Origin of the sequence: Plantactinospora solaniradicis (genome assembly GCF_042658085.1) — a bacterium.
GTDB classification, from domain to species: Bacteria; Actinomycetota; Actinomycetes; order Mycobacteriales; family Micromonosporaceae; genus Plantactinospora; species Plantactinospora solaniradicis.
Genome location: NZ_JBHSPR010000010.1, coordinates 789,665 through 1,012,643, shown reverse-complemented (window position 1 = coordinate 1,012,643; position 222,979 = coordinate 789,665). Strand labels below are relative to the sequence as shown.

General features: G+C 70.8%; 223 protein-coding genes and 3 tRNA genes (1 of these 226 only partly in view). 93 read left to right on the top strand and 133 right to left on the bottom strand.

Annotated features, from left to right (window positions below; genetic code table 11):
* A protein-coding gene (locus ACFP2T_RS17195) for a PQQ-dependent sugar dehydrogenase (RefSeq protein ID WP_377422605.1) crosses the window boundary here: on the top strand, positions 1-1,561 show its 3' portion. It extends 14 nt beyond the left edge of the window; the window shows 1,561 of its 1,575 coding nt (coding positions 15-1,575); its start codon lies off the left edge, out of view; its stop codon occupies positions 1,559-1,561.
* A gap of 65 nt (positions 1,562-1,626) precedes the next feature.
* Here the strand turns inward: ACFP2T_RS17195 and ACFP2T_RS17190 are convergent, their stop codons facing one another.
* The gene (locus ACFP2T_RS17190; RefSeq protein ID WP_377422882.1) at positions 1,627-2,616 is read right to left on the bottom strand and encodes a GlxA family transcriptional regulator; all 990 of its coding nucleotides are present in this window, start codon (positions 2,614-2,616) and stop codon (positions 1,627-1,629) included.
* 101 nt (positions 2,617-2,717) lie between these two features.
* Between ACFP2T_RS17190 and ACFP2T_RS17185 the strand changes: the two genes are divergently transcribed.
* On the top strand, positions 2,718-4,076 hold the full coding sequence (locus tag ACFP2T_RS17185) for an MFS transporter (protein WP_377422603.1): 1,359 nt from the start codon (positions 2,718-2,720) through the stop codon (positions 4,074-4,076).
* Here ACFP2T_RS17185 and ACFP2T_RS17180 read toward each other — a convergent pair.
* A complete protein-coding gene (locus ACFP2T_RS17180) occupies positions 4,024-4,785 on the bottom strand; it encodes an RICIN domain-containing protein (RefSeq protein WP_377422601.1) in 762 nt (253 codons plus the stop codon). The genes ACFP2T_RS17185 and ACFP2T_RS17180 overlap by 53 nt on opposite strands.
* A 147-nt stretch (positions 4,786-4,932) precedes the next feature.
* Between ACFP2T_RS17180 and ACFP2T_RS17175 the strand changes: the two genes are divergently transcribed.
* The gene (locus tag ACFP2T_RS17175) at positions 4,933-5,571 is read left to right on the top strand and encodes a hypothetical protein (RefSeq protein ID WP_377422599.1); all 639 of its coding nucleotides are present in this window, start codon (positions 4,933-4,935) and stop codon (positions 5,569-5,571) included.
* Positions 5,561-7,921 (top strand): chaperonin GroEL, encoded by a 2,361-nt coding sequence (groEL, locus tag ACFP2T_RS17170; RefSeq protein ID WP_377422597.1) that lies wholly within the window; start codon positions 5,561-5,563, stop codon positions 7,919-7,921. The genes ACFP2T_RS17175 and groEL overlap by 11 nt, the downstream gene beginning before the upstream one ends.
* Positions 7,922-8,004: 83 nt before the next feature.
* Here groEL and ACFP2T_RS17165 read toward each other — a convergent pair whose 3' ends face one another.
* Both ACFP2T_RS17165 and ACFP2T_RS17160 read right to left on the bottom strand, forming a co-directional pair.
* Positions 8,005-8,556, bottom strand: coding sequence for a roadblock/LC7 domain-containing protein (locus ACFP2T_RS17165; protein ID WP_377422595.1), 552 nt, complete (start codon positions 8,554-8,556; stop codon positions 8,005-8,007).
* A 1,645-nt stretch (positions 8,557-10,201) separates the two neighbouring features.
* Complete coding sequence (locus tag ACFP2T_RS17160; RefSeq protein ID WP_377422593.1) at positions 10,202-10,519, bottom strand: hypothetical protein; 318 nt, start codon at positions 10,517-10,519, stop codon at positions 10,202-10,204.
* Between the two features lie 272 nt (positions 10,520-10,791).
* Between ACFP2T_RS17160 and ACFP2T_RS17155 the strand changes: the two genes are divergently transcribed.
* Positions 10,792-12,006 (top strand): hypothetical protein, encoded by a 1,215-nt coding sequence (locus ACFP2T_RS17155; protein WP_377422591.1) that lies wholly within the window; start codon positions 10,792-10,794, stop codon positions 12,004-12,006.
* 110 nt (positions 12,007-12,116) lie between these two features.
* Here the strand turns inward: ACFP2T_RS17155 and ACFP2T_RS17150 are convergent, their stop codons facing one another.
* The 5 genes from ACFP2T_RS17150 to ACFP2T_RS17130 form a co-directional block, all read right to left on the bottom strand.
* Positions 12,117-12,749: a hypothetical protein gene (locus tag ACFP2T_RS17150; RefSeq protein WP_225945536.1), complete on the bottom strand. Its 633-nt coding sequence runs from the start codon at positions 12,747-12,749 to the stop codon at positions 12,117-12,119.
* Between the two features lie 117 nt (positions 12,750-12,866).
* Positions 12,867-14,099, bottom strand: a complete 1,233-nt coding sequence (locus ACFP2T_RS17145) for a serine hydrolase domain-containing protein (RefSeq protein WP_377422588.1) — start codon at positions 14,097-14,099, stop codon at positions 12,867-12,869.
* Positions 14,100-14,165: 66 nt separating this feature from the next.
* The gene (locus ACFP2T_RS17140; protein WP_377422587.1) at positions 14,166-14,981 is read right to left on the bottom strand and encodes a YqeB family protein; all 816 of its coding nucleotides are present in this window, start codon (positions 14,979-14,981) and stop codon (positions 14,166-14,168) included.
* Position 14,982: 1 nt separating this feature from the next.
* Entirely contained in the window at positions 14,983-15,855 is an 873-nt protein-coding gene (locus ACFP2T_RS17135) for an ABC transporter permease (protein ID WP_377422585.1), read from the bottom strand.
* Positions 15,852-16,751, bottom strand: coding sequence for an ABC transporter ATP-binding protein (locus ACFP2T_RS17130; protein WP_377422583.1), 900 nt, complete (start codon positions 16,749-16,751; stop codon positions 15,852-15,854). Before ACFP2T_RS17130 ends, ACFP2T_RS17135 begins: the two co-directional genes overlap by 4 nt.
* A 130-nt stretch (positions 16,752-16,881) precedes the next feature.
* Between ACFP2T_RS17130 and ACFP2T_RS17125 the strand changes: the two genes are divergently transcribed.
* The 4 genes from ACFP2T_RS17125 (at position 16,882) to ACFP2T_RS17110 (ending at position 20,960) form a co-directional block, all read left to right on the top strand.
* The gene (locus tag ACFP2T_RS17125) at positions 16,882-18,282 is read left to right on the top strand and encodes a sensor histidine kinase (RefSeq protein ID WP_377422581.1); all 1,401 of its coding nucleotides are present in this window, start codon (positions 16,882-16,884) and stop codon (positions 18,280-18,282) included.
* 56 nt (positions 18,283-18,338) lie between these two features.
* On the top strand, positions 18,339-19,049 hold the full coding sequence (locus ACFP2T_RS17120) for a response regulator transcription factor (protein WP_377422880.1): 711 nt from the start codon (positions 18,339-18,341) through the stop codon (positions 19,047-19,049).
* Positions 19,050-19,243: 194 nt separating this feature from the next.
* The gene (locus ACFP2T_RS17115; protein ID WP_377422579.1) at positions 19,244-19,786 is read left to right on the top strand and encodes a SigE family RNA polymerase sigma factor; all 543 of its coding nucleotides are present in this window, start codon (positions 19,244-19,246) and stop codon (positions 19,784-19,786) included.
* Positions 19,767-20,960: a hypothetical protein gene (locus ACFP2T_RS17110; protein WP_377422577.1), complete on the top strand. Its 1,194-nt coding sequence runs from the start codon at positions 19,767-19,769 to the stop codon at positions 20,958-20,960. Before ACFP2T_RS17115 ends, ACFP2T_RS17110 begins: the two co-directional genes overlap by 20 nt.
* Positions 20,961-21,128: 168 nt before the next feature.
* On the opposite strand, the gene ACFP2T_RS17105 is transcribed toward ACFP2T_RS17110, so the two are convergent.
* Entirely contained in the window at positions 21,129-21,509 is a 381-nt protein-coding gene (locus ACFP2T_RS17105) for a hypothetical protein (protein ID WP_377422575.1), read from the bottom strand.
* Positions 21,510-22,094: 585 nt separating this feature from the next.
* Here ACFP2T_RS17105 and ACFP2T_RS17100 point away from each other — a divergent pair.
* Entirely contained in the window at positions 22,095-24,425 is a 2,331-nt protein-coding gene (locus ACFP2T_RS17100; RefSeq protein WP_377422573.1) for a beta-L-arabinofuranosidase domain-containing protein, read from the top strand.
* A 21-nt stretch (positions 24,426-24,446) separates the two neighbouring features.
* Here the strand turns inward: ACFP2T_RS17100 and ACFP2T_RS17095 are convergent, their stop codons facing one another.
* Entirely contained in the window at positions 24,447-25,235 is a 789-nt protein-coding gene (locus ACFP2T_RS17095) for a class I SAM-dependent methyltransferase (RefSeq protein WP_377422571.1), read from the bottom strand.
* A 59-nt stretch (positions 25,236-25,294) separates the two neighbouring features.
* Positions 25,295-28,201 (bottom strand): tetratricopeptide repeat protein, encoded by a 2,907-nt coding sequence (locus tag ACFP2T_RS17090; protein WP_377422569.1) that lies wholly within the window; start codon positions 28,199-28,201, stop codon positions 25,295-25,297.
* Between the two features lie 240 nt (positions 28,202-28,441).
* Here ACFP2T_RS17090 and ACFP2T_RS17085 point away from each other — a divergent pair, with 240 nt between their 5' ends.
* The 3 genes from ACFP2T_RS17085 to ACFP2T_RS17075 all read left to right on the top strand — a co-directional run bounded on the left by ACFP2T_RS17085 (position 28,442) and on the right by ACFP2T_RS17075 (position 31,025).
* A complete protein-coding gene (locus tag ACFP2T_RS17085; protein ID WP_377422567.1) occupies positions 28,442-29,563 on the top strand; it encodes a hypothetical protein in 1,122 nt (373 codons plus the stop codon).
* Positions 29,564-29,615: 52 nt separating this feature from the next.
* Positions 29,616-30,584, top strand: coding sequence for a hypothetical protein (locus tag ACFP2T_RS17080; protein WP_377422565.1), 969 nt, complete (start codon positions 29,616-29,618; stop codon positions 30,582-30,584).
* A gap of 108 nt (positions 30,585-30,692) precedes the next feature.
* Complete coding sequence (locus ACFP2T_RS17075) at positions 30,693-31,025, top strand: nuclear transport factor 2 family protein (protein WP_377422564.1); 333 nt, start codon at positions 30,693-30,695, stop codon at positions 31,023-31,025.
* Positions 31,026-31,087: 62 nt separating this feature from the next.
* On the opposite strand, the gene ACFP2T_RS17070 is transcribed toward ACFP2T_RS17075, so the two are convergent.
* Complete coding sequence (locus ACFP2T_RS17070; RefSeq protein ID WP_377422562.1) at positions 31,088-33,499, bottom strand: hypothetical protein; 2,412 nt, start codon at positions 33,497-33,499, stop codon at positions 31,088-31,090.
* A 363-nt stretch (positions 33,500-33,862) separates the two neighbouring features.
* Here ACFP2T_RS17070 and ACFP2T_RS17065 point away from each other — a divergent pair, with 363 nt between their 5' ends.
* Together ACFP2T_RS17065 and ACFP2T_RS17060 are read left to right on the top strand one after the other, a co-directional pair.
* Positions 33,863-35,371: an Nramp family divalent metal transporter gene (locus tag ACFP2T_RS17065; RefSeq protein WP_377422560.1), complete on the top strand. Its 1,509-nt coding sequence runs from the start codon at positions 33,863-33,865 to the stop codon at positions 35,369-35,371.
* Positions 35,372-35,535: 164 nt separating this feature from the next.
* Positions 35,536-36,171 (top strand): pyridoxamine 5'-phosphate oxidase family protein, encoded by a 636-nt coding sequence (locus ACFP2T_RS17060; RefSeq protein WP_377422558.1) that lies wholly within the window; start codon positions 35,536-35,538, stop codon positions 36,169-36,171.
* 14 nt (positions 36,172-36,185) lie between these two features.
* Here ACFP2T_RS17060 and ACFP2T_RS17055 read toward each other — a convergent pair whose 3' ends face one another.
* The 5 genes from ACFP2T_RS17055 to ACFP2T_RS17035 all read right to left on the bottom strand — a co-directional run bounded on the left by ACFP2T_RS17055 (position 36,186) and on the right by ACFP2T_RS17035 (position 43,615).
* The gene (locus ACFP2T_RS17055) at positions 36,186-37,613 is read right to left on the bottom strand and encodes a (Fe-S)-binding protein (protein WP_377422556.1); all 1,428 of its coding nucleotides are present in this window, start codon (positions 37,611-37,613) and stop codon (positions 36,186-36,188) included.
* Positions 37,614-37,723: 110 nt separating this feature from the next.
* Entirely contained in the window at positions 37,724-39,058 is a 1,335-nt protein-coding gene (locus ACFP2T_RS17050) for an FAD-binding oxidoreductase (RefSeq protein ID WP_377422554.1), read from the bottom strand.
* Positions 39,059-39,061: 3 nt separating this feature from the next.
* On the bottom strand, positions 39,062-40,528 hold the full coding sequence (locus tag ACFP2T_RS17045) for an FAD-linked oxidase C-terminal domain-containing protein (protein ID WP_377422552.1): 1,467 nt from the start codon (positions 40,526-40,528) through the stop codon (positions 39,062-39,064).
* A gap of 87 nt (positions 40,529-40,615) precedes the next feature.
* Positions 40,616-42,196 carry a malate synthase A gene (gene aceB, locus ACFP2T_RS17040; protein WP_377422550.1) on the bottom strand — a complete coding sequence of 527 codons (1,581 nt, stop codon included), beginning with the start codon at positions 42,194-42,196 and terminating at the stop codon, positions 40,616-40,618.
* A 135-nt stretch (positions 42,197-42,331) separates the two neighbouring features.
* Positions 42,332-43,615 carry a phospholipase D-like domain-containing protein gene (locus ACFP2T_RS17035; RefSeq protein WP_377422548.1) on the bottom strand — a complete coding sequence of 428 codons (1,284 nt, stop codon included), beginning with the start codon at positions 43,613-43,615 and terminating at the stop codon, positions 42,332-42,334.
* A gap of 221 nt (positions 43,616-43,836) precedes the next feature.
* Between ACFP2T_RS17035 and ACFP2T_RS17030 the strand changes: the two genes are divergently transcribed.
* Positions 43,837-44,973, top strand: a complete 1,137-nt coding sequence (locus ACFP2T_RS17030; protein WP_377422546.1) for an NAD(P)-binding domain-containing protein — start codon at positions 43,837-43,839, stop codon at positions 44,971-44,973.
* Between the two features lie 334 nt (positions 44,974-45,307).
* Complete coding sequence (locus ACFP2T_RS17025) at positions 45,308-45,598, top strand: HesB/IscA family protein (protein WP_196206601.1); 291 nt, start codon at positions 45,308-45,310, stop codon at positions 45,596-45,598.
* A 112-nt stretch (positions 45,599-45,710) separates the two neighbouring features.
* Here the strand turns inward: ACFP2T_RS17025 and ACFP2T_RS17020 are convergent, their stop codons facing one another.
* A complete protein-coding gene (locus ACFP2T_RS17020) occupies positions 45,711-46,991 on the bottom strand; it encodes a beta family protein (protein WP_377422543.1) in 1,281 nt (426 codons plus the stop codon).
* A 360-nt stretch (positions 46,992-47,351) separates the two neighbouring features.
* Here ACFP2T_RS17020 and ACFP2T_RS17015 point away from each other — a divergent pair, with 360 nt between their 5' ends.
* Positions 47,352-48,392, top strand: coding sequence for a DMT family transporter (locus tag ACFP2T_RS17015; RefSeq protein WP_377422541.1), 1,041 nt, complete (start codon positions 47,352-47,354; stop codon positions 48,390-48,392).
* Here the strand turns inward: ACFP2T_RS17015 and ACFP2T_RS17010 are convergent.
* Both ACFP2T_RS17010 and ACFP2T_RS17005 read right to left on the bottom strand, forming a co-directional pair.
* A complete protein-coding gene (locus ACFP2T_RS17010; RefSeq protein WP_377422539.1) occupies positions 48,303-49,199 on the bottom strand; it encodes an NAD-dependent protein deacetylase in 897 nt (298 codons plus the stop codon). The two genes, ACFP2T_RS17015 and ACFP2T_RS17010, sit on opposite strands and share 90 nt — an antisense overlap.
* A gap of 64 nt (positions 49,200-49,263) precedes the next feature.
* Positions 49,264-49,980 (bottom strand): cellulose binding domain-containing protein, encoded by a 717-nt coding sequence (locus tag ACFP2T_RS17005; RefSeq protein WP_377422537.1) that lies wholly within the window; start codon positions 49,978-49,980, stop codon positions 49,264-49,266.
* Between the two features lie 283 nt (positions 49,981-50,263).
* Here ACFP2T_RS17005 and ACFP2T_RS17000 point away from each other — a divergent pair, with 283 nt between their 5' ends.
* Together ACFP2T_RS17000 and ACFP2T_RS16995 are read left to right on the top strand one after the other, a co-directional pair.
* Positions 50,264-50,698: a hypothetical protein gene (locus tag ACFP2T_RS17000; RefSeq protein ID WP_377422535.1), complete on the top strand. Its 435-nt coding sequence runs from the start codon at positions 50,264-50,266 to the stop codon at positions 50,696-50,698.
* A 462-nt stretch (positions 50,699-51,160) separates the two neighbouring features.
* Complete coding sequence (locus ACFP2T_RS16995; protein ID WP_377422533.1) at positions 51,161-51,553, top strand: cupin domain-containing protein; 393 nt, start codon at positions 51,161-51,163, stop codon at positions 51,551-51,553.
* A 6-nt stretch (positions 51,554-51,559) separates the two neighbouring features.
* Here the strand turns inward: ACFP2T_RS16995 and ACFP2T_RS16990 are convergent, their stop codons facing one another.
* The 3 genes from ACFP2T_RS16990 to ACFP2T_RS16980 all read right to left on the bottom strand — a co-directional run bounded on the left by ACFP2T_RS16990 (position 51,560) and on the right by ACFP2T_RS16980 (position 55,579).
* Positions 51,560-53,065 carry an MGH1-like glycoside hydrolase domain-containing protein gene (locus tag ACFP2T_RS16990; RefSeq protein WP_377422531.1) on the bottom strand — a complete coding sequence of 502 codons (1,506 nt, stop codon included), beginning with the start codon at positions 53,063-53,065 and terminating at the stop codon, positions 51,560-51,562.
* Between the two features lie 63 nt (positions 53,066-53,128).
* Positions 53,129-54,334 carry a threonine synthase gene (locus ACFP2T_RS16985; protein ID WP_377422877.1) on the bottom strand — a complete coding sequence of 402 codons (1,206 nt, stop codon included), beginning with the start codon at positions 54,332-54,334 and terminating at the stop codon, positions 53,129-53,131.
* 138 nt (positions 54,335-54,472) lie between these two features.
* A complete protein-coding gene (locus ACFP2T_RS16980; RefSeq protein ID WP_377422529.1) occupies positions 54,473-55,579 on the bottom strand; it encodes a DNA polymerase ligase N-terminal domain-containing protein in 1,107 nt (368 codons plus the stop codon).
* Positions 55,580-55,653: 74 nt separating this feature from the next.
* Between ACFP2T_RS16980 and ACFP2T_RS16975 the strand changes: the two genes are divergently transcribed.
* Both ACFP2T_RS16975 and ACFP2T_RS16970 read left to right on the top strand, forming a co-directional pair.
* Positions 55,654-56,442: an aldo/keto reductase gene (locus ACFP2T_RS16975; protein ID WP_377422527.1), complete on the top strand. Its 789-nt coding sequence runs from the start codon at positions 55,654-55,656 to the stop codon at positions 56,440-56,442.
* A 213-nt stretch (positions 56,443-56,655) separates the two neighbouring features.
* Positions 56,656-57,681: a hypothetical protein gene (locus ACFP2T_RS16970; RefSeq protein ID WP_377422525.1), complete on the top strand. Its 1,026-nt coding sequence runs from the start codon at positions 56,656-56,658 to the stop codon at positions 57,679-57,681.
* Positions 57,682-57,787: 106 nt separating this feature from the next.
* On the opposite strand, the gene ACFP2T_RS16965 is transcribed toward ACFP2T_RS16970, so the two are convergent.
* Both ACFP2T_RS16965 and ACFP2T_RS16960 read right to left on the bottom strand, forming a co-directional pair.
* Entirely contained in the window at positions 57,788-58,918 is a 1,131-nt protein-coding gene (locus ACFP2T_RS16965; protein ID WP_377422523.1) for a glycoside hydrolase family 12 protein, read from the bottom strand.
* A 248-nt stretch (positions 58,919-59,166) separates the two neighbouring features.
* Positions 59,167-60,069, bottom strand: coding sequence for an IclR family transcriptional regulator (locus tag ACFP2T_RS16960; RefSeq protein ID WP_377422521.1), 903 nt, complete (start codon positions 60,067-60,069; stop codon positions 59,167-59,169).
* 54 nt (positions 60,070-60,123) lie between these two features.
* Between ACFP2T_RS16960 and eda the strand changes: the two genes are divergently transcribed.
* The 4 genes from eda to ctaD all read left to right on the top strand — a co-directional run bounded on the left by eda (position 60,124) and on the right by ctaD (position 65,227).
* Positions 60,124-60,783, top strand: a complete 660-nt coding sequence (gene eda / locus ACFP2T_RS16955) for a bifunctional 4-hydroxy-2-oxoglutarate aldolase/2-dehydro-3-deoxy-phosphogluconate aldolase (RefSeq protein WP_377422519.1) — start codon at positions 60,124-60,126, stop codon at positions 60,781-60,783.
* Between the two features lie 82 nt (positions 60,784-60,865).
* Entirely contained in the window at positions 60,866-61,963 is a 1,098-nt protein-coding gene (locus ACFP2T_RS16950; RefSeq protein WP_377422517.1) for a sugar kinase, read from the top strand.
* A gap of 222 nt (positions 61,964-62,185) precedes the next feature.
* Entirely contained in the window at positions 62,186-63,292 is a 1,107-nt protein-coding gene (locus ACFP2T_RS16945; protein WP_377422515.1) for an FAD-dependent monooxygenase, read from the top strand.
* A gap of 174 nt (positions 63,293-63,466) precedes the next feature.
* Positions 63,467-65,227 carry an aa3-type cytochrome oxidase subunit I gene (gene ctaD, locus ACFP2T_RS16940; protein ID WP_377422514.1) on the top strand — a complete coding sequence of 587 codons (1,761 nt, stop codon included), beginning with the start codon at positions 63,467-63,469 and terminating at the stop codon, positions 65,225-65,227.
* A gap of 195 nt (positions 65,228-65,422) precedes the next feature.
* On the opposite strand, the gene ACFP2T_RS16935 is transcribed toward ctaD, so the two are convergent.
* From ACFP2T_RS16935 to ACFP2T_RS16895, 9 genes are all read right to left on the bottom strand, one after another.
* A complete protein-coding gene (locus ACFP2T_RS16935) occupies positions 65,423-67,477 on the bottom strand; it encodes a hypothetical protein (RefSeq protein ID WP_377422512.1) in 2,055 nt (684 codons plus the stop codon).
* The gene (locus ACFP2T_RS16930; RefSeq protein ID WP_377422510.1) at positions 67,474-71,163 is read right to left on the bottom strand and encodes a vWA domain-containing protein; all 3,690 of its coding nucleotides are present in this window, start codon (positions 71,161-71,163) and stop codon (positions 67,474-67,476) included. Before ACFP2T_RS16930 ends, ACFP2T_RS16935 begins: the two co-directional genes overlap by 4 nt.
* Positions 71,160-72,335: an ATP-binding protein gene (locus tag ACFP2T_RS16925; protein ID WP_377422875.1), complete on the bottom strand. Its 1,176-nt coding sequence runs from the start codon at positions 72,333-72,335 to the stop codon at positions 71,160-71,162. The genes ACFP2T_RS16930 and ACFP2T_RS16925 overlap by 4 nt, the downstream gene beginning before the upstream one ends.
* A 47-nt stretch (positions 72,336-72,382) precedes the next feature.
* The gene (locus tag ACFP2T_RS16920) at positions 72,383-77,428 is read right to left on the bottom strand and encodes a hypothetical protein (protein ID WP_377422508.1); all 5,046 of its coding nucleotides are present in this window, start codon (positions 77,426-77,428) and stop codon (positions 72,383-72,385) included.
* Positions 77,425-78,249 carry a DUF4132 domain-containing protein gene (locus ACFP2T_RS16915; RefSeq protein WP_377422506.1) on the bottom strand — a complete coding sequence of 275 codons (825 nt, stop codon included), beginning with the start codon at positions 78,247-78,249 and terminating at the stop codon, positions 77,425-77,427. The genes ACFP2T_RS16920 and ACFP2T_RS16915 overlap by 4 nt, the downstream gene beginning before the upstream one ends.
* Before the next feature lie 197 nt (positions 78,250-78,446).
* The gene (locus ACFP2T_RS16910; RefSeq protein ID WP_377422504.1) at positions 78,447-79,679 is read right to left on the bottom strand and encodes an MFS transporter; all 1,233 of its coding nucleotides are present in this window, start codon (positions 79,677-79,679) and stop codon (positions 78,447-78,449) included.
* 21 nt (positions 79,680-79,700) lie between these two features.
* Positions 79,701-80,327 (bottom strand): isochorismatase family protein, encoded by a 627-nt coding sequence (locus ACFP2T_RS16905; RefSeq protein WP_377422502.1) that lies wholly within the window; start codon positions 80,325-80,327, stop codon positions 79,701-79,703.
* A gap of 71 nt (positions 80,328-80,398) precedes the next feature.
* Positions 80,399-81,682: a nicotinate phosphoribosyltransferase gene (locus tag ACFP2T_RS16900; protein ID WP_377422500.1), complete on the bottom strand. Its 1,284-nt coding sequence runs from the start codon at positions 81,680-81,682 to the stop codon at positions 80,399-80,401.
* A 40-nt stretch (positions 81,683-81,722) separates the two neighbouring features.
* Complete coding sequence (locus tag ACFP2T_RS16895) at positions 81,723-84,401, bottom strand: LuxR C-terminal-related transcriptional regulator (protein ID WP_377422498.1); 2,679 nt, start codon at positions 84,399-84,401, stop codon at positions 81,723-81,725.
* A 151-nt stretch (positions 84,402-84,552) separates the two neighbouring features.
* Between ACFP2T_RS16895 and ACFP2T_RS16890 the strand changes: the two genes are divergently transcribed.
* The 3 genes from ACFP2T_RS16890 (at position 84,553) to ACFP2T_RS16880 (ending at position 86,957) form a co-directional block, all read left to right on the top strand.
* Entirely contained in the window at positions 84,553-86,061 is a 1,509-nt protein-coding gene (locus ACFP2T_RS16890) for a hypothetical protein (protein ID WP_377422496.1), read from the top strand.
* A 108-nt stretch (positions 86,062-86,169) separates the two neighbouring features.
* Positions 86,170-86,460, top strand: a complete 291-nt coding sequence (gene clpS, locus ACFP2T_RS16885; protein ID WP_377422494.1) for an ATP-dependent Clp protease adapter ClpS — start codon at positions 86,170-86,172, stop codon at positions 86,458-86,460.
* Positions 86,436-86,957 (top strand): DUF2017 domain-containing protein, encoded by a 522-nt coding sequence (locus ACFP2T_RS16880; protein WP_377422492.1) that lies wholly within the window; start codon positions 86,436-86,438, stop codon positions 86,955-86,957. Before clpS ends, ACFP2T_RS16880 begins: the two co-directional genes overlap by 25 nt.
* Positions 86,958-87,012: 55 nt before the next feature.
* Here ACFP2T_RS16880 and ACFP2T_RS16875 read toward each other — a convergent pair whose 3' ends face one another.
* Positions 87,013-87,873 (bottom strand): aldo/keto reductase, encoded by an 861-nt coding sequence (locus ACFP2T_RS16875; protein WP_377422490.1) that lies wholly within the window; start codon positions 87,871-87,873, stop codon positions 87,013-87,015.
* A gap of 214 nt (positions 87,874-88,087) precedes the next feature.
* Between ACFP2T_RS16875 and ACFP2T_RS16870 the strand changes: the two genes are divergently transcribed.
* From ACFP2T_RS16870 to rdgB, 7 genes are all read left to right on the top strand, one after another.
* Positions 88,088-88,576 (top strand): M67 family metallopeptidase, encoded by a 489-nt coding sequence (locus ACFP2T_RS16870; protein WP_377422488.1) that lies wholly within the window; start codon positions 88,088-88,090, stop codon positions 88,574-88,576.
* A 69-nt stretch (positions 88,577-88,645) separates the two neighbouring features.
* Positions 88,646-89,008: a MoaD/ThiS family protein gene (locus tag ACFP2T_RS16865; protein WP_377422486.1), complete on the top strand. Its 363-nt coding sequence runs from the start codon at positions 88,646-88,648 to the stop codon at positions 89,006-89,008.
* Between the two features lie 10 nt (positions 89,009-89,018).
* Positions 89,019-89,984, top strand: a complete 966-nt coding sequence (locus ACFP2T_RS16860; protein ID WP_377422484.1) for a PLP-dependent cysteine synthase family protein — start codon at positions 89,019-89,021, stop codon at positions 89,982-89,984.
* Between the two features lie 327 nt (positions 89,985-90,311).
* Positions 90,312-91,058 carry an MBL fold metallo-hydrolase gene (locus tag ACFP2T_RS16855; RefSeq protein ID WP_377422482.1) on the top strand — a complete coding sequence of 249 codons (747 nt, stop codon included), beginning with the start codon at positions 90,312-90,314 and terminating at the stop codon, positions 91,056-91,058.
* Between the two features lie 397 nt (positions 91,059-91,455).
* Positions 91,456-91,917: a hypothetical protein gene (locus ACFP2T_RS16850; protein WP_377422480.1), complete on the top strand. Its 462-nt coding sequence runs from the start codon at positions 91,456-91,458 to the stop codon at positions 91,915-91,917.
* 111 nt (positions 91,918-92,028) lie between these two features.
* Complete coding sequence (rph, locus tag ACFP2T_RS16845; RefSeq protein WP_377422478.1) at positions 92,029-92,757, top strand: ribonuclease PH; 729 nt, start codon at positions 92,029-92,031, stop codon at positions 92,755-92,757.
* Complete coding sequence (gene rdgB / locus ACFP2T_RS16840; RefSeq protein ID WP_377422476.1) at positions 92,754-93,389, top strand: RdgB/HAM1 family non-canonical purine NTP pyrophosphatase; 636 nt, start codon at positions 92,754-92,756, stop codon at positions 93,387-93,389. Before rph ends, rdgB begins: the two co-directional genes overlap by 4 nt.
* Here the strand turns inward: rdgB and ACFP2T_RS16835 are convergent.
* Positions 93,386-94,552 carry a low temperature requirement protein A gene (locus ACFP2T_RS16835; protein WP_377422474.1) on the bottom strand — a complete coding sequence of 389 codons (1,167 nt, stop codon included), beginning with the start codon at positions 94,550-94,552 and terminating at the stop codon, positions 93,386-93,388. The genes rdgB and ACFP2T_RS16835 overlap by 4 nt on opposite strands.
* Before the next feature lie 145 nt (positions 94,553-94,697).
* On the opposite strand from ACFP2T_RS16835, the gene ACFP2T_RS16830 reads away from it, so the two are divergent.
* A complete protein-coding gene (locus tag ACFP2T_RS16830) occupies positions 94,698-95,879 on the top strand; it encodes a low temperature requirement protein A (protein ID WP_377422472.1) in 1,182 nt (393 codons plus the stop codon).
* 8 nt (positions 95,880-95,887) lie between these two features.
* Here ACFP2T_RS16830 and pdxR read toward each other — a convergent pair whose 3' ends face one another.
* Positions 95,888-97,309, bottom strand: a complete 1,422-nt coding sequence (gene pdxR / locus ACFP2T_RS16825; protein WP_377422470.1) for a MocR-like pyridoxine biosynthesis transcription factor PdxR — start codon at positions 97,307-97,309, stop codon at positions 95,888-95,890.
* A 113-nt stretch (positions 97,310-97,422) separates the two neighbouring features.
* Between pdxR and ACFP2T_RS16820 the strand changes: the two genes are divergently transcribed.
* Positions 97,423-98,046 carry a mycothiol-dependent nitroreductase Rv2466c family protein gene (locus ACFP2T_RS16820; RefSeq protein WP_377422468.1) on the top strand — a complete coding sequence of 208 codons (624 nt, stop codon included), beginning with the start codon at positions 97,423-97,425 and terminating at the stop codon, positions 98,044-98,046.
* 63 nt (positions 98,047-98,109) lie between these two features.
* Positions 98,110-99,060 (top strand): DMT family transporter, encoded by a 951-nt coding sequence (locus ACFP2T_RS16815; protein ID WP_377422466.1) that lies wholly within the window; start codon positions 98,110-98,112, stop codon positions 99,058-99,060.
* On the opposite strand, the gene ACFP2T_RS16810 is transcribed toward ACFP2T_RS16815, so the two are convergent.
* Positions 98,961-99,653, bottom strand: coding sequence for a hypothetical protein (locus ACFP2T_RS16810; protein ID WP_377422464.1), 693 nt, complete (start codon positions 99,651-99,653; stop codon positions 98,961-98,963). The genes ACFP2T_RS16815 and ACFP2T_RS16810 overlap by 100 nt on opposite strands.
* Positions 99,654-99,710: 57 nt before the next feature.
* Entirely contained in the window at positions 99,711-100,301 is a 591-nt protein-coding gene (locus tag ACFP2T_RS16805) for a TIGR03086 family metal-binding protein (protein ID WP_377422462.1), read from the bottom strand.
* Between the two features lie 62 nt (positions 100,302-100,363).
* On the opposite strand from ACFP2T_RS16805, the gene ACFP2T_RS16800 reads away from it, so the two are divergent.
* Positions 100,364-101,107, top strand: a complete 744-nt coding sequence (locus ACFP2T_RS16800; protein WP_377422460.1) for a DUF6597 domain-containing transcriptional factor — start codon at positions 100,364-100,366, stop codon at positions 101,105-101,107.
* Here the strand turns inward: ACFP2T_RS16800 and ACFP2T_RS16795 are convergent.
* Positions 101,058-102,014: a DMT family transporter gene (locus ACFP2T_RS16795; RefSeq protein ID WP_377422458.1), complete on the bottom strand. Its 957-nt coding sequence runs from the start codon at positions 102,012-102,014 to the stop codon at positions 101,058-101,060. The genes ACFP2T_RS16800 and ACFP2T_RS16795 overlap by 50 nt on opposite strands.
* A gap of 91 nt (positions 102,015-102,105) precedes the next feature.
* On the opposite strand from ACFP2T_RS16795, the gene ACFP2T_RS16790 reads away from it, so the two are divergent.
* Both ACFP2T_RS16790 and ACFP2T_RS16785 read left to right on the top strand, forming a co-directional pair.
* Positions 102,106-103,005, top strand: a complete 900-nt coding sequence (locus ACFP2T_RS16790) for a LysR family transcriptional regulator (protein WP_377422456.1) — start codon at positions 102,106-102,108, stop codon at positions 103,003-103,005.
* Positions 103,006-103,007: 2 nt separating this feature from the next.
* Positions 103,008-104,057 (top strand): phosphotransferase, encoded by a 1,050-nt coding sequence (locus ACFP2T_RS16785; protein ID WP_377422454.1) that lies wholly within the window; start codon positions 103,008-103,010, stop codon positions 104,055-104,057.
* Between the two features lie 169 nt (positions 104,058-104,226).
* On the opposite strand, the gene ACFP2T_RS16780 is transcribed toward ACFP2T_RS16785, so the two are convergent.
* Together ACFP2T_RS16780 and ACFP2T_RS16775 are read right to left on the bottom strand one after the other, a co-directional pair.
* Positions 104,227-104,565, bottom strand: a complete 339-nt coding sequence (locus ACFP2T_RS16780; RefSeq protein ID WP_377422452.1) for a hypothetical protein — start codon at positions 104,563-104,565, stop codon at positions 104,227-104,229.
* On the bottom strand, positions 104,562-104,819 hold the full coding sequence (locus ACFP2T_RS16775; protein WP_377422450.1) for a hypothetical protein: 258 nt from the start codon (positions 104,817-104,819) through the stop codon (positions 104,562-104,564). Before ACFP2T_RS16775 ends, ACFP2T_RS16780 begins: the two co-directional genes overlap by 4 nt.
* A gap of 186 nt (positions 104,820-105,005) precedes the next feature.
* Here ACFP2T_RS16775 and ACFP2T_RS16770 point away from each other — a divergent pair, with 186 nt between their 5' ends.
* A complete protein-coding gene (locus ACFP2T_RS16770) occupies positions 105,006-105,872 on the top strand; it encodes a helix-turn-helix domain-containing protein (RefSeq protein WP_377422448.1) in 867 nt (288 codons plus the stop codon).
* Positions 105,863-106,054, top strand: coding sequence for a DUF397 domain-containing protein (locus ACFP2T_RS16765; protein WP_377422447.1), 192 nt, complete (start codon positions 105,863-105,865; stop codon positions 106,052-106,054). The genes ACFP2T_RS16770 and ACFP2T_RS16765 overlap by 10 nt, the downstream gene beginning before the upstream one ends.
* Positions 106,055-106,284: 230 nt before the next feature.
* Here the strand turns inward: ACFP2T_RS16765 and ACFP2T_RS16760 are convergent, their stop codons facing one another.
* From ACFP2T_RS16760 to ACFP2T_RS16725, 8 genes are all read right to left on the bottom strand, one after another.
* Positions 106,285-107,562, bottom strand: a complete 1,278-nt coding sequence (locus tag ACFP2T_RS16760) for an extracellular solute-binding protein (protein ID WP_377422445.1) — start codon at positions 107,560-107,562, stop codon at positions 106,285-106,287.
* A gap of 47 nt (positions 107,563-107,609) precedes the next feature.
* Complete coding sequence (locus tag ACFP2T_RS16755; RefSeq protein ID WP_377422443.1) at positions 107,610-109,571, bottom strand: vWA domain-containing protein; 1,962 nt, start codon at positions 109,569-109,571, stop codon at positions 107,610-107,612.
* Between the two features lie 118 nt (positions 109,572-109,689).
* A complete protein-coding gene (gene hutH / locus ACFP2T_RS16750; RefSeq protein WP_377422441.1) occupies positions 109,690-111,243 on the bottom strand; it encodes a histidine ammonia-lyase in 1,554 nt (517 codons plus the stop codon).
* Positions 111,231-112,406: an imidazolonepropionase gene (hutI, locus tag ACFP2T_RS16745; RefSeq protein ID WP_377422439.1), complete on the bottom strand. Its 1,176-nt coding sequence runs from the start codon at positions 112,404-112,406 to the stop codon at positions 111,231-111,233. Before hutI ends, hutH begins: the two co-directional genes overlap by 13 nt.
* Positions 112,403-113,824: a formimidoylglutamate deiminase gene (locus tag ACFP2T_RS16740; RefSeq protein WP_377422437.1), complete on the bottom strand. Its 1,422-nt coding sequence runs from the start codon at positions 113,822-113,824 to the stop codon at positions 112,403-112,405. The genes hutI and ACFP2T_RS16740 overlap by 4 nt, the downstream gene beginning before the upstream one ends.
* A 17-nt stretch (positions 113,825-113,841) precedes the next feature.
* Positions 113,842-115,077 carry an allantoate amidohydrolase gene (locus tag ACFP2T_RS16735; RefSeq protein ID WP_377422435.1) on the bottom strand — a complete coding sequence of 412 codons (1,236 nt, stop codon included), beginning with the start codon at positions 115,075-115,077 and terminating at the stop codon, positions 113,842-113,844.
* A gap of 11 nt (positions 115,078-115,088) precedes the next feature.
* Complete coding sequence (hutU, locus tag ACFP2T_RS16730; RefSeq protein WP_377422433.1) at positions 115,089-116,738, bottom strand: urocanate hydratase; 1,650 nt, start codon at positions 116,736-116,738, stop codon at positions 115,089-115,091.
* Between the two features lie 57 nt (positions 116,739-116,795).
* Positions 116,796-117,662 (bottom strand): MurR/RpiR family transcriptional regulator, encoded by an 867-nt coding sequence (locus tag ACFP2T_RS16725; protein ID WP_377422431.1) that lies wholly within the window; start codon positions 117,660-117,662, stop codon positions 116,796-116,798.
* A 67-nt stretch (positions 117,663-117,729) separates the two neighbouring features.
* Here ACFP2T_RS16725 and ACFP2T_RS16720 point away from each other — a divergent pair, with 67 nt between their 5' ends.
* The 4 genes from ACFP2T_RS16720 (at position 117,730) to ACFP2T_RS16705 (ending at position 121,092) form a co-directional block, all read left to right on the top strand.
* Positions 117,730-118,563, top strand: coding sequence for a class I SAM-dependent methyltransferase (locus tag ACFP2T_RS16720; RefSeq protein WP_377422429.1), 834 nt, complete (start codon positions 117,730-117,732; stop codon positions 118,561-118,563).
* Positions 118,564-118,636: 73 nt separating this feature from the next.
* Entirely contained in the window at positions 118,637-119,473 is an 837-nt protein-coding gene (locus ACFP2T_RS16715; protein ID WP_377422427.1) for an MOSC domain-containing protein, read from the top strand.
* Between the two features lie 66 nt (positions 119,474-119,539).
* A complete protein-coding gene (locus ACFP2T_RS16710) occupies positions 119,540-119,980 on the top strand; it encodes a hypothetical protein (protein ID WP_377422425.1) in 441 nt (146 codons plus the stop codon).
* A 101-nt stretch (positions 119,981-120,081) separates the two neighbouring features.
* Entirely contained in the window at positions 120,082-121,092 is a 1,011-nt protein-coding gene (locus tag ACFP2T_RS16705) for an expansin EXLX1 family cellulose-binding protein (protein WP_377422423.1), read from the top strand.
* 40 nt (positions 121,093-121,132) lie between these two features.
* On the opposite strand, the gene ACFP2T_RS16700 is transcribed toward ACFP2T_RS16705, so the two are convergent.
* From ACFP2T_RS16700 to bcp, 3 genes are all read right to left on the bottom strand, one after another.
* A complete protein-coding gene (locus tag ACFP2T_RS16700; RefSeq protein ID WP_377422421.1) occupies positions 121,133-121,651 on the bottom strand; it encodes a GNAT family N-acetyltransferase in 519 nt (172 codons plus the stop codon).
* Positions 121,652-121,757: 106 nt separating this feature from the next.
* Positions 121,758-121,838, bottom strand: a tRNA-Leu gene (locus tag ACFP2T_RS16695).
* A 31-nt stretch (positions 121,839-121,869) separates the two neighbouring features.
* Positions 121,870-122,346 (bottom strand): thioredoxin-dependent thiol peroxidase, encoded by a 477-nt coding sequence (gene bcp, locus ACFP2T_RS16690; RefSeq protein WP_377422419.1) that lies wholly within the window; start codon positions 122,344-122,346, stop codon positions 121,870-121,872.
* Positions 122,347-122,487: 141 nt separating this feature from the next.
* Here bcp and ACFP2T_RS16685 point away from each other — a divergent pair, with 141 nt between their 5' ends.
* Genes ACFP2T_RS16685 through ACFP2T_RS16670 form a run of 4 tightly spaced genes read left to right on the top strand, consistent with a single transcriptional unit; the run spans position 122,488 to position 125,311 of the window.
* The gene (locus tag ACFP2T_RS16685) at positions 122,488-123,207 is read left to right on the top strand and encodes an energy-coupling factor ABC transporter permease (protein WP_377422417.1); all 720 of its coding nucleotides are present in this window, start codon (positions 122,488-122,490) and stop codon (positions 123,205-123,207) included.
* Positions 123,208-123,224: 17 nt separating this feature from the next.
* The gene (locus ACFP2T_RS16680) at positions 123,225-123,731 is read left to right on the top strand and encodes a PDGLE domain-containing protein (protein ID WP_377422415.1); all 507 of its coding nucleotides are present in this window, start codon (positions 123,225-123,227) and stop codon (positions 123,729-123,731) included.
* 12 nt (positions 123,732-123,743) lie between these two features.
* A complete protein-coding gene (gene cbiQ, locus ACFP2T_RS16675; RefSeq protein ID WP_377422413.1) occupies positions 123,744-124,514 on the top strand; it encodes a cobalt ECF transporter T component CbiQ in 771 nt (256 codons plus the stop codon).
* Positions 124,511-125,311, top strand: coding sequence for an energy-coupling factor ABC transporter ATP-binding protein (locus ACFP2T_RS16670; RefSeq protein WP_377422411.1), 801 nt, complete (start codon positions 124,511-124,513; stop codon positions 125,309-125,311). The genes cbiQ and ACFP2T_RS16670 overlap by 4 nt, the downstream gene beginning before the upstream one ends.
* A gap of 15 nt (positions 125,312-125,326) precedes the next feature.
* Here ACFP2T_RS16670 and ACFP2T_RS16665 read toward each other — a convergent pair whose 3' ends face one another.
* The 3 genes from ACFP2T_RS16665 to ACFP2T_RS16655 all read right to left on the bottom strand — a co-directional run bounded on the left by ACFP2T_RS16665 (position 125,327) and on the right by ACFP2T_RS16655 (position 127,807).
* The gene (locus tag ACFP2T_RS16665; RefSeq protein WP_377422409.1) at positions 125,327-126,484 is read right to left on the bottom strand and encodes a hypothetical protein; all 1,158 of its coding nucleotides are present in this window, start codon (positions 126,482-126,484) and stop codon (positions 125,327-125,329) included.
* Positions 126,485-126,555: 71 nt separating this feature from the next.
* Entirely contained in the window at positions 126,556-127,272 is a 717-nt protein-coding gene (locus ACFP2T_RS16660; protein ID WP_377422407.1) for a DsbA family protein, read from the bottom strand.
* Positions 127,265-127,807 (bottom strand): MauE/DoxX family redox-associated membrane protein, encoded by a 543-nt coding sequence (locus tag ACFP2T_RS16655; RefSeq protein ID WP_377422405.1) that lies wholly within the window; start codon positions 127,805-127,807, stop codon positions 127,265-127,267. The genes ACFP2T_RS16660 and ACFP2T_RS16655 overlap by 8 nt, the downstream gene beginning before the upstream one ends.
* A gap of 483 nt (positions 127,808-128,290) precedes the next feature.
* Between ACFP2T_RS16655 and ACFP2T_RS16650 the strand changes: the two genes are divergently transcribed.
* From ACFP2T_RS16650 to ACFP2T_RS16640, 3 genes are all read left to right on the top strand, one after another.
* Complete coding sequence (locus ACFP2T_RS16650; RefSeq protein ID WP_377422872.1) at positions 128,291-130,147, top strand: copper resistance CopC/CopD family protein; 1,857 nt, start codon at positions 128,291-128,293, stop codon at positions 130,145-130,147.
* A gap of 11 nt (positions 130,148-130,158) precedes the next feature.
* A complete protein-coding gene (locus tag ACFP2T_RS16645; protein WP_377422403.1) occupies positions 130,159-130,911 on the top strand; it encodes a YcnI family copper-binding membrane protein in 753 nt (250 codons plus the stop codon).
* Between the two features lie 129 nt (positions 130,912-131,040).
* Positions 131,041-132,882: a hypothetical protein gene (locus ACFP2T_RS16640; RefSeq protein WP_377422401.1), complete on the top strand. Its 1,842-nt coding sequence runs from the start codon at positions 131,041-131,043 to the stop codon at positions 132,880-132,882.
* Between the two features lie 195 nt (positions 132,883-133,077).
* Here ACFP2T_RS16640 and ACFP2T_RS16635 read toward each other — a convergent pair whose 3' ends face one another.
* The gene (locus tag ACFP2T_RS16635; RefSeq protein WP_377422399.1) at positions 133,078-134,370 is read right to left on the bottom strand and encodes a glycosyltransferase family 87 protein; all 1,293 of its coding nucleotides are present in this window, start codon (positions 134,368-134,370) and stop codon (positions 133,078-133,080) included.
* A gap of 73 nt (positions 134,371-134,443) precedes the next feature.
* On the opposite strand from ACFP2T_RS16635, the gene orn reads away from it, so the two are divergent.
* Together orn and ACFP2T_RS16625 are read left to right on the top strand one after the other, a co-directional pair.
* Positions 134,444-135,034 carry an oligoribonuclease gene (gene orn / locus ACFP2T_RS16630; RefSeq protein ID WP_377422397.1) on the top strand — a complete coding sequence of 197 codons (591 nt, stop codon included), beginning with the start codon at positions 134,444-134,446 and terminating at the stop codon, positions 135,032-135,034.
* A 135-nt stretch (positions 135,035-135,169) separates the two neighbouring features.
* Positions 135,170-135,242, top strand: a tRNA-His gene (locus ACFP2T_RS16625).
* A 73-nt stretch (positions 135,243-135,315) separates the two neighbouring features.
* Here the strand turns inward: ACFP2T_RS16625 and ACFP2T_RS16620 are convergent.
* The 3 genes from ACFP2T_RS16620 to ACFP2T_RS16610 all read right to left on the bottom strand — a co-directional run bounded on the left by ACFP2T_RS16620 (position 135,316) and on the right by ACFP2T_RS16610 (position 137,642).
* Entirely contained in the window at positions 135,316-135,534 is a 219-nt protein-coding gene (locus ACFP2T_RS16620; protein WP_377422395.1) for a hypothetical protein, read from the bottom strand.
* 205 nt (positions 135,535-135,739) lie between these two features.
* Positions 135,740-136,717 (bottom strand): hypothetical protein, encoded by a 978-nt coding sequence (locus ACFP2T_RS16615; RefSeq protein WP_377422393.1) that lies wholly within the window; start codon positions 136,715-136,717, stop codon positions 135,740-135,742.
* A gap of 199 nt (positions 136,718-136,916) precedes the next feature.
* The gene (locus tag ACFP2T_RS16610) at positions 136,917-137,642 is read right to left on the bottom strand and encodes an NUDIX domain-containing protein (RefSeq protein WP_377422391.1); all 726 of its coding nucleotides are present in this window, start codon (positions 137,640-137,642) and stop codon (positions 136,917-136,919) included.
* A gap of 54 nt (positions 137,643-137,696) precedes the next feature.
* On the opposite strand from ACFP2T_RS16610, the gene ACFP2T_RS16605 reads away from it, so the two are divergent.
* The 9 genes from ACFP2T_RS16605 (at position 137,697) to ACFP2T_RS16565 (ending at position 144,593) form a co-directional block, all read left to right on the top strand.
* Entirely contained in the window at positions 137,697-138,701 is a 1,005-nt protein-coding gene (locus tag ACFP2T_RS16605) for a DUF2637 domain-containing protein (protein ID WP_377422389.1), read from the top strand.
* Between the two features lie 10 nt (positions 138,702-138,711).
* Complete coding sequence (locus tag ACFP2T_RS16600) at positions 138,712-138,894, top strand: hypothetical protein (RefSeq protein WP_377422387.1); 183 nt, start codon at positions 138,712-138,714, stop codon at positions 138,892-138,894.
* Between the two features lie 11 nt (positions 138,895-138,905).
* Positions 138,906-139,211, top strand: coding sequence for a hypothetical protein (locus tag ACFP2T_RS16595; protein ID WP_377422385.1), 306 nt, complete (start codon positions 138,906-138,908; stop codon positions 139,209-139,211).
* A gap of 83 nt (positions 139,212-139,294) precedes the next feature.
* Positions 139,295-139,576 carry a hypothetical protein gene (locus ACFP2T_RS16590; protein WP_377422383.1) on the top strand — a complete coding sequence of 94 codons (282 nt, stop codon included), beginning with the start codon at positions 139,295-139,297 and terminating at the stop codon, positions 139,574-139,576.
* Between the two features lie 122 nt (positions 139,577-139,698).
* The gene (locus tag ACFP2T_RS16585; protein WP_377422381.1) at positions 139,699-140,061 is read left to right on the top strand and encodes a hypothetical protein; all 363 of its coding nucleotides are present in this window, start codon (positions 139,699-139,701) and stop codon (positions 140,059-140,061) included.
* Between the two features lie 17 nt (positions 140,062-140,078).
* Positions 140,079-140,564: a hypothetical protein gene (locus tag ACFP2T_RS16580; protein WP_377422379.1), complete on the top strand. Its 486-nt coding sequence runs from the start codon at positions 140,079-140,081 to the stop codon at positions 140,562-140,564.
* Complete coding sequence (locus tag ACFP2T_RS16575) at positions 140,561-142,087, top strand: hypothetical protein (RefSeq protein ID WP_377422377.1); 1,527 nt, start codon at positions 140,561-140,563, stop codon at positions 142,085-142,087. The genes ACFP2T_RS16580 and ACFP2T_RS16575 overlap by 4 nt, the downstream gene beginning before the upstream one ends.
* An 81-nt stretch (positions 142,088-142,168) precedes the next feature.
* On the top strand, positions 142,169-144,148 hold the full coding sequence (locus tag ACFP2T_RS16570; protein ID WP_377422376.1) for a hypothetical protein: 1,980 nt from the start codon (positions 142,169-142,171) through the stop codon (positions 144,146-144,148).
* A gap of 13 nt (positions 144,149-144,161) precedes the next feature.
* Positions 144,162-144,593, top strand: a complete 432-nt coding sequence (locus ACFP2T_RS16565; RefSeq protein ID WP_377422374.1) for a DUF6221 family protein — start codon at positions 144,162-144,164, stop codon at positions 144,591-144,593.
* Between the two features lie 174 nt (positions 144,594-144,767).
* Here ACFP2T_RS16565 and ACFP2T_RS16560 read toward each other — a convergent pair whose 3' ends face one another.
* Positions 144,768-144,995: a GntR family transcriptional regulator gene (locus tag ACFP2T_RS16560; RefSeq protein WP_377422371.1), complete on the bottom strand. Its 228-nt coding sequence runs from the start codon at positions 144,993-144,995 to the stop codon at positions 144,768-144,770.
* A 250-nt stretch (positions 144,996-145,245) separates the two neighbouring features.
* On the bottom strand, positions 145,246-145,497 hold the full coding sequence (locus ACFP2T_RS16555) for a hypothetical protein (RefSeq protein ID WP_377422369.1): 252 nt from the start codon (positions 145,495-145,497) through the stop codon (positions 145,246-145,248).
* A gap of 105 nt (positions 145,498-145,602) precedes the next feature.
* On the opposite strand from ACFP2T_RS16555, the gene ACFP2T_RS16550 reads away from it, so the two are divergent.
* From ACFP2T_RS16550 to ACFP2T_RS16535, 4 genes are all read left to right on the top strand, one after another.
* The gene (locus ACFP2T_RS16550) at positions 145,603-146,007 is read left to right on the top strand and encodes a hypothetical protein (protein WP_377422367.1); all 405 of its coding nucleotides are present in this window, start codon (positions 145,603-145,605) and stop codon (positions 146,005-146,007) included.
* A gap of 136 nt (positions 146,008-146,143) precedes the next feature.
* A complete protein-coding gene (locus tag ACFP2T_RS16545) occupies positions 146,144-146,377 on the top strand; it encodes a hypothetical protein (protein ID WP_377422365.1) in 234 nt (77 codons plus the stop codon).
* A 100-nt stretch (positions 146,378-146,477) separates the two neighbouring features.
* A complete protein-coding gene (locus ACFP2T_RS16540) occupies positions 146,478-147,155 on the top strand; it encodes a hypothetical protein (protein ID WP_377422363.1) in 678 nt (225 codons plus the stop codon).
* 139 nt (positions 147,156-147,294) lie between these two features.
* A complete protein-coding gene (locus tag ACFP2T_RS16535; RefSeq protein WP_377422361.1) occupies positions 147,295-147,600 on the top strand; it encodes a hypothetical protein in 306 nt (101 codons plus the stop codon).
* 80 nt (positions 147,601-147,680) lie between these two features.
* Here the strand turns inward: ACFP2T_RS16535 and ACFP2T_RS16530 are convergent, their stop codons facing one another.
* The 55 genes from ACFP2T_RS16530 to ACFP2T_RS16260 all read right to left on the bottom strand — a co-directional run bounded on the left by ACFP2T_RS16530 (position 147,681) and on the right by ACFP2T_RS16260 (position 184,403).
* Positions 147,681-147,926, bottom strand: a complete 246-nt coding sequence (locus tag ACFP2T_RS16530) for a holin (protein WP_377422359.1) — start codon at positions 147,924-147,926, stop codon at positions 147,681-147,683.
* A 335-nt stretch (positions 147,927-148,261) separates the two neighbouring features.
* Positions 148,262-148,651, bottom strand: a complete 390-nt coding sequence (locus ACFP2T_RS16525; protein WP_377422357.1) for a hypothetical protein — start codon at positions 148,649-148,651, stop codon at positions 148,262-148,264.
* Positions 148,648-148,956, bottom strand: coding sequence for a hypothetical protein (locus tag ACFP2T_RS16520; protein WP_377422356.1), 309 nt, complete (start codon positions 148,954-148,956; stop codon positions 148,648-148,650). Before ACFP2T_RS16520 ends, ACFP2T_RS16525 begins: the two co-directional genes overlap by 4 nt.
* A 123-nt stretch (positions 148,957-149,079) precedes the next feature.
* The gene (locus ACFP2T_RS16515; RefSeq protein WP_377422354.1) at positions 149,080-149,907 is read right to left on the bottom strand and encodes a hypothetical protein; all 828 of its coding nucleotides are present in this window, start codon (positions 149,905-149,907) and stop codon (positions 149,080-149,082) included.
* Position 149,908: 1 nt separating this feature from the next.
* The gene (locus tag ACFP2T_RS16510; protein ID WP_377422352.1) at positions 149,909-150,346 is read right to left on the bottom strand and encodes a hypothetical protein; all 438 of its coding nucleotides are present in this window, start codon (positions 150,344-150,346) and stop codon (positions 149,909-149,911) included.
* A 12-nt stretch (positions 150,347-150,358) separates the two neighbouring features.
* Positions 150,359-153,136, bottom strand: a complete 2,778-nt coding sequence (locus tag ACFP2T_RS16505; protein ID WP_377422350.1) for a hypothetical protein — start codon at positions 153,134-153,136, stop codon at positions 150,359-150,361.
* Positions 153,133-155,250 carry a hypothetical protein gene (locus ACFP2T_RS16500; RefSeq protein ID WP_377422348.1) on the bottom strand — a complete coding sequence of 706 codons (2,118 nt, stop codon included), beginning with the start codon at positions 155,248-155,250 and terminating at the stop codon, positions 153,133-153,135. The genes ACFP2T_RS16505 and ACFP2T_RS16500 overlap by 4 nt, the downstream gene beginning before the upstream one ends.
* 3 nt (positions 155,251-155,253) lie before the next feature.
* Entirely contained in the window at positions 155,254-155,508 is a 255-nt protein-coding gene (locus ACFP2T_RS16495) for a hypothetical protein (RefSeq protein ID WP_377422346.1), read from the bottom strand.
* An 89-nt stretch (positions 155,509-155,597) separates the two neighbouring features.
* Positions 155,598-156,143 (bottom strand): hypothetical protein, encoded by a 546-nt coding sequence (locus ACFP2T_RS16490; protein WP_377422344.1) that lies wholly within the window; start codon positions 156,141-156,143, stop codon positions 155,598-155,600.
* A gap of 73 nt (positions 156,144-156,216) precedes the next feature.
* Positions 156,217-156,696, bottom strand: coding sequence for a phage tail tube protein (locus tag ACFP2T_RS16485; RefSeq protein ID WP_377422342.1), 480 nt, complete (start codon positions 156,694-156,696; stop codon positions 156,217-156,219).
* A complete protein-coding gene (locus ACFP2T_RS16480) occupies positions 156,689-156,919 on the bottom strand; it encodes a hypothetical protein (protein ID WP_377422340.1) in 231 nt (76 codons plus the stop codon). The genes ACFP2T_RS16485 and ACFP2T_RS16480 overlap by 8 nt, the downstream gene beginning before the upstream one ends.
* 5 nt (positions 156,920-156,924) lie before the next feature.
* Positions 156,925-157,224 carry a hypothetical protein gene (locus tag ACFP2T_RS16475; RefSeq protein WP_377422338.1) on the bottom strand — a complete coding sequence of 100 codons (300 nt, stop codon included), beginning with the start codon at positions 157,222-157,224 and terminating at the stop codon, positions 156,925-156,927.
* Between the two features lie 77 nt (positions 157,225-157,301).
* Positions 157,302-157,712, bottom strand: coding sequence for a hypothetical protein (locus tag ACFP2T_RS16470; protein ID WP_377422336.1), 411 nt, complete (start codon positions 157,710-157,712; stop codon positions 157,302-157,304).
* Entirely contained in the window at positions 157,709-158,098 is a 390-nt protein-coding gene (locus ACFP2T_RS16465) for an HK97-gp10 family putative phage morphogenesis protein (protein ID WP_377422334.1), read from the bottom strand. Before ACFP2T_RS16465 ends, ACFP2T_RS16470 begins: the two co-directional genes overlap by 4 nt.
* Positions 158,095-158,484 carry a DUF6093 family protein gene (locus tag ACFP2T_RS16460; RefSeq protein WP_377422332.1) on the bottom strand — a complete coding sequence of 130 codons (390 nt, stop codon included), beginning with the start codon at positions 158,482-158,484 and terminating at the stop codon, positions 158,095-158,097. Before ACFP2T_RS16460 ends, ACFP2T_RS16465 begins: the two co-directional genes overlap by 4 nt.
* Positions 158,485-158,493: 9 nt before the next feature.
* Positions 158,494-158,868 carry a hypothetical protein gene (locus tag ACFP2T_RS16455; RefSeq protein ID WP_377422330.1) on the bottom strand — a complete coding sequence of 125 codons (375 nt, stop codon included), beginning with the start codon at positions 158,866-158,868 and terminating at the stop codon, positions 158,494-158,496.
* A gap of 3 nt (positions 158,869-158,871) precedes the next feature.
* The gene (locus ACFP2T_RS16450; RefSeq protein ID WP_377422328.1) at positions 158,872-159,213 is read right to left on the bottom strand and encodes a hypothetical protein; all 342 of its coding nucleotides are present in this window, start codon (positions 159,211-159,213) and stop codon (positions 158,872-158,874) included.
* Positions 159,213-160,133 (bottom strand): phage major capsid protein, encoded by a 921-nt coding sequence (locus ACFP2T_RS16445; protein ID WP_377422326.1) that lies wholly within the window; start codon positions 160,131-160,133, stop codon positions 159,213-159,215. Before ACFP2T_RS16445 ends, ACFP2T_RS16450 begins: the two co-directional genes overlap by 1 nt.
* 16 nt (positions 160,134-160,149) lie before the next feature.
* Positions 160,150-160,539, bottom strand: coding sequence for a capsid cement protein (locus ACFP2T_RS16440; protein ID WP_377422324.1), 390 nt, complete (start codon positions 160,537-160,539; stop codon positions 160,150-160,152).
* 2 nt (positions 160,540-160,541) lie between these two features.
* The gene (locus ACFP2T_RS16435) at positions 160,542-161,825 is read right to left on the bottom strand and encodes a head maturation protease, ClpP-related (protein ID WP_377422322.1); all 1,284 of its coding nucleotides are present in this window, start codon (positions 161,823-161,825) and stop codon (positions 160,542-160,544) included.
* Positions 161,825-163,105, bottom strand: coding sequence for a phage portal protein family protein (locus tag ACFP2T_RS16430; RefSeq protein ID WP_377422320.1), 1,281 nt, complete (start codon positions 163,103-163,105; stop codon positions 161,825-161,827). The genes ACFP2T_RS16435 and ACFP2T_RS16430 overlap by 1 nt, the downstream gene beginning before the upstream one ends.
* Before the next feature lie 16 nt (positions 163,106-163,121).
* Entirely contained in the window at positions 163,122-164,771 is a 1,650-nt protein-coding gene (locus ACFP2T_RS16425; protein WP_377422318.1) for a hypothetical protein, read from the bottom strand.
* Positions 164,771-165,178, bottom strand: coding sequence for a hypothetical protein (locus ACFP2T_RS16420; protein ID WP_377422316.1), 408 nt, complete (start codon positions 165,176-165,178; stop codon positions 164,771-164,773). Before ACFP2T_RS16420 ends, ACFP2T_RS16425 begins: the two co-directional genes overlap by 1 nt.
* A gap of 791 nt (positions 165,179-165,969) precedes the next feature.
* Positions 165,970-166,194 (bottom strand): hypothetical protein, encoded by a 225-nt coding sequence (locus tag ACFP2T_RS16415; protein ID WP_377422314.1) that lies wholly within the window; start codon positions 166,192-166,194, stop codon positions 165,970-165,972.
* Complete coding sequence (locus tag ACFP2T_RS16410; protein WP_377422313.1) at positions 166,191-166,475, bottom strand: hypothetical protein; 285 nt, start codon at positions 166,473-166,475, stop codon at positions 166,191-166,193. Before ACFP2T_RS16410 ends, ACFP2T_RS16415 begins: the two co-directional genes overlap by 4 nt.
* Positions 166,472-167,185 (bottom strand): hypothetical protein, encoded by a 714-nt coding sequence (locus ACFP2T_RS16405; RefSeq protein WP_377422311.1) that lies wholly within the window; start codon positions 167,183-167,185, stop codon positions 166,472-166,474. Before ACFP2T_RS16405 ends, ACFP2T_RS16410 begins: the two co-directional genes overlap by 4 nt.
* Positions 167,186-167,287: 102 nt before the next feature.
* A complete protein-coding gene (locus ACFP2T_RS16400) occupies positions 167,288-167,497 on the bottom strand; it encodes a hypothetical protein (RefSeq protein WP_377422309.1) in 210 nt (69 codons plus the stop codon).
* A 27-nt stretch (positions 167,498-167,524) separates the two neighbouring features.
* The gene (locus tag ACFP2T_RS16395; RefSeq protein ID WP_377422307.1) at positions 167,525-168,511 is read right to left on the bottom strand and encodes a tyrosine-type recombinase/integrase; all 987 of its coding nucleotides are present in this window, start codon (positions 168,509-168,511) and stop codon (positions 167,525-167,527) included.
* Positions 168,508-169,461 carry a DNA adenine methylase gene (locus ACFP2T_RS16390; RefSeq protein WP_377422305.1) on the bottom strand — a complete coding sequence of 318 codons (954 nt, stop codon included), beginning with the start codon at positions 169,459-169,461 and terminating at the stop codon, positions 168,508-168,510. Before ACFP2T_RS16390 ends, ACFP2T_RS16395 begins: the two co-directional genes overlap by 4 nt.
* A gap of 251 nt (positions 169,462-169,712) precedes the next feature.
* Positions 169,713-170,030, bottom strand: coding sequence for a hypothetical protein (locus tag ACFP2T_RS16385; RefSeq protein WP_377422303.1), 318 nt, complete (start codon positions 170,028-170,030; stop codon positions 169,713-169,715).
* Between the two features lie 208 nt (positions 170,031-170,238).
* Entirely contained in the window at positions 170,239-170,799 is a 561-nt protein-coding gene (locus ACFP2T_RS16380; RefSeq protein WP_377422301.1) for a hypothetical protein, read from the bottom strand.
* Positions 170,796-171,149, bottom strand: coding sequence for a hypothetical protein (locus ACFP2T_RS16375; protein WP_377422299.1), 354 nt, complete (start codon positions 171,147-171,149; stop codon positions 170,796-170,798). The genes ACFP2T_RS16380 and ACFP2T_RS16375 overlap by 4 nt, the downstream gene beginning before the upstream one ends.
* 10 nt (positions 171,150-171,159) lie before the next feature.
* The gene (locus ACFP2T_RS16370) at positions 171,160-171,498 is read right to left on the bottom strand and encodes a hypothetical protein (protein WP_377422297.1); all 339 of its coding nucleotides are present in this window, start codon (positions 171,496-171,498) and stop codon (positions 171,160-171,162) included.
* A 140-nt stretch (positions 171,499-171,638) separates the two neighbouring features.
* Positions 171,639-174,158 (bottom strand): AAA family ATPase, encoded by a 2,520-nt coding sequence (locus ACFP2T_RS16365; protein ID WP_377422295.1) that lies wholly within the window; start codon positions 174,156-174,158, stop codon positions 171,639-171,641.
* The gene (locus ACFP2T_RS16360; RefSeq protein ID WP_377422294.1) at positions 174,155-175,969 is read right to left on the bottom strand and encodes a DNA polymerase; all 1,815 of its coding nucleotides are present in this window, start codon (positions 175,967-175,969) and stop codon (positions 174,155-174,157) included. The genes ACFP2T_RS16365 and ACFP2T_RS16360 overlap by 4 nt, the downstream gene beginning before the upstream one ends.
* Before the next feature lie 115 nt (positions 175,970-176,084).
* Positions 176,085-176,588 (bottom strand): HNH endonuclease, encoded by a 504-nt coding sequence (locus ACFP2T_RS16355; protein ID WP_377422292.1) that lies wholly within the window; start codon positions 176,586-176,588, stop codon positions 176,085-176,087.
* A 2-nt stretch (positions 176,589-176,590) separates the two neighbouring features.
* Positions 176,591-177,010, bottom strand: a complete 420-nt coding sequence (locus ACFP2T_RS16350; RefSeq protein ID WP_377422290.1) for a hypothetical protein — start codon at positions 177,008-177,010, stop codon at positions 176,591-176,593.
* A gap of 10 nt (positions 177,011-177,020) precedes the next feature.
* Positions 177,021-178,013, bottom strand: a complete 993-nt coding sequence (locus tag ACFP2T_RS16345; RefSeq protein WP_377422289.1) for a hypothetical protein — start codon at positions 178,011-178,013, stop codon at positions 177,021-177,023.
* On the bottom strand, positions 178,010-178,462 hold the full coding sequence (locus tag ACFP2T_RS16340; protein ID WP_377422287.1) for an HNH endonuclease signature motif containing protein: 453 nt from the start codon (positions 178,460-178,462) through the stop codon (positions 178,010-178,012). Before ACFP2T_RS16340 ends, ACFP2T_RS16345 begins: the two co-directional genes overlap by 4 nt.
* Positions 178,463-178,470: 8 nt before the next feature.
* Positions 178,471-178,653, bottom strand: coding sequence for a hypothetical protein (locus tag ACFP2T_RS16335; protein WP_377422285.1), 183 nt, complete (start codon positions 178,651-178,653; stop codon positions 178,471-178,473).
* Positions 178,650-178,964: a hypothetical protein gene (locus tag ACFP2T_RS16330; RefSeq protein WP_377422284.1), complete on the bottom strand. Its 315-nt coding sequence runs from the start codon at positions 178,962-178,964 to the stop codon at positions 178,650-178,652. The genes ACFP2T_RS16335 and ACFP2T_RS16330 overlap by 4 nt, the downstream gene beginning before the upstream one ends.
* Positions 178,961-179,398, bottom strand: coding sequence for a hypothetical protein (locus ACFP2T_RS16325; RefSeq protein WP_377422283.1), 438 nt, complete (start codon positions 179,396-179,398; stop codon positions 178,961-178,963). The genes ACFP2T_RS16330 and ACFP2T_RS16325 overlap by 4 nt, the downstream gene beginning before the upstream one ends.
* Entirely contained in the window at positions 179,395-180,000 is a 606-nt protein-coding gene (locus tag ACFP2T_RS16320) for a hypothetical protein (protein WP_377422281.1), read from the bottom strand. The genes ACFP2T_RS16325 and ACFP2T_RS16320 overlap by 4 nt, the downstream gene beginning before the upstream one ends.
* Complete coding sequence (locus ACFP2T_RS16315) at positions 179,997-180,596, bottom strand: hypothetical protein (RefSeq protein WP_377422279.1); 600 nt, start codon at positions 180,594-180,596, stop codon at positions 179,997-179,999. Before ACFP2T_RS16315 ends, ACFP2T_RS16320 begins: the two co-directional genes overlap by 4 nt.
* Positions 180,593-180,982 (bottom strand): hypothetical protein, encoded by a 390-nt coding sequence (locus ACFP2T_RS16310; RefSeq protein WP_377422278.1) that lies wholly within the window; start codon positions 180,980-180,982, stop codon positions 180,593-180,595. Before ACFP2T_RS16310 ends, ACFP2T_RS16315 begins: the two co-directional genes overlap by 4 nt.
* The gene (locus ACFP2T_RS16305; RefSeq protein ID WP_377422276.1) at positions 180,979-181,440 is read right to left on the bottom strand and encodes a hypothetical protein; all 462 of its coding nucleotides are present in this window, start codon (positions 181,438-181,440) and stop codon (positions 180,979-180,981) included. The genes ACFP2T_RS16310 and ACFP2T_RS16305 overlap by 4 nt, the downstream gene beginning before the upstream one ends.
* Positions 181,437-181,562, bottom strand: a complete 126-nt coding sequence (locus ACFP2T_RS16300) for a hypothetical protein (RefSeq protein ID WP_377422275.1) — start codon at positions 181,560-181,562, stop codon at positions 181,437-181,439. Before ACFP2T_RS16300 ends, ACFP2T_RS16305 begins: the two co-directional genes overlap by 4 nt.
* Positions 181,559-182,074 (bottom strand): hypothetical protein, encoded by a 516-nt coding sequence (locus tag ACFP2T_RS16295; protein ID WP_377422273.1) that lies wholly within the window; start codon positions 182,072-182,074, stop codon positions 181,559-181,561. Before ACFP2T_RS16295 ends, ACFP2T_RS16300 begins: the two co-directional genes overlap by 4 nt.
* The gene (locus ACFP2T_RS16290; RefSeq protein ID WP_377422272.1) at positions 182,071-182,307 is read right to left on the bottom strand and encodes a hypothetical protein; all 237 of its coding nucleotides are present in this window, start codon (positions 182,305-182,307) and stop codon (positions 182,071-182,073) included. The genes ACFP2T_RS16295 and ACFP2T_RS16290 overlap by 4 nt, the downstream gene beginning before the upstream one ends.
* The gene (locus tag ACFP2T_RS16285; protein ID WP_377422270.1) at positions 182,304-182,756 is read right to left on the bottom strand and encodes a hypothetical protein; all 453 of its coding nucleotides are present in this window, start codon (positions 182,754-182,756) and stop codon (positions 182,304-182,306) included. Before ACFP2T_RS16285 ends, ACFP2T_RS16290 begins: the two co-directional genes overlap by 4 nt.
* A complete protein-coding gene (locus ACFP2T_RS16280) occupies positions 182,753-183,118 on the bottom strand; it encodes a hypothetical protein (protein WP_377422268.1) in 366 nt (121 codons plus the stop codon). The genes ACFP2T_RS16285 and ACFP2T_RS16280 overlap by 4 nt, the downstream gene beginning before the upstream one ends.
* Positions 183,115-183,324 carry a hypothetical protein gene (locus ACFP2T_RS16275; RefSeq protein ID WP_377422267.1) on the bottom strand — a complete coding sequence of 70 codons (210 nt, stop codon included), beginning with the start codon at positions 183,322-183,324 and terminating at the stop codon, positions 183,115-183,117. Before ACFP2T_RS16275 ends, ACFP2T_RS16280 begins: the two co-directional genes overlap by 4 nt.
* Before the next feature lie 97 nt (positions 183,325-183,421).
* Entirely contained in the window at positions 183,422-183,898 is a 477-nt protein-coding gene (locus ACFP2T_RS16270) for an HNH endonuclease signature motif containing protein (protein ID WP_377422265.1), read from the bottom strand.
* A complete protein-coding gene (locus tag ACFP2T_RS16265; protein ID WP_377422263.1) occupies positions 183,895-184,110 on the bottom strand; it encodes a helix-turn-helix domain-containing protein in 216 nt (71 codons plus the stop codon). Before ACFP2T_RS16265 ends, ACFP2T_RS16270 begins: the two co-directional genes overlap by 4 nt.
* Positions 184,110-184,403 carry a hypothetical protein gene (locus tag ACFP2T_RS16260; protein WP_377422261.1) on the bottom strand — a complete coding sequence of 98 codons (294 nt, stop codon included), beginning with the start codon at positions 184,401-184,403 and terminating at the stop codon, positions 184,110-184,112. The genes ACFP2T_RS16265 and ACFP2T_RS16260 overlap by 1 nt, the downstream gene beginning before the upstream one ends.
* A 198-nt stretch (positions 184,404-184,601) precedes the next feature.
* Here ACFP2T_RS16260 and ACFP2T_RS16255 point away from each other — a divergent pair, with 198 nt between their 5' ends.
* The gene (locus ACFP2T_RS16255) at positions 184,602-185,027 is read left to right on the top strand and encodes a hypothetical protein (RefSeq protein ID WP_377422259.1); all 426 of its coding nucleotides are present in this window, start codon (positions 184,602-184,604) and stop codon (positions 185,025-185,027) included.
* 4 nt (positions 185,028-185,031) lie between these two features.
* A complete protein-coding gene (locus ACFP2T_RS16250; RefSeq protein WP_377422257.1) occupies positions 185,032-186,195 on the top strand; it encodes a tyrosine-type recombinase/integrase in 1,164 nt (387 codons plus the stop codon).
* A 277-nt stretch (positions 186,196-186,472) separates the two neighbouring features.
* Here ACFP2T_RS16250 and ACFP2T_RS16245 read toward each other — a convergent pair whose 3' ends face one another.
* Together ACFP2T_RS16245 and ACFP2T_RS16240 are read right to left on the bottom strand one after the other, a co-directional pair.
* Positions 186,473-187,792: a L,D-transpeptidase gene (locus tag ACFP2T_RS16245; protein ID WP_377422255.1), complete on the bottom strand. Its 1,320-nt coding sequence runs from the start codon at positions 187,790-187,792 to the stop codon at positions 186,473-186,475.
* Positions 187,793-187,961: 169 nt separating this feature from the next.
* Positions 187,962-189,200, bottom strand: coding sequence for a L,D-transpeptidase (locus ACFP2T_RS16240; protein WP_377422253.1), 1,239 nt, complete (start codon positions 189,198-189,200; stop codon positions 187,962-187,964).
* 189 nt (positions 189,201-189,389) lie between these two features.
* Between ACFP2T_RS16240 and ACFP2T_RS16235 the strand changes: the two genes are divergently transcribed.
* A tRNA-Lys gene (locus ACFP2T_RS16235) sits at positions 189,390-189,465 on the top strand.
* A 28-nt stretch (positions 189,466-189,493) separates the two neighbouring features.
* Here ACFP2T_RS16235 and ACFP2T_RS16230 read toward each other — a convergent pair.
* From ACFP2T_RS16230 to ACFP2T_RS16220, 3 genes are read right to left on the bottom strand one after another with little or no spacing between them, the layout of a single operon-like run.
* Positions 189,494-190,255 (bottom strand): tyrosine-type recombinase/integrase, encoded by a 762-nt coding sequence (locus ACFP2T_RS16230; RefSeq protein ID WP_377422251.1) that lies wholly within the window; start codon positions 190,253-190,255, stop codon positions 189,494-189,496.
* A 38-nt stretch (positions 190,256-190,293) separates the two neighbouring features.
* The gene (locus ACFP2T_RS16225) at positions 190,294-190,497 is read right to left on the bottom strand and encodes a hypothetical protein (protein ID WP_377422250.1); all 204 of its coding nucleotides are present in this window, start codon (positions 190,495-190,497) and stop codon (positions 190,294-190,296) included.
* 45 nt (positions 190,498-190,542) lie between these two features.
* Positions 190,543-191,544 carry an MFS transporter gene (locus ACFP2T_RS16220; RefSeq protein ID WP_377422248.1) on the bottom strand — a complete coding sequence of 334 codons (1,002 nt, stop codon included), beginning with the start codon at positions 191,542-191,544 and terminating at the stop codon, positions 190,543-190,545.
* Between the two features lie 572 nt (positions 191,545-192,116).
* On the opposite strand from ACFP2T_RS16220, the gene ACFP2T_RS16215 reads away from it, so the two are divergent.
* A complete protein-coding gene (locus ACFP2T_RS16215) occupies positions 192,117-193,094 on the top strand; it encodes an ATP-binding protein (protein ID WP_377422246.1) in 978 nt (325 codons plus the stop codon).
* A 20-nt stretch (positions 193,095-193,114) separates the two neighbouring features.
* Here the strand turns inward: ACFP2T_RS16215 and ACFP2T_RS16210 are convergent, their stop codons facing one another.
* The 4 genes from ACFP2T_RS16210 to ACFP2T_RS16195 form a co-directional block, all read right to left on the bottom strand.
* Positions 193,115-193,510: a Fur family transcriptional regulator gene (locus tag ACFP2T_RS16210; RefSeq protein ID WP_377422244.1), complete on the bottom strand. Its 396-nt coding sequence runs from the start codon at positions 193,508-193,510 to the stop codon at positions 193,115-193,117.
* A 242-nt stretch (positions 193,511-193,752) separates the two neighbouring features.
* Complete coding sequence (locus ACFP2T_RS16205) at positions 193,753-195,057, bottom strand: transcriptional repressor (protein ID WP_377422242.1); 1,305 nt, start codon at positions 195,055-195,057, stop codon at positions 193,753-193,755.
* A complete protein-coding gene (locus ACFP2T_RS16200; RefSeq protein WP_377422240.1) occupies positions 195,054-195,317 on the bottom strand; it encodes a type B 50S ribosomal protein L31 in 264 nt (87 codons plus the stop codon). Before ACFP2T_RS16200 ends, ACFP2T_RS16205 begins: the two co-directional genes overlap by 4 nt.
* Positions 195,314-196,648, bottom strand: a complete 1,335-nt coding sequence (locus tag ACFP2T_RS16195; RefSeq protein WP_377422869.1) for a CobW family GTP-binding protein — start codon at positions 196,646-196,648, stop codon at positions 195,314-195,316. The genes ACFP2T_RS16200 and ACFP2T_RS16195 overlap by 4 nt, the downstream gene beginning before the upstream one ends.
* A gap of 504 nt (positions 196,649-197,152) precedes the next feature.
* On the opposite strand from ACFP2T_RS16195, the gene ACFP2T_RS16190 reads away from it, so the two are divergent.
* The 12 genes from ACFP2T_RS16190 to ACFP2T_RS16135 all read left to right on the top strand — a co-directional run bounded on the left by ACFP2T_RS16190 (position 197,153) and on the right by ACFP2T_RS16135 (position 209,983).
* Positions 197,153-200,371 carry a S8 family serine peptidase gene (locus ACFP2T_RS16190; protein WP_377422238.1) on the top strand — a complete coding sequence of 1,073 codons (3,219 nt, stop codon included), beginning with the start codon at positions 197,153-197,155 and terminating at the stop codon, positions 200,369-200,371.
* Between the two features lie 191 nt (positions 200,372-200,562).
* On the top strand, positions 200,563-201,291 hold the full coding sequence (locus ACFP2T_RS16185; protein ID WP_377422236.1) for a class I SAM-dependent methyltransferase: 729 nt from the start codon (positions 200,563-200,565) through the stop codon (positions 201,289-201,291).
* A gap of 269 nt (positions 201,292-201,560) precedes the next feature.
* Positions 201,561-202,397: a class I SAM-dependent methyltransferase gene (locus ACFP2T_RS16180; protein WP_377422234.1), complete on the top strand. Its 837-nt coding sequence runs from the start codon at positions 201,561-201,563 to the stop codon at positions 202,395-202,397.
* A 140-nt stretch (positions 202,398-202,537) separates the two neighbouring features.
* Positions 202,538-203,056 carry a winged helix-turn-helix domain-containing protein gene (locus ACFP2T_RS16175; protein WP_377422232.1) on the top strand — a complete coding sequence of 173 codons (519 nt, stop codon included), beginning with the start codon at positions 202,538-202,540 and terminating at the stop codon, positions 203,054-203,056.
* A gap of 53 nt (positions 203,057-203,109) precedes the next feature.
* Positions 203,110-203,346 carry a 50S ribosomal protein L28 gene (gene rpmB, locus ACFP2T_RS16170; RefSeq protein WP_377422230.1) on the top strand — a complete coding sequence of 79 codons (237 nt, stop codon included), beginning with the start codon at positions 203,110-203,112 and terminating at the stop codon, positions 203,344-203,346.
* Complete coding sequence (rpmG, locus tag ACFP2T_RS16165; protein WP_377422228.1) at positions 203,346-203,513, top strand: 50S ribosomal protein L33; 168 nt, start codon at positions 203,346-203,348, stop codon at positions 203,511-203,513. Before rpmB ends, rpmG begins: the two co-directional genes overlap by 1 nt.
* Positions 203,513-203,818: a 30S ribosomal protein S14 gene (rpsN, locus tag ACFP2T_RS16160; RefSeq protein WP_377422226.1), complete on the top strand. Its 306-nt coding sequence runs from the start codon at positions 203,513-203,515 to the stop codon at positions 203,816-203,818. The genes rpmG and rpsN overlap by 1 nt, the downstream gene beginning before the upstream one ends.
* Positions 203,819-203,921: 103 nt before the next feature.
* A complete protein-coding gene (locus ACFP2T_RS16155; protein WP_377422867.1) occupies positions 203,922-205,385 on the top strand; it encodes a choice-of-anchor M domain-containing protein in 1,464 nt (487 codons plus the stop codon).
* Positions 205,386-205,568: 183 nt separating this feature from the next.
* Complete coding sequence (locus ACFP2T_RS16150; protein ID WP_377422224.1) at positions 205,569-206,789, top strand: WxL protein peptidoglycan domain-containing protein; 1,221 nt, start codon at positions 205,569-205,571, stop codon at positions 206,787-206,789.
* Positions 206,790-206,872: 83 nt separating this feature from the next.
* Positions 206,873-208,456, top strand: a complete 1,584-nt coding sequence (locus ACFP2T_RS16145; RefSeq protein ID WP_377422222.1) for a TIGR03773 family transporter-associated surface protein — start codon at positions 206,873-206,875, stop codon at positions 208,454-208,456.
* Between the two features lie 185 nt (positions 208,457-208,641).
* Positions 208,642-209,307 (top strand): choice-of-anchor M domain-containing protein, encoded by a 666-nt coding sequence (locus tag ACFP2T_RS16140; protein ID WP_377422220.1) that lies wholly within the window; start codon positions 208,642-208,644, stop codon positions 209,305-209,307.
* A 31-nt stretch (positions 209,308-209,338) separates the two neighbouring features.
* Positions 209,339-209,983: a choice-of-anchor M domain-containing protein gene (locus ACFP2T_RS16135; protein ID WP_377422218.1), complete on the top strand. Its 645-nt coding sequence runs from the start codon at positions 209,339-209,341 to the stop codon at positions 209,981-209,983.
* A 163-nt stretch (positions 209,984-210,146) separates the two neighbouring features.
* On the opposite strand, the gene ACFP2T_RS16130 is transcribed toward ACFP2T_RS16135, so the two are convergent.
* Positions 210,147-211,247, bottom strand: coding sequence for an LLM class flavin-dependent oxidoreductase (locus ACFP2T_RS16130; protein WP_377422216.1), 1,101 nt, complete (start codon positions 211,245-211,247; stop codon positions 210,147-210,149).
* Positions 211,237-211,629, bottom strand: a complete 393-nt coding sequence (locus ACFP2T_RS16125; protein ID WP_377422214.1) for an SCO5389 family protein — start codon at positions 211,627-211,629, stop codon at positions 211,237-211,239. Before ACFP2T_RS16125 ends, ACFP2T_RS16130 begins: the two co-directional genes overlap by 11 nt.
* A gap of 387 nt (positions 211,630-212,016) precedes the next feature.
* Here ACFP2T_RS16125 and ACFP2T_RS16120 point away from each other — a divergent pair, with 387 nt between their 5' ends.
* The 4 genes from ACFP2T_RS16120 (at position 212,017) to ACFP2T_RS16105 (ending at position 216,256) form a co-directional block, all read left to right on the top strand.
* Positions 212,017-213,591: an anchored repeat ABC transporter, substrate-binding protein gene (locus ACFP2T_RS16120; protein ID WP_377422864.1), complete on the top strand. Its 1,575-nt coding sequence runs from the start codon at positions 212,017-212,019 to the stop codon at positions 213,589-213,591.
* A 62-nt stretch (positions 213,592-213,653) separates the two neighbouring features.
* Positions 213,654-214,604 carry a choice-of-anchor M domain-containing protein gene (locus ACFP2T_RS16115; protein ID WP_377422213.1) on the top strand — a complete coding sequence of 317 codons (951 nt, stop codon included), beginning with the start codon at positions 213,654-213,656 and terminating at the stop codon, positions 214,602-214,604.
* 20 nt (positions 214,605-214,624) lie between these two features.
* Positions 214,625-215,344 carry an anchored repeat-type ABC transporter ATP-binding subunit gene (locus ACFP2T_RS16110; RefSeq protein ID WP_377422862.1) on the top strand — a complete coding sequence of 240 codons (720 nt, stop codon included), beginning with the start codon at positions 214,625-214,627 and terminating at the stop codon, positions 215,342-215,344.
* On the top strand, positions 215,345-216,256 hold the full coding sequence (locus tag ACFP2T_RS16105; RefSeq protein ID WP_377422211.1) for an anchored repeat-type ABC transporter permease subunit: 912 nt from the start codon (positions 215,345-215,347) through the stop codon (positions 216,254-216,256). It abuts the gene before it with no gap.
* Positions 216,257-216,583: 327 nt separating this feature from the next.
* Here ACFP2T_RS16105 and ACFP2T_RS16100 read toward each other — a convergent pair whose 3' ends face one another.
* Positions 216,584-216,958, bottom strand: a complete 375-nt coding sequence (locus ACFP2T_RS16100; RefSeq protein WP_377422209.1) for an ArsR/SmtB family transcription factor — start codon at positions 216,956-216,958, stop codon at positions 216,584-216,586.
* Positions 216,959-216,997: 39 nt separating this feature from the next.
* Here ACFP2T_RS16100 and ACFP2T_RS16095 point away from each other — a divergent pair, with 39 nt between their 5' ends.
* The 3 genes from ACFP2T_RS16095 (at position 216,998) to ACFP2T_RS16085 (ending at position 219,390) form a co-directional block, all read left to right on the top strand.
* Positions 216,998-217,294, top strand: coding sequence for a hypothetical protein (locus ACFP2T_RS16095; RefSeq protein WP_417629206.1), 297 nt, complete (start codon positions 216,998-217,000; stop codon positions 217,292-217,294).
* Positions 217,295-217,690: 396 nt separating this feature from the next.
* Positions 217,691-218,665 (top strand): permease, encoded by a 975-nt coding sequence (locus ACFP2T_RS16090; protein WP_377422207.1) that lies wholly within the window; start codon positions 217,691-217,693, stop codon positions 218,663-218,665.
* Positions 218,662-219,390, top strand: a complete 729-nt coding sequence (locus ACFP2T_RS16085; protein WP_377422205.1) for a TIGR03943 family putative permease subunit — start codon at positions 218,662-218,664, stop codon at positions 219,388-219,390. The genes ACFP2T_RS16090 and ACFP2T_RS16085 overlap by 4 nt, the downstream gene beginning before the upstream one ends.
* A 44-nt stretch (positions 219,391-219,434) precedes the next feature.
* On the opposite strand, the gene ACFP2T_RS16080 is transcribed toward ACFP2T_RS16085, so the two are convergent.
* Genes ACFP2T_RS16080 through ACFP2T_RS16070 form a run of 3 tightly spaced genes read right to left on the bottom strand, consistent with a single transcriptional unit; the run spans position 219,435 to position 222,272 of the window.
* On the bottom strand, positions 219,435-220,439 hold the full coding sequence (locus ACFP2T_RS16080) for an ABC transporter substrate-binding protein (protein ID WP_377422203.1): 1,005 nt from the start codon (positions 220,437-220,439) through the stop codon (positions 219,435-219,437).
* 10 nt (positions 220,440-220,449) lie between these two features.
* Positions 220,450-221,250 carry an ABC transporter ATP-binding protein gene (locus ACFP2T_RS16075; RefSeq protein WP_377422201.1) on the bottom strand — a complete coding sequence of 267 codons (801 nt, stop codon included), beginning with the start codon at positions 221,248-221,250 and terminating at the stop codon, positions 220,450-220,452.
* Between the two features lie 2 nt (positions 221,251-221,252).
* Positions 221,253-222,272, bottom strand: coding sequence for a FecCD family ABC transporter permease (locus tag ACFP2T_RS16070; protein WP_377422199.1), 1,020 nt, complete (start codon positions 222,270-222,272; stop codon positions 221,253-221,255).
* Between the last annotated feature and the right edge of the window lie 707 nt (positions 222,273-222,979).

Below are 222,979 nucleotides of genomic sequence, written 5' to 3'. Positions count from 1 at the left end.
ATCTCTCGGGCGGCTCTGCCTGGCTGGCGCGGCCGCCATAATCACTCCGCTCGTCGCGTTCGGCGCACCATCGGCGGCGGGACAGCCCGCCCCGGAACGCGCCGAAGTGGCGGCGGCGGTACCGCCCCTGGACCAGCTCACCGTCAGCACCACCCAGGTCGCGTTCGGCCTGCAACGGCCGACCGCCATCTTCGCGCCCGACGACGGCAGCGGCCGGCTGCTGATCGCCGAGAAGCAGGGCACCATCCGGGTCTACCACCCGGACACCGGGCTGGCGGCCGAACCGCTGCTCAACATCACCGACCGGGTCGACACCTCCGGCAACGAACGCGGGCTGCTCGGCCTGGTCACCACGCCGAACTTCGCCCAGACCCGCACCCTCTACGTCGCCTACACCGCGCTGCCCGAAGGCACCGTCACACTGTCCCGGTTCACTCTGGACAGCGCCGGCCAGCAGCCGATCCCGGCGAACCGCGAGCAGGTGGTGCTGACCCAGGCGCACTCCCAGTTCTCCAACCACAACGGCGGACACGTCGCGTTCGGCCCCGACGGCTACCTGTACTGGAGCATCGGCGACGGCGGCGGCTCGGACGACGTACTGAACTCCGGGCAGAACCTCGGAACCCTGCTCGGCAAGATCCTCCGGCTGGACGTGAACCGCGCCTGCGGCACCCAGCGCTACTGCGTACCGGCCGACAACCCGTTCGTGAACACGGCCGGAGCGCGGCCGGAGATCTGGACGTACGGGCTGCGGAACCCGTGGAAGTTCTCCCACGACCTCGGCGGTGACGGCTCGCTCTGGATCGCCGACGTCGGCCAGGGCACCTGGGAGGAGATGGACCACCTGCGGGCGAACCAGGGCGGCGCCAACCTCGGCTGGTCCTGCCGGGAGGGTCCGGTGGTGTTCAACCAGGCCCGCTGCCAGGCCGGCGCCCAGTACGTCGAGCCGGTCTACTCGTACCGCACCTCGGCCGAGGGTTGCGCCGTGATCGGCGGTTACGTCTACCGGGGTGACGAGTTCGCCGACATCGCGACCGGGACGTACCTGGCCACGGACTACTGCTCCGGCACCGCCTTCGTGGTCCGTCCGCCGGCCACCCCCGGCGGGGCGTACGCCACCCGGGCGCTTACCGAGCTGACGATTCAGCCCACCAGCCTCGGACAGGACGCCAACGGCGAGCTGTACCTGGTCAACGACCTGCCCGGCCAGCTCCACAAGATCTCGTTCGGCACCACCGCGCCCCCGGCCGCCTGCCGGGTCAGCTACCGGGTCGACCAGCAGTGGGGCACCGGCTTCAACGCCACCGTGACCGTCACCAACACCGGCACCCAGCCGGTCAGTGGCTGGACGGTCGGCTGGACCTTCCCCGCCGCGCAGCGCGCCGGCACCTTCTGGAACGCCTCCGGCACCCAGCAGGGCGCCGTCGTCACGGCCCGCAACGCCACCTGGAACGGCAACATCCCACCCGGCGCCACGGTCCAATTCAGCTTCCTCGCCTCGAACACCGGCCCGAACCCCGCACCCACCGCCTTCACCCTCAACGGCAACGCCTGCACCTGAGATGTAAGGAAGGGGCCCTTCTTATCGTTTTCTGTATAAGAAGGGCCCCTTCCTAACACCCTTCCTCACACCCCGGGCGGGCGGAAGGTGCGGCGGTAGGTGGTGGGCGGTACGCCGATGCGCTGGTGCAACTGCTGCCGTAGCGCGGCGGTGGTGCCGAAGCCGGAGCGGCGGGCGACCTGGTCGACGTTCAGGTCGGTGCTCTCCAGCAGCAGGCGGGCGTGGTCGGTGCGCTGCTGGAGCAGCCAGCGGGCCGGGCTGAGCCCGGTCTCCTCGCGGAACCGCCGGGTGAAGGTCCGCACGCTCATGCTGGCGTGCGCCGCCATCTGGGACAGGGTCAGCGGCTCCTGCAACCGGTGCTGCGCCCAGTCCCGGGTCCGGGCCGTACCGTTGGCGGTCGCCTCGGGCAGCGGCCGTTCGATGTACTGCGCCTGGCCGCCCTCCCGCCACGGCGGCACCACACAGCGCCGGGCCGACCGGTTGGCGACCCCGCTGCCGTGGTCGGTCCGGATGACGTGCAGGCACAGGTCGAGCCCGGCGGCGACCCCGGCCGAGGTGAGCACGTCACCGTCGTCGACGAAGAGCACCTCCGGATCGAGCCGTACCTGCGGATGCATCCGGCGGAACCGGTTGGCGTACGCCCAGTGGGTGGTCGCCGGGCGACCGTCGAGCAGGCCGGCCGCGGCGAGGACGAACGCGCCGGTGCAGATGGACATGAGCCGCGCACCCCGATCGTGGGCCCGCCGCAGCACCTTCCGGATCTCCGGATCGAGGCTGCCGTCGGTCAGCGGTGCGCCGCCGTGGACACCGGGCACGATGACCGTGTCGGCGTCCTCGACGATCTCCAGCCCATGCTCGGGCAGCACCTGGAACCCGGCGCTGCTGCGTACCGGCCGGCCGCCGGGGGTGCAGACGGCGACCGTGTAGAACGGCACGTCGGCGTCGTCCCGGGCGGTGCCGAAGACCTGCGCGGGAGTACCCAGGTCGAGCCCGACCACGGAGTCGAGGGCGAGCACCGCGATCCGGTGCGGACCCGTCCGTTCGGCGGTGACCATCGTCACGTTCTCCTCCTGCTCCGACGTCGTTGGCCCAATTCTTGCGCATCGTGGCTCTCCGGCCACTCGTCGGCCCGGCCGGCGAGCCGCAGACTCGGCAGGTGACCCGTATCCGCCGCCTGCATCCCGCCTGGCTGGTCGCCGCCGTCGCGTTCGTCGCGTTGGTCGGCGCCGCCGGTTTCCGTGCCACCCCGTCCGTGCTGCTGCACCCGCTGCACGAGGAGTTCGGCTGGTCCCTGGCCACCATCTCGACCGCCGTGTCGGTCAACCTCATCCTGTACGGCCTCACCGCGCCCTTCGCCGCCGCGCTGATGGACCGGTTCGGCATCCGACTCGTGGTTGCCGGTGCCCTGACCCTGGTCGCCGCCGGTAGCGGGCTGACGGTGTTCATGCGGACCAGTGCGGAGCTGATCCTGCTCTGGGGCGTGTTCGTCGGGCTGGGTACCGGGTCCATGGCGCTCGCCTTCGTGGCCACGGTGACCGGGCGGTGGTTCGTCCGCCGACGGGGCCTGGTGACCGGGGTGCTCACCGCCGGGGGTGCCGCCGGCCAGCTGGTCTTCCTGCCACTGCTGGCCAACCTCGTCGAGGCGTACGGCTGGCGCACGGCGGCACTGGTGGTGGCGGGGGCGGCGCTGGCCGTCGTACCCCTGGTCGGATGGCTGCTGCGCGACCACCCGGCGGATCTCGGCCTGCCGCCCTACGGGGCGACCGAGGTCGTCCCGGCGCCGGCCTCGCACGGAGGAGCGGCGGCGCGGGCGGTGGGCGCGCTGCGCACGGCGGCCCGGACCCGGGCGTTCTGGCTGCTGGCCGGCGGATTCGCGATCTGTGGCGCGTCGACCAACGGACTGGTCGGTACGCACTTCATCCCGGCCGCGCACGACCACGGGATGACCGAGACCACCGCTGCCAGCCTGCTCGCCCTGGTCGGCCTCTTCGACATCGTGGGCACCGTCGCCTCCGGCTGGCTGACCGACCGGGTCGACAGCCGGCTGCTGCTCGCCGGCTACTACGCCCTGCGGGGTGCGTCGCTGCTGGTGCTGCCGAGCCTGTTCGGCGACTCGACCCAGCCGAGCATGCTGGTGTTCATCATCTTCTACGGCCTGGACTGGGTGGCCACGGTGCCGCCGACGGTGGCGCTCTGCCGGGAGTACTTCGGCGCGAGCGGAGCCGTCGTGTTCGGCTGGGTCTTCGCGTCCCACCAGGTCGGCGCGGCGATCGCGGCCACCGGCGCCGGGCTGGTCCGGGACCAGCTTGGCAGCTACACCCTGGCCTGGTACGTCGCCGGAGCGCTCTGTGCCGGCGCGGCGGTGTTGTCGATGCGGCTTCGCCGCCCGGAGCGGCCGCCGACCGCGACCCCGGATCGTCCGTCCGGGCCGGCTGAGCCGGGCTCGGCGGGCGGGGTGCCGGTCAGTCCGGCCGTTGCTCGATCCACTGCTGGTTCGGCGTCGCCTGACAACTGAACTGCCGCATCCTGATCCCCGGCGCCAGGTTGGCGGCCGGCAGGTCGAGGCACTTGCCGCTGTGCACGCTGACCAGCATCGTCGTGCCGGCGGCGGTGCGGACGAGCCGCCAGCGCTGGTCGGGCTGGCCGGTGCACGACCACTGCTGGACGGGGGCGCCGTCGGCCAGGCTCGCCCCGTCCACGTCGAGGCACTTGCTGCTGGCGGCGTTGACCAGGGCGAAGACGTCGCCACCGACCGGGGTCGGCAGCCAGCGCTGGCTCGCCCCGGCACCGCAGGGCACCTGGTGTACGTCGGCCCCCTCGGCGACCTCGGTCCCGACGATGTCCAGGCAGAGGGCGGAGACGGCCGAGCGGAGCAGCCGTGGACCGGTGGGGCCGGGCGTTCCGGCCGGGGTGCCGTGAGGTGTCGGGGTCGGGGTCGGGGTGGCTGCCGGGTGGCTGCCGGCCGCCGATCCGCCCGGGGTCGGCACCGGCGAGCCGGCGCTGGGGCTTCCGGCCGGTGCGACCCGGACCGGTCCCGCCCGGCCCCCGTTCCCGGAGAAGACCCCGGCGGCGAAGAGCACCCCGAGCAGGACGCCCGCGCCGCCGACGGTGAACGCGGCAAACAGCAGCGGGTCGTGGGGCAGGCGCCGGTTGCGGCGTCCGTAGACGGTGCCGCCCGGCGAGCGGCCCGGTTCGTCCTGCCAGGGTGTCTCATACCTGGGCATATGCCATGGTTACCCACTGTGGCGACCCGAGGCCAGTCGGCCCGCCGATGGTCCGGCGGGGTGCTGGACGCGAAGGTGTCGGCAGGCTGACCGAGCAGTGACGGAAACCCGACAGGCGACTACTCATTGTCACGACACGATTACTCCATGAATAGTGGCGTAATCACCCTGGTGGTCTCCGGGCCGGTCCCCGGAAGCGTGCGCGGCGATGCCGAGTCGGCAACAGCGCTGTTCAGGGAGCTGCACGCCCGGACCATCCTGCACGTCGCCAGGCCCGATGTCGATGAGCCCACCCGCGGTGGCGAGTCGTTCGGCGGTGAGTCGTTCGGGGGCGGCGAGTCGTCCGGCGGCGAATCGTTCGGGGTCGGCGACGTCGGAGACCCTGCCGGCCGCACCGGAGACCCTGCCGGCCGCACCGGAGACCCTGCCGGCCGCACCGGAGACCCTGCCGGCCGCACCGGAGACCCTGCCGGCCGCACCGGAGACCCTGCCGGCCCCGCCGAGACCGCCGAGCGGCTCAGCCGGCTCGGGTACCCCGGCCCGAAGGGCACCGCCGGTGCGCTGGCCGAACTGGTGGTCACCGGTCTCTTCTCGGCGACCACCGTTGCCGCGCTCGCCCAGGTCGCGGTCGCCTTCGTCCAACGAGGCGCCGCCCGGCGGATCATTCTCCGGGACGGACGCCGGAGCCTGACGATCAGCGCTCCCAGCGAGGAGACCGAGCGGATGGTGACCGAGTGGCTCGGTGTGCCACCAACCCAGAGCGGTGCCGGGTCCGGTGCGGATTAGCCCGCCGGCCGGCCGCTACGCGCTGCTCATCGCCGTAGGCGAGTACGACGACCCGTCACTGGCGCAGTTACGGGCCCCGGAGCAGGACGTGGAACGGCTGGCGGCGGTGCTGGAGGACCCGACCGTCGGGAACTTCACGGTACGCACCCAGCAGGACGCCCCCGACCACGAGGTACGACGGGAGATCGAGGATCTGCTCACCGACCGGGTCGACGACGATCTCGTACTTCTCTACTTCTCCTGCCACGGCATCGTGGACCCGTTCCACCGGCTCTACTTCGCGGCCGCCAACACCGTCCGGACCCGACCGGCCAGCACCGCCATCTCCCGCTCCTTCGTCAACGAGCAACTGGAGGCGTGTCGCGCCGCGGCCAAGGTGCTCGTGCTGGACTGCTGCTTCGCGGGCGCCTTCGCCGAAGGATTCAAGGGCGCACCACAGGGTGCGTTGGAGGGCCAGGCCGGCCGGGGCTACGTGGTGATCAGCGCCTGCGACAGCTACGAGTACGCGTTCGAGTCCGACGGCCTGGTCGAGTCGGCGCCCCGGGGGTCGATCTTCACCGACGTACTGCTGGAAGGGCTGGCCACCGGCGGTGCCGACCTGGACGGCGACGGTCGGATCGGCGTCGACGAGCTGTTCCGGTACGTCCACGACGGAGTGGTACGCCGTCGGCCGGACCAGAAGCCGAAGTGGAGCGCCTACAACGCCGAGCCGCACATCTACCTGGCCACCGTGCCGGCGCCGGCCGGTCGGCCCGGTGCGGGGGGCGGTGGCGGTGGCGGGGTGGCCAAGGCCGCCACCGGTGCCGCGCCCCGGCGCACCAACTACAACCGGCACCAGGCGATCGTCGCCCGCGGGTTCCGGGCCGGCGCGGACCTGGTCCGCCGGACCTACGGCCCGCTCGGCCGGCGGGTGCTGGTCGAGGACGCCGCCGGGGCGTACCACGAGCTGGGCGACGCGGCCAGCGTGGTGCGGCAGTTCACCGCGTACGACACCCGGGACGCGATCGGTGCCAGCTATGTCCGCGAACTGGTGGAGGGGGTCCGGCACCGGGTCGGCGACGGTGCCACCGGTACGGTCGTCCTTGCCCAGGCCATGATGGACGGCGCCTCGGCGGCGCTCCGGGCCGGCGCGAACCCGGTGGCGCTGTGCCGGGGCATCGAGTCCGCCGCCCAGGCGGTCCTCGCCGAGCTGGCCGATCTCGCGGTGCCGGTGGAGACGAAGGAACAACTGCGGATGGTTGCCACGATCGCCTCCGGTGACGAGGTGGTCGGCGACCTCGTCGCCACCGCGATGGAACGGGTGGGCAAGGACGGCGTGGTGATCGTCGAGGAGAGCAACCTGTTCGGGCTCGAACTCGAACTCACCAAGGGGATGCGGGTGCCGGCCGGACACGTCTCGCCGTCCTTCGTGACGGACCCCGAGGGCGCCGAGGCGGTGCTCGACGATCCGTCGATCCTGATCGTCGACCAGCGGTTGGCGGCCGTACCCGAGCTGCGACCCTTCCTGGAACTGGCTGGCCGCGAGGGTCGCCCGCTGGCGATCTTCGCCCGGGACGTCCGGGACGCCGCGCTGACCGCGCTGATCGTCGGGAAGATGGAACAGGCCCTCAGCGCGGTCGCCGTACGACTGCCCTGGCCGGACGAGGAGCGGTGCGGGGTGATGGCGGACCTGGCGCTGCTGACCGGGGCCACGGTGGTGCTCGACGCCGACGGAGGGCTCGCCGCGGCCACCGTGCAGGTGCTGGGCAGCGCCCGCAAGGTGATCACCACTCGCCGGGACACGACCGTGGTGGACGGCGCAGGGGACGCGGATCTGAACCGGCGTCGGATCCAGGGCCTCCGGGCCGAGTTGGACCGGCACGTGGGCGACGAGGAGCGGGAGATGCTGCGGGAGCGGCTGTCCCGGCTCTCCGGTGGGGTCGCGGTGATCAGGGTCGGCGAGTCGACCGAGGGACTGCTGAAGAAGCGTCGGCGCCAGATCGACGACGCGGTACGCAACGCGAAGGCGGCGGTCGAGTGGGGACTGGTACCGGGCGGCGGGGCGGCACTGCTCACCGTCGCCGACCGGATCGGCGCCCGGCTGTCGCGCAGCGGGGACGAGGCGCTCGGCTACGCGGTGGTGCTCGACGCCCTCGTCGCACCGTACGAGGAGTTGATGCGCAACGCGGGGCGGGATCCGCTGGCCGGTCCGACCGACCTGTGCCGGCGCGGGCCCGGGGTCACCTTCGACGTCGTAGCCGGGGCGTACGTGACCGCGTTGGACGCCGGCATCGTCGACGCCGCCGCGACCCTGCGGCAGGCGGTCACCGCCGCGGCCGGAATGGTGTGCCGCTATCTCATGATCGGCTGACGGTACCCGGGGCACCACCGGCCCCGAGGGCTGGGCGGTGGCCGGCACCGGAGTAGTTCCGGCGCCGGCCCCAGCCCATGCTGCTACGCGGTGCCGCCGACGTGCAGCAGGTCAGCGAGTCGTTCGGCGACCGGTCCCGCCTCCAGGTGCAACCAGGACACGTTCAGCCGGTCGTCGCCGAGCACGGCGAGCAGAACGTGGTCGCTCACCCCGTACACGGTGAAGTAGCCCTGGTGGCTGTGGACGGTCAGTTCGCGCAACGGGCCCTGTTGCAGGGTCAGACCGCACTGCCGGCCGAGCCCGAAGGTGGTCGCCGCGAGCGCGGCCAGGTCCAGGGGCTCGGGCCCGGCGGTGAGGTCGTGTCCGATCAGGCGCCCGTCGACGCCCGCGAGGACGGCACCCCGTACCCCAGGCACCCTGTCCCGCAGCACGCCGAGTTCGGCGTACACGGCCGACTGGCCCGGATGCGCGTGCCGACCCGTACCTCCGAGCGCGTCGGAGGACGACCGGGAAACCTCGTCGAGGACCACCTCCGGCATCACCTCTCCATCAACGCTGTCGAGTCCCGCACCCGGATGGCGGCGCGGCAGCGGGCTGTCGAACAGTTCCGTTCCGGTGTCGTGGGAGTGGGTCACGGTCAGCACCGCTCCTCGACCTGGCGCGACCGGCGCGCGGCGGATGGGAGGTCGACCGGGTGGCTGGCCGAAGCGGAACGACGGATGGGCTCCTTGCCCGCGCGGGAACTCAGCGGCCGGGTCAGGTGGTGGTTCGCCACTGGCAGCGCCTCCATTCTTGATGTGAACGTCACTGCCCGTAGTGCCCTCATCCTGGACGGCGAGGTGGGGCGGCGGCCGGTCCGACGCGCGAGTGCCCGTGCGTCGAGGGTGGCATGTCGGGGGTGCAAGTTGCATCTCGCGAGACAGTAATTGTCTGTGCAGCTAACTTACTGTTGACCCGTCCGTGATGGAACAGGGCGATACGACCGATGTTGCGCCACATCGGAGGTCGCTGTCCATACCGCGCCACTGCGCACAGTGACGAAAGCGGAGAGTAGTCGCGGGCCGCAAACCGACGCGTACATCGGTCGGCGTCGCCGGCCGGAGGTCGCGGTCGACCGGTGGACGGTGCCGGCGAGGCGGTGTCACAGTGCACGACGAGGGACGTCGCAGACTGCGACCGTCTGACGCGCTGCCAGGGGAGAGGCGCTGTGTTGGCCATCGGTGCCCGACGCGAGAGATGACACCTTCCGGCCGCCGGGTCAGCCTCGGACCGGGCGGAGGACTACCTGCTCCAGGTCTGGGTGGCGCCGCTCGGCCGTACCGAGATCCTGCGCGGAACGGCCGCCGCAGTTGTGGTGCCGAGCCTGGAGTGGTGCTGCCGACCCTGGGGTGGGGGCGAGGCCTGGACGGAATCCGGGTCGCGCTCGGAGTCGGTTTAACGCGCATCGGACGGATTGTCCGACATCGTCGTCTTGGCGGGCCGCATGCTTCTGTGGTCGGTCCGCCGCGTGGTCCGACGTCCGGTGGGCCCTCCCCGCCGGTCAGGGCGGTGGACCGGTCAGCGGTCGGCGTACCCGCGACGTTGCGGGGAGCCGGCTTCGAAGAGGCCCGGGGCGGGTGCCCGCAGCCGGCCGTCACCTTCCCCCGTAGCTGACGGCCGATCCCAGCCCGCCCCGGTGCCAATTCCGCATCCCGCCCGATCGGCGGTCTCGAATCAATCGAGCATGGCGGATGGACAGTGGCCGTGCTCCGCTCGACTCGGCGGTGCCGACGGTCGGTCGTCCGGCCCTCCGGCGAAGTCCGTACGGTCATCCGGAGGCCGGGTTTCCTGATTGAGGATATCCAGCGGGTCCGTCCGTGCTATACCGTGACTGGGTGAGAGTCGAGCGGCACTGGTGGAACGGCGATCGGGGTCTGCGCTCACGGCGCGACGTGTACATCCGTACGGATGGGCAGCGATGGGAAGTAGAGGCCCAGATGGGCGGCGCCGACGGGCGCTCAAAGGTGCAACAGTGCCCCGGCGAGGCGTCTGCGCGCATTCTCGCGGACGCCTGGCTCGGCGGGCGCCCTGAGTGGCGCGAAATGGCGCTCTGAGCGGATCGGCGTTCGGCGCGGCCGGTCGTTGATTCCGGCGGCGCCGACGTCCGCACCGAGGTAACCAGGTACCCGAATGGCGGCCGGTGCAACTCCAGCCGCCATTCGGGTGGCCATCCCGGTTTGTCTCCACCTCGCTGGCGCGCGGACCGTTGACCGGTGCCCGCCCGCCGCGAGGCCGACCTGCTCAGCCGGTGCGGCGGTTGCCCCACTGCCGGGGCCCCTGGACCGAGCCGCGGCCACCTGACTGCTTGGTGGTGCCGTGTGCCCGCTGTTGCGCGGCCGGCCCCTTGCCCTTGGCCCGGCGGGCGGCGCGGTTCTCGAAACCGGGTTCCTCGTCATCCGCCTCGGCCGCGTCCGGGTCCACCGGCTCGGGCGTTCCGGCATCTGCGGCGCCGGCTTCGGCGCTTCCCGTCGCGGGGGATCCCGTCGAGGCGTCCGTGGGACGTTCGACCTCGGGTTCTGGTTGGGCCTGGTCGGCCCGGGGAGTACTGGAGTCCGGCATCGGAAGCCCCTCGGATTCGTCGTGTCTGAGCGAAAGCTTGCCGGGGGCGTGACAGCCCACGACCCTGGCAGGCCCACGGCGGGTCATGCTACCCCGGACGGGTTCCTTCGGATTTCCACCGGGAGATCGACGCTGGATTCCGATCCTTCCGGCCTCCGCGTCGGACACCATTAGCGGAACCGCCGCCGCCGGCCAAGGCACTTTCCGTAATCTGCCAAAGGAGTGCCGCTTCGGCGCCCATCCAATTGCGTCGAGTTACTATATAAACACTCATGGTGATCAATGTCTCGACGATGATCAGCGGGGTGGGGCTCGTGGCGCGGGAACGAAACGGGCAGTCGACCGGCATCGGGCGGCGGATCGGGGACCTCGACCGCAGCCTGCTCCTACAGTGTCGGACCAGCCAGGTCACCCAGCTGGCCGAGGCGACCGGCCGGGCGGGCGGCGGCCTGGTCATCACCGCCGAGCGGGGCAATCTGCGTGGCTGCCTCGACCGGGCCCGGCACCTGCTGGAGGTGGATCACCACCGCGCTCCGCTGCTGCTGGACGCCGCCCGGTACGCCGGGGACGGCCGGTCGACCGCCGCCGCCCCGTTCGACCAGCGGTGGATCCAGTACCAGCGGGAGCTGGGGCTGCCGGTGTTGACCGACTCGGGCTACCTCGCCCCGGACGACATGGCGGGACTCGTCGGGATCCTCGAACGCGCCGCCCGGCTCGGTGACGCCATCGCGCTGCTGCCGATGCACCCGGCCTGGCTCGCCGACCGGTACGCCCGGCAGACGCTGCTGCGGTACGTGACGGCCCTCGGCGTACCGATCGCGATCGTCCTCGAGGAACCCGTCGACCCGTTCGAGCCGGTCGGGGCGGTGCGGGGCCTGCTGCAACTCCTCGGCTGCGGCGTACCTGTGCTGCTACTCCGGTCGGACCTGCCCGGCCTCGGCGCACTCGGCTCCGGGGCGGCCGCGGTGGCGATCGGCACCGAGCCGGGACTGCGCCGGCTCGACCCGCGCCGGCCGACCGGGTACCTGCCACCGTCCCGGGCCGCCCGCCCGTCCGCGCTGATCCGGCAGTGCCTCTCGTACCAGCCGCTGGCGGTCATCGAGGCGACCATGCGCCGACACCCGGACAGCGGCATGTGGCACTGCGGCTGCCCGACCTGCGCGGGACGAGACCTGAACTGGCTGGTGAGCCGACCGGAGGCGGAGCGGGACGGCGTGGTGCTCCGGCACTGTGTCGACGTCCTGCTCGACCTGCGTACGGAACTGACCGGCCCGTCCGTCCAGCTCAACCAGTGGAGCTGGCGGGCCCGGTGCGCGGCCGCCGCCTCCCGGCGCCGCGAGGTGGGCTGGGACCGACTGCCTGCGCTGGACCACTGGCAGGAGGCGATCACACCGCCGACCTCGTCGAGGACGGCCGTTCCGACGTCACGCCGATCGGGCGGGGGGTCGCGGTTCTCCCGGACGACGCCACCGCGCTCGGCCGCCTGACCACCCCGGCCCGCCTGACCACCCCGGCCCGCCGGATGGCCCGGCCCGCCTGACCACCCCGGCCCGCCGGATGGCCCGGCCCGCCGGAATGGCCCGGTTGGTTCGGGCGCTCAGGCCAGGGCCATCCGGGCCCACCGGCTCGGGGTGAGCGTGAGCACCCGGAACGGACAGTTCCGGTCGGTGAGCAGGGTGTACGCCTCGATCGCCCGTTCGGCGGCGTCCTGCGCCTGCTCGGCCCGGGTCATGCCCCGACCCCGGTTGCGGAACAGGGCGCCGTAGAAGGCCGAGCAGAACACCCCACTCTCGTGCCAGCCGATCTGCGCCGAGGTGCCGATGTAGGTGACCTCGTCCTGGAGACAGTCCCGGACCGCCTTCTGCCAGGCTCCGGTGCCGGTCTTGCAACCGTCGGCGAGGATCGCGTGCGCCGAGATCCCCCGCCCCCGGCTGGCCGCCTCCTCGCCCAACGCCTCCAGCGAGATCTTGGTCCGGCCGTCACTGCTCGCGAAGGTGGGCGTACTGCTGTGATCACCGTGCGCCATCACGTGCAGCACGTCGCAGGAGGCGGTGAACGCGGTCAGCACCGTGTCCGGGTCACGCGACCGGACAAAGTCGATGTCGACGATCGGCTGCTGGTGCTCGGCGTTGATGTTCTGGAGCGTCGACTGGACGAACGTCATCGCCGCGTCGAACGAGGAGTCGAGCCCGATGTCCAGCAGACTGACCCGCTTCGCCTTCATCGCCATGGCGACCTCCCCCGAGTGCGATCATCGTGCACGCTACTCCGGCCGCGCCAGCACCGCCCGGCGCCGGCACCGGGGTCGGGGCCGCGCCCGGTCTTCCGGTGGGACCCCGCCCGGCGATCAGTCCACGATGGCCGAGTAGACGAGCTGACGCAGCTCCGCGCGCAGCGGGTAGGTGCTGGACGGGACGAGCTGGGTGAAGAGCAGCGCGGTGACCTCCTCGACCGGGTCGACCCAGAACGCCGTACTCGCCACGCCGCCCCAGTAGTACTCGCCGACGCTGCTCGGCGTCCGGCTGGGCACCGGATCCTCCACCACCGCGAAGCCGAGCCCGAACCCGATCCCGTCGAAGGTGGTCTCGGCGAACCCTCCGGTGGAGAGCCGGCCCAGATCCTGCCCGCCCGGCAGGTGGTTGCGGGTCATGAACCGGACGGTACGGGGACCGAGCAGCCGTACCCCGTCCAGTTCACCGCCGCGCAGCAGGAACTGGGTGAACCGGTGGTAGTCGGCGGCGGTCGAGAGCAGGCCGCTCCCTCCGGCGAGCAGTGTCGGCTTCTCCAGCGCCAACCGGCCGATGGCGTCGTACCGGACCGCCTGGCCGCTCGTCGGGTCGGGGGCGTAGCAGGCGGCCAGCCGCTCCGCGTCGGGGCCCTCGGCCCACCACCGGGTGTCCGTCATGCCCAGCGGGCCGAGGACCCGCTCGGCGAGGAAGGCGTCCAGCGACTGTCCGGAGACCACCTCGATGAGGCGGCCGAGCACGTCGGTGGCGACCGAGTAGCCCCACGCGGTACCGGGCTGGAAGAGCAGCGGCAGCCGGGCCAGGCCCGCGGTGGCGGTGGCCAGGTCGAACCCGACCGGGGGGTACAGGTCGAACCCGGCCGCCCGGTAGAGCCCGTCAACCACCGAGGTCTGGAGGAAGCCGTACGTCAGGCCGGCGGTGTGGGTGAGCAGGTGCCAGACCCGGATCGGCTCGATCGCCGGCACCGTGTACGGCTTCAGCGTCGATCCCCGGTCGTAGACCCGGACGTCGGCGAACTCCGGCAGCCAGCGGCTGATCTCGTCGGTGAGCTGGAGCCGTCCCTCCTCCCAGAGGATCATCGCCGCCACCGACGTGATCGGCTTGGTCATCGAGTAGATCCGCCACAGCGTGTCGGGCTCGACCGGCTTCCCGGCCTCCCGATCCCGGAGCCCGTACGTCGAGACGTGCGCGATCTCGCCGCGTCGGGTCACGACCAGTTGCCAACCGGCCAGCGCGCCGGTGTCCACATAACGGGCGAAATGCGCGTCGATCCGGGCCAGCCTCGCCGGGTCGAAGCCGACCTGACCAGGGTCCACACTGCGCTGGAGGCTCATTCGCCGAACCCTACTGCCAGGGCGGAAACGGCGGCAACGACCCGTCGCCGCCGTGGTCGGGACCGCTCAGCCGGCGCCCGGCGTGGGCTGTCCGGGGTTCCGGTCCCGGGCCGGGCCGGTCGACCGGGTCGGGCGCCAGTACTGGCGCTTGTCCTGGTCGCGTACCACGACGCCGAGCCGGGCCAGATCGACGCGCAACTCGGCCACCTGGGCCCGGTCCTTCTTGCCCAGCGCCCGCTGTCGCGCCTTGAGCAGTGCGTCGGCGCCGGCCGGCAACTCGGCGCCGGCCGGCAACTCGGTGCCGGCCGGCAACTCGGCCCCGTCCGCCACCCAGCGCCGGTAGTCGTCCCGGTACGGGTCTCCGTCGGCGGACCAGCGGTAGCCGTACGCCTCGAAGGCGTGCCGCAGCCGGTCGGCCGACAGGTCCGACGACTCCCGGGCGAGTTCCTCGGTGTCGACGCCGAGCAGGACGAGGTGCTTGCCGTCCCGGAAGACCACCCCGACCCGGTCCCGTTCGACGTGCCGGACGGTGTCGTCGCCCCGGGCCAGGGTGACCCGGTCGGCGGCAACGGTCACGGTCAGCCGTTCGACGGCGGCCATACCGGCGACGACCAGGCCGCCCAGCACGCCGAGCAGCAGCGCACCGCCGGTGGCCCATGGCTCGTCGATCGCGTCCACCAGCAGAAAGGGCCCCCGCATCGGAATCCACCGGATCGACGCGATCCACCCCGCCGACCACTGGACCAGCCAGAGGAGGCCGGCGCCGAGCAGCGGGAACGTGATCCAGACCAGGGCCACGGTCCTGGTCGGTTCGGCGACCACGATCCCCGACCGGGCTGGCGTCGCCGGGTCACCGGCGGCGGACGTACCGTCCGGGGCCATCTCAGGAGACCTCGCGGCGGATCGTCCGGACCAGCCCCGCGACCAGCGGCACCAGTACCCAGACCGCGACCGAGACCCCGAGTCGGGCCCACTGCCCGGCGCCGAGTTCGCCGGCGCCCGGCGGTTCGATCAGCGGGGCGGTGGTGAGGCCGGTGTCGAGCCAGGCGGCGGCGGTACGCAGCCCGCTGATCATTCCGCTGAGGATGGACCACGCGATGGGCAGCACCAGGGAGAGCACGATGGCGACCGGCGTGTTCTGGAACAGCAGGCCGAACGCGATGCCCATCAGCACGCTGACCACCTGGAACACCGCCGCGCCGAGCAGCGGCATCGGCACGGCGGACCAGAGGTCGTCGGCGCCGCCGAGGCTGGCGATCAGGGTCCCGACCGCCGCCGTACCCAGGGTGACCAGCGCCGAGATCAGGCCCGCGACCACCCCGGCGGCCAGCTTGGCGACGACCACCCGGTGCCGTTGCGGTACCAGGGCGAACGTGGTGAGGGCGGTGCGCTGGGAGAACTCGCTGGTGACCAGCATGATGCCCAGGATCGGCAGCAGGATGCCGACCGGGAACTGCGACAGCGCGAAGAAGTTCGCGAACTGCTGGTCGGCGTCGGGGGTGAAGACGAGCATCACGGCCACGATCGCCACCGAGACCAGGCCGATGGTGATCAGGAGCCAGTAGCCGGCCCGGGTGTCGGCGAGTTTGCGGAGTTCGACCCCGGTCAACCGGAGCAGCGAGGGTCGGCCAAGGTCCGCCCCCGGCCCGTCCACCGACCGGTACGCGGCCGACCTGTCCGTCGCGTCCGGTCCGGCGGAGGGGGCGGTCGACGCCGACGTGGTGTGGGTGGTCATTTCACGGCCTTCCGTGGTCATTTCACGGCCTCCCGTACGGAATCACCGGCGGTCAGGGACAGGAAGATCTGTTCGAGGCCGGCACTCTCGGCCGGGCGTAGCTCCAGCAACGCCACCCCGGAGTCGGCGGCGGCCTGCCCGACCGCACCGGGCTCGGCCCCGACCAGCAGGCCGCCGTCGGTGCTCGACCGCACCGGCAGTCCGGCCCGGTCGAGGGCGGCGCGGAGCGCCTCCGGGTCGCGGGCCCGGACCAGCGCGCCGGCCCCGGCCAGCAGTTCGTCCTTGCTGCCCTGCGCGACGACCCGGCCGGCGCCGATCACCACCAGCCGGTCGGCCACCGCCTCCACCTCCCGGAGCAGGTGCGACGAGAGCAGTACCGTGCCGCCCCGGTCGGCGAAGTCCCGGAGCAGGCCGCGCATCCAGTAGATGCCCTCGGGGTCGAGGCCGTTGGCCGGCTCGTCCAGGATCAGGACCCGGGGGTCACCGAGCAGCGCCTGCGCCAGGCCGAGCCGCTGGCGCATCCCCAACGAGTACGCCCGGACCCGGCGCTTGGCCGCGACCGCGTTGAGGCCGACCTGGTCGAGGCATTCGTCGACCCGACGTCGGGGCACGCCCATGATCCGGGCGGAGAGGGTCAGCGTCTCCCGACCGGTCCGGCCGGGGTGCTGGGCCCCGGCGTCGAGCAGCAGTCCGACCTGACGTCCCGGATTCGGTAGCTGACGGTAGTCGACGTTGTTGACCGTGGCGGTGCCGCCGGACGGCGGGGTGAACCCGCAGATCATCCGCATGGTGGTGGACTTCCCGGCACCGTTCGGGCCGAGGAAACCGGTCACGGTGCCCGGCTCGCAGCGGAACGACACGTCGTCGACGGCGGTGTGCCGCCCGTACCGTTTACTCAGTCGCTCGACGGTAATCATGCGGTTCAGCCTGCCCGCGCCGACCGGTCGGGCGCTGCGGCCAGCGGTCGAGACCCGGCGACCTTCGGCTAGTTCCAGGAGTCGACTTTGGTCGGTGTCCACGTCCCGTGACGCTGCGTAGCATGGCGGGATGACTGGTGTGCCGGTGCTCCCCGAGCATCCCTGGCTGCTGCCGGCCACCCTCACCGCGGACCTGTCCGGCCCCGGCCGTCCACCCCGGCGGTCGACCCGGGACTGGGTGGTCGACACGCTCTGCTTCCTGCTCGCCTCCGGCTACGCGGTGATCGCGTTCTGGGACGTGCTGCGGCCGCAGCCGGCCCTGGTGGCGGACCGGGCCGACTCGGAGTTGGCGGTCGCGATCGACGTGGTGCTGACCACCGCGCTCTGCCTCGCGCTGTGGGTACGGCGCCGCTGGCCGGTCGGGCTGGCCGTCGCCGCGCTGCCGGTGGCACTCTTCTCCACCCCGTCCGGGATAGCCACCCTGATCATCCTGCTCAGCCTGGTGGTGCACCGCCGGCTGGCGGTGGCGGGCACGCTGGTCGCGGCGCACCTCGGGGTCTCCGTGCTCTACGAGTTCCGTAATCCGGACCCGACCGACGGGCCCTGGATCGGGATGACGCTCAGCGGCGTGCTGACCGCGTCGATGCTGGCCTGGGGAATGTTCATCCGGGCCCGTCGGCAGCTCGTGCTGTCGTGGCGGGACCGGGCGTACCGGGCCGAGGCCGAGCAGCGGCTGCGGGTCGAGGCGGCGCGGCGGCTGGAACGGACCCGGATCGCCCGGGAGATGCACGACGTGCTGGCGCACCGGATCTCGCTGCTGAGCCTGCACGCCGGGGCGTTGGAGTTCCGGCCCGACGCACCGCCGGAGGAGATCGCCCAGGCGGCCGGGGTGATCCGGACCAGTGCCCACCAGGCGTTGCAGGACCTGCGCGAGGTGATCGGCATCCTCCGGGAGGATCCACCCGAGGCCGATGATCCGGAGCTCGCCCCGCCCGTCGAGCCGGTACGCGAGTCCGGTGGGCGCGGCGCGCCGTATCCGCCCGACCCGCCGTACCCGGCGGTGGAGCTGCCGGGCTCGACCTCGACCGAGCCGGTGCCGTCGCTGCTGACCGCCGGGGCGCCCGAACGACCGCAGCCGACCCTGGACGACCTGCCGGCGCTGGTCGCCGAGTCACAGGAGGCGGGCATGCGGGTCACCCTGCGCACCGAGTTGACCATGACGGAGACGGCGCCGGCCGGCATCGGGCGGGGTGCGTACCGGATCGTGCAGGAGGGGCTGACCAATGCCCGCAAGCACGCCCCGGGTACCACCGTCACGGTGACCGCACGTGGGCGGCCGGGCGTCGGCCTCAGCGTCGAGGTCCGGAACCGGTGGCCGGTGGGCCAGCTGCCCGGTCCCCGGATCCCGGGCACCGGCACCGGGCTGGTCGGGCTGACCGAGCGGACCGCCCTGCTCGGCGGCTGGTTGGAACACGGGCGCACCGACTCGGGTGACTTCCGGCTGGCGGCCTGGCTACCGTGGCCGTCGTGAACACCGAACGCGTCGACCCGATGCCGGACCAGGAGCCGACGCCGGGCCAGGAGCCGATGCCGGGCCGGGAGTCGGGGGCGGCGCCGGAGCGGACGCTGCCGGTACGGGTGTTGATCGTGGACGACGACGCGCTGGTCCGGGCCGGCCTGTCGATGATCCTCGGCGGAGTGCCGGACCTGCGGGTGGTGGGGGAGGTGTCGGACGGCACCGAGGTGCTGCCGGCGGTCGTGGCGTACCAGCCCGACGTGGTGCTGATGGACATCCGGATGCCCCGGATGGACGGACTGGCCGCGACCGAGGCGCTGCGCCGCACGCACGCACCCCCCGAGGTGCTGGTGCTGACCACGTTCGACGTCGACGAGTACGTGCTGCGCGCGTTGCGGGCCGGTGCGAGCGGCTTCCTGCTCAAGGACACCCCGCCGGCGGAGATCGTGCAGGCGATCCGCCGGGTGGCCGCCGGGGAGGCGACGCTGTCCCCGACCGTCACCCGTCGACTCATCGCGCACGTGACCGGTTCGGGTACGCCTGACCGGCGAGACGCCAACCTCCGGCGGGACCGGGCGGTACGGCTGCTCGGCGGACTCACCGAGCGGGAGCGCGAGGTGGCGGTCGCCATCGGCCGGGGCTGGTCGAACGCCGAGATCTCGACCGCGCTGTTCATGAGCGTGGCCACCGTGAAGGCGTACGTCTCGCGGCTGCTGACCAAGTTGGAGCTGAACAACCGGGTGCAGGTGGCCCTGCTGGTCCACGACGCCGATCTGGTCTGACCCGCACGTAGCTCCGACCTGGACTCGGGCGCACCGCACGAGTCCCTCGTCGTCCTGTGGTGCGCCTGGGGAGTGGCCCGGTCGACCGCACTGTGGAACCGGCCGGGGAACTCCTGATTCCAGGCAACATCGGAAACCGTGCAACCCGGCGGATCGGCCGGACCGTCTTCCCCGGACGAAGGGAGGCACGGAACGTGAATCGGGACGACGAACAGGAGTTCCGGGAGTTCTTCCGGGCACGGTTCGATGCCCTGCGTGCGCTGGCCTACCTGACCTGTGGTGACTGGCAGGCGGCCGAGGACGCGGTGTCCAGGTCGCTGGCGAAGCTCTACGTGCGCTGGCACAAGATCGACTCGCCGCTCGGTTATGCCCAGCGGATGGTGGTGCGCGCGGCGATCGACGAGGGGCGCCGGCCGTGGCGACGGGAGACGTCGGTCGGCAGGAACCTTCCTGACCAGGTCGTCGCCGACCCGACCGGGAACACCGACGAGCGGTTGCGCCTGCGGGAGGCATTGCTCCAGGTCCCTCCCCGGCAACGCGCGGTGCTGGTGCTGCGCTACTACGAGGGGCTCAGCGTCGAGGAGACCGCCGCGGCTCTTCGGCTGCACACCGGCACCGTCAAGAGCCAGTCGGCGCGCGGACTCAGCACGCTGCGTACGGCGCTGGGTGACGCAGAGATCCACACCAGTCAGAACACCATTTCGAGGGAGGAGAGCTATGGACTACGACCTGCGTGACGTGCTCGACAGCGTGACGGCGGAAGCCCCGCCGGCGCGGCTCAGTGCCGACGACGCCATCGCCGCCGGCCGGTCCCTACAGCGGCGTCGCCGGTACGGCTGGACCGGCGGGATCGCCGTGGTGGCCGCTCTCGCGGTCGCCGGGGTGATGGCGTCGCCGTACCTGTTCGACGCGGCGGATCCGGACGACGCTATCGCGGCCGATGCGGCCGACACCATCTCGGCCGCCAGCGCGGTGGACCCCGCACCGGCGACGTTCCCGACCCTGACCGCGCCGTTCATGTACTCCATCAAGGGGTACAGCGTGGGCCCGCTGCACGTCAGCGACCCCGTCTTCGCGACGGCCGCGTACCAGGAGTCGATCGTCACCCTCGACGGCGTCGAGAAGCAGAAGGTGACCAACAGCGCCGGAACCTGGGAGCGGTCCTACGACACGTCGGTGGGGACCGTGACGGTGTACCGGCCGGGCGTCTTCAAGCCCGACAAGTTCAGCTCGGGCACCCCGGTACGGGTGCGCGGCCTGCCCGGCCTGCAGACCGAGTTCGAGAAGCAGGTGTTCGAGATGCGGGTCCGGGACCGTAAGGAGTTCTCGAGCCACACCGTCAAGGTGCCCGCCCTCGCCTGGCAGTACGCCGACGGCGCCTGGGCGACCATCGTCGCCAACCAGCTGCTCGACACCGCCGACCCGGCCAGGGACCTGTTGGCGCTGGCCGACGGGCTGACCCCGGCCGCACCGACCGTTGCCCGGGTGCCCTACCGGCTCGGCAGCGCACCGGCCGGTTATCACCTCGTCGGAATCGGAAAGTTCAACCCGACGAACGCCGGGGACAGCATCTCCGAGGCGTACTTCTCGAAGCGGGCCGTCCCGGTCACCAACCTGACCGGCAGGCTCACCGAGGACGACCTGATGCCGGCCAGCGGTGGCGGCCTGAAGATCATCGTTACCGAGACCGCGCCGGCCGCGCCGTCGGACCCGAACCCGCACCCCAACCCGCGCAGTCCCTGCCAGGAGAACTTCTGCGACCGCGCCATCAACGCCGGCTACTTCGCGGAGGTCATGGACAGCAGGAACAGGGTGGACGTCGTACGGAAGGTCACCAACGGCCTCGTCTTCGACAACCCGACCGACCCGACCACGTGGCACGACGCCGGCACCATCGGTCTGGGGCGTTGACCCGCTGAGCCAGCGGCGCGCCGGGTGACCGGCACCCCGCCGCCGGGACAGCGAGTTCCGAGGTCGGATCGATTCCGGCCCGGGAGGCCGACGAGCCTGCCGGGCCGGTCCGCTCGGCCCCGGCCCGCAGGCGGGGGAACATCTACGCGGAGACGTCGCGGGGCAGGCTCAACCGTTCGGCACCGCGTGTCGCAAGGCCACCGCCTGGCTGACCGCGAACGCCGCGACCTCGACGGCCACCGCGGCGAGGAGCAGAGTGAACGCGCCGTCCCACGGCCGGACCTCCGCGAACGCGGCTATCAGCGTGGCCGCCACGACGTTGACGGCGAGCACTCCCACCAGCCATGGACGTAGCCGGGGGCGGCGGGCGACGCGGTGTAGCGCGAATGCCCAACCGCCGATCGCGATCGCGCTCGCGATGATCACCGCCGGTGGCACGGTCAACCGCTCGGACGCCGGATCCACGAACAGGATCAGCGACACGCCCGCCAGCGCACAGTAGATCGCGTCCAGTTGCAACGAGAGCCGACCGACCCGGGGTGCTCGCATGCCCTGAACGGTACCGTGGGTGCGGGCCGCTCGGGGTGCAACGGTCGCGAAGGGGACTGACGGGCTTGATTGTGTGAGCGCTAACACGCTACCCTCTCCGCAGGGGTCACCGGGCAGACTCCAGTGAGTCCATCGGGCCGCCGTACGGGCCGGTGGTGCGAGCGATGAGGCGGCGACCGACGGATGTCGGCCAGCCCGCCGGACGTCGGATGCCGTCTCGGCGGAATCGGCGGAATCGACGGCATCGCTCGCGGTAAGAGCGTCGGCTGGCCGCTCTCGGCGTCAAAGTCGCTGGCCAACGTGGGAAAACGCGCGCCGGGAACACGTTTGGTCTCCTCGCGCCGTCCCGGACGTGAACAAACTCCGGTACGGCCAACGGTGCCACCGTGCCCTTACCGACCTGCCGCACCGCGTCAACAGAGATACCGACGTCCCGAGAGACCGGGCGGCAGAAATGAATCTTGAATGCCCAGAAAGATCTCCGCTACATTCCCATGTGTAGATGTTAACGCTAACTTGTAGCCCCGCTCCCTTCTCGACGAACCATCCGCCCCCCGCCCACCCCGTACGACACAGGAGGCCCTGATGCCACCTCTGCCCCTCAGCCGACGTCACCTGTTGCAGGCGGCCGCCGGGAGCGCGCTCGTCTCCGCGAGCGGCGTCGCCTTCCTCGCCGGCCGTGCGTCCGCCGCCGTGGTGCCACCGGCCCGCGCCGACATCGGCGTCTCGGCGTACCCGTTCGACCTGGGACAGGTACGGCTGACCTCCGGCCGCTTCCTGGACAACCAGAACCGCACGCTGAACTACCTGCGGTTCGTCGACGTGGACCGGCTGCTCTACAACTTCCGTGCCAACCACCGGCTGTCCACCAACGGGGCCGCGACCAACGGTGGCTGGGACGCCCCGACGTTCCCGTTCCGGACGCACATGCAGGGGCACTTCCTGACCGCCTGGGCCCACGCCTACGCGGTGCTGGGCGACACCACCTGCCGGGACAAGGCGAACTACATGGTGGCCGAGCTGGCGAAGTGCCAGGCGAACAACGGGGCGGCGGGATTCTCCGCCGGCTACCTCTCCGGATTCCCCGAGTCGGACTTCACCGCGCTCGAGGCGCGGACGCTGAGCAACGGCAATGTGCCCTACTACTGCATCCACAAGACCCTGGCGGGGCTGCTCGACGTCTGGCGTTACACGGGCAACACGCAGGCCCGGACGGTGCTGCTGGCGTTGGCCGGCTGGGTCGACACCCGGACGGGCCGGCTGAGCTCCAGCCAGATGCAGGCGATGCTGGGCACCGAGTTCGGCGGCATGAACGAGGTGTTGGCCGACATCTACCAGCAGACCGGTGACGGGCGCTGGCTGACCGTCGCGCAGCGGTTCGACCACGCGGCCGTGTTCAACCCGCTGGCCGCGAACCAGGACCAGCTCAACGGGCTGCACGCGAACACGCAGGTGCCCAAGTGGGTGGGTGCCGCCCGGGAGTACAAGGCCACCGGCACCACCCGGTACCGCGACATCGCCAGCAACGCCTGGAACCTCACCGTCAACGCGCACACCTACGTCATCGGCGGCAACAGCCAGGCCGAGCACTTCCGGCCACCCAACGCGATCGCCGGATACCTCAGCAACGACACCTGTGAGCACTGCAACACGTACAACATGCTCAAGCTGACCCGGGAGCTGTGGCTGCTCGACCCGAACCGGGTGGCGTACTTCGACTACTACGAGCGCGCGTTGCTCAATCACGTGGTCGGCGCGCAGAACCCGGCCGACAACCACGGCCACGTCACCTACTTCACCCCGCTGCGACCGGGCGGTCGCCGGGGCGTCGGGCCGGCGTGGGGCGGCGGCACCTGGAGTACCGACTACAACTCCTTCTGGTGCTGCCAGGGCACCGGCATCGAAGTCAACACGAAGCTGATGGACTCCATCTACTTCCACAACGGCACCACCCTGACCGTGAACCTGTACGTGCCGTCGACGCTGAACTGGTCGCAACGCGGGATCACCGTCACGCAGAGCACCAGCTATCCGGTCAGCGACACCACCACCCTCACGCTGTCCGGCACGATGAGCGGCTCGTGGAGCATCCGGTTCCGGATTCCCGCCTGGACCAGCGGCGCCACGGTCAGCGTCAACGGCACGGCGCAGAACGTCACCACCACCCCGGGCAGCTACGCCACCATCACCCGGACCTGGGCCGCCGGTGACACCATCGCCGTACGGCTGCCCATGCGGGTGGTCATGCAGGCCGCCAACGACAACTCCAGCGTCCAGGCCGTCACCTACGGCCCGGCGGTGCTCAGCGGCAACTACGGAAACTCGACACTCAGCGCGCTGCCGGCGCTGACCGTCTCGTCGATCACCCGGACCAGCACCAGTTCGCTGGCGTTCACCGCGACGGCGAACGGGTCCACTGTCAACCTCGGTCCGTTCCACGACGCCCACGGCTTCAACTACACCGTCTACTGGAACACCGGCGGATCCACCGGCACCGCCACGTACAAGCTGGTCAACGCCGGTACCGGACTCGTCCTGGGCATCCGGGACATGTCCACCGCCGACGGCGGGCTCGCCGTGCAGTGGGGTGACTCCGGCACCGCCGACCACCAGTGGGTAGTCATCACCGACGGCAACGCGGTCCGGTTCCGTAACGTCAACAGCGGCAAGGTCCTGGGGGTGCAGGACATGTCCACCGCCGACAACGCCACCGTCCTGCAATGGGCCGACAACGGCACCGCCGACCACCGGTGGACGCTGGTCGACAACGGTGACGGCACCCACCGGATCCGCAACGTGAACAGCGGCAAGCTGCTCGGCATCCTCAACGGGTCCACCGAGTGGGGCGCGCAGGCCGTCCAGGACCCGGACAACGGCAGCTCGGACAACCGGTGGCGACTCGTCCGGATCAACTGACGGGTGATCCGCTGGACGCGTCTAGGTGATCGGAGGTTTGACCGCCCGGGTGGCGAAGTAGCCGGGCAGCCATCCGGCGGTGGCGTCGGAGTGGTGCGGCGCCTCCTCGAACCCGACGACCACGAAGCCGGCGGCGAGCTGGCCACCGAGCTGCTCGGCCATGGTGTGGCTGTACTCCAGTGGCGCCTCCGCACCCCAGAGCCGAACGCGTTCCTCGGCCGGAACGTGCGTCAGGTCGCTGTAGGGCAACCGGTGGCGCACCACCAGTTCGCCGCGCTTGTCCAGGGCCTCGTTGTCGAAGAGGAAGACGTCCGGATTGACGAAACCGCAGAGCAGTGCCCCGCCCGGACGCAGCACCCGGAAGCACTCCCGCCACACCGGGGCCAGCTCGGGTACGAACAGATTCGAGACCGGGTTGAAGACCAGGTCGAAGGAGGAGTCGGCGAAGGCCGACAGGTCGCGCATGTCGCCGAGGACGGTCCGCAGCTCCAGGCCGTCCCGGCGGGCGACCATATCGTCCTGCGCCAGTTGGCGGGGCGAGTTGTCGAAGACGGTGACCCGGGCGCCCGCCGCGGCGAGCGTCGGACCCTGCTGCCCACCGCCGGAGGCCAGGCACAGCACGTCCGCGCCGGAGAGGTCCGCCGGGAACCAGGACCGGTCGACCGGCTGATAACCGATGAGTACGACTGACCAGTCACCGGCGCGCGCCCGGGCGACCGTCTCGGCGGAGACGGGACGCGACCACTCGTTGTCCCGCTCGACCTCCCGGTCCCAGGCGGCCCGGTTGTGCGCCACTGGATCAACCGTCATCTCCCCACAGTAGTAGCGGCCGGGCCGTCGGCTGTTCGGGGCGCTGAGCCGACGGGCCGTCAGGCGCGGGGTTCGAGGATGCCGAGGCCGCTGACGTCCACCACCGGACCGTTCTCCCGCATCCGCTCGGCGACCTGGTGCCAGCGGCCGGCCTGCCGGGTGCAGATCGCCAGGGTCTCGTCGCCGCGCAGCGGCTCGCCCCGGTAGTCCATTCCGGCCAGCCGGCGCCGGGCCCGCAGGCTGCCGTCCCCGGCGTGCTCGGCGACGGCCTGGTAGATCGCGTTGAGCTTCCGGTCGACCAGCGCGATGTTGAGCCGGGCCAGCCGCTCCACGTTCTCCTCGGGCCGGGTGCCGTCGCCGACCAGCCGGTCCGCACCGGAGAGCACCAGGTCGTCGAAGCGCGGGATCTCCGGCGGGAACCGGGCCTCGGCGATCCGGATCGGGTCGACCGCCCGGCGCAGCAGACGGATGAACTCGGCCCGGTCCCGCCAGTAGCGGGCATGGTCCAGGGCGATCCGGCAGAGCGTGTCCCAGGTCTCGGCGTCCAGGTCCAGCCAGCGGATCAGCAGATGCGGGTCGGCGGTCTGCGGCGGCAGCGCCCGGTCGTGCCAGGTCTGTTCCAGCAGTACGGCGCCCTGGCAGACCAACTCCTGCGCGTACGCCGACATCCGTAGGTTGATCACCTTGTCGGGGCGGGGGAAGACGAGGGTCAGGCTCGGATACACCTCCTCCTCGAAGTAGCCGAAATCCTGTAACCGGCGCAACGGCGCCAGATCCGGCTCGCTGCTCAGGATCCACCGGCGCAACCGGTCCGCCGCGACCCCGCTCTCGGTGCAGGCCAGCGCGGCGCGGAGCTGCTCGACCGCCTTCTCCACCAGCGGCGCGACCGGCGGTGGCAGCGGGTGCGGGCTCGGTTCCGGATCCGCCGGCCGGGTCGAGCCGGCCGGTTGCGGCACCGGCCGGGCGCCGCCCCCGTCCGGAGTGGGGACCGGCCGCGCGCCCCCGTCGGGCGTCGGGGTCGGGCGGCGGTGCCAGCGGGGCGGATGGGCCAGCGGCAGCGCGTCCGCGATCAGCCGGCGGCCCCGCCAGAGCGCGCGGGCGGCCGGGGAGAGGTGGGCCGGCGGGCGGCGTTCCGGATCGGGAAAGTACCCCTTGAGCGCGAAGCCGTAGGTGCAGGCCGCGTTGTAGAAGTCGAACGACCGGGGCGGATGCGCGGGCCACCGTCGGCGCTGCGCCCGCCGGATCGCCCGATCCAGCAGTACGCCGCCGGACGGCCACTCCCGCATCAGGATCGCGGCCCTGTTCCGGGGACCGCGCCGCCACCAACCGGCCAGGGTGCCCCCGACCTCGAACGGTCCCAGCGGCCCGGTCCGGAGCGGTCGCCAGCCGACGGTTGCCCAGTCGTGCCACGCCTTGGCCAGCCGCAACGGTGCCCAGACGTCGCGGAGCAGCAGCAACGCGGAGTGGGTCACCTCGGAGCGGGTACGCCGGACGAACCAGGCGAGCACGGCGTCCTCGCGGAGCCGGTACAACTCCTGCGCCGCCACGGTCTGGAACACCACGGTGGTGGCCTCCGGGAACTCCCGCAGCACCCGGCGCAGCCATTCCTTCGCGGCCGGTTCACCGGGCGCGTCGGCGAAGGTCACCACCACCGGCCAGTACCGGTCGACGAATGCCTTCTCCAGGCGTTGCCGCATCTGTCGCCGTACCTTCTCCCGGTCGCCGACGCCGTCCTGCTTGAACCACTGGTGCACGGTCCGCTCGGTGTAGGCGAGCGTGCAGGCGTACTGGTAACGGAGTTTGATCGAGTCGGGTCGGCGCCGCAGGTAGCGCAGCGTGCCGAGCACGTGCCGGGGCAGGTGGCGGAGCCGGTCGGTCCGGGTGGTCCAGATGTGGTCGTCGTACCAGCCGCCCTGCTCGCGCAGCACCAGCGCCGACTGGTACGTGTCGAGGGCGTCCAGGAAGAGTCCCATCTCCTCCTGCACGCTGGCGACCATCATCCGCAGGTCCGCGTTGAACGGGTCGAGCTTCAGCGCCTCGCCGTAGAACCGGAGCGCGTCGTCGAACTGCCGGCGGTCCTGCGACTCCTTGCCCTTGTTGTACGCCGCGAAGAGGGCCGCCGGCAGTTCCCGGCCGCACCAGTTGCGCCACGGCGCGGCCCGACCGAGCCGGGTCACCGGCAGGATCGTCGCCAGCACCCAGTACGCGGTACGTCGGGTCGCCTCCTCCCAGGTGCTGCCCCACTGTGTGGTCATCGCGCTCCGGCCGCCGTGCAGGAACGAGGTGACGGTGGCGGACACCCCGTAGCAGGGCTCCTGGGCCCGGACCTGCAACACCCCGGTCACCCGGTAGCCGACCTTCGGCCAGAGCCGGGGCAGCATCTGGAGGATCATCGCGAGTGGGTTGGTGGTCTTCGGGTCCACCCCGCTGGCCACGTCGAGGAAGCTCTCCGGTGGCGGGTCGGCCGGCCCGGCGTACGGGGGGTAGATGTGCGTCTCGGAGAGCCGCTGGCAGAACTGGCTCTTCAGGTCGTCCACCGGAGCGTCGTGGCTCGGGGTGGCGTCGGTGAACTCGTGCACGTCCACCGGACCGGGCCGGTACGCGAGCCGGACCCGGCGGTGGTGCCGCCACGCGGCGAAGCAGATCAGGGCGAGGACGAGCAGCCCGAGCCGCTGCCGGACCGGATGCGCCCCGTCGCCGCCGATCGCGATGGCGAGCCCGTCCAACGGAGCGAGCAGCCAGGAGTCGGGGCGCCCCATCCGCAGGTGCGCCCGCCCCGCCCAGGTCAGCGCGGCGAGCAGTCCGAGCGTGACGACGACCTTGAGCAGAAGCGCCCGAGCCGGCCGGGGGACCGGCAGCGCGGCGGGCGCGGCCCGAGATTCTCTACCGATCCGCCGGGGTGTTGGCTGTTCCCACTGCTCGGACCGTTGGATACCGTGCGACGTTCTTCTGGCTCGATGAGGCATCTCGGCCACCGATGGGTCGGCTCGGTCCCTCCCGTAACGGAAAACCCGCACCTCCAGGCTAGGGATCGTGCTATCGGCCGGGGTCCGAAATGCCGGTTCTCGACCGTCTCACTGGACCATCCGCGCCCCGCCCGGCCCAGTGGTCCCGCGGTCACCACGATCGGTGCCTCCCTCCGCAGGGGGAGGTCGACCGGTCGCGCGGGGGATTCCCGTCCGGCCGACACCGGCCAGGCTGGTCGCATGACGGGGAGACGGCACGGGGTCGACGTTCCGTCGCGACGGGCCGGGGGGCCGCCGCGACGGGCCGGCGCCGACCGGGACCGGGGCGGCCGGGCGCCGTACGTGGTCCTGGTCTGGGCGGTCGGATACGGGGGGCTGCGGGTGCACTGGGCGCTGGGCGACGCTCCGGAGTTTCCGCCGCTGGGATCCGATCTCTACCCGCTCACCGGCTGGGGCACCGTCGTCCCGGTCGGCGCGGCGGCGGTGCTGGCGGTCGCGCTCGCCCGCGCGAACCGCTGGCACTGGCCGCTGGCCCTGATGAGCTGGGCGGGAAGCGCCACGCTCGTGCTGCTCTGCCCGCTGTTGCTGCTGGACGTGGTCGGCCTGGTCATTCCGGGGCTGGGCCTTCCGGTCGATCCGGCCGGAATCCTGGGCCGGGTCGGTGCGCTGACCGGTGGAGTGCTGCTCGGGGCGGCGGCGCGGGCGTACTGGCGGCGGTGCCGGGACGACCGCCCGGCGTTCGGCTGGATCGGGGCGCTGGTCAGGTCCTGCGCCGGTACCGATCCGCCCCGCTGTGCCCGGATCGCGGGGTACCTGGCGGTGACCGGCTGCCTGGTCCGGCTGGCCGCCCAGTACGCCGCCGGAACGGCGGACATCCCGTTTCCGGCGGGGCCGTCCGTGATCGTGTTCGAGGCCGGGTTCCTGCTCGCCGGAGTGCTGCTCCCGCTGGCCCTGGTGCACCGCTGGGGTCGGGTGTTCCCCCGCTGGGTGCCGTTGCTCGCCGGCCGGCGGGTGCCCCGCTGGTTGCTGCTCGGGCCGGGATTCGGACTCGGCGTCGGGCTGACCCTCTACTTCGGAGTCGGTACCGGTCAACTGGCCGTCGAGACGGTAACCGGGACGTGGGATCCGGGCGACGGGACGTACCCGCTGTGGTTCTTCTGGGTCGCGATGCCGGCGTATCTGGCCTGGGGCCTGGGACTCACCGCCGCGAGCGGCGCCTATCGCTGGCTCACCGCCGACGCCGGTGGCAGAGATTCCACTGCGGACGACCCGGCTCCGGCGGTGACCGGCCCGGCTCCGGCGCTGGCCCCCGCTCCGGCCATGGCTCGCGACGGCCTTGCCGACGTCGGTCAATCTCGATAGACAGGTCCGGACGTCCGTCCGGCCGGGCGGGCCGGATGGCGGGGGAGAGCGGATGGCCTTCAGCAGGGCCGGAATCGGTGTGGTGCTCGCGGCGGCCGGGGGCGCGGCGCTGGCGAGCGGCCAGGTCGTCGTCGCGGACTCGGTCGGGGTGCTGGAACTCGACGGCGTGTTCGTGGCCGGCAACGAACGGGTGGCCGGGGTCCCGGTCACCCTGGTCGGCTGGTTCCTGGCGATGGCGGTGCCGCTCGCGGTCGTCGCGGCGCTCGCGGCCGTGCCGGGTGGGTACGGGCTGACCCGGGGGGCCCGGATGAGCCCCGTCCCGGCCGCCGCCGTGGGAGCACTCGCCGGACTGCCGTTGGTGTCGTCCTCCGGCGGCGGGGAGGTCCGGGAGGCCGCCCTGTCGGCCGGGATCAGCGGCATCGCGCTCGGCATCGCCGTCGGATGCGGGGTGGCGCTACTGCCGGCCGTCGGCCGTGGACTCGTCGGGTACGCCGCGCTGTTGTGGACCGCCATCGTGGGGTTCGGGCTGTTCGTGCCCCGCACCGTGGTCTACGCCGGCATCGTGGAGCCGCTGGGTCTGGAGCCCTTACGCGAACTACGCGGCACCCTCGGTCGCCTCGGCATGCCCGACCTGGGGCCGTTGGACTACCACTTCGTGTCGGTGCTGCCGGTCGCGCTCGCCGTCGTCGTCCTGAGCGGCGTGCTCGGCGTGCGGGTCGTCCGCCGTACCGGATCGGTGTGGGTGGCCGTCGCGGCGGCCGTCGTCGGCCCCGTACTGGCGGCGGCCAGCTACCACCTCGACCGCGACCAGTTGATCCTCTGGAACGAGGACGCCGCGATGATGGCCCATCTGCTCGCCGTGTTCGCCGGCCTGTCGGCCCTGCTGGCCGCGGCCGTCGCCGGACGGTTCGCCCGGCCGTCGACGGTCGACGCTCCGGACCGGGCGGCGGACGGAGATGCGGCGGCGGACGGAGGTGCGGCGGGTAACGGCGGTGCGGCGGGGATTCGGCAAACCGGGTGAGCCTGTCGGAGGCGTCGTGCAGGATCGACAGCGTCCGCCGGATGTCGGTCCGGTCGGCCCGGCCCGGTTACCGAGCTGGGCCGACCGGTCCAGGAAAGGAACATCGAGATGGCCAGCGCACCACCCGGGCCCGAGATCGTCCGCCGCTACTTCGCGCTCGCCTCCCAACCGGACACCGAGGCGTACTTCGGGCTCTTCGCCGACGACGCCGTGGTGCTCGACGAGGGGAAGGAGTACACCGGCATCGCCGCGATCCGTGCCTGGCGCGGCGACGTTCCGCTGGTCAGCTACGAGATCACCGACGTCGAGGAGACCGCCGCCGGCACCGTGGTGACCGCCACGATCACCGGTGACTTCCCCGGCAGTCCGTTCGCCGGCCTGAAGTTCCGGTTCGAGGAGTACGACGACAGCCGGATCAGGAGGCTGCGCATCGCGCCGTGACCATGCCGGTGCCGTCGTACGCCCACTGCGCTGCCGACTAGCCCGAGTTCCGGTCCGCGACCTCACGCGTCCTCGCGCAGCGCGGGCCGGCCCTGGCCCTGGCGGGGGATCGACTGCGCCCCGGCGACAGCCGTGGCGAACTCGTCCACGGCCCGCCAGACCGACGGATCGATCCAGTAGCCGGAGTGCCGAGCCGCGGCCGGAGCCGGCTGACCGTGGATGTACCAGTTGGTGACCGGGTCGGGCAGTTCCTCGTCGACTCCGGACGGGTCACCGGCCGGGAAGACCTGGCCGCCGATGTAGTCGGTCCGGTAGTGGAAGTTGCGCCAGCCGAGCAGCCCCGCACCGTCGTCGCCCGTGGTGAGCCGGCGCAGCACCCGCTCGCCGAAGTACGCCGGGAAGGCCCAGCCGTACAGGGTGGTCAGCGGTGAGCCGAAGGTGACCAGGGCGACCACGTCGTCGTCCGGCCGGTTCTCCGCCTGGAGCAGGGCGGCGGCGGCCAGCACCGTGCCCTGGCTGTGCGCGGCGAGCACCACCCGCCCGCCGCTGTCGTGCACCCGCCACAGCCGCTGCTGCAACTCGGGCACCGCCCGCTCGGCGTACGACGGCGGGGCCAGCGGGTGGTACGCGCGCGGCCAGAACGTGAGCACGTCCCACAGCACGCCGATCCGACGCCGGCTGTGCAGGTCCCGCCAGCCCTTCCGCAGCACCAGGATGATCACGACCGGGATGCCGGCGGCGAGGTAGCTGCCCAGGGTGAGCGTCCACTGGGTGCCCCAGGGCAGCTTGTCGAAGACCCAGTACCGCACCCCGATGACGGCCAGCAGGATCGTGCCGATCACGGCCATCGCGGTGAGCAGCTTGTCGAGGTCGCGGGGGACCCGGGCGAGCCGGCGGGCTCGGGCGATCCGCGCCTCCCAACCCTCGCCCCGCATGGTCAGCCAGAGCCAGGCGAGGCGTTGCCGTTCGATCCGTTCGTCGGCGAGCGTGCTCCGCTGCCAGTGCGGCTCGGCGTCGGGCCGGGGCACGTGCTCGCGGTACCAGGCCCGGATCCGCGCCTGCTCGGCCCGGTTCGTGCCGGCCCGCCAGTAGTGGAACAGCTCGTAACCGACGAAGAGCAGGATCAGTGCCAGCGGAAGCAGCGTCAGGTAGTGCACCAGCTTTCCGATGATCGGATGGACGTACAGCTCGATTCGACCGGTCGGTCCGGCGGGCAGGTGGGCCCGGGTCGACACCTCGGCGGTCACCGCGGCCACCCGGGTCATCATGCTCAGCAGTACCGCGTTCAGCCCGAACACGCTGAGTGCCAGTGCGACGAAGGGACCGAAGACCACGAACGTCCCCCGCTGCCAGCCGCCCGGCACGGCGGCCGCGAGGACCAGCAGCAGGGTGAGGAAGACGCCGCCGAGGGTCAGGCTGGCCACCGTACGCATCCCGGGCAGGTAGCCGAACGGCTGGGCGTACGCCGGTTGCACCGCCGCGTACCAGCCGGCGCAACAGACGGCCGCGCCACCCAGCCCGAGCAGTACGGGCGGTACGGCCGCCGGGCGGTGCGGGGCCGCGACGGCGACCAGGGCAGCGAGCAGCACCAGTATGCCGAGGCCCAGGGTGGCCCGGCCCAGGGCGGCGGCCCCGATCGGCGCCCCGGCCGCCCGGCCGGCCGTTCCCGTGGTGTGGGTGAGGACGAGCGCGACGAAGGCCAACCCGGCGGCGATGTGCAGGTGGCCCAGGTCCAGGGCGCTGCGTTGGCCGTCCCAGAACGTCGGGTCGGCCAGGCCCACCCCGGACCGGGCGGCGCTGCCGGACCGGCGTGCTGGATCGGCAGCCGCTCCGGCCCCCGGTGGACGGGGCCTGGTCGCCTCGTACCGGTGGATGCTGCGCAGCGACAGGATCGCCAGCAGGATCACCACCGCGAGCGGTGCGAGCGTGCCGGCCAGGAGCCGTCGGCCGGGGTGCCCGGCGAGCAGCGGGTCGTGCAGTAGGCGTACCGGCCAGCCGTCGTCGGCGCACCGCGGCTGCCCGCCGCACTGGTACCCGAGCAGTTCCATCCCGGTTATCGCGACGACGAGCAGGAGGTTGAGGGTGAGGCCGAGTGCGGCCCAGCGCATCGCGGCGCGGTGCAGCCGGAACAGTGCCGGGCTGTCGTGGGTACGCGGACTGCACATCCAACCCGCCACGTTCGCCAGGGCGAACGGAAAGAGCAGCAGCCACAGCACCCGGGCGCCGCTGCGCGAGGTCAACCCACCCCAGGAGTACGCCTCGACGTGTCGTCCCCGTACGTCCGCCGTCCGGTAGAAGCCGGCGATCCGGTCGCCGGAGACGTGTTGTGGTGCCGCGTCACTGAGCAGGTTCTCCGGGGTGGTGCCGCCCACCCCGTGCAACCGGAGTTCGGTGACCCCGGTGAGGTCGGCGACCGGCGGGACCAGTCCGGACGGGCGGGGCACGGGGGACGTGTCGTAGCGCTGCAACGGCATGGCGTACTTCCCTGTCGTGACGGGGTCCGCGGCAGCTGGTGTCCGGGCGTCGACCGGCCTGTCCGGCGGACGCCCGGCCCCGGAATGTGATCGGGTCGGCTCGCTCCAACGCTGCTCCCGCCAGGGCGCCGACGCAGTCAGATCTAGGACTCCGGCGGTCATCCATTACCCCTCTGACCAGGCATTTCATGTTCACCGCCATGTCGAGCGGCCGACGCCGCGTTCGGGACGCGGGCAGAAGGTCGGATACCGCACAGCGGGGCGGCAGCGCGAACGGAGCAATCTTGATGGTCATCGATCATTGCGCGGTGGTTACCGATGGATGACGATTGATGCCCGGGGGGATCTTCCCAAGGAGGCATCATGGCGGAAGCAACTCAAGTCCCGGATGTCCACTCCTACCAACTCGGTACCAGCCGTCCACCGCTCGCCGTGGCCGACCTTCCCGAACCCGAGGAGGTCTTCAAGGTCCGTCGCCTCGGCCCACGGGAGCTGTTCAAGTACGCGCTCGGCCCCAGCCTGATCGCGCTCGGCATCTCGATCGGCAGCGGCGAGTGGTTGCTCGGCCCACAGGCGGTGGGCCAGTTCGGCTTCGTCGGCGTCGGCTGGGTCATCCTGATCTCGGCGGTGCTGCAGACCTTCTACAACGTCGAGTGTTCCCGGTACGTGATGGCCACCGGGGAGGCTCCGGTGGTCGGCTGGGGCCGGGTGCCGCCGGGCTACCTGCTCTGGGTACCGGTGTCGGTGTTTCTGGTGATCTTCGCGTTCATCGCCGGGGGATGGGCGGCCTCGGCCGGCCAGGGCGTGTACGCGCTGATCCACGGTGAGGTCGCGCCGTCCGGGGCGGAGGAACCCCGGCTCTGGGCCATCGCCCTGCTGGTGCTGGTCTTCCTGATCGCCGCCGGGGCGAAACGGATCAGCCGGGCCCTCGAACTCGCCAACTGGGTGATGGTCGGCACGATCCTCGTCGTCCTCCTCGTGGTGGCCGTACTGGTGGTGCCGTGGGACATCTGGTGGGAGGGCATCCGGGGCTTCGTCACCCCGGCCGCGCCGCCGGAGGGGATCACCGCCACCCAGCTCGGCGGGCTCGCCGGATTCACCGCCCTCGCCTCCGGCCTGAACTGGTACGTGATGGGCCACTACCGGGACAAGGGCTACGGGATGGGTCACCGGACCGGCTACATCTCGGGGTTGCGTGGCGAGCGGCGGGAACTGCTCGCCACCGGGGTCACCTTCCCGGACGACGCCGCCAACGCGGCCCGCTGGAAGCGGTGGTACCGGCTGCTGCTCACCGACATGTGGGGGATCTTCTTCGTCGGCGCGATGCTCGGCATGCTGCTGCCCACCATCCTGATGGCGCACGCGGTGCAGGTCTCCGGCACGGTGCCGACCGCGGCGGACGTACCGACCTTCGTGGCCACCGCGCTCGAACCGGACTACGGGCCGCTGATGTTCTACGGGATGCTGCTGGTCGGCGTGCTGATCCTGTTCAGCACCCAGCTCGGCATCTTCGAGGGCATGGTGCGGGTGAGCACCGACGCGGCCCACGGGACCAGTCCCCGGCTGCGGCGACTGCTCGAGGGTGACCCGCGCAAGTTCTACTACCCGTTCATGCTGGTGCTGCTGGTGATCATCGCGATCGTGCTGCACCTGGCGGTGCCGGTCAATCTGGTGCAGTGGTCGGCCAACATGTCGAACCTGGGCGCGCTGTTCTACCCGTTCCTGCTGATCTACCTGAACCGCAAACTGCCCCGCCCCGCCCGGCCCCGCCCCTGGCACTACGTACTCCTCATCGCCAACGTCCTCTTCTTCGGCTTCTTCTTCGTCAACTTCGTCGCCGACCTGGTCGGTGACCCGCTGATCACCTTCTGAGCTGTAAGGAAGGGCCCCTTCTTATCGCTTTTTGTATAAGAAGGGGCCCTTCCTAACCTCCGCGCCACCACCGCGAGCGGGGTCTCGGCCCGCGTGAAATGGGGGTGACCGTAGGGCGGGGGCGGTCGTAGGTTGGGTAGGGACATCCGACGGGGGAGGTTGGCATGGCGACGTCGACGGAGCAGGTGGACGTTACGTCTGCGACCGAGTTGCGCGAGCTGCTCGGCGAGCCGAAGGCCCAGGCGGTGACCAAGGAGCGGGTGCGGCTGCACGAGATCGACCGCCAGTTCCTGGCCGCCTCGCCGTTCTGTCTGGTGGCGACGGCCGACGCGGACGGAAACTGTGACGTCTCACCGAAGGGCGACCCGCCCGGCTTCACGCTGGTGCTGGACGACACCACCATCGCCATCCCGGAACGCCCCGGCAACCGACGGGCCGACGGATACCTCAACATCCTCGCGAACCCGCACGTCGGGCTGGTCTACCTGATCCCGGGCCGGGGCGAGACGTTGCGGATCAACGGCCGGGCCCGGCTGGTCCGCGAGGCGCCGTTCTTCGACCAGATGATCGTCAAGGGGCACCGGCCGGTGCTGGCGCTGGTCGTCGAGATCGAACAGATCTTCTTCCACTGCGCGAAGGCCTTCATGCGGTCGGGCCTGTGGCGCCCGGAGACCTGGGATCCGGAGGTGCTGCCGCCGCACCCACAGATCATCAAGCGCATCCAGCAGACCGAGGAGACCCTGGAGGAGCTGGAGCGGTACTACGGCCCCCAGTACGCCACCCGCCTCTACCAGGGCTGACCCGGCGCACCGGTTCAGCTCAGCAGGCGGTCGACGGGTAGCCGCCGGATCGACGCGTCGAGCACCTGCGCGGTGTGGGCCAGGGCGATCCCACCGGAGCCGGCGGGTCGGGGCTCGGTGCTGCCGCCCAGCCGGGGGATGGCGGCGGCGATCTGCATCAGGCATCCCGGGTTCGCGGTCACCAGCAGCTGCGCCCCGGTGCCGAGTACGTCCCGGGCCTTCCGCTCGCCGAGTCGGGCCGCCGGCTCCGGGTTGAGTACGTTCCACACCCCGGCCGAGCCGCAGCAGAGTTCCGGATCGGCGATCTCCCGCAGTTCCAGATCCGGGATGGCCCGCAGCAGTTCCCGGGGTTGGGTGCGGATCCCCTGGGCGTGTCCGAGATGGCAGGCGTCGTGATAGGCGACGCTGACCGGCAGCGGGTGCCGCCGGGCGACCGGGCCGAGTTCGACCAGGAGTTCGGAGAGGTCGCGTACCCGGGCGGCGAAAGCGGCGGCGCGGTCGGCGTACCGGGGGTCGTCGCGGAGCAGTTCGCCGTACTCCTTGAGGGAGGAGCCGCAGCCGGCGGCGTTGACCACGAAGTAGTCGATGCCGGTGTCGGCGAAGGCGTCGAGGAGGTGGCGGGCGAACTCCTGGGCCTCCTTCTCGCGTCCATTGTGCACGCTCAGTGCGCCGCAGCAGCCCTGCCGGGCCGGGTTGATCACCACTTCGCATCCCTCGGCGGCGAGGACCCGGGCGGTCGCCGCGTTCACTCCGGGGAAGAAGGCGCTCTGCACGCAACCGGTGAGCATCCCGACCACCGCCCGGCGCGGCCCGTACGCGGGAACCCGGTCCGGCGGCTTCGGCGCCCGGGTCAGCCGGGGCGCCAGCGACTCGAGGGTGGCCAGGGTGGGCGCGAGCCGGGGCAGCAGCCCGGTCCGGGCGACCAGCCGACGCAACCCGCTGGCCTGGTAGGCCCGCAGCGGTCCGCGCAACATCCGGAGCCGTTTCGGGTACGGGAACAGTGCGAAGATCGCGGCACGCAGGGCCCGCTCCCGGGCGGGCCGGGTGTGCCGCCGCTCGACCTGCTGCCGGGTGTTCTCGATCAGGGTGTCGTACCGCACTCCGGACGGGCAGGCGGTGACACAGGCCATGCAGCCCAGGCAGGCGTCGAAGTGCCCGACCATCGAGTCGGTGAGCGGCTCGCCCTCCAGACCCTGCCGCATCAGATGGATCCGGCCCCGTGGCGAGTCCATCTCCTCGCCCCACAGCACATAGGTGGGACAGGTCGGCAGGCAGAAGCCGCAGTGCACGCAGTCGGCGACCAGCTCGGCCGGTGGCGGCCGGTGCTCGTCGAAGGCCGGTCCACCGGCGGCCGGTGCGAGCAGGCCGAGCACGTCCCGGGGAACGCTGGCCGGTCGCGTCCCGCTCGGCGACGCGGGCCCGGGCGCGGCAGGCCCGGGCACGGCAGGCCCAGGCACGGCAGGCCCAGGCACGGCAGGCCCAGGCACGGCAGGCCCAGGCACAGCAGATCCGGATGCGGCGGGGCCGGGCGGGTGGGGATCGGGCGACGTCATCAGAGTCCTCCCACGAAGCGTCCGGGCGCGAGCCGCGCGTCGGGATCGAACCGGGCCTTGACCCGGCGCATCAACTCCAGCCCTTCCACCGGGCCCCACAGGTCGACCCGCTCGCGTACCGCGGCCGGCGCGGTCAGCACCACCGCGTGCCCACCGGCCTCGTGGGCCGCCCCGCGTAACTCCTCGAGGATCCGGGCCACCCGGTCCGGGTGGGATGCCCCCGGCACCCCGGCGTAGAGCACTCCGGTGCCGGCCGAGCCGCGTACGTCGATCGGGGTGTCGTGCCGGTCACCGGCCGCCCGGGCCGCGGCCAGCAGGTCGGGCACCCCGGAGAGCACGCCGGTGAGCTTGATCCCGGTGTCGCCGACCCGCCACGGGTACGTCGCCCACCAGGAGGGAGCCTGTTCGGTGAGTACCGTCCCGTCGCCGAGGACTCGTCGGGCCGCCTCGGCCCGGCCGGCGACCCCGGCGGGGGTGCCCTCCAGCAGCACCACCACCTCGAATCCGCCGCCGGCCGGTGCCGCGACCTCCAGCGCGCTCGGCACCAGTTGTGCGCGCAGCACGGCGGCGGCGAGTCGGCCCACCCGCTCGATCCAATCGACCCCGACGCCCGGCACGCGGCAACCGACGTACGCCCGAGCGGCCGGCAGCGGGTGCAGTCGGAACGCGCACTCGGTGATCAGCCCGAGCGTGCCGTACGCCCCGGTCACCAGCTTGCCGAGGTCGTAGCCGGCGACGTTCTTCACCACCTTGCCCCCGGCGTGCGCGATCACGCCGTCGGCGCGCACCAGCGTGACCCCGATGAGCAGGTCCCGGACGGTGCCGTAGAGCATCCGGCGCGGCCCGCTGGCGTTCACCGAGACCGCCCCGCCGACGGTCGCCCCGCCGACCGTGGCGCCCGGCAGGGGGTCGTCCAGGGCGAGTTGTTGTCCGGCCGGGGCTAGCGCGTCGCGCAGCTCGTCGAGCCGGGTACCGGCCCGGACCACCACGATGAGGTCACCGGCGGCGTGTTCGACCACGCCGGTCAGCCGTCCGGTGTCCAGGATCAGGTCGAGGGTGCGGGGCGGGTTGCCCCAGTCGAGCCGGGTACCCGCACCCCGGCCGACCACACTGAGCCGGAGTTCGGCGGCGGCCCGCAGCACCGCCGCCACCTGCTCGGTCGAGCCGGGGGCGGCGACGAGCCGGGCCGGTACGCCGCCGACCACATCCCCCGGTCCCGCCGGGCGTACCACCTCGCCGATGTCGTCGTGTCCGCCGGAGGCCTGTACGGGCACCGCGCCGCAGGCCGCGGCCCGGAGCGTCTCGAGTTGCGTCGTCGTGTCGAGCTGGGGCATGGCTCAGAACACCTCCGCGAGACCGGCCTCCTGGAGTGGATGGGCACCCTTGCGCCGGCCGGGCACCTCGCCGCAGAGCCGGGGAGTGGGGAAGATCTTGCCGGGGTTGGCCAGCCCACGCGGGTCGAAGGCACACCGGAGCAGTTGCATGGTGTCCAGGTCGTCGTCGGTGTACATCCGGGGCAGGTACTTCGCCTTGTCCATCCCGACGCCGTGTTCCCCGGTGATCGAGCCGCCGTACGCGACGCAGAGGTCGAGGATCGCGCCGGAGAGTTCCTCGGCCCGCTCCGCCTGTCCCTCGATCGCGTCGTCGAAGAGGACCAGCGGGTGCAGGTTGCCGTCCCCGGCGTGGAACACGTTCGCCACCCGGATCCCGCGCTCGGCGGCAAGCTCACCGATCCGGCGCAGCACCTCGGGCAGCGCGGTCCGGGGGATGACCCCGTCCTGCACGATGTAGTCCGGGCTGATCCGACCCACCGCCGCGAACGCCGACTTGCGGCCCTTCCAGAACAGTGCCCGTTCGGCGTCGTCGGCCGCGATCCGGATCTCGAACGCGGCGTTGTCCCGGCAGAGCCGCTCCACCTGGGCGAACTGGGCGTCGACCTCGGCGGTCGGGCCGTCCAGTTCGACGATGAGCACCGCACCGGCGCCGGCCGGATAGCCACAGTGCACCGCCGCCTCGGCCGCCTCGATGGCGAGCGCGTCCATCATCTCCACCGCCGCCGGCACCACCCCGGCAGCGATGATCGCCGAGGTCGCCGCGCCGGCCGCGTCCGTACCGGGGAAGGCGGCAAGCAGGGTACGCACCGACTCCGGCGATCGGACCAGCCGTACGGTGACCTCGGTGGCGATCCCGAGGGTGCCCTCCGAGCCGACGAAGGCGCCGACCAGGTCGTACCCGGGACTGTCCGGCGCCCATCCGCCGAGCCGGACCAGGTCGCCGTCCGGGGTGACCACCTGGAGCCCGAGGACGTGGTTGGTGGTGAAGCCGTACTTGAGGCAGTGTGCCCCGCCGGAGTTCTCCGCCACGTTGCCGCCGATGGAGCAGATCTGCTGGCTCGACGGGTCCGGCGCGTAGTAGTAGCCGTGCGGTGCGGCGGCCCGGGTCACCGCCAGGTTGATCACTCCGGGCTCGACCACGGCCCGCTCGTCGTCCGGCGCGAGTTCCGTGATGGCGCGCAGCCGCGAGGTGACGATCAGGACGCCATCGGCGTGCGGAAGGGCGCCTCCGGAGAGTCCGGTGCCGGAGCCCCGGGCCACGAACGGTACGTTCGCGGCGACGCAGGCCCGGACGACCAGGGCGCACTCCTCGGCGGTGTGTGGCAGCACCACCAGGGCCGGGACCACCCGGTACTGGGCCAGACCGTCGCACTCGTAGGTGCGGAGCCGGGCCCGGTCGTCGATCACCTGCTCCGCGCCGAGCGTGGCGCGCAGCACGCCGGCCAGTCTTCCGATCTCGACTTTGGACACCGTCGACCTCCGGGCATGCTCAGCGCGTCGGCTCGGCGCCTCGGGGTCGGCGCCTTCTCTTGCGCACAACGGGTTTCAGGGCAGGGTTCAGGGCATCCGTTCGTAGGCGGGCAGGGTGAGGAAGTCGACGAAGTCGTCCGCCACGGCGACCTCCATGAACAATCCGCGGGCCTCGGCGTACCGGCCGGGGTCGTCGCCGAGCTTGCCGATCTCCTCGTCGGCGATCCGCTCCACCAGTTCCCGGGTGACCGGTACGCCGGTGTCCAGCGTGATGTCGTTGTGCAGCCACTGCCACACCTGTGACCGGGAGATCTCCGCGGTCGCCGCGTCCTCCATCAGGTTGAAGACCGCCACCGCGCCCGACCCACGCAGCCAGCTTTCCAGGTACTGGATGCCGACGCTGATGTCGTTGCGCAGGCCGGCCTCGGTGGGCTGGCCCGGGGTGCCGGCGACGTCGAGCAGTTCGGCCGCGCTGACCCGTACCTCCGCGCGGGTCCGGTCGAGCTGGTTCGGCCGGTCGCCGAGCACGCCGTCGAAGACCTCGCGGCAGATCGGCACCAGGTCCGGGTGCGCCACCCACGAGCCGTCGAAGCCGTCGTTCGCCTCGCGGGTCTTGTCGTCCCGGACCTTGGCCAACGCGGTCTCGTTGACCTGCGGGTCGCGCCGGCTCGGGATGAACGCCGCCATTCCGCCGATGGCGTGCGCCCCGCGCCGGTGACAGGTCCGGACCAGCAGCTCGGTGTACGCCCGCATGAACGGCGCCGTCATCGTCACGGCGTTGCGGTCGGGGAGCAGGAAGTCGGTACCCCTGGTCCGAAACTTCTTGATCACGCTGAACATGTAGTCCCAGCGACCGGCATTCAGCCCGGCGGAGTGCTCGCGCAGTTCGTAGAGGATCTCGTCCATCTCGAAGGCGGCCGGGAACGTCTCGATCAGTACGGTGGCCCGGATCGTGCCGCGCGGGATGTCCAGCCAGTCCTGGGCGAAGCCGAAGACGTCGTTCCAGAGCCGCGCCTCCAGGTGGCTCTCCAGCTTCGGCAGGTAGAAGTACGGGCCCGCGCCGGCCGCCAGTTGTAGCCGGGCGCAGTGGAAGAAGTAGAGCCCGAAGTCGACCAGGCTGCCGGAGCTGCGCTCACCGTCGACCAGGATGTGCTTCTCGGTCAGGTGCCAGCCGCGCGGCCGGACAACGATCGTCGCCAGGTCGCCGTCACGCAGCCGGTACTGCTTGCCCTCCGGCGAGTGGAACTCCAGCTTCCGGGCGATCGCGTCCCGGAGGTTGAGCTGTCCGGTGATGACGTTCGCCCAGAGCGGGGTGTTGGCGTCCTCGTGGTCAGCGAGCCAGACCTTGGCGCCCGAGTTCAGCGCGTTGATCGTCATCTTCGCGTCGGTCGGCCCGGTGATCTCGACCCGCCGGTCGACCAGCCCCGGCGCCGGCTCCGCGACCCGCCAGTCCCCGTCGCGTACCGCCGCCGTCTCGGCGAGAAAGTCCAGGCTGCCCCCGGCCGCCAGGTCCGCCTCCCGCTCGGCCCGCCGAGCCAACAGCTCACGGCGACGACCATCGAACGACCGATGCAGCGCGGCGAGGAACTCCAACGCCTCCGGAGTGAGCACCTCGTCGTAACGGTCGCCCATCGGCCCGCTGACCTGGACCCCTTCCGGCAGACTCATCGCCGTACCCCTCACCCTGGTAGCTGATCTCCACTACCACCCTACGGCCGCCCCCCACCGCACTGCACTGTAAGGAAGGGCCCCTTCTTATCGTTTTTTGTAGATAAAGGGGCCCTTCTTAACACCCTTGTGCCGTCAGCGGATCGCGCCGCCGTTCGCCCGGCAGGTGTCCCGGACGTGCCAGAAGTTGCTCAGGTAGTCGTCGTGGATGCCACGGCCCATGATCCGTAGCAGGGTCTCGTCGGCCTGCCGCAGCGCGGACATGTTGTAGTTGTGGCTGCCGGTGAAGACCCGGGGCACGATGTCGTCGTCGTACGCGCCGTCGATCAGCATGTACTTCGAGTGGGTCCTGATGTCCCGACCCGGAGCAACGTTGTAGTTGCACTTGGTCAACTGGATGTTGCTGCCGAGCGCGTTGAGCACGCCGGTGTTGGCCTCGCTGTAGACGACGTCGACCCAGCAGCCGGCGTTGCGGAGCGAGGTGAGCTTCTTCGCGATCTCCGGCCGGTTGAACGAGAACATGTTGACCCGTACGTCGGTCTGCCGGGTGGTGCCGGCGTCGTCGTACGAGCAGGATCGCACCGAGTCCAGCACGCTGACGATGGTGTCGCTGGCGGCGTCGTGGATCGACGTGCCGGAGCGCTCCCGCCGGGGGAAGAAGTACGCCCGGTACGTCGTGCCGGTCGGTGTCCCCCAGTAGTAGTTGTTGTCGCCCGCCGAGCTGTAACGGTGGGAGCGCAGGTCCGCGAAGTACGTCCGGTAGGCCTGGTACGTGGTGGCGTCGCTGAACGTCACCGCGTTGTTGTACGCCTCGTTCGCGTCCCACCAGCCCAGGTTCGCAGAGCCCTGGAAGACCACATTGGACACCGTCGACCCGTTGTTGAGCACGATGCTCGACGCGATCAGGAACTTGTTGTGGTTGTACGCGGTGACCGAGGAGTCGGTGTAGTCGATGGTCCGGGTGCCGATGCAGCCGCGATCCTGGCTGGGAAACTTGTCGGCGCAGTGCACGATGTACGACCCCGCGGCATCGTTCGAGCCGAGCACCGGCAACAGCCGTTGGTACGGACGCTGGGTGACCTGCTCGTGGTCAAGGATGATCTTGACGCGTACCCCCCGCTGGTACGCGTTCAGCAGTCGTGCGGGAAGGTCGGGTGTGGTGGCCGAGTCCGTCACGTCGGTGACGCCGAACCCGAACCACGACATCTGAATCTCTCCTCCGGCCGGCACCCGGTCGATGATCCGGGCGAGCTGGATGAAGATCGTGTTCTGTTCGGCGGCCGAGCCGGTGGGCTGATTGAAGACCGCGTCGTTGAGGGTCGGATCCGGCTCTGCCGCACTGGCCGGGCTGGCGGTCAGGGTCGGTGTGCCGAGCGTACCGAGCGCGACGATGAAGACGAGTGCCGAGCGAGCCGCCAATCTTGGCGAAAATCTACCTGTCTGCATGCGTAGATGATTCCATCGACATCGGTCGGGATCCAGCCCATCGGCGCCGGTCTTTGCCGCTGGCTGGTACAGATGCGTTCCGCCGGTCCGGAGGCGCCCTCGGAGCCCGCGACCGGGGCCGGCCGGACACCTGGCGGGCGAGACGCCGTGGCCGTGGCCGACGGGAAGTCGTGGCCATGGCCGGCGGGGGGACTGTGACCGACGAGACCGTCGGCGTCGGGACGGAACGTCGGCCGGGCGTGGTTACCCGGAAGGTGAGCGGTCGGGATGTCGACGTGGTGGTGATCGGTGCGGGTCAGGCCGGGCTCTCCGCCGGCTACTTCCTCCAGCGGGCCGGGTTCGCGCCGGAGACGGGGTACGTGCTGCTGGACGGTGGCGCCGGGCCGGGCGGGGCATGGCGGGACCGCTGGCCGACGCTGCGGCTGGCCGGCGTACACGGGATCCATGACCTGCCCGGCCGGGCCCTGGGCGAGCCCGACCCGGACCGTCCGGCCGCCGAGGTGGTTGCCGACTACTTCGGGGCGTACGAGCGTGAATTCGACCTTCCGGTGCACCGACCGGTGAACGTGACCGAGGTGCGGGACCGGGCCGACGGCCGGTTGGCGGTGCGCACGGATGCCGGCGAGTGGACCGCACGAGCCCTGGTCAACGCGACCGGAACGTGGCGACATCCGTTCTGGCCGTACTACCCGGGACAGTGGTCGTTCGCGGGGCGGCAACTGCACACCGCCGACTACCGGGGCCCGGCGGAGTTCGCCGGCCGGCGGGTGGTGGTCGTCGGCGGTGGCACCTCCGCCGTGCAGTTGCTGGACGAGATCGCCGAGGTGGCCGAGGCGACCCGGTGGGTCACCCGGCGCCCGCCGGTCTTCGACGACGGCGAGTTCACCGAGGAACGCGGTCGGGCCGCGGTGGCCCGGGTCGACGCGACCGTACGCGCCGGTCGCCCGCCGTCGAGCGTCGTCAGCGCGACGGGTCTGGTGTGGACTCCGCAGACCCGCCGGATGAACGCGGCCGGGCTGCTGCACCGGCTGCCCATGTTCGAGCGGATCACGCCGGACGGCGTCGTCTGGCCGGACGGCAGCAGCTTCGACGCCGACGTGATCTTGTGGTGCACCGGCTTCCGGGCCGTGCTGGACCACCTCGCGCCGCTGAAGCTCCGGACGCCGGGTGGCGGGATTCTGATGGACGGCACGCGGGTGGTCACCGACGACCGGGTGCACCTGATCGGGTACGGCCCGTCGGCGAGCACGATCGGCGCGAACCGGGCCGGTCGAGACGCCGTACGGGAAGTCCGGCGACTGCTGGGTGGTCCGTCGGCGACACCCGGCTGACCAGCGCAGAAGTCCGGCGGTAGCCCTTTAGCACGGCACGCAGGACGGCTCACCGGATTTGACGAATCGGGTTGGAAGCGGCAACGTAGGGCAAGTACGGCCTGTTGCCATTGCCGAGAGTTCGAGAGCGACGAACATCCGCCGTACCCAGGCGTCAGCCCGGTCCCGCGTGAGCGTGGGGAAACCGACTGGGCTGGCTACATGTCCGATGGCCGCCGCGATGTCCGAAGGCCGCACCGGCTCAGTCGCGGGTGCCCGTCGCGGGTGTCCGGAGCACGCCCACACCGATGGGCGTTACGGGCCGAGCGCACAGAAAAATCCACGAGGAGTTTGCATGCTCACCATGACCGAGAACGCCGTACTCGTGATTCGGGACCTGACCACGCAGCAGGAGGTGCCGGACGGTGCGGGACTGCGCATCGCCAGTGACCTGGCGGCCGGGTCGCTGAACCTGTCGCTGGCCGAGAGCCCGGCCCAGGGCGACCAGGTGGTGGACAGCGACGGGGCCAGGGTCTTCCTGGACCCGCAGGCCGCCCAGATCCTCGACGACAAGGCCCTCGACGCCGCGGTCGACGCGCAGGGCGCGGTGCAGTTCGGGTTCGCGGAGCAGGGTCCCATCGCCTGATCCGAGGTGAGCCCTCGACGGTACGGCCCGAGCCGGTCGGCCTGAGTCGGTCGGCCTGACTGGCGGTCAGCGTCGGCGTGACGGGCGGGTCAGTGTCGGCGTGACCGGCGGGTCAGCGTCGGCGTGGTCGGCGACCTCGGCGGAAGCCTTCTCCGGTTCCGTCACGCGGTGCCGGGGCGCTCCGGTCCGTCAGGGTGGTTCGGTCCGACGGCTCGCTCCGATTCCAGGACGAGGTCCGGTTCGGTGGCGTGGTGGGACGACGCGTCGGGGTCGACGGGTCCGTCTGGTGTGGATGGCCGGGTGGATTCAGTGCCCGTACCACCTCGGCCAGGTGGTGCGAGGTGCCCCAGGCGATCCAACTCGCCGTCGAGCCGGGCCCGGGCGTGTAGCGGGCGCGCCGGGCGATTTCCTGGTCTCCCCAGGAGAACGCGGAGCCGGCGGCGGGCCAGTGCTCCGCCGAAACGAGGGTGCGGCACAGGTCGTGGAACCGGTCGTCGTCGCGGCCACTGCCGTGCCGGGAGCAGCGGTAGATCCACCACGAGTCCCCGGCGGTGTAGCGCAGCGTCGGCAGTGGGCGGCCGGGGCCGGTCGCCGGATCGGGCGCCGAGAGACCGTAGTCGCCGAAGTCCACCGACAGGTCGCGCAGGCTCGACCACAGTGCCCAGTCCCACCGGAACAGCCGGCTCGGTTGACCGGTGGGCAGGCCGGAGAGGCTGACCGGCATCGCACCACTGGTCACCGTGATCGAGCGCCAGGACCGGTCCCGGGCCCAGTCGACGATTCGGCGTACCCTCCGGTCTTCGTGCCGGACGTCGGCGGCGCAGCCGACGGCCGCCAGATCGAGTACGAGGTCGCAGCGTTCGGGCGGCAGTCGGAGAAGCCGGAGCACCCGGTCCAGCCGGAGCGTTGCCCCGATCCGGCCGGTGGCGTCCCGGTTGTCTGCCCCCCAACCTCGGTCGCCCGCGCCGGGAGGCTGGCGGGGCTCGATCCGGACGATGGCCCGGTGCAGGTGGGTTCGGGCCGCCGTGGCGTGCTCGGTCAATCGGCAGTCGGCGTCGGAGAGTCGCACCACCGGCAGCACCGGTACGCCCCGTTCGGCCAGTGCCCGGGCCAGTTCGCGACCGGCCGCGCAAACCGCGACGTCATCGGTGCCGAGGTCGGCGAGGTCGATGCCGACGACCAGCCGGTCGGGCGTCCTTGATCGGAGTTCGCTGGCGAATCGGGCGGCGTCGACGCGTGGGCCCCGATCGGTGGCCGGAACCCGCAGAATCGGCGTCACGAGGGGAACCATCGTGCCGTCGAGGTGGTTCAGCGCTTCCAACTCGCCGCGATGTCCGAAGAGGATCGGGCGATAGCCGCGAGCTGCCGCCCCATCGGTCTCGGCAGGCGCCATGCCCCAATCTAGCGACTGGGTCCGTCCGACGGGATCGCCTTCCTCGGCCGTCTCGTGTCGGCCGTCTCGGCTCGGCCGTCGTCCTCGGCATTTCGGCTCGGCCGTTTCGGTCCGGGTGGGTCGGGCGGCCGGGTCCGGCGGGTGGGTCCGGCGGGCGGGTCCGGCGGGCGGGTCGGGCGGAGGCCGGTACGATCGGCGCCGTGCACAGGCGCTTCCCGATCACCCCGCCGCCCCGCGCCTGAGCGGGGCGAACACCCCAGCGTGCCCAGCCGGTAGGGCGGGTGCGCTGTACCAGCATGATCCGGGGACGCCCCGCTTCCGCGACCGATTCCTTCTCTCGTCGCAGGAGCGCGAACCTTCATGTCCAGATCCCGAGCACCGCTCGCCGCCGTACGCCGGCAATCCGATGTCGGCCTGACATATCTGATCATCTCTGGCACGTTGTGGGGCACCGGTGGACTGACCGGCAGCCTGCTGAGCCGGACCACCGAACTCTCTCCGGTCGCCATTGCCGCCTACCGGCTCGCTGTCGGCGGCGCGTTGATCGTGGCCTTTCTCGCCGTCACCGGGCGGCGGGTGCCACGCGGCCGGGCGGCCTGGACCCGGATCGCCGTGTTCGGCGTACTGGCCGCCGTCTACCAGGCGTGCTACTTCGGCGCGGTGTCGCTGACCTCGGTCAGCCTGGCCACGCTGATCACCATCGGAGCCGCGCCGGTGCTCGTACTGGCGGCGGAGGCGGTCACAGGCAGGCGTCGGGTCGACCGTCGGACCGCCGGGACGAGCGTGCTGGCACTGGCCGGACTCGGCCTGCTGGTCGGGGTGCCGGCCGGAGGCGTCGGGACGGTGGCGGTGCTGGCCAGCGCCGGCCTGGCCCTGGCCTCCGCGGCCGGGTTCGCCGCGATCACCCTGATCGGTGCCAGGCCGGTGCGGGGACTCGGTGAACTGGCCGGCACCGGGTTCGCCTTCACCATGGGCGGGCTGTTGCTGGCGCCGCTGGCGATGGGAACGGCCGGGCTCGGCTTCACGCCGGAACCGGGCGCCATCGGTCTGCTGGTCGCCCTGGGCACCGGTCCGACCGCGGTCGCCTACCTGCTCTACTTCCGGGGACTGCGTACGGTCCGACCGGCCACCGCCGCGCTGCTGGCGCTGCTCGAACCGCTCGTCGGCGCGCTGCTCGCCGCACTGTTGATCGGCGACCGGCTCGGCCCGGTCGGCGTACTCGGTGCGATGCTGCTCGCGGCGGCGGTGGTACTGGCCGCGCGGCAACCCGCCGTTGCCGGAGAGGCGGCGACTGATCGCGGGGAAGGTCGGCTACGCGGCCGTCGGTTGACCGGACCGGTCGGCACGGGCCGACGGGTCGGAGGATCGGGCCGGGGGGAGGAGCCGGACCAGTTCGGGTAGCACCACGCCGAGTGGCGCGTCGACAGTCAGGGAGGCGTAGTCGTCGCCCCGGGTCGGTCCCTGATTGACGATCACTACCGGGATGTCCAGTTTCGCCGCCCGAACCACGAAGCGCCGTCCGGACATCACCGTCAGGGACGAGCCGAGGACCAGCAGCAGCCGGGCCCGCTCGACCAGGTCGAAGCAGGTCTGGACCCGCTCGGCCGGAACGGATTCGCCGAAGAAGACGACATCCGGTTTCAGCATCCCGCCCGGACACGCCAGGCAGTCCACGGTCCGGAAGTCCGCGACCGCCTCGTCGGGCAGTTCGACGTCGCCGTCCGGGTTGACGGTGTCGTACCAGGCGGTGAACCGGGGGTTGGCGGCCCGCAGGCGGCGGTCCAACGTCTCGCGGTCGCTGGATCCGCCGCAGCCCAGGCAGGTCACCCTGGCCAGGCTGCCGTGGAGTTCGACGACCGACCGGGCACCGCCCGCCTGGTGCAGCCCGTCCACGTTCTGGGTCAGGATGCCGGCCAGCAATCCCCGCCGGTCGAGTTCGGCGACCGCGCGGTGACCCGCGTTGGGGATGGCGCCGGTCACGGTGCGCCAGCCGAGGTGGCTGCGGGCCCAGTAACGGCGTCGGGCCACCGGGTCTGCCACGAACGTCTGGTACGTCATCGGGGTGTGTCGGCGGAGCGCCCCGCTCGGTCCCCGGTAGTCGGGAATCCCCGACTCCGTCGACAGGCCCGCCCCGCTGAGCACCACGACATCGCCACCGGCCAGAAGCTCCGCCAGCGGCCCGTAGTGCTCGGCTGTTCGCGTGTTCACCCGTCCATGCTGCCTCGCCGGCTCCGGGACCGGCGAGCGGGCCGGGCCCGGAGCCGCCGTCCCGTCACTGGAGGATGGTGCAGCGCTGGCCGGGGCCGACCTGGAAGTCGCTCGGTGGGGTGAAGGTCCCGGTGTAGCGGCCGTTGAATCCGAAGTTCTGCGGGGTGCCGGGCGGGATCGAGGGGGAACCGTTCCATCCCGGCGACGTGATCGTGGCCCGGGTACCGCTGCGGGTGATCGTCGAGTTCCAGGTCTGGGTGATCTGGAGATTCGTCGCGATGTTGAACCCGATGGTCCAGCGGAGCACCGGATCGGCGCCGGACCAGACCAGCGCGCCTCGCACCATGAAGCCGCCGTACTGGTCGGCGCTGATCGAGATGGTGCAGTTCCAGCCGGCCGGCTCGGGCCGGGTGGTGAAGGTGACGGGTTCGGAGAGCGGGCTCAGGGTGTAACCCGAGCCGGCCAGCGCGGCGGCTCGTACCGCGACGGTGTACTCGGTGTTCGGCGTCAGGCCGCCCAGGGTGTACGAGTTGAACGGCATCGACACGAACCCCTGCCACTCGCCGTCCACCAGGCGCAGCATGCTGTAGCGGAAGACGGGTCCGGCGGGCCGTTCCCAGGTGAGCGTGGCGCCGGTCGAGGTGAGGTCGGTGACCACCGGTTGGCCGGGTGGAGGCAGCGGGATCAGCGGATCGGCGTACGCGGGGGTTGCCGACAGCGGCAGCAGCACGAGCCCGAGGACGGCGGCGAGGAGGCGGACGGGCAGCTTGCGACCAGGCATGCCAAGAGCCTTTCTGGGAGTACGACTTGCTCCAGCGCCCGGCTCCAATTGACAGTCATCAAACTACGCCGTCGCGACGATGTCCAGACGAGCTGTCCGTGATCGGACAGGCGTACTAAGTGTGGCCATATGTTGACGGAGAGTAATCTCGTGGACAGGCAAGTAGCGCGACCGGCACGGACCCATCCGGCCTGACCTACCAGGTCAGCCGCTCGCCGTACCGCTGTCGCAATCCCTCGTCACCTGGGCCGGACACCGGCCCGCCCAGCAAGGAGCCACCACCATGTCCGACGTCAGCGAGGCCAGACAGCCCGACACCAGCGAAGCCAAGCACGCCGCGATCGAACAGCCCCCTGCCACTGGAACCGAGGCCGAGGGAACCGACGTCCTGGCCGTACCCGCCACCGCCGCCGGGCTACCGGCGACCGCCCAGGGCCACTTCGCCGTGGTCAACGCGAACGGGACCCTTGCCCGGGGGTTCGGGGCGGTCTCGTCCGCCCGGTTGGCCGTCGGCCAGTACCAGGTGGTGTTCATCCAGAACGTCACGAGATCGGCCTTCATCGCCACCATCGGCCTGCCCGGCAGCGTCGGCGGCTCCCCGCCCGGCGAGATCGCCGTGGTCGGCCGGGCCGGCGTCCCCAACGGTGTCTTCGTACAGACCTGGAACAGTGCCGGCACCCCGGCCGACCGCTCCTTCCACCTGCACGTCTCGTCCTGAGTCGCTGCATGCCGACGTCCGGTCGGCGCGCCACCGGCCCGGACGTCACCCCGGCCAGGCAGTCCCCGCCTGGCCCCCCGGTCCCTGCGGCGCGGCCCGGCGCCGCAGGGACCGGCGCGAGGCCACTGTGAAAAACGCCGTCGGAGGCACGCCCGACGTCCGACGCAGGTACGCACGAGCGCGCGGCGCCGCCCGATGGATCGTGGCGTCGCCGCGCTCTGGCCGTCTCCCGCCCGCGCAGCCCATCGGCGGTACGCCAGCGGGGACCTGGCTCGACCGGTCCGACGTGTGCCGTTCCGGCTGGTTGTGGGGTTTCCCACCGTCACCGGAACCAAACCTGAGGCTGGCCGCGACCTGGTAAAGGCGATCCGTGACCGCCGACAGTCGTCCCCGCCGTCCCGTTCGGCACTCCGGACGCGCGGGCGTGCGTTATCCGCCGGTCTCCGGGGTAAGGAAGCGCGCATGGAGCACTACACGATCGCCACCGTTGCCGAAAAGAGCCCGGACTTCCGCCGGGTGTTGTGGACCGGCAAGCACACCCAGTTGGTCATCATGACGATCCCGCCGGGCGGCGAGATCGGCGAGGAGGTCCACGAGGACACCGACCAGATCCTCACCTTCGTGAGCGGAACCGGTGAGGCACAGGTTTCCGGCCAGAAGCGCCAGGTGGCCCAGGGCGACCTGGTGGTCGTACCGGCCGGGCGGAAGCACAACTTCATCAACACCGGCCCCAACCCGCTGGTCCTCTACACCGTCTACGGGCCGCCGGAGCACGCCGACCAGGCGGTGCACCAGACGAAGGAGGAGGCCGACGCGTTGGAGGAGGCGGGCAAGGACGAGCCGCCGACCGGCTGACCGCGGCTAGGCCGCCGGGTCCGGGTCCGGGTCGGCGAGGAGATCCAGGGTGAGGGCCGCGGTCCAGCTGAACGCCGGTGAGCCGATCCCTGCGGCATTGCCGGGATGGAAGTACTCGTAGTACCCGGATCCTCGGACCAGGTCGAGCAGGGCGGTCCGCACCAAGCCGGCCAGCTCGACCTGGCCGTGCGCCCGCAGTCCGCGCCGGAGCAGCCAGTTGATGTTGAACCAGACCGGGCCGCGCCAGTACCGGAACGGGTCGAAATCGGCGGCGGAGCGGTCGTAGCTGGGCACCGGCATCCGGGCGGAGATCCCGAACCGGTCCGATTCGAGCACGGCCACCAGGCTCGCCACCTGTGCGGCGGGCAACCCGGGCAGGATCAGCGGCAGCAGCCCGTTGACGCACCGGGCCGGGTTGCGCCGGCCCGTTCGCACGTCCAGCGGATGGAACATGCCGGTCTGCGGGTCGAAGAGCCGGTCGACCAGCAGCCGGGTGATCGACGCGGCGCGGGCCCGGTGCACCGCCGGGTCGGCGCCGACCACCTCGGCGATCCGGGCCAGCGCCAGTTCCGCCGCGCCGCGCAGCGCGTTGAAGCCCGGGCACTCGACCAGGAACGGGTGCCGCATCCCCAGGTCCGCGTCCCGATAACCCCCTTCCCGGTACGACAACGCGATGGTCAGGTACCGGGCGTAGTCGTCGTCGGTCGGGCGGTGGTCCGAGGCGACCACCTGGTTGTCCCGCCGGGCATACCGGCGGAGTACGTCCGGTGCCACCGGTACGGCCGCGAGCGCCTCGTCCCAGGACGGGCTGTTGTCCAGGCCGGACTCCCACGGGTGGACGATGGCGCTCAGCCCCGCGCCGCCGACGTTCCGGGCGGTCGCCAGGTACTCCTGCTGGGCGACGAGGCGGGGGTACAGCCAACGCAGCTCCTCGGCGGCGGCGTCCCCGGGTGCGCACCGGTAGACCGTCCAGGCGCCGATGGCGTGTACCGGAGGCTGCACGATTCCGCTGCTCAGCCTCGGCGGGCCGCCGTTCGTGCCCGCCGGTACCGGGAAGGTCCCGTCCGAGGCGCCTCCGGCGTTGCCGTTCGCCCGTCCGCCGTTGGCGCCGACCGGCCCGCCCGGCCCGCTCGGCCCGACCGACCCGCCCGGCCCGACCCCGCTGGCCCAGAAGGTGGGACCCGGGAAGTAGTCGCGCTCGGTCACCCCCGGGTCGAAGACGATGTGCGGCACCCGCCCGTCCGGCCACTGCGCCTCGAACAGGCTGCGTAGGTCACGCCAGGCCCGCTCGGGTGCCGTGTGGGCCAGCCCGATGCTGACGAAGCCGGCGTCCCAGCTCCACTGGTGCGGATAGAGGGTGCGCGAGGGCACGGTGTGCGTACCCGTCCAGTTGGCGGAGAGGATCGTGGTCGCCCCACGCCACAGCGCCGCGTCGGCCTCGCTGAGCTGGTCCGGCACGCCATCGGGCTTGGTCGACCCGGTGGCCCGGGCGGGCTTTGCGACGAAAGACATAACCAGTCAACGCCTAGTGGCCGGATGCCGTCGTTGTCAAATTTCGGTCCACCGGCCGGGCGCTCACCGAGGGACCACCGGCAGGCCGTCCACGTCGACGGTCTCCGGATACTTGAGGCCAGCCCCCGTGTTCAGTACCACCACCCGTTCGTCCGGGCGGATCCAGCCACCGGCCCGCAACCGCTGGGCGGCGGTCAGGCAGGCGGCCCCCTCCGGGCACAGCAGCAGACCCTCCCGGGCGCCGAACTCGTGCAGGTCGGCGAGGATCGACTCGTCGTCCACCGCGATCGCCGTACCGCCGGTGTCGCGCAGAGCGTCGAGGATGAGCTGGTCGCCCAGCGGTGCGGGCACGTTGATGCCGAAGGCGACCGTCCAGGCGTCGGCCCACGGCTCGGCCCGGTCGGCGCCGGCTCCGAACGCCCGGACGATCGGGGCGCAGCCGGTCGACTGTACGGCGACCAACCGGGGCAGGGCGTCCCCGATCCAGCCCAGCGTCCGCATCTCGTGCAGCGCCTTGTGGATGCCGATCAGTCCCACCCCGCCACCGGTCGGATAGAGGATCACATCGGGTACCTGCCAGCCGAGCTGCTCGACGATCTCGTACCCCATGGTCTTCTTGCCCTCCAGCCGGTACGGCTCCTTGAGGGTGCTGACGTCGAAGATCTCCCCGCCCAGCGACCCGGACGAGGACGCGATCAGCCTGCCGACGTGCCGCCCGGCGTCGCCGATCAGGCCGTCGATCAGGTGGAGTTCCGCACCGGCGGCGACGCACTCCCGGCGGGTGATGGTGGGCGCGCCGAGTGGCATCGCGATCGTGGCCCGCATTCCGGCCCGCGCGGCGTAGGTGGCCCAGGCGGCTCCCGCGTTGCCGTTGGTAGGCATCGCCACGTGCTTGATGCCCAGCTCCCGGGCTCGGGACACCCCGACCGCCGCGCCCCGGGCCTTGAACGAGCCGGTCGGGATCAGGCCCTCGTCCTTGATCAGCAGGTTGGGCAGGCCGATCGACTCGCCGTAGCGCGGGGCCGGCAGCATCGGGGTCCAGCCCTCGCCGAAGGTGGTGACGTGGGCGTCGTCGGCGACGGGCAGGAGTTCGCGGTACCGCCAGAGGTCGGCGGCCCGGCCCGCGAACGTCTCCGGGGTGACCGCCTGGCGCACGGCGTCGAGGTCGTACCGGGCCAGCAGGGGCGAGCCGCACGAGCAGAGGTTCTGCGGCCGGTCGGCGTCGTAGGTGGTGTCACAGCGCGGGCACTGCAGGTGCGTCAGGTACACCGGATGGCCTCCAGTACTTCGGGTCACTCCATGATCCCCGTCGAGCCGATGTGACTGGGCGGTATCGGATGCGCGCTGGGTCACTCTTTGAGCCGGGCGGACGCCGACGACCGCAGCGGGTGGGTGCCCGCAGCACGGTCAGTTGTCGACGGCCAGCCAGCGGCGGGAACGTCGGCCCGGTAGGTAACCGGCGTCCAGCCGCTTGGCCACCACACCGGCGAGACCCTGTTCCCGGCTGGCGGTGAGCGCGTACCGGCCCCCGCCGGGAAAGAACGGCGGCGTCTGCCAGTGGGACCCGGACAGCGCCAGTCCGTCGAGCAGTTCCCGGCGCTGGGCGTACGGCAGGTCCAGGCTGGCGGTGCCCTCCAACCAGAGCAGGTCGAAGATCAGGTACTGGGTGCGGTCCCGGCCCGTGCCGCGCCGGCCGTTCGGACCGGGCGCCGGGCGTACCCGGCCGGCGTCGTCGAAGGTCACCAGTTCGCCGTCCAGCACCGCCTCCGTCGGGGCCAGCTCCTCGGCCAGCTCACGCAACTGCGGGTAGGCCGACGTCAGATCGTCGTCCGTGCCGGATCTCAACCGCAGCCGCCCGCCGGAGACGTACCCGATCGCCCGGACGCCGTCCCAGCGCATCTCGTAACCCCACGCCGCGTCGTCGGCCGGCAGCGTCGGCGCGGTGCTGGCCCGCATCGGGCGGACCAGGTCGGGCATCGGGGTCCAGCCCGGCGGTGCCGGGTCCAGCCGGCGAATCATCCAGTCCCGGCCGGTGTCGCCAGCGTCGGCCCTGTTCCGGTCCGGTGCCTTGCTCCGGTCCGGCGCCTTGCTCCGGGTGGTCCGGAACAGGACGTACCGTCCGGAGACCCGCTCGCCGCGCAGGTCCACCAGTACCTCGTCGGCGCGCCACTTCTCGCACGCGTAGCGGCCACGGTCGAAGATCGTCATCCGGCCGCCGCCGTACTCGCCGGCCGGGATCTCGCCGTGGAAGTCGAGGTACTCCAGCGGATGATCTTCGGTGTGCACCGCGAGGTGGCTGTGACCGGGCTCCCGGGGCAGGCCCCGGGGCACCGCCCACGAGGCGAGTACCCCGTCCCGCTCCAGCCGCAGGTCCCAGTGCAGCGCGCGGGCGTGGTGCTGTTGGATGACGAACCGATCCCCGGACTCCCCGGCGGCCGGGGCGGGCTCCGGCACCGGCTCGGGAGTACGCGCCGGATCGCGCTTACGGCGGTACGCATCCAGCCGGTCACCCATGATTGCCATTGTCCGCCGACTTCTCCGAGCGTGTCGGGATGCATGGTCGGTGCGGACCGGGGTAGGACTGGCCCATGACCTCTGCCAGCGCCCAGCCCACCGCCCAGCTGCCCGGCGGGGTCCGGATGCCGATGCTCGGCTTCGGCACCTGGCAGATCACCGGCCGCAAGGCGTACGAGGCGGTCCGCGAGGCGCTCGACGTCGGCTACCGGCACCTCGACACCGCCACGATGTACGGCAACGAGGACGAGGTCGGCCGGGCGATCCGGGACAGCGGGGTGGCCCGGGAGGACATCTTTCTCACCACCAAGCTGCCACCCGAGCAGGCGGGACGGGAGCGGGAGACGATCGCCGCCAGCCTGGCCGCGCTCGACACCGGCTACGTCGACCTGTGGCTGATCCACTGGCCGCCGGGAAGTGACCGGGCCAGCATCGCCACCTGGCGGGAACTGCTCGCGATCCGGGACGAGGGACTGGCCCGGACGGTCGGGGTGAGCAACTACGACACCATCGAACTCGACATGCTGATCGAGGCGACCGAGGAGGCTCCGGCGGTCAACCAGGTCCGGTGGGGCCCGGCCCTGCACGATCCCCGACGACTGGCCGAGAACCAGGAGCGGGGTGTGGTGCTGGAGGGCTACAGCCCGTTGAAGACCACGGACCTGCGCGATCCCGTACTGGTCGGGATCGCCCAGGCGCACGGGGTCACGCCGAGCCAGGTCGTGCTGCGCTGGCACATCGACCACGGCATCGTGGCCATCCCGAAGTCGGTGACGCCGTCCCGGATCCGGGAGAACTTCGACGTCTTCGGGTTCTCGCTCGACGACAGCGAGCTGCGCCAGCTCGACGCGATGGGGCGGTGACAGGGCGCCGCCGTACCCCTTCCGCCTCGCCGGACGCGGCGGTCGAGTTCGCCGGTCTGCGGCCCGACCCGGGTACGGCGATTCAGCCTGGTGGCGTCGGCCCGACTACCCTGGCCGGCAGCCGCCCGGGTCGACGCGCGCCGTAGTCGTCGCTCGCACCGAGCCACCCGGAGTGGGGAGCATGGACGCGGCGGGGCGAGGGAGAGGCGCGGGATGTACGACCAACTGCTCGGCGGGGACCCCGGCCGACCCGGCCCCGGTGATGGTGGCCCGGAGCCGGACTTCGTCACCTGGCTGCTCTATCTCGACCGGTGCGAGGATCCGGCCTGGCTCGGTGGGCTCGCCCGGTGGTGGTACGACGAGGCGTGCCGCGTGCTGCTGCCGTTCGTGCATCCGGAGGGCACGGCCGCACCGGCCACCTCGCTGACGGCCTTCGAGTTGGACGCCGCCGGGCGGGGTCGGCGACGTCGACCGGGCCGGTGGACCGAAGGGATGACCGAGGACTGCTGCCAACTGTCGGCGCGCTGGTTCGACGTGGCGCCGAGCGCGATCGCCTCGGAGATGGACATCTTCCTCGCCCGGTTCGCCGGCCGCCGCCACGTCCGGTTGCAGATCTCGATCGGGTTCGAGCAGCGGTCCGGGCGGCTGCCGCTGGTGCTGCCGGCACTGCTGGAGCTGACCCGGCTGGTCGCCGACGCCACGGACCCGGCGTACGGCGAGATCGTCGTCAACGCGGGAATGCTGTCGCCGGCCACGATGCTGGACGCGGCGCTCGGCCGGTCCGCGGAGTCCTCGGCCGAGGAGAGCCGGACGCACCTGCGGGGCTACGAGTGGGTGACGGTGTGCCCGGCGGAGCTGACCCGCCGGTTGGGCGGGCCGGACCACCTGCGGACGTCCGGCGCCTTCGCCGAGGTACGCCCGCTGAGGCATGGCGGTGTCCTGCTCCGGGCGACGGACGATCCGTTCGAGTACCGGGCGGACCGGGTACGCGCGGCGTTCCACGCGCTGGCACCGGTGCTTCCGCCCGGACGGCCGGGCGCGCTGCCGACCGTGCCGCCCGCGGGGTCGGCGATGCTGTCGGCGGTGCCCGGGGTGCTGGCCGGCGATCCGGGCGGGCACGACCTGAGCCGGGTGGTCTTCGCCGATCCCCGCAGCGCCGGCCGGCACATTCCGGGTCAGCGTCTCGAACTCGGGCCGGGGATTCCGTCCTCCGGTCCGGCCGGCCCGACCGCCAGCTGACCCGGTCCCGGAGCCGCACCCCGTCCGTAGATGTGCCCGGCTCCGGTCAGTGCTGACCGGAGCCGGGTGGGATGCGCTCGCCGTAGCCGGAGTTACGGGGTTCGGGTCAGGCCCGCGAGCAGGTGGAGCCGTTGAGCGTGAACGAGGTCGGTGACGAGTAGGTGCCGCTCATCGTGCCCTGGTAGCCGAATGACGCGGTGGCACCCGGTGCGATGCTGCTGTTGTGGCTTATGTTCCGGGCGGTCACCGCCGATCCACTCTGGGTGACGGTGGCGTTCCAGGAGTTCGTGACCTGCTGTCCGGACGGCAGGTTGTAGTTCAGCGTCCAGCCGTTGATCGGGCTGGAGCCGGTGTTCGTGATGGTGACCGAGGCGGTGAAGCCGTTGTTCCAGGAGTTCGCCGTGTAGGCCACCCGGCAACCACCCGGCTGACCGGTCGGCTGGCCGGTGGGCTGACCGGTGGGCTGCGGGTTGCCGCCGCCGTTGACCGACGCGGAGAACGAGTTGACGCCGAGTCCGGTGCCGCCGATCCACGGCTCGAAGCCGGCCTGGATGCTGGTCAGGTACCAGGAGTTGGTGATCGCGCCACGGTTGCGGGCGTCGTTGATGAAGTCCAGCACGCTGAAGTTCCAGCTGGTGATCGGGGACGGCGCGAGGTACGAGATCACGTTGTTGCCGCCGTTGTTGCCCCGCCACACGTCCCAGGTACGCCCGCCGACGGTGCCGCTGCCCACCGATGATCCGATCGGCTGGATCGAGCCCTGCCGGTTGAACCAGATCATGATTTCCATCTGGTTCACGCCGTCCCGCTTCGGTTGCGGGTCCAGCCAGATGTCGTACGAGGCGTTGTAGGTGGCGCCGCTGACGTAGTTGTAGCTGATGCTGCTGTTCGCGCTGCTGATCTGGCTCACCTGCATCGGCAGGTTGGTGCCGGGGGAGCAGTTGGTGTAGTGGCAGCCGAGGAAGACCGACGGGTACGAGACCGGTGCGCCGCTGGTGCTGCCCTGACCGTCCTGCCGGGTGATCGAGAAACCGTTGTCGGTGACGTTGATGCACTGCTGGGCGGTGGTGCCCCACCGGTTGTTCTGGACCACGTACCGGCCCTGGATGGTGGTCGAGCCGTACTGGTCGCAGATCTGCACGTCGGCCTGGGCGGGGCCGGCGGAGGTGAGCACGGCGATCGAACCGGCGACGAGCAGGCCGGCAATCGCCGCGAAGACGGGGACGGGACGTCTCATGATGCTCCTTGGCATGGTGGGTGTCCGTGGAGTTGGTGGAGATGCCGCGAGGGTGCCGGGCGTGCGGCGGGGTGGTGATCCTTGGGGAGCGCTCCCATGGCAGCTAGTGACACATTTACATGCTTGATATCGGAAAGCAACTCGGTGGTGCCCCAGGAGAACCGTTCGTGCCGATGAGCCGGTTTTGACGGCACGTTCGGCAGGTTGAACGTCGTACCGGGAACCGCTGCCGTCGGGCGGTGCCGGGCTCAGGCTCCGGCGAGCAGGCTGCGGGCGGCCCGGACCTGGCCGACCGCTGCACGCAACGCCGCGACGATCCGCTCCTCGCTCTCCGCGCCGAGCCGGGCGGCCGGCACGGAGAGGCTGATCGCGTCCACGGCCGGGGAGTGCAGCGGAACCGCCATCGCGAAGCAGACGATGCCCTCGGTGTTCTCCTCCCGGTCCACCGCGTAGCCGCGGGCCCGGATCGTGGCCAACTCCGCGTGCAGCAGTTCCGGATCGGTGACGGTGTGCCGGGTCAGCGCGGGCAGGGGCCAGCTCAGCAGCCGGTCGACCGCCTCGTCCGGGCGTTCGGCGAGCAGCACCTTGCCCAGTGCGGTCGCGTGCGCGGGCAGGTGCCGGCCGATCGCGCTGTACAACCGCAGCGGATGCACGGATTCGCGTTTGGCCAGGTAGACCACGTGTGGCCCGTCCAGTCGGCCCAGGTGCACGGTCTCGCCGAACCGGCTGGCCAACTCGTCCAGCACTCCGGACAGCAGTCCGGTGGCGTCGTCCGCCTCCAGGTAGGCGGCGCCGACCTGGAGGGCTCGTACGCCCAGCCCGAACCGGGTGCCGGTGACGTCCGCCTCCACCCAACCGCGCTGGATCATGGTGCGCAGCAGGCCGTGCAGGCTGCTCTTCGGGATCCCCAGGTCGCGGGCCAGTTCGACCAGTGAACGACGCCGGGGCGAGTCGGCCAGCGCCTCCAGTACGTCGAGGGTCCGGCCGGCCGACTTCACCGGCTGGAACGCCTCGATCGGCGCCGTCGCGCCGGCCAGGTCGGCCGGGTCGGCCGCGCCGGCCGGGTCGACGGCCTGGCTCGGACCGCTGCCGACGGTCCGGGTGGCCTTGCCCGGCAGCGACTCCGTGTCCCTGGTCGTGCCCGTTGTCATGGCGGCCACTCTAGTCGGCTTGACAGCGCTGGGGAGCGAAGTAGGGTCGCGTACGTGACCACCGTTCAAGATGATGAACAGATTGCGGACGTATCGGAAACGATCGCCGCCACCCGGATCCTGCCCGTCGTGGTGCTCGAGGACGCCGCCTCCGCCCCGGCGCTGGCCGCCGCGCTCACCGCCGGCGGCCTACGCGCCATCGAAGTGACGTTCCGGACGGCCGCCGCCGCCGACGCCATCCGAGCCATGTCCGAGCGTCCCGACCTGCTGGTCGGTGCCGGCACCGTGCTGACGCCGGCCCAGGTCGACGAGGCCGCGGACGCCGGGGCCCGGTTCGTGGTCAGTCCCGGTTTCTCCCCGGCCGTGGTCCGGCACTGCCAGCAGCGCGGCCTGCCGGTCTTCCCCGGCGCCGCCACCGCCACGGAGATCCAGATGGCCCTGGACGCCGGCCTGACGACGGTGAAGTTCTTCCCGGCCGAGCAACTCGGCGGAGTGAAAATGATCAAGGCGCTGGCCGCGCCATTCCGGTCCGTCCGGTTCATTCCCACCGGCGGGGTCAACACCGGCAACCTCGCCGACTACCTGGCCCTGTCTGCCGTGCTCGCCGTCGGTGGCACCTGGATGGTCGCCCCCGCCCTGCTCGCCGCCGGCCAGTGGGACGAGGTGACCCGGCTGACGGCCGCCGCCGTCGAGGCGAGTCGACCCTCGGCCTGAGCCGCCGCCCGTCCCGCCCGACGTCTCGACCTGCCGCCCGTCCCGCCGACCTTCCGCCCGTCCCGCCCGAAAGGCCCGCGCAATGTTGACGCTTCGATCCGCCGAGGACTGCCGCTACGACCTGGTCTCGCTCGGCGAGGTGATGCTCCGGCTCGACCCGGGCGAGGGCCGGGTGCGTACCGCCCGGACGTTCCGGGCCTGGGAGGGCGGCGGGGAGTACAACGTCGCACGCGGGCTGCGTCGCTGCTTCGGACTGCGTACCGGGCTGGTCTCCGCGTTCGCCGACAACGAGGTGGGCCGGCTGCTGGAGGACCTGATCCTCGGCGGTGGGGTGGACACGAGCCTGGTGAAGTGGCTGCCGTACGACGGCATCGGCCGCAGCGTCCGCAACGGACTCAACTTCACCGAGCGGGGCTTCGGGGTACGCGGCGCCGTCGGCACCTCCGACCGGGGCCACACCGCGGCCAGCCAACTCCGGCCCGACGACGTCGACTGGGACCACCTGTTCGGCACGCTGGGCGTGCGCTGGTTGCACACCGGGGGCATCTACGCCGCACTCTCCGAGATCACCCCGGAGACCATCGAGGCGGCGATGGACGCCGCACGCCGGCACGGCACCGCCATCTCGTACGACCTGAACTACCGCCCCAGCCTGTGGAAGGCGGTCGGCGGCCAGTCCCGGGCGCAGGAGGTCAACCGACGGCTGGCCCGGTACGTGGACGTGATGATCGGGAACGAGGAGGACTTCACCGCGTCGCTGGGCTTCGAGGTCCCGGACACCGACGAGAACCTCGCCGAACTGGAGGTCGCCAACTTCCAGCGGATGATCGAGGCGGTGACCAAGGAGTACGACAACTTCCGGGTGGTGGCGACGACGCTGCGCACCGTACGCAGCGCGACGGTCAACGACTGGGGGGCGATCGCCTGGTCCGCCGCCAGCGGTTTCGTCCAGGCGACCCACCGGCCCGGACTGGAGATCCTCGACCGGGTCGGCGGAGGTGACAGTTTCGCCTCCGGGCTGATCTACCAGCTGCTGAGCGGTGGTGACCTGGCCACCGCCGTCGAGTACGGTGCGGCACACGGCGCGTTGGCGATGACCACCCCCGGCGACACCTCGATGGCCAGCCTGAAGGAGGTCGAGGCGCTCGTCCGCGGGGCCGGCGCCCGGGTACAGCGGTGAGCTGACCTCGGCCCTCGGACCAGGGCGGATCCCTCCAACGGACGCCCGGAACCACCCAACGACGGGCCTACCTGGGCCGGTGGTCGACCCCGCTGATCTTGCGGTCGATCGCCTCGACCCGGCTGTGAGGTGGGCGCATCCGATCGGATCTACCGCTGAGGCGATAGCGCGGAGTAGTGTCTTGCCTTCAACGCGTGCCGATCCCTCCGGAGGCGTCACCAAATGGCCGGATCCACCCTGCGCATTCTCGTCGTTGGCGCGGGCATCGCCGGTCTGGCGGTCGCCCGTGCGCTTCGGCTGGCAGGATTCCGGCCGGAGGTCACCGAGCGGCTGCCCGCGTCCCGAGCCGCCGGAGCCGGCATCTACCTGCCCGGCAACGCCGAGCGGGCGCTGCGGGAGATCGGCCTGGACGGCCCGGTACGTCCACTCGGTCAGGTCATCGAGCGGCAGCGCTTCTGCGACATGCAGGGTCGGGAGCTGTGCGAGGTCGATCTCGGGAAACTCTGGGCGGGCGTCGGCGAGTGCCGGGCGCTCCCCAGCGCCGACCTGCACCGGGTGCTGCTCACCGGTGCCGGCGGCGAGGTCCGGTACGGCACCGAGATACGGGCGCTGGACGTCGGCAGCGACACCGTGACGGTCACCTTCGCGGGCGACCGCCAGGCCGAGTACGACCTGGTGATCGGTGCCGACGGCCGGCGTTCGGCGGTACGCGCACTGGCCGCGCTCGGCGGCCCGCCCCGGCCGGCGGGACAGGTCGTCTACCGCAGCGTCGTCACCGGCGGGCCCCGGATCGCGGAGTGGACCGGGCTGCTCGGCGAGCGGGCCGCGTTCGTCGTCGTGCCGATGGGTGCCGGCCGGCTGTACTGCTACGCCGACGAGGCGGGCACCGACCTGCCGGCGGATCCGCTGGCCCGGGTCCGCGAGCTGTTCGGCGAGTACGGCGGCCCGGTGCCGGCCGTGCTGGACGCGGTGGAGCAGGTGCACGTCGCCCGTACCGACGAGGTGCAGCTGGGGCGCTGGTCCCGGGGTCGGGTGGTGCTGGTGGGTGATGCTGCGCACGCCACGGCGCCGACGTTGTCCCAGGGGGCCGCGATGGCGCTCGAGGACGCGCTGGTCCTCGCCCGGGCGCTGTGCCGGTCGATGACGGTGCCGGAGGCGCTGAGCGGGTACGAGAGCCGGCGCCGGCCACGGATCAAATGGGTGCTGGACCGGACCCGTGACCGCGACCGGACCAGGGACGTACCGCCGGCGCTGCGCGACCCGCTGTTGCGTGACCGTGGTGGACGGATCTTCCGGGAGCACTACCGGCTACTCGTCGCCCCGGCGTGAGCCCGCTGGTCAACCCGGCCGGTCGGGCCGGAAGCGCCTCACGCGACGACGCGCGCGGGTCAAGTCGTACCCGACGCCGGACCCGCCGCTGGCGGGGACTATTCTGCCTCCGAGGTACGGCCCGCAGATCAACAGCGCGTGCCGAGTGGGACTAACGAGAACCGGAGGCCACTCGTGACCACCGTCGCACCAAAGCCGATCGTGACCCGGCCATGGCCGGTACGCCAGCCGGTCAAGGGCTCGGCAATCGCGCGGTTGCTGCGTACGACGGACGCGAAGCAAATCGGGATCATGTATATGGTCACGGCGTTCGCGTTCTTCATGATCGGTGGCCTGATGGCGCTGCTGATGCGCGCCGAGCTGGCCCGGCCGGGACTCCAGTTCCTCTCGCCGGAGCAGTACAACCAGCTCTTCACCATGCACGGCACGATCATGCTGCTCTTCTTCGCGACGCCGATCGTCTTCGCGTTCGCGAACTTCGTGGTGCCGATCCAGATCGGCGCGCCGGACGTGTCGTTCCCCCGGCTGAACAGCTTCGCCTACTGGCTCTACCTGTTCGGCGGGACGCTGGCCCTGGGCGGCTTCGTCACCCCGGGCGGCGCGGCGGACTTCGGCTGGTTCGCGTACACCCCGCTGAGCAATGTCGAGCACTCGCCCGGCGTCGGCGCGAACATGTGGATCGTCGGCCTGGCCATCTCGGGTCTGGGAACGATCCTCGGTGGCGTCAACATGATCACCACGATCCTCACCCTGCGCGCGCCCGGCATGACGATGTTCCGGATGCCGATCTTCACCTGGAACATCCTGGTCACCAGCCTTCTGGTGATCATGGTCTTCCCGCTGCTCGCGGCGGCGCTGTTCGCCCTCGCCGCGGACCGGATCCTCGGTGCCCACGTCTTCGACGCGGAGACCGGCGGCCCGATGCTCTGGCAGCACCTGTTCTGGTTCTTCGGGCATCCCGAGGTGTACATCGTCGCGCTGCCGTTCTTCGGCATCATCAGCGAGATCATCCCGGTCTTCTCCCGCAAGCCGGTCTTCGGCTACAAGGGGCTCGTCGGCGCGACCATCGCCATCGCGGCGCTCTCGATGAGCGTGTGGGCACACCACATGTTCGCCACCGGTCAGGTGCTGCTGCCGTTCTTCTCGTTCCTGAGCTTCCTGATCGCGGTCCCGACCGGCATGAAGTTCTTCAACTGGATCGGCACGATGTGGCGCGGCCAGATCAGCTTCGAGACGCCGATGCTCTGGTCGGTCGGCTTCCTGGTCACCTTCCTCTTCGGTGGCCTGACGGGCGTGCTGCTGGCCAGCCCCCCGGTCGACTTCCACGTCTCGGACTCCTACTTCGTGGTGGCGCACTTCCACTACGTCCTCTTCGGCACCATCGTCTTCGCGGTGTACGCCGGCATCTACTTCTGGTTCCCGAAGATGTTCGGCCGGATGCTCGACGAGCGGCTCGGCAAGGTGCACTTCTGGCTGACCTTTATCGGCTTCCACACCACGTTCCTGGTGCAGCACTGGCTCGGCAACGAGGGCATGCCCCGGCGGTACGCCGACTACCTGCCGACGGACGGGTTCACCACGCTGAACACGATCTCCACGATCGGCTCGTTCATCACCGGTATCTCGACCCTGCCGTTCATCTACAACGTCTGGAAGTCGTACAAGTCCGGCCCGGTGGTCGAGGTTGACGACCCGTGGGGTCACGGTAACTCGCTGGAGTGGGCGACCAGTTCGCCGCCGCCGTTGCGGAACTTCGACCGGATGCCCCGGATCCGCTCCGAGCGGCCGGCGTTCGACGCCAAGTTCCCGGAACTGGCCGCCGGTGGACAGTCGCTCGCCGGGCCGCCGGAGGGCGGCGCCAAGCCGTTGACCAGCGAGTCCGACCATGGCGCCAGCTACACCGAGGACACCGCCAGCAACATCGACCGGCAGTAGCCGACTCGGTTCCGCGCCGCGGCCGGTACCGGAGACCCGTTCTCCGGCACCGGCCGCGAGCCGTTTCACCGAACTGTCGTCGCCTTCGCGCCGCCCGGGCCCGCCGCCTCGTATTCGACGAACCGGTCCGGCCTCCGTGACTCCCGCAGCTGAATCCGGTGCCCGTCAGACGTTGCGACGGGTTGGCGGTGCCCGTCAGACGTGCGACGGGTCCGTCCAGGATGCCCGCACGAGTTCCCGTTCCGCGACGGCGAGGTGGGTGGCCGCCGCGACCCAGGCCCAGGCGTACCGGTCCGGATCGGGGTCGGTGAGCCGGCCGAAGGCGTCCCGGCCGTGACGATCGGATTCGGCGCCCAGTGCGGAGGCGAGTTGGGCGGCCACCGCGAAGCCGGCCCGGCGTAGCGGCGCCGTCAGCCCCGAACCGTCGCCCCGGGCGGCCTCCCCGACGGTCCGCCGACCACCGGCCACGGCCAACTCCACCAACCGGCGTACCCGCCACAGCGGAGACGCCGCCACCAGGTCCGGCCCGGGTTGACCGATCGGTACGTCCGGCGGCTCCGCTCCCACCGGGGGAAGGTGTCCGCCCTGGAGCAGGTCGTACCCGAGATCCGCGTGATCGAGCCACTGCTCGGGCAGGCGTAGCGTCGGCTCGGCCCCGGGCACCGGACCGACCGCGAGCGGGCGGAGCGTGCTGGCCCGCTCGGTGTCCAGCCGGCCGACCACCCGGATCCGCAGACCCGGCCGGGACGCGAGCCGGCGCAGGTTGGCCAGGTGGGCCAGCTCGGGATGGGAGTCGGCCGGCACGAGCCGGATCACCGGCCCGGTCGCGGTGACCGGCGGGGTTGCGGCCGCCGACAACTCTCGGGCGAGCAGATGGTCACCGGACGCGCCGAGCACCACCAGGTCACAGCCGAGGAGTTCCGGGCCGCCGGGACCGTCCGCTGCGGCACCGAGCTGGGCGTCGGAACCGTTCCCGGCCTGCCCCGGGGCGGTGCCGAGCTGGGCACGTACCGCCTCCGCGAGTGGTCGGGTGAACAGTTCCGCGGGCGGACCCGCCGACCAGCCGGAACCGTTGACCGGGATGGCACGAACTCCTCGTCCGGCGCCGAGCCGGCCGTCCGGCGACACTGTCGCTCCGGAGATCAGCAGGCCGCCGCGAGCGAGCTGGGCATGGTTGACGGCGGCCAGCCCCACCTCGACCGCCGCGTTCCCGCAGGCCCGAGCCCGGTCCGGCCCGCCCGGCTGCACGTCGACGACGGAGAACCAGCGTCCGTCCTCCGAACGGAGATGGGTGACCACACCCGCGTAGCCGGTCGCGCTGATCACCGGCTCACGGCACACCCCGGACACCCGTAGGCCGCCGCCCGGGCGGTAGCTGCGTCGGCTCACTCCGATCAGGGCCGGATCGGCGTCGCCAGCGGCGAGCCGCGCCGAGGTGAGCAGGACCTCGTGCAGCACCACGACCAGGTCGGCCAGCCGATGACTGTCGTGCCGGGCCCGCGCGGCCCGTAGACCACGCACCGCCCGGAGCGCCGCGTTCTCCGCCCGGGGCAGCCCGGCCAGTCGGGCGCTGTGCGCGGACCGCAGTAGTTCGGCCTGGAGCACGGCGCCGGCGGCCGGCACCCCGGCGGCGAGTACCGCCACACCGGCCCGCCACAGCCCGGTCGCCGCGACCCGCTGCGCGGCCGTCGGGCCGCCGCTCCGGGTGGTACGGCCGGTGACGGTCGGCGGGGCATTCCCGTCGCCAGCGATCGAGGTGTCAGTGTCGGAGTCGCCGGGGGTGGCGGTACCGCCGCTGCCGGCGTTCGGGGCGGCAGCGGTGGCGGCGCCGTTTGGGGCGGTGCTGCTCGACGCGGTCGTGGTGGCGGTGCTGCTCGTGGCGGTGCTGCTCGGGGCGTCAGACGGCGAGGGCAGCATGGCCGGATCGGCGACCGGGCAGGCCCCGAGCACGGCCGCGCGGTGCAGACAGCGGGGAGCCAGTAGACAACCACATCGGACCTGGTCCGCGTCGGTGATCACACCGGACGGTGCGGGCGTGAGGGTGACAATCGCGTCCGGCCCGTACTCGATCCGGAGCCCGTCCGGCCCCGTGCTGCGCGGAGCCGCGCCGACCCGTTCGATCGTCGCATCGAGTTTCCTGGCCAGCCGGGGGGTGAGATCCGCGGTGACTGCGGCGACAACCTGCGGCGCCACCGGCGGCAGCGCGTCCCCGACGGAGTCCGGCGGGTCGGCTGGCAGCGAATGCGTCACCGGGATCCTCCACGTAGCCGGTCGCCCACCCAACGGGCGAGTTCGAGCGGGCTGAGCGCGGCGATCGGCATTCCGGCCGCGACGAGTTGCTGGGCGATCGGCACCGAGTAGCGCGGGACGCCCCCGTCGTCCAGCGCGGCGCAGCCGAGCAGGTGGACACCCGAGTTCGCCAGCGCCCGTACCTCGCCGAGCAGCCCGGCGAGTGGGTAGCCCTCCTCGAAGTCGCTGACCACCACGACGATCGTCCGGCTCGGCACGGTCACCAGGGACCGGGCCTGGGCGAGCCCGGCGGCGATGTGCGTTCCGCCGCCGACCCGTACCTCCAACAGCAGCGAGAGGGGATCGCTCACCCGGTCGGTCAGGTCGATCACCTGTGTCGAGAAGGCGAGGAAGTGCGTGGACAGCGTGGGTACCCCGCCCAGCACGGCGGCGGTCAGCGCCGACCACACCACAGACGCCTCCATCGACCCGGAGACGTCGACCACGAGGATCAACCGCCAGTCGGCCTCGCGCCGGACGAGGGTGTGGAACACCGGCCGTTCCGGCAGCACCACCGTCCGGCCGTCCGCGAGCCGCCGGGTGTGTGCCAGATTGGCCCGCAGGGTACGGGCGAGGTCCAGCCGGCCACCCGGGCGACGGGTCGGCCGGGGCGTGGTCAGTCCGGACAGCGCGGGCCTCAGTTGACTGGCGAGTTCCCGGGCGAGTTCGTCGACGAGACGCCGGACGAGTGGCCGTAACCGGGCCAGCCGCTGTTCGGGCAGGCCACCGGCGAGCGAGAGGACCGAGGTCAACAACTGCACCGACGGGCGTACGGCGTCCGGGTCGAGTTCGGTGAGGACGTCGCTCCGACCGTTCTCGGCCGCTCGGGCGAGCACCTCCTCCCGGATGCCCGCGCCGAACAGGGCCTCCAGTTCGTCCGCCCACTCCCTCGCCGTCGGGAAGGACGCGCCCTGGCCCGCACCGCCGGAGGAGGAGCCCTGACCAACGTCGGCGGCTCCTTCGCCCCGGCCCGTTCCGTACAACTCGTCCAGGGCACGCGCGTGTCGCCGGACGTCGTCCGGCAGCCGTTCGGCCTCCCGGCCGAGCAGCAGACGCCAGCGGTCGGCCGGACCGAGCCGTACCTCCGGCAGTTGATCCGTCGCGCCGCCGCCCACGGCCACCGTTCCGGCCGTCCCGCCGTCGACGGATCCCGCGCCTTCGGGTTCGGCCTCCTGGGCGTCCTCGGCGCCGGTGGCGGCCGGCACGGTGGTGGTTGGTCCGGTGCCGGTCGGCCGCACGTCGGGCAACCCGGGCAGCGGAATGCCCAGGGCGCGGAGCGCGGCGTGTCCGGCGGCGTCAGCCGCGCTCCAGCGGGCCAGCACGGCGGGCGGGGCGGAGAGGGTGAGGTCGATCCGGTCGCCGAGGCGCCCGGTCACGGTGCCCAGCAGTTGTTCCCGGGCCACCGGCGTCAGCGTGTCGAAGCCGCCGCGCAACGCCGGCAACCGGTCCAGGAAATCCTGGTCGGTCAACCGCTCGACCCGGTCGAGCAACGGGTCGAGCGCGGCCGGAGCGGCCTGGAGCAGTGGCCCGGCGGCCGTCAGCAGGCCGCCCAGCAGGTGGAGCAGTCGGCGCCGCGCGGCGGGATCCGTACCGGCGTCGATCCAGCCGGCCCCACGGACGCCCAGGGTTTCCGGGGTGTCGAGGTCGAGCAGTACCCGCGCCGCCAGAGCGGCCCCCTGCACCAGAGGTGACCCGGTACGGGCCAGCTCCGCCAGGACATCGTCGAGGCGCAGCCCCAACCGGTGCTCGCCGGCCCGTACGGCGAGCGCGACCAGTGCGGCGGCCTCCTCCGGCTGATCACTGCCGGCGAGTCCGGGCAGCCCCCGAACCGCCGCGTCCAGCAGTACCGTGCCCATTTCGCCGGCCCGCTCCCGCCCGTCGGCGGTGGTGCCCGGTAGGTGCTGCCGGCGCAGCGCCTCCACCAGGTCGAGTGCGGTGAGCAGTTCGGCGAGGGTGCCGGCGGCCGGTAGCACTGCGGCGGCCCGGTCGAGCCGGTCGTCGACCAGGTCGGGCAGATCACACCGGGCCGAGTCCTCCAGCCCGGCCAGGACCTCCGCGCAGGTGGGTCCACCGTCGGCGGACTCCCGGTGGAATCGCGCCCGCAGCGTGCCGGCCGTGGCAAGGCGCACCGTGACGCCACGTACGCCGACCAGATCCAGCAGGGCCGGTACGGACGGTGTCCAGGAGACCCGCCACCGGGTGGTCAACGCCGAGCCGTCTCCGATGCCGGCCACCTCGGTCGGCTCGCCGTAGTCGATTCCGCACGTCCTCAGACGGCGCAGCATGATCTCACGACGACCGTCCAGCATGGACCGGAGCGGATCGAGGCGGAGTTCCCGGGACGCCGGATCGGCGGGATTCGGCAGCCGCAACTCGACGAGTTCGGCCTCCACCGACGGCCCGAGCCCGGACCGGGGCGTCCCCGGGGCCGTACGCCCCCGCTCGGCGCCGACCAGCACCGTTTCCAGCGCACGGGCCAGGGCCCGCCCCCGGCCGAGCAGTTCTCCTTGGCCGAGCACCGTGGTCACCGCCTCCAGCAGCTCCCCCCGCCCGGGTGCGGGCAGGGCACGCAGTCGGGCCAGGTCCTCGGCCACCCGTAGGGTTTCGGCGGCCTCGCCGGTACCGGCGGTGTGTCCCACCGTCCGGAGTGCCCGGCACACGTCGGTGACCGCCCGGGCGGCGGCGGTCCGGATCCGCTCCGGATCGCCGCCGGCCAGGAAGACCGCCTGCTGCCAACGCGGGTCGCGAATCCCGGCCGCGTAACCGGAACGGGAGTCGAGCAGGTCAAAGGCATAGGGGACGAGCGAGACGGTGACGGTGTCCGCCGCCGCGGTGGTGGGGGCGGTGTCGGTCGCCGCGGTGTCCGCCGCTCCGCTGGTGGGGGCGGTGCTGGCCGCCGCCGTGTCTGTTGCTCCGCTGGTCGGGGCGGTGCCGGTCGATCCGAGCAGTGCGACGGCGTGGAACGAGCCGACGACGGCGGCGACCCGGCGACCGCCGGCAGCAGCCTCCCCGAGCACCCGCCGCATGTGTTCCTCGCGGGCCAGGTCCCGGGCCGGTACGCCGTGTGCGGTCGCCGCGTCCTGCCGCATCGCCCAGCCGACGCCGAGGGCGGCCCGGCGTACCGCCTCGGGGGGACAGCCCGGGGCCCGTACCTCGACGGTCCGGTCCCACAGGTCGTCGTCGTGCCGGCCGGTACCGGTGGCCGCGAGCGCGGTGGCGAAGGCCGGCGTGGTGGCCGGGTCCGGCGCGGTGACCACTTCCGTGGTGCCGGTCGACGACGACCAGCCCGGTTCGGTGAGCGGAAGATCGCAGCAGACCACCTCGACGCCGCGTTCCCGGGCCCACCGGATCGCGGCCAGCTCGGGGGAGAAGTCGGCGAACGGATAGAAGCCGAGTCGCCCGTCGTCACGGGCCCCGGTCAACGCGACCGGCGCCCGGGTTGCCGGGTCGGCCAGATAGGGCAGCCAGGACTGGAAGTCGGTCGGCAGCTCGATGCAGAGCACGTCGGGCGCGGCGGTGTCGAGAAGTGCCGGCACCAGGGCCGCCAACGCGGGGCTGTGGTGCCGTACCCCGATCAGGAAGGGCTGGACCGATCCGGCGAGCGCCTCGATCGCCTCTCGCGGGTCCGACGTCGCTGCCCTGGTCACCTCAGCGTCTCCCGCAGGTCCCAGAGCCGGCGCCACATCGGTGCCCCCTCCTCGGCACGCCGCCGTACCGGGCCGTCCCAGTAGCCGACGAGCCGGCCGTGGTCGGCCTGGTCGTCCTTGCGCACCACCCCGAGCAGGTGTCCGGGCAGCAGGTCGAGCACGTCCCCCGCCGGCAGGTAGGCCGAACTCAGGCCGAGTGCGGCGGCCACCTGCACCGCTTCGGCGGTGGACATCACCGTGCTCGGTCGCTCCACGTCCCAGCCCTCGGCCGACCGCCCGGACCGCAGGTCGCGGAACACCGTGACCAGGGCGTCGAGCACGCTGTCGTCCACCGCGTACGCGGCGCCGGCCCGCGCCACGGCGGCGACGGCCTGCCGGCGGACCAACTCCATCTCGGTCACCGGATCGGCGATCGGTCCGACGGTTTCGAAGTTGAAGCGGCGCTTGAGCGCGGCCGACATCTCCGACACGCCCCGGTCACGCAGGTTCGCGGTCGCGATCACGGTGAAGCCCGGAGCCGCCGGCAGCACCCCGGCGGGGGTGTCGGCGAGCTCGGGTACGTTGATCCGCCGGTCGGACAGGATCGACACGAGCGCGTCCTGCACCTCCGGCAGGCAGCGGGTGACCTCCTCGATCCGCGCCACCCGACCCGTCCGCATCGCGGTGAGCACCGGGGACTCGACCAGTGCCTGCCGGGTCGGACCCTGGGCCAGCAGCAGCGCGTAGTTCCAGCCGTACCGGAAGGCGTCCTCGGTGGTTCCGGCGGTGCCCTGCACGGTCAGCGCGCTGGTGCCGCAGACCGCCGCTGCCAGCAGTTCGGAGAGCATCGACTTGGCGGTGCCCGGTTCACCGACCAGCAACAGTCCGCGTTCGCCGGCCAGGGTGACCACGCACCGCTCCACCAGCACCCGCTCGCCGACGAACTTGGCCGGGATGACCAGGGTGGCCGGCAGTTCGCCGCCGTCCGGACCGGTACGCCGCTCCTTGGCCAGGGCGAGCGGTTCGCCGTCGCTGCCCTGGATGAACGTGACCACGGCACGTGGGGTCAGCGCCCATCCGGGTGGCCGGGGGCCGTCGTCGTACGCGGCGAGGAAGGCCAGCTCGGCGGCGAACCGTCGCTCGGCCGGCAGGACCTGCCAGCCGTCCGAAGTCCCGCCGGGGCCCGTCGTCAGGTCTGTCGTCGGCCCTGCCGTCGGGTCTGTCGTCTGTGCGCTCACGGTCACGGGTTCCTCGGCTTCCGGGTACGGGGGGTCTGCAACTGTTCGAGCCGGGGGGCGTCGCCGCCCCTGATCCGCTGCCAGGCCCGCCGGTAGATCTCCGGCGCGGGTGCGAACGGCACGGCCAACCCGAGCGGGACGTCGGGCTGGCCCGGCAGCGCGAACAGCGGGATCTTCCACTGCTCGATCGGCAGCCGTGGGCTGCGATGCTCCAGCCAGACGCCGGGAAGGAACAGGGTGCGTCCCGCCCGGGAGCGGCTGGCCTGGATCACCAGGTCGGTGTCGGCCAGTTCGGCGCGGCTGGCCCGGAGCCGGGCGGGCTTCCAGCCGGTCCACCGGGCCACGTTCCGGTCGGTCGGATCGGGCATGGCCAGCAGCATCAGGTACAGCGCGGCGGCGTCGTCGCCCAGCCCGTACTCGGCGACCACCTCGGCGACCAGCTCGGGGACCGATCGGCTCGGATCCTGCGGCCACCACGTACCGTCCGGGTCCCGGGTTCCGGCGACCGGTTCGCCCGGGTCGGCCAGCAGTGCGGCGAACCACGGGTCCCGGGCGGTCCGCAGGGCCACCTCCGGGTCGGACATCTGCTGCGTGCCGCCGCGCAGCACCGGCAGGTACGGGTCGTCGCCGCTGTCGTCGAGCAGGGCCACCCGGATGGCCGGCAGGGGTTGGTCGTCGTGGGTGGCCAGGACGACGGCGCCGTACCGCTCCCAACCGTCGCCCGTCTCCGACGGTGCCCCGGCGACCTTGCGGAAGGCGTCGAGCCGGGCGTACCAGTCGAAGGTGAGCATCAGTTCGGGGTTGGCCAGCCGTTCCCGTACCGCGACGAGCGCGGCCGGCAGCGCGGCCCGGACGGGATCCCCCGCCGGAACCCGGTGGGCGGTCCAGGCGGCGGTGCCGACGGCGCCGACCAGGGTCGCGGCGGTGAATCCGACCGCCGAGGGTTCCCGCGGGACGAACTGGTCCTGTTGCAGCACCCAGGTCAGATCGTTGCGGAGTTCGGGGGACGCGTCCGGCTCCAGCAGCCCGGCCAGCGCCCAGTCCACGCTCCAGCTCAGCCTGACCGACCGGAGCGCGTCGGCGAGGAGTTCCTCGGGAATCCTGGGCCGCCGACCGACCGCGTCGTTCCAGACCTGTGCGGCGGCGGCGACGTCCGGGCCTTCCGTCCAGAGCCGGGTCGGGTCGTCGGGGACCAGCGCCGTGACGACGGCCCGCCGGACGTTCCCGTCGATCCTGGTGAGTTGTGAACGGGCGAGGGTGACCTCGGTGGACTTGAGCCCGAGGGTCTCCCGGGCCTCGGCCGGCATCGGCTCGGCGCTGTTGACCTGGAAGAGCCCGGCCAGCACCAGCCGGGCCACCGCCCGGCTCACCCCGGTCAGTTCGGCGAACTCGTCGGCGGCGGCGGGCCGCCACGGCAGCGGGCCGCGCCGGGCCCACTCGGCCAGGAACTCGGCCATCCAACCCGCCGGTCGGGCATCGCCGACCGGCGTCGAGGAGAGCACGGTGTACGGGGCCGGCACGGCGAACTCTCCGGACGGATCGTGGTACAGCCCGCCGAGTTCGCTGCCGGTGAACGTCGTCGCGGTGTGGTCCAGTACGGCGATGAACCGGCCACCGGACAGCGGTAGCAGCGAACGATGCTGGTGCATACGCCCGCTGCTCATGGGCGGCAGGTGACGGTCGGGGAAGTCGAGGTGGACCCGTCGCCACCGGGCCGCCTCGGCGGCGGTGACCAGGCCGAGCCCGTTCAGCTCGGTCAGCAGGGCACGGAGCACCTCCCGGTCCTCGGCCGGAGTCGTCGCGGCCGCCGCCCGGTACGCGATCCCCGTACACCAGCCGAGCAGGGCCAGCAGATCAACTATGGAGTGTGACAGTTCCGGCCCTTCGGTGTGCAACCGGACGCCGGGGTCGGACTCGGGTCTGTCCATGGCCCTGCGCATCGCCCGCAGTTGCCGGAAGGCATGGTCGAGCTTCTCCTGCGCCGTCCAGTAGTACACGTCGGCGAAGCCGTTCAGGGCCGTACGGAGTGCGGAGTCGCTCGGGCCCGGCGGATCCTCCTCCGGTACCTCCTCGGCCAGTGCCCCCGCGAGCCGGTCCGCCACCCGACGGAGGGTGCTCTGGCTGGTGGTGGCGAACCGCAGCACCTCGGCCACCCCGGCCACCAGCACGTCGTCGGTGACCTGCGGCAGCGTCGAGCGGATCAGCGCGGGGAGTTCCTTCGGCCTGTCGGCGCCCTTGAGCAGGGTCGCGACGGTGTCCCGGTCGATCCGGCGCAGCGCGGCGGAACCCTCCGGGTCGCGGGGCCGGAGCTGGTGCCGGTACCGCTGCGGCGGAAGGGGGACCTGCGCCCGGGTGTACTGGATCGGTGATCCGCCGAGCGTCGCTCTGCTGATCACGATCCCGTCCGGGTCGGCCAGCCGCGAGTCCTCCAGCAGGATCCGCAGCCGGTCGTCTCCGGGTAGCCGCAGCGCACCCGCCGGTATGCCCCGGCTCGTGGTGACCGTGTGGCCGGCCAGGTCCTGCCCCTGGTACGACCCGTCCGGCAGGCGTACCACCCGCCAGCCGAGCAGCCCGTCCACCGGTACGCCCAGCGGGGTCGCCCGGTCCGACGGGACCGGACGCAGCCAGCTCCGCGCGTCGCTGAGGGCGCTGCCGGCCGGGGCGGTACGCAGTGCGTCGGCCAGTCGGCCGGGCACGCCCTGCCGGCCGTACTCCCCGGTGGTCGGGTCGTACTCGTACCACTGCGGGGCCTCGCCATTGCGGGCGGGCCGTCGTACCCAGTACGACGTTCCATCGCCGATCACGTCGAACTCGTCCGGGACCTCGGTGTCTCCGACGTGCAGCACACCGGCGCCGGTGGTCCGCCCGCCTCCGGGCAGCGGCAGGCTGCTGACGTCGCGGCGGAGCTGGTACAGGTTGTGGTCGCCGACCATCTGCCGCACCTGCTCCGGCGCCGAGTGCCAGTACCCCAGCAGGCCACCGTGGCGCTGGTTGGAGCCCCAGTAGACCAGGAGTTCGCCGTCGACGAAGTGGAAGCCCGGCTCCCCCCAGAGGTCGCCCTGCGGGATCCGCAGGTCGTGGGTGAGTACCGCGCCGTCGGCGTCGATCACCCGTGCCCGCGCCGGCCCGGCCACGACCAGGTACGGCCAGGCGTCCGCGAGGACGAGCCCCCGGCGGCCGGCTTTCGGGTCGACGACGTCGGCGATCGCCTCGTCCCAGGCGGGCCAGCCCAGCTCCTCCAGGAGCCCGCCGCGCAGGCTCCGGACCACCGCGTCGGTGAGGTCGGTGCGGGCCGCCGTGGCGACCTCGTCCGGCGCCAGCACCAGTGCCTCGGTGGGCAGCGAGGCGAGCAGCGTGCCCGCCTCGGCGAGTCGCGGCAGTCCCCGAGCGCCGAGCGCGGCGGCCTGGTTCCGGACCCACTCCAGCAGCAGCGGCCGACCGCCCGGTGATCCGGCCAGCCGGCGCATCACCTGGTGGCCGGCCTCGTCGTCGCACCGGTCCAGGGCTGCGTGCAGGGCCTTGTGGAACCGGGCGTCGCCGGCCAGAGCCAGCAGGTCCCGCTGTCCCACTCCGGCGGCCCATCCCGAGATATTCATCCGGGCACCCGGGAGGGACACCGGCAGGTCGAGCGACAGCATCAGGTCGGTCAGGTCGATGTCGGCGCTCGCGTCGATCGTCCCACCGTCCTCCGCGGCCAGTTCGGTGCGCAGCGCGTCGGCCATCCGCTCGACCAGCCCGTACAGCGCCGGGGACCGGCCCGGGTACCGGTAGTTGTAGTGGTGCCGCACCTTGAGGAACCGCCGGAGCCAGCCTGCCGAGCCGTCGGTCGGCCGTTCGGCTGCGGGCAGTCCGAAGTCGACGAGCCCGTCGGTCGCGCCGGTCGCGGTGAGCACCTCCAGCCAGGCGGGCAGCACGTCGCCGTCCGGATCGTTCGGTGGCATCAGGTCGAGCAGGGCACCGCGTACGCTCCGGTCGGCCTCGGCCAGCGCGACCAGCGCCGGCAGGTACGCCTGCCACCAGCCGATCGGGGCCTGCGCGGTCGCCGGCAGGTCGAGCATCTCGATCAGGTACGCGCGTTCGAGCGCCTGCCCCGTGCCTCCGCCCGCCCCGGCGCCTGTGCCTGTGCCCGCGCCTTTGCCTGCGCCCGTGCCTCCGCTCGCGCTCGTGCCTTTGCCCGTGCCTCCGCTCGCGCTCGTGCCTTTGCCCGTGCCTCCGCTCGCGCTCGCCGTCGGCCGGGACGAGACGCCGCCTCCGGTGGCAACCTTGTCCGCCGCGCGGACCAGCCGGCGCAGCGCGTTCGCGGTCTGCACCGACGGCGCGATCCCGGCCGCGGCCGTCCGCACGCACAGCTGGCAGAACCGCCGCAGTGCCTCGTCGGCCGGCAGTCGGCTGGCGAGTTCCTTGGCGAACCCGGCGAGCGCGGTGGCGGGCAGCGCCCCCGCCAGGGCGAATTCCAGGTACACCGAGTCGAGCCGGTCCGGCTCGGTGCCCAGCCCGTGCTCCGCCTCGGCTTTGCGGGCGCGGCCGAACATCTGGCCCGCGTACGCCTTCTCCTCCAGGCCGAGGAAGACCCGCCCGGCCTGCTCGTAGAAGGTGGGTAGGAAGTGCGGCACCGACCGGGCCAACCGCCGGGCGAGCGCGTGGTATTCGTCCACCGCGGCCTTGGGCTTGGACCGGGCCTGTCGGGCGATCCGCTTCAGCTCGGGCACGATCGCCAGCGCGTGGTGGCCGTCGTCCGGGTACCGCACCAGGACCCACTCCGGGAAGCCCAGCGATTGGCGTTGGCCGAGCCCGACCAGGACCGGGTCGGCGGCTCGTTCGAGGCCGAGGAAGGCCATGGCGGCGTCCTCCCCGTCGCCCAGCTCGGCCGGGACCAGTCGGACCACCGGATGGTCGTCCAGGACCGGATGCCGGTAGGTCCGGGCGGTCAGCGGTACGGCGTGTTCGCCGGCCCCGCCGGTGTCCGGTTGGCCGGCGCCGCCGGCTTCGAGTGGCAGCACCGCACCGGCCGACAGCAGGTCCTCGATCTCGGACGTCACGGCGGTCACGCACCCTTCCCGGTGGCGACCGGCTGGCTGCCGGAGAGGGTCGCGGCCATCCGGATCCCCTCCGACCAGGCCACCGGCCCGACGTCCGACAACCGCATCGGGCGGCTGTCGCGATGCCGCCAGGACAGGTCACCCATGGTCAATTGGTTCTCCCAGTACTCTCCGTTGATCCAGACCGATGCCTCGACGATCCGCCCTGCCTCGTAGATTCGGCAGCTCACGGTGGCGCTGGACGCCTGGTAGCCCAGGGTGCTGGCGCGGGCGGTCACGGCGGCCCGGGAGGGGAGCCGGGCCTCCCGGAAGTCCGGCACCCACGTCGCCGACCCGTGCAGGTCGGATGGCTTCGTCCAGGTGGCCCGGTGCAGTTGCTCGACCCGCTGGGTCACCCCCAGCTCCGCGACGAACTCCCGCAACTCCTCCAGATCGGGCAGCAGTACGGGATGCGGCAGGGTGACCGTCTGCGGCGACATCCGCAGCGTCTCCCCGTCGAGGTCGACCACCCGCAGCTCGCCTGAGTCGGTGACGTCCCGCAGCAGGCCCAGCTGTTCGGGATCGTCGCCCACGACGACGAGGTCGCGCAGGACGCTCTGCCAGGCGGGGTCCGGCCAGACCCGGGCGAGCAGCCCGGCGGGGACCGGGAGGGAGGACACCATCCAGGCGTCGACCCGGGCGAGGCAGTCGGCGCTGTGCCGGTCGAGCCACTCGGCGAGCTGACGCAGCCGGTCCACCTCGGGATGGTCCCGCAACGCCTTCGGCAACGTCTTCAAGGGACGGCCGGTCCCCCGACGGGCGGCCGATCTGGCGACCACCTTGCCTTCCATCAGGGAAATCTCGTAGGAGTCACCCGCCGACAACCAACCCACTGATCCACCCTCCGCCATGCATGATGTGTCCGGCTCCGGCCGGACTCCGGCCGCCGTTGCTGAGCAGCACGCGGAACGCTAGTGCCCGGCACCGACAAGAACTCCGCCGGACCCAGAGTGTCGACAATGGACGGCCAGGGTCGCCGGTCCGGCGGTCACCGTTCGGCGGGTGCGGCGGCGGTGGCCGGGGTGGGCGCGGGTGAGGTCGGTTTGGCGATCCTCCTCCGGTGATTGCGCAGCTCGGCGGCGAGGAAGGCCGACCCGACCAGCGCGCCGATCAGACCGGTCGCGGCGAAGCCCCAGGCGGGCGCCGAGGCGTCGATCACCGCGCCGGCCAGCGGCGCACCGAGGGCCAGGCCGACCGTGATCGCGGAATTCTGCAGGCCCATCGCCTCGCCCCGGACGCCCGCCGGAACGAGCTGACTCACCGCGTTGGCGGTGGCCGCGAGGGCCGGTGCACACAGCACCCCGGCCGGCAGCAGTGCGAGAGCAAGCGACCACCACTGCGTACCGCCGAAGCCGATCGGGATCGTGCAGAGCCCGAGCATCGTGACGATGAGCAGCGGGGAGACCGATCGCGACACCATGCCGTACACGAAGCCGCCGACCAGGGAGCAGACGGCCCATATCGCCAACACCAGACCGGTCCACTCGACCTGTTCCGCCGCCCGGAGCACGGCCACCACGGCGACGTCGGTCCCGCCGAGCACCAGCGTCGAGGCGGTACTGATGGCCAGTATCCCGAGCAGCCGGGGCGTCAGCCACTCCCGCCGGGACACCGGCCGGGCCGTGTCCAGCGGCTCGTGGTCGGCCCGGGTCGGCGGGTTGAGCCAGAACAACGCCACGCCGGCCAGTGCGACGCCGCCGCTGACCACGAGCAGGCTCGCCTTCGGTGACACGCTGGTGGCCAGCAGTACCGCGAGGGCGGGGCCGACCATGAACGACAGCTCCACGGCCATCGAGTCCAGCGCGTACGCCGGACGCCGTTTCTCCGGCGGCACGAGCGCGGCGACCGACTGCCGGGCCACGCCGAACACGGGCAGGCACAGCAGCCCGCCCAGCAGCGCCCCGCCGAGCAACACCGGATACGGCATCAGCGGCGCGGTGAACCAGAAGGCGGCTTCGGCGACGGTGGTCAGCGCGAGCACGGGTCGCAGTCCACGGCGGTCGACCAGCCGGCCCAGCAACGGTGCGCCGACGGCGGAACCGATCGTCATCGCGGCGCCGGCCAGTCCGGCGGCGGCGTACCCGTGCTCAAGATCGAGCACGACGTACATCGTCAACGCGATGACCGTCATCGTCTTGGGGACCCGGGCCAGCAGGGTGACCAGCATCAGGGACCGTACGCCGGGCAGCGCGAGGGCTTCCCGGTAGGGCGTGAGATTCATCAGGGGTCGTTACCTCCCCGGCTATCCTGCCTGGTCGGCGCTTCCTGCCTGCCAGCGAATCAGCCCGGTGGGGCTGCCGAGCAGCGGTGCGCCGTGCAGGGTCACCCCGGCGTCGCGCAGCGCGGTCAGGGCCGCGCGGGTGGTCAGACCGTTGACCCCGGCGGTCAGGTCGAGCAGCACACTGGTCGCGAAACCCTCCCGGGCGGCGTCCGCGGCGGTGGCCCGTACGCAGTGGTCGGTGGCGATGCCGACCACCTCGACGGTCTCCACCGAGTGTCGGCGCAGCCAGTCGGCCAGCCCTTCACCGCCCTCGGCGGCGCCCTCGAACCCGGAGTACGCCGCCGCCCATTCACCCTTGTGGAACACCGCCCCGACCCGGTCGAGGGCCAGGTCGGGGTGGAACTGCGCGCCGTCGGTGCCGACGACGCAGTGTCGGGGCCAGGAGTCGACGAAGTCCGGCGGGTCGCCGAAGTGCGCGCCGGGGTCCACGTGATGGTCCTTGGTCGCCACCACGTGGTCCCAGCGGTCCGGTTCGGTGGCGAGCAGTCGGGAGATCCCGGCGGCCACGGCCGCGCCCCCGGTGACGGCGAGCGATCCGCCCTCGCAGAAGTCATTCTGGACATCGACGATTATCAATGCTCGGCTCATCTGTCGCACCTCTCCTTACCTGTTAAGAAGGGGCCCTTCCTATGCAGAAAGCGATAAGAAGGGGCCCTTCCTTACACCCCCACGACCGTGACGGGGAGGGTGGGGTCGCCGGCTGAGAGCTTGAGTCCTTCCCAGGGGATCGAGATCAGGCACTGTCGTAGGTGTTCGCGTGACTCGGCGAGGGTGGGGAGGGCGACCGGCTTGCCGGCGGAGACGTAGGGGCGTTGGAGCGGGCGGTCGCCGGGGCGGGGGTCGGGGGTGCCCTGGGAGACGATGATCTCGTCGGTGGCGGTGCCGCTGGGCTTGTGGCGGCGGACGGCTGTCTTGCGCCCGCCGACGGTGGCCTTGCGCTCGGAGCGCTTGACCACTGAGCGGCCGTCCACCTCGACGAGCTTGTAGACGAGTCCGGCGGTCGGTGCGCCGGAGCCGGTCACCACGGCGGTACCGGCGCCGTACATGTCGACCGGCTCGGCGGCGAGCGCGGCGATGGCGTACTCGTCGAGGTCACCGGAGACGATGATCTTCGTCTCGGTGGCGCCCAGCGAGTCGAGCAGTTCCCGCGAGTGCTGGGCCAGCACCGCCAGGTCGCCGGAGTCGATCCGGACCGCCCGCAGTTCCGGGCCGGCGACCGCGATCGCATTGCGGATGCCCTGGGCGATGTCGTAGGTGTCGACCAGCAGCGTGGTGCTCCGGCCCTGCGCGGCGACCTGGCTGGCGAACGCGGCCGGCTCGTCGTCGTGCAGCAGCGTGAAGGCGTGCGCGGCGGTGCCGGCGGTCGGTATCCCGTAGCGCGCCCCGGCGGCCAGGTTGGAGGTGAAGCCGAACCCGGCCAGGTAGGAGGCCCGGGCCGCGGCGACCGCCGCTTCCTCGTGCGCCCGGCGGGCGCCCATCTCGATCAGGGTACGGCCCCGGGCGGCGGTCACCATCCGGGCAGCCGCGGCCGCGATCGCCGAGTCGTGGTTGAGCACGGAGAGCGTCAGGGTCTCCAGCAGGACGCACTCGGCGAAGGTGCCGGAGACGGTCAGGATCGGCGAGCCCGGAAAGTACAGCTCACCCTCGGCGTAGCCGTCGATGTCGCCGCTGAACCGGTACTTCGACAGCCAGGTCGCGGTCGCCTCGTCGACCACCCCGGTGTCCCGGAGGAAAGCCACCTCGGCCTCGTCGAACCGGAATTCCTGGAGCAGTTCGACGAGTCGGGTCGTGCCGGCGACCACCCCGTACCGCCGGCCAGCCGGTAGGCGGCGGGTGAAGACCTCGAAGACACAGGCCCGGTCGGCGGTGCCGTCCCGCAGGGCGGCGCTGATCATCGTCAGCTCGTAATGGTCGGTCAGGAGCGCGGGGCGCGAACTGTGCACCAGCTCAGCCTAGGCGGCCGGATCCGGTCGCTGTCGCCGGTCACCGATCGGGTTCGCCCTCCTGCTCCGGCATCGAGCGCAGTGCGGGCCACAGTTCGCCGCGCCCGGCCACCCCGAGCTTGTTGTAGACCCGCTGGAGGTGGTTCTCCACCGTGCGGGTGGAGATGTAGAGCTGCTCGGCGATGTTGCGGCTGGCCAGACCCCGGGCGGCCAGCCGGGCGATCTGCCGTTCCCGTTCCGTCAGCGCCGGCTGGCGGGTCGAGAGTGCGGGCGTACGCAGCACGTCGCAGCGGCGGAGCAGGCCGGCGAGCCGGAGATTCGCCTCGTGTGACCGGGTCGACCGGGCCGCCCGCAGTCGGGCCACCGCCCGACTGGTCGCCTCGGCGGCAAAGACGTTGAGATCGAGCTCGCTGAAGCCGTCGGCGACGGCGAGCAACTGGTCGCCGGAGTGGCCGTACTCGGCGCGGGCGTGCCGGGCCATCAGCGCCGGCAGCGGACCGTCGACGGTCTCGCTCAGCTCGGTGAGCCGCTGGACCACGGACTGCCGGCGCCCGGTGACGGTCGGCTCGCCGATCTCGATGTCGGCGCGGCCGAGCCGGACGAGGTCGTGCAGGACCAGCACCTCGTGGCCGGCGAAGCCGTCGGACTGGAGCAGGCCGACGAGTCCGCGGAGTCCGGCGACGGCCGCCGGAAGGTCACCGGTGGCGGCGAGCACGGCGGCGCGGGCCTGTTCGAGCCAGGGATAGAGGATGGCCATCCCGGAGGTGTGCGACCGGTCGGACTCCGCCATCGCCTCCATCGCGGACTCCACGTCACCGCGCATCGCCGCGGCCTGGGCCCGTTCGGCATGAGCCAGGCCGGCGAAGACCTTGCTGGTGGCGAGCACCGCGCAGGCGCCGAGACTGGTCCGGAGCGCCTCGCCGGTCTGGCCGCGCAGCCGGGCCGCCTGGGCCCGCAGGATGGACAGGTAGCCGGACCCGAGCCGGAAGTCGCCCGCGTCGGCCAGGTCGGCGAACTCGGCCGCGACGATCGCGTCGATCCCGGCCAGGTCGCCGGCGAGGGCCAGCCGGGTGCCGCGGGCCAGCTCCAACGCGAGTTGCAGGTAGGGCATCTCGACCCGCCACTGCGCCGCCTCGGCCGCGACCCCTTCGACGGCCCGGCCGCTGAGCACCAGCTCGCCCCGGGCCGCCTGTAGGTGCGCGATGGTGCAGCGGGCCAGGCCACGCGCGGCGACCGTGGCGGCCGGCCGGTCCAGGACGGACCGGCTCAGCCGCAGCGCCTCGGCACATTCGAGCCGGTGCAACCGCATGATCGCCTCGAAGGCGACCACCCGGGCCCGGTCGGCCGGATCGGTCAACCGCTCGGCGTCGGCGGCGATCTCGGCCACCGTGGACTCCCGGTTCAGACCCCAGTAGGAAACCATGCCGCGTACGGTCAGCCACCGGCTGCGCCGCTCGTCCGAGGTGATCTGGTCGGCCACCGAGTCCAGCACCTCGATCGCCTCGGCGGCCCGGTCGCCGAACATCAGGATGGTGGCCAGCAGTTCGGCGGCCTGGTAGCCGCCGCCGGCGTCCAGCGCGGCCCGGGCCAGCCGGGCGGCGAGTGGTACGTCGAACTGGCTGAACGCCTGGCCGCCCGCGTTCAGCAGCAGCTCCGGATCCGGAGAGGTACCCGAGTCGAGTCGCCACACCGCCACCCGCAGCAGGTCGTCGCGGCGCCGGGTGCCGGCCCGCTCCACCAGGTCGGCGAGCCGGGCGTTGAGCCGGCGGGCGCGGGTGACCGGGCACCGTCGCCGGACGACCTCGCCGTAGAGCGGGTGCGCGAGTCGGACGTCCGAGCGGCGGTCGTGCGTGACGACCTGGATCAGACCCCGTTCCTCGGCCACCTCCACACTGGAACTGTCGGTCGCCCGGCTCACCAGGGCCAGGCCGATCGGCTCGCCCATCGCCACCAGCTCGACCACCGCCCGGACGCCCTGGTCGAGCTGGCCGATCCGGGCGTCGATCAGGTCGTCGAGGCTGGGCGGCAACTGGGTCCGGCCGGTCCACCGCCACACGCCGTACGCCCGGGTCAGCTCCTCGCTGGCGTGCGCCGCGATGACCAGTTCCCGGAGCATCAGTGCGTTGCCGGCGGACAGCCGGTGCAACCGGTCCGCCGAGGGCGCGTCGACCGGGTCGCCCAGCATCGCGGCGAGCAGGTCGGTCGTGTCGGCCTGGCCGAGTGGAGCCAGCTCGGCATGGTCCACCAGGTCGTCCGTCCACAGCGCGCGGATCGGCAGCGGCACCGGCTCGCCGCTGCGCAGCGTCCCCAGCACCGTCGCGTTGTCGGAGCGGGCGATCAGGTAGACCAGGGCGGCCGAGGACGGGTCGAGCAGGTGGGCGTCGTCGATGCCGATCACGATCCGCCGGCCCGCCGCCTGCTGGTGCAGCGCGTCGACGGCCCAGCGCATGATCCCGGCGGGGGAGAGACCAGCCGGCTGGTCGGCCGGCAACACCTGGGCGAGGCCACCGAACGGGATTCCGGCGCTGGCGATGTTGGCCGACGCGGACCAGATCGCGCAGCCGAGTTCCGGCAGGTCCTCCAGGCACCGCCAGAGCAGCCGGCTCTTGCCGACGCCGGCTATTCCACTGAAGAACAGGCCACGAGTGTCCGGGCTGGTGGCGGCGCTCACCAACCGGTTGAGTTCGTCCGTCCGGCCAACGAAGCTCCACCGCTCCATCGGGGCAGCATATAGACCGTATGCCTTCAGCGCGCGCCCGGTGACTGAGTGAATTTGAGTAGTCCGTCAAGCATCCATGAGTATCGTTGGTGCTCGTAGCGTATGGACATCGACACGTAGCGTTCCGACATTCAGGTGATTCGCCCCGGCCGTGCTGGTCGGAGCCGTCCCGGTCGCCTGGGAGGTGGAGACCCTGAAGAAGTCCCGCTCGCTCCCCGTCGTCCCGGCACCGGAGTCGTCTGGAGCCGCACCCTCCCGACGTGTGGTGGTCCGGGAGCAGGCGCTGGTCGAGCCCGCGTCGCACGAGCCGCTCGCCGTGATCGCCGTCGGACCGTCCGGTGGCGACCGTCGGGCCGTACTCGCGGGGTTGCTCGGTGGGGCGGCGCCGCCGCTCCGGGCGCCCACGGGCAGCTTCATGGTGATCGACTACGCGCAGGCCGTCACCGGCGCCGCCTACGTGCCCGGAATCCGCGCCGCCCGGGAGTACCGGACCGATCCCATCGGTGCCGGCCCGGCCCTGGGCCGACCGCCCCGCCGGGTCGAACTGACCGTCCCGGACCCGCTGTTGCGGCACTTCACCCTGGTCGACGCGCCGGACACCCGCACTCTGGGCGTGGCCGGCGTCCGGGTGGTCCGCGACGCCGTCCGGCGGGGCGGCGCGCTGCTCTTCGTACTTCCCGACGACGAGCCGGTCACGGCCACCGAGCTGGACCTGCTCACCGAGGTCGCCGGTGGGGCCGCCGTCTTCCTGGTGGGCACGCCCGGCACGGACGGCACCTGGTCGCCGATGGAACCCGAGGCGCGCAGGGCCGCCCTGGTCACCGCGGTACCGGCGCTCGCCGGAGTGCAGTGGATCGACCTCGATCCGGCCGCCGCCGACACCGCCTACCTGCGGCGGGCACTGGTGGACTGGGCCAGCACCGAGGGACTGCGCCGGGCGAGTCTGAACCCGCCGATCGCGCCCGGCGCCACCCGTACCGTCCGGGTCGCCCCGGACGCGGGGACGTCCGACTGGGCGGACCGGTTGGACCGGCAGGTCCGTACCTGCGCCCACCGGCTCCGCCGGGAGATCGCGCTGGAGATGGCCAACGTCCACCTGCGGGGTGTCCAGGAGATCGTCTCCGGGTCCGGCGCGGCCGGGTTGCCCCGCTTCCTCGACCGGGAGGTCGAGGCGCTGTCGCTGGAGGTGGTCGCCGCCTGCGACGCGGGCGTGGACCGGATCCTCGGCGAGACCCTCACCCTGGTCTTCGGACAGGTGCCGGACGAGGGCGTACGGCTGAGGGTGGCGGCCGCGGTCGGCTGGGGCCTCGCCGACGACCCCGCCGCCCGGGACCTGGACCGGGTACTGCTGCTCCGGGAGAACGGCGCCGTCGACGTGGTACCCGGGCTCGGCGCGGTGGCCGGGCTCGCGGCCTATCCCGGTGGCACCGGCGGGGCCATCCTGCCGCCGCTCGGGGTCGGCCTCTCCGGTGGCTGCTACCAGTACTGGCGCAATCCGGCCCGGTCGGACCCGGTCCGGGCCCGGTCGTGGCTGCGCCGGGCCCTGTGCGAGATCGAGCTGGAACTCTCCCGTGAGGTGTCCCGGCGGTTCGAGGCGATCCGCGGCTCGCTGACCCGCGTGCTGACGGAGGCGGTCCGACACGGCCGCCTGCTCGCCTGACCAGTGCCGAGCCGACTACCAGGGCTTTCGGTCGCCGGGCGGCCCGGTTCGCCGGCCGTCGGCGTTCCGGTTCCTCGGTTCGCCGCCGACGGTGGCACGATGGGGGGCATGGCGGCTCCGCAGGTTGCACCGGTCGAAGCGCCGGACACCGAAGAGGTGCCGGTCGCCGACCGGGCATGGGTGACGATCGTCTGGGACGACCCCGTCAACCTGATGTCCTACGTGACCTGGGTGTTCCAGAAACTCTTCGGCTACAGCCACGAGAAGGCCGAGAAGCTGATGCTCGACGTGCACAACAAGGGGAAGGCCGTGGTCTCCAGCGGCGCTCGGGAGCGGATGGAGCACGACGCGTCCCAACTGCACGCGTACGGGCTGTGGGCGACGGTGGACAGGGCGTGAGTACGTTTCGCCGACAGGGCGACCACTGCGTGGCGACGTTCGCCGCCGACGAGGTGCGGGTGCTCCGCAAGGTCGCCTCGGAGGTGGTGGGGCTGCTCACCGACGGCTTCGACCACACCGATCCGGTCGTCGGGCGGCTGTTCCCGGACACCTACCCGGAGAATCCGGGCGACTCCGCGGAGCTGCGCCGCTACACCGAGGGCGACCTGAAGACGGGCAAGATCGACCAGGCGGGCGCGGTGCTCGCCGCGCTGCCCCCGGTGACCGGCGGGGAGGTACGCCTCGACGGCGAGGCTGCCGAGGCGTGGCTACGCGCCCTCAACGACGCCCGCCTCGCCATGGGCGTACGCCTGGACATCTCCGCCGACACCGATCTCGGTGACGAACTGGACGACGCGGTACTGCACGACCCGACCTCGACCCGGGTGTTCCAGCTCTCCGTCTACGCGTACCTCGGGTACCTCCAGGAGTCGCTGCTCACCGCCCTGATCGACTGAAAGGAAGGGCCCCTTCTTATCGCTATTTGCATAAGAAGGGGCCCTTCCTAACACCTCAGACGCGGTCGAGGGCGGCGAGTTCCGCCTCGTCGAGAGTGAGATCGGCGGCGGCGACGGAGTCGCGGATGGTCTCCGGCCGGCTCGCGCCGGGGATCGGGATCACCACCGGGGACCGGGCCAGCATCCAGGCCAGGCAGACCTGCTGCGGGCTGACCGCCCGTCCGGCGGCGACCTCGGCGAACGGGGCGAACCGACTGCCCAGCTCGCCGGCCCGGGAGATCCCGCCGAGCGGGGACCAGGGCAGGAAGGCCAGTCCCAGCTCGTCGCAGACCGCCAGCTCCGGCTCCGAGCTGCGGAACGCGGGGGAGTACTGGTTCTGCACCGACACCAGCCGGTCGCCGAGAATCTCCCGGGCCTGCCGGATCTGCTCCGGGTTCGCGTTCGAGATCCCGGCCATCCGGACCTTGCCGGCGTCGACCAGGTCCCGGACCGCTCCAATCGAGTCGGCGTACGGGACCTTGGGGTCGGGGCGGTGGTGCTGGTAGAGCCCGATCGCCTCCACGCCGAGCCGCTTCAGCGATGCCTCGCAGGCGCTTCGGAGGTATTCCGGCGAGCTGTTCAGGGTCCAGCTTCCGTCGCCGGGGCGCAGGTGCCCGCCCTTCGTGGCGACGAGCACCCCGGAGGTGTCCCCGCCGTAGCTGGCCAGTGCTCGCGCGATCAGCGACTCGTTGTGTCCCACCTCGTCCGCGTGCAGGTGGTAGGCGTCGGCGGTGTCGATCAGGGTGACGCCGGCGTCGAGCGCGGCGTGGATGGTACGCACCGAACGCTCCTCGTCCGGGCGTCCCTCGATCGACATCGGCATCCCACCGAGCCCGATCGCGCTCACCTCGGTGGTACCGATGCGGCGTTGGTTCATCACGCAGCCTCCTTCAGTCGGGCACCGGTCGGCAGTGTTCTTCCACACCCGGTCCCGTGCACCCGGTGTCGCTGGGGTGGGTGCGGCGGATATCGACTTTCCATTTCTGCCACAGGTCGGCACCGATCGCCGGACCGGGCCGCGTGAGGTCGGCCACTCTCGTCGGCCGAGGTCGACCACTCCCCGCCGTCGGGACAGGCGGTAGGCTGGGGTCGTGCTGAGCATCGACCGGTCGATAGTCGAGGCGATCGTCGCGCACGCCCGCCGGGACCACCCGGACGAGGCGTGTGGCGTGGTCGCCGGCCCGGCCGGCGCCGACACCCCCACTCGACACATCCCGATGGTGAACGCCGCCCGATCCATGACGTTCTATGAGTTCGACTCCATGGAGCAGTTGCGGGTGTGGCGGGAGATGGACGACCGCGACGAGGAACCGGCGGTCATCTACCACTCGCACACCGCGACCGAGGCGTATCCGTCCCGCACCGACGTCTCCTTCGCCGGGGAACCGGGCGCGCACTATCTGCTCGTCTCGACCCGCGATCCGGACACCGAGGAGATCCGGTCGTTCCGGATCGTCGACGGGGTGGTGACCGAGGAGCCGATCCGGGTCGTCGACGCCACGGTGGACCCGAACGCGGTCCAGTCGTACATGTTCGGGCAGAGCCCGGCGACGGTCGACTACGAGTGTTCCGGCCGCTGACTTCACACAGCTCAGCAGCCTGTCCGTAGTCCTTTTCCGCACTCCGTCGTCTCAAGGAGCACAACAGTCATGGCCATCGAAGTTCGCATTCCCACCATCCTGCGTAGCTACACCGGCGGTGCCAAGGTCGTCGAGGGAGCCGGCGACTCGCTGAACGATCTCCTGTCCGACCTGGACGGCAAGTACTCCGGCCTGCGTGGCCGGCTGATCACCGACCAGGGCGCGTTGCACCGCTTCGTCAACGTCTACATCAACGACGAGGACGTCCGGTTCCTGGGCGCCCTGGACGCGAAGCTCTCCGACGGGGACACCGTGACCATCCTGCCGGCGGTGGCCGGCGGCGCGTTCGGCTTCGCGGCGGCAGCCGCGATCATCGGACACAGCGCCGCCGCCGCGAGCACCGCGCACCGCGCGGCGTCCGCCGCCCGCTGAGGAGGCCGCCATGACGCGGTACGAGAGTCTGCTCGACGCGTGCGGCGGTACTCCGCTGGTGGGGCTGCCCCGCCTGTCGCCGACGGTGCCCGACGGGGCACCGCCGGTGCGGCTCTGGGCGAAGCTGGAGGACCGGAACCCGACCGGCAGCATCAAGGACCGTCCGGCGATGTTCATGGTCCGGGAGGCGGAGCGGGCCGGACGGCTCCGGCCGGGTGACACCATCCTCGAGCCGACCAGCGGCAACACCGGAATCTCCCTGGCCATGGTCGCCAAGCTCCGGGGTTACCGGCTGGTCTGCGTGATGCCGGAGAATGTCTCGACCGAGCGGGTGCAACTGCTCCGGATGTACGGCGCCGAGATCATCTTCTCGCCGGCCGCCGGTGGCTCCAACCAGGCGGTGGCGACCGCGAAGCAGATCGGCGCCGAGCACCCGGACTGGGTGATGCTCTACCAGTACGGCAACCCGGGCAACGCCCTGGCGCACTACGAGACGACCGGGCCGGAACTGCTGCACGACCTGCCCACCATCACGCACTTCGTGGCCGGGCTGGGCACCACCGGGACCCTGATGGGGACCGGGCGGTACCTGCGGGAGAAGGTCGACGAGATCGAGATCGTCGCCGCCGAGCCCCGGTACGGCGAGCTGGTCTACGGGCTACGCAACATCGACGAGGGCTACGTCCCGGAGCTGTACGACGCCAGCGTGCTGACCCGGCGCTTCTCGGTCGGTACCCGGGACGCGGTGCTCCGTACCCGGCAACTCGTCGAGGTGGAGGGGATCTTCGCCGGCTTCTCCACCGGAGCGATCCTGCACGCGGCGCTGGCCGTGGCGCACGAGGCCGTCCGGGCCGGCCGCCGGGCGGACGTCGCGTTCGTGGTCGCCGACGGCGGCTGGAAGTACCTCTCCACCGGCGCGTACGGCGGCACTCTCGCCGATGCCGAGGATGCCCTCGACGGTCAGCTCTGGGCCTGATCGACGGTCGTTCCCGCGTCGGCACCGATCCTTGCGACGGTGCCGACGCGGCACACCGGGCAAGTGACGTGCGGGGCACGCGTGAACAGTTTCCCGACATGCCAGACTAGGTGACAGAACGTAACGGTAGGGCCGAAAGTGGCGTCTTACCCGTACCGCACCGGGTCGCCCAAACCGGTTGTCACGTTCGCGACAACTGTTCCCAGATCTTTCTTGTGCCCAGGTGTCGCGGCGTAGGCTGCGCACCGTGACAGACCTTCCGGCATTGATCGTCTACGCATTGGTCGGCGGACTGTCCGTGACCATCAGTGACGGTAGGGCGACCTGATGCGATTGACCATTCTGGGCTGCGCCGGCAGTTTCCCGGGTCCCGAATCGGCCTGCTCGGCCTACCTGGTCGAGGCCGACGGGTTCCGGCTGCTGCTCGACTTCGGCTCGGGCTCGCTCTCCGCCGTGCAGCGTTACGTCGGGCTCAAGGCGCTGGACGCGATCCTGCTGACGCACCTGCACGGGGACCACATCCTCGATGCCGTCCCCTACATCGTGGTGCGCCGGTACGCCCCCGACGGCCCCTATCCGCCGCTGCCCGTCTACGCCCCGAGCGGTGCGCCGGACCGGCTCGCCAACGCCTACAGCCTGGACGGGGGGTCGATCGACGACGTCTACACCTTCTACGGGTTGCAGTCCGGCACCTTTCCGCTCGGCCCGTTCTCGGTGACGGTGGACCGGGTCAACCATCCGGTGGAAACCTACGGCGTACGACTGGAGCACGGCGGCCGTTCGCTGTGCTACTCGTCGGACACCGCGCCCTGCGAATCGCTGCTCCGGCTGGCGAACCGCGCCGACCTGTTCCTCTGCGAGGCAAGTTACCTGGACGGGGTGGACAACCCGCCGGACCTGCACCTGACCGGGCGGGAGGCGGGTGAGATCGCGACGAAGGCGGAGGTGGGCCGGTTGCTGCTCACCCACCTGGTTCCGGCCTGGGGTAGTGAGGCGGTCACCCACGAGGCCGCGCTGTCCGCGTTCGCCGGTCCGGTGGAGATCGTCCGGCCGGGCGCCCGCTACGAGGTCTGACGCCCCCCAAGTTGACCTCCGGGCGTTTAGCATTCGCCGGGTGGGCCACCCTCCCTCCGGACCGCCGCACCCCGACTCCACGGGCCAGCAACCCGAACCGGGTTTCTACCCGCCCGCCCCGCCGCCCGGCGGTTATCCGCAAGCTCCGCCGCCCGGCGGTTATCCGCCGGCTCCGTCGCCGGGTCCCTATCCGCCGGGACCGCCGTCCGGCCCCTATCCGTCGGCTCCGCAGCCCGGCGGCTATCCGTCGCCGCCTCAGCACCCGCCCGGCTACCCCGCGCCGGGCCCCTACCCGGCACCGGGACCGGCGGCCCCTCATCCGGCCGGGCCGCCCGGTTATCCCGGTTACCCCGGTGGGCCCGGCTATCCCGGTGGGGCCGTGCCGAGGAAGCGCAGGGTGTCCGGGCTGCTCGTCACTGTCGTCGTCGTGCTGGCCCTGCTCTGCTGCGGCGGTGTCCTCTATGGCGGTTGGATCCAGCCGATGCGGGAGAAGGCGGACACCGAGGAGTTCTTCGTCGAGCTGGGCGTGCCGAAGGGGTTCGTGGTGAACGAACCCCGGTTCCTGGCCGGCACCGAGACGCTCAGCGCGGAGTACGAGATGCTCTGCCCGAGGCAGGCCTGTCCGGTCAACCCGGCCGAGGCGATCCACGAGTGGATGGCCGGAAACCGGATGTCCCACATGACGGTGCAGGACGTCCAGCGGTGTCTGGGCTGGGCGGCGGATCCCAGTCCCGAGCTGTGCGACCTGGGGTGGACGGTGGAGGACACGCACATCGAGGTGTACGCGATCTGGGACTTCATCGACGGGCAGCCCGAGGACCGGCAGTGGGTTCTCAAGACCCAGATCTACCAGAACTGAACCGGGCCGGTCCACCCGCCGCCGACTGACCGGGGACCGGCGCGGGGCGGTCGGCGTGGCACCCGGGGCACCCTCGGTCGCGGCGAACCGGTGAACACATAAGCTGCGGGGATGGCGCGACCTGACGGGCGACGGCCCGACCAACTCCGACCGGTGACCCTGACCCGACGGTGGAGCATTCATCCGGAGGGTTCCGTGCTCATCGAGTTCGGTGACACCCGGGTGCTCTGCACGGCGAGCGTCACCGAGGGGGTGCCGCGCTGGCGCAAGGGATCCGGCCTGGGCTGGGTCACCGCGGAGTACTCGATGCTGCCCCGGTCGACCACCACCCGGTCGGACCGGGAGAGCGTCCGGGGCAAGGTCGGTGGGCGTACACACGAGATATCCCGGCTGGTCGGGCGGAGCCTGCGGGCCTGCATCGACCTCAAGGCGCTCGGCGAGAACTCGATCGTGCTCGACTGCGACGTGCTCCAGGCCGACGGCGGTACCCGGACCGCCGCCATCACCGGGGCGTACGTGGCGTTGCACGACGCGGTGAGCTGGCTGGCCGACCGGAAGGCGCTGGCCGGAAAGCCGGCGGCGGTGATGCACCGGTCGGTCGCCGCGATCAGCGTCGGGATCGTCGAGGGTGAACCGCGACTCGACCTGAACTACGTCGAGGACGTGGCGGCCGAGGTGGACATGAACGTGGTCTGCACCGGGGCCGGGGACTTCGTCGAGGTGCAGGGTACGGGCGAGGCCGGGGTCTTCGCCCGGGACCAACTGGACGCCCTGCTCGATCTCGGTGTGCTCGGCTGTGCCGAGTTGGCCGACGCCCAGCGGAAGGCGCTCGCCGAATGACCCGGGTACTGCTGGCGACGCGGAACGCCAAGAAGCTGATCGAGTTGCAGCGGATCCTCGACGGCGCGCTCGGTCCGCAGCGGATCCAACTGGTGGGGCTGGCCGACGTGCCGACGTACCAGGAGGTTCCGGAGACCGGGCTGACCTTCGGGGAGAACGCGCTCCTGAAGGCCCGCGAGGGCGTCAAGTGGACCAACCTGCCGACCATCGCCGACGACTCCGGCCTGGCCGTGGACGCCCTGAGCGGGATGCCCGGAGTGTTCAGCGCCCGCTGGTCCGGCCGGCACGGCGACGACCGGGCCAACCTGGAGTTGGTGCTGGCGCAGATCGGGGACGTACCGGACGAGCACCGGGGCGCGGCCTTCGTCTGTGCGGCGGCGCTGGTGCTGCCCGGCGGCAAGGAGCACCTTGTCGACGGACGGCAGACCGGCCGGCTGCTCCGCGCTCCGCGCGGCGAGGGCGGGTTCGGCTACGACCCGATCTTCCTCGGTGACCAGCAGGACCGGACGAACGCCGAGTTGTCGCCGGAGGAGAAGGACGCGGTCAGCCATCGGGGCAAGGCGCTGCGGGCACTGGCCAAGGTGATCGCCAAGGCGCTGCCGGTGGAAGGTGGGGGCTGGACCGGACGCTAACCGGCCCTCCGGCGCCGCAGAGCGGTCAGCTCGGCGACCAGGGTGAGCAGCAGGACCGCGTTCGCCACGATCATGATTCCGAGTGACGGCAGCAGTGGCATCGCGGGTCCGACCGCGACCAGCACGACCAGTGCGGCCACCCGGGACCAGAGGATCCCGCCGGTCACCACGTTGTCGAACAGGCAGCTCCCGACGAGGAACAGCGCCGGCCCGCCGAGCAGCACGAGGACCCAGCCGACCGGCGTGGTACCCGCCGGATGGCCGATCGCGTACGTGGTGCCGGCCGAGATCAGTACGGTGCCGGCGACCATCACCAGATGGGTGTACGAGGTGGCGGTGCCCGGGCGGACCCGTTCCACCGAGGAGACCTTGCCCGGCGCCAGCAGTTGCCGGATCCGGTGGAAGTAGAGCTGGAACAGGAGCACGGCGTTGGCGAACGCCACCGCGCAGACGGCGAGCCGGTCGGCCTCGAAGTCGGTGAAGGCGAGCCCGGTGCCAGCGGTCAGGATCAGCTCCCCGAGCGCGATGATGAAGATCTCCCGGTGCCGCTCGGCCAGGTGCATGCCGGTGAAGATCTGACTCGAGAGTTCGGTGCGCCCGAGGCGTGGGGTGGGCCAGCCGATCCGGGCCGAGCCGAGGTCGAGCGTCACCGCGATCGCCCAGAGCACCAGGCGGGTCGTGCCGTCCGTGAACACTCCGCCGATCCAGAGCCCGGCCGTGACCAGGAACCAGAAGAAGACCCGGACGCTGCGGGCCTGGATCGGCCGGTGTACGCGGGTGCTCGGGATGAGGACCGCGTCCCGGGCGAGGTGGATGCCGAAGTACGCGGCGACGAAGACGAACCCGTGCTGGCCGAAGGCCCTCGGCACCGCGACCGCCATCACCAGGGTGCCGAGCATGATCACCAGGACCAGGGCCTGGATTATCGGTAGCCGGGGATTGAACAGGTCGGTGAGCCACGCGGTCAGCACCCATACCCACCACGCGGCGAGCAGCAGTACGGCGGTCTGCGCGACGTTGCGGGCGTTGAGATCCTGGACCAGCGCCTGCGCCAGCCGGGAGAGCATGAAGACGTAGACCAGGTCGAAGAAGAGTTCCAGGAACGTCGGATTCTCGGGTTCACCCCGCTTGCGGAGGATCCGGGGAAGCTCGCTGGTCGTCACGGCTCGGCCTCCTACGGCACCCCGTCAGGCGCTCCCTTCGACTACCCGCTAAACCTATAAAAGCGGGCGTGATCGGACAGGCGAACCCATAGTGTCGGAGGTGGCGGCGCTGCCGGAGGGCGTACCGGACGGGATGGGTTGACCGATGGCGATGGGCGGCGACGCCGAAACCTCCCGGCCGGCCCAGCCCGACCCGAGCCGCCCCAGCTACCTCGAACTCTTCTTCGACCTGGCGTACGTCTTCGCGTTGATCGCCCTGTCGAGGGTGTTGCTCGACGAGCTGACCTGGGTCGGTCTCGGCCAGATCCTGGTGCTGCTGCTGGCGTTCACGCTGATCTGGGCGCTGTCCGCGTGGGTGGGCGATCGGCTGGACCTGACTCGGCCGTCCGTCGCGCCGCTGATCATCGGCATCATGGCGGGCAGTCTGCTGATGGCGGGCGCGGTGCCCGAGGCGTACGGCGACCGGGGGCTGCTGTTCACGGTCACCTACCTGTCGATCCACTACGGCGCGGGGGTCTACGTCGCGCTGTTCGTCGGCGGTGCGGGGGTGGGGCTCAGTAGCAGCCGTACTCTTCTCTGGGAGTCCGCCGCCGCGGTGCCGTGGATCACCGGCGCGGTCCTGACGACCGGAGCCACCCGGGCGGGGCTCTGGGCGGTGGCGCTGGTCGTGGAGTACGTCGGGGTCGTGCTCGGTTGGCCCGCACCCTGGTCATGGCGCCGGCTGCCCCGGCCGCCGAGGCCGATTGGCGAGCGGATCGCCGAGCGCTACCGGCAGTTCGTCATCATCGCGCTCGGCTCGTCGCTGTTCCTGGTGGGTAGTTCGTTCAGCGCGGGCCCGTACACGACGGCGCGTTCCGGGGCGCTCGTCGTGGTCTTCCTGATCACGGTGCTGATCTGGCGCATCTACATCTACCGGGCCGGGGAACTGATGACCGGCACCATCTCCACCTCCGCCAACCCGGAGCGGCTCAGCCAGGTCGCGGCCTTCGTCCACCTGATCCTGGTGGCCGGCATCGTGGGTACGGGGGTGGGAAGTCAGCTCGTCATCGACCGTCCGTTCGGCGACACCCCGCCGTCCTGGGCGGTCGCGATCCTCGGTGGCCCGGCCGTGTTCCTGATCGGCCGCGCCCTGCTCGACTACACGGTGTTCGCCCACGTGAACCGGGCCCGGCTGATCGGGCTGCTCCTGCTGGCCGGGCTGGCGGCGGCCACGTCCCTGCTACCACCGATCATGGTCGCGCTCGCCGTCATGGGCATCCTGGCCTACATCGCGACGTCGAACCTGATCCAGACCCTCGTCAAACCCCTGGACCCGGTCACCCGCTGAGCCGCCGGTTACGTGTCGAAACTCTCCGCGAGTCGCCGCAGGCCCTCGTCGACGTCGGCGAGCGGGATTCCGCCGTAGCCGATGACCAGACCCGGCTGCGCCGGGCGGTCCGCGCAGTAGCTGGCCAGGCTCTCGACACCGACTCCGGCATCGCGGGCCCGGGCCAGCACCCGGGACAGGTCCACCGCGGAACCGGGGACGAGTCGGGCGCACAGGTGCAGGCCGGCGGCGGACGGTACCGGTCGGAGCCAGTCGCCGAAGCGCTCCCCGAGCACCGTCAGTACCCGCTCGTGCCGGGCCGCGTACTCCCGGGTCGCCTTGCGGACGTGTCGGGCCAGCAGCCCTTCGTCGATGAACCGGGCCAGCGTCCCCTGCGTGGTCAGGTCGCCGTACCAGTCGGTGAGCTGCTTGGCGGTATGCAGTGCCGGTTGCAGCGAGGCCGGTGCGACCAGGAAACCGATCCGCAGCATCGGCAGCAGGGTCTTGGAGAACGATCCGACGTAGATCACCCGGCCGTGCCGGTCCAGGCCCTGCAACGGTTCGAGCGGGCGGCCGGCGAACCGGTACTCGCTGTCGTAGTCGTCCTCGACGACCACCCCGTCGTGCCGTTCGGCCCAGCGCAGCAGCGCGGTCCGCCGGGCCAGCGACATCGGGGTGCCGAGCGGGTACTGGTGGGACGGGGTGACGTAGACCAGCCGGGTGTCCCGGGGCAGCGCGGTCACGTCGAGCCCTTCGGCGTCGACCGGTACCCCGGTCACCCGGGCGCCGAGTGCCGTGAAGAGCCGTCGGGCCGGCGGATATCCCGGTTCCTCGACGGCCACCCGGTCGCCCGGCTCGATCATCACCCGGCCGATCAGATCGAGGGCCTGCTGTGCCCCCTGGGTGACGAGAATGTCGTCGGCACCGGCGTGAACCGACCGCGAGACACCGATGTGTCGGGCGATCGCCGCCCGGAGATCGGGGTGTCCGGCGGGCTCGGCGTAGCTCGCGCTCCGCACGGTCGAGAAGCGGAGCTGCCGGGCGACGAGCCGGCGCCAGGTCTGCAACGGGAAGAGACGCGGGTCGGGAGTGCCGACCCGGAAGTCGTACGTCGGGGCGGCGTCCCTCGGCACGGCCGGGATGGAGTCCCAGAGCGCCCGTGGCCGTACGCCACTGCCGGCCGGGGCGGTCCGGGGGCGCGGGACGGAGACGGGTTGGCTGCCGACGTACGTCCCGGCGCCGACCCGGCCGACCAGGAAGCCCTCGGCGGTGAGCCGGTCGTACGCCACCGCCACGGTGTTCCGGGAGACGCCCAGTCGCTCCGCCAGTTCCCGGGTTGCCGGCAGGCGCTCGCCGGGCCGTAGCCGCCCGTCCAGCACGGCGGCGAGGAGCTGCCGGTAGATCTGGGCGGCCAGGTCACCGCGCCCGGTGAGCCCGACGTGCAGCTCCATCCGTCCTCCGATTGGCCCAATCAACTCTTCCAAAATTGGAGCTTACCCCTGGCCAATCGGCCCGGCTACCGTGACTGTCAGTGAGGAACTAGCCCGCGAGACGAGGTACGAGAATGGCGCCGACGACCGTCGACATGTGGTTCGACCCGATCTGCCCGTGGGCCTGGATCACCTCCCGCTGGCTGCTGGAGGTGCAGCACGTCCGGGACGTCCGGGTGCGGTTCCACGTGATGAGCCTGTCGGTGCTCAACGAGGGCCGCGCGGACCTGCCCCAGCGCTACCGGGAGTTACTGGACGTCGGCTGGGGACCGGTACGGGTGGCGATCGCTGCCGAGCGGAAGTACGGCACCGACGTGCTGGGCGCCCTCTACACCGCGCTCGGCACCCGGATCCACCACGACCGGCTTCCGCTCGGCCGGGACCTGTACGCCGCCGCGCTGGCCGAGGCGGGTCTGTCGACGGACCTCGCCGACGCCGCCGACACCGGCGAGCACGACGACGCGCTCCGGCAGAGCCACCTGGCCGGGATGGAGCCGGTCGGGGACGAGGTCGGCACTCCGGTGATCCACGTACCCGGCCCGGACGGTCGGCTGATCGCGTTCTTCGGACCCGTGATCACCCCCATCCCGCGCGGCACCGCCGCCGGCCGGCTCTGGGACGGCGTACTGCTGGTGGCCGGCACCGAAGGCTTCTTCGAACTGAAGCGGACCCGCACCCGCTCCCCGGGATTCGGCTGACGGCTGCGGCCGACAGGTGACAGGTGACGGCTGACGGCTGCGGTTGAGCCGGGGGGAGTGATCGTGAGTAGACGAGGCTGGATGCTGTTCGCCCTGATGAGCGTGCTCTGGGGAATCCCGTACCTGATGATCAAAGTGGCGGTGGCTGGCGTCTCCGTACCGGTGCTGGTCTTCGTGCGGACCGCGATCGGCGCGCTCGTACTGCTGCCGCTGGCGCTGCCCGGCGGCCGGCTTCCGGAGCTGCGCCGGCACTGGCGACCGCTGGCCGCCTTCGCGGCGATCGAGATCATCGTGCCGTGGTGGCTGCTCGCCGACGCCGAGCGCCAGCTCAGCAGCTCGATGACCGGCCTGCTCCTCGCGGTCTCCCCGATCATCGCGGTGGTGGTGGCCCGGCTCACCGGCGACGCCGAACGGCTCGGCGCGACCCGGTCGGCCGGTCTGGCCGTCGGGCTCGCCGGGGTGCTGATCCTGGCCGCGCCGGGGCTGCGGGGCGGGGATGTCCGGTCGGTCGTCGAGGTGCTGCTCGTCGCGACCTGTTACGCCACCGCCCCGCTCATCGTCGCCCGGCGGCTGACCGACGTACCCGGGCTGCCGATGACCGCGGTCTGCCTCTGCCTCGCGGCCCTGGTGTACGCGCCCGCGGCCGTCGCGACCTGGCCGGACGCGATGCCGAGCGGGCGGGTCGTGGCCGCCCTCGCCGGCCTGGGCATCGTCTGCACGGCGACGGCGTTCGTCGTCTTCTTCGCACTGATCCGCGAGGTCGGCACCTCCCGGGCGCTGGTCTTCACGTACGTCAACCCGGCGGTCGCGGTCGGCGCGGGGGTACTCCTGCTCGGAGAACCGCTCAGCGCGCCGGTCGTCGCCTCGTTCGGGTTGATCCTCGGCGGCTCGGTGCTGGCCACCGCGCGGCGACGTCAGTTCCCGTCGGGCGGGTCGACCGGACCGAAGGCGATCCCGTCCGTCGGGTCGACCTCCTCCAGCCGACCTCCGCGCACCACGAACGCGACGTCGTGACGGATCCGCGCATGGAACTCCGCCCACTCGGCCTCGGCCCACTCGTCGGGGTCCGCCGGATGGACCTCGTCGTACTCCGGCTCCACCGTGTGCCGGACCACGTGGACGACGTTGTCCCGTACCTCGATCCGCCACCGGTCATCCGGTTCCTCGCCCTCGGCCAGGATGACGCCGTTGACGACGTGGTCGAAGCTGAAGTGCGCGAAGTCCTCCGGGTAGACCCGGCCGGGCACCGGGTCGGCGAGTTCCCGGGCCAGCACGGCGTCGGGGCCGAGGAAGGTGTCGATCAGGTACGCCAGCCACAGCTCCGCGTCGTAGAACTTCTCCCCCTCGTCCCATTCGATCGCCGAGCCGTCCTCGGACGGCACCCACCGGCACCAGAGGCCGGGCTGTTCCGGCGGGGGTTGGCCGCCGGCGGCGACGACGTCCGGCTCGATGTCCTGCCCGGCGAAGCCGCCGCCTCCGACGAAGTACGGTCCCTTTCCCCGATGCATCCGGCGGGTGCCACCGAACCGGGTCAGATAGTCGCGCTCCTGCGGGTTGAGCGGTGGTACGACGGTTACCCGGCCGGTGAACGTCGTCGTGTAGCCCATCGGTGTGCCCTCTCGTCGTACCGCCGCTGGCCACGGTCGCCGGAGAACAGGTCGGGTTCAGCGGCGCCAGTCGGGGTCCCGGCCCATCAGGCCGAGCGCCCGGTCCAGTGTGGATGACGAGGCCGACACCGGAACCTCGGGCCCGTAGGCGCCCATCTGTCGGCCCTGCTCGGCGGTCCTCGTGACCTCCTCGTGCACGAACGCGAGAAGGTCGTCGTCCCAGCTCGGCTGTTGGCCGGTCGCCTGGGCCAGGTCCCAGCCGTGCGTGACCATCTCGCAGACGACCATCCCACCGATCATCGGCGCCGGCAGCTCCGTCGGACCCACGACGCGGGTGGTGCCCTGCCACGCGGTGGGCCGGCTCCAGGCCTCGGCGGTCCGCCCGACCTGCACCTCCAGGTCGGCGGCCCAGTCACCCCCGGTCAGATCCATCTCGGTGTCGGACGCGGCCGGTGCCGGCACGACCTCCTTCCGTCCGGCACCCTCCAGCGACGGACCCCAGAACAGCAGGTGGTTGAGCAGTTCGCGGACGTTGTACTCGGCGCACGGCGTCGGCGCGTCGAGCTGGTCGGGCTTGATGTTGCGGATGATCTCCACTAGAGGTGCCGCGGCACGGGCCGCCAGTTGTGAGTCAGGTAGGTCAGCCATGAGCCAAGGAGAACACGCTGCTCGGCGCATGTCTTGAACGAACGCGACATAGGCTTGCCGGCATGGCCAGGGATGTCCGGGAGCTCGCCGGGGCGTGGACGAAGTACCAACGCCATGCCTTTCCGGCCCCTTCACCCGAGCTTGCGCCGTACGTCGAGCGCTACTGGGTGGTCTCCTGGGAGTACGCCGAGCCGTACCGTCAGTTGATCGTGCCGTACCCGAGGGTGCACCTGACCTTCCGCGACGGCCGGGCGACGGTGCAGGGGGTCAGCAGCGGCCACCAGATCAGGGTGTTGACCGGCGTCGACGGCGTGTTCGGGGTGGCCTTCCGGCCCGGGTGTTTCCGGCCGTTCCTGGGTGCGTCGGTCTCGTCGATCACCGACCGGGCGATCGACGCGGGCGAGATCTTCCCCGGCGACCTGCCCGACCCGCTCGACGTGCCGACGGTGGAGCGGTACCTCCTGTCCCGGCGGCCCGAACCGGACGCCCGGGCGGAGTCGGTCGCGGAGATCGTGGCGACCATCGCCGCCAACCCGGCGATCAACCGGGTCGACGCCCTGGCGGACGATCTCGGCGTGACCGTCCGAGGGTTGCAGCGGCTGTTCGCCGAGTACGTCGGCATCGGCCCGAAGTGGGTTATCCGGCGCTACCGGCTGCGCGAGGTGACCGAGCGGCTGGACCGGGGCGAGCCGGTCGACTGGGCGGCCCTGGCTGCCGAACTCGGGTACGCCGACCAGGCGCACTTCGCCCGGGACTTCAAGAAGATGTTCGGCGAGCCACCGACCTGGTACGCCGAGCGCTACTAGCCCGGTCTCCGGGTGCGGAGCCGCGACGCTCGCTGCGGGTCAGCCCGACGCCCAGGAGCACGACGGCCATGCCCGCGACGATGCGAGCGCTCAGTTGCTCGTCCAGGACGATCGCGCCCAGCGTCACCGAGACCACCGGCAGCAGGTAGCCGACCGTGGCGGTGGTGGTCGGGCCCTCCTCGGCGAGAAGCCGGTAGTTGAGGTGGAACGTCACCCCGGTACCGAAGATGCCCAGGACGACGACGGCAACCACCGCGGCGAGGGTGGGCTCCACCGGGTTCGAGGGGAGGACCGGCAGGGCGACGGTGGCCAGACCCGTGGCGGCGAGCAGTTGGGCCGCGGAGAGGGCGAGCGGAGCGGTGCCCCGGCCGGTGAGCTGACGGGCCATGTAGGCGAAGGCCACGGCGTAACTGGCGGCAGCGGCGAGCAGCAGCAGCGCGCCCCAACTGGTCAGTCCACTCTGCTGCCAGGGGGCGAAGATGAGCAGGGTGCCGGCGAAGCCGAGCAGCAGCCCGGTCAGCCGGAGCGGATGCAGGCCGCGTTCCGTTCCGAGCACCAGGCCGATCAGCAGGGACCACAGCGGGGTGGTGGCGTTGAGCACGCCGGCCACCCCGGAGTCGACGGTCTGTTCGCCGACGCTGAAGAGGAAGAACGGCAGGGCGTTGCAGAAGAAGGCGGCCACCAGGAGGTGACCCCACGTGCCACGGTCGCGCGGAAGTCGCTGTCGGGCGGCGTACGCCAGGGCCAGGAGTACGGCCGCGCCGAGGGCGCAGCGGAGCACGGTGATCTGTAGCGGGGTCATGCCACCACCCAGCGCGATCTTGATCCAGAGGAAGCCCGAGCCCCACAGCAGGGCGAGGACGCCCATCCGGACGAGGGTTCGGGGTGGGCCGGTGAGCACCGTCATGCCTCCTGACGTGGGATCCGATCCCTACGGTGTCCCGGCTGCTGCCATTAGACAAGCGTAAAGATCTGCATGGAGTGTTAAGCTCTCCTTCATGCTCGACGTGCGGCGCATGCAGGTGTTGCGGGCGGTGGTCACCAACGGGTCGGTCACGGCGGCGGCCCGGGAACTCGGCTACACGCCGTCGGCGGTGAGCCAGCAGATGGCGGCGCTGGAGAAGGAGGCCGGGATAACGCTGCTGGAGCGGACCGGTCGGGGCGTACGGCCCACGGAGGCGGGCCGGGTGCTCACCGAGCACGCCGCCGGGATCGACAGGCACGTGGCCGAGGCGGAGACCGCCCTCGCCGACCTGCGGGCCGGGCGTACCGGCCGGGTGTCCCTCGGCTACTTCGCGACCGCCGGCGCCACCCTGGTCGCCCCCGCACTCGCGGCGCTGCGCCGGGACCGTCCGGAGGTACGCGTCGACCTGAAGCTGGTCGACCCGGAGGACCCGCTCCAGGAGGTGAGGCAGGGCCGGGCAGACCTGGCCCTCGTGGTCCGGCCGCCCGCCCGCCCCTCGGTCGACGGCATCCGGTTCGTCCACCTCTGCGACGACACCTATCGCGCGGTGCTGCCGACGGGGCACCGGCTGGCCACGAAGCGGGTGCTCGACCTCGCCGACCTCGCCGGCGAGCCGTGGGTCGGCAGTGAGTGGCCGGGCCCCTGCCTCGACGCGATCCTCGACGCCTGTGGCTCGGCCGGCTTCCGGCCGGACTTCGTGGTGGAGAGCGAGGACTACGCCACGGCGCAGGGGTTCGTCGCCGCCGGACTCGGCGTCAGCCTGGTACCGGAACTGGGACTGGGCAGCCGGCATCCCGCCGTGGTGGTCCGTAAGGTCCGTAACCCGCAGCCGGTCCGGGGGATCTACGCGGCGGTACGCGAGTCGTCACCGGCCCGGCCCGCGCTGCGCGGGCTCCTCGACGCGCTGCGGACCGCGGCGACCCCCGAGCGTTAGTCATGGCTGGCGAAGCGGTGCGGCCGCCCGTTGATCTCGTAGGACCGGAGTGGACGGCCGAGCCGCTCGGCCACAACCCGTTGAACGGGGCCACCGGTGGTATCTGGCGGGTGGACCGTGGCCGCCGGAACGCGATCTTGAAGATCACGACGCCGCCGGGCCGGGACGGCGTGCCGGCGCACTGGGTGACGAGCAGCGACCCGGGCCACTGGAACTACTGGCGGCGGGAAGCTCTGGCGTACCGCGACGGGCTGGCGGACACGGCCTACGCGGCGGCGGGTATCCGCGCTCCGGCCCTGCTGGAGTGGATCGACCGACCCGACGGATCGGTCGCGCTGTGGCTGGAGCACGTCGACGGCGTGCCCGGTACCGCCGCGACGCCCGCGAGCCTGGGCGAGTTCGCCGAGCGGCTCGGCGCGGGGCACGCGACGTGGCTGGGCCGGCGCCGCGACGAGCCGTGGCTGTCCCGGGACTGGATGCGCGACTACACCACGACCCGCCCCGTCACCGAACCGATCCCCTGGGACCATCCCACCGCAGCCGCCGCCTGGCCGCCCGAACTCCGCGCGGGCCTACAGGAACTCTGGCTACGCCGGTACGACGTACTGCGCGCCACGGACGACCTGCCCCGCACCCTGTGCCACCACGACGTGTGGCCGATGAACCTGGTCGTCGACGACTCGGGGCCGGTGCTGCTGGACTGGAGCTTCGTCGGCCCCGGCCCGCTCGGCGAGGACGCCGCCAACCTCATCCTCGACACGTTCTTCGACGGCCTGGTCGACCTGGACCTGATCGACGAGGTCGTCGAGCTGGTCACCGCCGGCTACCTCCGGGGTCTCGGTGGCGCGGTGGACGCGGCCACCGTCCGCCGCGCCATCGGGCTCACCGGCGCCGCGAAGTACTTCTGGCTGGCTCCGCTGATGCTCAGCCGGGTCACGGCGACGCCCACGAAGATCAGCCAGACCTACGACGTCCGGGACGCGGTCGCCATGTTCACCGGTCGCCGTCGCCCGCTGGAACTGGTCGCCACCTGGTTCCAGCAGACCCGCTGACCGGTCGACCGGCCCGAGCAGCAGCCCGCCCACGACCGCCACGACCATGATCAGCGATCGGCCGCCGCCCTCGGAGGCCCTCAATCACCCGAGCTGTCTGCCACCGCCCGGCCCACCGTCATGATTCTTGTAGATCTATGGTCCGCCACGCGCCCTGGCTCAACAAGAATCATGAAGGCGGGCTTGGCCCGCCCCGGGGCCGCTGCTGGTTGCCGCCAGCGTCGACCCCGAGGCGGGCCCGGGTGATGAGCAGGCGTGGTCTGGCCCAGGCGAGGAACCGGGCGTACATCCGCGCCGGGTCGGGACCTGGGTGCGGGTTGAGTTGGTAGAGATCGTCGATCGCCGCCTGGAGCATGGTGGCGAGGTAGATGTGCAGCGCGACCGGGTTGCGGGCGTACTCGATGGGTAGCCGGGTGCGCGCGACCAGGCACGGCCACTCCCTCGCGCAGGCCCGGCAGAGCCAGATCGGCCGTTGCGGCAGGTGTGCCCGGGGCGCGTCGGCGGTCATCGAGGGCCGCCGCCCCGGGCCCGGTGCGCCTGAGCGGGGGTGAGCCGCCCGGCCCGCCCGACCGCGTCGATCTCCATGATGTCCGGGCGACGGTGGCCGCGCCACCGGCTGTTCCGGTGCAGGCCGGGGCCGACGGGTGGGGCGGTCGGGGAGTCCAGCCAGAGTGGGGCCGCGATCGGCAGTTCCAGCGTCGGCCACCAGGCCCAGCCGGGCTGCTGGTCTGGGTGGTGGTGCGGGCGTCCGGGGTATGACATGGGGACCCTTCGGTGGTGTGGATGGGGGCCGCCGGGTAGCGGCCGGCGACCCCCGCACGGCACGCCCGGGTACCTCTGCGACCGATCCCTTCCACCGAGCGTGACGGCCTGCTTCCACTCTGGACGTGAAGGCTCTACGCTCGGTAGCCGATCTGACTTTCTGTGATCGATTGTGCGGGTGGAGTGATGCCCGTGTTGTGGGGTGGCGTACCCGATCCGGACCGGCCCGGCGTGTGGAGGAGATGTAGTGGGCGACCTGAACGATTCGATGGCGACTTCATCGTCGAGGAGATCCGCCGGGCCCGGTGCGGGGCCGGGATGACCCAGGAGGCGTTCGGCAAGGGGGCCAAGTGCTCGGCCTCCCTGGTCAGCGCGGTCGAGAACGGAACCCGGGCCTTGACGATGGAATACATCAGGGGCGCGGACAACGCGCTGAAGACCGGCGGCCTGTTCCTGCGCCTGGTCGAGCAGTTCGACGCCGGTGTCGGCTCGCCGGTCTGGTTCCAGGAGTGGTTGACCAAGGAACGCGAGGCCCGCTCGATCCGTTGGTACGAGCAGTCGCTGGTGCCCGGTCTGTTGCAGACCGAGGCGTACGCCCGGGCGGTGCTGACCGGCGGCCGGCTGCTCACCGCCAACCGGGTGGAGCAGTTCGTGGCCGCCCGGCTGAACCGGCAGTCGGTGCTGTCCCGGGAGGACCCGCCGCAGTTCGTCGCGGTGCTGGACGCTGCGGTTCTACGTCGGCCGATCGGCGGTCCGGCGGTGATGCGGGAGCAGCTCGACCACCTGCTGACCAGTGCTGAGCAGCCGCACCTCCATCTGCACGTGGTGCCGGACGGGGTGGGCGCCTATGCCGGGCTGGCCGGAGCGTTCATCCTGATGAAGGGCAAGAGCGGCGAGATCGCCCATGTGGACAGCGCGTTGCGGGCGTACATCACCGCCGATCCGGACGCCGTTGCCAGCCTGCACAACAGGTGGGAGAGTCTGAGGGGTGAGGCGTTGCCGCACACCCCCTCGATCGAGCTGATCACGGAGATAGCGAAGTCATGGACCTGACCGGCGCCGCCTGGCGGAAGTCGACCCGCAGCGACAACGGCGGAGCCTCCTGCGTGGAGGTGGCCGACAACCTGGCGGGGGTGGTCGGGGTGCGGGACAGCAAGGACCGGTCCGGGGCGGTGCTGACCTTCGGCCCCGACGCCTGGCGGGCCTTCGTGGCCGAGCTGGCCCACCGACGGTAGCCGGCGGCCATACTCTGGCGATGGTGAGATCTGGCGCCCGGTGGAAGAGGCCGGTCCTACTGGGGATCGCGTTGCTCTACACGGGCATCCGCGCGCCCGACATCCTGGGCGAAGGTAGCTGGCGATCCTGGGCGGCCGTACCGATCATCATCGCGCTTCTGTGGATCTTCGCGAGTGAAACCTGGCGGGCGGTCCGCGTGCCGAACGGTCGCGCGGAATCCACCAGCCGGTCAGATGATCTGGCCTCGTAGCGCCTTGGTCAGCCGCGTCACCGCATCCGCAGGGAGCTGGCCCTCGTCGCTCAGCGCCTTCGTCACGATGTCCTGGAAGATGCTGCTGAACAGCGCGTAGTGCGGGGTGACGGGCCGTGACTTGGCCTTGCCGAGCGCCTCCTTCAGGACCGGGGCGTACGGACGGGCCTGTTGCACCTGTGGGTCGTCGTAGACGGCGGTACGGGTGGCCGCGAGCCCGCCGTCGCGGAACAGGGCGTGCTGGCTCTCCGCGCTGGTGAGGAACTTGACCAGTTCCTGCGCCGCCGGCGGATTCTTGGTGCCCGTGGCCACGGCGAGATTCTGCCCGCCCAGTACACTTCCGCCTTCGCCGGGCAGCGGCGAGACCTCGAAGTCGGTCATCGGCCGGTCCCCGGTGCGGAGTTGGCCGTACGCCACCGGCCAGTTGCGCATCAGCGCCACCTCGCCGCGCTGGAACGCCGCCCGGCTGGTGTCCTCGCGGAAACCCTTCGACTGCGGATCGACCGCAGGCGGCAGATTCTCGAACGGCTTCATCGCGTCGGCCAGCCTCCTCAACCCGTTACGCACGCCGTCGCTGTCGATCACGACAAGGTCTTTTTCCGCGTCGTAGACATCACCGTCCTCCGCCCAGATGGCCTCCAGTGCGCTGACGGTCAGTCCCTCGTAGTGATCGAGCGGGGTGACGAATCCTGCCTTGAGGTCCGGCTTGGCGGCGACCAGCGCCCGCAGGTCGTTTCGGCCCGGCGGCAGCGTCGCCGGCAGGGTGTCCTTTGGCACGTCCTTGCGATAGAAGAGCAGGCCGACGTCCGTGTTGAACGGCAGGGCCCAGAGCTTCCCGTCGTACTCGCAGGTCTTTCGCGGTGCCTCGAGGAAGCCGCTGACGTCCACCGCGCCCTCCAGCGCGCGGATGTAGCCGGCCGTGGCGAATTCGGCGGTCCAGGTGACGTCCAGGTTGTAGACGTCGACATTCGGGAAGTCCGACTGGGCTCTCGCCACCATCTCGCTGTGCTGTTCGTCGGAGCTGCGGGACAGGATCTCCAGCCGGGCCGGTGTGTCCGGGTTCTCGAGGTTCCACCTGTCGACCAGCAACTGGCGCTGCCCACCGGTGCTCTCGTCCGCCCCGGTCAAGATCACAAGCTCTCCGCCCTGTGGGGTGGACGACGGGGAGGGCGAGGGCGGCTGGTCGATCAGGTTACGGACACTCGGGACGACGACCATCGCGAGCACACCCAGCGCGAACCAGGCGAGGCGTCTCACCCACGGCGTTCCGCGGCCTGGTCCGTTCCGTCCGGTCGACGTACCTGTCATCGTCCGCTCCATAGGGTCGTGAAGAGCTGAGCCATCGTCGTGGGCACCTTCCCCGGGGTGGCCGACCGGCATTCGCCCTGGCCGGCGTCGGTCAGCAGGTGCAGGCCGGCCCCCTCCTGGCCCTGGACGTCCTCGCACCGTGCGTCGCCGGTGGCGATCACGTACAGCCGGACGCCGTAGGCGGCGAACAGCTTGCGGACCTGTCGAGCCATCTCCCGCAGGGTGAATCTTCTGCCGGTGTCCTCGCCGTCGGTCAGCACCACCAGCGCCCGAATCCGCTTGTCGTCACGTCCACCGGACACCGCACCCATGCCCTTGAGGATCGTGTCGTAGAGCGGGGTCGTGCCGGCCGGCCTGACGGTTCGCAGCGCACCGACGACCGCCGTCCGGTGCTGGGGAGAACCTGCCGCGATGCGGACCAGTTGGGGCGAACTCCGGCCTCGAGCGTTCGGGAACGACCACAAACCGAACTCGTCGTTCGGACCGAGCTGCCCGAGCGCCTCGGCCACACCCTGCGCCGCGACCGTGAACCGGGTCACCCTCCCGGAACCAACCCCCTCCGCCATCGATCCGGAGGCGTCCACCGCGAGCAGGACCCGGCCGGACAGTTTGGCCTGCCGGTACAACTCCAGCGTCGCGGTCAGGTCCCTCGGTAGGCACGGGTTGTCGTCGTCCAGGCCGGCACACCTGTCAAGCGGCTTGGACAGTCCCACCTCGGCGAGGTACTGCTCGCCAGCACCGCGCAGCCAGTCGCGGAAGCCGTCGACCGCCTTGCCCTGCCGGGAACTGGTCCAGGTGAACTGCACGAGTGGGTGATCGAGAACCGGCCGGTCGACCCCCACCGGCGTCACGGAAGGCGGGGCCCACGGCGGCTTGACCGGAGCTTGGCAGCCGGTCCCGCCGAGGGTCCTGCCCTTCAACAGCCGCTGCCACGTCCGCGAGCTGGTGAGCACGGCCGTGGGCGCCTGCCCGGTCCGCAGGTACGAGCACAGCATGCTGGCCTCGTCGTCACCCGAGGTCGTGGACGTGAGCACGATCTGCTGCCGCTGCCGGGCCACGACCGGATCCACCATCCTGTTCTCGGCGTCGTGCAGGTAGCCGGTGGCGGCGAGCAACCCGGCGGTCGAGGACTCCGGGTCGGCGGCCGACAGCGACGCTCGGGGTTGGTCCAGCAGCGACGACACCAGGCCGGCCAGGGTCGCATCGTCGTTGGGTGACGACGAGGCCGACACGGCCGAGCCGGCGAGCACGATCGACGACGACGCGATCGGCGTGATCAACTTCAGCGGCGCCGGTAACCGCCCGTTCGCCGTCAGGTCGTCGGGCAGCGTACGGGCGAGGATGTCGCGGACCTGACGCACGTCCAATGTCGAGTCGGGTAGCCAGACGTCGGGACGTGGGCCCAGGTCGACGTATGGGTGTTCCACCCTCGTGTCGGCCCACTGGCGGGCGAGGGCACCGCTGACCGCCGACGTGTCCGCGGCGTACACGAAGGGGAACACCGTCGGGCAGCCGTCGTTGTCGCGGGCGGTGGTTAGCGCGTATTCCCCCGCCAGCTCGCGCGTCGACTGGAGGCCTTCCGGCGAGGTGAGGATGCGGAGTTCGGTGGTAGGGGGACAACCGCCGTCCTCGCCGCCGCCGCCGAACGGACGGACAATGACGATCATGGAAGCGGCGATGACCAGGACGAGCGCGCCGGCCGCGATCCTCCTGGCGCGACGCGGCACCGCCCGGTACAGCACCTCGATCCATTCGAGCAGCCAGTCGATGAACCGGCGGAAACCTATGATCCAGAGCGAAACCGCGCTGGCCACGATCGCGGCGAGCACCGCCAGCCAGACGGGGTCGGCCTCCTTCTTCACCACCTCTGCGGCGCCGACGATCGACACCGCGATCAGACCGCCTATGACGTTGCGCAGGTAGCGAAGTTTCCCGGACCGGCCTTCGTCATCAGCCACTCGGAATTCGCCTCCGCAGGATGCGTGGCGTGGCTGGCCGCCGCGCCTTAAATCGCATCGCCCATTCTAGGACGCGGCAGCAAAGCCGATCGACGTCAATACGCGAATAAGAGGTTCGCTAACCGAGTCGACCGACCTCGGCCTCGATAGCGGCGCGTAGCTCGGGGCCGGCGATCACCGTACGGGCCGCCTCCATCGCCGGGGCGAGGAAGACGTCCGGACCGGGCTCCCCGAGGAACGGAGTGACCGCCGCGACCGCCGCCCGGCCCGCCGGGGACGGTACGAGCGGAGCCCGCAACTGCAAGCCGCGTACCCCGGCGATCAGCTCCACCGCGAGCAGGCTGGTCAGGTTGTCCAGCACGGTACGCAGCTTCACGGCCGCCGCCCAGCCCATCGAGACGTGGTCCTCCTGCATGCCACTGGTCGGCAGCGAGTCGACCGAGGCGGGGGCGGCCAGTCGCCGGTTCGCCGCGACGATGCCGGCGGCGGTGTACTGGGCGATCATCAGTCCGGAGTTGACCCCGGCGTCGGGGGAGAGGAAGGCCGGCAGTTCCCGGGACCGGGCGACGTCGAGCAGCCGGTCCACCCGGCGTTCGGCGATCGCGCCGACCTCGGCGGCGGCGATGGCGAGGAAGTCGGCGGCGAAGCCGAGCGGAGCACCGTGGAAGTTGCCGGTCGACTCGACCCGGCCGTCCGGCAGCACCACCGGGTTGTCCACCACCGAGAGCAGTTCCCGGCCGGCCACCTGGTCCACGAAGGACAGCGTGTCCCGGGCCGCCCCGGCGACCTGCGGCGCGCAACGCATCGAGTACGCGTCCTGGACCGCGTGCGCCAGGTCGTCCCGATGAGAGTCCATGATGGGCGAGCCCTGGAGCAGGCGGTGGATGTTGGCCGCCGAGAGCGCCTGTCCCGGATGCGGGCGGATCGCGTGCAGCTCCGGCAGGAACGGCCGCTCCGAGCCGAGCATCGCCTCGATCGCCAGCGCCGCCGTCACGTCCGCCATCGTGAACAGGTGCCCGGCGTCGGCGATCGCCAGCAGCAGCATCCCGAGCATTCCGTCGGTGCCGTTGACCAGCGCCAGCCCCTCCTTCGCGGCCAGCGTGACCGGCCGCAGCCCGGCCGTACGCAGCGCCGCCGCCGCGTCCTGCCGGGTGCCGTCCGGGGCGAGCACCCAGCCCTCGCCGAGCAGCACCAGCGCGCAGTGCGCGAGCGGGGCCAGGTCGCCGGAGGCGCCGAGCGAGCCGTGCTCGGGCACCCACGGGGTGATGTCGGCGTTGAGCAGGTCGACGAGGGACTGGGCCAGCTCGGGGCGCACCCCGGAGTGGCCGAGGGCGAGCGAGCGGATCCGCAGCAGCATCATCGCCCGGACCACCTCGCGGGGCATCGGGGCGCCCACCCCGGCGGCGTGCGACCGGATCAGCGCGTGCTGCAACTCGGCCCGCCGCTGCGGCGCGACGAAGGTGTTGGCCAGCGCGCCGAACCCGGTCGAGACCCCGTAGACCGGGCGCCCGGTCTGCTCGATCCGGTCGACGATCGCCCGACTGGCCGCCATCGCGTCCAGAGTGGAGGGATCGAGTACGACGGTCGCGGTGCCCCGGGCGACCGCCGCGACATCGGCCGGGGAGACCCCGGTGGGTTGGACGGTGACGACGGGTCGGGTCACGGTTGCCATTGCGGTACTCCGTTGTGCAGGACCTGGATGATCAGTGGAACCCCTGGCCGGTAGGCCAGGTGCAGATATGAGGGCGCGTCGAGGATGCTCAGGTCGGCCGGTACCCCGGGACGCAGCACCCCGGCGTCCGCGCGGCGCAGCGCCCGCGCGCCACCGGCGGTCGCCGCCCAGACCGCCTCCGCCGGGGTCATGCCCATCTCCCGGACCGCGAGCGCGATGCAGAACGGCAGCGACGAGGTGTACGACGAGCCGGGGTTGCAGTCCGTCGCCAGCGCCACGGTCACCCCCGCGTCGAGCAGCCGCCGGGCGTCCGGGTACGGCGACCGGGTGGAGAACTCGGCGCCGGGCAGCAGCGTCGCCACCGTCTCCGACTCGGCCAGCGCCTCGACGTCGGCGTCGGACAGGTGGGTGCAGTGGTCCGCGCTGGCCGCGCCCAGCTCCACCGCGAGCTGCACTCCCGGCCCTGGGCCGAGCTGGTTCGCGTGCACCCGTACGCCGAGTCCGGCGGCCTGCCCTACGGTCAGGATCGCCCGTGCGTGGTCGGCGTCGAAGGCCCCCCGCTCACAGAAGACGTCGATCCACTTCGCGTACGGCAGGGCGGCCCGGAGCATCGGACCGCAGACCAGCCCGACGTAGTCGTCCGGGCGGTCGGCGTACTCGGTCGGCACCACGTGCGCGCCGAGGAACGTCGTCTCGGTGGTGTACTCGGTGGCGATCCGCAGCGAGCGGGCCTCGTCGGCGACGCTGAGGCCGTACCCGCTCTTGATCTCGATCGTGGTGGTGCCCTGCCGCAGCGCCTCGACCCGCAGCCGCCCGACGGTCTCGCGCAGCCGGTCGTCGCTGGCGGCCCGGGTCGCGGCGACGGTGGTCCGGATTCCGCCGCCGGTGTACGGCTGGCCGGCCATCCGGGCGGCGAATTCGGCGGCTCGGTCACCGGCGAAGACCAGGTGCGCGTGGCTGTCCACGAACCCGGGCAGCACCGCCCGGCCGTCGGCGTCGATCCGCCGGTCGGCGGCGGGCGCGTAGCGGGCCGGCCCGATCCAGGCGACCTCGCCGTCCTCGATCAGCAGCGCGGCCTTGCGGCGGATGCCGAGCGGGCCGCCCTCGCCTATCCCCTCGACGTTGGTGACCAGTTCGCCGATGTTGTCGATCAGCAGGTTCACGGCCCCACCACCGCCCCGATCGCGTCCGTCAGCGCGGAGGGTACGTCGAGGGTGACGTGCCGGCCGCCCCGCACCACCACCCGGCCGTCCACCAGTACGTCGCTGACGTCGGCGGCGGTCGCCGCGCCCAGCGCGCCGGCCGCGGGCACTCCGGCGGTACGGGCGCTGTCCAGCCGTACCGTCACCAGGTCGGCGCGGGCGCCGACCGCGATCGTCCCGGCGTCGGTCCAGCCGAGTGCCGCGTGCCCGGCCCCGGAAGCGGCGTGCAGCAGTTCGGCCGGGGTGAAGTGGCCCCGGCGCAGAGTCCGCAGCCGCTCGTGCGCCTCGACGCCCCGGGCCTCCTCGAAGAGATCGAGTACGGCGTGGCTGTCGCTGCCGAGGCTGAGCGGGCAGCCGGCGTCGACCAGTGGACGGGCCGGCCCGATCCCGTCGGCCAGGTCCCGTTCCGTGGTGGGGCAGAGGCACGCACCGGTGCCGCTGCTCCCGAGCAGTGCCCGGTCGGCGTCGGTGAGGTGGGTGGCGTGCACCGCCGTCGTCCGGGGACCGAGCGCGCCCGCGTCGGCCAGCAGCCCGGTCGGGGTCCGACCGTGGTACGCCAGGCACGCCTCGTTCTCGGCCGGCTGCTCCGACAGGTGCACGTGCAGGGGTTCGCCGCGCTCGGCCGCCCAGTCGACGACCACCGGAATCTGGTCGGCGGGTACCGCCCGGACCGAGTGGATCGCGGCACCGACCCGGACATTGCTGTCGCTGTCGCTGTCGAGGGTGCTGGCGCTGGTGCCGCTCTCGTTGCTGGTGCCGCTGCCGGTGGTCGGCGCGAAGCTGCCGGCCCGGTTGGCCCAGCGCGCGGCGTCACCGTCACCGAACCGCAGTTGCGGGCCGGTCAGCGGCTGCCCGTCCACGGTGGCGGTCAAATAGCAGGTATCCAGCAGCGTGATCCGGATCCCGGCCTGGGTGGCGGCCTCGACCAGCGCCGCGCTCATCGCGTTCGGGTCGTCGTAGCGGCGCCCGTCCGGAGCGTGGTGCAGGTAGTGGAACTCGCCGACGCAGGTGATCCCGGCGAGCGCCATCTCGGCGTACGTGGCCCGGGCCAGCGCCAGGTAGCTCTCCGGATCGAGTCGCCCGGCGACGGCATACATCCGCTCCCGCCAGCTCCAGAAGTCCCCGCCCCCGCCCGTGGTACGCCCACGCAACGCCCGGTGGAAGGCGTGCGAGTGCGTGTTGGCCAGCCCTGGCAGGGTCAACCCGGACAACCGGTACGCGTCCGCCGGCACCGCCGCGACGCCGACGGTGATCCCGGTGAACCGCCCGCCGGCCAGCTCGATCAGCACGTCGGCGTCCGGCACCGGTCGGCCCGGCAGCCAGGCGTACTCGGCGTGGTAGCGGGTGGGACCGTTCACCGTACGGCCAGTTCGGGTCACTGTCCGGCCAGTTCGGGTCACTGTCCGGCCAGTTCGTCGAGCAGGTCGGCCAGCCGGCGTACGCCCTCGGCGCAGTCGTCGTCACCGGCCGACTCGGCGGGCGAGTGCGAGACCCCGGTCGGGTTCCGGACGAACAGCATCGCGGTCGGTACGTGCCCGGCGAGGATCCCGGCATCGTGTCCGGCGGCGGTCGGCAGCACCGGTACGCCCTCGCCGAGCACCCGCCGGAGGGCGGCGTTCAGCCCGCCGTCGAACTCCACGGACGGACTGAGCGACTCCCGGGTCAGGGCCAGCGTCGTACCGTCCCGGGCAGCCCGGTCGGCCGCCTTGACGCGTACCGCCTCGACCAGGGCGTCCAGGGTGCCGGCGTCGGCGGCCCGGGCGTCCAGCCAGCCCCGGACGAGCGCCGGGATCGCGTTGGTGGCGTTCGGCTCGACCTCGACCCGGCCGACGGTGGCGTGCCCGCCGCGCAGCCGGGCCTCCTTGTTCGCCGCCAGCACCGTGAACGCGAAGGTCAGCATCGGGTCGCGGCGGTCCGTCATCCGGGTGGTGCCGGCGTGGTTCGCCTCGCCGGTGAAGTCCAGCCGCCAGCGCCCGTGCGGCCAGATCCCGCTGGCCACCCCGACCGGTGCGCCGAGGTCGACCAGGGCCCGGCCCTGCTCGATGTGCAACTCCACGAACGCGCCGATCCGGTCCAGCGTCTCCGGCCGGGCACCGGCGGGTCGACCGCCCATCGCCTCGGCGAGGCTGATCCCGTCCCGGTCGGTCAGCGCCGCCGCCCGGTCCGGGTCGAGTGCGCCGGTGAGCAGCCGCGACCCGAGGCAGGGTACGCCGAACCGGGAGCCCTCCTCCTCGGCGAACGCGACCACCCCGACCGGCCGCCGGAACTCCCGCCCGGCCTCCCGCAGAGCCCGTACGGCGAGCAGGGCACTGACGATGCCGAGCGGCCCGTCGTAGCCGCCGCCGTACGGGACCGAGTCGAAGTGGCTGCCGAGCAGGACGGCGTCGCCCTGTTCCGGCGCCGGCCCGTACCAGGCGAACAGGTTGCCGTTGCCGTCCTCCGTGACGGTGTGCGCGCCGTCGGCGACGGCGGTGTCCCGGAACCACTCCTCCAGCCGCCGTACCGGCTCGGTGAACCCGTACCGCAGATAGCCGCCGCTGCCCGCATCCCGCCCGATCGCCGCGATCTCCGCCCAGCTCCGCTGGAACTGGCTGTTAGGAAGGGGCCCTTCTACAACAGAATCCGATAACAAGGGGCCCTTCCTTACATCTCGAGCATGGGGATGCGGAGGTTGCCGGCGGCGGCCGCGTTGGCGGCTTCGGGGTAGCCGGCGTCTACGTGGCGGAGTACGCCCATCGCGGGATCGTTGCTCAGGACCCGCTCGATCTTCTGGCCGGCGAGCGGGGTGCCGTCGGCCACGCAGACCTGGCCGGCGTGGATGGAGCGGCCGATGCCGACGCCGCCGCCGTGGTGGATGCTGACCCAGGAGGCGCCGCTGGCGGTGTTGACCAGGGCGTTGAGCAGGGGCCAGTCGGCGATCGCGTCGGAGCCGTCGGCCATCGCCTCGGTCTCCCGGTAGGGGGAGGCGACCGAGCCGGCGTCGAGATGGTCGCGGCCGATGACGACGGGGGCGGTCAGTTCGCCGGAGGCGACCATGTCGTTGAACCGGACCCCGGCCTTGTCCCGCTCGCCGTGGCCGAGCCAGCAGATCCGGGCCGGTAGGCCCTGGAAGGCGACCCGTTCGCCGGCCAGCCTGATCCAGCGGGCCAGCGGCTCGTTCTCCGGGAACAGGTCGAGTACGGCCCGGTCGGTGGCGGCGATGTCGGCCGGGTCGCCGGAGAGCGCCGCCCAGCGGAACGGGCCCTTGCCCTCGCTGAACAGCGGTCGGATGTACGCCGGCACGAAGCCGGGGAAGGCGAACGCCCGGTCGTACCCGCCGAGCTGGGCCTCGCCCCGGATCGAGTTGCCGTAGTCGAACACCTCGGCACCGTTGTCCAGAAACCCGACCATGGCGGCGACGTGCTTGACCATGGTGGCCCGGGCCCGTTCGGTGTACTCGGCCGGCTTGGCCCTGGCCAGTTCGGCCGCGTCGGCGAGTTCGACCCCCTCCGGGACGTACGACAGCGGGTCGTGCGCGCTGGTCTGGTCGGTCACGATGTCGATCTCGACGCCCCGACGCAGCAGCTCGGCGAAGACCGTGGCGGCGTTGCCGACCACGCCGACCGAGAGCGCCCGACCGGCCCGCTTCGCCGCGAGCGCCTGCTCGACCGCCTCGTCGAGGGAGTCGGCCACGGTGTCGAGGTAGCGGGTCTGCACCCGGCGGGCCAGCCGCTCCGGGTCGACGTCGACGATCAGGCAGGCGCCCCCGTTCATGGTGACCGCGAGCGGCTGCGCCCCACCCATGCCGCCACAGCCGGCGGTCAGGGTCAGGGTGCCGGCGAGCGAGCCGTTGAACCTCTTCGTGGCGACCGCGGCGAAGGTCTCGTAGGTGCCCTGCAGGATGCCCTGGGTGCCGATGTAGATCCACGATCCGGCGGTCATCTGGCCGTACATGGTCAGGCCGAGCTGTTCCAGGCGGCGGAACTCCGGCCAGGTCGCCCAGTCGCCGACCAGGTTCGAGTTGGCCAGCAGCACCCGGGGCGCCCACTCGTGGGTACGCAGCACCCCGACCGGGCGGCCCGACTGCACCAGCATGGTCTCGTCGTCCCGCAGTGTTCCCAGGGTCCGGACCAGCGCGTGGTACGAGGGCCAGTCCCGGGCCGCCCGGCCGGTCCCGCCGTACACGACCAGGTCGTCCGGGCGCTCGGCGACCTCCGGGTCCAGGTTGTTCATGAGCATCCGCAGCGCCGCCTCCTGCGGCCATCCGACGGCGGTCCGGGTGGTGCCGCGGGCGGCGCGGATCGGCTCGGGCATGACAACTCCTCCTGCGGTGGTGGTGATGTGGTGACGGTGGTGGGCAATGTCGGCGGGCTACCCGGTGAACAACTGTCGGCGGGCGGCGGACTGTTCGAACTCCTCCAGCCGGCGTTGACTGTCGGCGGGCACGGCGTCGCAGATCGCCTGCAACAGCACCATCGACAGCGCCATCGGTGCGGTGTGCAGATCGAAGACGAGTTGGGCGCCGACCGCGGCCGGCAGGACGATGTCGGCGTACTCGGCGGCGGGGCTGACCGCCGAGTCGGTGATCACCACCACCGACATCCCGGCGGCGCGCGCCTCGCGGAGCGCGTCCAGTGACTCCCGGGGGTACCGGGGCAGCACGATCGCCAGCAGGGCGCCCGCCCCGGCCGCTCGGGCCTGTTCCAGCCGGTCGGTCAGCAGGCTCCCGCCCGAGTCCAGCACCCGGACGTCCGGCAGCACCTTGGCCGCGAAGTAGGCGAAGTACCCGGCCAGCGGCGCGGCGGCGCGCAGCCCGAGTACGACCAGCGGACGGCTGCCGGCCAGCACGGTCCCGGCGGCGGTCACCCCGTCCCGGTCGGCGAGCTGCTCGGCGAGCCGGTCCAGGTTGTCGGCCTCGGCGCGCAGCGCCCGCTGCATCTCGTTTCCGATCGGGGCGCCGAGGTCCGGTCGGCCGTACCCGGCGGCGGCGATCTCCCGTAACCGGCGGCGCAGCGCCGGATACCCGTCGTAGCCCAGCGCCATCGCGAACCGGGTCACCGAGGGCTGGCTGACCTTGGCCAGCTCGGCGACCTCGGCCGCGGAGAGGTAGGCGGCGGAGGCGGCATGCTGGACCAGGCTGTGCGCGATCCGTCGCTGGGTCGGAGTCAGCCGGATGCCCTGGAACAGGTCGAGCACGCGGTCCATCGGTGGGGCCGCGATGACAGCGCTGTCATTCACGAGATGACTGTATGCATGAAATAATTCAGACGGCAATGGGGCACCGGGAACGTGGTACACCTTCGGGGTGGATGGTACGAATTTCCGTCGTGCGATCGCCCGCACACGCCTCGCCCCGGTCGCGGCGTTCCCCAAACGGTTCATGCGGGTGGCCCGGCACGACGCGCGGGTGATCGGCGTCTCGGCCAAGTGGCTGCTCACCTCCCGCGAGCACCACAACTTCACCTACGACCTGACCACACTCAGCCGGGAGCACCTGGCCTGGTTCGTCAGCGTGACCTGTGACGTCCCGGTCGGCCAGGTGCGGACGTACCTGGCCGAGATCGAGCAGGACGAGACGCTCCGCCAGCACATCGCACGGGCGACGTCGACCGCCGAGCGGCGTGGCCTGGCCGATCGACGTGTCCGGTACGCCCGCCGGATCGGCTGGTACGCGATCGTGCGCGCCATCCGCCCCACGCACATCGTCGAGACCGGGGTCGACAAGGGGCTCGGCACCTGCGTACTGGCCTCGGCCCTGCTGCGGAACGCGGCCGACGGCGACCCCGGCCGGGTCACCTCGCTGGACATCAATCCGGAGGCCGGCTACCTGGCCAAGTCCGAGCCCTGGGCGAGCGTGGTCGACCTGGTGATCGGGGACTCCCTCGCCTCGATCAAGCAACTGGACCGTCCGGTCGACCTCTTCCTGCACGACAGCGACCACCACACCAAGCACGAGCGGCGGGAGTTCTCGACGGTGGAGCCGAAGCTCGCCCCCGGCGCCCGGCTGATCACCGACAACGTCACGGTGACCAACGTGCTCGCCGAACACGCCGAGAAGACCGGCCGCCGGTTCCTCGCCTACCGGGAGACCCCGGCCCAGCACTGGTACCCCGGTGACGGGATCGGCATCGCCTGGTGAGGTGAGGCGACGTCCCGATGGGAGGGGTAAATCGCGTTCTGACCGGCCGTAGCCCTGTGGCAGGGTGAACGGCATGCGGCTGGTCTCCCTCCACACGTACCCGATCAAGGGCTGTTACCGGCTCGACCTCGGCGGTGCCCGGGTCGAGCCGTGGGGCCTGGCCGGCGACCGGCGCTGGATGATCGTGGACGAGGACGGGGTGGGCGTCACCCAGCGGCAGACGACCGCGCTGGTCGCGGTCCGGCCGGAACTCCGGCCCGGCGGCCTGCTGCTGCGTGCCGCCGGCCGGGCGGACCTGGCGGTCACCGAGCCGGCCGACGGCGAGTCGGTCGAGGTGCGGGTCTTCGCGAGCATGCCCGCCGCGCCGGCCCGGACCGCCGACCCGGCGGCGAACGACTGGCTCTCCCGACTGTTCGACCGCAAGGTACGGCTGGTCTGGCTCGGCGACCCGACCGGGCGACCGATCCCGGACACGGACCTCGTCGAGGCCGAGGACCGGGTCAGCTTCGCCGACGGCTACCCTCTGTTGCTGGCCAACCGCGCCTCGCTGGACGCCCTGAACGAGTCGCTGCTGGAGTCCGGAGATCTGGACGCGCCGCTGCCGATGACCCGGTTCCGCCCCAACGTGGTGGTCGGCGGCGCCGGTCGCTGGGCCGAGGACGACTGGACCGGCCGGCGGATCCGGATCGGCCCGGTGGTCTTCCGGGTGGTGAAGCCGTGCGCCCGGTGCGTGGTGACCACCACTGACCAGGAGACCGGGGTACGGGGCCGGGAGCCGCTGCGGGTGCTGGCCCGGCAGCACAACATCAACCGGCAGCTCCTGTTCGGCCAGAACCTGGTGCCGGTGCTCGGCCCACCCGGTTCGGCCGACACCCTCACCGTCGGCGACCCGGTGGAACTGCTCTCCTGACGAAGAGGGTCGATTTCTGCCCGGCGCAACCGATAGCATCGCTCCCCTTCGACGGGGAGGACGAAAATGGAGAACTACAGCATCAGGCTGACGTTCCTGATGCCGATCCTGATCCTGGGCACGGTCCTGGGATCCATCATGCTCGCCGCGGCGATCCATCCCGGCGAGGACTTCCAGGGTGCGGGCTTCGGCGTCCTCGCCGGGGTGTGCCTGGCGGCGGTGGGCTGGCTGCTGCACTACGGCGTCGGCTGGCTGCTCAACAGCCGGTCCACCCCGCAGGGTCGCGAGTGGCACAACCGGTACGTGATCGGCGGCCTGCCGGCACAGTACGGCGGCATCGTCTACGTCGTGATCGGCTGGACCGTCATCGCCTGGAACGTCGGCAGCGCGAGTTCACCCTGGTTGGGTTGGCCGATGTTCCTGCTGCTGCCGATCGGGGCCGTGCTCGTCGCAGTCCTCCGGGACCGCCGAAGTCATCTCGCCAAGCAACGCGCCGAGCAGGGCTGAGCATCGAGCCGGACCGGCGGATCGGCGCTCGTCAACAGGGGTCGGCCGACGGCCGGTCGGGATCTTGCGTGTCCCGTGGCGACTAGGGCAACATGCCCGGGGTGACTGACACGGCGCCCTCCGACCGTCCGGAAAACGCCTCGGAGGCCGACGCCCAGCCGGGCGGACCGGCCGCCGACCGGCCCGGCGGGTGGCTGTCGGGTCGGCGGCGGTCGAAACGCTGGCTGGCCGGTGGTTTCGCGGTGGTCGTCGCCGCACTGCTGGGGCTCGTGCTCGTCTGGCAGTTCGCCGAGCCGGCGGCCTGTGCCGCCGGGCTGGCCGCACCACCGACCGGCACGACTGTCTACAAGGGAAAAGCGTCGCACTACGACGGGGGAGACTCGGGCGGCAACTGCTCCCTGCCCGGCCCGCCCGCCAACCGGCTCTACGTCGCGCTCGGCTCGGCCCAGTACTCCGGCTCGGCCGCCTGCGGCAGCTTCCTCGACGTGACCGGCCCCAAGGGCACCGTACGGGTGATGGTGCTCGACCGGTGCGCGGGCTGTACGGGGGGCAAGATCGACCTCTCCAAGCAGGCGTTCGCGAAGATCGCCGACCTGTCCAAGGGCATCATCCCGGTCACCTATCGGGCCGTGGTCAACCCGCCGTCGCCCGGCCCGCTCACCTTCCGGCTCAAGAGCGGTGCCTCGCAGTACTGGTTCGCGGTGCAGGTGGGCAACCACGGCAACCCGGTGAAGTCGGTGGCGGCGAAGCGGGCCGGGTCGAGCTGGCGCGCGGCGAAACGCGGCTCCGACAACTACTGGGTGATCGACGGTGGGATGGGCCGGGGGCCGTACTCGATCCGGGTTGTCGACGTCTACGGCAACGAGGCGGTCGCCTCCGGGATCACGATGTCGCCCCGACGGATCCAACGGAGCACCGTACGGATGTATGGCAATGCTCCGACGGGTGGGCCGACTCCGACCCCGACGCCGTCGGCCGTTTCCGGTCCCAGCGCCTCGGCCAGCCCGACCGCGACGGCGCCGTCCCCGACCGGGACGACCGGCTCGGGCGAGCCCGAAACGGTTGCCGGAGCGGCCGGCGGACCGGCATCGGTACGGGTCGGCTGCGGCTGACGCCGCGGCCCGGTGACAGTCGTGGTGGTGGTGGTCGTCGTCAGGTCAGCGACAGCCACATGTGGATCTCGTCGCGGTCGTCGCCGGGGCCGACCCGGAGCGCCCCGGGTAGCCGCCCGACCTCCCGATAGCCCAACCGCCGGTAGAACTCCTCCACGCCCTTGCCGTCCCGGACGGTCAGGTGCAGGGCGTCCCAGCCGATCTGCCGACCGATCCGTTCGGCCTCCCGCATCAGGGCCTGGCCGTAGCCGTGTCCCTGCCGGTCGGGCTGCACCATCACCCGCTTGAGTACGCACCAGTGCGCCTTGAGCCGGAACCGGTTGTCGGTGAAGAAGAGCAGGGCGACCGGCTGCTGATCGTGGAAGCCGACCAGCAGCCGGTCCGGCCCGTCGGCGGCCTCCGCAAGGGTGCTCAGGGCCAGCGGCCGGACGTCGTCCTCGGTGACCGGTCCGACGAATCCGACCGCGCCGCCGGCGTTCGTCACCGCCGTCCACAAGGTGACGATCTGGTCGCGTAGCTCGGGAGTCAGCGGAGGATCGAGTACGAAGCGGATTGCCACGCCGGCCATCCTCGCCCCCGGGCCACCGGCCCCGGCGGCGCCGGGTGCCGGTCGTGACAGCGCTAACAGCCGACGGCGGGATGCGGCACGCGACGGAGCACAGTTGTGCGGGAGAGGGGAGTCGAACCCCTACGCCCGAAGGCACAGGAACCTAAATCCTGCGTGGCTGCCATTACACCACTCCCGCTCGCGAGGAAGAGTCTAGACGGCCGGCAGGCTCAATCCAGGCCGAGGTCCCGCCGGAGTTTCGCGACGTGTCCCTTGGCCTTGACGTTGTAGAGCGCCCGTTCGATCCGGCCCTCCTCGTCGATGACGAACGTCGAGCGGATCACCCCGGTGATCGTCCGGCCGTACGACTGCTTCTGGCCGTACGCCCCGTACGCGGTGAGTACCGCCTTGTCGGCGTCGGCGACCAGCGGGAAGGTGATCGCGTCCCGGTCCCGGAACTTCGCCAGCTTCTCGGGAGAGTCCGGCGAGATGCCGATCACCTCGTAGCCGGCGGTCTGGAGCGAGGCGAGCGAGTCCCGGAAGTCGCAGGCCTGCGTGGTGCAGCCCGGGGTCATCGCGGCCGGGTATGCGTAGAGCACCACCTTCCGGCCACGCAGTTCCTTGAGCGAGAGCGTGTTCCCGGCGTCGGTGGGCAGCGCGAAATCGGGCGCGGTGTCGCCGGGTTCGAGACGCGTTGGCGAGGTCATGGCCACGACCCTATCGCCAGATGGACCGGAGATTGCGGTTGGTGTACAGCTCTTGCAAAATCTTGGCAATAACGCCGGTTGGCTCTTAGGCTGACCCGGCCGGCGGGGCCGATCCCACGCCGACGTAGCGGAGGTGGTGGAGTGGAAACTCTGGCGATGCACATCTCGAACGGGATCATCAACGGTCCCGTCGCCGCCGCGTTCGCGGCGCTCGCCCTGGTGGCGCTCGCGCTGTGCGTGATACGCGGCCGGCAGGACCTCGACGACCGACTGGCCCCGATGGCCGGGCTGGTCGCCGCGTTCATCTTCGCCGTCCAGATGCTCAACTTCCCGATCTTCACCGGCGCGGTCAGCGGTCACCTGCTCGGCGGCGCGCTCGCCGCGGTGCTGGTCGGGCCGTGGGTCGGTGCGCTCTGTGTGGCCGTGGTGCTGATCGTGCAGTCGCTGATCTTCGGCGACGGCGGGGTGGCCATGCTCGGCCTCAACATCACCAACATGGCGATCCTCGGTACGGCGGTCGCCTACCTGCTGATCGCGCTGCTGCTGCGGATCCTGCCGCGCACCGTGAACGGGCTGGCGATCACCGCGTTCGTCGCCTCGGTGGTCAGCGTCCTGGTCGCCTCGCAGGGCTTCGTCGTGCAGTACTGGCTCGGCGGCACCACCGACGTCGGCAGCAGCCTCGGCGGCCTGGCCGGCACGATGGCCGGCGTACACCTGCTGATCGGTATCGGCGAGGGCCTGATCACCGCGACCACCGTGGTCACGGTGGCGAAGGTCCGACCCGACCTGGTCTACGCCCTGCGCTCCCTGCGCCCGATCCCGGCGGCCACCCAGGTGCCCGTCGGCGGAGGTGCCCGATGACGACCGGAGGGATCCGGATGACGAAGCGAACCGGCGCGTTCATCCTCGGCGGCCTGCTGGTCGCCCTACTGCTCGCCGGGGTCGTGAGCAACTTCGCCTCGGCCCACCCGGACGGCCTGGACTCGTCGCTGCGCCAGGGCTGCACCTTCGACGCCGACGACAACATCACCGGCGGCAGTTGCCCGGCCCAGCAGAGCCGGGACCACGAACTGGCCGACTCGCCGCTGGCCGACTACGGGGTCCGGGGCATCGACAACTCCTACCTCTCCACCGGCCTGTCCGGGGTACTGGGCGTGCTGTTCACCTTCGCCATCGGTGGAGGCCTGTTCTGGCTCCTTCGGCGGCGTCCGACCGACGGCCCGGCAGACCAGGGCACCCCGGCCAGTCAGGCCGTCGGCGGCACCCCGGCAGCAGCCCAGTCCGTCGGGACCGGTGCCGCCGGGCCCGCGCCCGCCGCCGGGAGCGGACCGGCCCCGACCGCCGGTGCCGGTGCCGGCACCGCGTCCGCCGACGCGTCGAAGTAAGGGATACGCGACATGGGCGCCGGACACGCGCACGTTCTGTACCGGGACCGGACGTCGCCGGTGCACCGGCTGCCCCCCGAGGTCAAGATCGCGGCGATGGTGGCCTTCACCATCGCCGTGGTCGCCACCCCCCGCGAGGCGTTCTGGGCGTTCGGCGGCTACGCCGTACTGGTCGTACTGGTGGCGGCCCTGGCCCGGGTGGGCCTCCGCTGGCTCGCGACCCGGTCGCTGATCGAGTTGCCGTTCGTGCTGTTCGCGTTCGCGCTGCCGTTCCTCGGCTCAGGTGAGCGGATCACCTGGCTGGGGCTGGAACTCTCCATGGACGGGCTCTACGGCGGCTGGAACATCCTCGCCAAGGGCACCCTCGGGGTACTCGCGTCACTACTCCTCGCCGGCACCACCACCATGCGGGACCTGATCGTCGGCCTGGACCGGCTGCACTGTCCGCAGATCCTCACCCAGATCGCCACGTTCATGCTGCGCTACCTGGACGTACTGATCGGCGAGGCGCGGCGGATGCGGGTCGCCCGGATCTCCCGTGGCGACGATCCCCGGTTCCTGTGGCAGTTGCGTGGCTTCGCCGCCGGAGTGGGCGCGCTCTTCCTCCGGGCCTTCGAGCGGGGCGAACGGGTCTACCTGGCGATGGTCTCCCGGGGCTACCAGGGCAGGATGCCGGGGGCGTGGCGGAGCGCCGGAGCGGCCACCGCCCGGCAGTGGCTGGTCGCGGCGACGGTGCCGCTCGCCGCGACCGGCATCGCCGCCGCCGCGCTCGTGCTGGGATGATCGGGTACGTGGACACCGCTCCCGCCGCCACCGACGTCCCCTCGCTGGACGTACGTGGCGTGCAGTACAGCTATCCCGACGGGCACGTCGCACTGCGCGGCGTCGACCTGACCGTGCCGCGCGGCGAACGAATCGCCCTGCTCGGCCCGAACGGTGCGGGCAAGACGACGCTGGTGCTGCACCTGAACGGGATCCTCGCCGGGGGCGAGGGCACGGTCACCGTCGGCGGGCTGACCGTGAACCGGGACCGCGCCACCCTGGCCGAGATACGCCGTCGGGTCGGGATCGTCTTCCAGGATCCCGACGACCAGCTCTTCCTGCCGACCGTCGCCGAGGACGTGGCGTTCGGTCCGGCGAACCTGGGCCTGCGCGGCGCCGAACTGGCGGCCCGGGTGACCGAGGCGCTCGACGCCGTCGGGATGGCCGAGCACCGGGACCGCGCCCCGCAACACCTCTCGTTCGGCCAGCGCCGCCGCGTCGCCGTGGCCACCGTCCTCGCCATGCACCCGGAGATCCTCGTCCTCGACGAGCCCTCCTCCAACCTCGATCCCGCCGCCCGACGCGAGCTGGCCGCGATCCTGCGCGGCCTCCCGGTGACCCTCCTCATGGTCACCCACGACCTCCCGTACGCCCTCGAACTCTGCGACCGGGCACTGATCCTCGACGCGGGCCGAATCGTCGCCGACGGCCCGACAGCCGACCTCCTAGCCGACACCACCCTCCTAGCCCAACACCGCCTCGAACTCCCCTTCGGCTTCCAAGTGCAAGGAAGGGCCCCTTCTTATCGGATTCCGTAGAAGAAGGGCCCCTTCTTAACGGGAGACCGACCAGCGGGCGGGGCGGGCGGGGCCGCCGGAGCGGGTGGCGGGGGAGCGTCGGGTGCCGGCCTGGTCGGTGCTGGAGCGGCCGGTGGCGCGCAGTCGCAGGGCGCCGGCCACGGCCAGGCCGCCACCGGTCGCGATCACCACCGCGATCACGATCCGGGCCCACTCCGCCGGCCACGGCACCGGGACCACCGAGCGCAGGAAGACCGCCGCGTTCGTCACGCCGGTGAAGAGCGCCAGGCAGGTACCGGCCAGCGCCAGCGCGAAGTCGGCCGTCGGGCGCCGGGTCAGCGCGTACGCCCCGGCAGCCAGTGCGGCCGTTCCGGTGAGGGTGGGCCAGAGCTGGGCGGTGACCAGCCCGAGCAGCATCCCTCCGACCCCGGCGTCGGCGCCGCGGGCCAGCGCGAAGCAGATCGCGGCCACCCCACCGGTACCGGCGAGCGCGGCCAGCGCGACGGTGGCCCGCCTCCCCGGTCGGGAGGCCCGGGGGAGCAGTCCGAGCGCACCCACGGCGAGCGCACCGAGCAGGCTCAGGCTCCACCAGGGCAGTGGGTCCGGCGGTGGCAACCAGTCCAGGGTGCCGCGCAGTTCCATCGTCGTGGTGCGGTCGCGGAGCGGCACGACCCAGTCCCGTACCCGGTGCTGCCGGTCGGGCCGGGCGGCGACCACGGGCGGCGGAGCGGACTCCAGCCACCGGCTGCGCTGGTCGTGCCAGCGCACCACCGGTTCGGTACCGACTCGTCGCCAGGACGGCGGCCGGGTCGGGTCGGCCGCCGCCGGGGGCTCGGTGTCTCCTTCGAGGGTCTGGTTCAGGTACGTCGCCGGGGAGGCCGTGTTCTCCCACACACCGTCGGGACGGACCTCCAGGTACGGCTCACCGGCGTAGCCGAGCACCTCGATCGTGCGACCGGTCCGGTTCACCAGTTCGAGCCGGGCGCCGCCCTCCACCACCCGGACCGCGAGTCCGGATACGGCCGGAGTGACCCCGGTGACCGCGCTGCGGTAGTTGGAGCCGTCCGGGGCGTCGGCGGCGTGTGCGTCGGCCGGTGCCGCGATCGAGAGTGCCCCGACCAGTCCTGCCGCCAGTGCCAGCCCGACCCGGCGGAGCGCGCTGGACCAGCCGACACCGGACGTGACACGGCTCACCTGCCGGCTGCTGTCGCGGCTCACCTGCCGGCTGCTGCCAGAGCCCACCTGCCGGCTGCTGCCACGGCCCACTAGCCGGCTGCTGCCACGGCCGCCGTGATCGCTTCGGCGCTGGCCTGCACCTGCTTGCCGGCGACCAGCACCGTGGGGGTGCCGTTCACACCCGCTCGGGCGGCCTCGTCGGTCACGTGCTCGGTCCACTTCTCGAAGGTATTCTCCCGGACGCACGCGGCAAAACTGTCCCCGGCCAGCCCCACGCTGGTGGCGACGTTGACCAGCTCGTCGTCGCTCAGTCCGGCGCTACCCTCCGGCGGCTGCCGGTCGAACAGCGCCTTGGCGTACTCCCGGAACTTTCCGCTCTGCGCGGCACAGCCGGAGGCGGCGGACGACCGGGTCGAGTACTCGGTGCTGGAGAAGCGGTTCAGGAACGCGACCGGGTGGTACGTGACCCGTACCTTGCCCTGGGCGACGAGCTGGTCGAGCGTTCCGCCGGCCTGCTGCTCGAACTGTCGGCAGATCGGGCAGATGAAGTCCTCGTACACGTCGATGTTGACCGGTCCGGAGCCGAGCACGATGCCGGTGCCGTCCGGATTCGCGCCGCCGGGCGGGGTGAAATCGCCGGCGTCCTGGCTGGAGGAGACGGCCCAGCCGATCAGACCGGCGATGACCAGTACGAGGACCGCGCCCACCGAGGTCCAGAGGGTGCGCTTGCGGCGGCGTTCCCGGGCCATCTGTTCCCGTACCACCCGGGCGGGCCGGCGCTGCGGCTTCTTGCCCCGATCAGTCATCGCTGTCTCCTTCTCCGGTGTTCCGGCCCAGCGCGGCGTCCACCGAGATCGGCGTACGCGGCCAGACCAGCAGGAATCCGGCGAGTACCAGGAAGGCCAGGTCCCGCAGCACCTCCGTGCCGTACGTCGGGTCCTGACCAGCGGCGAGGTCGCCACCGCTGCCGAAGCAGCCGCAGTCGATGGAGAGTCCACGAGCCCACGCCGAGGCGATGCCGGCGATGAAGATCACCAGCAGGAACGCGGAGATCCCGGCGGCAAGCCGGGTGGCGAGGCCGACCAGGAGGATCAGGCCGAGGGCGATCTCCACGAACGGCAGCGCCGCCCCGATCACCACCGACAGGTCGTACGGGAAGATCTGGTAGGCGTTGACGGCCCGACCGGAGGCGGCGAGGTCCCCGATCTTGGAGGCTCCGGCGACGAGCCACACCGCGGCGAGGCCCAGCCGGGCTGCCGTTCCGAGCCACGGTCGGGCCGCCAACCAACGGTTGGTACCCGAGCCCCGGGCGCTTGTTGTGTTCCGCTCAGTCACGATCATTGGACGCCACGCCGGATGGGGTAGTTCCAGCCGTCCGTGCGGGAGCGCTGGTCCGCCCTGGCGTCGCACTGCGTGGGATCGCGTTCGATGTCGCACAGCGTGGGATCACGTTCAATGTCGCACTGCCTGGGATCACGTTCAATTACGCTACGCGGGCATTAGCGGAGTATGTGGGCATTCCGCCCCAGAATGGTCGACAGCCGCTCTCCATCGCGTGCCGCACCGGGAACGCCTGGAACGCCGGGAACCTCCGGGAACTTTCCCGCCGGCGATGCCGACTAATCGAAACGTGGCATGGGACGGGACTCGGCGGAGGCCGGGCGACTCGGTTCTGGCGCCCTGGGGAGCGGCCCGGCGGCGTCGGCGAGCAGATTCCCTGCCGGCCCGTGGGCACCTGCCGTCGACGCGGGACGGCGCCGGCACTGTGATCGAGACGGACCACAGGTGACCCGAGGTCGCGCCAGGCCGGGCCGGTCGGCCACGATGTCCGGCATGATTGCTGCGAATCGTCGATGGTTGGCGCGCGCGGGCGCCGGCGTCGGCCTGGTGCTGGCCGCCCTCGCCCTGCTGCTCGGCCCGGCCATGCCGGCCAGCGCGCACGCCGTACTGGTCAGCAGTAGTCCGCCGGCCGATGCGGTGCTGTCCAGTTCACCCTCCGAGGTGGTGCTCACCTTCAGCGAGGCGGTCCGAGAAGTGCCGGACAAGATCCGGATCCTCGGTCCGGACGGCGTCCGGGTGAACCGGGGCGATCCGACGTTCAACGGTGCGGTCGTGACCATCCCGGTCGACCCGGCCGGTCCTCGCGGCACCTATCTGGTCAGCTATCGGGTGATCTCGGCCGACAGCCATCCGGTCGCCGGGGCGTACACCTATTCGGTCGGTGCGCCGTCGACCCCGCCGTCGGACAGTACGGCCGACGAGGTCCACCCGGCGGTCGGCGTGGCGGTCCGGGTATTCAAATACTTCGGGTACGCCGGCCTGCTCCTGCTGATCGGTCCGGTGCTGGTACTCAGCCTGCTCTGGCCACGACGGCTGCCCCGGCGTGGCCCGAGCCGCCTGGTCTGGACCGGCATCGGCCTGATCGTCCTGTCGACGGTGGGCGCGATCTGGCTCCAGGTGCCGTACACCACCGGAGGTGGACCGTTCGCGGTCAGCGGCGGCGCCCTGGGCGACGTCCTGGGCAGCACCTTCGGCGCGGCGCACCTGGTCCGGCTCGGCATCCTGGCCGCGGCGGCGATCCTGCTCCGTCCCCTGATCGCGGGCCGGGCCGGACGCAGCGACCAGATCCTGCTGACCGTCCTCGGGGTGGCCGGGCTCGGCACCTGGCCGATCGCCGGGCACGGCGCGGCGTCACCGGTGCCGGCCGTCTCCGTGGTCGTGGACGCCGTGCACCTGGCGGGTATGGCGGTGTGGCTCGGCGGTCTGGTGATGCTCGGCGGGTTCCTGCTCCGCCAGGCGAACGACCGGGAGCTCGACGCGATCCTGCCGGTCTGGTCCCGGTGGGCGACGGTGGCCGTCTCCGCGCTCCTGCTGGCCGGGGTCGTCCAGGCCCTCATCGAGGTGAGTACGCCGTCCGCGCTGGTGTCGACCACGTACGGCCGACTGATCATCGCCAAGGTCGTGCTGTTCGCGCTGGTCATCGCGGTGGCCGCGTACTCCCGGCAGTTGGTCCGGCGGCGGATCCTGGCCGACGAGTCGGCCGAGGAGGAGTTGGCCGACGAGTTGGCCGAGGAGGAGTCGGTAGCGGGGGAGTTGACCGAGACCGAGTCGGTCGAGGGGGAGTTGGCCGAGACCGAGTCGGTCGAAGAGGAGTCGGTCGGGGAGGAGCCGGTGGAGGGCGGGGCGAGCAGGCCGGACGCCTCGACCGAACCGGCGCGGCCGGTCGGATCGGCGCGTCGGATCCGTCGGGCGGTCTGGGTGGAGCTCGCCATCACCGCGATCGTCCTGGCGCTGTCCGCGGTCCTGGTCCAGACTCCACCGGCCCGGACCGCCGACACGTACGGCGACGCCGGTGGCTCGGATTACTACAGCACCATGCTGACGAGTTCGATCTACTCGCTCCAGGTCGAGGTGGACCCGGCCGAGACGGGCAGCAACTCGATGCACCTGTACGCGTACACCCTGGACAACAAGCCGTTGCCGGTGGCGGAGTGGCGGGCCACGGCCGCCCTGCCCGACCGGGGCATCGAGCCGATCGAGATTCCGCTGCTGCCGCTCACCGACAGCCACGCCACGGGCGAGATCAGCCTGCCCTCTCCGGGCAACTGGCTGTTCAGTTTCACGGTCCGTATCACGGACATCGACCAGGCCACGGTGAGCAGCACCGTGCCGATCACCTAGAGAGGTAAATCATGATCCGTCACCGTCGGGCCGCGCTTTCCGCCGCCCTCGTCCTCGGGGCAACCGTGGTCGGCGTATTCGGGCTTGCCACCGCGGCGTCCGCGCACGTCACGGTGAATCCGAGGGAGGCGACCCAGGGCGGCTACGGACGGTTGGCGTTCCGGGTGCCGACCGAGAGCGACACGGCGTCCACCGTCAAGCTGGAGGTGACACTTCCCGACGACGCGCCCGTCGCCTCGGTGTCCACCATGCCGGTGCCGGGCTGGACGGTCGCGATCGAGAAGCGCAAGGTCGACCCGCCGGTGGAGGTACACGGTAGTCAGGTCAGCGAGGTGGTCTCCAAGATCACCTGGACCGCGTCGGCCAACGCCGGCATCAAGCCGGGGGAGTTCCAGGAGTTCCCCGTTTCGATGGGGCCGCTGCCGACCGTCGACCGGATGGTGTTCCGGGTCCTCCAGCACTACTCGGACGGCAACACGGCGCGCTGGATCGAGCCGCCGGCGGCCAACGGTGCCGAGCCGGAGAACGATCCGGCGCCGGTACTGAAGCTGCTTCCGGCAGCGGCTGCGGCGACCACCGGCCCGTCGGTGGCCGCGCCGGACGTCGCGGTCCCACAGCAGCCGACGTCGTCCACCGGGGACGACGGTGACCCCGCGGCGCTGGGCCTGGCCATCGCGGGCCTGGTCGCCGGCCTCGCCGGACTGGCGCTGGGCGGGCTGGCGTTCGCCCGTACCTGGCGGGCGAGCACCCCACCCGTGGCCTGATCCGTAGCTTTCCGCTGGCCCGTCGGCACCTGCCGGCGGGCCAGCGGCGATTTCAGCCAATAATCCGTGTTAAAGCGATTTCGCTCGGTATGGTCGGCGAGTTACTGCGACCCTGAGGGAGAAATGCGAATGCGGTTCGTGCGACTGATCGCCGGGATACTCCTGCTCACGATCGGGCTGCCGATGCTGTTCATCGGTGGTGCACTGTGGACCGTCCTACAGCAGCGCAGCCCCAACGGCGCGTTCGGCGGTCCGCTGGACCGGGTCGACACGCCTGGACACGCGGTCGTCGTACCGGACCTGGACGCGCTGCTGCGGCAGGACGCGCCCTTACTGCGTACCACTCGGACCGGGATGCGGATCATCGCCCGTACCGGATCGGACCCGGCCTTCATCGGGCTCGCCCCCGCCGCCGAGGTTGCCCGGTACCTCTCCACCACCTCCTACGCCCGGATCGACCGGGTGAGCGTGACCCGGGGTCAGTTGCCGTTGCACGTCAGTCCGGCCGAGCCACCCGCCAAGGACGCCACCGTCGGCGTTCCTGGCGAGCAGAGCCTCTGGGTCCGGCACGGCGTGGGTGTGCTGGACCTGACCCCCGACGACGTACGCGGCCACCGGCTGAGCCTGGTCGTCATGCGTCCGGACGCGCGTCCCGGGGTCGAGACCGGCCTGCGGGTCGAGGTACGCCCCGGCTGGCTCAGCCCGGCCGCCTGGAGCCTGCTGACCGTCGGCGGCATCCTGGGGCTGCTCGGCATCGTGCTGCTGGCCCGACCTGTGCGCCCGCGAGAGGTCGTCTTCGTCGTCGAACCCGACCAGGTCCCTGCCTTCGCCGCCAGGCTCGGCATCGCCGCGTTGAACGAGCTGGGCCACTCCTCGGACCGGTACCGTCGAGCGGTCCGGGACAGCGCCCTGGCCCGCTCCCGGACGTCGCTGGCCGACGCGCCTCCGACGGCCTGGCCCCTGCCGGCCGAAACACCGGGTTCGACCCGGATACCGTCGTCGCCCCGGCCGGTGCCGTCGAACGGGCGGCTGTCGTCGACCCGGCCCGCGACCCTGGCGGATGTGCTCAGCCCGTCGCGGGGCGGCGCCGCAGGCGTGGGGCCGGATACCGAGCCGGCCGACCGCGTGGTCTGGCCGTCGCTCAACTCGTCCGCCGGTTCGTCGCTCAACTCATCGACCGGTTCGTCGCTGAATTCGTCGGGCGGTTCGTCGCTCAACTCGTCCGCCGGTTCGTCGCTGAACTCGTCGGCCAGCTTGTCCGTCAACTCTTCGGTGAGGCCGTCGACCAACGCCCCGACCGGTCCGACGGTCAGGTACACGTCTGAGGTGCGGTCGGCCCGCGCTCCCGCTCCCGCCCCGGCGCCGTCGCCGATGCCCACGCCCCCACCTACCCCGGTGCCCGCTCCCACGCCTGCTCCGCCGCTGCCGTCCCCGACGCCGCCGATGCCGGCACCGCCCAGGCCCGTACCGGTTCCGGCGGCCTCAGCCCCGCTCCTGCCCGTCCTGTCCGCAACCATCCCGACCCCGCCCGCCTCGCCTGCTTCCGAGCCGGCACCGGTCGCTTCCGAGCCGGCACCGACTGCCTCAGGGCCGGCGCCGACTGCCTCAGGGCCGGCGCCGACCGCTTCCGAGCCCGCTCCGACTGCCTCGGGTGAGGGGACACCGGCAGTGGCATCCGGTGGCCCGGTGGTGGCCGAGGCCGGTCCGGCGTCACCGCCGAATGCCGCGCTGGCCCGCCAGTTCTCGCTTCGGCCGGCCAGTCCCGGAGCCGCGCTGTACGACCTGGGACAGCACCGGACAGCGCGGAACGGGCTGAACCGTTCGAGGGGTTACGAGCCGGTGATCCGGTCGGCCGGGATGGACGCGCCGTCGGATCGCCGTACCGGCAACGCCGCACCGGAGTCGGAGGACGGGCCGGGGGAGCGGATCAACGACGTACGGCGGCCGAGCCCGAGTTCGTCGACCCCCTGAGGAGAGCGGGTCGAACTAACGGCGCGAGCCCGTGGGGGCGCTTCCGCGCGGGCAAGTGGCCCCCCGCGCTGCCGACACGGGGGGCCACTTTCACCGGGGGATCGGTGTACCGAAGGGACGTTTCAGATGTTGTCCCCAGATTAACCGCATCATGGCCTACTGGATAGATCTGTCCATTTGGCGCAAGTTCTGCTACTAGCGGACGCTTGGTTCGTGTCTCGGGGTGTTGGCTCCAGTGCTCGGCTCCGTCGACTCCGCCCGGATGGGCAGCAGCACGAGCAGGAGTAACGCGAACAGGACGTACACGTTCCGGAGCAGGAACTCGCCTGGGGCGTTGGTCCGGTCGAACGCATCACCCCAGTCGTGGTACGACACCACGCCGTAGACGATGCCGGCGGTGAGCAGCAGGGCGAGCGCCAGCAGGGCGATTCTGCGGCGCTGTCCGGTCGACCCGGACGTAGGATCGGGCCGGCGAAGGCCGGCGTCGACCAGCACCACCACGGCGGGAATGAACCAGTAGGCGTGATGGGTCCAGGTGATCGGGCTCACCAGGACACCGACCAGGCCGGTGAGGGTCAGCCCGGCCAGGTGGTCCCCCGCCCGCATGGCTCGTGCGGCCCGCCACAGCCCGTACCCGGCGATGATCACCACCAGCACTACCCAGAGCAACCGGTTCGGCTCACCCGGGGTGGTGAACCGGCTCAGTAGCCCGAACAGCGACTGGTTACCCGTGTAGTCGGGTCGGCCGACCCGGTCGGTCAGCCACAGTTCGTGGGTCCAGAAGCGCCACGAGTCGCCGGGCGCGATCGCCGCCGCCAGCAGGGTCGCCACGGCAGCGGTGGCGCTGGCTACCAGCGCCGCCCGCCACTTGCGGGCCGCGAGCAGGTAGACGATGAAGATCCCCGGATACAGCTTGAGCGCCGTCGCCAGCCCGATGCCGACGCCGGACCAGCGAGATCCTCGGGGTACGGCGAAGAGCAGGTCGGCCAGGATCAGTGTGACGAGCAGCATGTTGATCTGCCCGAACGAGAGGGTCTCCCGGGTGCTTTCCACGCCGAGCACCAGCGGGACGGCGACTCCGGCCGCGAACCACCAGGGCAGCCGGTGTCGGGCGGCGACCGGCTTGACCAGCCACCAGGTGGTCACCACGAGCGCGACCAGGGTCAGGACGGTGAAGAGCGTCACCGTGACCCCGATCCGGAGCCCGGCGAACGGCCGGAGCAGCAGCGCGGCGAAGGGGGGATAGGTGAAGAACAACTCACCTTGTACCCGGTCGCCCTGCACGTAGTCGTACAGCGGATGACCGTCGGCCCACCACTGCATCGCACTCATGTAGATCTTGAGGTCGAAGAAGTTGTGCGGGGTGTCCAGCAGGTAGAGGAGTGGGACCAGGGCGATGATCACCACCATGGCGGCGACCAGGCGTGCGGTTCTGCCGCCGGGATCGTCCTCGTCGGTGGCGGGTGGCACGGGGGGATCGGCTGGCACGGGAAAACCCTAGCGGGCCGTTCTGTCCGCAGCGTTGAGGCGCGGGTTGCTGGGCTACGCGTAGTCTGGGCGCGTGGCTGATCTTCTCGTCTGGGTCGACTGTGAGATGACCGGGCTCGACCTCGGCAAGGATGCGCTGATCGAGGTCGCCGCGCTGGTTACCGATCGTGATCTCAACGTGCTCGGTGAGGGTGTGGATGTCGTGATCCATGCCGACGATCAAGCTCTGGCGGAGATGCCGGAGATCGTCCAGGCGATGCACAAACGGTCGGGCCTGACCGAGGAGGCGCGCCGGTCGACGGTGACCCTGCGCGAGGCGGAAGACCTGGTCATGGACTATGTCACGGCCTTCGTCAAGGATCCCAGGACCGCGCCGCTGTGTGGCAACTCCATCGCCACCGACCGGGGCTTCCTGGCCCGGGACATGCCACGGCTGGACACCCACCTGCACTACCGCATGATCGACGTCTCGTCGATCAAGGAACTCTGTCGCCGCTGGTACCCCCGGGTCTACTTCGGCCAACCGGCCAAGGGACTGGCCCATCGGGCACTGGCCGACGTCCGGGAGAGCATCCGGGAACTGGAGTACTACCGGCGGACCCTCTTCGTTCCGCTGCCGGGGCCGGACGTCGACACCGCCAAGGCCATCGCCGCCGAACTCTGAGCCGGGTGGGCGGCTCGTCGGTACGGGTCCGCAACCCGGTCGACGGCGGGGGCAGGGGTGTGGCTATCATTGGTCGGCGCCCCGGCCGGATCGGATGATCCGGATGCGGCGCATGCTCCAGGTCAAGTGAACATGGTGGCTGTAGCTCAGTTGGCAGAGCACCGGGTTGTGGTCCCGGGTGTCGTGGGTTCAAATCCCATCAGTCACCCTTAAAGAAGTGCCAGGTAGGGGTCGGTTTTCGCCGGCCCCTACCGGCATTCTGGGGGCATTATGGGGGCACATCACCAACGGCGTAGCTTGCCGATTCGGATGCCGAGCCGCATGGCGATGGTCGCCTCCCGACCCCGAGGGCAGGCCATCCAGTCCCGCAGCATCGCGTATATCGCAGCGAACCCGAGCACCACGGCGACCGCGACGCAGACCCGGTTGGCTTGTTCACCGTGGTGATAGAGGCCGATCGCGCAGGTGGCCACGTACAGCCAGGCGGTCGACGCGGCCACGCACAGCACTCTCGTGCTGGTACGGGGCTTGCGGCGTGCGACTTGATCGGTGGGGGGCATAACCCCAGTGTGATTCACAGGTCAGGCTCCGATTCCATCAGGCGGGGATGGTCGGAGGTTGGGCTGGCTACAACCTCCCGCCGGCATACCGCGTCGTTGCGGTGACCGGCCCGGAGACCGCGTGGCGGGTCGCGGCCGGGCTCGGTCAGCCGGGGCTGGGTGGCCAGAGCGTGAGTCTGCCAGGGGGCAGGGCGTCGTTGTGCCGGTCGTGCATCGCCGCGGGCCGACGGTAGTCGAGCACCCACACGCGGGTGAGGACCGCGGGCCCCGCGAGAGCCGGGTCCCCGCCGCAGTTTGGCAAGGTGGCAGGCATCTCTTCGTAGGCGTTGTGGCCGGTGTCCGGATCACACGGATTGATCGGCACCCCAGACCTGGGACCAGGCAGATGACGGGGGACATCCGCCTGGTCCCGGGTACTGGCGCCGGAACTGACCGCCCTGTCGCGGTCGTCCCGACTGTCACAGACCGACCCGCCCGTGCGCGGACCGGTCTGGAAGTCAGGGGTGTTGAGGTCGCTGGTCCACGGTGTCGGAACCATGTCGCCACCGAACGGCGGCCCCTCGATCTCGGTGGTCGGCGCGACGGGCTGTTCGACGGGGGGATCATCGGTCACCGGGGTGTCCACGACCGGCGTGGTCGGCAGCTCCGGCTCGGGCTCCGGTGTCGGTTCGGTGTCCGGAGCCGGTGGTGGGTCGACGGGGTGCTGCGGGCTGCCGTCGTCTCCTCCCACCGGCTCCGGGGTCACCTCGTCCACGATGTCCTCGATCACTTCTTCGATCGGTCCACGTGGACGTTCCGGCTCTTCCGTCTGCTCGGGCTCCGGCCGCGGGTCGGGCTCTGGCGTCGGATCGGCCGGGCGTTCGGGTGCTTCTTCGTCGGTGTCGTCAGGCGGCCGGGGGTCGTCCCCACCCCGGTCGTTGCCGCGGCCCGGTAGGACGTCGTCGAGCAGCTCGTCGAGCGGACCCCCCGGCCGCTCGCGTGGCTGCTCCTGCTCGATCCGGACCGGTACGTCATCGGCGAACGCGGTGCCGTGGTCGAGTCCCTCAGCGGCGACCCACGCGGCCGCGCAGAATCCGGCGCACAGCGCCAGTCGTTGGATGGCTCGGACGGTGCGAGGTTGCACGCTGCCCTCCCCACGATGGCTGTGCGTGGAACTTCTACCTGTATGGCGCACGAGGTTACCGGCGTGTTACATGGGGTGGTCAATAGCTTCCACACTGGACAGAACGAACGTTCAGGTTAGCTCGTCCTTAGCACAACCGTTCGGTTGATCTACGGACCACCGGGTCGGTTGACGGCCGTTCGGGGGACATCCGGGGAAGCTACTGACCCCGCAGCTCGCGCTGGAGGTAGTCGAGTACAGGGTCGAAGATGCCGGGCAGGAGTTCCTGGGCCTCCGCAAGACTGGCCCACTTCACTTCGGTCAGTTCGTCCTCGTCGCCGACGAACACGTCCAGCTTTCCCAGTGGTGTGCAGGAAAGATAGATCATCGTCCGGCCCGTCTTCGGGTGCACCCGGCGTCCGATCTCTCGCTCGGCGGTACGGACCAGCAGCCCGGTCTCTTCCTTGACTTCTCGGGTCGCTGCGTCGGCTGGTGACTCACCTGGCTCGATCTCGCCAGCGATGAAGGTCCACGGTGGGTTGCCGTCAGTCCGCTTTCCGACAAGGACCCCGAGGCGGCTGGTGACGATGGCGGCGACGACCGGGCTGGGCTCGGGTCGGGTGGCGGCTTCGGGCGCGTGGTCGGCTGGGCGACGGCGCCGGCCGATGAGTCGGTCAACCGCACCAATGGAGATCATCCGGTAACCGCCCCGCTCGGTGCGGTACCAGTCCTCACCCTCGGCGCCAAACTGGCCGTCGTCGATGAGTCGGCGGATGGTCTGGGTGCTGTCGGTGAATCCGGCGTCGCGGAGGCGCGTGTGGACCTGGCTGATCGTCAGGTACCCCGGTTGCGCGCTCACGTCGTCTCCCAAATCTGCCAACCCTTGCAAGTTGACCAATCGTCGCATGGCGAGGACCCATGGGTGAACTCCCGGCAGACTCATCATGGGCCAACCTTACCAAGCTTTCCAACTCTTCCAAGTTGTGTCATGCTGGACCACATGACAGAGCAGACCACCCAGACCCCCGGACCGGACCAGACCGGCCAGGGAAACCAGACCCCCCGGACCCGGTGGCAGCGGTTCGCCGCCGGACTGCCGACCGGTCTGGCTCTGCTCCTGATCGGACTGGTCTGGCTCGCCGGGGCCGTCTGGTCGTTCGAAGAGCAGACCCAGTTCGCGAAGTCCCGCCACTTCCAGACCCCCGAACTGCTGCCGCTGGTGCTCGACGGCATGGCTATCGCGATGGCCGCCGTGGCGTACGCCGCCAGTCTGGACGCCAGACCAGCCGTACTCGCCCGGCTCGGCACCGCGCTGGCCATCGCGTGCAGCGCTGCCAGCAACGCGACCTGGGCGCACGTCCGGTCCGGTGGCGAGGATCAGACCATTGCGCTCGCGTCCGGCGTGCCGGTCTTGTCGATGATCGCCTTCGAGGTGCTGCTGGCCGAGATCCGCAAGCGGGTGATGCGCCGCCGCGGCCAGCCCGGACCGGCTGCCATCACCTACCCCCGCCTGGTCCGGCTGTTCCTGTCCCCGTGGTCGACGTTCGTCACGTGGCGGCGCGAGGTGCTGCGAGCAACGGACCCCAAACTGGCGTTCGAACGGACCCCAGGCCGGACCGGACAGGCCGTTGAGCAGGCCCCGTCCGTCGAACCACTGCCGGCCGTCGAGCCGGACCGCCCAGCGGACCAGTTGGCCATCGAGTCCGGACTTGCGCAGCGGACCCCGTCGGCAGACCCCCGCCCGCCAGCACGCCAGACGCCGGTCCGACGCCCCGGTCTGATCCGCCCGTCGGCTCCGGGCAACGGGGTGGTCCGGCTGGACCGGTCTGGCGACGACCGGGCAGACCTGGCGAAGCTGCGGCGCTGGCAGACCTCCAACGGTGGCCAGACTCCCAGTATCGGCCAGACCCAGCAGATCGTCGGCGGCGGCCGCTCCCGGGCCATCCGGCTCAAGAGTCTGCTGTCCGACCAGACCGCCGACGACGCCGACCGGGCCGCGGTCTGAGGGGGTCGGGATGCGGACCAAGACGCTCGGCGAGCTGATTCGGGACTACGGCCGGGCCATGAACATCGCCGGCACGTACGCCGGTCTGGGTAGCCGGTACGCCGCCCGGTCCGAGCAGGTGAAGGCGAACGCGCTCTACGCCGAGATCGAGAAGCGGCTGACCAACGACGACGTTGACCGCGCTGCGGTCTGAGAGGAGACACCATGAACGACTTGCGAATCCCGCCGCCGGACACCACCGAACCGACTGACAAGGAGTGGGTTGCCCACGTGACCGCCAGGTGGCAGTCGCTTCAGGCCGGAGAGGGGCTGCTCAACAACCTCACGCCCGGCCAGTCGACGGCGCAGGCCACGGCGGCCATCGCCCAGGCGCACTTCCATCGGGCCCAGGCCCTGGCCCTGATGCAGATCGTGGACCGGCTCGACAGCATCGACATCAACCTGGGCGACTACCTGGAGCGTCCGTCGTGGCCGGTCCGGCTGTACCGCCGCCTACTGCACCGCAACTGACCAGCCAAAACACCAGTCGCGGGGCGCGGCTCACCGACCAAAGCAGCGCCGCGCCCCGCATTTCTCCGAAGGAGGAGACCAGTATGACCGACCTACTCCCCGCCCGACCGATGCCGCTGGCTCGGCGTCCGGCGCCTGCGCCACCGACGACGAACCGGTGGACGGGCGTCGTCTACAAGCTGCTCGGCGCCCTCACCGCGCCGGTCGCGGGCACGCTCATGAGCGCCATGGGTGGCCCCACCTGGCTCACGCGACTGTCACTCTGCGTATCCCTTCTGGTGATCGCGGCGTGCTTCTTCGCGCTGCTGATGGAGCGCCGAACGGTCCAGCGGGCCAACCGCCGACACACCCGCTACGTGAGGTAGTGACCATGACCGAAATCGTGACCGACCGTAACTCTGCACCCTGCAATGCAGAGTTGAGGCCCCCTCCGCGTCGGCGGCCCAGCCCGCGTCCGCGTCCGGAAACTCTGCACCCTGCAATCACCGTGAGCGACGCGCCGAAGTTCGATCTCCAGGCGTGGCTCGCACGGACCAAGGGGTTCTGGACCCCGCCCGCAATGCTCACCGAGCGCCGGCCGGCGGCCGAGCAGATGCGGCTGTACGCCCGCCGCGCCCGCTACGCACCGTCGACCGGACCGCGTCGGGCGCTCGGCGTCGCCTGGTGCAACTGCGTCGCCGTCCCGTACGTCGCCTGGGTCCGCGCCAGGGAGTGGGTCATCGAGCGTCCGGCCCGGTTCGTGGGCGCCGCGATCACCGTCAAGTTGCTGTCCGAGCTGCCGCCGGTCGAGTGGGCCGTCGACAACGTCATCAAGCCGGGCGCGGCGTTCGCGCTGTGGCTGTTCGTCTGAGAAGGGAGGAAAAGATCATGGCAAGAGGAGGGGGACGGGTCGTTCAGCAGGCCCGGAGCAAGGGCGTGAAGATACTCGCCTGGGTGTCGCTGGGTGCCGCGCTCGTCGGCGGTCCGCTGGTGGCGGCGATGTTCATCGGTGACGCCATCCAGACGGTGCTGGAGGCGGTCCCGTGGTCGTGGGTGCCGCCGGTGATCCTGGCGGTCCTGTTCGTCATCTTCGTGCGGGACATGGTCATCGACTGGGAGCCGAACCACCAGGCGATCTACAGCCTGCTGGTGATGCCGTCGGTGGCCACGGCGACCCTCGGCAATCTCGGCAACCGAATCGACCAGTGGTCGGGTTCGGCGCTGGCTCTGGTCGCCGACCCGCTGCGTGAGGAACTGGGCACGGGGTCGCCGATCGCGATGGCGCTGGTGGTCGCGGCGACGGCGATCCTGCTGGCGCAGCGGGCTATCAAGCGCGGTGGCGGCGGGCGTGGCCAGCGGGAGGTGTTGGCGTGATCTTCGACGTTGCCGCCCTGTGGCTCATCCTCTGGCTGGTCCAGAACGCGGCCGTGGACGTGTCGTGCGCGATCAAGGGCACCGAGAACCCGCGGTACGCGCTCAAGCGGCAGAAGGCGCTGGCCGCCGGCAAGCAGGCGCCGGCCCAGCCCCGGTACGGCAGTCGGGACTGGTTCGGCGACCTGGTGTCCGATGGCCTGGCGGCGCAGACCGAGCGGCGCCGGGCGAAGGCCGCCGAGAAGGCCAAGACCGCCAAGAGGGACGAGCGGCCCCTGGACGACCTGGCCGAGGCGGTTCGCGAGGAACATCGACGCCCGGTCGCCCCGGCCACGGTGGACACGGAGGAGTTTCCCGAGTTCCGGCGCGGCCCGGGTCCGACGCCGTCGGTGGTGCATGAAGACGGTAGGGCCGACGATCCGATCCAGCGAGTCATGGATCGGATCGTCGAGCAGCGGGCTCGCAACGGCGGCTCCGGCCTGACGAAGTGCCAACACTGCGGAACGACCGTGAACGTTGGCTACCTGCACCCCCGGACCATCAACGGTCAGCGCAAGCAGGTGTGCGCCCACTGCGCGGGGTTGATCAAGGTCGACGCCTCCTTGTTGACTCCGGTGCCCAACGGTCAGCCGGCGAACGCCAACGACCTGCTGTTCGCAGTCACCGAGGATGGCAAAACCGCCCGATCCGTGCCGCCGCGTGGCCCCTCGGTGCCGGCGGACGTCCTGGCGACGGCTCGCGCCGCTCTTGCCGAGATGGACCCGGAAGGACATCGACGGCTCGCCGTTCTGGACAGGGTTGCCACCAGGGTCGAGAAGGTCCACCCCAACGTGGATCCGGCGATGGTCGACGAGGCCGTGGTTCTGGCCGACCGGAACGAGACGTACATGCCCGACCCGTATGCGGCCGTCAGGGGGAACACCCCGGAATCCGACAACCGGCCCGCTACCTACCGCTTCAACTCCGACGACATGCGCGGCTTCGAGCCGCTGACCGTCACCTGCACCCGCGACGAACTCGCCGACAGGATCCGGGACCACCTCGACCCGGGCGGCAACTTCGACTTCGACGTCGAGGTCAGCGAGGACGGCCGCACGGCCGCCATCAGGAACCACGGCGAGGACCCGCACGGCACCGTGCGGATCGCCCGCATCGATGAGCCGAAGGACACCCGTCCGGACGCCGTCATCTATCAGTTCCCCAACCCGAAGAAGATCGAGAAGGAGATCCGCATGGCTACCAGTGAGGTAACCGGCCTGTCCACCGCGCTGGCGTTCGCCCAGACCGCCGCTGACGCGCATGCCTCGTTCGCCACCGGCGGCACCGAGGGCTACACCGGCGCGCTCGCACAGCACGGCGTCGGCGACGGCTGCATCAGCTCGGCCAAGGAGGCGCAGGAGGCGTCGTCCATCGCCGCCGCGAAGTGGGCCAAGCACCACGAGGACCTGACCGCCCAGCTCAACGTCAAGGAGGCGTACCAGGGCAACCCGGACGCCGGCAACAAGCAGTTCCTGCTCAACGGCTGAGCCCGGTTCCCGCCGTCGGGCAGCGCGTCGATGCGGATGCGCTGCCCGCGCGGTGGAAGCCGGGACACCCGAGGAGGAACCGTGAGCACGACCACCACCACCGAGGTGCCGGCCGACCAGCAGGCACCGCCCGCCCCGCCCGTCGTGGGTGGGCTACGTCCACAACTCGCCCCGCACGCCGCTGTCGGCGCCCTGGTCGTCGCGGCCGGCGCAGCCCGAATCGCCACACACCTCGTCGGCGACGAACAGACCGTCGCTACCTGGGTGGCCGGTACCGCGTTCGTCATCGCGGTGGTCGCCGCTACCCAGGTCCGTCGTCGCGTGTTCGACAAGCGGGCGAGGCGCCGGGCACTGACCTTCGTCGCCGTGGCCGCCGGCTGGTTGACTGCGGTCACGCTGACCGGGCTCAGCCTTGGCGCGATCGGCGTCCTCATGGCGCTCGGGTACGCGCTGTCGATGCACTGGTGGCGACAGCACCCCCTCGCGATGATCCAGCCGAAGGCCAGCCGGTCGGAGTACCAGCGGCTGTGGTCGGAGAACATCGGCTGCTCCGACGGCTGCCTCACCGGATCTCGGCTGGCCAACCCGGAGCCGATCGACGCGGGCATTCGGTACACGCTTCGGCTGCGGCCCGGTAGGCAGCACCTGGGCATGGTGCTCGACAAGCTCAGCACCATCCGTGGCGGGTTGAAGTTGCGGCCCGACCAGGAACTCATCGCCGAGCAGCACCCGACCGAACCCGAGCCGTCCGTTCTGCTGACGATCGTCACCCGGTCCCCGATCAAGCAGACGGTGTTCTGGCCCGGACCCTGCGCGTTCAACTCGGTCACCGGTGAGGTCCAGCTTGGTCCGTATGCCGACGGTGAGGGCGCCGCCAGTTGGCATGTGTACACCGAAACTCGCCTGCTGGGCGGTTACCTGCAAGGCGGCACCAACGGTGGCAAGTCCCGCACGATGGAAATGCTCGCACTGACCATCGCGGCGTCGGAGTCTCACCCCACGGTGATCCTGTACGCGGATGGGCAGGGTGGGGCGTCGTCGCCGATGCTGATGGACCACGCCGACGTCCGGGCGAGGACGGCCGAAGAGTGCCTGTCGATGCTGGAAGGCCTGTACCTGGTCATGCAGCTACGCCAGGACGAAAACTCCGTCTGGAAACTGCGTGGGTTCAGTCCGTCGGTGGACCGGCCGGGGCTGCTGGTCTTCATTGACGAGTGTCACAAGCGCCTCCATAAGACCCACAACTCGCTGTACTGGGCGCGTACCCAGTTCCTGGTGGCAGCGATCGCCAGTGAGGGCGGCAAGGTCGGTGTGGCGCCGGTCCTAGCGTCGCAGCAGTCCACCCTCGACGCGTTCGGCGGAGCCGGATCCGACTACTCGGAGAAGATCCGATCGAACCTACTGAGCGGGAACGGCCTCATCTTCAAGGGCAAGGACCCCAACGTCAAGGAGGTGTTCGGGGTCGACGTCAACCCAAAGAAGTTCCCTGACCTGCCCGGCTACGCCTACGTCGCCAACACCCGTCCGGGGTCGCGGCTGGCGCCGTTCCGCAGCTGCTACCTAACCGACGAGATGGCCGAAGAGTGGCCGGGCCGGATCACATGGCGATCGCTGGACGCGGGCTCGGCGGCGGCGTGGGGTGCCTCTTACCTACATCGGCACGAGCTGGCCGACGCCTCGCTGGAAGCAGCCCGCCAGCGGATCGCCGACCGCCGCGCCGGGGTCATCATGCGGGAGTCGGTGGTGGAGACTCAGCCGATAGCCCCGCCGGCCGACGCCGCGCTGACCGTGTTCGGCGCGACCGAATTCCCTTCGTGGGCGGCGATGGAGGCCCAGGCCCGACAGGAAGCGCGCCGGCAGCTCGGCCCAGGTCACGAGCGGGTGCTGGACGCGATCCGGTCCGGGCATCAGAAGCCGGGGCAGATCGGAGACGCCACCAAGTACTCCGACCGGCAGGTGTACAACCTGCTTGGCGAACTAATGGAGGCCGGTTTCGTCCGTCGCGTCGTGCCGGACGGTGGCAAGCTCGGCTACTACGTACCGGTGGAGCAGGCAGCCTGAGATGATCGTGCCCATGAGCGACCTGATCCCCTGGATCTGCGCCCAACTCGACGAAGACGAGCGAGTGGCGCTTGCTGTTCGCGACCAGCGATGGGTATACCGGCGCTCCTACGACAACGCGGCCGATCAGACCGACCATGTTCTGATCATCGGCGACCGGGCCGTTGGTGCCGACTTCGGCGACGATCCTCTGCGGCCCACCGAAGCCGAGCATGCCGCCCTTCATGATCCGGCGCGCGTCCTAGCCGAGGTCGCCGCCAAGCGGCGGATCATTGATCGCCACCAACCAATTGAGATCATCGACGCCCTGTATTGCACGCACTGCGGAGTCCTGGGCGGACAGCGAGCCCGCGATGTCAACTGGCCCTGTCCCGAGATCCTTGATGCGGCGGCACCGTACGCCGACCGCGAGGGCTACCGCGAGGAGTGGCGGCCAGACGCCTGACCCCACGTACGACGAAGCGGCCCCGGCTATCCCATGAGGGACGACCGGGGCCGCTGGCGTAGTAGGGGTGCCGGGCTCGCGTGGATTCGGGGAACAGCCTCATCATCCCGGCTTCTTTGCAGGGCCTCCCCGTTACACCTTCACCACGCTCCGAGTATAAGCCTGCTCAGCGTGCTACCGACCACCCAGCCGCACGTACAGCCCACCCCGGCGCACCGACTCCAGCAGCCCGGCGGTGACCAGCTCCCGGGTGGCGTCGCGGATCGTCTGCTCGCTCACCCCGTACTCGGCGGCGAGCTGGGCGCGGGACGGGATGCGGGTGCCGGGACGCCACTCCCCGGCGCGGATCCGGCGGGTGAGGTCGGCGATGACACGCTGCTTTTTGGTCTCGTCTGCGGGCACGGCGGTGGGGCTCCTTGGCAGGATGCCGTCACCTCACCACGCCGATCATGCGGGGTCCAACATGGCTGGTCAGCGGGTTGACTTGGTATACCAAGGTCGGCAAGATGCCCGGTGTGGTCGGGGTTCCTTGGCAGGTCCGGGCCACACGGGTGCGGGGTCGGCGAGGCTGGTGACCAGGCCGCCTCCGCACCCACCTACCCCTCGCTACGGGCGGCGCTCGACGACCTGGAGTCTCGGGCGTCGTTCCGTGTCAAGACTTCCGCCGCCGCTTCGGTGCCGCGCCTCCGCCGCTTCGAGCCGGGGGCACGTCCGCAGGACGCAGCTTTCGGATGTGCGCGGCGGACCGTCCGGTCAGTGTGACGATCTCGCCCGGGGGGATGTGGTCGCGCCAGGCATCAGCGATCAGGGTGCGCTCCTCCTGCTCGGCTCCGGCGAGTTCGGCGCTGAGCTTGGTGCGGTCCTCGCGGTTGGCGGCGAGTTCCTGGCGTAGGTCTCGGGTCATGCACAGAGCATAGCGCTTTTACGTTGCGCTTCAATAGTGCGATGTGTATCGTGGTTCTCGGAAGCGCTAAGGTGAAGCGCCAAATCGAAGCGATAGGCGGACGAGATGACCCAGACTCCGGACACCGACCAGATCCTCTCCGGTCTCAAGGCGGCCGGCCTGACCGTCACTGGCACGCAGATCGAGGCCGACAGCATCGACATCCACCTCGACCACACGTACGCCGGCTTCTCCACCAACTTCCGGGCCGTCGCGCTCGGCTGGCGCCCGGAGCGGTGGGCGGGTCGGGTTATCGGTGGCCGGTGGTACCTGTTGCCGTCCGACCCGGAGGAGGAGGGCAAGCCGGCTCCGCACGCCGACATGCTGACCGGAGACGGCACCGACCCGGTGGAGGTTGTCCGCGAGGTGGTGGAGATGCTCGCGGAATCGGACGAGTGGATCGCGTCGGTGGCCGCCCGCCGAGCGCGACGGATCGCCGGTGACCCGAACTGGGCCTCCATCGACAACTGACCCACCCACAGACCGGCCCCCGCTCCTGGGGGACTCACCTACCTGAGGGGTCACAGCCCCGACACCAACGCCGCGAGGCTAGGTAGGGAGACCGAGGGCCCCGAGAGGCGTCCCTGGGGAGCGGGGGCCTTTCCCTGTGTCGACCGCCGGCCAGCGGGTACCCCGGCAGGTGCGGGTGTGGCTGACGCCGGAGGATCTCGAGCGGTGCCGCTGGCGGATCGAGGTGTGGCCCGACGGCCGGGTCCTCGTGTGGCGGGTCTCCGACGGATGGGTGGCGTCAGCGCCGCAGCGGCAGCCCCGGGACATCGGTGGGCTGGGGGTGTGGCTGGTCGATCGGGGCATCTCGCCGGACGACCTGGTGCCCGGGTGACCGCTTCGACCGAGCGGGACTCGCCGAGCGGCCACGATCGCTGTCACCTGGGCGACACGGAGCGGTGATCGCTCGCTCGCGGTCAGTACGGTCCCGGGGCATGAGCCAGCCACCCGTGAGCCCCGGCCCGCCATACAACCCGCTCGGTGGGGACCTGCCGCCGCAGCCGCCGACATACAGCGTTCCGCACACCCGACCGAGGAAGCGGAGGGCGTGGCCCTGGGTCATTGGCGGCCTGGTCATCACCGGCCTGCTGTGCTGTGGTGGACTCGGTGCCATCGGCGCGCTCAGCGACGACCCGACCACCAACACCGCCAACACGGCGGCCGCCGGCACGACCCCGACGACCGCGCCGGCAGCGACCACCCCCGCGGCCACGCCCACCACCACCGCGCCGCCCCCGAAGACGACCCCTCCGAAGCCGGCGCCGAAGGTGACCTACAAGCCGCTGACCGAACGGCAGTGGAAGCTGGTGGCGAAGGACCCCGACAAGTACATCGGGAAGACCTATATCGTGTACGGCTCGGTGACCCAGTTCGACGCGGCGACCGGGACCGACACGTTCCGGGCCGACGTCGGGCACAAGAACATGCAGTACGACTTCGAGTACGAGACGAACACGCTGCTCACGGCGCCGGCCAGCAAGTTGGAGAACGTCGTCGAGGGTGACGAGTTCCGGGCCACGGTGAAGGTGACCGGCTCACACTCGTACGACACGCAGATCGGCGGCAACACCACGGTGCCGATGCTGGCCATCGCCTCCATCAAGGTGCTCTGACGTGCCTACCTTCCTAACCCGGCTCATCGTCGCGAGCGTGGCCTCAGTGGCAGTGCTCGGCGCCAGCTTGACGGCGGTCGCCTCCCGGATTGGCGCCGCGGTTCGAGACAGCAGCCCCACGACGGTCACAACCGGGCCCGTGTATCAGATCGCGGGGCGGGTCCAACTGTCCGACGGTGAGCACAGGACCAGCGGCGACAGTTGCACGAGCATCCGGCAGGACCTGCAACCGGGCGGGCAGATCGTGGTTGTCGACGGGACCGGCGCGGCGGTCGCGTACGCCGATCTGGATCCGGCCACCGTCGTGGACGGCCGCTGCGGGTTGTCGTTCGCACTGCGGGTGCCGGCCGGCGGCGGGACGTACGGGATCGACGTCGCCGGCTATGGACAGCTGCGTTACAGCGAGACGGAGTTGCAGGACCTGATGGAGCTGACGATCGGCTGATCCGAAGACACAAGAGCGCCCCCGCCGCCCGACCCGGAGGTCAGGAAGCGGGGGCGCTCTGCGTTGCGGATTGGGTCGGGCTACCGGGGGTAGCTGGGCTCCGTCTCAACGGCGACTGCCGACGGGCTGTTCGGCTCGCCGATGGACGAGGTGGCCACAGAGGTGAGCAGCGACACGAGGGCGGCCAGACCGGCGACCGAGGCGGTCGTGCCCCAGTCGACGTTGACCAGGCCGAGGCCGTCGCCGGTGAGCAGCGCGACGCCGGACTGGGCGAACGTCTTGACCGCCCGCTCCACTGCCTGCTTCCAGAAGGTGCTCGTGAACATGGGACCCCTCCTCAGGGGGTTCAGGGACCGACACCAGGGGCCCCTGATGCCGGAGTACGGTGGCGGTCGTGCCAGGGATTCCGCAGCTCAGAGAGGCCGGCTGGCTGTACCCTCCCGGGGACGACATCCCGATCGCGCTGGTCCGGCTCGAACAGCACACGGACGGATCTGGCTGGGACGTGCTGGTGAACGACCCGGCCAGCAGCCCGGCGCAGCGGGCCAACTACCCGGACGAGGCGTCAGCCAGTCGGCGCTCGAGCGGCTCTACGAGCAGGGACGGGCCGACGGGGAATGGCGGATCTACCGGCCGGACAACCCGCACGACGGACCGCAGTTCACAGACGACCGTTGACGTCGCCGGGCGGCGCTGACCGGACCAGCTCCCGCAGCTCCGGCGAGGCGGTCGGGTCAGCCAGGATCCTCTCCCGCAACCGCAGCAGCAGCCGGGTCAGATCATGGGTCAGGTCCCGCAGTCGGTCCAACTCCCCGTTCGCGGCGGCCACCCGTCGGCGGGCGTCGTCGGCCTCGACCTTCAACTCCGCCACCCGGATCTTCAACGGTTCGACCAGGCTGATCGCCGCGTCGCTGATGACGTCGGCCGCGTCCGCCTTGAGCTTCCGCCGTTGGACCAGCACCGTCGCTGCCGCGACCACCCCACCGGTGCCGCCGAGCAGACCGATGACCGACAGCAGGACCTGCAACCAGGAGGGTGCCGCCGAGGTCATGGCTGACCCTCCGCCGCGTCGTTAGCGCGGGCCAGTCGCCGGAGATCGCGGACGATCAGGGACGCCCGCCACCACGACGCAATGCCGATCCCCCCGATGAACGAGCCGGCGACCAGCGCCTGCCATCCGGAGATCGCGGCCAGGGCGATGGTGTACATGACCGTCGCGGTGCCGAGCACCACCAGGGCGCTGAGTTCGGCGCCGACCCCGACCAGCGGCAGGCCCGGCCAGAAGATCCCCGCCAGCCCGACCAGTCCGGCCACGATCAGCGCCACCTTCCACGTGTCCTGGAGCAGTGGCGGCATTGCCTCAACGATCGACCTGGGTCGCTCGTCGGCGACGAGGAGAGCAACCCCGGCAGTTGCCGAAGCGGCGAGGATCGTAGCCTCGAACGGGTGCCGGCCGCCGCTCTGGATCCGACGCACAGATCAGCCCTGCGTCAGCTTCGCCACCAACTCGTCCAGGCGGTCGCCGAACGCGGCCCGGATCGCGGTCGCCGCGTCGTCCAGGTCGGCGCCACCCAGTCCGGCCAGTACTCCGTCGACCACGGCCTGCTCGTCGACGAAGTCCTTGCCCAACAGCACCTGTTGATTGGCGAGGATCGCCGGCAGCGTCACTCGGGCGGTGTCGAGCACCTTGCCGAACGTGACTCCGGTCTTGCCGATGACCTGGTTGTGTACGGCGTCGCCGACATTGTCGAGGTCCTCGGTGGTCAGGGGCATGTCGTCGTCCTCTCCGAGCGCGATCGCCAGGATCCGCTCCATCAGGGCCCGGTCGGCACAGCGCCGCCGGTCGATCGTGAGATGCCAGTGCCACAGATGCGACGAGTCGCTGCTGGCGATCCGGTTCCGAACGTTGTCCCAGCCGTCGACGACCTTGTTCCCATCGACGTTGCCGTAGAACTCGCGGACCTCTTCGAGGCGGCCGGCGTGCACAGCGGCATAGATCCGCTTGCACTGGGCGATCATCCGGCTATCGGAGCCCGGCGTGAAGTCGACCCCGGCGATGTGCCGCTGCTGGGTCGCGGTCAGCCCGGCCTGGACGGTGTACGTCCGGGACGTCGCGTACCGGGACCGCTGGATCCACTCCTGCGACCGGTGGGCGCCGCGCAGGTGCTTGTTGTCGCCCTTGACTCCGAACGCTGCACGGGGCCGCCTCGTGCGCCGGCACAGTTCGTCGCCGAGCCAGTCGATTTCCGCTGTGGTGATCTCGCGCCCCCACCAGGATTCGGCCTGCAACTGCGAGTAGGACGGCATGTCACACCACCTCGTAGATGACGACGACGAGCGTCGAGTGGGAGAACACCGTCAAGTCGCTGGCAGCGTCCGCCTGAGCTTGCATCGTGAACGTGTGCGACCCGGCCGACGCCAACGTGCCGAACCACTGCTGCCCCATGGTCGCCTTGTCGGTTGCAGCGGTGCCGGCGTACCGGATCTGCTTGGTCTGGCTGGCGCCGTCGATGTTCAGGATTCCGAGGCCCGAGCTGGTGTTGGCATCGAGGTTGTCCCAGTCCAAAAAGCCGATCGCGTGGTACGTCGCCCCCGCCGTGACCGTCGACAGGGTGATCGACAGACCGGGGACGGCGCTCAACGTCGTCAGCACCGCGAGCGGGCTGGACTGCTCGGCGTAGTACGGCACCGGCTGTATCCGGTTGAGCGGATCAGCCGCGACCTTCTGTAGGCCAGTGAACGGCACCGGGCCTCCTCTCTACAGCGCGACGCCCCGGCCGCGCCACAGCACGATCGGGGTACCGGCGTCGTGGGCCCGCGCGTACTGGCCCCGGGTGACGGTCAAGGTCTGCGGCGACGACGCGCCCGAGCAGGCGGTGACGGTGATCTGCTCACCGCCCACGTCGATGTCGCACGGGTAGTTGGCTCCGCTGGTGCTGATCAGCGCGCCGATGCTGGCCACCGAGATGGACGTAGCCGCTGCGTTGATGCCACTGGCCAGCGTGGACGCGGCCAGGTCGGCCCGGAACACGGTGCCGTCGGTCGCTTCGAGGACCGGTACGTCGAACGGTCGGGCCGGGGCGCAGAACAGCACCACATCCCAACGTTCGCCGGTGAAGGTCTCTTCGTGTCCGTTGATGACCTGGTCGACTGCGGCAGGACCGTGTGAGTCCCACAGGTTGACCGCCTGGGCACGGGAGCCGATCCGGCAGTCCAGCCAGGCTTGGACAAGGTGCGGCGACTTGCGCAGGTTCACACCCAGTGCCGGGTACCGCATGCCGGGGGTGCTGGACACGTTGACCCGGTAGCCGGCAATCTGCCGGAGGTAGTGGTCGGAGTCGAGCGAAAGCGTGACCTGCTCAGACCGGGTACCGCGGACCGACGTGTCGACGTACCGTGCCGAGCTGCCGCCGGACCTGGAGACGGTTGAGTCCGACACCCGGTCCCGGGTCGTGTACTGCGGGCTGAACGGGGGCGCCAGCTCGCGGGCATCGACGTTGAGCGTCAGGTCCACGTCCGCGTTGTACCGAGACGAGCGGGTAACCATGACCAGCGCGCCACCAGGCCCGCCGTCATGGATGAGCCCCTGGTCGGTGGCTGCACACTCTTCGAGCGCGGCCGGCAGGGTCGTGGGCGTCATCGGCCCCATCGGCAGGAACGGGATGTCTTCGTCGGCTAAGATCCGATGCGGAAGCCCCGCCGCGTCACAGATGGCTTGGAACCGCCGATACGGCCGAGCGCCGGTGTCGGCCCCGAGAACTGCGGATGCGATGAACCCCGGATCGGACACCACGCTGAAGGTCGCGTTGGTGTACGCGGCGAAGTGGCCGAATGCGACGCCGTCGGTGTCGGCGGTTGCCCACGCGTAGCCCTGCCGGATCGCCCCGATGGTCCGGCTCGCCAGAGTGCCCGTGGTTGCGGAGCCGTCGGTCGCTGTGTGGTACCCGAGCCGGTAGTCGACGTTGGCGCCGTTCTGGGTCACCGACAACTGCACCAACACCCACTGGCCGTAAACCTCAGCCTCGGCGATCGAGAATCCGGCGTCCAGCAGAGGGATATCGCTCGAACCCTCGGCCCTGACTCGCATCGTGTCCGGGGATCCGGGAGCCAGGCCGATTCGCCAGGTCGGGGCGGTGCCGGAGCAGAGGATGCGGATCGGCATGACCGTGGTCGCGACTGGCGTCTCCGGCATCTTCATGACGGCAAGCAGCGTCCAGTGCCCGGTAGCCGCGTACGGCGCGACGGGAAGCATCATGATCGCGCCAGCGTCGAGCGTCGGCAGCGGCTTCGACCCGGGGCAGTCCGTGGCCGACCCGAAGTTGACGAAGGCGTTGGGATGCCCTGCGTTCTGCGCGAACGCGCTCGCCACCTCCGTCGCTCCCGGCTCGTCTTCGCACGGGAAGTAGCTCTGTGCCATGACGCCGCTGAACGGCGCACGCCCGGAAATGACCCGCCGGGCAGCCGACTCCACCGGGGCGTTCACGGTTTGGACGCGGTGCAGCCGGCCCTTCGCCGTCACCTCGACGATGCCGTGCCTCGTTGACGGCTCCCATGTCGGGTCCCAGGACTCGGCGAACACCAACGCGCGCTCCGTCGGAGCCGAGAACCCGAACGGCACCGACACACGAATGGGGGTGTCCGCGACCACATTCGGGTAGGTCGGCGACAACGGGTTGTCGGGGGTGTAGTCCCCGCCAGGGTTGTTGAGGCTGAACGTGACGCTGGTGGGGGGCGCTATGGCGGCGCTCGAGTCGGACTGGAGACCCTTCGTAACCTTCAGCCCAGGGCGGACGTCGTCCCGGGGGATCGCAGTCCAGTTCCACAGGTCCGGGTCGCCGTCCGGGTCGGCGCCCCACGCCACCTCGACGATGGGCTTGAACATCGCGCCGTCGTACGCGGTGAACACCGGCCGAAGGGAGATCGACCAGCTGACCCGGTTGGTCTGGCTCTGCGACGCGGTGAACTGGTCCGCGTACGCCACATCGACGTCCGACGTCTCGGCGACGCTGGAGACGCAGCCGGTGATATCGGTACCCGACCCGCCGTTCGTTGACAGGTCCGCCAACTCGTCCCACACCGAAGTCCACGTCGTACCGGTGCCCGACGCTGTCCGCACGCCAGCCACAGCGAAAAGCCCGTAGCCGGACGCGCGGTGCAGGGCGACGCCGTCGGTGACGGTCGACGTCCCGGAACCGTACGACGCCGATTCGGAACCGTAGATCGGGTTGGTGGTGTCGACGCCAGACCAGGCCCCGACCCACCCCCAGGACCGCTGGCTACTGCCGAGGGTCCACGTCCACGACACCGGCTCGTTCGACGCGGCCCTCCAGTAGGCCCTGATCCGGAGGGCTGTAGATGCGTCCTGCGTGCCGATCAGCGTCCAGCCAGCCGGCGCCGTAATGGTCGGCAGACCGGTCGCGGCGACAAACGCGATCAGCACATCTCCGGTGGTCGTACCCGTCGGGCGGGCCACAACCACGCTGGTGCCCGCAGTCCCGTTCGTGACGTCAGCGTCGGCCCTGAATGCGATGGTCATCCGGTCACGAACGCTTTCTCGGTCTTGCCGCCGTAGGTGTTCACGACCTCGTACCGGATCCCACGGACGATCTCCTGAACCACGCCACGGTTCGTTCCGGCGTCAGCGCGGACGATGACCTCCACCTGCATGCGCTGAGACCCAGCACCGACCACCATCGGCTGCGCCGGGCGGGCGCCGAGCCAGTTCTCCCCGACGTACTCCCAGATGGCCCGGCTACGACGGTCGTCGCCGTTACGCGGGATGAACGCCTCACCACCGGTCGCTGGTTCGGCGTACGCGTACCGGGCCGGCCCCATCGGCGACGCGATGTGGGCGTCACGGAGCAGTCCGTCCTCGGCGTGGGTGTACAGCCCGCCCCACCGGTTCGCGTACTGCGCCCGGATCGCGGCGGCGACCGCGCTGGCGTTCCTGTTGCCGGTGATCCGCATCGCGATGTTGACGGTCTCGTCAGGGATGTTGCGGAGGTACTGGCGGAGCTTCGCCGCCGCAGTCATCGCCGGGGTCGTGTTCGCCCGGACCGTCGTGTCGACCTTCTTCGGGATGGCCCGGTACGAGCCGATCAGCTCGTCGACCTCGGACTTGGCGTAGCCGGCGGCGAGCAGCGTCTTCCGGAGGCTGCCGAGGTGCGACTGGTACTTCCCGTCGGCCTCGGTGATGCTCATGCCCTCGGCGATCCGCGAGTCGCGGAGCTGCTTGATCGCCTCGATCTGGTCGAGTACGGCCGACCGGTTCTTGAGCCCTTCCTCCGAGTTGACGGACAGGGACCGCTTCCCCTTGTTCAACTCTTCGTTCAGGTCACGCAGCCCCTGGTGGTACGCGATCAGAGCCTTGTCGGCGTTCATCTGGATGCCGAACAGCTCGTCGAACGCGTCCTTGACCGCCTGTAACCGCTCAGCGGTCGTCATCGACTCGGTACCCAGGTTCCGCAACCCGTCGGCGGCCTCATTGGCACCGTCCCGCACCTGACGCTCGGCGACGACCAGGCCGCCGAACCGCGCCATGTCGCCGGTGAAGACGGCCGACGCCTGCGACGCGAACCCCCACAGTTCAGCCAGTATGCCGATCGCCTGACCGAGCGTTCGGACGCCCCCATCCAAGATGGCGAACAGGATCCGCAGCGCGTCGGCGCCCTCGTCAGCATTGTCGGACAGGTCGCTGAGCACGTCGCCGACAGCGTCGCCGAGCCGCGACATCCCGTCGGCAATCGCGTCGATAACCGGGCCTGCGTTCTCGATCGCCCGGACAATGCCGGGCATCAGCCGCTCAATCCCCCGGAAGGCGCCGTCGACCAGCGGCTCCACCAACCGCGACGCCCCTGCGAAGACCCGCCGAAGCTGAGGTTCCAGACCGAGCATCCGGGCCCGGACCAGGTCGATCGCCTTGAGCGTGGTCGGTACGAACACCGCTGACGAGCGGCCCATCATCTGCCCGAAGTCGGTGCCGAGCGCCGCGCCCGCCTGCTTAACCCGGGCGTCTCGGCTGGCCAGCACCAGACCGCCGACCACGCCGCCGACACCAGCGCCACCGATAACCGCACCCGCCGTGGCGGCACCGAGCAACGACGCGACAGCACCGCCCAGCGGGACGCCGATCGCGAGCGCGGCCGGGTTCAGGCCAGCCATCGGAGCGCGAGCAATCAGTGGGCCTAGTCGGGCGGCAAAACTCACCGACACGTCTCCGGCCATCTCGGCACCGGCCTTGACTGCCTCCGCGGGATCGAACATGTCCCGGGCCTTGAGTTGCCGCTTGAGCAGGCCGAGCTGACGATTCAGCGAGCTGACCAGCTTGAAGTCGCCGGTCTTGGCGAACTCTCGTTCGAGTCGCTGGACTTCCCGCGCCGTCTCCGCGATCTGGTCATCGAGTTTGGCTGCCGCCAGCTCGGACATCTTGAGCCCGGTGGCACCCTTCCGCCCGGCGGCCAGCATCTCGTCAGCCATCTGCCTAGCCGACTTGCCGGCGAGCACGGTGGCGGCGGCGGTCTTGTCCCCGGCCTTCGCGGTCTCGTTGAGTTGGGCGGCCAGGCCCTTCGTGTCCTTCGACGACTTCGCGATGCTGGCCGTGTAGTCCCGGACGTCGGCGGTGAGCTTGACCCCGACGGTGCGCAGCGCCACAGCTCACCCCCTCCGTTCGGTGTGAAAGAGCAGGGCCCCCGCCTGGGGCGATTCCGTGTACTGCTCCTGGGCGATGAGCAGCGCGGTGGTGGCGTGACAGCGGGTCGGCGAGGGCACCGTGTAGCCGCCGTCAGCATCCGGGTCAGCACACTCCCGCAACGGCCGCCGGCAGGCCGGACACAGGCCAGCCCGGTACTCGGCGAGCGCGAGCATCCACGCCTGGTCTTCCTCGGACCACTCCGGCTCGGGGGTGGACATGGCGAGCCGGTCGCCGTCGTACTCGTAGATCGTGGTCGGCTCCCAGCCGTTGAACCGGCGTGGGCTGATACCGAGCCGCTCGGACGCTTCTATTCGGGCACGGAGACCGGGAGATGCCGCGAGGCGGCGCGCGAGAAAGGGACGTCCACATCCCGACGGTTCAACGACCAGGCGGCGTCGCTGAGCTGGTCAAACTGCCGGTCAGTCAGCTTCTCGTCGAGCAGCAGGCGCCAGTCCTCTTCGTCCAACTCGGGCGCGACCACCGACGCCCGGACCAGCGCGGTGAAGAACGTCTCGGCGTTGACACCCACGTACTGGTCCCGCTGGTCGACCGCACCGTCCTCGGTCTGCCTCGGTGGATGGTCGGCTACCAGGGCCAACCAGCCGGGGCGAGGGAGCGCACGCAGCCGGAAGTCATGGGTGTGCTCCCGCATTTCCGCTTCGAGATCCCGGACCCGCTGCGACAGGTCCTTCGGGGGGCCACCGGCGGCCAGGGAGTCGCGAGGGCGGTCGAGTAGCTCCTGCAACTCCCGCTCGGCGGCCTCGAACTCGGCTTGCAGGTCGAGGTTGAGACACACTGGTACGACCCGCTCAGGCAGTTTCGCGGCCCGGATCGCGTCCTTGATGGTGCTCACGGTCAGCCCTTCCGCTCAGCCCAGGTTGTGCACGGGGACGAGCCGGGCTGAGGGACCCGTCCCCGTGGTCGAGTCACGCCATGACCGCGTCGAGGTTCGGATCCTGGTGGATCATCAGGGGTACCTCGTACTTGCGCACGGAGTTGGCCTCCGGGGGCAGGTTCCGGCGACGGCCGACGATTACCGGGTACACCTCGACGGACTGGGCCGCCGACCACGAGGTCGACTCGGTCACGTCCCGGCGGATGATGAGGTAGCCCTCGGTGCCCCGAGTCAGGGTGGTGTACGCGGTGTCGGTGCCGGTCTGCTTCTTGAGCCGCAACAGGGTGCCGGAGAAGCTGTCACGGCCGATGGTCTTGGTGTCGAAGGTGCTGGACAACGCCGACGTATCCACCTCGGCGGTGCTGGCCTCGAAACCGACGAGCCCGTCGGCGGTGATCACGGTCTGAAGCAGGACACCAGCATTCGCCTCCGAAGTGGTCGGCGCAGCGATGTTGGCGACGGCCGGAGCGAACGTCACCCGGGTCCTGCCATCTGCGAGGCTGTCAGCCATCACTCTCTCCCTTGTCTGTGGTGCCTGACCGCCGGGTCTTCGGCTTCTGTTGTTCGGTGGACCGCTGCCGCTCCCACTCGATCCGCTCCGCGACTACCGGGCTCGGATCCGGCGGCGGCGGGTCGGACCGCTCCCAACCCAGGCCCAGCCAGTCCTCCACGGCCGGCTCAGGGCAGGCGAAGTAGCCGCCGGTGTCCTTGTTGCGCAGCCAGACGCGTTCCACGGCGCTCATCCGAGCGGGAGCAGGACGTAGGTGACCGACGTGGTGAAGCTGTGCGTCACCGTGACCACGCCGGTCGACGGGTTGACCGCCTTCGGACTGATGTACATGACCTCGGTGGTGCCGTTCGCCACCGCGTTAGCGGAGGTAGAGGCCGGGTTGGCGGCCGGCGTGAACCCCGAGTCGGACACAGTCACGTTGTCCGGTGATCCGCCGGCGTTGATGACGACCAGGTAAGCGCCCAGGGTGCCGAGGATGCTCGATGCGATCGTGTCCGACGACGACACAGCGGCAGGCGTCCAAGTCACCCCGGGGGCGGTGGGGCGTGTTGCAGCAAGGGCCGCCATCGGCGTGCCTCCTCAGATCAGGTAGGTGATGGCCGGCGTCAGGCCGGCACAGACTCCAGGCGGTAGACCTCGACGGTGTCGATGGCGATGGCGCCGATCGCCTCATCGCGCTCGGCCTGCACGCCCTCTTCCCGGCGGATCGGCATGCACTGCCGGCCAGCGACCGCCGGGACAACGTCTAGCCACGCCGTACGGACCCGGTCGGCGACCATCCGGGACGCGAGCCCGTTGAGGCCGACGCAGTGCGCGTACGCCCGGGTGACGTGCCGCTGGCTCGACCCGGTCAGCGGCCGGGACTCGGCCAGTTCGGGGTCGGCGGTCGCGAAGTAGACCAGCACGTACGGCGCAACCACCCCGCTGGGCACCTTGCCGTCCAGCACGACCAGAGCGGGCGGGGCGTCGTCGCCCTCCAGCAGGGCCAGCATCGCCGCCGTGTGCGCCGCGATCACGACCCCTCCAGCATCCGAACGCCGAGGTCACCCATCGCCTTCTCAAACTTCGGCAGTTCCGCCTCGCCGGCGGGGATTATGTGCGGGCGTGGTGGGTTGTTGATGCTGCCGAACTCGATCAGGTTGCCCAGCGGGCCCTGCCGGCGGTGCTTGTCCGGGCCGACCTCGGCCTCCGCACCCGTCGCGGTCTGCTTCGTGTCGTAGCTGATCGACCGCGGGTAGTAGGGAGCATGCTGGAGACCCTGCACCCGCTGCTGGGCGTCCTGCTTGATCTGCAACGCCCCGCGGCTGACGACCTTCCGCGACTCGGCCGGAGCGTCCTCGCCAACCTCAGCGAGCAGAGCGGCCAGCCGGTCGACGTCGCCGGCCTCGACTTCAATCGTCATGACCGCTCCACCACCCCAACCCGGCGGGCCGTAGCGTGCGACTTGTGCGCCAGGTCCTTGACCACAAACACCCTGCCGGGCAGGTCAGGATCGTGGGCCGAGGTGTCGATGGTGATCTCGTCCTCGGTCCGCAGCCCGGTCACACTCATAGGCAGCTGCACTGTCAGGGCGAGCATCAGGGCGTAGTCCTCGCCCGCGTCCTGCGGAGACGCTGACGGGGCCTGCTGCTGCACCCGGCACGGGCCGGTGTACAGCACGTCGTAGGTGGCCTCGACCACCCCGCCCGGCCCGGTCGTCTCACCAGTCCGGCGGCGGATCGTGCAGGTGTCGACCATCAGACGTTCGGCGGCCCGTCGGCCGCGAGCAAGCACAGACGCGGCCGACATGGGGGCCTCCTACAGATATCGGGGCCCGGTCGCCCGCCAGGACCAGTCCGGCTCGGGGAACGAGTAGACGGGCTGGCCGGAGCCGGTGTTGTAGGCGGCACGGGCGGCGGCCAGGATCTCCGCTCGGCGAGACCAGTCCCCGCTGCCGCCGCTGCTCACCTGGTAGTCGTCGATCGACTCACTGCCAGCGCCGTCCGGGCTGCGCATGGCAATGGCGGCCAGTTCGATGGCCCAGGCCCACAGCCGGTCCGGGACCGGGTCCGGCCACGTCGTGAGGCCGGTCGCGTCCTGGAGCCAGCCGTTGGCCGCCCGCCGGGCCAGCTCAGCATTCGAACCGCTGAGCCAGCCCGGCAGGTCGGCCGTGTCGAACAGGTTCTCGGCCACGGGTCAGCCGCCGTACTTGGCCCGCAGATCGTCGCGGGACAGGCCGCCCTCTTCGACCGGCTTGGTCTCCTCGGCCGGAGCGCCCTTGGTGGTGGCGTAGGTCGCCCAGTCCTCGCGGGACGACCGGCCGTTCGGCACGGCGCCCTGCTCGGGCTGCTTCTCGGGCTTCGGAGCCGGCTCGTCCTTGACCTTCTCGACCATGGACTTGCGGAGGTGGCGCTTGAGGTCGTCCCGGTTGACGTTCTCCGGCAGCACCGCGCCTTCGTAAAACCCGACGAGCGTCTCCTGGCCGAGGTCGTTCGGCACACGGAGGGTCGCGTACGCCGAGGTCACCTTGTAGCCCATCAGCTCACCACCCCCGTGATCTCCTCGACCGCACCGGTCTCCTGCACGACCGGGACCGTCTTGCGGCGGCCCTGGAGGTCCCAGGCGTCGAGGTCGTCCTGACGGATGCTCTTGACCTGCACGCCCAGGTCGGCGACCGCGTAGCCCGGGGCGCCGTCCACCTCGTCGGCCATACCGCCGAGCGCCTGCGAGTCGAGGACCAGCGCCGTCGTCGACAACGCGGGCGCCTTGAGCACGGTGAGGCCGGCGACCGTCTCGATCATGCCGGTGTACACGGGGTTCTCGGTGGTCTCCCGGCGCCGCAGGGCCGCGATCGCCTCGTTCAGCATCAGGTAGGTGTAGCCCTTCGGCGACACCACCAGCGTGTCGGGCCGGTAGCCCTGGTTTCGGTCCTCGATCCGCTGGATCGCCAGCAGGATGTCCTCCAGCGGCTTGGCACCCGAGATGGTGCTCCAGATGCCGGCGGTGCCGGTGTCCGCCGCCGCGGACTGGACGGCCGCGATCGACACGGCGTCGACCTGCTTGATGGTCGAGTTGACAACCTTCTTCATGTTCCGCGAGATCGCCTGCCCGGCGTAGACGCTGCGGGCGATCTCCTCGTCGGTGAGGCGGTGCTTCAAGCCCCACTTGACGATCGCCGCGACCGCGGCGGTGCCGCCGGGCAGGTTGGCGAACGGGTACTCGGAGCCCGGCGCGACCGCCTCGACCGTGCGGTCGGAGACGATGCCCTCGGACTGTTCGTAGAGCACGGCGCCGCCGGAGCTGCGGAACCGTTGGGTGAGGATCTGGTCGGAGACGAACCGCAGGTCGCGGAACGTCCGCAGCACGCGGCCGATGAAGGCCGGGTTCTGGAGAAGCCGACTGATGGTCAGCGTGTCGCCCGACAGGGTCGGGGCAGCCGCCGGATATGTGTTTGGCACTGCGTACTCCTGTCGGTTACCGGCGTCCCTGGACGCGCAGCTTGAGCGTGGGGGAACCGGCCGCGGTGGTGGTCGCGGTGCCGATGAGCGTGCCGAGTGCGGCGGCGGTCGCGATGGTCGCGGTCTTGACCTGCCCGTTGGCATCGGTGACGACACCGGCGCCGGAGGCGATGGCGCCCGACGCCTCCAGTTCGTGGACGACGCCGTCGAGCGGCCACACGGTGACCTTGGCGCCGGACCCGGCATCGAATGCGGCTACGCCGACCACGTCGGCGGCGTCGGCTCCGGCCATGGCCACCGTGCCGCTGCCGGACTCGACGAGGACCCGGCCACCGGTGACAGCGGCGGAAGTGGTGGCGGTCCACGGCTTGGCGCCACCGGTCACGATCGGCTGGTAGTCGGCCATGGTCAGGCCCCCTTCCGGGTGGCGGGCTCGGGCGGGAAGAACCGCGCGAACTCGTCGTCGAACTCGCTGTCACCGTCGGCGCTGTAGCCCAGTTCGACGACGGGGATGACGTTCTTGGCCAGGCTCTCGATGACGGTCCGGGTGCCCTCCGGGTCGGCGTCCCACAGTCGCGCCCAGTGCTCGGTCCGGGCCGGGGCGAACTTGCCGTCGGAGACCGCTTGCGCGATCACGGCGTCCCGCTCGTCGCGACGGCGGCGGGCGTCGGTCGCCTCCAGGCGCTTGATGCGGTCCTGCTGCTCGGCCCAGGCCGAGACGTCGATGGTCATCGTTCCGGAGACCGGTGCGGTCGGCGCCTTCGGTGCGGGCGCCGGCTCCGTCTCGGTGGGTGGGGCGGACGGGCGGGCGGACGCGAGAGCCGCGAACACCTGCTCGTCGGAGACGTCCGGAGCCAGGCCCAGCGCCTCTCGGATCTTTGCCGGGTCCATTCGACCGGCTCCTTCCTGAGTTGGCCCAGCCGCCGGAACAGCGGTGGGGGTCTTCGTGGATGCGGCGTGGATCCGCCGCGCGGCCTCAGCCGCCGTCACCGGAGTGGGTTCGGGCTTGCGCGGGATCACCGGAGCCGGCGCGGCGTCGCGGCCGGCGTACGCCCAGGCGAACCCGGCCAAGTCCCAAGCGGCCTTCACCGGCGGGTCGGCAGGTTCATCGTCGACCGCCTCGTCGGCCAGGCCCGCCTCGACCGCCTCGGCGGCGGTGTACCAGGTCTCCGCCCGCATCACCTCGCGCCACTCGGCCACGGTGCCGCCGGCCCGGGACGCGTACGCGCTGGCGATCGAGTCGGACGTCTTCTCCAGCACCGCCGCGAAGCCGGCCATGTCCGAGGCGTTGCCGATGACCAGCCCCGACGCGTCGTGGATCATCATCTGCGCACCACGGTTCATCCGGACCGTGTCACCAGCCTGGGCGATCACCGAGGCGGCGGAGGCGGCCAGGCCGTCGACCAGGACGGTCACCGAGGCCGGATGGTCCTTGAGCGAGTTGTAGATGGCGATGCCGTCGAAGGCGTCCCCGCCAGGGGAGTTGAGGTGGAGCGTGATCGTGTCGGCGTCGACCGCCCGCAGGTCGCGGGCGAAGTCGCGGGCGTTGGTGCCCCAGGCCCCGATCTCGTCGTAGATCCACACCTCGGCCGTCTTGGTGTCGACCTTGGCCTCGATCCGGAACCAGTCCCGGGCCGCCGGCTTGGCCCGCATCCGCTCCAGGCGGGCCAGGGTCTCGTCGAGGTCGGGCATCACGCCTCCAGGGAGTTGTCGGGCGGCGGGGCGGGAGACTCCGGTGGCAGTTCGCGAGTGGTCGCCGGGTCGGCCGGCGGTAGGCCGTACTGCTGACGCAGCGACTCATCCAGGCGCTCATCCACGGTGATCGCGCCAACCTCGATCAGCGCCTTAAGCGCCGCCGCGGTGGCCGCCTGCCTGCTGCCGATCTCGTCGAAGACGACCTTCGGGGCCGGCTCGTCTTCGCCCCAGTTCAGGTCGACCAGGTCCTCGACGACGTGCTGGGTGACGGTGTCCGCGACCTTCTGCGCCAAGGTCTGGAGGCTCAGGGTGAAGAAGTCGGCGAACGTCGTACCGAGAGCCCAGCTCCCTGTCTGGGTGCCAAGGTTGAGGAAGTGAGCGAGGACCGCGCGGGCGATCTGCTCGTCGTGGTAGCGGATCGGCTTGTCCGCGTCCGGCAGGTCACCCTCAACGCCTCGCAAGAGCAGGTCGGCACCGTGCGGGACCGCCGACCCGGCAGACTCGCCGGCACGCCACGCCTGGGCCATCTGGGCACCCTTGGCGATGTCCGCCTCGGATGCGCCCTCCTGTGCCTGGTACAGCGGGATACCCATGCCGTTGCGCTCGATCGTCTGCGCCTGCACTCGCAGCAGCCGATCCTTGATCAGCCAGTGCTTGTACGCCGGCCGGAGCAGGGACGTGCCGAGCCAGTTGCCGCCCTCCCGGTCCAGCACGTACGCCAACAGCCGGCTCACCGGGATCGGGGGCTGCCGGTCGCCGGTCATCGCCGCGTACTGGGTGATGGACACCAGGCCACCGTCGCGGGCGACCTCGATGTCCTCGATCGTCTTCGGTAGCCGGGGCGCCAGCTTCCGCAACCGCGCACGCCCAGCCGAGTCGATCCGGTAGACCTGCTCGAAGAAGCTGTGCCCGAACGGAAGCATCAACAGAGCCTCGGACAGGTGGTCCGACCAGGAGAAACGATCCCGCAACCTCGCCGGGGGCTGAGGTGTCTCGCCCACCACCGGTAGACCCAGGTCCTGGGCAACGAGTTGCACCACCTCGGGGCGGGCGCCGGCCGGGTCGATCCGCCACGGGGTACGCCGCACGGGCAGCGACACCGCCCGCAGCACGCTAGCCACCTGGGCGTCCTGGCGGCGCATCTGCTCGTACACCTGCACCGACTGCGGCCAGCGCAGCTCCGGCGTCGTCTCCTGGTCGTCGTACGCCCACCAGTTCCCGGACCCCGGCGCAGTGGCCGCCTGGGCGTAGCCGATCTCGCGGATAGGTGCGGTCATCGGCCCTCCCTCAGGGTCAGAAGCCGGCGTTGGCCAGGTCGTACGTCTCGGAGCGGGCAGCGACCGTGGTCATCACCGGGGCGGGTGCTGCGACCTTCGGTGCCCATCCGTGCTCGATCGCGTGCGCCCTGCCCTCGTGGGCCAGCACGGCGGCCACCGCAGCATCGATCCACATGCCGTCCCCACGTTTGGCGAGCTTGAGGTAATGCGTCGGCAGCAGGTCGTCATCGCCGGGCCGAGCCCGTTTGCGGTCGCCCTTGACGATGACCGCGTTCTTCGCGTGGCGGCCGAGCACCTCGCTGCCGTCCTGGGTGATCTCCCGACCTGCGAACGCCGTGGTGAACCGCTCGATAGCCTTGTCCATCCGCATCTGCACGTTGGTCGGGAACTCGACCACGCGGTCCGGCCAGCGAGCCGACCACGAATCCAGGTAGTCCTGCCACCGGTACGGGTCCGCGAACAGGAACGCCACCGAGTAGGCGCCGAACGTGTCCTGCACGACCTGGTCGACCTCGGCCGAGGGCACCCGCCAGTCCGCCGGAGCCAGCTTCGGGCGCTCCCAAACCCGGATCGTCACCAGATGCCCGTCGGAAATCCGGGAGGCGACCAACGCTGTGGCGTCCCGGTACTTGCTGCCGTCGAAGCCGAGCGCGATCCCGTCACCGGACCGGAGCCCGGCATCGGGCCTGGCTTGGAGGTCCCACAGTTCCGGCAGGACGAAGACCGACTCGCCGACCACGATCTCGTTGAGGAAGAACCGGCGCCGGTCCGCCTCCATGTACCGCGACGACCGGACCTCATGCATGATCCGGCCACGGATGTTGACCCAGCCGCCCCGCTCCCGAGCACTGTCGCCATACTGGCGCAACAGCTCCGCGTACAGCTCCTCGTCGTTGTTCAGATCCTCAACCCGGCAGGGCTCGACGGTGTCGACGTACACCCGCTCGTCGCCGGACTCCGCGGTCACCTGCGCCTCGGAACCCTCGGTCGGATCCCAGGCGTTCGTGAGTTCCAACCAGCGGCCGTCCATGCCGGCGACGTTCCGCTTCACCGCGCCGCACACCTTGCGGAACCCGCCCTGCAACGTGAACAGGTGCGACTCCGTGATGGTCAGGAACGTCAGCGGTGCACCGAGCCGGGCCTTGGCGCTCGTGGTGACCGGCTCGATCTTCCCGCCGCCCGGCAGCGTCACCTTGGTCTCGCCAGCCTCGATGCCCGACAGGTTGATGAGCGGGCCATTACGCACCGAGGACAGCAGCGGTCGCCAGGTGTTGTCCGTCTGATCCTCCGAGGTGCCGAGGCAGACGATCAGTGGGGTTGGGTACGGGGCGCCGACCGGCTCGCCGGCAGCGTTCCAGCCATCGAAGCGGGTAGGGCCGAGAGCCTCAGCGAGGATGATGGCCTCGCCGAACGGGTCCTTGCCCCACTTCTGCGACCGGCGCAACTGAGCGCCCGTATACCTCAGGGCATCTGGTGCCGGCCACGGCCCGGCGTACGGGTAGAGCCGGTAGTAGTGGATCAGGAACGTCCACATCTCGTCCGTCAGCCGGTACGGCTCGCCCATCCGGTAGCCGTCCGGGATGACGACGTGTTCCTCGATCCACTCGCCGACGTCGTAGCCCAGGGTCGGGAACTCGCCGGGCTCGTTCGGTCCACGCCACGGCATCAGCCGACAGCCTTGATTCGCCCCCGAGCGCCCTCGGACTGCTCGCGCTTCTGGCCCACCTCGTCGGTGGCGATCTGCCAGAGCAGAATCCGCATCGACTTCGGGGTCAGCCCGAGACGGTCTTCGAGGATCGTGACCTGGCCGAGCAGGGCTGCGGAGGCGTCCCGCTTCTCGGCCTGAACCATCATCCGGCAGTAGCGGGCGACCGTACGGGTCCAGCCGAGTCGCTCCCACGCCACGGCCTGCGGAGTAGCCCACAACTGGGCCCATGCTTCACGCTCGGCGGCGTCCATCCGTCCTGGCAGGGGCCACTTCGGAGGATCGCCCTTGCGACCCTCGGCGGGCAGCATCACCGGGCCGACGCGTGCGTTGCGGCGAACCGGATCGTGCTTCGGCGTCGCGGGCATTCGTCACCCCCAGTAGTCGAAATCGCAGGCAGTGACTATCCGTGAACCGTGGAACCGTACAGAAAGCGAGGCGGGTGCCCCGGGGGTCCGGTGACCTGCGATGCTGGATTTTTTTCGGGACCGCACATGACCCTGCGTAACATTGCCTTGTTCACGCTCTGTCACTGCTGACCGTGCGTGCACCTCGTGACTGGTTGCATCGCACGCCACATGTGGGGCAGGGCTTGGTGCCATGGGCCGGGCGCAGATTGGTCAGCGTGCTGGTCCCGCCCTTGGCCTTGGGCACCACGTCATCCGCCTGGTCTGCCCCGTCGTGGCCACACAGCCAGCAGATGCGGGACTCGGCCAGCACGGTGGCACGGTTGCGTTCGTGCTCTGTGGTGTAGCCGCGCTGTCGTGCGGTGCCCCGCCGTCGGTCACGCTGCCTACCCCGTGCGAGCCTGCATTCCTCGCATCGGGTACCGGCGGCTATCTGGCCACAGTCGAGACAGGGCCGGTTGACCATCCCTAGTCCTCCGTCGCGGCACGAACCGCCGTCTACCCACACCCGAGGTACCACGCGGGTAGCTCAGGCCGTCTCCGTGGCGCTCAGGGCGTAGCGCCTGCTCACGGCTTGGTCATCCAGTGTCGATGCAGGTAGCGCGGCCGGACCCTCGCCCGACCCGGCCGCGCCTCACCATCCCGCACCATCTCCACCAGCGCCGACCGCCGGAGACAACAACAGCCCGGGAGCGTGGGGCTCGACCGGACTGCGGAGACACCTCGCCTATCGCGGGTGTGATCAAAGCGTATCAGGCGGTCACGAGAGTGCGGGGTCGACCGCGTCCGCTGACCCGCTTGGACCGCTCAATCTCGGCCGCCTGGTCGAGCAGGTAGTAGACCGTACGGCCGACCCGGTAGCGGGCCAGCCCGTCGCGCTGCGACCAGTTCCGCAGCATCGCCTCGGTGACGTCGGGGCCCAGCGCGGTAGCGAGTTCGGCGGCGGTGCCGTACCGCTGGCCACCGTGGCGGATCACGGCGCCCGGGACCGCAGCGGAACGGTGACGGTGGTGCGCATCAGTTCGTTGGGCCCCCGAAGCACCAACTGCCCGCCGCTGTCGCGAACGAAAACCTCCACGGTCAACGTCTCGCGCCGCAGATCCGTCTCGATCCGCGCGTCGGCCGGCACCTCGTCAGGATCGATGCCGTGCTCGGCTACCCAGCGCGCCACAACCTGCCTGCGCTCGTCTCCACCCAGATAGATGCTCTGGATACTCCCGCCAACCAGCGCACGTAGCCAACCGCCCAAATCGATCATGCCGCCACTCCCTCCGTACGCTGCCCGTCCAGTGCCCCCAGCATCGCGGCGACCGTCGGCACCGACCGGTCCCAGATGTGCACCGCGCCCTCCACCTGCACCAGCATGCCGCAGCCGCACCCCTGCCCGGAGCACAGGCAGCCGGTCCCGCACGTCACCACCCAGTCGGCCGGGTCGGGGGCGGCGGTGCGGGCGTACAGCGGTCGGCGGTGACAGGCGGGGCACTCGGCGCCCTGGAGCAGGTGCTCGTCGGGGTCGATGCCGAGCGTGGTCCGGATCCGGGTGTCGTGGTCGGCGAGCCACCGGCGGAGCTGCTCGGCGGTACCGGGCTGGAGCCGGGGTAGGTCGTTGGTGATCCGCCACATCGGATCCGGGCCAGCGGCGAGGCCCAGGGTGTCGGCGAGCCACGTCAGCGTGTCGGTCGTCGACTTCGCCAGGGCGGCGAGCGGCCGAGACTGACCGGCGGATCGGACGCGGGAGAGCACCGCGTTGCCGGTCGGGTCGCCGTGGCTGCCACCGGACCGGCCGGCGCCCCACTGGCTGCTGCGGATCCCGTCGGCGGCGCTGAACGCGTCGGCCTCGGCAGCGACGGCGTGGGCTTCCCGGGCAACAGCGACGGAGAGGTACTGCCAGGCCTGGCGGAGGCTCCACGCGGCGGCCAGGGCGTGCAGGACGGACGGGTGGCGAGGTGTGGCGGTCTGGTGGGCCATGGTGGTGAATCCCCCTCGGTAGGCTGGCCTTGATCCACGGCGCGCTCCTACGGGGCGTGGGCGGCCCTCAGGCGGTGCAGTCCTGAGGGCCGCCGATCTGCGTCAGGGGGTTACGTCGACCTCAGGCGGATAGGTCCCGTACTCGTGGAAGAGCCCGACGTCCACCGGCTGCGCCAGCAGGTCCTTCGCCTGAACCTCAGTCAGCCCGTTTGCGGTCAGCCGGGCCATCGCTTCCTCCCGGTCGAAGTGCCCGGAAGCGTGGTGGACGCGGATGCTCTCGTTCACCTGGTTGTTCAAGTCGTTCAGTCGCATGGGTCTGGGTCCTCTCGGGTTGGCCGCTCAGCGCGGCGCGGGGTCGTCGGTGCGGTCGAGGTGGCGCCCGAACCGGCCCATCAGCCGGTAGGCAGCGGCCTTGGCCGGGTCGTACTGCGACCGGTCGTAGCCACGGGTGGTGTCGGTGGAGGCGTGCCCGACGTCCCGGGCCACGTCGTAGATCGGCACACCCTCGTCGAGCGCGGCGGTCACGTAGGTGGCCCGGGTGGAGTGCGGGGTGAGCTGCTCGACCACGGTGGTCGGCAGGCCACCAGCGCGCGCGAGGCGGCGGAGCAGGAGGCGGACGGCCTTGCGGTCCATCCGGGCCCCGGTCGCGGTGGCGATGAGCGGACGCTGCTGGCCGGCTCCGGCCTGGTCGGTGCGGACCAGCGTGGTGCCGGTGTCGGTCCGGGCGGCCAGGTAGCCGTTGAGGCGGGCGACGACCGGTGGGACCAGGGTGACGGTCCGGCCCTTGCCTCCCTTGCCGTGGACGTGGAGCACGGTGTGGCCCCGGTCGACGGCGATGTCGGCGGTGTTGGCGGCCAGCAGTTCGCCGACCCGGATGCCGGTGTGGATGAGCAGCCAGACGATGGCGGCGGAGCGTGGGGTGTCGAGGTCGGACCGGTCGAGCAGGGCGGCGGCGTGTTCGTCGGAGAGCGCGGGGGCGGGCCGGGGTGCCCGGGTGGGGCGTTCGGCGCGTTCGAGGTCGGCGGGGTTGCGTTGGGCTTCCTGGTGCCGGACGAGCCATCCGTACCAGGACGACACGGCGCCGAGCCTGCGGGCGCGAGTGGTGCCGGCGTCGCCGCAGCGTTCGAGGTGGGTCATCCAGAGTTGGACGTGGGCGGGCCAGGCGTCGAGCGGGTTGACGCCGTTGCCGGTGCACCAGTTGAGCCAGGCGGTGAGGTCGCGGCGGTAGGCGTCGCGGGTGTGTTCCGACTTGCGGGTGGCGATGAAGGCGGCGGCGAGCCGGGCGAGGTGGTCGCCCGGTCGCTGCGCGGGTACGAGGTCAGTCACGCGCTCGCCCTTCGTCGCAGGTACGCCTTCTGGCGACAGAGCGCGGAGAAGTACTTTGGTCGGCGGCCGACAGGGAGGCGTACGAGCGGTTGCCCGCACCCGCACTCACACTTCATTTCGTCAAAGACACGACGCGTTTCGTCAAAAGCCCTGTTCAGCCACAAGACTTCGGTACCGAGCGCGCCCTGCTTTCCGGCCCGGTTGCTGGTCGGTCGGGTTACCGCGATGTCGAGCCGAGTCCAATCGGCGTACAGCTCGTCGTAGAGCGGCGAGGCGTAGCCGGACAGAACCACCGCCGCGCACGCCTCGTGGAGGGCGGCAGCCAAGGCCCTGTGGTCCGCCGGTGTCATCTCCATCTGATAAGCGATGCCACGGTCGTTGCGGGTCTCCGCGACATACGGCGGATCCACGTAAAGAACTGCATCAGAGGCCCGACCGTGCTGGGCGACCACCTTCACGGCCGAACGCTGCTCGATCTGGACCCGGCGCAGGCGCTTCGCCACGGCCGGCATTCGGCGGAGGTACCCATCGACCCGGGTGGCCGGGTTACAACTGGCGTTCGATACCGACCATCCGACCCGCTTGCTCTGGTCGGGGATAGCGTTGAACCCCTGCATCTGCCGTACCCACCAGCGCCGAGCCTGCTCGATCTCGTCGCTGGACTGGCCGGTCAGGTCCTCGTCCCGGCAGGCCTCGAACTCGGTCCGGGCGTACGGGGTGGCTTCGAGCGCCGCGATCAGGTCGCCCGGCCGGTCGCGCAGAACGCGGAAGAAGGTCACCACGTCGCCGGACAGGTCGTTGATGATCTCGAACCGAGCGGGTTCCTTGGCGAACAGCACCGCGCAGCTGCCGGCGAACGGTTCGACGTAGAGCCGGTGCGGCGGCAGCATCGACACGACGCGCTCCGCCATCCGGGCCTTGCCGCCGTAGTACCGAACCGGAGGCTTCACCTGTCTCGTCTCCTATCTAGATCGTTCCTGGCCCCTATAACAAGGCTTATGCGGTTGTCCGACGAGAGCGGCGCCGTTTCCGGATCTTGCACTCGATCGCCAGGAAGTGCTCTCGAATGAGCCAGCCCCCCACGATCACCGTCGACATCAACCCGTCTTGGCTCCCGCATCGGTGGCACTGCCCGTAGATCACTCCGCGAAGTTCGCTCATGGTCCCTCTCTTGATCTCGTGCGTTAGTCGCAGTTATCGGCTAGGTGCGATCGACTCCGGCCTCGGCGTCGGCCCACTCCAGGCCCCACTGCCTGGCGTCCGGCCGGGGGTCCTCGCCGTTGAGTACGTCCCGGATGTTGTGGGAGGCGTTCTGGCAGGACTCGCCGATGTACTCCTCAATCTCAGCGAGGGCAGCGAAGCGGTCGCGCAGGTCGGCCAGTTCAGCCCGACCAACCATGTACGCGGCGATCACGGTGGCCCTGAACGACCGGTTGGTCGCGATGGCCTCCGGGTCGATCGGGTCGATGCCCTCCGCGATCTCACGGAAGACCTTGTCGGGAACCTGGGTCGTGGTCACGTCGATCTCCTTCGTGGTCGTAGGTATGGGCCTTATCGGGAGTCAGGGGTAGTGCTCTCGCCGTGTTCGTACGCCCGGACCTGCGTCACGGTGCCCCACGTGATCGTTTCGCCGGGCGTCTCGGCGTTCTGGTGGGCATCGCCGTGGCCGGCCGTCTTGGTGCACCGTCGGTCCCAGATCGGATCGATTAGCGGGCACTGCCGGTCGGTCACGACGCCACCCGCTCCGGCAGCGCCACGACGTCCACCGGGTCCCGCAGGCTGCGGTCGTCGCCGAACCGGGCGGTCGGGGGCGTCGGGTCGTCGAGGCTGAGAACGGGCCTGGGCTGGGTGCCGTAGCCGGCGGACCGCAGCAGCGACACGGCGTCGCCGAGCAGCATCCGCACCGGGAAGGTGTAGCCGGCCGGCAGGATCGGAACCTCGAAGATCAGGGAACTGAGCTGGAAGGCGGGCATCCACGCCCACCAGCGACCCGCGTTCGCCGGGCCGACACCTGCTCGCTGGACCACCAGCAACCCGACGTCGGCCTGGGCGTTGCGGAACTCAACGGCCAGCTCGGCCATCCACCGCTCGATGTCAAGGTCGCTGGCGGTCCGGGCAGCGTTCCCGCCCTTCACCTCCCAGCAGACACCGGGTGTGCCGGTGATGTCCCCGGCGTCGCAGTTGCCTCGGAGGGCACGACGTTCGGCGGTGGGCCAGCCGTGGGCCTGGAGGTACCGGACGGTGGCGGTCTCGGCGGCGGTGCCGATGTCGCGGGGTCGGCGCTTCATGACGCAGCTCCCAGCGTCCGGCGGGCGGCAGCGGCGACCCGGTCGACGGTGAGACCGCGGCGGGCCAGTTCTTCGCCGGGCTCGGGGGCGGGCTGGTCGAGTCGGGACACCCAGTCGACGAAGGCGCGGAGGCTGTCGTGCTCCTCGATCGCCTGACGCAGGTAGCACGCCAGGTCGAGCACCTCCTGGTACGCGTCCACCAGGGCGTCGCGACCGTTGTGCGGTTGCAGCGGCGTGCCGTAGCGGGCGACGCCGACCCGCTCGCGGACTTCGAGGTCGGAGCGGACGAGGCTCTGCACCGACGGACGGTCGTTCGGTGCCGGCGGCGGTTGGTCGACGATCTGAGTCATCTCGGTCTCCTCAGTAGGGCGGGTTGTCGTCAGCGATGGCGAAAGGGGACGGGGTGACGCGGCGGGCAGTAGGCCGGGCGGCGTGCGCCGAGCTACAGACGTGCGGCACGACGAGGTGCCGACCTGACTTGCTCAGGTCGTGTTGCTCGGGGACCCACCAGTCGGCGTCCAGACGGTCGACGCCACGATCGAGCACGAGGATCGGAACGCCGTACCGACGGAGCACCGCAGCGTCGTCGGTCGGGATGGTCCGTCGGTCGATCCGGTACCGGACCCCGCCGACCACGCCGACGAGGATCAGGTCCGGGCACCGCGGACACTCGGTGACGGTGAACGCTCTGTAAAGCACCTCAGTCACCCCACGGCCCGTTTGTGGGTGAGACCGGTGATCTTGGGTTCTCCGATGAGACTCGTTGGGTGGGACTGAGACCCCCCCTAAAGGGGTTGGGTCTCACCCACCTGTCCCAGTGAGACCTTTGAGACCAGGTCTCATGGGGTCTCATGGGTCTCACCTACTGTCACCAGGTCTGGTTCAGTGGTTTCTGGTGACTCTGGGTAGTAGTGATGCGATCGGCCGCGTTTGACCATGACCACGTCCCCGCGGTCTCGCATCTCTCGGATCACGGCCTGGAACTCGCCCCGCTTGCCGCCGACCTCCTCGTGGATCTTGTTGGAGGTGATGCCTGGCAGATTTTCGATCTCCGCAAAGATCTTGGTGGCCAGCTTCTTCTTGCGCGCGTCCGCTGCCGCCTTCTTCGTCGCTCCGCGAGTGGCGCCCCCGCCGATGACGGGCATGGTCAGCGTCCGCGTTTCCGGGTCGTACTCGATGCGGCTCTTGGCCAGTTCCACGTCCCGGCCGATGGCCTTGAGGAACCGCGGTGCCGGTGCCGCTTCGATCTGTCCCAGCAGGTCGTCGTCATCGTCGTCTGGCTCCGGTATGTCCTCGACGGTGTACGTCCAGAGCGCGTCCGGGTGGTCCATGAACTTCGAGGACCCACGGCCCCGCTCACCGTTGTGGCCGAAGTGGTGTACAAGCAGGGTGTCTTCGATCGAGGTGGCCTGTTCGACCTCCTTGAGCGCGTTGAACCAGCGCGCCACGTCTGCGGATGCGTTCTCGTCGACCCCAGCTCCAGCCAGCAGCGGGTTGAGTGGGTCGAGGATCAGCGCGCGGGCGTCGACCTCGTTGATCTTCTTGATCAGTAGGTCTCGGACTCCGGGGTCGAGCAGGTTGAATGACGACGGCCCAGCGTCTCGGACGTGGAGTGCGAAGACCTTCTCCCGGTGCACGATGTCGGATTCGCGTAGCCACCGACGGAACTGCTTGCGGGTCATCTCGGCGTTGACGATGAGCAGGTTGCCCTCGATCGGCGTGGTCTCGAACTGCCCGAGGAACGGCTTGCCGTCGACCAGAGACCGGATGACGTTGAGCATCATCGTGGTCTTGCCGGCCTTGTACTTCGCCGTGAGCAGCACCGTCTGTCCCTGCATCCACAGGTCCTGGATCCGCCAGAGGTCTTCCTCGTCTTCCTCCGGGATCTCGCTGAGGCGGTCCATCGCGCCATTGAGCCGGTCGCGCAGGTCCTTGGCTTCTCCGAGGTTCCGGATCTTGTCGTACAGGTCCCGGGCCTTGTCCCGCTGGTGCAGGTCGGCCACTGCCTTGCGCAGGTTCGGGTCGGCGTCGAGCTGCGCCCGGATGGCTGCCGCATCATCGTCAGCGGGTGGTTCCACCCTGCTGGTCTCACCGGTCTCACCCGTGGTCTCACTGGACACGGGAGGTTCGGGGTCCAGGTCAGGCGCCTGATCAGGAGCCGGCTGCGCCGCCTTCTCCAGCCCGTCGAGCATCGCGTCTAGCTCGGCCGCCGCGGTGGCGCTCTGGCCGCCGATCGCCGCCAGGTCCAGGGCACTCATCGCCGCGCCGCTGTGGCCTTCGTGATCGCGCCACGCCACGTACTGGAGCTTGGTGATGGTGCGAGTCCCGTGGGTCACCACGGCGTCGGCCAGGAAGTCCGGCGGGTTGTCGGTCCAGATGTGCAGCGGGCCGTGGCCGGCGTCGAGGTCGTAGTGGGTGCAGCCGAGGTCGTGAGCGGTCGCGCTCTTGTAGTGGCCCGGGTCGCCCGGCCGCGTCCAGATCGGGCACCCGCACCGGTCCGGGATGCCGGTGTCGGTCCAACCGTCGGGCAGAAGCAGGTCGGCCCACGGCGTGGTTGCCGACCAGACGTCGATCGGGTCACCGTCGTGGTGGACCCGCTCGGCCTGCCTGGTGCGTCGCTCAGCCCAGGCCGCGGCGTGCTCCCGGATCCGCTCGATTATCCAGTCCGGGGCCGGCTCGACCTGGCCGGTGATGGCGTACGGACCCTCAGCGCGCACCGACGGCGGCACGAGGGCCTGATGGTCCCGCCACACCGCGACCCACCCGGAGTCGGCCCGCAGCGTCCCCTGACCGGGCAGACCCGCTAGGTCGACGTCCTCCGGCAGGGTGAACCAGAAGTGCCCGCCGTCCTTGTGGACCCACTTCTCTTCTCCGGCCGCGGTTGTCTTCACCTTGCCTGGCGTGGTCACGGTCGGACGGCGGCCGGTCATGTCCTGCCCGGACCGCTCGGACCAGTCGGCGAGGAACCCGGCCAGCTCGGTGGCGGTGTCCGCGTCGACCATCAGCATTCGGGACCGGCCGACCTCGACGCCGATGTTGATCGCGCCGCGCTCCTTGAGCAGCCGGCCGACCACCCTGGTGGCGATCGCGGGGTCGGTGAGTGCGTGGGCGATGCCGCACTCGTGCTGCTTGCGTTCCCAGTTGCGCTCTCCGCGCTCCCGGGCAGCGTCTTTGGCCTCCCGGTCCGCGGCCTTCGCCTGGCGGGCGGTCAGCGTGCAGATCGGGTTCTTGGCCCCGGGCGCGATCGGCACGACGGCGAACCCGTTCCGGACCGCGTTGCGCACGATCCGGACCAGAGCCTCCTCGTCGCCGGCCGGCACGATGCCGAAGCAGGCGGCGAACAGGTCGTTGGCGATCACGCTTCACTCCACCGGTCACCGAGGTCTGCCCGGTCGGTACGTAGGACCGGCACCCGGCCGGACATCCGGCACAGCCGCTCCGGCGGGGACTCCATGATCTTCCGGACGTCCTCGGCCGCCGCGGTGCTCACCACGAGCTCGTCGTGCATCGCCAGATACACCGCGTCCGACAGACCGGCCTGGTCGATCCGGATCAGGGTGTCGGCGAGCACGTCGTACGCCCCGCCCTGGACGAAGTAGTTGACCGCCTTGTGGACCGCGACGCCGAACTGGCCGGACGGCACCGGGACGATCCGCCCGGACAGCGTGAACACCAGGCGGTGTTGCTCGCCGATGTCCCGCAGCTTCTTGATCAGTCGACCGACCCGGGGCATTGCCCGGAACACCGTGTCCCGCAGCTCCCAGGCGTCCTTGATGTTGATCCCGAGGTCCTGGGACAGTTTCGTCATACCCTCGCCGTACATCTGGGCCAGCAGCATGACCTTGGCCTTCTTACGGACGATGCCCGCAGCCTTGGCCACCGTGGTGTAGAGGTCCGAGGATCCGTCCTCGTACCCGGTCAGCACGGCCTGGTCCCGTGCGATGTTCGCGGCGACGACCGGCTCAATCTGAGACCAGTCGATCGAGGTCAGCGAGTCGCCTCGGTCGGCGAGCAGGATCCCCCGGGCCGGTCCGCTGAACTGCTGGAGCGGCGGCCCCGACATCGACATCCGGCCCGTCGCGGCACCGAGGATCGTGGTGGTTGGGTGGATCCGGTCGTGCTCGTCGGACAGGTCGACCACCTTCTGTAGGTAGTCCCTCTCGATCTTCTCGGTCTGCTTGAGCCGGACGAAGGCCACCGCCACGGGGTGCTCCAGCCGGGCCAGCGCGTCCTTGGTCGCCGCGGGGGCGCCGGTCTTCTCGGTGCGCGGGTGGTTTTCCGGCAGCAGACCGCGCTGGTCGAGCCACCCGGTCAGCGAGCCGCCGTGACCCGGTCGAACGCCCTCGGCCTCCAGCAGCGCCCGGTCGGCGTCCTGCTGGGCCCGGACGTCGGCCCGGTACCCGTCGAGGTACTCCAGGTCCACCCGGATCCCGACCGCGGATCGGCGCACGAAGATGTGGTTGATCGTCTGCTCGCGCTCGACCAGTTCGTCGGCGTCGGCGCCGGAGACGCCCCACGAGGTGAACGGGTGGTCCTTGGTCAGTCGGTCGTACGCCGCGGCCCGGACCACCGGCAGCAGCCGGGCGGTGAGGATGACGTCGAATGCGGCGCCCTGCACGTAAATCGGCCGGTCGATGTCGAAGGTCTTGAAGCCGGCCGACTTCGTAAGGCCCAGCGCCTTGAACGCGCTGCCCAGCACGTCGTCCTTGCTGGTGTGCAGGTACCGGTGCCCGGCCGCCAGCAGCGACTTACTGGTGCGCTCGTCGGGTTCGGCCAGTCGGCAGTACACCAGGGTGTCCTTGACCTTGCTGACGTCGGCCAGGCGCATCAGCCCGTGCCGAACGAGCACCGGCACGTCGAACGGGCTGTTGTGCACGACGAGCACTCGGGCGATCTCCAGGGCCCGGCGGACCGCGTCGGCCTGGGCCGGGTCGCGGGGGTCGAGCACCACGGCGTGGTTGGCCGACCCGACGGTGACCACCTTGAGCCGCATTGCCAGGGCGTCCACACCCTCGGTCTCGATGTCCAGCGCCAGATAGGGCTCGTGCTCGGCGAGGAACATGGCGGCGCGGATGGCCGGTTCGCGGCCGACGGTGTACTGCGCGTTGAGGGAACTGGCGAACGAGAAGGTGCCGACCTGGCCGGGGTGAACCGGGGGACCGAGGTCCATGAGATCCCTCCTGCTATGTCGTGGTGCGGGTGGTGGCTGGGCAGTGGAGCCGGTCTGCCTGGGAGGTGCACCAGCACCGGGGAAGGCTGCTGGTGCACCAGTCAGGTGGGCCGGATCAGGTCCGGGCGGGGTTGGCTGCTCGTAGGTGCCGATACCGGTTACGCGATCTCTCGATCGCCCGCGCTCGGTACGCCGGGTCCGTCGCGTACCGCTCCCGTTTCCGGCTGAGTTGGTCCTGGCCGCACGGGACGCACCGGCGGTTGCCCGGTGCCTGGGCATCTGGGTACGGGTGCCCGTTGGGGCATTCCGTGGCTCGCGCCTTCTGGGCGGTCGGTGCCTCACCCCGCAGGACGTTCGTGCGGTGTGTGACGGGCTCCAGATGGTCGGGGTTGACGCAGTGCCTCACCCGGCAGAGGTGATCGAGCGACAGCTTCCCGGGCACGGTGGCCACCAGCACCGCGTAGGCGACCCGGTGTGCCAGGTCATCCCGCCCTTGCCAGTAGAAGTAGCCGTACCCGCCGGCCCGGGTGCTTGCCGTCCACTCCCAGCACCCGGTCTGGGACACGGTGACCTTGTCCCAGAACCGAGTGGGGAGCCGGCTGTCACCGATCACCGTCATGGTCAGGCGGCCCGGTACGGCGGGGTCGACGCACGCGGGCCGGGCCGGACGGCCACCTTGTAGTGGTGGTACGAACCGGTACCCGCCTTGTTGTCCTTCTTGCCAAAGTACTTAGCGGCGAACAGGTCGCCGACCTGCACACCCGCGTCGTTGATCTCCTTGCGGAGGATCGACTGGTACGCGGTCACCCGGATCTCGCTGCCGTCGGTCTGGCGCAGCGTGATGACGGGGCAGTCCGGGAACTGACCGGTGGCCGTGTCGGGGAACTTGGACTTGGTCGATCCGATCGAGATGACGGTGCCCTGCACCCCGTCGCCGGACTCCTTCGGCATCCAGGCCGGGGCGCCGCCCTCGTCGAGGTCGGCCAGCAGGTCGATCGGCTGGTTGGTGCTGTCCTCGGTCATGCTGTCGAGCAGGTCCACGATGATCTCCTTATGGGTTGGTGTGGACGGTCTGGTTGGTGGTGCTGAGTGCGGCCAGACGTGCCTTGGCCGCGGTGGTGTGCTGGGTGGTCCAGTTCGCGGAGTGGTCGGCCCACAGCCGGTCCATCTCGGGCTCGCCGGTGGCGCGCTGGATCAGGGACAGCAGCAGGGCGCTGCTGGTCTTCGGTGCCGGCATCGCCCGGGCCAGGTCCCGGCGGGTGCGCAGCCCGCGCACTGTGGCGCAGACCTGGGCGATCTCCCACCCGGCTACGAGGTCGACCTCGTACAAGGTCGCTGTCGCCTTGCCGACCGGCAGGTGGATGACGACGCCTACTTCCCGGTCGACCTCCGGCATGGGTTCGTACTGACCGGTGAGCCCGTTCCACATGGCGTCGGCGTTGGCGTAGATCGCCTCCTGCACCGCGATCTCCAGCCACCCGTAGGACAGGTCCTTGCCTGTCTTGAGGTCGCCGATGCGGGGCAGCCGCCACGTCGGGCTGTGCAGGATCCGGTCGAGCGTCCCGGCGATGTGGTACTGGCGGACCACGATGATTCGTTCGATCCACTCGGCGTTGACCTCGATGCCGGCCTCGGTCAGCACCTTGCGGTACGCGGCCACGTCGGCGTCCCAGGGCGCCGGCACGGTGACCTGCTCCCCGCGGTCCAGCCGCTCGGTGAACTGGTGCAACGCGCTACCCAGGTTGGCGCCCGAGCTGGACGCCGCAGCCTCCTTCGCGGCCTCGGCGACCTGGTCGAGCACCTGCCGGTCGTCGACCGTGGCGGCCGACACCCGGGCGAACAGGTCCGGCCGCATGGTCAGGCCCTTGAGTGCCATTCGGAGTTGCCACTTCGTCAGCCCGAACGTGTCACTGATGGACTTGGCGAAGGTGGTTGCCCGGGTCCACGCCAGCGTGCTGGTCGCGCCCGGCTGTCCCGGGTCCGGGAGGAGATAGCGCCCATATCTGTCGCGCTTGGGCTCGGGTTGGATGCTGGGCGCGGTCACGCTGCTCTCCGTCCTTGGCGGTATCGCTTGTTGGCCTCGGCGCGACAGATCCGGCAGACCCGCCCACGACCTCGACTCGCGTACCGGGTGTTGGTCTCGCTGAATCCATGTCCGTTGGTGCACTCGGTCTTGAGCGCGTTCGGGTGTCCGATTGCTGCGATCTGGCGAGAGGTGTTCTCCGACCGTGTGACCGGGTCGAGATGGTCGGGGCTGACGCATCTGACGACGCGGCACAGGTGGTCGAGCGTCAGGCCGTCAGGGATCGGGCCGACGAAGAGCATCCAAGAAACCCGATGCGCCTTGACCGGCGCGCCAGCGACGTTGATCTGTCCGTATCCGTGGTTGTCCACGGAAGCCGTCCACATCCAGCACCCGGTTACCAGATCGACCCGGACCTTGTTTCGGAACCGCTGCTTGAGCGATTGGGTCTCCGTTCCGGTGGCGACCAATTGACGAGTCACGCCACTCCCTCCATCTCGATTCCGTTGGTCTTGGTCCCTGCCACCCCGAACCCGTCCCACCCACAGCACCCGCACAGGCCGCCCGGCTGCCGGTACTCCGCCGGGTGCGTGCACTCCTCACGGGCCCGCTCGATGTCCGGCCGCGGGCGGGTGGGGTCCGGGCGGCAGTCGCGGGTCACGCCGCCACCCGGGCCTTCGCAGCGGCCTTGCGCCGGGCCTTGGCCTCCGGGGACGACGACGGCTGGGCGGCCACCACCCACCACGCCTGCTTGCGACCGGGCCAGCGGATACCCGCACGGTGCGACCAGCACCACAACTGCTCGACGGTCATGCACAACCGGTCGGCCGCGGTCCGCGAGTCCACCCCGAGCGCGATCATCTGCTCGACGGCGGCCCGTCGCTCGTCCCCGGTCAGCGGCATCCGGTAGCCGTCGTGGGCGACCAGGGCGGCGGACAGGTTGATGGAGTCCTGTTCGGTCCAGGCGCTCATGCCGCCACCTGCTGCCTGGCTCGCGCCGCGAGCTGCCGCCGGCCGTACGCCTTGACCGCCTCGGCGGACAGCCGCAGCACGATGGCGATCTGCGCCCAGGTGGCTCCGTTGTCGTGGCGGCGCATGATCTCGTCGCCGTAGTCGGAGGGCCGCGGCGCCCTGGTTGCGAGCACCACCGCCGGCAGTTCGTCCGGCGCGGCGCCGAGGGCCGTCGGGTGCCCGTAGTCGTCGTACGCCACCCCGGCGACGACCATGCCTCGCGGGTTGGGGTTGTCCGCCGGGCACGTCGGCCGGAACGGGCACCATCCGCACATCTCGGCGGCTTCGGCGTTGCCCGGGTTGCCGGTCTCCCACATGCGCGGGTCCCAGCGGGCGCACGGTCGGGTGTCGATGACCACGGCGGTCAGGCCCCGGGCCAGGATCGCGGCGCTCATGCCGCCACCCCCGCCAGCACGTCCACGGTCTCGATCGACCGCTCCGACCAGTGCAGGTTCGAAGCAGGCGCCGGTTGGACCGCGACGGGCTCGGAGCCCCAGGTCCCCTCGGCTCGGGCGATCCACTCGTCGGCGGGTGCACGCTCGGGCACCTGGGTCATGACGGTGCCGGTGTCTCGGTCCTTGACCAGGTAGGGCCCCCACATGAAGGGGCTCATCACGTAGTAGCGCCCGACGTCACCTTGGTCAGGGGTCCGGACAGCGTCGGCGGACACCGCGTGCTCACCGCGCTCGGTCGTGTACCGGTACCAGCCCCGCAGCCTGTGCAGTTCCGCGTAGGCGTCGGTCCGGGCGATGTGCAGGTGTCGTTCGTCGGCCGGCGCGAGGTACTCGGCGGCGCCCAGGGCCTGCATCACCGCCTTGTGGTCGGCGCCCTCGGCGATGAGCTGATCGGCCCGAACCGCGTACTCCGCGACGCGGTGCCGGGCGGTCAGGTCGAGGTATCGCTCCATCGAGCCGAGGTGCCAGGACGACACCAGGTCGCGGTTCGGCCGCTCGGTCGGTGCCGGCGGGGCCGGGGGGATCGTGGTCGGCGCGCTCATGACTTCATCGCCCGCTGGTACGCCGACGACGTCTTCCGCGCGGCCGCCGTCAGCTTCTCGACGAACTCCTGGGTCGGCGGCAGCGGCTTGTCGGCCGCCTTCCAGTTGCCGAGCGCCTTGAGGGTGTCCTGGATCTGGTAGAGGAAGCCGAGCAGTTCGTGTCGGGAGTTCTCGAGGCGCCGCTCGTGTTGGTACTGGTTCCGTCGGTCCTCTTCCTGCTCCTGGCACGCCTTGCAGTTGTCGACGTGCCGCTCGTGGTCGACGTCGGAGGCGGTGATCGGGAAGCCTTCGCTCTTGGCCCGCATGCGCAGGTACGCCTCGCGGGGACCCACCTGCTCGTCGGTGTCGGGTTCGACCTCCGGGTTGACGGCCTGGGCCTTGACGGGTTGACGGACAACCGGCCAGGCCACGAAGCGGTCCGAGGTGTCGATGATCGCCTGACCGAGCGCGCGACCGATCTCTTCCGCCTTGTCGGCGCCGATGGCGGGGATGCGGACGGTGACGACACCCTCGGAGTACGCCCGGCCGGTGTCGATGCCCGTCAGGGTGACGGTGACGTCGAACTGGGTGAGGGTCGGTTTGATGGTGACGGTCATGACTGCGTGACCTCCCTCGGGTCGAGCCGCCCGGTCAGTTCCAGCTCACCGGCGGGGATGAAGGTGTCGGGGCCGGCCTTCGGCGCCCGGACCCAGGCGGGCACGGCGCTCGGGGCGGCGACGGTGACGGTCTGCGGCGGGATGTCGACGGCGATCCCGTGGCTGTCGACGGCGATGACGCCGGGGATCTCGATCGTCTGGTCGACCTCGGGCTCCGCGTGCTGGGCGGCGTGGCGCGGCTCGTAGTCGGCGGCGGGGGCGATGAGCCGGCCGTCGTCGGCGGGGAGGTCGGCCAGCGGCGACCAGGTGGCGTCGGCGCCGGGGTGCTCGTCGGTGCGGGTGCGGTGGAAGAGGGCGGCGAGGCGGGGCCAGCGCGGGGCGGTCATCTCGGCTCTCCCACCAGGTAGGCGCGAGCGATAGACAGCGCGGACCGGGTCAGCCCGGCGAAGTCGACGGCGTCCACGTCGGTGGGGCTGACTGCCGGCAGCGAGATTGGCTTGTTCCAGATGTCGATGGCCTGGTCCAGCAGGTCGGCGACCGCGAACGCCACCGCAGGGTCGGCGAAGGCCGCGATGTGCACGGCGTTGTGCGGGTTGCGGATGCCGCCGTAGCCCGACTTCCCGGTCTGGCGCCGAGCGGACGCGACGACCTCACTGCCGGCGGTGCCGGTCGGGTAGGCGTGGGAGTAGACGGCGCTGGTCGCCGCCGAGTCGGGTGACCAGACCGGCGAGGCCTTCCACGGCGACCCAGAGGCCCGGTTGGCGCGGGACCGGATCAGGTTGGCGGCGCGGCGGAGGGTGTCGAGGTCGGACGGGGTTTCGATGTGCTCGGTGGTCGTGGTCATGACGTGGCGCTCCGAATCAGGAAGTAGAAGAGAGGCGCGAGCAGGGCCCAGGTCAGGCCGGAGACGATGAGTGCGTTGCGTAGGCCCCGCATCGCGCGGACGCCCTCGGGGTCCGGCCTCACGCGGCGGCCCTCGCGAGCTCAGGCACGAACTTCGGCCGGGCGAGCGCCGGCTCCGGCATGTCGGCGAGCAGCTGCTGGAAGACCCAGAGACCGGCCTTGGTGAAGCCGACGTGCGTGAAGCCCGCTCGTCGGTAGCAGCGGCCCGGGTCGCGCTTGCGGCGGGTCTTGTTCGCGTCGACGAAGGTGACCATCCCGAGGTCCGGCACGTCCGCCCAGTGCGCCCGGGTGGCCGCGACCGCAGCGACGATCAGGTCGGAGGCCAGGTACTCGCACTCCGGCTCACGGCGGAACAGGCTGTTCATCCACGCCCCGGCCCAGTCGTGCTTGACGAACCGGGCGATCGGGTTCGAGGTGGTCCAGACGGCGTCGGCGTGCTCGGTGAGAAAGACGACGCAGCTGCCCGGCGGGACGAACTGCGGGCTGCCGACCTTCTGCCGGTTGTAGTGCCGGTCGGCCAGCGGCAGGGCCCGCTTGTCGGCGCGGTTGGAGTAGTGCCAGGGTTGGTCGATCACGCGGCGGCCCTCCGACCGTGCTTGATGGCGGTCGCGGTGACCCGGGACAGTTGCCGCTCCCGCCAGGCAGCGACCTTGGCCGCCCGGTCCGCGCTGGTGTCGAGTTGAGTGGCCCGTACGCAGGCGGCCATGGCTTCGTTGCGGCGGTTGAGGACCAGCCAGCAGAGGGCGGCGCCGGTGATGCCGCCGAGGATCGCGACGAGCGCGGTGAGGGCGATGACGGCGGGGCTCATGCCGCCACCGCCTCGACCAGCGCCGGGTAGGCGTAGCCGTCGTACTCGGCCATCCACGTCCCGATCACGTCCGGCACCAGCACCCGGCCGCCGTCGAGCAGGCGGACCAGCATCGAATCCACCGACCGGACCGGCAGATCGAGGCTGCGCAGGTAGCGGAAGACGGGGCAGTTGTCGCTGGCCCACCGCCGGCCGACGAACCCGAGCCGGGTCAGGTTGGCGGTGATCTCCGGGGACGTGCGGCCGAGTGCCAGCAGGGCGTTGGTGATCCGGGCGGCCTGCTTCCGGCGCTCGACCTCGGCGTCGTCGACCCGCCGCACCTCGTCGGCGAGCGGCGACCGGGGCAGCGCGGCGTCACGGGCGACCTCGTGGGCCAGGCAGGCGTTGGACATGCGGCTGATGGCGGCGCGGTGAACCTCGACCAGCGCGGCGATCTGGGTGGCGGTCATCGCGACGCACCTGCCCCGTACTTGCAGCCGCACCGACCCACGCCCAACTGGCCTCCGGGTCGCGCCACACAGCCAGCGCCATACAGGTGCTCGGCCTCGTGGTGGCATGCGGGGCAGCGACCGTCCCCGGCGACCTCAGGGGCCGCCTCCTCGTCGTGCACCATGTCCAGCGCGGCGATGACCTCGCCGATCTCGGCCAGTTTCTCGGCGTCGGTCATTCCGGCGTAGGTGCCGTACCTGCTGGCGCGGTGGATGGCGATGACCAGGCCGGCGAAGATGGCGTACTCCCCGCCTTCGTTCGGGCGCCGGGCCATGTCCTGCTGCATGTCGGCTGCGATGTCGGTGCGGTTCCGCCGGGTCATCGCTGGTCACCACCCGTCGGCGGCAGCGGCACCCGGCCGGAGGCGACGTCACCCAGGTCGACGAGGGGCTTGCGGACCGAGTGCAGGCGCGGCTGACGCGGGTCGTACGGGTTGGGCTCGGCGGACTGGGCCGGCTTGCTGAGCAGCGCCTTGAGGTCGGCGACGGCCTGGTCGGCGGTCTGCTGTGGTGTCTTGGAGTCGGTCATTTGGTACCGTCCTCGGGAGTTCGGGCGCTCCGCGTTGTCCTTGCAGGGATGCGGGGCGCCGTTTTTCGTCTCCAGGCCGGGCGGCCCGGGGCGGGGGTCAGGCGGCGGGGCGCTGGGCCAGTCGGGTTCGGCGACACGTCTTGCACTCCCGGCGCGCCGTTCCCTTGGCCGTCCGCCGGGAGTAGGTGTTCTCCGGCGTGTACTCGTGGCCCTGCGGGCAGTGCGTCTTGGCCGCGTTGTGGTGCGGCATCGTGTGGGCGCTGCGGAGCACGTTCTCGCCCTGCGTCACCGCTTCCAGGTGGAGCGGGTTGACGCACAACCTGTGCTGGCACGTCGACCCGCCGGGGCACGAACGGTCCTGGTTGTGGCAGGTGTGATCGATGCTCTTGCCCTCGGGGATGGGTCGGACCATCAGCTCGTAGGCCACTCGGTGGGCTCCGGTGCTGGGCTGACCGAACACGCCGTAGCCGTCACCGGAGGTGTGGCCGCGCCAGACCCAGCAGCCGTCGGCCCCGGCGCCGGTGTCGACCTGGGCGATGAACGCGCGCAGTCGCAGCGGGTGGACGGTGATCATGCCGCCCGCCCGGATGTCCTGCGGCGAGCCCCGCGAACGGGCTGATTGCCAGCGGCGACGATCTGCTCGAAGTGCTTCTCCGTGTAGCGGCGGTGTCGGCCGATGAAGGTGTGCGGGATCTCGCCGGCCTTGGCCTTGTCCTTGACCCACGAGACGGGGACCTGGAGCCGCTTTGCGAGCTGTTCGTCAGTCATCAGCGTCACGGCGGTCATCAGGCAGCCCGCCGACCGACGAGGAAGACCTCGTCGAAGCCAGAGGCGAAACCGGCGGCCTTGAGCGTGCTCTCGTGCTCCCTGAATCCGGCGACCGTGCGGGCGATGAAGTCCTCGCCGATGCTGCCGTTCCGGGCGCGACGGATGGTGCGGTCGGTGTAGCCGAAGAACTCGGCTCGGGCGGGGTCCGTGGTGAGTCCGAGCACGCGCGTCATGGCGTCGTACTGGTCCTGGTTGAGCAGGACTCGGGGCTTAACGTCAGACCGCGTCTGGACGTCTACGTCCTGTCGCATGCGTCCAAGCTAGCCGGACGTGGACGTCCAGTCAAGACGACTTTCGGACGTGAACGTCTGGACATGCGACACTGCCTCTGTGACGCTTATGTCCGGCTCAGGTGAACGTTCTTCTATGTCCAGCGCCGCACACTGAGAGGAATACGAACAGTGCGACTGCTCTTACGACCGGACGTAGACGTCCGGTACAGTGCCGGCATGAAGGAGCCGGGGGTCGAGGTTAACCGCGCGGCGTGGGCAGAGGTTGTCCAAGAGCTGCTGCGTACTTCGGCGAGCAACAACAAGAGCGAGTTGGCGCGCAAGCTGGACGTTTCGTCGAAGACGATCGACCGGTGGCTTGATCAGACATATGCCGTCAAGGAAGCCAACGTCCGACGCGCTGCCCGAGTTTTTCACCTCGACTTGGGTGAACTGTTCCAGCGCGTTGGTTACTACAGCGCCGACGAGGTCCGGAGCCTGCCCGCGACGGACCCCGATGCCGACGCCGTAACGCTGATCAAGCAGTCGGGTCTACCCGAAGAGGTACAGCAGGACTTGCTAGCCGAGTTGCGGACCATGGCTCAGGACGACACGGCCCGGCGTCGAAAGTTCGTCGACACCGCTCTGCGCCTCAGGCACACCTAAGACCGTGTGGATCGAGAAGCACGGCGCCGGGTTTCGGATCCGTGACCGGGTGGCGGACCGGAAGGTCACCGTCTCCGACGGCTTCCCGACCAAGACGCAGGCCAGAGCGGCAATGAAGGTCCTCGTGGGTGATCAGGCCCGCGGCGACCTTGTCATGCCGGCCTCGGGCGCGCTGAGCCTGGGGGAGTGGACCGTTGAGTGGTGGGATGCTCGGAAGTCAGGGCTGGCACCAAATACGCAGAGGTCCGAGTGGTCGCGGATCAAGACGCACATCATCCCCGAGTTGGGTGACGCGTCGTTGGTCTCGATCACGCCGCTGGCGGTGCAGCAGTTCGTGTCCCGACTTGGCAAGCGCAGGTCGGCGAAGACGGTTCACAACGTGCACGGCGTGCTGCATACGATCATGGCGGGGGCGGTCGCCGAGCGACTGGTCCGCGTCAACCCCTGCGCCGGCACTCGGCTGCCACGTGGCACTGCCCAGGAAATGAAGTTCCTGACCGAGCCGGAGGCACAACGCCTGGTGTTGGCCGTTCCGGAGCACTACCGGCCTCTGGTGGTGACGGCGCTCGGCACGGGCCTGCGCTGGGCGGAGCTGGCCGGGCTCCGGGTGGGCCGCGTGGACGTGCTGGCTGCCACGTTGCGGGTCGAGGAGACGATGTCGGAACTGGCGGGCGCTGCCGAGTTGGTCTTCGGTCCACCGAAGTCGGCTCGGTCCCGCCGGACGGTGAGTCTGCCGTCGGAGGTTCAGCAGGCACTGATCGGCTTGACTGCGAACCGGAAGCCGGATGAGTTGGTCTTCCGCACGACGACGGGGCAGCCGATGCGGGTCCGGAACTTCCGCCGGGTGTGGTTGGCGGCAGTCGCACGGGCGGGCGTGGAGGGACTCCGGTTCCATGATCTGCGGCACACCCACGTGGCCTGGCTGATCTCTGGCAAGGCCACACTGACGGCCATCCAGCACCGGCTCGGGCACGCCTCGATCACGGTCACTTCCGACCGGTATGGCCACCTACTGCCGGCGGTCGACGCGCAGATCGTCGATGTCCTGAATGAGGCATTGCCAAGATCGGATTGGGGGCAGGATGGGGGCAGCGAGTCCACGCCAACCCACGACAACCCACCGCAAGACACGGCAACCACCAGCGTGAACGGCACCGAAACCCCCTGACCTTGATCGGCTCGGAGGTTTCAAATCCCATCAGTCACCCTTGTGGTGGATCTCCTGATCCACAGTCAAGACCCCCTCGCCAGAGGGGGTCTTGATCGTTTCTGGGGGACATCTCCAGGGACGCCGTGTGGTGGTGCCGGCCGCCGAGCCCGCCCCGTGGGCGTTCGACGACGAACAGGCCCTCGCGTCGAGGCAGGCCGGATGATCCCGGACCCCCAGCTCGGGCGGCTGGAGACGCCACCGGCCTGCCTGCGTCGCGTTTGCGGCTCCGGGCGGCTCAGCCCGTGGTGATGGCGGTCGGCTCGGTCGACGGCACGGTGGTGGGATCGGTCGTCGCCTCCTCCAACGGGATAGCGCTGCCCTTGACGTAGTCGTCCCAGCTCATGTTCCAGTCGGTCCAGCCGTTGCCGTTCTCCAGCTTGCGTTCGGTGCCCTTGACCTGGATCGGGTCACCGATGCGGGTCTGGTTGAACAGCCAGCTGGCGTTCGCGGTGGACATGTTGACGCAGCCGTGCGAGACGTTGGTACGCCCCTGGGAGGCGACGGACCACGGTGCGGCGTGGATGAACTCCCCACCCCAGGTGAGCCGCTGGGCGTACTCGATGTCGGTGACGTAGCGGTTCGCCGGGTTCGGGTCGTCCATGGTGTCGAAGACGGTCTTCTTGAGCTTCTCGATGACCACCATCGTGCCGCTGGAGGACGGCGTGCTCTTCTTGCCCAGGCTGATCGGGATGGTCTTGATGACCTTGCCGTCCTTCTTGACCGTCATCTTCTTGGTCTTGTTGTCGACGGTCATCACCACCGCCGCCCCGGTCTTGAGGTCGACGGTGAGGTCGGACCGGCCGTACCAGCCGCCGCCCATCGGCAGGCCACCCGCCTGGATCTTGTAGAAGATCTTGGTGTTCGCCTTCCAGTACGTCTTCGGGCGGTACCGCACCTCGGTCGGGCTGACCCAGCGCCAGATTCCCACCTGGGCCGGGGTCGCCCGCACGGTCATCCGGCGCTGCACGTCGTCCCGGTAGTCCTCGGGAATCGCCCGGTCGAACTTCACGATCAACGGCATGCCGACGCCGACGGTCTGGCCGTCACCGAGGAAGCTGGTCACCCGGATCTGCTTGCTGGGCTTGGCCATGGTGGTGAAATTGCTGGTCACCGTCGCGGGCTTGCCGTCGTCACCGGTCGCCGTCACGGTCGCGGTGTACGTCGTACCGTATTCGAGCGCCTTGTCCGGCAGCCAGGTCCCCGTGGCGCTGAGCTTGCCCTTGACGGCGGCGCCAGCCGCGTTCTTCACCTCGACGGTGGTCTCGACGGCGTCCTTGCTGTTGAACGCGATTTCCGTCGACGCCGGCACGTCCTTCGCGTCCGCGGCCGGAGCGGTGATCGCGGCGGTGGCCTTCGGCTGCTGCTCGGCGTCACTGCCGCCCTGGAAGGACGGGCCCGCACCCTTGTCGCCATCACTGGTGCACGCGGTGGCGGTGATCGCGAGGGCCCCGGCGAGCAGGACCGAGGCTAAGGCACGGACCGGCGCGGGCCGCCGCCGCGACGCCAGCGCCGAGCCGGGCGTGCGACGTATCAACTGATTTCGGCCTGCTCGCATGATTCCCTCACAGTGCTGGTTCCCACGGCCATCCGATGGTCCCTACGGGTCATCCTCTCCCAATGACGCTCGTCGGCAAGTTTTGGTTTCCTGCCGTGCCGCAAAACACCATCGGACGGGGTCGATTTAGCCGGTTAGTTCAACAATTGTCGGCACGATCGGTTCGTCGTCAGGCGCCCAGGTCGGCGGGGACCGGTAGGGCGCTGCCCTTGATGAAGTCTTTCCAGGAGAGGTTCCAGGCGGTCCAGCCGTTGCCGGGCTCCAACTTCCGCTCGGTACCGGTGATCGTCACCGGGTCGCCGGCCTTGGTCTTCTCGAACAGCCAGCGTGCGTTCGGGGTGGAGACGTTGACGCAGCCGTGCGAGACGTTGCGTCGGCCCTGGTCGCCGACGGACCACGGAGCGGCGTGGATGTACTCCCCGCCCCAGGTCAGCCGTTGGGCGAAGTCGATCTCGGTGACGTAACGGTTCGACGGGTCCGGGTCGTCCCGGGTGTCGAAGACGGTCGAGGACTTCTTCTCCATCACCACCATCTTGCCGCTCGACGACGGGGTGGCCTTCTTGCCAAGGCTCACCGGGATGGTCCGGACCAGCTTGTCGTTCTCGAAGACGGTCATCTTCTTGGTCTTGTTGTCGACCTTCATCTCGAACTTGCTGCCGATCTTGGAGGTGGCCTTCCGGTCGACGTTGCCGTACTTGCCGTTGCTCAGCGGAATGCCTTCCAGGCCGATCCGTACGGTGAGCGTGGTGCCCGGCTGCCAGTACTCGGGCGCCCGGTAGTAGGCCTGGGTGCCGTTCGACACCCAGTGCCAGGCGCCCGGCTGCGGCGGGTTGGAGTCGACGAACATCCGCTTCTGTACCTTGGCCCGGTCCTTCTTGGCGATGCCCGGCGAGAACTCCACCACCACCGGCATGGCCACGCCGTACGTCTTGTCGTCGAAGAGGTAGAGCCCCGACCCGATGACCGACCTCGGCTTCGCCATGGTGGTGAAGGAGGTCGTCTTGGTCTCGCTCTGCCCGGTCGAGCTGGTCGCGGTCACCGTGGCGGTGTACGTCTTCGAATACTTCAGCGGTGCGGCCGGCACCCAGGAGGAGCCATCCTCCCGCATGGACCCCTTGACGGTGCCCCCACCGGCGGCGGTCAGGCTGACGCTGGTGATCGTTCCGCCGGTGATCTTGGTGCCGATCTCGGCGCTGACCGGTTGCTTCTTCGCGCCGCTGGCCGGTGTGATGCTGAAGGCGAGCGGCTCGGCCGGTGGTGTCGGCGTCGGAGTCGCCCCGGCGGTCGTACCGCTACCGTTCCCGAACTGCGGTTTCTCGCCTCCGTCGCCGCCGCAGGCCGCAATGCCCAACGGCGCGACGACCGCCAGAGCGACGACCATCGCCCAGGTGCGCGTGTTCCTGCCCATCCCCACCTCGGTCCACTCGAATCCCGGGGGACATCGTGCCCTATCGCCGCCATACTTTTGACCCCGGACGTTTAGACTAGTGGGCGGATTGGGATGTTTTGTCGTATCCGGTGGGTCGGTGCCGCCAACTGGGTAACTGGTTGGAGGAGCCTCGCGAGCCCGTGTTAAGGTTTCTCCCGTTGTCAGAGAGCGCCGCTAGCTCAACTGGCAGAGCAGCGGACTCTTAATCCGCGGGTTCGGGGTTCGAGTCCCTGGCGGCGCACCACCTGTGATCAGGCCGTATAGCCATCTGGCTATACGGCCTTGATCTTTGGGTGTCGTGTGGCTGTCACGTGGGCGCGCTGCGCCACTGGGCTGAGCTGCCGACGGATTCTCTTGCCTGGCAATGGTTTGGGCTGTCGCCTGGCAGGTGTTGCTGCGGTTCGTGGGTGTTGTGTGGGTGTCCGATGTTTGCGGCCGGGGTTGCGGGCTGCGGCGGCCAGCACGAGGCGGGCGGTTGCTTCGGCGACGGTGAAGTGCAGATCCAGCAGGACGCTGGTGTAGGTGTCGGCGGTGAGCACGATGCTGGTGTGGCCGAGCTGTTCCTGAACGGTTTTCAGGTCGGCGCCCGCGGAATGGGCGAGGCTGGCCGCGCCGTGACGGAGGTCGTGCAGACGTACGGGCGGGAGGCCGGAGTCGGTTACGAGCCGGCGGAAGCGGCGGGTCAGGTAGTCCGGATGCAGCGGCTGCCCGTCCGGCCCGGTGAAGACGTAGCCGGAGTCCGTCCGGTCGGCTCCGCATTCCGCCTGCTCGGCCAGCTGTCGGCGGCGGTGCTGGCGCAGGGTGGTGACGGTGGCGTGGTCCAGGGCGATGGCTCGCCGGCTGGCGGCGGTTTTAGGAGGCCCGACCGCGATGGGGTCTGCTGCACCGATAGGTGACATCTGAGATGGCTTGCCCTGTGGGCGGGTCGTCGGTGTGGAGTCGCGGCATGCCGGCAGCGGGAAGATCTGGAGGATGACGGCGCTGTTCTGACGGAGCAGCTGCGGGCATTGCCGGCACGCTCGGGGTCGGTCCAAGTGGGCACGGTGCCGCCGGCTCGGGATACCGGCACGGGTCAGACGTCTGCGGTCGGTGTCGGGCGTCGGTGGGCGAAGTCCCGCGCGCTGGGTACGGTCGCGGCGAGGGCGGGGGCGAGGAAGCAGACGAGGGCGCTGGTGCCGAGTACGGCGGTCGCGCCGAAGGTCTCGATCGCGGGGACGAAGAGGGCGAGGCCGAGCGGGGCCAGCCCGTAGGAGGTCAGGAAGTCCAGTGAGGACACGCGGGCGAGTCTGCGGGGTTCGACCTCGCGTTGGGTGGCGGTGAATCACGGCACGTTGAACAGCTCGATCCCGACGCCGGCGAGCAGGTACGCGGCGATCACCAGCAGGGGGTGTACGGGCAGTATGAGGCTGAGCGGGGCGAAGCCGTAGCAGGCCAAGCCGGCGAGCGCGGCCCAGCCTTGGTGCCGCGGGCGCCACCGTGCGATCACCAAGGCCCCGGCGAGCGCGCCGACGGTGTACGCGGTGGCCGCACCGGCCAGGATGGCCTCGGTGCCGTACCGGTCTCGGCTGATCAGCGGCAGGGCGACACCGGTGGCGGAGTAGCCGGTGGCGATGACGGCGGTCAGCGCGCCCAGGCCGGCGAGGAACCAGGGGTGCCGGCGGGCTTCGCGTATCCCGTCGGCGAACTCGGCGAAGAAGGAGCCGTGGGACTGTCCGGGCCGCGGCACCGGCGCCCCCGCAGGGGGCAGCACTGCCGTGACCAGCCAGAGCAGGCCGATGCCGAGCAGCAGGACGCCGGTGTCGAGAACGGTGGCCAGCAGCGCGGTCAGCGCGGGTGCGACCAGCGTCGTGACCCGGACGGAGAGGGTCACAGCCGCGTTGGCCTGCTGGCGCCGTCCTTCGTCGACGACTTCGGCGGTCAACGCCTGGAACGCCGGCCGACATGCGCCCTGCCCCGCCCCGGCTACCGCCGCCGCGACGGTCATCACCGGCACCGACCAGCCCATTCCCACCGCGATCACCGGCGTCGCTGCTGCGGCAGCCAGCCCGGAGAACAGGACCACCCTGCGGCGGGAGTAGCGGTCGGCCAGTACCCCGCCGACCGTGACCGCAACGAGGAAACCCACTGTGTGGGCGGCCAGCAGCAGCCCGAGCCCGGCTGGGGAGAGGTCCCGGTCGAGTACCGCGAGGCCGAGAACGAACGGCAGTGCCCAGGTCGCCAACCCTGAGGCGGTGGTGCCCGACCACAGGCGGACAAACGCCTGATTCCGCAGGATCGACGGCTGGCTCGAAGTGTTCTCGGAAAGGCGGGGCGATGCGGTCACGAGATGGGGCTCCTCCTGCGGTACCGCCTGCCGGGCCGGCATCCGACACTAACCGGAATGATTGTCGTTACACTATGACTGACGGTTCTCCAGCAGTTCCATACCCCCGGGCAGAGGACGCGGTTGCGCGCGGCGACCCGGGCCCGGCGGTGTGGCCCCGGTCGATGTCCGCCAGGCGGCCCTGATCGCCCCGCGCGATCATGTCCCTCGCTGCTGACGCGCGGCGGTGTCCTCGTCGCGGTGGGACACCACGGGAGGTGTTTACCCGCGACGGGCCGTGGGACGCCTTCGAGATCGTTGCCGAGTTCGACCTCGGCCGTCCACCATCACCCATCGGAAGGTGCTCCCCTGGCGCACGACCTGCCGGCCGGCTGACCGCCATGAGCTTGCCGGGAGTCCTCGGTCCCGGACGACCTGCCGAAGATGACCGACAGCATGCATCAGAATCACGACCTGCGGTATCCGACCCGATCATGCCCAAACAGGCACCTTGCTAGGACATGACCCAGAAGGACCGCTAAAGTAACGCTGGTGAAAATGGTTTCCATCGCAAAGGCGCAGGGGTGCTCCGGATGAAGATCGCGTTTGTCGGCAAGGGTGGCAGCGGCAAGACCACACTGGCCGCCCTGGTCGCCCGCCACCTCGCCGCCCGTGGTCGTCCGGTGCTGGCCGTCGATGCCGACATCAACCAGCACCTGGCGTGCGCGCTCGGTGCCGATGCACGCCAGGCGGCGCAGCTTCCGCCGCTCGGCGAATCCCTGACTGAGATCAAGGAGTACCTGCGGGGCGACAATCCGCGGATTAGTTCGGCGGCGGCGATGGTCAAGACCACTCCGCCCGGTGCCGGTTCCCGGCTGCTACAAGTGGTAGAGGACAACCCGATCTACGCGGCGTGCGTTCGCGACGTGAACGGTGTACGGCTGGCCGTCACGGGCGCGTTCACCGAAGACGACCTGGGAGTGGCGTGCTACCACTCCAAGGTCGGGGCGGTCGAACTGCTGCTCAACCACCTCGTCGACGGACCCGGTGAGTATGTCGTGGTCGACATGACCGCCGGCGCGGACTCGTTCGCCTCCGGCCTGTTCACCCGCTTCGACCGCACCTTCCTGGTCTGCGAGCCGACCTTGCGCAGCGTCGCCGTCTACCAGCAGTACGCCGGCTATGCCCGCGACTTCGGTGTCGCGCTCAGCGTTGTGGGCAACAAGGTCGAGGATCCTTCGGACGTGGACTTCCTCCGGGACCATGTGGGCGCGGATCTGCTCGGCGGGATCAGCCGCTCGGCGTACGTGCGGGCGGCCGAACGTGGCGCCGTCGGCCCGCTCGACGACCTCGAAGCCGCGAACCATGCCGTACTGGGACAGGTGACCGAGGTGGTCGACGCGACAGTTCAGGACTGGGCCGCGTTCACCCGGCACGCCCACGAGTTCCACCGCCGCAACGCCACCGCCTGGGCCAACGACCGTACCGGGGCTGACCTCACCGCACAGCTCGACCCGAGTTTCGTGATGGGTCCGGCCGCGCTGCGTCGTCCCGTGCCGACGGCCGGCTGAGCCCAGGTAACGGCGGTGGGTCAGCGCGCGCAGGTGGCGCAGGTGCCAAAGATTTCGAGGGTGTGACCGACGTCGGTGAAACCGTGCTGGGTGGCCACCTGGTCGGCCCAACGCTCGACCGCCGGCCCGGCCACCTCTACCGTCCGTCCGCAGTTGCGGCAGACGAGATGGTGGTGGTGTTTGCCCTGGCTGCATCGACGGAACAACTGTTCCCCGCCGGGTAGTCGGGTGGAGTCGATCTCCCCGGTGTCTACCAGCAGTTGGAGCGTCCGGTAGACGGTGGTGAGCCCGACCCGGGCCTCGCGGGCTATCAGCATCTGGTGCAACTGCTGCGCGGTGTAGAAGCCCTCGACCTCGCGCAGCAGGGCCAGCACCTCGGCCCGCTGCCGGGTGTTCCGGGTCACGTTCGGCATCATCTGGATCACCTTACCGCCGTCTCGATGAATGTCTCCGCTGGCTGCGGGGCCAACGATGGGCCTGGCCCCGTCGTCGATCATGCCGAACGGCAGGCGTATTCATTATGCGTCGTCCGGAGAGTCGGCGACCTGGTGCGGCCCGTGGCGAGCGGAACCGGGTCCTCGTGACAGCGGAGCCGGCGGCAGCTGCACAGAGCTGGCCGCCGCGATCGCCGGCGGGGTGGCGGCGGCGATCGCGACTGCTAACGGTCCGGGTCACATGCCTGGCAGATGGCGTACAGGTCCAGCCCGTCCGAATGTGGGGTGAACCCCGTGTGGTGATGTAGTTGGAGAAGCCATCGGGCCACCATGTCGGACGGGCATTCGGCCACCTGTCCGCACCGGTCGCAGATCAGGTGCTGGTGCGTCTTCGGGCCGCAGTGCCGGTATGCGCGCTCGCCGTGGACGTCGAAGACGTGTAGCAATCCCGCGTCGGCAAGGCTGTGCAGTGTCCGATAGACGGTCGTGAGGCCGACGCGCTGGCCGCCGTGCCTGAGCTCGGCGTGTACGGTCTGGGCGGTGATCGGGCGCGGTTGACCGGCCGGCAATGTCAACACCGCCCGACGCTGGAAGGTGGGTTTCAGACCGGCGGTGCACAGCTGTGCCGACGTCAGGTCGGTGCTCACGACGATCTGGGGGCGTAGCCCGATGTGAACGCTTCGGGCGACAAGTGAGCTGAGGTCCTCGCGATGCCCCAGCCACGCGACGTTGTCCGGGTCGAGGAGACGCCGCCACGCGGCGAGGTCGCCGTCCTGGATCAGCATGGTGGGACGTAGCCGGTCGACCCGGTGGGCGAGTTCCGCGACGACGGCCAGCCGGTCGGCCCGCTGAAGTGGTACCGGCTTCTCCCACAGCGTGGTGCGGGTGGTCACGGGAGCGAGCCCGGCTCGGCGCAGTGCCTCCGTCCACCCGTAGGGCATCCGCCGCGTCTGTGGCAGGTCGGCGCGCATACGAGCGAACCAGGCGTCCTCGGCGGCCTGGAGTCGCATTTCGAGCCCGGGGTCGCCGATGCCGAGGTCCCATGGCAGGCGCCGGGCCGGCAGCCCGCCTTCGGCCAGGGCCAGCCGTCCGCCACTGCGCAGGAGGGTCGTCAGCGCGGCGAGCGCAGCCCGCTGGTCGCCGACGTGATGTACGCACGCCGAGGTCCAGAGCAGGTCCGCGCCCGTCGGCAGCGCCTCCCGTAGGGCGGCGACGCCGTTGGCGAGATCCGCTCGCACCACGTCTATGGCGACCCGTGGATCGGTCCACTCGGTGTGCACGTGTGCCCGGGCCGCGTCGAGAATCTCCGGGTCCGAATCGGCGGCGATGACCCGGCCGCAGGTCATCCCCCGGGCGATGGCAAGGGTCATGCCGGCGGCGCCGCAGCCGACGTCGAGCGCCAATCGGTCGGTGGGCCGAACGAGGTCGCGGGCCACCGTCAGATACCAGCTGTGATCTTCGCGGGCTGCGGTGGTGAGGTGCCCTGCCTGCTGCGCCCAGTCGACCTGGTAGGCGGGCAGTGTGGTCATTGAGTTCCCTTCGGGCCGCGACGGGCGTACTTGGCGCGGAACTTCTCTATCCGTCCGGCGGTGTCGAGCACGCGCTGCCGGCCGGTCCAGAAGGGGTGGCTGGCGGAGGAGATGTCGACGTCGATGACGGGGTAGGTGTTGCCGTCGGTCCACTCGATGGTCTTGTCGCTGGTGGCGGTGGTGCGGGTCAGGAACGCGAAGTCGGCGTTGCGGTCCCGGTAGACGACGTGGGCGTAGGGCGGGTGGATGTTCGGCTTCATGCGGGACGTACCTTCTTCTGGATCGGATCGGCCTGGTCGGAGTCGCCGTCGGTGCGGCCGGTGCCGGTGGCGGTGTCGACGTCCGGGGTGGAGAAGCAGCCGGCGAATGGATCGTGGTACTCGCGCCAGGTGTCCTCGCCGTCGGCGAGTTCGGCGTCGCTGAGCAGGCAGCCGGCGAGCAGGCGGTGGATGTCGACCGGGTCGAGGTCGACCCCGATGAAGACCAGGTGGTTGTGCCGGTCGCCGTAGTAGGGGTCCCAGTCGACCGAGGCCGCTAGTCGGCGGTGGTCGCCGACCTGCTCCCAGTGCTGCTCGGGCATGCTGGCCAGCCAGCGTCCGAGTGAGCCCATGGCCAGGCCGCCGCCGGCGAACTCCCAGGCCACGGCGGTGTCTGGTTGGCTGGCCAACCAGAGGTGACCCCGCGAGCGCAGCACGTCGGCGTTGACCTGCTCCAGGACGTCGTGCAGGCGTCCGGGGTGGAACGGCCGGCGGGCGCGGAAGACCGCCGAGACCACCCCGCAGTCGGGTAGCGGTTCGTGGACACCGAGGGAATACCCTTCGATGCCTCGCGCGAGGACGGCGGGGAGCTCCGGTCGGTGCCGGCGGGTGCGGCGTAGCCGGTGGGTGAGCGCCCGGTCGGCCGCATACGGCTGGTCGACGGCGAAGTGGGCTGCCCACGGTGCCATCCGGTGCAGCAGGATCGACAGGCGGGTGGTGTCGAAGGCGCTCTCGGGCGACTGCCCGCACAGGACGACGGTGTCGGCGTACTCGATCTGTCGGACTATGACGTCGGCGAGTGCGCGAGGGTCGTCGTCGGCGGCCTGGATTCCCAGCGTGATCAGGTCGTCCGTGCTGGTGAGCCCGTCGAGCAGGTGTTCGGCGTCGACCACGGTCACGTACGAGTCGATATGTAGGTGATTGGTGATCGGTGCGCCGTCGACGAGGCAGTGGGCGCAGGCGGCCGCGACCGCCTCCGGTTCCACCACCTCCGGCAGCATCAGGACGAGGTCCTGACCGGGGTGGGTACGGGTCAGCCGGAGGAGCGTGGGAAGGACGTCCTCCCGCAGCGTGCACGAGACACAGCCGTGCCGCAGTGTGACCCGTTGATCCTCCACCGTTCCCGCGTCGGTGCGGACCATCCGGCGTACCGTCCCGGCGCCCAGGTCGGACAGGTCGTGCCGGACCAGCAGCAGCGATGGGTCGTCGGCGAGCAGGGCGTGCGCCACCGCCAGGGTGGTGGGCGACCAGAACCCGGAGAGCACTGTCAGCGAGCAGCGAACATCCGCCGGCGCGGTCGCGGCGAGTCCAGGGGCCAGGGGTGACGACATCAGGAGTCCTCTCGACTTACTTGAAAATGATTGTCATTCTACCGAGTGTCTTCTGTCAACGCGAAGGCTCTTCCGGCGACCTGGCTCGTGGCCCCGCGACCGTCGCTGAGCCAGCCGGGCCGCGGCGCGTGGCGGCGGTTGGCGCGGACGGGGTCCGATGCCCGGATCGGCCGGCGGCATCGCGACGGCTCGGCGAAGGGAGGCGGACAGGCTGGGATGATCCCGGGGCATTCTGATCGATGACGTCCGATTGGATCTCGATGCTGACGACGCCGGCCGATCGACGGACCGTCCCATCCACCAGCGAGCTGTGCTGGATCGGTGCGTTCGGTCGCTGGTGTCGAGAACAGCCAGGTGCAACGATGCGGATCAACCCCCAAACCCTCCGAGAGGGGCAATATGAAGCCATCTCTTTGGCTGCGGATCGGCCTTGCGGCTGTCCTGGTTCCGCCGTTGGTGCTGACGGCGGCGAGCCCGGGTTCAGCCCAGTCGGCACCACGGTTCACCGTGACGCCACTCGAGCCGGCATCGAAGGTGAGTGCCGCGAAGGCGCCCGCCAGCAGTCTGGCGCGTACCGATCCCGCGTTGCTGGCGCGGAAGGACTCCACGCCGATTCCCGTGCTGGTGAAGCTCGACTACGAGTCGCTGGCGTCGTATCGGGGCGGGGTGAGCGGGTACGCCGCCACCAGCCCGGCCCGGACCGGCCGCAAGTTGTCGGGTGCCCCGGCCGAGCAGCGTTACGGGGGATACGTGGCGGGCCGGGAGAGCGCCTTCGTCGGTGCCCTGGCCAAGCGGGTCCCGCAGGCATCGGTCGGACACCGCCTCCGGACGGTCTACGGCGGCGTTTCCGCCGTCGTTCCGGCCAACAAGGTCGGTGAGTTGTTGAGGATCGACGGTGTGGTGGCCGTCCAGCAGGACGTTCTGCGTAAGCCGCTCACCGACGCCAGTGGTGCCTTCATCGGCGCGACGTCGCTGTACCCGCGGCTGGGCGGGACCAGGAACGCGGGCAAGGGTGTCGTGGTGGGTGTGATCGACACCGGGGCGTGGCCGGAGCATCCGTCCTTCGCCGATCAGGGCAACCTCGGCGCGCCGCCGGCCAAACCGGACGGGACGCCGCGTACCTGCGACTTCGGCGACAACCCGCTGACCCCGGCGGTCGACGTCTTCGCCTGCAACCGCAAGCTCATCGGTGGCGCCCGGTTCCTCGATACGTACGACCTGGTGGATGACGACGATGTCTACCGGTCGGCCCGGGACAGCGGCGGGCACGGCACGCACACCGCCTCCACCGCCGTGGGCAATGTCGTCGGCTCGGCCAGCGTCTTCGGGGTCGAGCGCGGGCCGTTGGCGGGTACGGCGCCGGGGGCGTGGCTGTCGGTCTACAAGGTGCTGGGCCCGCAGGGTGGTTTCACCTCCGACATCGTGGCGGCGATCCAACAGTCGGTGAAGGACGGTGTGGACGTCCTCAACTACTCCATCGGCGGCGGTGGCGGGGGCCCGACGGACCCGAGCATGCAGGCGTTCAGGGACGCCTACGCCGCCGGGGTCTTCGTCTCGGCCTCGGCCGGAAACTCCGGCCCGGGGGCGGGCACCGTCGACAACTTCGTGCCGTGGGTGACCACGGTGGCGGCGTCCACCCAGACCCGGGAGTTCAGCTCGACACTGACCCTGCGGGGTGGCGCGGAAACGCTGGTCCTGACGGGTGCCTCGATCACGGCAGGCGTGCCCGCGGCGACTCCGGTGGTGCTGGCCGAGTCGGTCGAGGGGTACGCCGGCGGGGCGCTGTGCCAGGCGGAGGCCGCTGCCGGGACGTTCAGCGGCAAGATCGTGGCCTGTCAACGCGGGGTCAACGGCCGCGTCGAGAAGGGCCACAACGTGGCCCGGGGCGGTGCCGTCGGCATGATCCTGTACAACCCGTCGTTGCAGGACATCGAGACGGACAACCACTTCCTGCCGACGGTGCACCTGGCCGACGGCACCGCGTTCAAGACGTTCATGGCCGGGCACACGGATGTGACCGCGTCCTTCACCCCGGGGCAGAAGGGCGCCGGCAAGGGCGACGTGATGGCGGCGTTCTCGTCACGCGGGCCGGGTGGCCTGGTCCTCAAACCGGATATCAGCGGCCCCGGGGTGCAGATCCTGGCCGGGAACACGCCCACCCCAGACGCGGTCGACGGTGGCCCACCGGGCCAGTACTACCAGGCGATTGCGGGCACCTCGATGTCCGCCCCGCACATCGCCGGCTCGGCGGCACTGCTGGCCGCGCTGCACCCGAGCTGGACACCGGGCCAGATCAAGTCGGCGATGATGACCACGGCGAAGACGAGTCTGCTCAAGGAGGACGAGACCACCAAGGCCGATCCGCTGGACTACGGCAGTGGCCGGATCGATCTGACCCGGGCCGACGACCCGGGCCTGACCTTCGACGAGACCGCCGACCGGATGCTCGCGCTGGGCGCCGACCCGGTCAACGCCGTGCACCTGAACATCCCGTCGGTGGACGCGAAGGTGATGCCGGGCACCGTCAGCACGGTCCGCACCGCGAAGAACGTGACCGGCAGGACCCAGACCTACACCGTACGGACGAGCGCGCCGGCGAAGAGCCGGGTCACCGTCTCGCCGAGCAGGTTCACCCTCAAGGCCGGCAAGTCGACCCAGCTCCGGGTGACGATCTCGTCGACCGCACCGACCGGACAGTACTTCGGCGAGATTCAACTGCTGCCGGCCTCCCGCACGCTGCCGGCGTTGCACCTGCCGGTGGCGTTCGTCCCCCAGCAGGGCGACGTCACCCTGGCTACCACCTGCACACCCGACTCGGTGGCCTGGTTGGGAGCCAGCACCTGCACGGTCACCGCCGAGAACACCTCGTCGCGGGACACGACAGCGGATCTGACCACCACCACGACGGCTCACCTGCCGGTCCAGTCGGCCTCGGGGGCGAAGGTCGTCAACCCGCTGCGTGTCGAGAGGAAGAACGTCAGCCTCGCCGGGCAGCAGGCGGGTGTCCCTTCGCTCGGGCCGGGCAGCGTCGCCGGTGAGTGGATCCCGCTGTCGGAACTCGGCGTCGTTCCGGAACCGCTCGGGGACGAGGACCTGCTCAACTTCACCGTCCCCGAGTTCGTCTTCAACGGAGTCAGGTACACGTCGATCGGCGTCGACTCCAACGGCTACCTGGTGGCCGGCGAGACCACCGCGGAGGACAACAACTGTTGTCTGCTGCCGGCGTCGTTGCCCGATCCGGCACGGCCCAACAACGTCCTGGCGCCGTTCTGGACGGACCTCGACGGTACCGGGGCGCCCGGGCTCTACGCCGCGACGCTCGAGGACGGATCCAACGTCTGGCTGGTGCTGGAGTGGCAGGTCAACGTCTGGGGCACCACGTCGAACCGGCACTTCCAGGTGTGGATCGGGTTGAACGGCACCCAGGACATCGTCTTCGCGTACGACCCGGGAGCGCTTCCGGCCAACCCGAACCAACCCTTCCTGGTCGGGGCGGAGAACGCCGACGGCAGTGGTGGTGACTCGCTGCCGGCGGGCACCTTGCCCACCGGCGACCTGAGGATCACCAGTACCGACCCGACGCCTGGTGGTTCTGCCTCGTACACCGTCAGGGTGCGTGGCCTGCTGCCCGGTACGGGCACCGTCACCAGCACGCTGACCAGCCCCATTGTGCCGGGGACCACGGTGGTGACGGAGAACGTCACCGTCAACCAACCTCGCAGGTAACGGCTGACCGGCCTGCCGGCCGGAGTACCAGGGAACGAACGGTGGGCACCCGTCGAGGCGGGTGCCCACCGCCGTCTGACAGGGCCGCCGGGATATCGCTGGACGCCGGGAGCAGCCATCCGGAGCCCCAAGATGCAACTGGTTTCCAGTATCATCTAGCCCTCTGAGTTGTCGTCGCTGGGGAGGGAACTATGGAAGCTGATCCCTACGCGGAGTCAGGCGAGTATCTGGACCTGCTCAGCCAGGGCGCGTGGCAGGCGTTGCGGGTACCGATCGGGAAGGCGTTGCGGCACGTGGTGCCAGCGGCCGGGCCGATCGTGGATGTCGGTGCGGGCAGTGGGCTCGGCGTCGTGGTCGCCGCCGAGGCGGTAGCGGACGCCGACATCGTCGCCGTGGAGCCGTCGCCGGTTCTGCGCGCGGTGCTGCTGGCGAGAGTCGCCGGCGCCGAGGACCTGCGCCGGCGGGTGACGGTGCAGGCGGCGGATGTGGCGAGCATGCGGTTGCCGGCCGGGGTGGGCGGGGTCATGGCCATCAATATGATCGGCCATCTCCCGCCGACCCGACGCGCGGCGTTCTTCGCGGACGTCCGGAAGCGGCTGGCTCCCGGCGCACCGCTGATCGTGAACCTGCAGCCGCCGGCCGAGGTGACGACGGTTCCGCAGAGCGAGTTCGTCTCGGTGGTGGTCGGCGACCGGAGCTACACCGGTAGCGGGGCGGCGCGTCCGGCCGGGGAGGACAGCGTTACCTGGACGATGACCTATCGAGTGCTGACGGGTCAGGGCGCCGTCGAGCGGGAGGTGGTGGTGAATTACCCGTGGTACGTGCTGTCCAGGCAGCGGCTCCTGGACGAGCTGGCCGGAGCGGGGTTCACCACGTCAGTGGGGGAGATGGACGTGGTGACCGCTATCTCGCCTGGCTGAATTCCATGTGCCGTTGCTTGCCGTCGGCCCTGCTTGCAACTGATCATCCAGGGTCGTGCGGGTGATTCGGCTGGTCACATCCACGGGCCGGACCGCAGGCATTAGCCGGTCGAGCACCTCGGCCACCTCGGCCACCTCGACATTGAGTAACCCTGACCGGTGAATCGCCCATCTTACTGCTTCTGAAAGTCATGTTCGACAAGATGGTGTCCGTCCTCCGGGGGCACGACCGCAGTGCCTCCGGTCGGTTCATGATGTCGGGGGGCGGTATGACCGAGGAAACGCGGCGCAAGGCAGCCCTGGTTGGAGCGTTCGACCGAGGGGCGCCGACCTATGACCGGCTCGGGGTCGACTTCTTCGGTCCGCCTGGGACGGAACTGGTACGCCGGGCCGGTGTTCGGACCGGCCAGCGAGTTGTCGATGTCGGTTGCGGGCGGGGTGCCGTGCTGGTGCCGGCGGCCCGCGCCGTCGGTGTGACCGGCCGGGTCGTCGGTATCGATCTGGCGCCGACGATGGTGGAGTTGACCCGGGCCGAGGTCCGCGCGGCCGGACTGTCGCAGGTCGAGGTTGAACTGGGTGATGCCGAGTCGCCCCTGCTGCCGGCGGGGGAGTTCGACGCTGTGCTCGGTGGGTTCGTGGTGTTCCTCCTGCCGGACCCGGCCGCCGCGCTGCGTGGGTATCGGCGGCTGCTGTGCCGGGGCGGCCGGATCGGCATCACCACTTTCGCGAACCAGGATCCGAGGTTCACCGAGGCGATGCGGCGGTTGGCCGGGCACCTGCCAGCCGATCGACGGCAATGGCCGACCTCGAAGCAGGATGCGCTGTACGCCACGGCGGACTTGACCGCGGCGCTGCTGTGGGAGGCGGGATACCGGGACGTGGACGTTACCGAGGCCTCGTTCCAGAGCCGGTTTCGCGACGTCGAGCACTGGTTGGCCTGGGTGTGGTCCCATGGCGCGCGCAGCCTGCTGGAGCAGATCCCGGCGCAACGGTTGCCGGTGGCGCTCGCCGAGGTGACCCCGGTGGTGGAGGGTGCCCGCTCGGTGGACGGCGATCTCCTGTTCACCACCACGGTCCGGTTCGCGGTGGCGGCCTCGCCCGGCTGACCGGACCGCGACCGTCAACGCCTGATCCCCATCATCCGCGATTGGCCGGCGGACGATCCGCTGTTCAGTAGGCCTTGGCGCCAGTCCACGTCCGATGATCCGCACTCGACAAAACTGAAAACGGTTGTCATTATGCTTAGGTGACTTCCTCGGACCTGCCCGCCGGCGCGACAGTGGGCGCCTCGCGTGTAGCGGACGGCCCTCAACTGGTGGTGTCCGTCCGGCTTTTTGCTGGGCCGGGTTCGGTAAGCCCTGGCGTCGCCCGGCTCGTTGAGTCGCTCTCGCAACTCGCCCAGGCGCCCCAGGTCGCCCGGCGAAGGGTCGTTCCGCAGTCGTGGGTGCTTCGAATCCTGCTCGACTCCCGGATCGTCCTGCGGGGCGAGGAGGAGATCCCGCTCACCCGCCGGGAGTTCGACCTGCTGCGGCATCTTGCCCAGCATCCGCGCAGGGTCTTCACCCGGGCGCAGCTTCTGGACCAGGTGTGGGGTCACGCGCATCTCGGTCATCGCACGGTCGATGTGCATGTCAGGCGTCTCCGGGCCAAGGTCGGGCTCGATGTTCCGCTGGTGGCCACGCTGCGCGGGGTCGGCTACCGGCTGGGTGACGAGGTGACGGTGGCGGTAGTGCCCGAGGTGGCGCCGGTTCAACCGAACAGATGATTCATAAACGAAAACGATTCTCGTTATGATTTCCAACTTGAAGGAGGCAAACCGTGTCCCGACGATGTGACGTCACCGGCGCCGAGCCGAGCTTCGGCAACGCCGTGTCCCACTCCCACCGGCGCACCCGCCGCCGCTGGAACCCCAACCTGCAACGCCACCGCTACTGGCTCGCCTCCGAACGGCGCTGGGTCACCCTGCACCTCACCGCGAAGGCGATGCGCACGGTGGACCGGGACGGGATCGAGCGGGTCGTGGCCGGTCTGCGGGCCCGGGGAGCGCGGGTCTGATGGCCCGGCACACCGACCTGCGACCGGTGGTCAAGCTGCGCAGCACCGGCGGTACCGGCTACACGTACGTCACCCGGAAGAACCGCCGCAACGACCCGGACCGCCTCGTGCTGCGCAAGTACGACCCGGTGCTGCGCCGGCACGTCGACTTCCGCGAGGAGCGCTGATGGCCCGGCGCAGCCTGGTCGACCGACAGTCCCGCCGCGCGGACCTGGTCAGCCGGTACGCCACATACCGGGCCGAGCTCAAACGGGTCATCACGGATCCGGAAACCGACCCGGCGGTACGCGCCGTCGCGGTACGCCGGCTCAGCACCCTGCCCCGGGACTCCAGCCCGGTACGGCTGCGTTCCCGCGACCAGCTCGACGGACGCCCCCGAGGCGTGTTCCGCCGGTTCGGGCTGTCCCGGATCCGGTTCCGGGAACTGGCCCTGCGCGGCGAGCTGCCCGGCGTCCGCAAGGCGTCCTGGTGAGAACGGATCCAGCGGCGGATGTGTCGGCAGAGAGCCCGAGCGGCGCGAACCGAGGCGAAGAGCTGCTGTGCGCGAAGCGCACGGCTGTCGGGAAGGGAGAATGATGATTGTTAGATCGCGACCCCGAGGGATCGGGGTCCTGGTCACGGTGGGGGCGGTGGTCGCCGGCACGCTGCTGGCGCCGGCATCCGCCTCCGCGGCGGAGAGGGTGGTGCTGGCAAAGGGGCATACCGACGCGGTTGACGTGCACTACGAGGACGGCGCGCTGTCGTTGAAGGTGCACGACGACACGATCGAGCCGTCGGTGACCCGGGATCCGGCCGACGTCACGTTCCAGGTGTTGCCCGGTGCGGAGATGCCGGTGCCGGACGACGACCGGTTCGCGTTCCTCGGGCCGGCGGGAACGCCGATCTGGCTGCTGCCGATGACCCAGGACCCGGAGTTGCTCTGGCCGGGCTGGAACACCACCACGCTCGCCTCCGGGGTCTTCACCGGCAACCAGGTGCGGTTGAGCCTGCGCGACGTCGAGGGCCCGGGGGTGGTGAACGTGTTCACCCAGGACGTCTTCGGCGGGCCGATCGTCAAGTTCCGCAGCGACGACGGGCTGCCGGACGTGATCGACGTGCCGGTACACACCCACGCGCACGCGAACTGGGCGTTCAGCGCACCCGGCAGCTACACGTTGACCTTCCAGGCCGACGCGACGCTGGCCGGCGGCGGCACGGTCAGCACCGGACCAGTGGACTACTCGTTCGTGGTGGGCGAGCTGCCGGACCCGACCCCGCAGACCGAGTTGAGCATCAGCGGACTGGCGCAGGCATACCAGCCGGGTGAGACGGTGACGTTGGCCGCGGTGCAGACCCCGCAGTCCGAACTGGAGCACTACCACTGGTTCAGCAGGTGTCAGGGCGACGAGGACTGGAAGGTGATCTCCGGCGAGGCGGGCGTCGGTTACTCGTTCACCGCGACCCGGGAACTGAACGACTGCCAGTACCTCGTCCGGCTCTACGACTCCGATCACAATGTCGTGGCCAGCAGCCCGCCGGTCACGTTGCGGGTGGCTACGGCGCCGTCGACTCCGGGCGCGTCGCAGACGATCACCGCCTCGATCGACGGTACCCAGGGCGGGTTGGTGGTCAGCGTCGATCCGGACGACCGGGCCGTGGTGCTGCCGCCGGCCCGACTAAACGCCAGCGGCGACCGGTGGGAGAGCGACGGGGAACTGCGGCCGGTGACGGTCACCGACACCCGTACCGGCAGTCCGGGCTGGAACGTCTCCGGGCAGATCCCGGAGAACTTCACCGGTCCGGACGGGGCGACCTTCGGCGCCGACCGGCTCGGCTGGACACCACGGATCCTCAGCCAGGGGACCGGGCAGGGTGTGGTCGCCGGCCCGACGGTCGGTCCGGCCTCCGGGGGCGGGCTCGGGGCCAGCAGCATGCTCGGCTCGGCACCCAACGGGACGGGCCGGGGCACCGCGCAGCTCTCCGCCGAGCTGCGGCTGAGCCTGCCGACCGAAACCGCCCCGGGTACGTACACCTCGACCCTCACCCTGACGGCGATCTGACCGTCACCTGATTGCCCGGTCCGGGCGGCTCGATTCCGACGAAGAATCCTCCGAACCGCCTGGAACGGGTAGCGGCCCGGCCGCGGGGTGGAGCCGAGTGGTCTGCATACGCTCGTCCATCCCGCGGTCGCGGTCGCGACGAAAACCCCACGAGAAGCTACGAACGGAATCCGCGACCCCGCCATGCGACTGCCAGCCGTCACCGCCGTCACCGTCGTCCTGATCGGCCTGGCCCCACCGGCGGCCGTCGCCGCCCCGACGCCGACCCCAGCCGCTCCGACCCCGGCCGCGTCCGCGACTTCCGGGCCCGGAACGACCGTATCCCCGCCCGCTGAGTCCCCGGTCACCTGGGGCGTGACGCCGTCGAGTCCGAAGGGACCGGACGGCAGGGCATCGTTGCGCTACAAGCTCGACCCCGGCGCCAGCGTCACCGACTACGTCGCGGTCACCAACCACTCCGCCGGGCCGGTCACCCTGACCGTCTACGCCAGCGACGCCTTCACCACCGGACAGGGTGGCTTCGATCTGCTCGCCGGCCGGGAGAAACCGGTCGACGTCGGCGCCTGGGTACGACTTCCCACCCGGACCCTGACCGTCCCGGCGACCTCCCGGATGGACCTGCCGTTCACGCTGACCGTGCCGGCCAACGCCACCCCGGGTGACCACACCGGCGGCATCGTCGCCGCGCTCGCAGCCACCGGCACCGACGCCCAGGGCAACCAGGTCTCGGTCGACCACCGGGTCGGCACCCGCGTCTACCTCCGGGTGACCGGCGAGCTGCGACCCGCATTGGCCCTGGAGGATCTGCGGGTCCGCCATCGGGGGTCGTACAACCCCATCACCGGCGGCGAGTTGACCGTGACCGCGATGCTCCGGAACACCGGCAACGTCCGGCTCGGCGGCCAGCCGACGCTGCGGGCGACCGGCCCCTTCGGGCTCGCGGCCCGGACTACCACCGGCGCTCCGGTGCCGGAGATCCTGCCCGGCGGCGCGGTCCGGGTGAGCGTCCAGTTGTCCGGGGTGGCGCCGCTGTTCCGGCTGACTGCCACCACCACCGTCACCCCGGTGACGGTCGACGGCCAGGTGATCGACCCTCCGCCGCTGTCCGTGGCCGACAGCAGAGCGGTCTGGGCCCTGCCGTGGAGCCAACTGCTGCTCGTCATCCTGACGGTCATCGGATGCTGGGTCCTGCTGAGGCTCCGCCGACGCCGGCGGCGACGCACGGCTCGGGACCTTGCCCAGGCTGTCGCCGCGGCCCGGGAACAGGGACGCATCGAGGCCGCCAAGGGGATCCCGGGCAGCTCCGCCGACGAGCCGATGAACGGGCAAAACGGCCGGGCACCCGGCGCCGCTCGCGATGCGACCCGGTCGCCAGGGGATTCGTCGGGCGACCCGGAGAAATGAGCGATGGATCCGGTCTTCGTCCCGCGCCGCACCGCCGGGCGGGACGTGATCTTGACAATGTCGTATGCCAGCGAAGGAGGATGATGAGAATTCCCAGTCTGCGAGCCGGTGCCGCCGGGTTCGCGGCGGCCGTACTGGCGTTGGTCGCCGGGGTCGCACCAGCACGGGCCGCCCCGGTGCCGGTCAGCACCGATGGTGCCGACCTGATGTCCGTCTCGCTCGTCGACGGCGCACTGTCCCTGCGGATACGGGACGCCACCCAGATCGCCCGGGGAGTCCCCGGACACGATCCGGCCGATACCGTCCTGGGACCGGATGGCGGAGTGGCCGGTCGGGTGCCGGCCGACAGCCGTTTCTCGTTCCTCGGCACGCCCGGCCGGCCGGTGTGGCTGCTCGCGGCCGGGGGGACCGCTTTCCCCAGCTTCGACACCATCGGCGTGGCGCGTGGGGCGGTGCGGGGGGACAGGATCACGGCGTCGCTACGTGCCACCGACGGTCCTGGCCGGTTCACCGCCTACCGGTTGTCCGGCCTCGGTACGGTCACGCCGCTGTTCGGCACCGACCTCGCCGGTCAGGTCGAGTTGCCCACCGCGAGCCGGACCCCGGCGGTGCTCTGGGCGTTCGACGCCGCCGGCGACTATCGGATCACCCTTGCCGTGTCGGCGACGTTGCTCTCCGGCCGGGAGGTGACCACCGAGGCGACCTACCGGGTGGCCGTGCCACCGATCACACCGGGACCACCAGCGGCCCCACCGCCGGCGGCAGTTCCGGCCGACAGGGCGAAGTCCCTGCCGCAGCCGATGGCGGAGCCACTGGCGGCCCGCGAAGACAGCGCAGGTGCGGTCAAGGCACCCGCGCAAGGTCCGGCCCCGAAGGTCGCCGCCGCGACGACCGGCACCCGCAAGGTCATCTCGGACGGGCATGTCGACATGGGGCCGCAGTTGACGGGCGGGACCTGGACGATCCGGCTCAAGGACGACACGGTCAGTCCGCCGGTCTGGCGGGAACTGGCCGATGTGGTGCTGCACGTCAAGGACAAGGCCAAGACCACGGTGCCGGCCGGGGCGGACTTCCTGGGCAAGGAGGGAGACGCGGTCTGGCTGTTGCCACAGGCGCAGCAGTCCGGGATCGTCTGGCCGGGCTGGAACACGCAGCACGAGTCGGTCGTCGCGGCGGTCAAGGGCAACGTGGTCTGGACCCTCAAGGGCGTCGACGGCCCCGGGAAATTCATCCTCTTCCTGACCGGATCGTTCGGCAACGCCGACGTGCTGTTCGACTCGGCCAAGAGCCTCCCGCAACAGTTGAGCATCCCGCCCAACACACACGCCCACGGCAACTGGGGATTCAGCAAGCCGGGACTGTACCGGCTCGAGGTGCAGATGAGCGGCACCACCAGCGCCGGCAAGGCGGTCACCGACACCAAGACCCTGGCGGTTGCGGTCGGCGACAGCACGGACCCGGACGGCGGCTTCGGCAGCGGGTCCGGCAATGGCTCGGGCAACGGCTCGGGCAATGGAAACGGCGGATTAGCCCGTACCGGTGACTCGTGGGTGATCCCGGCCAGCTTCGGCGGCGTTCTCCTGGTGGCCGTCGGGATTCTGCTGGTCTACCTGGCCAGACGCCGCCGCCCCAGCGGCCACCGACAGGTCCAGGAGAGCGGCGCGTAGCAGCCGGCGCGACCTGCGGTGCGAAGTCCTGCCGGCGGCCATTCGGGCGCCCGGGGTCCCTATCTGCTGTCCGGATCGGACCCCGCGCGCTGTTGTCGTCACGTTCACCACTTCCGCGAGTTAATCAAAACGACTATCGTTTTCAACAAGCGATCCATCGGGGATCGTGGGGAAGGGAGTTCTCTGTGCGTAGTACCCCTCGCCGTCTGCTCGTGGTAAGCGCCATCGGGGCCGCCCTGGTCGCCTCGGCGGTGCCGGCACAGGCCCAGGTGGCCACCGCGTCCCGCCTCGTGCTCGCCGCCGGCCATGTCGACGTGGTCGACGTCGAGTACGAGGACGGCGTTCTCGAGATCGGCGTGCACGATGAGACCGTCGATCCCGGTGTCGAGCGTGAGCCGGACGACGTGCTGTTCAAGGTCAAGCGCGAGGCCAGGACGACCGTCCCGACCGATCCCGCGTTCGGGTTCCTCGGCGCTCCCGGTGCTCCGGTGTGGATCCTGCCGGAGGCACAGGACGAGAGCCTGCTCTGGCCCGGCCTGTCCAGCGAGGAACTGGAGGCCGGAGTCTTCTCCGGCGACGCGGTCACGCTCAGCGTGGTACGAGTCGTCGGGCCCGGCCAGTTGGCCGTCTACACCGAGAACGCCGTCGGGCAGCCGAACCTGCTGATCGACAGCGGCGACGGAACCCCGGACACGATCGGCCTGAACGTCGGGGGCCACCTGCACGCCAACTGGGCCTTCGACCAGGCGGGGACCTACACCGTGAAGGTGAAGGCGATCGCCACGCTCGCCGCCTCCGGCCAGCGGGTCAGCTCCGAGACCGTCAACCTGCGCTTCGTCGTGAAGTCCTGACCAGAGAGAAGGACCTGTGAGAGGCAAGCGAATGAGTCTGCGTAGCAGAGGTGTGGCCGGTTTGATCCTGCTCGGCGGATTGCTCGCCGGAACGGCGGTGCCCGCCCAGGCGGCGCCGGTCGTGCTGACCAGTGGCCATGTCGACGTCATCGACGTCGACTACGCCTCCGGCGCGTTGCTGGTCAACGTGCTCGACGGCACCGGGTCCACCGACGTCGAACGCAACCCCGCGGACGTCGTGTTCCGGGTGCCGGCCACGGCGAAGGTCACCGTGCCGAGCGGATCCGCCTGGTCATTCCTCGGCACCGGCGGGCAGGCCTGGATCCTCCCGCAGGCCAACACGAGTGGACTGCTCTGGGCGGGCTGGAACACCGCCGAGGTGCCCAGCGGGGTCTTCCAGAACAACCGGGTGACGTTCCGGCTCACCAGCGTCAGCGGGCCCGCCGGGTTCAGCATCTACACCACCTCGCTGGGATCCCCGAACGTGCTGTTCGACAGCGGCAATGGGCTGCCGGACAACCTGAACGTCAACTACAACTCCCACGCCCACGTCAACTGGGGCTTTGACACCGCCGGCACCTACGCCGTCACCTTCCAGGTGACCGGCACGCTCGCGGCGACCGGAGCGACCGTCAGTTCCGGCTCCAAGACCTTCACCTTCCAGGTCCTCGCCTAGACCGCGCGCTCGACGCGTGGTAGATCACCGTCGGGAACGACCGGCCGGTGCGACGTCCCATACCCGGGCGTCGTATCGGTCGTGTTGTCGGTGGGGGCGTTGGTCGAGATCGTCATGCTCGCCGTCGAGGCGCGCTTCGGATCCGAGCGCTCGGCAACCTCGGTCACTGTGCCGGGACAGGCCGCCGCACGCGGCCATCGGTGGAATCCCAGCCGCTCGGGCCGGGCGGGGTCAGGTCGAGCACCTGGGAAGCGAGCCGGGCGATGTTGTCGAGAGTGGTCTGCCGGCCGCCGGCGGCCTCGACCATCAACAGCAGATGTCGTACGCCGGGAACCGCGGCCGCCTCGGCGAGCCGCTGTCGGCAGTGGGCAGGGCCGCCGACCGGGTGGATGTCCAGGAGCGTGTCGACATATCGGCTGCGTTCCGGCCGGGGCGACGGCGAGCCGTCGATGCGGACGTACTCGTCGGTGCCGGACAGCAGCCCCGGCAGCGCGGCCCGGACGGCGGCTTTTGCCTCGGTGTCGGTGTCGGCGACGTAGGCAAGGTGCGCGCTCGCGTGGGGGGCGGCCGCGGGCCGGTGACCGTGCGAGACCGAGATCTGGGCGTACCGTTCGAGCAGCTCCGCTTTCTCCGTGTTGGTCGCGTGCATACCGAGCAGCAGTGGAAGCCCTCGCCGGGCAGCCAGCTCGACGGTTGAGATGGAGGTGGCGGCGATCCAGACCGGGATATGTCGGCGTGGCCCGGGCACCACGCGGACCGCACGGAACGGGAACCGGTTGGTGCCGGCGACGTACTCGTCGCCCTGGAGCCAGCGTGTCAGCAGGTCGACGGAATCGGCGAAGCCGTCGGTGTACCGGTCCAGCCCGGTGCCGAAGACCTCCAGGTCGACCCACGGCCCGCCGCGAGCGACGCCGAGGGCAAACCGTCCGCCGGAGAGTTCGTCGAGCAGGACCGCCTCCTCGGCCAGCGCTACCGGGTGGCGGTTAGACAGGATGCAGGCCGCGGTGCCGACTGTCACATGTCGAGTGGCGCCGAGCAGGTGCGCGGCGAAGGCCGGGGCGGACGGGCAGGCGCCGTACGAGGTGAAGTGGTGTTCGGCGATCCACACTCCCGCGTAGCCGTACCGTTCCGCCGCCAGTCCGTACCGGTGGGCCGCCGCCAGGGACTCGGCCGCAGTGGTGCCGGGATGCTGTCCGGCGAGCAGGAACAGATGCGCTGCGACCTGCCCCACTCGCCGGACGGCCTCCGGTGGATCAGCAGTCACGCAGTTCGGGTGACTGGTTGAGCAGCTGACCACGGGTGGACACGAAGCGGCGGTAGGTGTCGGAGTCGACCGCGGCGGGGCGGAACGCGGCCACGCGGTGGCAGTTCTGGAAGGCGAGCCGGACGCCGAAGTGCCTTTCCAGCCCGCCTCTGATGGCGTCGCTGGCCAGCGCACGCAGCAGTTGCCCGCGCTCGGCCTCGCCCGGCGGCGGAATGACGTTGTCGGCGAAGTCGTCGTCGGAGGTGTTGAGCTCGGCGACGACCTGGCTGACCGTCTGCCACGCGTACGGCAGCGACTCCCGGACACAGTCGACGAACGCGGCGTCGTCCACCGAGCCGCGCTCGGCGGCCTCCAGCAGGGCGGGGGGAACAGCGAGAGACATGACCCTCCTCAAGTAGAACCCGAAAACGATCGTGACACCCATTTTCTTCTTTACGGTGTGTGTGCGCAATGCTCGGGATGAGTAATTTTCTTGTTGATATGTCCCGGCGGGCGCAGGTGCCGGAGGTCGGGACGTTGACGCTGCTCGTTGGACGCCCGGGTCCCGCTCGGTTCCGGAGGGCTGACCTTCGAGCCAGTTGATAACCGTTCCCATTTTCATGGTACCGTGCGGTCGGTCCGTGAGAGTGATCGCGGCCGAGAACACCGGCGCATCGCCAACCCGGCCGGGACGACGGACGGATGTCCATGACACGTGGGGAGGGTCGTGCGTATGCCGGCCGTTAGGCGGCGTCCCAACAGTGCGGTCGTACCGCTGATTCGGCACCGCATGCGGATAGCCGCGCTGACCGTCCTGGTGGGACTTCTCGCCAGCGGTTGCCGATCGACCGTGACTTTGAGCGGGCACGACGAGCGGGTACAGGTCGTCACCACCACCGGGATCCTGCAGGACCTGGTACGCCAGGTCGGTGGCGACCGGGTCGCGGTCAGCTCCCTGGTGCCGGACGGCGCCGACCCGCACAGCTACGAACCCTCGCTCCGCGATGTCCGCAACGTGGTCTACGCCGACGTGGCGTTCAGCAATTATCTGCTGCTCGAGGAGCACGCGATCATCAAGACGCTCGACGCCAACCTGCGGACCGGGATGCCGAACATCTCGCTCGCCGAAGGGGCGGTGAAATACGCCGCCGAGATCATCCCGCTGGTCGAGGACGTCTCCCTCGACACGATCTGGCTGGGCATGCGGGTCCGGGGCAGCGGCACGGCCGACGGCGCGAACCGCTCCTCGGACATCCTGCTCAGCGCCACCGGCGCCACCGGACCGGGCGCCATGACGGCCTACCTGACCGAGTCGTTCGGCAACCCGTCGTTCTACGTCAACTCCGCCGACGGGTTCGACCCGGCGAACGGGTTCAAGGACGACACCGCCCGGCTGCCCCCGGACGCCCACACCCACATGAGCTGGGCGTTCACCAAGCCGGGCGTCTACCGGTTGACCATGCGGGCCCAACTCGCGGTCACGCCTGAGACGAAGCCCGTTCCGCTCGGGGAGCAGACCTTCACCTTCGCGGTCGGGGTGGATCCGCACTCGGTACCAGGGATGACCGACGCGGCGGTGCTGAACTCGGGGCACGCGGACCTCACCGTCGACCTCGACGAGAAACGGTTGTACCTGCTCGCCGACCCGGAGGGTGGCGGCGAGGCCGACCAGCGGGCGTACGACCCGGCGAACACCGTGATCGAGGTGCCGAACAAGGCGCTGCTCGAGGTACCCGGCGACCGCAAGTTCCGGTTCCTGGGCCGGCCCGGCACCCAGGTCCACCAACTCCCGCAGGCGGTGCTGGGCAAGCACGTACACGGCGAGATCGACCCGCACCTGTGGCAGAACGTCCGCAACGCCATCGCCTACGTCGAACTGATCCGGGACACCCTGATCGGGATCGACCCCGACGGCACCGGTGAATACCGAACACATGCCTCGGACTACATCGCCGAACTGGAGCGGCTCGACACCTACGTCCGGGACACGATCGCCCAGATACCCCAGCCGCAGCGGCACCTGGTCACCACCCACGACGCGTTCGGATACCTGGGCGACGCCTACGACGTGCAGATCTCCGGCTTCGTGACCCCGAACCCGGCCACCGAGCCGAGCCTGGCCGACCGACGCCGACTCACCGAGACGATCCGCAACCTCGACATCCGCGCGGTGTTCCTCGAACCCAACCTGACGGCCCGCTCGACGACCCTGACCGAGGTCGCCAGCGAGCAGGGCCTACGGGTCTGCGAGATCTACGGCGACAGCTTCGGCGGCGACGTCCGAACCTACGGACAGATGATGCGATTCAACGCGGAATCGCTGCGGGACTGCCTGACCAGGCCGAACAACGGGAGGCGACAGTGATCGGCGCACCGGTGCGACAGGATGCGCGCGCAAGGACGAGGTTCGCCGTCCGGTGCGGTGCGGTGGCTGCCGTGCTGCTGGTGCTGATCGCGCCCGGAGCATCGGCGGTGGCCACGGAGCCCACGCCGGGCCTGGACCAGTCGATCGCCCCGGACCAGCCGCTCGCCACCGACCGGGCGGTGCTGAAGGCCGGGCACGTGGACGTCGGGCCCCGGTACGTCGACGACCGCTGGACGCTGCTGATCCACGACGACGCGCAGCGACCGGTGTGGCGCAGCCCCGACGAGACGGTACTGCAGGTCTCCGACGCGGCCCTCCAGACGGTTCCGGACGACCCGGCGTACGCGTTCCTCGACGTCGACGCCGGCGAGCGGGTGTACGTCGTGCCGCAGACGCAGCAGCCGGATGTGGTCTGGATTGGGTGGAACACCCAGGATCCTCGGGTGATGCGGGACATCGACCGGGGCGTGACATTGACCCTGCTCGGCGTCCGCGGGCCGGGCGCGATGACGGTGTACCTACAGTCGGGCAACTTCGCCGCCCCGCAGGTGCTGTGGCGCTCCGCCGAGCCGAAACCCCAGCCGCTCTGGGTGGAGGTAAACACCCACACCCACGCCAACTGGGTCTTCACCCGACCCGGCGTCTACCTGGTGGCCATCCAGGCATCGGCGGACCTGACCAACGGAGAGCAGGTCGCCGACACCAAGCTGCTGCGGATCGCCGTGGGCGATGCGACCAGCACCGACGAGGCGTTCACCGCGACCGCGGACATCCCATCCGGGCCGGCGGCCCAAGCGACGTCGGACAGCGACGGCGCCGCGGCGGACGGTTCCGGTGGCGGCAGGTCAGCCCTGATCGCCCTGCTCGTCGGGGTCGCGGTGCTGCTCATCGTCGCCCTGATCTGGGTGCAGGTCCGCGGCGGCAGCGCCAAGCGCCGCGCAGAACGCGAGCGAGTCGAACGGGCAGCCGCCGGGCCGACCGACGCGGATCCGACGTCGGAGAGCCGGTCGTGAGAGCGCTCGACATCGCCGACATGAACGTGGATCTCGGCGGCCGGCCGGTGCTACGAGATGTAGCGCTGCACGTCGAGCCCGGCGAACTGGTCGGACTGCTCGGACCGAACGGTGCGGGAAAAACCACCCTGCTGCGGGCGGTGCTCGGGCTGGTCCGCACCCGCAGTGGACAGATCCGAGTCGACGGCGAGCCCGCCAGGCGCGGCCGTACCGCGATCGGATACGTGCCGCAGCGCCACGAGTTCAGCTGGGACTTCCCGATTTCGGTCGAGCGAACCGTGCTGACCGGCCGGACGGGAAGGCTCGGGCTGCTGCGCCGGCCCGGCGTACCGGACTGGCGGGCGGTGGGGGAGGCGCTCGACCGGGTACGGCTGTCCGATCTGCGTACCCGACCGGTCGGCGAACTCTCCGGCGGTCAGCGGCAGCGGGTCCTGGTGGCCCGTGCCCTCGCACTGTCGCCGCGCATCCTGCTGCTCGACGAGCCCTTCACCGGCCTGGACCTGCCGACCCAGGAACTCCTGGGCGACCTGTTCACCAGCCTCGCCCAGGAGGGCCGGGCGCTGCTGATGACCACCCACGACCTGGTCGCCGCGCTGGAGTCGAGTACCCGACTGATACTGCTGAATGGCCGGGTGATCGCCGACGGATCAGCGGCCGAACTGCGTGACCCCGAAATCTGGCAGCGGACCTTCGGGGTCAGCGAGCGGTCCGCGCTGCTCAAACTCGTGAAGGCGGCCTAGGTGTCGATCACCGACTTCCTCACCGACCTGTTCAACCCCGACCTCGCCTTCCTGCCCAAGGCACTGGCGATCGCGGTGATGTCCAGCGTGGTCTGCGGCGTCGTCGGTTGTTACGTCGTACTCCGGGGAATGGCCTTCATCGGCGACGCCGTCGCGCACGCGGTCTTCCCCGGCCTCGCGGTCGCCTTCGTGTTGCAGGGCAGCCTGGTGCTCGGCGGCGCGGTCGCCGGCATCGCCACCGCGCTGCTCATCGCCGTCTTCGCCCAGAACCGGCGGCTGAAGGAGGACTCTCTGATCGGCGTCTTCCTGGTCGCCACGTTCGCCCTCGGCATCGTGATCATCTCTCAGGCGCCCGGCTACGCCGGCTCACTGCAACAGTTCCTGTTCGGCTCGATCACCGGCATTCCGGACCGGGACCTGTACCTGGTGGGCGGCACCGGGCTGGTCATCCTCGGCCTGGCGTTCGCGTTGCACAAGGAACTGGTGGCGGTCAGCCTCGACCGGGAGATGTCCCGGGCGATCGGCCTGCCGGTCTTCTGGCTCGACATCCTGCTCTACGTACTGGTGACCCTGGCCGTGGTGATCTCGCTACAGACCATCGGCAACATCCTGGTGCTGGCCCTGCTGATCATTCCAGCCGCGACCGCTCGGCTGCTCACCGACCGGCTGGGCATGATGATGCTGCTCGCCCCAATCGTCGGCGGTGCGTCGGCGGTTGTCGGGCTCTACCTCTCCTGGAGTTACGACACCCCGGTCGGCGGCACCATCGTGCTGGTCACCACCGCCGCGTTCCTGACCTCCTGGCTGTTCGCACCACGGCACGGCCTGCTGACGAAACGCTGGCGTCGACCACGAGGCAATGCGCTCGGCGAGCAGATGACCGCGAGCGAACCCTCGTACCAAAACTCATGATCGAGAGCCGTGTCTCCGCCGGGGCAGCGGATACTCATCGGACCAGCAGAGCGGCAGCCCGCGCCGTGTTCGACCCGCACTGGGACGTCAACGGACAGAAACCACTGGCCAGGCCGGGGCACCGTCCGGCCTGGGAGCTACGAACACCGAGCCTGTGGGATTAGCGACGCCCGAGTCGATCTTCCCACCCCTGCTCACTCAACCACCAATGGGGATTCGATTGGACTTCACTCGATGAGGACGAGGTTGGGGCCGTAGCCGATGCACCGATCGATCACGGCAGGCAGCGCGACCGGCTCCGCGTCTGAGTAGCCGCAGTGATGTCGGCTACGCGTCGCCCCTGGCGCTTCCCGCGTCGTCGGCCGCGCTGATGGCCGATGCCATCGGGCGCATGGGAGCGTCCGGCAGGTCGCGATCGAGGTGGTCGGCGTGGAAGAGGGCCTGCCGGAGCAGCCCGCGGACGTGTTCGTCCGCTGCGGAGTAGTAGACGAACGTCCCTTCCCGGCGGCCCTTGACCAGTCCGGCGAGCCGGAGCTTGGCCAGGTGTTGACTGACGGCGGTCGGGGCGGCACCGGCGAGTTCCGCGAGGCAGGCAACGGATGACTCGCCCTGCAACAGCGCCCACAACACCTTGATCCGGGTCGGGTCGGCCAGCATGCGGAACGTCTCGGCCGCCAGGTGTACCTGCTCCTCGTTGGGCATCTCGAAATCCGGCAGCGACGTGTGCATATCGGCATCGCCATGGGCCGTTCCGGAGCCGACCTCGCCCTCGACACCGCCGACGCGGTCATCACCCGCGACGAACTCGCCACCCTGCCGACCGTCATCGGCCTGGCCCGCCGCGCCCGCCGACTCGTCATCGCGAACCTTGTCATCGCGGGCACCTGCATCGTCGTCCTGGTCAGCTGGGACCTGATCGGCACCCTGCCCCTGCCGATCGGCGTCGCCGGACACGAAGGCTCCACCATCATCGTCGGGCTCAACGGCCTACGCCTGCTGCCCAGCGCCGCCTGGCGTCGCGCCGCCAACCAGCGTTGACGAGGACTAGTGACCATCCCATCAACCGGCGACAACCGCCTCCCCAGCACCGATGGCCGACGTCAGAAACACCCCAAGGCGCCTTGGGGACAGCCCCGCGACACAGGGCCATCCGGTGAGCCATGGCCGAGGTCGGCCCTGAACGTCCACACGAGATTGGCCACGCCTTTGGACCGGACACTGGCCGTTCGGCACAGCTATCCAAACGGGTACTGAGCCGATCCGGGGGGCGTACGTTCCGCCTATGATGGGTGCCCAGTTCAGCCCTCGGAAGGACACCTGACCGTGCCAGACAGGGTGACCGCCCCGGACCGCCCGCCGGACGACAGCGCCTTGGTGCCTCCTACGGCTGATCCACCAGTGGCTGAGCCGGCGGGCGCTACGCAATCGCCACCCGTGAAGCCCGACGACGAGGTCCGGTGGTGGCGCTTCGGCTCGGTGGAGGTGCTCGCCGGGCTGCTCCTGCTGCTGGTCGTCTTCCGGGGGCCGGTGGCGTCGGTGATCTCGACTCCCCGGTTGCAGACCTGGACGACGGTCTTCGTGTCGGTGATGGTGCAGGCGGTGCCGTTTCTGGTCTTCGGGGTGCTGCTGTCGGCGGTGATCGCGGTCTTCGTGCCGCGGTCGTTCTGGGCGCGGGCGCTGCCCCGGCATCCGGCGCTGGCCGTACCGGTGGCGAGCGTGGCCGGCGTGGTGCTGCCGGGCTGCGAGTGCGGGTCGGTGCCGATCGCCGGTTCGCTGATCCGCCGCGGGGTCACCCCGGCCGCCGCGCTGGCGTTCCTGCTCGCGGCTCCGGCGATCAACCCGATCGTGCTGGCCGCCACCGCGGTCGCCTTTCCGGACAATCCGGAGATGGTGCTCGGCCGGGCGGTGGCGAGCCTGATCGTCGCGATGCTGATGGGCTGGCTCTGGCTGCGGCTCGGCCGGGCCGACTGGATCCGGCTGCCGCACCGGCCGGAGCTGGACGACCTGTCGAAGGGTCGCGCCTTCTGGGCGGCGGTACGCCACGACGTGGTGCACGCCGGTGGCTTCCTGGTGCTCGGCGCGATGGCGGCGGCCTGCATCAACGTGCTGGTGCCGGAGCGGTGGTTGCAGACGCTGGCCGACAACCCGGTGCTGTCGGTGCTGGCGCTGGCCGTACTCGCGGTGCTGCTGTCGATCTGTTCCGAGGCCGATGCCTTCGTGGCCGCCTCGCTGTCGCAGTTCTCGCTCTCCGCGCGGTTGGTGTTTCTGGTCGTCGGGCCGATGGTCGATTTGAAGCTGATCTCGATGCAGACCGGTGTCTTCGGCCGCCGGTTCGCGGCCCGGTTCGCTCCGGCGACGTTCGTCGTGGCCGTGCTGGTGGCCGTGGGAGTGGGGGCGGTGGTGCTGTGAACCGGCAGGCGCAGGCGGTGCTGCTGTTGCTGCTCGGTGGGGCGGTGCTCAAGGCCAGCCTCACCGATGTCTACCTGCGGTACGTCAAGGAGGGGCTGTGGCCGTTCCTGGTCGCCGCCGGGGCGCTGCTGGTGGTGGCCGGGGTGATGACCCTCTGGTACGACCTGCGGCGCCGGGGCCGGGAGCACGAGCACGAGCAGCACGGTGACGACGACGGGCACGGCCACCACGAGCCTCGGGTGGGCTGGCTGCTGCTGCTGCCCGTGCTCGGGCTGCTGCTGGTCTCGCCGCCGGCCCTCGGGTCGTACGCGGTCGGGCAGTCCGGGACGGCGTTGGTCGGCGAGGACTCGGGCGGGTATCCGCCGCTGCCGGCCGGCGATCCGGTGCCGATCACCTTGCTGGACTACGCCGGGCGGGCCATCTTCGATCAGGGCGTCTCGCTGGTCGACCGTCGGGTCCAGCTCACCGGGTTCGTCGCGCCCGGACCCGACGGGGAACCGATCCTGGCCCGGATGATCCTCTCGTGCTGCGCCGCCGACGGCCGGCCGATCAAACTCGGCATGTCCGGGGACCGGCCGAGCGGGCTGCCGCCGGACACCTGGGTGCAGGTGGTCGGCCGGTACTCCACGCAGCTCGGCAAGGACCCGGTCAGCGACGTGGACATCCCCTATCTGCACGTCGAGTCGTGGCGGCGCGTCGAGCCGCCGAAGCAACCGTACGAGTAGTTCCCGGGCGTCGGCATGGCCGGGGGCGAGATTCGTCAGCGGGGTCAGGGTCGGAGGCTCCGGAGGTATCCGGCGAACTTCTCCAGACCGTCGATGTTGCGTGGTCCGCTAATTCCCTCGTTGTAGTCGAGGACGAAGAACCGGTCGTTGACGACGGCGGGCAATTTCCTGGTGGTGGGGAAGGTCTTCAGAAAGTTGATCTTTTCCTGGGCCGGCTGGTCGCCGTAGTCGAGGATGACGATGATCTCCGGCTGGCCTTGGACGACGGCCTCCCAGCTCACCTGGGTCCACCGTGAGTCGAGCTGCTCGAAGATGTTCCGGGCGCCGGCGAACGAGATGATGTCGGTCGGCGGCACCTGCCGGCCGGCGGTGAACGGCTGGTCGGTGCCCGAGTCGTATAAAAATACCGGCGTCCGGTCCGTGCCGGTCGTCTGTGCCCGCACCGCCTCGACGCGCTGCCGGAAGCCCTGCACGACCTCGGTTGCCCGCGCCTCGACGCCGAAGATCCGGCCAAGGCGTTCGAGGTCGGTGTAGAGACCCTCGAACGGGGTCGTCCGCTGCGGAAAGCCCGGGTAGTTGAAGCAGGATTCGGTGTGGATAAAGCTCTGGATGTTGAGGCCATCGAGGATCTCCGGAGTGATTCCCCGCTTGTCGCTGAAGCCGGAGCCCCAGCCGGCGACCACCAAGTCGGCCTTGGTGTCCACGACCAGCTCCCGGTTGAGCAGGTCGTCACTGAGGAACTCCACCTTCGCGTACTCCTGCGCCCAGGGTGACTCGGTCACCGGCGGATTGGCCGGCGGCATCACATACCCGTGGACATGATCGGTGAGACCGAGCGCGAACATCTTGTCGGCACTGCCGCCCTCGTAGACGACGGCCCGCCGCGGGGTGGCGTATTCGACCTCCTCGCCACAGCGCTGCACGATCACCTTCCGATCCGGGTCAACGGGCTCCTCGACGGTGGCTCCGCAGGCGGACAACGCTAGAACGGCGATCAGGCCGGTAGCGGTGCCACGGACGGTCGCGGCCCGGTGGTGCGGGGTCGGCATCACGATACGGTCACTCTCCGATCGGTGTTGGGTGCGAGGTGTTGGCTGACGCGAGGGAATACAGCAACTGAGGGTCGCCGGTCAGGGGGTGAGTGACGACGGTGGCGGCCACTCCGAAGACGTTCCGCACGAGGTCGGCGGTGAAGACCTCTGCGGGCGTGCCGGCGGCGAAGAGCTGCCCGCCGGAGAGCACGCCGATCCGGTCGCACGTCGCGGCGGCGAGGTTCAGGTCGTGCAGGACCACCAGGACCGTCAGTGAGGTGCCCTTAAGCAGGGAGAGCAGCTCGATCTGGTGTCGAACGTCCAGGTGGTTGGTCGGTTCGTCGAGGACCAGGATCTTGGGCTCCTGGACGAGCGCTCGGGCCACGAGGACCCGTTGACGCTCGCCGCCGGAGAGGCTGAGTACGCCCCGGTCGGCGAGATGGGCGATGTCGAGCTGCGCCATGGCCTGGTCACACAGTTCCCGCTCCCGGCCGCTGAGTGCCCGGTTGCCGCGCAGGTGCGGCGTACGGCCCATGGCGACGACCTCCGCGACGGTGAAGTCGAGATCGGTACCGCCGTCCTGAGCGAGCGCGGCTATCCACCGGGCGCTCTTGCGCCGCGGCACAGTGGCGAGGTCCTCGCCACCGGCGCGCACCACACCTCGGCTCGGCCGTAGCGCCCGGTAGACACAGCGCAGCGCGGTGGACTTGCCGGAGCCGTTAGGCCCGACCAGCCCCACCGTCTGTCCCCGGCCGACGGTCAGGGACAGCTCGCGGACGAGCAGGTGACCGTCGACCGCGACCGTGACGGCGTCCAAATGCAGATCCATCGTCAACGACCGCCGAACAGGTAGCCCCGCCGACGCATCAGCGCGATGAACGCCGGAACTCCGACCAGTGCGGTGATCACACCCAGTGGAAGCTCCCGGGGAGCGACCACGGTTCGTGCGAGCAGGTCGACCCAGACCATGAACAGCGCCCCGGCAACAGGCGTCACCACCAGGACTCGGCTGTGGGGCGCGCCCACCACGATCCGGACCAGGTGCGGCAGGACCAAGCCAACGAAGGCGATTGCCCCGCTGACCGCGACCATCACGCCGGTGACCAGTGAGGTGAGCACGAACAGGCTGGTACGGACCCGGGTGCTGTCGACGCCGAGACTCGCCGCGGTCTCGTCCCCGAACGTCATCACGTCGAGCGTTCGGCTCCGATGATGCAGCAGCAGCGTTCCGGCGATCACCGCCACGGCGACCGGCGGCAGTACCCCCCAGGTAGCCGCGCCGAAGCCGCCCATCGACCAGAACAACAAGGTGCTCGTCGCCTCGCTGTCCGGCGAAAAGTAGATGATCATCGCCATGACGGACTGGAAGCCGAACGACATCACCACACCGGTCAACACCAGCCGCAGCGGAGTGAGCCCGGCCCGGCTATAGGAGGCGAGGAACACCAGCGCGGTGGCGACGAGCGCGCCGACGAAGGCACCCGCGGAAACCGCGTAGACACCGGCGAAGGCGAGCCCGCCGGACACGGTGACCGCGACCGCCCCGACCGACGCGCCGGAGGAGACACCGAGCACGAACGGGTCGGCGAGCGCGTTGCGCACCAACGACTGCACCGCGACCCCGACCGCGCCCAGGCCCGCGCCGACCAACGCCGCGAGCAAGACCCGAGGGGTCCGGATCTGCCAGACGATCTGGTACCGGGTCACCTCGTCGGCCGTGATGGTGTCCCCAGTGAGCCCAGCCCACAGATACCGAACCGTGTCCGCAGGTGGGATCACCGCCGCGCCCAGCCCGATCACCACCGGTACGGAAACAAGCAGGACGCTCAACAGCAGACCAACGATCAGCACCAAATTGCGTCCCGCAGCCCCGGAGGTACGTCGCACCCCTCGACCTGACGCGGCGCGGCCGTTCACCGGGTCAGGTTGCCGGACCACCCGGCCCCGGAGGGGGTGCGTCGGCACGGCGAGACCTCCTAGCCAAAAGGAAATGGTTTTCGCTTTCGTTCGGACGCTAGCACGACCGTTCCTGCCGGCGGCAAGTGCCCCGAGCACTCGATCGGGTCCTGACCTTGACAGCTTCGTGAGACCCACACACCGGTGCCCGCAGTGGGAGGGCAGGCCGCAGCGGAGCGGAACTCGGCGCCAATCGCAACGCGGTCGAGGCTCGGTGGATTGCCACCGCCGCACGCATGCCTACAGCCAGCACGCTGATCGAAGTCGGGAGGCGGCGGTCGATGCCGGAGCTGGCTCGTCGAAGACGACGATCGGTCGCCCGGCCAGCCGGGCGGCGACGCGCTGCTGGTGCCCGCCGGGAAGCGACCACCGGCGGCGGCGACCGAATTTCCGAGATCAAGGCGGCGCAGGAGGTCGCCGCCTGGCTGATGTCGGAGCCGTGGCGGCTGCCGGTTGAGGGCGACCAGGTCCAAGCCCGAGCTCTCCGCAGCCCCCCTACGTCCGCATCCCGGGGCCACACATTCCGGTGGCAGGCCGGATCTGCCACGTTCCCGTCGACGGCGGCCGGTCCGAACTCGATCGAGATGTCCGCAGCCGCGCCC

What these genes read in the sequence shown, in the direction of transcription:
- ACFP2T_RS17120 (WP_377422880.1), top strand. Translation starts at nt 18,339, where the DNA reads ATGCCGGGCCGGGAGTCGGGGGCGGCGCCGGAGCGGACGCTGCCGGTA.
- ACFP2T_RS16980 (WP_377422529.1), bottom strand. Translation starts at nt 55,579, where the DNA reads ATGGGTGACCGGCTGGATGCGTACCGCCGTAAGCGCGATCCGGCGCGT.
- ACFP2T_RS16405 (WP_377422311.1), bottom strand. Translation starts at nt 167,185, where the DNA reads ATGGCCCACCAGACCGCCACACCTCGCCACCCGTCCGTCCTGCACGCC.
- ACFP2T_RS16855 (WP_377422482.1), top strand. Translation starts at nt 90,312, where the DNA reads ATGCGATTGACCATTCTGGGCTGCGCCGGCAGTTTCCCGGGTCCCGAA.
- ACFP2T_RS16265 (WP_377422263.1), bottom strand. Translation starts at nt 184,110, where the DNA reads ATGACCGCCGTGACGCTGATGACTGACGAACAGCTCGCAAAGCGGCTC.
- ACFP2T_RS16495 (WP_377422346.1), bottom strand. Translation starts at nt 155,508, where the DNA reads ATGTCCACCCCCGAGCCGGAGTGGTCCGAGGAAGACCAGGCGTGGATG.
- ACFP2T_RS16255 (WP_377422259.1), top strand. Translation starts at nt 184,602, where the DNA reads ATGAAGGAGCCGGGGGTCGAGGTTAACCGCGCGGCGTGGGCAGAGGTT.
- ACFP2T_RS17080 (WP_377422565.1), top strand. Translation starts at nt 29,616, where the DNA reads ATGGCCTTCAGCAGGGCCGGAATCGGTGTGGTGCTCGCGGCGGCCGGG.
- ACFP2T_RS16145 (WP_377422222.1), top strand. Translation starts at nt 206,873, where the DNA reads ATGAGAATTCCCAGTCTGCGAGCCGGTGCCGCCGGGTTCGCGGCGGCC.
- ACFP2T_RS16410 (WP_377422313.1), bottom strand. Translation starts at nt 166,475, where the DNA reads ATGATCGATTTGGGCGGTTGGCTACGTGCGCTGGTTGGCGGGAGTATC.
- ACFP2T_RS16905 (WP_377422502.1), bottom strand. Translation starts at nt 80,327, where the DNA reads ATGAGCCGAGCATTGATAATCGTCGATGTCCAGAATGACTTCTGCGAG.
- ACFP2T_RS16525 (WP_377422357.1), bottom strand. Translation starts at nt 148,651, where the DNA reads ATGACCTCGGCGGCACCCTCCTGGTTGCAGGTCCTGCTGTCGGTCATC.
- ACFP2T_RS16260 (WP_377422261.1), bottom strand. Translation starts at nt 184,403, where the DNA reads ATGCGACAGGACGTAGACGTCCAGACGCGGTCTGACGTTAAGCCCCGA.
- ACFP2T_RS17025 (WP_196206601.1), top strand. Translation starts at nt 45,308, where the DNA reads ATGCTCACCATGACCGAGAACGCCGTACTCGTGATTCGGGACCTGACC.
- ACFP2T_RS16460 (WP_377422332.1), bottom strand. Translation starts at nt 158,484, where the DNA reads ATGTCGGCCGCGTCTGTGCTTGCTCGCGGCCGACGGGCCGCCGAACGT.
- ACFP2T_RS16975 (WP_377422527.1), top strand. Translation starts at nt 55,654, where the DNA reads ATGACCTCTGCCAGCGCCCAGCCCACCGCCCAGCTGCCCGGCGGGGTC.
- ACFP2T_RS17065 (WP_377422560.1), top strand. Translation starts at nt 33,863, where the DNA reads ATGGCGGAAGCAACTCAAGTCCCGGATGTCCACTCCTACCAACTCGGT.
- ACFP2T_RS16320 (WP_377422281.1), bottom strand. Translation starts at nt 180,000, where the DNA reads ATGAGCGCGCCGACCACGATCCCCCCGGCCCCGCCGGCACCGACCGAG.
- ACFP2T_RS17150 (WP_225945536.1), bottom strand. Translation starts at nt 12,749, where the DNA reads ATGGCGATGAAGGCGAAGCGGGTCAGTCTGCTGGACATCGGGCTCGAC.
- ACFP2T_RS16970 (WP_377422525.1), top strand. Translation starts at nt 56,656, where the DNA reads ATGTACGACCAACTGCTCGGCGGGGACCCCGGCCGACCCGGCCCCGGT.
- ACFP2T_RS16565 (WP_377422374.1), top strand. Translation starts at nt 144,162, where the DNA reads ATGAGCGACCTGATCCCCTGGATCTGCGCCCAACTCGACGAAGACGAG.
- ACFP2T_RS17125 (WP_377422581.1), top strand. Translation starts at nt 16,882, where the DNA reads ATGACTGGTGTGCCGGTGCTCCCCGAGCATCCCTGGCTGCTGCCGGCC.
- ACFP2T_RS16095 (WP_417629206.1), top strand. Translation starts at nt 216,998, where the DNA reads ATGGGCCGTTCCGGAGCCGACCTCGCCCTCGACACCGCCGACGCGGTC.
- ACFP2T_RS16110 (WP_377422862.1), top strand. Translation starts at nt 214,625, where the DNA reads ATGAACGTGGATCTCGGCGGCCGGCCGGTGCTACGAGATGTAGCGCTG.
- ACFP2T_RS16290 (WP_377422272.1), bottom strand. Translation starts at nt 182,307, where the DNA reads ATGAGCCCCGCCGTCATCGCCCTCACCGCGCTCGTCGCGATCCTCGGC.
- ACFP2T_RS16895 (WP_377422498.1), bottom strand. Translation starts at nt 84,401, where the DNA reads ATGGAGCGGTGGAGCTTCGTTGGCCGGACGGACGAACTCAACCGGTTG.
- ACFP2T_RS16590 (WP_377422383.1), top strand. Translation starts at nt 139,295, where the DNA reads ATGACCGACCTACTCCCCGCCCGACCGATGCCGCTGGCTCGGCGTCCG.
- ACFP2T_RS16715 (WP_377422427.1), top strand. Translation starts at nt 118,637, where the DNA reads ATGCGGCTGGTCTCCCTCCACACGTACCCGATCAAGGGCTGTTACCGG.
- ACFP2T_RS16210 (WP_377422244.1), bottom strand. Translation starts at nt 193,510, where the DNA reads ATGATGCCGAACGTGACCCGGAACACCCGGCAGCGGGCCGAGGTGCTG.
- rph (WP_377422478.1), top strand. Translation starts at nt 92,029, where the DNA reads ATGGCGCGACCTGACGGGCGACGGCCCGACCAACTCCGACCGGTGACC.
- ACFP2T_RS16790 (WP_377422456.1), top strand. Translation starts at nt 102,106, where the DNA reads ATGCTCGACGTGCGGCGCATGCAGGTGTTGCGGGCGGTGGTCACCAAC.
- ACFP2T_RS16945 (WP_377422515.1), top strand. Translation starts at nt 62,186, where the DNA reads ATGGCCGGATCCACCCTGCGCATTCTCGTCGTTGGCGCGGGCATCGCC.
- ACFP2T_RS16805 (WP_377422462.1), bottom strand. Translation starts at nt 100,301, where the DNA reads ATGGCTGACCTACCTGACTCACAACTGGCGGCCCGTGCCGCGGCACCT.
- ACFP2T_RS16650 (WP_377422872.1), top strand. Translation starts at nt 128,291, where the DNA reads ATGTCCGGCATGATTGCTGCGAATCGTCGATGGTTGGCGCGCGCGGGC.
- ACFP2T_RS16865 (WP_377422486.1), top strand. Translation starts at nt 88,646, where the DNA reads ATGGCCATCGAAGTTCGCATTCCCACCATCCTGCGTAGCTACACCGGC.
- ACFP2T_RS16400 (WP_377422309.1), bottom strand. Translation starts at nt 167,497, where the DNA reads ATGCGACTGAACGACTTGAACAACCAGGTGAACGAGAGCATCCGCGTC.
- ACFP2T_RS16770 (WP_377422448.1), top strand. Translation starts at nt 105,006, where the DNA reads ATGCCCGTGTTGTGGGGTGGCGTACCCGATCCGGACCGGCCCGGCGTG.
- ACFP2T_RS17000 (WP_377422535.1), top strand. Translation starts at nt 50,264, where the DNA reads ATGTCCGACGTCAGCGAGGCCAGACAGCCCGACACCAGCGAAGCCAAG.
- ACFP2T_RS16215 (WP_377422246.1), top strand. Translation starts at nt 192,117, where the DNA reads ATGAAGATCGCGTTTGTCGGCAAGGGTGGCAGCGGCAAGACCACACTG.
- ACFP2T_RS16330 (WP_377422284.1), bottom strand. Translation starts at nt 178,964, where the DNA reads ATGAGCGCCTGGACCGAACAGGACTCCATCAACCTGTCCGCCGCCCTG.
- ACFP2T_RS16550 (WP_377422367.1), top strand. Translation starts at nt 145,603, where the DNA reads ATGACCCAGACTCCGGACACCGACCAGATCCTCTCCGGTCTCAAGGCG.
- ACFP2T_RS17180 (WP_377422601.1), bottom strand. Translation starts at nt 4,785, where the DNA reads ATGCCCAGGTATGAGACACCCTGGCAGGACGAACCGGGCCGCTCGCCG.
- ACFP2T_RS16780 (WP_377422452.1), bottom strand. Translation starts at nt 104,565, where the DNA reads ATGACCGCCGACGCGCCCCGGGCACACCTGCCGCAACGGCCGATCTGG.
- ACFP2T_RS17130 (WP_377422583.1), bottom strand. Translation starts at nt 16,751, where the DNA reads ATGATTACCGTCGAGCGACTGAGTAAACGGTACGGGCGGCACACCGCC.
- ACFP2T_RS16155 (WP_377422867.1), top strand. Translation starts at nt 203,922, where the DNA reads ATGATTGTTAGATCGCGACCCCGAGGGATCGGGGTCCTGGTCACGGTG.
- ACFP2T_RS17095 (WP_377422571.1), bottom strand. Translation starts at nt 25,235, where the DNA reads ATGACGGTTGATCCAGTGGCGCACAACCGGGCCGCCTGGGACCGGGAG.
- hutH (WP_377422441.1), bottom strand. Translation starts at nt 111,243, where the DNA reads ATGGCAACCGTGACCCGACCCGTCGTCACCGTCCAACCCACCGGGGTC.
- ACFP2T_RS17145 (WP_377422588.1), bottom strand. Translation starts at nt 14,099, where the DNA reads ATGAGCCTCCAGCGCAGTGTGGACCCTGGTCAGGTCGGCTTCGACCCG.
- ACFP2T_RS16655 (WP_377422405.1), bottom strand. Translation starts at nt 127,807, where the DNA reads ATGATCGTGACTGAGCGGAACACAACAAGCGCCCGGGGCTCGGGTACC.
- ACFP2T_RS16820 (WP_377422468.1), top strand. Translation starts at nt 97,423, where the DNA reads ATGGCGCCGACGACCGTCGACATGTGGTTCGACCCGATCTGCCCGTGG.
- ACFP2T_RS17090 (WP_377422569.1), bottom strand. Translation starts at nt 28,201, where the DNA reads ATGCCTCATCGAGCCAGAAGAACGTCGCACGGTATCCAACGGTCCGAG.
- ACFP2T_RS17060 (WP_377422558.1), top strand. Translation starts at nt 35,536, where the DNA reads ATGGCGACGTCGACGGAGCAGGTGGACGTTACGTCTGCGACCGAGTTG.
- ACFP2T_RS16785 (WP_377422454.1), top strand. Translation starts at nt 103,008, where the DNA reads ATGGCTGGCGAAGCGGTGCGGCCGCCCGTTGATCTCGTAGGACCGGAG.
- ACFP2T_RS16380 (WP_377422301.1), bottom strand. Translation starts at nt 170,799, where the DNA reads ATGAAGCGCCGACCCCGCGACATCGGCACCGCCGCCGAGACCGCCACC.
- ACFP2T_RS16135 (WP_377422218.1), top strand. Translation starts at nt 209,339, where the DNA reads ATGAGTCTGCGTAGCAGAGGTGTGGCCGGTTTGATCCTGCTCGGCGGA.
- ACFP2T_RS16100 (WP_377422209.1), bottom strand. Translation starts at nt 216,958, where the DNA reads ATGCCCAACGAGGAGCAGGTACACCTGGCGGCCGAGACGTTCCGCATG.
- ACFP2T_RS17175 (WP_377422599.1), top strand. Translation starts at nt 4,933, where the DNA reads ATGAATAGTGGCGTAATCACCCTGGTGGTCTCCGGGCCGGTCCCCGGA.
- ACFP2T_RS17160 (WP_377422593.1), bottom strand. Translation starts at nt 10,519, where the DNA reads ATGCCGGACTCCAGTACTCCCCGGGCCGACCAGGCCCAACCAGAACCC.
- ACFP2T_RS16795 (WP_377422458.1), bottom strand. Translation starts at nt 102,014, where the DNA reads ATGACGGTGCTCACCGGCCCACCCCGAACCCTCGTCCGGATGGGCGTC.
- aceB (WP_377422550.1), bottom strand. Translation starts at nt 42,196, where the DNA reads ATGAGTCTGCCGGAAGGGGTCCAGGTCAGCGGGCCGATGGGCGACCGT.
- ACFP2T_RS16610 (WP_377422391.1), bottom strand. Translation starts at nt 137,642, where the DNA reads ATGATGAGTCTGCCGGGAGTTCACCCATGGGTCCTCGCCATGCGACGA.
- ACFP2T_RS17190 (WP_377422882.1), bottom strand. Translation starts at nt 2,616, where the DNA reads ATGGTCACCGCCGAACGGACGGGTCCGCACCGGATCGCGGTGCTCGCC.
- ACFP2T_RS16355 (WP_377422292.1), bottom strand. Translation starts at nt 176,588, where the DNA reads ATGACGGTGATCGGTGACAGCCGGCTCCCCACTCGGTTCTGGGACAAG.
- ACFP2T_RS16995 (WP_377422533.1), top strand. Translation starts at nt 51,161, where the DNA reads ATGGAGCACTACACGATCGCCACCGTTGCCGAAAAGAGCCCGGACTTC.
- ACFP2T_RS16605 (WP_377422389.1), top strand. Translation starts at nt 137,697, where the DNA reads ATGACAGAGCAGACCACCCAGACCCCCGGACCGGACCAGACCGGCCAG.
- ACFP2T_RS16990 (WP_377422531.1), bottom strand. Translation starts at nt 53,065, where the DNA reads ATGTCTTTCGTCGCAAAGCCCGCCCGGGCCACCGGGTCGACCAAGCCC.
- ACFP2T_RS16680 (WP_377422415.1), top strand. Translation starts at nt 123,225, where the DNA reads ATGACGAAGCGAACCGGCGCGTTCATCCTCGGCGGCCTGCTGGTCGCC.
- ACFP2T_RS17140 (WP_377422587.1), bottom strand. Translation starts at nt 14,981, where the DNA reads ATGGCCCCGGACGGTACGTCCGCCGCCGGTGACCCGGCGACGCCAGCC.
- ACFP2T_RS16830 (WP_377422472.1), top strand. Translation starts at nt 94,698, where the DNA reads ATGGCGATGGGCGGCGACGCCGAAACCTCCCGGCCGGCCCAGCCCGAC.
- ACFP2T_RS16465 (WP_377422334.1), bottom strand. Translation starts at nt 158,098, where the DNA reads ATGACGATTGAAGTCGAGGCCGGCGACGTCGACCGGCTGGCCGCTCTG.
- ACFP2T_RS16120 (WP_377422864.1), top strand. Translation starts at nt 212,017, where the DNA reads ATGCGGATAGCCGCGCTGACCGTCCTGGTGGGACTTCTCGCCAGCGGT.
- ACFP2T_RS16275 (WP_377422267.1), bottom strand. Translation starts at nt 183,324, where the DNA reads ATGACCGACTCCAAGACACCACAGCAGACCGCCGACCAGGCCGTCGCC.
- ACFP2T_RS16450 (WP_377422328.1), bottom strand. Translation starts at nt 159,213, where the DNA reads ATGGGCTACAAGGTGACCTCGGCGTACGCGACCCTCCGTGTGCCGAAC.
- pdxR (WP_377422470.1), bottom strand. Translation starts at nt 97,309, where the DNA reads ATGGAGCTGCACGTCGGGCTCACCGGGCGCGGTGACCTGGCCGCCCAG.
- ACFP2T_RS16305 (WP_377422276.1), bottom strand. Translation starts at nt 181,440, where the DNA reads ATGACCACGACCACCGAGCACATCGAAACCCCGTCCGACCTCGACACC.
- ACFP2T_RS16530 (WP_377422359.1), bottom strand. Translation starts at nt 147,926, where the DNA reads ATGTTCACGAGCACCTTCTGGAAGCAGGCAGTGGAGCGGGCGGTCAAG.
- ACFP2T_RS16505 (WP_377422350.1), bottom strand. Translation starts at nt 153,136, where the DNA reads ATGACCATCGCATTCAGGGCCGACGCTGACGTCACGAACGGGACTGCG.
- ACFP2T_RS16080 (WP_377422203.1), bottom strand. Translation starts at nt 220,439, where the DNA reads ATGCCGACCCCGCACCACCGGGCCGCGACCGTCCGTGGCACCGCTACC.
- ACFP2T_RS16245 (WP_377422255.1), bottom strand. Translation starts at nt 187,792, where the DNA reads ATGCGAGCAGGCCGAAATCAGTTGATACGTCGCACGCCCGGCTCGGCG.
- ACFP2T_RS16425 (WP_377422318.1), bottom strand. Translation starts at nt 164,771, where the DNA reads ATGCCGTGGCGTGGACCGAACGAGCCCGGCGAGTTCCCGACCCTGGGC.
- ACFP2T_RS16540 (WP_377422363.1), top strand. Translation starts at nt 146,478, where the DNA reads ATGAGCCAGCCACCCGTGAGCCCCGGCCCGCCATACAACCCGCTCGGT.
- ACFP2T_RS16240 (WP_377422253.1), bottom strand. Translation starts at nt 189,200, where the DNA reads ATGGGCAGGAACACGCGCACCTGGGCGATGGTCGTCGCTCTGGCGGTC.
- ACFP2T_RS16310 (WP_377422278.1), bottom strand. Translation starts at nt 180,982, where the DNA reads ATGACCGCCCCGCGCTGGCCCCGCCTCGCCGCCCTCTTCCACCGCACC.
- ACFP2T_RS16950 (WP_377422517.1), top strand. Translation starts at nt 60,866, where the DNA reads ATGTTGACGCTTCGATCCGCCGAGGACTGCCGCTACGACCTGGTCTCG.
- rpsN (WP_377422226.1), top strand. Translation starts at nt 203,513, where the DNA reads ATGGCCCGGCGCAGCCTGGTCGACCGACAGTCCCGCCGCGCGGACCTG.
- ACFP2T_RS16965 (WP_377422523.1), bottom strand. Translation starts at nt 58,918, where the DNA reads ATGAGACGTCCCGTCCCCGTCTTCGCGGCGATTGCCGGCCTGCTCGTC.
- ACFP2T_RS17075 (WP_377422564.1), top strand. Translation starts at nt 30,693, where the DNA reads ATGGCCAGCGCACCACCCGGGCCCGAGATCGTCCGCCGCTACTTCGCG.
- rpmG (WP_377422228.1), top strand. Translation starts at nt 203,346, where the DNA reads ATGGCCCGGCACACCGACCTGCGACCGGTGGTCAAGCTGCGCAGCACC.
- ACFP2T_RS16270 (WP_377422265.1), bottom strand. Translation starts at nt 183,898, where the DNA reads ATGATCACCGTCCACCCGCTGCGACTGCGCGCGTTCATCGCCCAGGTC.
- ACFP2T_RS16910 (WP_377422504.1), bottom strand. Translation starts at nt 79,679, where the DNA reads ATGAATCTCACGCCCTACCGGGAAGCCCTCGCGCTGCCCGGCGTACGG.
- ACFP2T_RS16915 (WP_377422506.1), bottom strand. Translation starts at nt 78,249, where the DNA reads ATGGAAGGCAAGGTGGTCGCCAGATCGGCCGCCCGTCGGGGGACCGGC.
- ACFP2T_RS16710 (WP_377422425.1), top strand. Translation starts at nt 119,540, where the DNA reads ATGGAGAACTACAGCATCAGGCTGACGTTCCTGATGCCGATCCTGATC.
- ACFP2T_RS16515 (WP_377422354.1), bottom strand. Translation starts at nt 149,907, where the DNA reads ATGCCGTCCTACTCGCAGTTGCAGGCCGAATCCTGGTGGGGGCGCGAG.
- ACFP2T_RS16315 (WP_377422279.1), bottom strand. Translation starts at nt 180,596, where the DNA reads ATGACCGTCACCATCAAACCGACCCTCACCCAGTTCGACGTCACCGTC.
- ACFP2T_RS16960 (WP_377422521.1), bottom strand. Translation starts at nt 60,069, where the DNA reads ATGACAACGGGCACGACCAGGGACACGGAGTCGCTGCCGGGCAAGGCC.
- cbiQ (WP_377422413.1), top strand. Translation starts at nt 123,744, where the DNA reads ATGGGCGCCGGACACGCGCACGTTCTGTACCGGGACCGGACGTCGCCG.
- ACFP2T_RS16765 (WP_377422447.1), top strand. Translation starts at nt 105,863, where the DNA reads ATGGACCTGACCGGCGCCGCCTGGCGGAAGTCGACCCGCAGCGACAAC.
- ACFP2T_RS16810 (WP_377422464.1), bottom strand. Translation starts at nt 99,653, where the DNA reads ATGGGCTACACGACGACGTTCACCGGCCGGGTAACCGTCGTACCACCG.
- ACFP2T_RS16660 (WP_377422407.1), bottom strand. Translation starts at nt 127,272, where the DNA reads ATGACTGATCGGGGCAAGAAGCCGCAGCGCCGGCCCGCCCGGGTGGTA.
- ACFP2T_RS17085 (WP_377422567.1), top strand. Translation starts at nt 28,442, where the DNA reads ATGACGGGGAGACGGCACGGGGTCGACGTTCCGTCGCGACGGGCCGGG.
- ACFP2T_RS16860 (WP_377422484.1), top strand. Translation starts at nt 89,019, where the DNA reads ATGACGCGGTACGAGAGTCTGCTCGACGCGTGCGGCGGTACTCCGCTG.
- ACFP2T_RS16150 (WP_377422224.1), top strand. Translation starts at nt 205,569, where the DNA reads ATGCGACTGCCAGCCGTCACCGCCGTCACCGTCGTCCTGATCGGCCTG.
- ACFP2T_RS16485 (WP_377422342.1), bottom strand. Translation starts at nt 156,696, where the DNA reads ATGGCTGACAGCCTCGCAGATGGCAGGACCCGGGTGACGTTCGCTCCG.
- clpS (WP_377422494.1), top strand. Translation starts at nt 86,170, where the DNA reads ATGGCGGCTCCGCAGGTTGCACCGGTCGAAGCGCCGGACACCGAAGAG.
- ACFP2T_RS16205 (WP_377422242.1), bottom strand. Translation starts at nt 195,057, where the DNA reads ATGACCACACTGCCCGCCTACCAGGTCGACTGGGCGCAGCAGGCAGGG.
- ACFP2T_RS16600 (WP_377422387.1), top strand. Translation starts at nt 138,712, where the DNA reads ATGCGGACCAAGACGCTCGGCGAGCTGATTCGGGACTACGGCCGGGCC.
- ACFP2T_RS16185 (WP_377422236.1), top strand. Translation starts at nt 200,563, where the DNA reads ATGGAAGCTGATCCCTACGCGGAGTCAGGCGAGTATCTGGACCTGCTC.
- ACFP2T_RS16360 (WP_377422294.1), bottom strand. Translation starts at nt 175,969, where the DNA reads ATGGACCTCGGTCCCCCGGTTCACCCCGGCCAGGTCGGCACCTTCTCG.
- ACFP2T_RS17020 (WP_377422543.1), bottom strand. Translation starts at nt 46,991, where the DNA reads ATGGCGCCTGCCGAGACCGATGGGGCGGCAGCTCGCGGCTATCGCCCG.
- ACFP2T_RS16595 (WP_377422385.1), top strand. Translation starts at nt 138,906, where the DNA reads ATGAACGACTTGCGAATCCCGCCGCCGGACACCACCGAACCGACTGAC.
- ACFP2T_RS17070 (WP_377422562.1), bottom strand. Translation starts at nt 33,499, where the DNA reads ATGCCGTTGCAGCGCTACGACACGTCCCCCGTGCCCCGCCCGTCCGGA.
- ACFP2T_RS17100 (WP_377422573.1), top strand. Translation starts at nt 22,095, where the DNA reads ATGCCACCTCTGCCCCTCAGCCGACGTCACCTGTTGCAGGCGGCCGCC.
- ACFP2T_RS17155 (WP_377422591.1), top strand. Translation starts at nt 10,792, where the DNA reads ATGGTGATCAATGTCTCGACGATGATCAGCGGGGTGGGGCTCGTGGCG.
- ACFP2T_RS17135 (WP_377422585.1), bottom strand. Translation starts at nt 15,855, where the DNA reads ATGACCACGGAAGGCCGTGAAATGACCACCCACACCACGTCGGCGTCG.
- ACFP2T_RS17005 (WP_377422537.1), bottom strand. Translation starts at nt 49,980, where the DNA reads ATGCCTGGTCGCAAGCTGCCCGTCCGCCTCCTCGCCGCCGTCCTCGGG.
- ACFP2T_RS16325 (WP_377422283.1), bottom strand. Translation starts at nt 179,398, where the DNA reads ATGAGCGCCGCGATCCTGGCCCGGGGCCTGACCGCCGTGGTCATCGAC.
- ACFP2T_RS16125 (WP_377422214.1), bottom strand. Translation starts at nt 211,629, where the DNA reads ATGTCTCTCGCTGTTCCCCCCGCCCTGCTGGAGGCCGCCGAGCGCGGC.
- ACFP2T_RS16435 (WP_377422322.1), bottom strand. Translation starts at nt 161,825, where the DNA reads ATGCCCGACCTCGACGAGACCCTGGCCCGCCTGGAGCGGATGCGGGCC.
- ACFP2T_RS16200 (WP_377422240.1), bottom strand. Translation starts at nt 195,317, where the DNA reads ATGAAGCCGAACATCCACCCGCCCTACGCCCACGTCGTCTACCGGGAC.
- ACFP2T_RS17050 (WP_377422554.1), bottom strand. Translation starts at nt 39,058, where the DNA reads ATGCCCCAGCTCGACACGACGACGCAACTCGAGACGCTCCGGGCCGCG.
- ACFP2T_RS16520 (WP_377422356.1), bottom strand. Translation starts at nt 148,956, where the DNA reads ATGCCGCCACTGCTCCAGGACACGTGGAAGGTGGCGCTGATCGTGGCC.
- ACFP2T_RS16555 (WP_377422369.1), bottom strand. Translation starts at nt 145,497, where the DNA reads ATGACCCGAGACCTACGCCAGGAACTCGCCGCCAACCGCGAGGACCGC.
- ACFP2T_RS16420 (WP_377422316.1), bottom strand. Translation starts at nt 165,178, where the DNA reads ATGCCCGCGACGCCGAAGCACGATCCGGTTCGCCGCAACGCACGCGTC.
- ACFP2T_RS16875 (WP_377422490.1), bottom strand. Translation starts at nt 87,873, where the DNA reads ATGAACCAACGCCGCATCGGTACCACCGAGGTGAGCGCGATCGGGCTC.
- ACFP2T_RS16280 (WP_377422268.1), bottom strand. Translation starts at nt 183,118, where the DNA reads ATGACCCGGCGGAACCGCACCGACATCGCAGCCGACATGCAGCAGGAC.
- ACFP2T_RS16180 (WP_377422234.1), top strand. Translation starts at nt 201,561, where the DNA reads ATGACCGAGGAAACGCGGCGCAAGGCAGCCCTGGTTGGAGCGTTCGAC.
- ACFP2T_RS16375 (WP_377422299.1), bottom strand. Translation starts at nt 171,149, where the DNA reads ATGACTCAGATCGTCGACCAACCGCCGCCGGCACCGAACGACCGTCCG.
- ACFP2T_RS16285 (WP_377422270.1), bottom strand. Translation starts at nt 182,756, where the DNA reads ATGACCGCCACCCAGATCGCCGCGCTGGTCGAGGTTCACCGCGCCGCC.
- ACFP2T_RS16775 (WP_377422450.1), bottom strand. Translation starts at nt 104,819, where the DNA reads ATGTCATACCCCGGACGCCCGCACCACCACCCAGACCAGCAGCCCGGC.
- ACFP2T_RS16075 (WP_377422201.1), bottom strand. Translation starts at nt 221,250, where the DNA reads ATGGATCTGCATTTGGACGCCGTCACGGTCGCGGTCGACGGTCACCTG.
- ACFP2T_RS16800 (WP_377422460.1), top strand. Translation starts at nt 100,364, where the DNA reads ATGGCCAGGGATGTCCGGGAGCTCGCCGGGGCGTGGACGAAGTACCAA.
- ACFP2T_RS17110 (WP_377422577.1), top strand. Translation starts at nt 19,767, where the DNA reads ATGGACTACGACCTGCGTGACGTGCTCGACAGCGTGACGGCGGAAGCC.
- ACFP2T_RS16640 (WP_377422401.1), top strand. Translation starts at nt 131,041, where the DNA reads ATGCGGTTCGTGCGACTGATCGCCGGGATACTCCTGCTCACGATCGGG.
- rdgB (WP_377422476.1), top strand. Translation starts at nt 92,754, where the DNA reads ATGACCCGGGTACTGCTGGCGACGCGGAACGCCAAGAAGCTGATCGAG.
- ACFP2T_RS16580 (WP_377422379.1), top strand. Translation starts at nt 140,079, where the DNA reads ATGGCAAGAGGAGGGGGACGGGTCGTTCAGCAGGCCCGGAGCAAGGGC.
- hutU (WP_377422433.1), bottom strand. Translation starts at nt 116,738, where the DNA reads ATGCCCGAGCCGATCCGCGCCGCCCGCGGCACCACCCGGACCGCCGTC.
- ACFP2T_RS16440 (WP_377422324.1), bottom strand. Translation starts at nt 160,539, where the DNA reads ATGGCCGACTACCAGCCGATCGTGACCGGTGGCGCCAAGCCGTGGACC.
- ACFP2T_RS16670 (WP_377422411.1), top strand. Translation starts at nt 124,511, where the DNA reads ATGATCGGGTACGTGGACACCGCTCCCGCCGCCACCGACGTCCCCTCG.
- ACFP2T_RS17105 (WP_377422575.1), bottom strand. Translation starts at nt 21,509, where the DNA reads ATGCGAGCACCCCGGGTCGGTCGGCTCTCGTTGCAACTGGACGCGATC.
- bcp (WP_377422419.1), bottom strand. Translation starts at nt 122,346, where the DNA reads ATGACCTCGCCAACGCGTCTCGAACCCGGCGACACCGCGCCCGATTTC.
- ACFP2T_RS16430 (WP_377422320.1), bottom strand. Translation starts at nt 163,105, where the DNA reads ATGACCGCACCTATCCGCGAGATCGGCTACGCCCAGGCGGCCACTGCG.
- ACFP2T_RS16645 (WP_377422403.1), top strand. Translation starts at nt 130,159, where the DNA reads ATGATCCGTCACCGTCGGGCCGCGCTTTCCGCCGCCCTCGTCCTCGGG.
- ACFP2T_RS17015 (WP_377422541.1), top strand. Translation starts at nt 47,352, where the DNA reads ATGTCCAGATCCCGAGCACCGCTCGCCGCCGTACGCCGGCAATCCGAT.